The organism is Kribbella sp. NBC_01510, assembly GCF_045040325.1.
Taxonomy (GTDB): Bacteria; Actinomycetota; Actinomycetes; order Propionibacteriales; family Kribbellaceae; genus Kribbella.
In genome coordinates this window covers 3,966,974-4,191,375 of sequence record NZ_CP109418.1, presented here as the reverse complement: position 1 = coordinate 4,191,375, position 224,402 = coordinate 3,966,974, and the positions used below count along the sequence as shown (strand labels likewise).

Genomic DNA, 224,402 nt, shown 5'->3' with positions numbered 1-224,402 from the left:
TGGTACGACGCCGGGCCGCCGCGGCTCGAGGTCGCCTTCGCACAGGTGCAGATCGGTGCGGCAGACCCCGCAGACCTCCACCTTCACCAGCACTTCACCAGGTCCGGCTTGCGGGACGGTACGACGTACCCTCCGCAACGGCCCGTCGTCGATCGGGCCGGGCCGCTCCACTGCCCATGCATCCATCAGCTCACCCATAGAACCACGATCTCAGGCAACCCCACGCGCTGCACGATTCCTGAGATAGCGCTGCTCCGAGGTATTCGTGGCGAGCTTCGCGGCCGCCAGATACAGCTCCTTCGCCGCGTCGGCGTCACCCTGCAGATCGAGCAGATGCGCCCGTACGGCTGGATAGCGATGCGACCGGGTCACGCGATCGTCGTCCCGCAACGTGTCAAGCAACGCGAGACCCGCGGCCGGACCGTGCACCTTCGCGACCGCGACCGCACGGTTCAACGTCACCACCGGACCGTCGAGGTGCCTCTCGAGCAGGGTGTAGAGGCCGAGGATCTGTCGCCAGTCGGTGTCGGCAGCGGTCTTCGCCTCGTTGTGCACGGCAGCGATCGCGGCCTGCAGCTGATACGGCCCGAGCTCTGTCGTTGACATGGCCCAGGTGATCAACTCAACGCCTTCACCGATCGCCTTCTGATCCCACAGCCCGCGGTCCTGGTCGTCGAGCGGCACCAGCAACCCGTCCGCCGTCGTACGAGCAGCACGCCGCGCATCGGTCAGCACCATCAGCGCGAGCAGACCGGCGACCTCGCCATCGTCGGGCAGGATCGCGTGCAGCATCCGGGTCAGCCGGATCGCCTCCTGCGCCACCTCGACCCGGCTCAGCCGCTCCCCCGCCGTACCCGTGTAGCCCTCGTTGAAGATCAGATAGAGCACCTGCAGTACGGCGGCCAACCGTTCGGCGTACTCGGCCGGCAACCGGAACGGCGTACCGCTGACCTTCTGCTTGGCCCGGCTGATCCGCTGCCCCATCGTCGCCTCCGGCGTGAGCAACGCGGCGGCGATCTCGGTCGTCGTCAGACCGCCGACCGCGCGCAGCGTCAGCGCGATCTGCGACGCCGCCGACAACGCCGGATGGCAACACAGGAACAACAAGGTCAGCGAGTCGTCCGACCCCGCGGCCGGCTCGGGAGCGACATCCGGAACGCGTACGGCGTCCTCCCGGTGCCGGCGTGCTTCCTCGTTGCGGAGGATGTCGATCAGCCGCCGGGAGGCGACCCGGATGAGCCACTTCTTCGGCTCATCCGGGACACCTTGCTCCGGCCACTGCGTCGCGGCCGCCAGCAACGCCTCCTGGACCGCGTCCTCACAGGACTCGAAGTGCCCGTACCGCCGCACCAATGCACCCAGGACCTGCGGTGTCAGATCTCGCCAGATCTGCTCGATCATGGTTGTTCGGGCGGGCCTGCCATGATCGGCCGGACCTCGACCGCGTCGCCGACGGCGCCGGTGATCCGGGTGGCGATGGACATCACCCGGTCGTGGCTGTCACAGTCCACGACCGCGAAGCTGACCAGCACCTCCTTGGACTCGGCGAACGGCCCCTCGCTGGCGATCGGCCCGTCAACACCCCCGCGGACGGTGTGCGACAGCGCCGGATGGGCCAGCCCCTCGGTCGACAGCAGCTCACCGGATGCGGTCAGCTCGGCCCCCAGTTCCTCGTAGAACGCACACGCCGCCAGGAACTCCGGGCTCGTCACGTCCACCGTGTCCCAGTCGGCCTGCTTGGTGTAGGCCAGCAACAGATACTTCATGACGCTCTTCCCTTCAGTAGTCGGTCACCTGCTTGCACCGACACCTCGAAGCTCTCGGAGCTGTTTCGACATCATCCGCGGCCCCCTTTCCTACGACACGCTTTTCTACGACATCAGACCGCGCAACAGGCGGCGGGTGATCAGGCCGTCGGCCAGGCCGAGCTCGACCAGGTCGTCGAAGATGCGCTGGTCAGCAGCGGCCGCGCGGATGCCCGCGTCGAGGACGCGCCCGGAGCGGGTGAGTTGGACGGTGAGCGCGGTGTGCCGGAGATGCCTGGCGAGAAGGCGAGCCGTTCGGCGGCGGTACGACGTACCCGCATCGGCACTGTCTGCCCGCAGAGCATTGGCGACCGCGCGGCCGGCGAGCAGACCGGTCGCGACGGCGTAGTAGATGCCCTCGCCGGTCATCGGGTTGATCAACCCGGCGGCGTCGCCCGCCAGCATCACCCGACCCGCCGATGGACGCCAGGTCCATCCGGACAGCGGCAGATGGTGTCCCCACCAGGACTTCCCGCCGTCGGACGCGCCTGGCAGCAGGCCTTCCAGGTGCGCAAGCAGGTCGGCCCGGGTCGGACGAGGCCGGTCGCTGGTCAGCTGTTCGCCGTACCCGACGTTCGACCAGCCGTCGCCACGGTCGAAGGACCACGCGTACGACGGCTGCCGCCCCGGACCGTAAGCGATCACCTGACTCGCGGCCCGCGCGGTCGGCGTCGGCGCATACCCGCGGATCGCCAGCGCCACCGGTCCCGCCTTCACCCCCAGATCCCGCCGTACGACGGAATGCGCACCATCAGCGCCGACGACGAACCGGGCGTCGACCTCGCCGTCCACCAGCACCGCCCGCCGCTGGATCTCGAGACCGCGGACCCGTCGGCGGACGAGCTGCGCACCGGCCGTCTGGGCCGCGTCCGCCAGTCGGTGATCGAAGACGGTCCGCGGCACCACCCAGTTCGGCCGGGCCATGTCCCGGTCGACTCCGACGTCGCCCCAGGTCAGGGCGAACCGTCGTACCGGCGTCCAGTCGTCGACGATGCCGGTGACGCCGACTCCCGCCAGCAGATCGAGCACGTGCGGAGCGATCCCGTCACCACAGGCCTTGTCCCGCGGGAAGTCGTGCCGATCGAGCATCAGCACCGAGAGGCTCGGGTCGGCCGCCAGCGCGCCGAGCGCAGCCGAAGCCCCCGCCGGGCCGGCTCCGACGACCACCAGATCCCACACAGGCACCTCCCGCAGATCCCTCCCAGTGTGGCAGCGGGCACGACCTGCTAGCTGCCGGGACGCCTGCCTGGCTTGTTGGGACCGCGGGAGCCGGTCCGGCGCGGGCGCGGGACGAGCCGATCCGCGTGACCACTGGACTGACCCAACGAACCGACCGGACGGGCCTCGTCGAGATCGACCACCCGCGGTGGCGGCGGGACGAAGACCTCGATGGTTTCCTCATCGTCCGGCGGAGGCGGCGGCGCGACCAGCTGGACCGGCTTGGCCCGGGCCGCCGACTCCTTGCTCGCGCGCGACACCGGCGCCGCCACCCGCACCGCGGCGATCGGGACCCGGACCGGGCGCCGCGGCAACTTCGTTCGCAACTCGATGCCGAGCGCATCGATCAGCTTGCGGCAGGCAACGATCGACACAGCGACCGCGAACACCGTGCAGACGGCGAAGAGCACCGACTGACCACCGGACGCCCAGTTCGACGGGTCGGTACGACGCATCGCGGCGATCATCGCGACCACGATCGCGTTGGTGATGCCGAGGGCAACGGCCAGGCCGGTCGTGCGGAGCAGCACTCCATGGTCGAGGCCGACATCGTCAGCGGCCGCCACCAGTCCGGCGATCAGGCCCGCCAGCACCGGCACCGTATAGACCAGCGCCAACGTCAGCCCAGGGCTCGCAACGAGATAGAAGACGTCGAACACCAGCGCGGTGCCGGTCAGGGCGGCCGCGAAGCACACCACAATGCGCGGGTACGCGCGGACCACGGCGACCGCGTCCGCGGGCACCGTCCTGATCATCCGCAACGCCAGGAACAACGACTCATCCCCTCGTTTTCCCCCATTGTGCCGCTACCCTGCACCCTCGGTAACCATCCGCTGCGGGCGAGTCGCCATAGGGTGGGTGGAATGGACGAGGTGGGGATGGTTGTCGAGGCGGAGCTGAGTCTGTTGCGGCCCGACGTACGGTCGTCGGCGCAGGCGGTCGAAGCGTTGCTGGATCCGGACTTCGTCGAGGTGGGCGCGTCCGGTCGCCGCTGGGACCGGACGGCGATGGTGGCCGCGCTCGGCAGCGGTGAGATCACCGACCCCGATCCGATCCAGGCGACCGAGGTCGCCGGCGTCCAGTTGGCCGACGACCTCGTCCACGTCACCTATGTGTCCCGCCGTACCGGCGGCGCCCCGGTCCGCCGCAGCTCACTGTGGCGGCGGACCGACGGCACCTGGCGCCTCTACTACCACCAAGGCACTCCGGCGGATGTCGCCTCCGGCAACGGTTAGGCGGCAGCCGGCAGCGGAGCGAGCTTGTCGCGCAGGTCGTCGAGGATCTTGCGCAGCACCCGGGAGACCTGCATCTGGCTGACGCCGATGTCGTTCCCGATCTCAGACTGGGTCCAGCCCTCGACGAAGCGCAGTTGCAGGATCCGCCGCTCGCGCTCACTGAGATCTGCCAGCACCGGCTGCAACATCTCGACCGTCTCCAGCTGATCGATGCTTCCGTCATCGACATCGGCGACCACGTCGGCCAGCGTCAGCTCGGCGTCGACCTCGGCAGGCCGGTCCAGCGAGAGCACGTTGAAGCAGCCCTTGGCGGCGAGCGCCTGCTCGACCTCGGTGACGTCGACCTCGAGGTGCTCGGCGATCTCGCTCGGCGTCGGCTCCCGGTTCAGCTCCTGCTCGAGCTCCGGCAGCTTGGTCGCGATCGTGCCCTGCATCTCCTGCAGCCGGCGCGGTATCCGGACCGTCCAGGCGCAGTCGCGGAAGTACCGCTTCACCTCGCCGCGGATGGTCGGAATGGCGAACCCGATGAACGGGGTGTCCGCGTCGAGCCGGTAGTGATGCGCGGCCTTGACCAGGCCCAGGTAGGCGACCTGCTCGAGATCGTCGGCCTCGGCGCCGCGGCCGCGGAACCGGCGCGCGATGCCCCGGGCCATCTCGAGGTTGAGTTCGACGACTTCCTCGAGCAGGCGTTGCCGCTCGGCTTCGTCGGTGCAGGTAGCCCTGCGTTCCATCAGTTCCCTGGTGGCTGCTTCCCGGGCGGCCCGATCGGCCGGGGTCGTGCAGCTGGTGGAGGTCCGTCCTGACCGGGACGGGGCGGTGGCGAACAACACGGTGCTCGTATTCATTTGGTATGACCTCGCGACTCTTGTCACGGCGTGGCACTTCGCTGAACCACGGTCATGCCTGCTTCTGGTTGGTACCCATCTCCCGCGATCCCATGCATCCCGGCTCCGCCTGCCCAGCCGGCGTCGTACCGCGGATTCCTGTCACCGATCGCGACCTCGGGATGGTTTGCAACGGGCGTTTGAGCCTGTCGTGATCACTGCACGTAAGGGGGCGGACACCCGGCCCCGAAACGTGTACGATGCAAATGCAAGGCCAAATGCACGTGCATATGCCAAAGACGTACGGAAGGTGCAGCTGATGACTGCTGTCTACAACGGCATGCCCGGCGACTCGATCAGCGAGCTGATCTGGCGGAAGAGCCAGCGGAGTGGCCCCAACGGCAACTGTGTCGAGGTAGCGAAACTGGCGGACGGTGGCGTGGCGATGCGGAACTCGCGTCACACCGACGGCCCGGCACTGGTGTTCACCAAGGCCGAGATCGAGGCGTTCCTCGGCGGCGTCCACGACGGCGAGTTCGACTACCTCGCCTGACGGAACCGGAAGCAAGGGGCCCCTTCGCCAGGCGAGTGACGAAGGGGCCTCTTCCGTTGTCCGCTGCGACGGCGAAAGCCGGGTACGGCGGTCGGCAGCAAAACCTCACGTGCGGCCGGCCGCCCCGACCCAGCGGGCGGACATCGGGTGAACGCCGTACCAAGGAACGACGAAGGCCGACCCTCGGACGAGGGCCGGCCTTCGTGTTACCGGGAGGGGGTCGAACGGGCTACTGGACGGTGAGCGGCCAGAGCTGTTCGCTGGGCAGTTCGGAAGCTTTGCCGGTGGCCGCATTGTCAACGGTGATGCGCAATCCGGTGAACTTCGGCGTCATCACCCGCTGGTACCGCGACGCGCGGTCCGGCTCGGCGACATACTCGGCGATCAGGTGGTCTCCCAGCCAGATCCGCACCATCTTTCGGCCTCCTACTGCTCTGTCGGTGGTCATGGGGCGAGACTCACGATCGGGTCTCCGTCGAGGTGGCGGACACCGCGCAGCCAGCCCTCGAAGGCCCAGCGCTGTTGCTCAGGGCAACGCGCGACCAGTGCCTGGATCTCCCGCTCCGTCAGTTCGTCGGGCGCGCGGCCGCCGGCCAGCTGGGCGGTGCGCTCGGCTGTCTCACTGTCGTCGTCGTTCATCGACTCGGGTTCCCCAACCAGTCAAGCCAACGGGAGGGCCGTCGGCGGCCTGTAGGACCGGCCTGCCAGATCACGCAATGTTACGTATCGCGAGATCCAGCTCACCTTCTGTGCATGAATCAATCATGGCGTCAGCACGCTTCGAATGCAAGCGTCAGATGCACGTGCATCCGCACGTTTTCCATATCGAGACCACAAAGCCGGCGTTTCAGCCTGCCGAGGGCTGGATCGAGGGCCGTCGAACGGTGTTCGCCTCAGCTCGAACGGACAAGTATGTCCTGACAAATTGCGGCTATGACGCATAGGCTACTGTTACGGCCCGTGATCGTCGGTCCGGATTCGCTGCTGATATGTAAGAACTTCGGCAGATTCGCTCCTGAGCGTGCGATGATGTGCACTGCGGGCGATGTTGCCGCTGATCAGACCGCTGGGGGCTGTGGGAGGTGGGTGTGACCGAGTCGGGCGCGCAGAGCGGACCGACCGCGCTTCGCATCATCCTCGGAGCGCACCTACGGCGGATGCGGGACGCGGCTGGAATCAGCCGATCCGACGCAGGGTGGGAAATCCGATCATCGGAATCCAAGGTCAGCCGGATGGAGCTGGGCCGCGTCGGCTTCAAGGAACGAGACGTCGGCGACCTGCTGACGCTGTACGGCCTGGACGACGGCGAAGAGCGCGAGCGGCTGCTCGCCCTCGCCCGTGAGGCGAACAACCCCGGCTGGTGGCACCGCTACGGCGACGTGCTGCCGAGCTGGTTCCACTCCTATCTCGGGCTCGAGGCAGCGGCCGCGCTGATCCGTACCTATGAGCTCCAGTTCGTCCCCGGTCTGCTGCAGACCACGGACTACGTGCGCGCGGTCGTCCAGCTGGGTCGTGGGCTGATCCCGGCCGAGGAGGTCGAGCGGCGGGTCGCCCTCCGGGTGAGCCGGCAGGAAGTCCTGACCCGGCCGAATCCGGTCCGCCTGTGGGCCGTCGTCGACGAGTCGGTGCTGCGCCGGCCGATCGGCGGCGTGAAGGCGATGATCATGCAACTGGACTCGCTGATCGAGGCGACCCACCTGCCGAACATCACCCTGCAGGTGATGAAGTTCGACTCCGGCGGCCACGCGGCGACCGGCGGCGCCTACAGCATCCTGCGGTTCCCGGAGCAGGACCTGCCGGACATCGTCTACATCGAGCACCTGACCAGTGCGCTGTACCTGGACAAGCTCGAGGATCTCGACCAGTACACGGCCACCATGGAGGCCCTCTGCGTCGCGGCCCCGCCGCCGAACAAGACGCGCGACATCCTCGCCGGGATCCGCCGCGACTTCGACCGCTGATCCCGGGCTGCCTGCCGGCGGTCAGGTGTTGTCGGTCAGCCAGGTGATGAGCGGCCGGGTGGCCTTCCAGTCGGCGCGGATCTGGCCGGCCAGCTCCGGCTTGTGGATGACGGGCTCGAAGCCGTAGGACTTGCTGACCGTCAGGGACTTGTGCCGGAGCAGGTCGATCCTCGGGTGCTCCGCGTCGTACCCGCGGGGGCTTGTCTTCAGCCGGTCCCCGCCGACCGTCCAGCCGGCCGCGGTGAGCTTGGCCAGCAGCTTCTCGAGTTGCCGGCCGCGCCGGTCGTCGTCGATCGCGGTCCGGACCCGGGCCAGCCGCTCCGAGTTCGCCTCGTAGAACCCGGCCGCGACCCGGACGCCGGGCGCCCCGAGCTGGACGTACCAGCCGGTCGCCGGAGCGACGTCGATGAACGCGCCCTGATGCGTCTTGTACGGCGTCTTGTCCTTCGCGAACCGGACGTCCCGGTACGGCCGGAACAGTTTCGCCGGACCGAAGTCCGGTTCGAGCTCCGCGAGCAATGCGGCCATCGGGGCCTTCACCGACTCCTCGTAGACGTGCTTGTGCGCCGTCCAGAAGCTCTTGGTGTTGTCCATCTCGAGGTCGTCGTAGAAGTCCAGCGCCGCCGCCGGAAACCCGGTGAAACTCATGCCGCCACGATAGTTCGGCGCATAGACACCGCCCCAATGGGTACCGGACGACTTTCCAGACAGGTGTGTCGGCCAGGACCAGGCGCAGGCCGGCGCACCACCGGGCTCAGGACTCCGTGGTCCGCAGGGCCGCGAAGAACGCACGGATATCGGTGACGAGCACACCGGGTTGTTCGAGTGCGGCGAAGTGGCCGCCGTCCGGGTGGCTGGTCCAGCGGACGATGTTGTCGGTCCGATCGACCTTGTGCCGGAGCGGGATGAAGTTGTCGTGGGCCAGGTCGAGCAGGGCGGTCGGCGTCGTCGACGGCTCGGCCGGCTGTCCCCAGTACGACGCGTGCGCGCGCTCGTAGTAGATCGCGCCGGACGATCCCCCGGTGCGCGTGAGCCAGAAGAGCATCACGTTGGTGAGCAGATGGTCGCGGTCGATCACGGACGCGGGATCGGACCAGGTCGCGAACTTCTCCGCGATCCAGGCCAGCTGCCCGACCGGTGAGTCGGTGAGGGCGTACGCCAGGGTCTGCGGCCGGGTCGACTGCAGATCGGCGTACCCCTGCTTGTCCTTCAACCACTCCTGGAATCGCCGCCAGGAGGCCCAGGTGCGGTCCCGCTCGGCCTGGTCGAGCGGCTCGAGCTCCGCCGGCGTCGGCTCGGACGTGGCGCCGGAATTGGGGATGAGATTGAGGTGTACGCCGATCACGTGCTCGGCGTCGATCCGCCCGAGCTCACGGGAGATGCCGCCACCCCAGTCGCCGCCCTGAGCGCCGTACCGGTCGTACCCGAGTCGCGCCATCAGGACGGACCACGCGTTGGTCACCCGCAGGAACTCCCAGCCGGGCTCCTGGGTCGGTCCGGACAGACCGAAGCCGGGGATGCTCGGGAGGACCAGGTGGAACGCGTTGGCCGGGTCGGCGCCGTACGCGCGGGGGTCTGTCAGCGGGCCGACGATCTCGCTGAACTCGACGAACGAGCCCGGCCAGCCGTGGGTGACGATCAGCGGGGTCGCGTCCGGTTCGGGTGAGCGGATGTGGGCGAAGTGCACGTTCGCGCCGTCGATCGTGGTGGTGAACTGCGGCCACTCGTTCAGCCGCGCCTCGGCCGCCCGCCAGTCGTACCCGGTACGCCAGTACTCGACCAGGTCCTGGAGGTACGCCAGCGGCACGCCACGGGACCAGCCGGCCCCGGGGAGTTCGGCCGGCCAGCGGACGCGGTCGAGCCGCTCGTGCAGGTCCTTCAGGTCCGTCTCCGGCACATCGAGCCGGAACTGTTCGATCGTCACTGCGGCAGCGTCTCGCAGCGGCGGCCGTCCCGCACCTGAATTCAGGCGGTGACCTTGTCCCGGACCACCTTGACGGCGACGGCGGCGATCAGGCAGAGCACACCGGCGCTGATCACGATCGTGACCAGGGTGCCGGCGCTGTTCAGCGCGTTGTCGCACGCCATCGGCGTGATCCCCGCGGCCGGCTGGAACGCCGAACCACAGTCGGTGCCACCGGCCGAGACCGACCGGAAGCCGAGCAGTACCCCGCCGAGCAGCAGAGCCACTCCGGCGATGCCGAGAATCTTGTTCAGCGTCGTCACGGCGAGACCGGCTCCGCTGAGGGTGGGCATGCCGACGGCATACCCCGTGAGCCCCGTTGCACTTCGTTCACTCCTGACGTCGACGGACCACCCGCAACCGAACTTACGGTCCGGCGCCGGATGATCCCCAACCGTGCGGGCCGTCAGGACTGATTCTTCACACAGTCCTTACTCAGGACATGACCCGCTGTGACCGCGGTCTCAAACGTTAACCGGGTGGGCTCAGCCGAGGCGTTCTTCCAGGTGGACGGTGATCTCGTCGCCGGGCTCCTTGCCGATCAGGTCGCGGAGGTCGCCCTTCACCGGGAGTTTGTGGGTGCCGTCGCCGAGGGCCATGAACGAGCTCTCGAACGGGTGGCCGTCCATGGTGCCGCGGACCTTCACCAGGCCGCGGGTGCCGAAGTACTCGGCCGAGTCCGGCATCTTCACGTAGGTCCAGCCGCCCTCGGCGTCGCTCTTCAGCAGTGGTGCGGTGAACGTCTTGTCCAGCTTTCCGGTCTTGCTGCTCACGGTGAGCTCCTCTCTACACCCCTAGGTAGAGACTGGCGGACGGGTTTCGACACCCCCGGCCAAACTATTCTGGGGACGTGCAGATCAACATCCGCCGCGCGGGGCGGGACGACGTACCGGCGGTGCTGGCACTGCTCGACGGGGCGACCGAGTGGCTGGTCGCGCGCGGGCAGACCGATCAGTGGGGCACCGAGCCGCACTCGACCAACCCGCGACGGGTCGAGCAGATCACCTCGTTCGCTGACGACGGGCTGTGGGTGGCCGAAGCCGGCGGCCGGGTCGTGGGTGCGCTCGCGGTCGGGGACGCGATGCCGTACGTGCCGGCGGCCACCGAACCGGAGCTGTACGTACGGTTGCTGGTCACCGAGCGCGGATCCGCGGGTCACAACCTCGGCGGCGAGCTGCTCGATCACGCCCGCGAGCTGGCTCGTGCGGCGGGAGTCGGGGTGCTCCGGGTGGACTGCTTCGCGGGCGGCGACGGTGCGCTGGTCCGCTACTACGAGAAACAAGGATTCACCCGGGACGTGGAGTTCGCCGTACGTCGGGTCAATGGTTCGGACTGGCTGGGTCAGGTGCTCGTGCAGCGGCTGTGATCGAGCGGTGAACGGTGCCGTGGGCGTCGCTGCAGTGTGCCGCGGGGTCGTCGCTGGTGGCGTGGTCGACCTGGAGGGTGGAGTGCGTCAGCTGATGCCGGTCCGCGAGTAGCGCCTCGATCTTGATCCGGATCTGATGGCAGTCGAGTCCCTCGGCCACCAGGATGTGCGCGGACGCGGCCGACTCGCCGGACGTGATCTCCCAGACATGCAGGTCGTGCACCTCGACCACACCCTCGACCGCGCACAGCTCGGCGCCGAGCGCCTGCGGGTCGATCCCGGTCGGCGCCGCCTCGAGGAAGATCCGGCCGGAGTCGCGGACCAGCGAGATACCGGCCTTGAGCATCAGCGCCGCGACCACCAGCGCGGCGATCGCGTCGGCCCGGGCGAAGCCGGTGAGGAGTATGACGAGACCGGCGATCGCGGTCGCGATGAACGCGAAGAGGTCGTTCAGGATGTGCTGGAACGCGCCGTCGACGTTGAGACTCGAGCGATTGGCTTTGCTGATCAGCCAGGTGGCGAGCAGGTTCACCACGATGCCGACCAGACCGGTGATCAGGACCAGCCCGCCCTTCACGTCGGGCGGGTGGATCATCCGGCTGATCGCCTCGAAGACGAAGTACGCCGCGAGCAGCAGGAGCGTGATGCCGTTGGCCTGCGCGGACAGGATCTCGACGCGCTTGAAGCCGTAGGTGTAGCCGCCGGCCGGTGGACGGGCGGCGAGCCGGATCGCGATCAGGGCGAGCAGGATCGCGATCGCGTCGGTGAGCATGTGCGCGGCGTCGGTGATCAGGGCCAGCGATCCGGCCGCGATGCCGACGATGATCTCCGCCGCCATGAAGCCGACGATCAGCGCGAGAGCACCGCTCAGCAGCTTCCGATCCGCCTCGGAGCTCACACCGTGCCCGTGACCGTGTCCCTCGCCCATTACGACTCCGACCTCTCCGGGTGGATGGCGTCGGTGTGTTCGGTATGGGCGACGGCAAGGTCTACGAGCATGCGGACGTGGGCGTCGTCCAGGCGGTAGTACGCCATCCGGCCGTCCCGCCGTACGGCGACTACGCGGTGCGCGCGCAGCAGCCGGAGCGCGTGCGAGGTCGCAGACTCGCTCAGCCCGGTGACCGCGGCGAGATCGCAGACGCACAGCTCACCGTCGAGCAGCGCGACCAGTAGCTTCAGCCGCCGCGGGTCGCCGAGCAGGCCGAACACGTCGGCCGTGTCGACGATGTCGTCCGCGCCAGGCATCCTGGCGTTGACGCTCGCCACCCGCTCCGGATCCACCAGCCGGACCGAGCACGCGTCGACCTGCACATCTGCAGAACTCTTCATATGTCCACGGTAGTGCATCCCGCCGCCGAACGCGACGATCGCGCGCGGAGAACGACTGGATGCCCTCCAGATGTGTGCCGCCGCTCAGGTGAGGCCGAGGCGGTAGGCGTAGGCGACGGCTTGGGCTCGGTCGCGGAGGTTGGCTTTGGCGAAGAGGTGGTTGATGTGGGTCTTGACCGTGGCTTCGCTGACGACCAGGTGGCGGGCGATCTCGGTGTTGGACAGGCCGTCGGCGATGAGGCGCAGTACCTCGATCTCGCGTGGGGTGAGGCCGGTGTCCGCGGGGTCGGCGGGTTTGGGAGCGGCGGCGCCTTCGATCAGCCTGCGCTGGACGTCGGCGTCGACGATCGACTGACCGGCTGCCGCGGCCTGCAGCGCGCGGCCGATGGACTCGGCGTCGGCGTCCTTCGTCAGGAAGCCGCGCGCGCCGGCCCGCAGCGCGGACAGGACCGAGTCGTCGTCGCTGTAGGTCGTGAGTACGACGACCTCCGTGCCGGGGTGGTCCGTACGGACCCGGCGAGTCGCCTCCACGCCGTCGCACTTCGGCATCCGCAGATCCACCAGCAGCACATCCGGGTTGTGCTCGGCAACCAACCGCACGGCCTCGTCCCCGTCCGACGCGGCCGCAACCACATCGATCCCCGGCAACAACTTCAGCAACGTCACCAACCCGTCCCGCACGACCGTCTGATCGTCCGCAACCACCACCCGCACCGCACTCATACCGGCACCCTCAGTTCCACGCGCCAGCCGTTGGAGGTCGGACCGGCGTCCAGTGAGCCGCCGATGAGGTCGGCTCGTTCTCGCATTCCGAGGAGACCATAGCCTCCGGGCGCGGGCCGGCTCGGGCGCCGTCCCGGGCGGTCCTCGATCGCCAGGCGGACGTCGGCGGCGTAGGACAGCTTCACGTCGACCGGGGCGCCGGGCGCGTGCTTGCGGGTGTTCGCCAGCGCCTCCTGCAGCGTGCGATACAGCGTGCTCATCACGTCCGCCGGGAGCATCCGCACCTCACCCTCCACCTCAAAGTCCGCCGTCGCCCCACTCTCCAGCCGGTACGCCGTGACCAGATCGCCCAGCGCCCGTACGTCGGGAACGGCATCCTCACGCAATGCCGCAACCGCTCGCCGAGCCTCGGCCAGCCCTTCGGCCGCCAGTCCCTGCGCCCGCGTCACCTGCTCGATCGCCTCCGGCGACGCGCCGTCCCGAACCAGCATCAGCCGCGCCCCTTGCAGACTCAACGACAGTCCGGCCAAGGAGTGCGCGAGTACGTCGTGGACGTCGCGAGCGATCCGGGCTCGCTCGGCCAGCGCGGCGGCGCGACTGTGTTCCTCGATGGCGGCCTGCTTCCGGGCGAGCGAGACCTCCATCCCTTCGATCTGTTCCTCACGTCGCTGCCGGTTCACCGATGCCAGGACCAGCGCGGTGACACCCAACGCCGTTCCGAGGGCCCCGGGCAGGGAGCGCGTGCTGATGTAGACCGGCACACTCGCGCCGAGCACGCCCAGTGCCACCACGACAACCTCGGTCCGACCGGCCTGGTGATAGCGCACCGCGACCCTCGCGGCCCAGAACGGCAGCACGATCAGGGCGCTCTCCGGGAGCGCGTACCAGAGGAGCGATCCGGCAGTGACGAAGACCAGCAACGCGATCGACGTCCGCCGCGCCAGGGGTTCGCCGTACCGGGGCGAGAGCAGGAACACGTTGCTGAGGACAACCACTGCGCCGAGGACCACGACGACCGGTACCGGTAGGCGATGCCGGTGGCTGGAAACTGTCAGCACCGAGAAGATCACCAGCAGGCCCGGCAGGGTGCGCAGCAGCAGACCCGGGACCGGCGATCCCTTCACCAGGTCCCAGGTCGTCCGGCTCATACCGTCATCATGCCCGGTCGACGGCGAACGGGATGTCCAGGCTCAGTGCCCGGCGGCAGATCATCGCGTTCTGGGCGGCGATGGTGAGCCCGATGGTCAGCGCCAGCGCCGCGTGGCCGAGTTTGCCGTCCGGCCAGATCGCGGCCGATCCGAACGCGGCACCGACGCGGAACGCGATGGTCAGCACCCATAGTCCGAGCGTAGCGGCGGTCCCCTTCTGGAACAGGCCGTCGTCGCGACGGTTCAGCCGGATGCTGGCGCCGCGGGCGAACCCGAGCCCGATCAGTACGACGCAGTCCAGCCCGAGGAACGCGATCTCCCCGGCGGAGGCACCGTGGATCGTCGACGAGAGCGAGAGCACGCCGAGGACCACCAGGATCGCCGGCATCAGCATCAACTGCCGCTGGGTGACCAGCGATCCGGTGATCTGCCGGCCGACGACGCGCAGCAGCACCCACAGTCCGACCAAGATCCCTACGACGAGTTGCGCGGACATCTCTGGTTGTCCTTTCCGAGGAGTTTCGTTGTCGGTGACAACACTCCCCGGAAACGGCGGCGGGAACGTCAGCCCGCAGTTCGCATCCGGGTGGAACCCGGACCTCAACCCGTGGGTTGAGGCCCGGGATCACGCCAGCGAGACCAGGTCCAGGTAGTCGTCGGACCAGAGGTCCTCGGTGGCGTCCGGGAGGATCAGCACGCGGTCGGGGCGGAGCGCCTCGATGGCACCCTCGTCGTGGGTGACCATGACGATCGCGCCCGGATAGCTGCCGACCGCGCCGAGGACCTCACCGCGGGAGGCCGGGTCCAGGTTGTTGGTCGGCTCGTCCAGGAGCAGCACGTTGGCGCCGGAATGCACCAGTCCAGCCAGCGCCAGGCGGGTCTTCTCCCCACCCGACAGCACGTGGGCCGGCTTGTCCGCGTCGTCACCGCTGAACAGGAACGACCCGAGCACGTTCCGGACCTCGCCGTCGGTCAGACCGGGCGCGACGGACGCCAGGTTCTGCCGGACGGTGCCGGCCAGATCCAGCGTGTCGTGCTCCTGGGCGAAGTACCCGAGCCGCAGCCCGTGACCGGCGACGACCTCGCCGGCATCCGGTTCCTCGCGACCGGCGAGCAGCCGGAGCAGGGTGGTCTTGCCCGCGCCGTTCAGCCCGAGGATGACGACCCGGCTGCCCCGGTCGACGGCCAGGTCGACCCCGTCCAGCACCTGGAGTCCGCCGTACGCCTTCTTGAGTCCGTAGGTGGACAGCGGGGTCTTTCCGGACGGCGCCGGCTCGGGCAGGCGGATCCGGGCCACCCGGGCGGCCCGGCGTACCGGCTCGAGGTCGGAGAGCATCTTGTCCGCCCGCCGCGCCATGTTCTTGGCGGCGACGGCCGTGTTGGCGCCGGCCTGCATCTTCGCCGCCTGGGCGTGCAGGACCGCCGCCTTCCGCTCGGCCGTATGACGCTCCCGGGTCCGGCGGCGCTCATCGGTCTCCAGCTGTTCGAGGTACTTCGTCCAGCCGGTGTTGTGGATGTCGATCGTGGTGCGCTGCGGGTCCAGGTGGAAGACCCGGTTGACCGTTGCCTTGAGCAACTCACGGTCGTGGCTGATCACGATCAGGCCGCCGGGGTACCCGAGCAGGAAGGACCGCAGCCAGAGCACCGAGTCGGCGTCGAGGTGGTTGGTCGGCTCGTCGAGCAGCAGCGTGTCGTGCTGCGCGAACAGGATCCGGGCCAGCTCGACCCGGCGACGCTGGCCGCCGGACAGCTCGCCGACGGGCTGCTCGAGCGCGCGGTTGGGCAGGCCGACACCGGCCGCCAGCCTGGCCGCCTCCGCCTCGGCGGCGTACCCACCGCCGGCCTGGAACTGCGCCTCGGCCTTCGCGTACGCCGCCATCGCCTTGTCCTGCGCGTCGCCGGTGGCGGTGCTCATCGCAGCCTCCGCCTGACGGAGCTTGCGTACGGCGACATCGAGGCCGCGCGCGGACAGGATGCGGGCCGTGACGGTGACGGCCGGGTCGGCGGCGCGCGGGTCCTGCGGCAGGTAGCCGACGGAACCCGAGACGGTGATGGCACCCGCGGCCGGGCGCTCTTCGCCGGCCAGGGTCTTCATCAGGGTGGTCTTGCCGGCGCCGTTACGGCCGACGAGCCCGACGCGGTCGCCCGGGCTGACGTGGAACGACAGGTCGGACAGCAGTAGGTGGGCGCCGACGCGAATATCTACACCGCGAACGGTGATCATGGTTACTCTCCGTGGTAGCTAAAGGACACACTTCTGGCGCGGAAGCGGGTCCACAGCTAGACACAGAGGCAAGTAGCCATGCCTCCACGGTAGCCGGAGGCTCAAGATCCGTCAGCTGATTTTCGCGGGGAGCTCGACGGTGAAGCGGGCGCCGCCGCCGGGGCGCTCAGTGACCTGGATGGTGCCGGCGTGCCATTGGACGTGGCGGGCGACGATGGCCAGGCCGAGGCCTACGCCGCGGCCGCGGCCGGAGGTTTCGCCGCGGCCGAAGCGTTCGAAGATCCGGGTGCGGTCCTCGACCGCGATCCCGGGACCGGCGTCGTCGACGGTGATGATGACGCCGAGACCACCGGCCTCCACGCCGACGCCCTTGCAACCACCCGCATGGTCCTCGGCGTTCTCGACCAGGTTCGCGATCACGCGCTCGAGCCGGCGCTTGTCGGCCTGCAGCGTGAGCCCCTCGGCCTCGGGCTCGACCGTGGTCACCTCACGGCCGGCGGTGCCGTCGGCGGCGGCCCGGACCAGGTCGGCGATCCGGACGATCTCCCGGCTGCCCTGATCGCCGCCGTCGTCGCGGGAGATCTCCAGCAGGTCGATCACCAGCCGCCGGAAGCGATCCAGGTCGTACCCGAGCAACTCGACCGGTTCCCGCACCGCCGCGGGCAGTTCGGCGCGATGGTTCTGGATCAGCTGCATCGAGTTCAGCATCGTCATCAGCGGCGTACGCAACTCATGGCTGACGTCGCCGGCGAACCGCGCATCCACCGCCACCCGCCGTTCCAGGTCAGCCGCGGTCTGGTTGAACGAGCGCGCCAGCCCACCCAGGTCCCGGTCGTTCTCGGCCTGCAGCCGCGCGTCCAGCTTCCCGCGCGCCACCGCGTCCGCCACCCGGGTCAGCTCGGCCAGCGGCCGCAGCGCCAGCGTGCTCGCAAGCCGGCCGACTGCCAGGCCGATCATCGCGGTCACGAGCGCCGCCGCCACCAGCGTGATCTTCAGGGTCCGCAGCGTGCTGTCCAGGTTGTCCAGTGGATGCCACTCGAAGAACGCCTCCCCTGGCCGCGTCATCGGTACGCCGACGGCGAGCACCTGTTGCCCGTTCACGCTGATCCGGCGGTGCTGGGTGCTGCCGGCCCGGACATTCGCGATCAGGTCGGACGGGAGATCTTCCGGCTTCCCGGTCAGGGAGTACCACTGATCGTTGTAGAACACCATTGAGGCCGCGGAGTCCGTGGACGGCAACGTGTTCAACAGATCCATCACACTGACGTTCGGGTTCGGCGTCGGGCTGCCGCACTCGGCGCGTTCGCGGGCCGGGTGGCAGGGCTGGGGTGCGCCGAACAGCCCGTAGTGCAAGGCGGCCGCGTTGTCGGCGGTCTCCACGATCGCGGACGACTCACGCTGCTGGGTCAGGTAGTCCGACAGCACGCTCCAGGTAACGAGCGCCAGCGCCGAGGAGAGTCCGAGCGCGAGCAGGCCGTACGCCAGCATGACGCGGCCGCGCAGGGAGAACCGCCCCAGCAAGGTCAGCTCACCAATCGGTAGCCCAGACCGCGGGCGGTGACGAGGTGCTTCGGGCTGGCCGGGTCATGCTCGATCTTCAGCCGGAGGCGGCGGACGTGGACGTCGACGATCCGGCTGTCGCCGAAGTAGCCGTAGCCCCACACCTTCGACAGCAACTGCTCCCGGCTGAGCACCTTGCCCTCGGCGCCGGCCAGCTCGGCGAGCAGCTTGAACTCCGTCCGGGTCAGCGGCAGGACGGCGCCGTCGCGGGTCACCTCCGCGCCCGGGACGTCGATCCGCAGGTCACCGACCATCAGCAGGTCCGACTGCCGCGCGTTGGCCGGCTCGACCCGCCGCAGCAGCGCCCGGATCCGGGCCGACAGCTCCTTGGCCACCAGTGGCTTGGTCACGTAGTCGTCCGCGCCCGCCTCCAACCCGGCGACCACATCGTGGCTGTCGGTCCGCGCGGTCACCATGATGACCGGCACGTCGCTGGTACGGCGGATCTCGCGGCAGACCGTGAATCCGTCCCGGTCCGGCAGCATCAGGTCCAGCAGCACCACGTCCGGTGTTTCCCGGCGCAGGGCGGCCAGAGCGTCGTACCCGTTGGCCGCCTCGGCGACCTGGTACCCCTCGTCCTCCAGGGCGAGCCGCAGCACCCGCCGGATGCGCGGCTCGTCGTCGACCAACAGCAGGCTGTGTGCCACGCACCCAGTGTCGCTCACCACCGGCTCGGGCAGCGGTTACGGCTGTCATGAATCCGTCATGTTCGTGCGGCCGGCCGTTGACAACCTCTTGACGCTTCTGTGACCGCGGTCAGCGGCGGGCCGCCGGGTCCTAACTTCGGCGCTATCGAGTCCCGGAGGAGGACCAATGGCCAGAAGACGGCTGGCGGCAGTATCCCTTGCCGCCGTGGCGAGCCTCGCGCTCGCCGCTTGCAGCAATGGCGGCGGATCGGTGTCCGGATCCGGAGGCACCGCGGCCACGCCGGTATCCGGCGGCACCCTGAACATGCTCGGGGCCGGCGATGTCGACTACATGGATCCGAACATCAGCTACTACTCGGCCGGCTACCTGAACCTGCGGATGTGGAGCAGGCAGCTGTTCACCTACCCGGCGGATCCCGGCAGCGACAACACCAAGCCGGTGGCGGATCTGGCCACCGACATCCCGACCGCCGCCAACGGCGGGGTCAGCGCCGACGGCAAGACCTACACGATCAAGATCCGGCCCGGCGCCCAATGGAACACCACGCCCGCCCGCCAGGTGACCGCCGAGGACATGGTCCGCGGCTTGAAGCGGACCGCGAACCCGGTCCAGCCGTTCGGCGGCATCCCCGACTTCGCCAACCTGATCGTCGGGTACAAGGCGTTCGCGGACGGTTTCGCCAAGGTGGCGAAGACCCCGGCCGCGATCCAGGCCTACATCGACAAGACGCCGCTGCCCGGGGTGGTGGCCAAGGACCCGACCACGGTCGAGTTCCACCTCACCCAGCCGGCCACGTACTTCGTCGACATGCTGACCCTGCCGGCCTTCTCGCCGGCCCCGGTCGAGGCGCTCAAGTACCTGCCGGCCAGCACCGAGCTGGGCAACAACTACCCGTCCGACGGCCCGTACAAGGTCGACAAGTGGGTGCCGACCAAGTCGATCGAGTACTCGCGCAACCCGGCCTGGAACGCGTCCACCGACCCGGTCCGGAAGGCGTACGTCGACAAGATCCTGGTGAACGAGACGATCAGCCAGGACTCGGTCCAGCAGCAGCTGCAGACCGGTACGCCGACCGCCGACCTCGAGTTCGACGTCCAGCCGCCACCGTCGCAGCTGCCGGCCCTGATCGCCAAGAAGGACCCGAACCTGAACCTCGGCATGACCGCGTCCAGCAACCCGTACGTCGTCTACAACACCGCGTCGCCGAACAACAACAAGGCGCTGACGAACGTCAAGGTGCGGCAGGCGCTCAGCTACGCGATCAACCGCGACCACATCCTGCAGGTCCTCGGCGGACCGACGATCAACCCGCCGTTGACCCACGTGCTGCCGAGCAACATCGTCGGCTCGAAGCAGATCGACCCGTATCCGTACAACCCGGACAAGGCCAAGCAGATGCTGACCGAGGCCGGCTTCCCGCACCTGACGCTCAAGTTCCTGTACCGGAACGCGTCCGAGGGCAGCAGCAAGGCCTTCCAGACGGTCCAGCAGGATCTGTCCAAGGCCGGCGTCACGGTGGTCGGCGTACCGTCGCCGAACGCGGACTTCTACGTGAAGTACCTGCAGGTGCCGACCGTCGCACAGCGCGGCGTCTGGGACCTGTCGCTGGCCGGCTGGGGTGCTGACTGGTACGGCAACGCGGCCCTGTCGTTCTTCAACCCGCTGTTCTCCGGCGAGCCGTCGTTCCCGCCGATCGGCAGCAACTTCGGGCTGTACAACAGCCCTGCGACGAACTCGCTGATCGACCAGGCCGCGAAGGCGAAGACCGAGGACGAGGCGGCGAACCTGTGGGCCAAGGCCGACGCGCAGGTGATGGCCGACGCGGCGTTCTTCCCGCTCACCAACCCGAAGAACGCCAACTACCACGCAGCGCAGGCGCACAACGCGATCTACGTGCCGTCATTGCAGATGTTCGATCCGACGAACGTCTGGCTGGACAAGGACAAGCAGGGCTAGACCCCATGGCCCTCCTTGAAGTACGAGACCTCCGGGTCTCCTTCGACACCCCGGACGGCACCGTCCGTGCCGTCCGGGGCCTGTCGTTCGACGTGGAGGCCGGTCAGACCCTGGCGATCGTCGGCGAGTCCGGCTCCGGCAAGAGCGTCTCCACCCAGACCATCGTCGGGCTGACCCGCGGCGCGACCGTGTCCGGTACGGCGTTCTTCGACGGAACGGACCTGATCACCGCCGACCAGTCGACCCTGCGGCGGTTGCGTGGGGCCCAGATCGGGATGATCTTCCAGGATCCGCTGTCCAGCCTGCACCCGCAGTACCGGATCGGGTGGCAGATCGTCGAGATGATCCGCGCGCACGACAAGGTGATCAGCAAGCAGGCGGCCCGGAAGCGGGCCGCCGAGCTGCTCACCCTGGTCGGCATCCCGCGGGCGGCGGAGCGGATCGACGACTACCCGCACCAGTTCTCCGGCGGGATGCGGCAGCGGGTGATGATCGCGATGGCGATGGCCCTCGACCCGGCGCTGCTGATCGCGGACGAGCCGACCACGGCCCTGGACGTGACCGTGCAGGCGCAGGTGCTGAACGTGATGCGCCGGCTGCAGGAGCAGTTCGGTACGGCGATCGTCCTGATCACCCACGACCTGGGCGTGGTGGCCGAGATGGCCGACGAGGTGGTGGTGATGTACGCGGGCGCGGTGATGGAACGGGCGCCGCGCCGCGACATCTTCTATCGCAACCATCACCCTTATACGCAAGGGCTGCTGGCCTCGCTGCCGGCGCGCAGCGGCGACCGGCTGACGCCGATCCCGGGGACGCCGCCGAGCCTGATCAGCCTGCCGGCCGGGTGCCCGTTCGCCACCCGCTGCCCGCACGTGTTCGACAAGTGCCGCACCGAGGCGCCGCCGTTGCTCGACGTCGCCCGCGATCCCCGGCACCAGTCGGCCTGCTGGCTTCCGCACGAGCAGAACGAGGCGATGGCTTCATGAACGATGTACTTCTGAAAGTGGAGAACGTCCGCAAGGAGTTCCCCACGCACTCCCGGGAGGTGGTCCGGGCGGTCGACGGGGTCTCCCTGGACGTGAAGAAGGGCGAGACGCTCGGCCTGGTCGGCGAGACCGGCTGCGGCAAGTCGACGCTGGCCCGCTGCATGGCCCACCTGTACGACGTGACGTCGGGGTCGGTGTGGTTCGAGGGCAACGAGATCAGCGGGCTGTCGCGCCGGGCGATGCGTCCGCTCCGGCGCGAGGTCCAGGTGATCTTCCAGGACCCGTACGGCTCGCTGAACCCGCGCCGCCGGGTCGGCTCGATCATCGGCGACCCGTTCGCCATCCACAACATCGCGTCGGGGGCGGAGCGGAAGAAGAAGGTCCAGGAACTGATGGAGCTGGTCGGGCTGAACCCCGAGCACTACAACCGGTTCCCGGCGGAGTTCTCCGGTGGCCAACGGCAACGGATCGGGGTGGCCAGGGCACTGGCGTTGCGGCCGAAGCTGGTCATCTGTGACGAGCCGGTGTCGGCGCTGGACGTGTCGATCCAGGCCCAGATCATCAACCTGCTGGCGGATCTGCAGCACGAGTTCGATCTGACCTACGTGTTCATCTCGCACGACCTGTCCGTGGTACGGCACGTGAGTGACCGGATCGCGGTGATGTACCTGGGCAAGATCGTCGAGCTCGCGCCGACCAGCGAGTTGTTCGGCCAGACCCGGCACCCCTACACCCGGGCGTTGCTGTCGGCGTTGCCGGTGGCGGACCCGGACACGGCCGACAGCCGTGAGCAGATCATCCTCGGTGGCGACATCCCGTCCGCGACGAACCCGCCGGAGGGGTGCAGGTTCCACACGCGGTGCCCGAAGGCGCGGTCCGACTGTGCCAAGGGCGAGCCGCCGCTGATCGCCGTACTCGATGACGCCGCGGAGCACCAGACCGCGTGCTTCTACCCGTTGACGCTGGGCGAGGACCTGTCCACCGCCGTACCCGATCTGAAGGCATCATGACGGTGCTTTTGGCCGGGCCTTGGGCGCCGGCAGGGTCCTGGGGCGTCGGCTCCCGGCCTTCCCTCGTCGCTCCAGTCGCTGCGCTCCCTGCGCTCCTCAGTCCAGGCCGGGAGGCCCCATGACCACCGCGATCAACCTGGTTGATGTCATCGACGAGCCGAAGGCCATCGAGGGCCGGAGTCCGTTCATCCTGGCCCTGCGGCGGTTGCGGCGGGACAAGGTGGCGATGATCTCTTTGGTCGTCATCGTGCTGATCGTGCTGATGGCGATCTTCGCGCCGGTGTTCGCGGCGATCACCGGGCATCCGCCGAACGAGCAGTACCGCGACATCGGGCTGACACCGGACGGCCTGCCGCGCGGCCCGAACGGCACCTTCTGGCTGGGCACCGACGACCTCGGCCGGGACATCCTGGTGCGGATCGCGTACGGCGCTCGCGTGTCGCTGCTCGTGGGTGTCATCGCGACCGCCATCACCGTGGCGATCGGAGTCGTGCTGGGGCTCGCGGCGGGGTTCCTCGGGGGGATCACCGACACGGTCCTGGCGCGGCTGATCGACGTCGTCCTGTCCGTGCCGTTCCTGCTGGTGGCGATCGCGCTGGTGTCGGTCACCGGGCCGAGCCTGACCGTGACCGTGCTGGTGATCGGGTTCTTCAGCTGGGCGTCGGTGGCCCGCATCGTGCGCGGGCAGGTGCTGTCGCTGCGCGAGCGGGAGTTCGTCGAGGCGGCGCGCTCGCTGGGGGCGGGCGACGGGCGGATCATGTTCGTCGACGTGCTGCCGAACGTGCTGGCGCCGGTGATCGTCTACACCACGCTGCTGATCCCGGTGGTGATCGTGACCCAGGCGACGTTGTCGTTCCTCGGGCTCGGGCTTCCGCCGCCAACTGCCGACTGGGGCGGGATGATCAGCGCGTCGCAGAACTACTACACGACCGCGTGGTGGTTCATCCTCTTCCCCGGTCTGGCGCTGCTGATCACGACGCTCGCGTTCAACCTGTTCGGCGACGGCGTCCGGGACGCGTTCGACCCACGAGCGGATCGGAGCTAGTCATGGTCTGGTTCGGCTGGGGCAGCTACTGGCTCGAGAACGCTGGGAGATCGCGATGGCTCTTTTTCTGATCCGCCGGATCGGGCACGGCCTGCTGGTGCTGTGGCTGATCACCGTGGCGGTGTTCGGTCTGTTCTTCGTTGCTCCGAGCAACGTTGCACAGACCCTGGCGGGCCGGCAGGCGACGCCGGAGACGATTGCCCTGATCAAGCACCGGCTCGGGCTCGACCTGCCGGTCTGGAGGCAGTACCTGCACTTCATGGAGAACGCGGTCCGGGGCAACCTCGGATACGACTACTACCACCAGGTGCCGGTGACGACGATCATCGGGCAGGCGCTGCCGATCACGGTGTCGCTGGCGCTCGGGGCCGCCGTACTGTGGCTGACGCTGGGGATCTTCAACGGCGTGATCTCGGCGATTCACCCGCGGTCGGTGGCCGACCGTGGGCTGACGTTGTTCGCGTTGACCTTCTACTCGTTCCCGTCGTTCCTGCTCGGCCTGCTGCTGCTGTACTTCCTGTACTTCCGGCTCACGCTGGCCGGCTACCACTGGTTCCCGGCGGGCGGCTACTCGCCGCTGACCAGCGGGGTCGGTCCGTGGTTCCAGCATCTGTTCCTGCCCTGGATCGCGCTGGCTTTGTTGCTGGCGGCAACCTATACCAGGCTGACCCGCGGTTCGATGCTGGACGTCCTCGGTGAGGACTACATCAGGACGGCGCGGTCGAAGGGCATCCGGGAGAGCCGGGTGATCGTCCGGCACGGCCTGCGCAGCGCGCTGACGCCGGTGGTGACCCAGTTCGGTATCGACCTGGGCCAGCTGATCGGCGGCGTGGTGGTCATCGAGACCGTGTTCAGCCTGCCCGGCCTCGGCCAGACCGCCGTGGTCGCGATCAACCAGCAGGACCTGCCGGTGATCATCGGCATCGTGCTGTTCGCCTCGGCGGCGGTCGTGGTCGCGAACATCCTGGTCGACATCGCGTACGCCGTCCTCGATCCGCGGGTGCGGTTGCATTAGGACCCAACCGATCGGGACCTTCAGCGGTGGCAAAGAGTCCTTGGTCTCTGCCCGGCGATTCGTCGGGGACGGAGGGTGGTGATGAGTGAAACCGGAGTTCCTGCACAGCCGAATGCGGGACTGGTCACCTGGAGCTGGGAAAGCGCTCCCGAACTGGAGGCTCATCATGGGTGCGGTTATCGCGATTCCGCTGATCACCATCGTCCTGATCGCAGTTGGCTACGTCCTCTGGACTCTGTACGTCGTCGTCCTCGATACGATCACCATCGTCAAGCCGAGACGAAACCACGGCTCGGGTGAGACCGCGGCGCACTACGACTCTATGGACCATCAGCACGTCTCCACCACGCCCCCTCAGGGGTACGGTCAACCGCGCTGACCGACCCCTGCCCGCCGGTTCTTCGGTACGGTGTCCGAGGTGGAGATCGTCGTGTACGGCGCGGGTGGGATCGGGTGCTATGTCGGCGGGCGGCTCGCGGCGACCGGGGCTCCGGTGACGTTCGTCGGTCGGCAGCGGATGGCCGACGTACTGGCCGAGCACGGGCTGCGGCTGACCGATTACCTCGGTGCGGACCTGCGGGTCGACACCGTCAGGTACGAGACGTCACCGGCCGCGGCCGCGGAGGCGGATCTCGTGCTCGTGACGGTGAAGTCCGCTGCGACCGAGGGTGCGGCCGGCGAGTTGGCCGGCGTACTCAAGCCGGGTGCGATGGTGGTCAGCTTCCAGAACGGCGTTCGCAACGGGGAGGTGCTGCGGGAGCGTTTGACGGATCAGGTCGTGGTGACGGGGATGGTCCCGTTCAACGTGCTGAACCGTGGGGGCGGCGTGTTCCATCAGGGCACGGAGGGTGCTCTCGACATCCAGCGTCATCCGGGGCTGGCGCCGTACCTGGATGGGTTCGCGCGAGCCGGGCTGCCGCTCCAGCAGCACGACGACATCCTGCCGGTGCAGTGGGCGAAACTCCTGCTGAACCTGAACAACCCGATCAACGCGCTGTCGAACCTGCCGCTACGAGACGAGCTGTCCCAGCGCGCGTACCGCCGCTGCCTGGCCGCGGCCCAGGCCGAGTCGCTGGGGTTGCTGGACGCCGAAGGCATCGAACCGGCCAAGCTCCTGCCGGTCCCGATGCACCGCTTTCCCGCGATCCTCCGGCTGCCCGACTTCCTGTTCCGCCGCGTCGCCGCGAAGATGCTCGCGATCGATCCGCTCGCCCGCACGTCGATGTGGGAAGACCTCGAGGCCGGCCGCCCGACCGAGATCGACTACCTGAACGGCGAAGTCGTCCGCCTCGCCGACTCCCTCGGCCGCCCGGCGCCCGTGAACAGCAAGCTCGTCGAGCTGATCCGCGCGGCCGAGACCGACCGGCGCGCGTGGTCAGGCCTCGACCTCCTCCGCGAGCTTCAGCGGTAGCGGCGCCCGCAGGTTGATGCTCACGGCGCCGTAGCTGAAGCCCAGGTGCTCGTTGAGCCGGCGCATGTTCTCGTTGCCCTGCTGGGTCCAGGTGTAGACCTCAGTGATCCCGTGCTCCGCCGCCCACGCCATGCTCGTCCGCTTGAGGGTCGAGGCAACCGCCTTCCCGCGCCACTCCCGCCGTACGGCGGTGTAGGCGACCTCGGCCCGCTCCGGCCGATCGGTGTCGAGCAGCAGACCGGCCACACCGATCACGTCATCGCCGGCGATCGCGAGGAACATCGCCGCCGGGTCGTTGATCCACTCGGTCGCCCACTCCTCCGCCGAGACCTCGACCGGCGTCGGCGTATCCATGTCCGGGAGCGTCGGCTGCGCCACGTGCTCGTACGCCGTGGCCCACAGCTCCGGCCGCTCGGCGACGGTCACGATCTCGTACGCCGTTGGTGGGTCCGGCCAGGGCTCGTCGCCGATCGGGCGGACCTGCTCGACCTGCCGACCGGTCTCCACGAATCCGAACCGCTGCCCGAACGCCAGCGATCCTTCGTCCTCCACGCCTGCGCCGACGACCGTGTACCCCTGGGCTGTGGCGTGGTCGGCCAGCGCGCTCAGCATCTGCGTGCCGACGCCCTGCCGCCGCGCTTCCGGACGCACTCGCGGCGCCACGAACCCACGACCGGCCTCGTTGGACCGATCCGACAATCCGTTGGCGACGACCGTGCCGTCGCGTTCAGCCAGGAGCAGCAGCCGGTGCGGGGTCTCCAACTCCCGCAACTCGGCAACACTCGGACACCGCTCGTGCGGCAGCACCGCGATCCGCACCTGACGCCACGCTTCGTAGTCCGCGTCGGTCTCGACCGCCCGGATCTCCATCCCACCCATCCCTCCAGAGTGCCCCAGCCGAGGCCTACCCGCACCAGGTTTTCTGTCTCAATATCTGAGCTGATTCTTCTCGTATGATGATCACATGAAGACCTACGACGTAGCAGTCATCGGTGGCAGCGTGGCCGGCCTCCAGGCCGCACTGACGCTGGGCCGGGCGCGGCGACGAGTCCTGCTCTTCGATGACGGCAACCCCCGCAACCGCACCGCCGACCACGTCCACAACTACCTCGGCGCGGAGAACCCGTCGCCCGCCGGCCTCCTCGCAACCGGCCACCACCAACTCGAGCAGTACGACGTCGAGGTCCGGGACTCCCGGGTCGACGAGGTGGCTGTGGACGGTGATGGATTTGCGCTCGGCTCGGATCGGGTGCGGGCGGTCGTCCTCGCGACTGGGTTGCGAGACGAATTGCCGGATGTGCCTGGCGTCGCGAAGTCCTGGGGGCGGTTGGTGGTCGCGTGTCCGCACTGTTACGGGTGGGAGGTACGCGACCAACCCCTTGTACAGCTCGGGATGCGGGGTCTGCCGGACCGATCCGTCGCCCGCGCGCTTCTGCTCAGCCGATGGAGCAGCGACGTGATCCTGTGCACCGACGGCGACGAGCTGACCGACGAGCAGCTGACCAAGCTCGGCAAGGCCGGTGTGCAAGTCCGCACCGAGCGAGTCGAGGCCGTGCACCCCGGCGACGACCAGGTCCGCGTACTGCTGACGACCGGCGAGGCACTACTCCCCCGCGCCCTGTTCGTCGTCGTCCGCCAGCACCAGCAGAGTGACCTCGCCGAGCAGCTCGGCTGCGAGATCGTGGACGGCGCGGTCTCGGTCGACGGCGGCGGCCGCACGACTGTCCCCGGTGTGTACGCGGTCGGCACGACCGCTGTGCCGGCCCTCTTCGCGATCGGAGCCGCCGGCCACGCAAGTACAACAGCCGTAGCGCTGCACGCCGACCTGCTGGAACAGGAGCTATAGACGGGCAGCGGGTGGGAGGAGCGTGGCGTCTGCGAGGGGCCAGGTGGTGGGGGTTGGGCCTAGGCGGTCCAGTTCGTCCAGTTGGAGGAGGCACCACGGGGAGAGGTCGGGAACGGAGCGCACGGTGGCCCAGTTGGCCCAGCGGTAGGACGCGACTTCCGCGGGATCGGGCGTGGGGTCGCCGGTCCACCAGACGCGGTAGACAGGGCACAGTTCGTTCTCGACCACGCCGGTCGGCATCTCGGCGCGGTAGCGGAACTCGGGCAGCACCAGCTCGATCGCGTCCGTGACGATCCCGAGCTCGTCCGCGAGCCGCCGTCGTACCGCGTCCGGGACCGGCTCGCCCGGAAGTGGGTGCCCACAGCAACTGTTTGTCCACACCCCCGGCCAGGTCGGCTTGTCCACCGCCCGTTGGGTCAGCAACACCCGCCCGTCCGCGTCGACCACGTAACTGGAGAACGCCAGATGCAACGGCGTCGCCGCGTGATGAACCGTCGCCTTCGCCTCGGTCCCGATCGCCCGGCCACCCTCGTCCACCAGCACAACCCGCTCCGTCACACCCAGGAGCCTAGTCCGAAGAGGCAATTCCGACCGAGATGTGAAGGACGTCACCAATCAGATCCACCGCATGAACCACTATGGAGTCAACTCGACAGGAGGTATTGGTCCGAAGGTGGCCATGGGGCGGCCGGTCAGGCGTGCAACCCGATAGGCCAGGCCGTAATCGAGCCAATACCTCCTGTCGACCTGCACCACACCCACGCGAACCTGCCCCCGCGAGGCAACGGACTAGTCGCGATCGACAGGTTCCCCGACGGAATGGTTGCCGCAGGCGACGATCTCGGCCTGCTGCTCATCACGGCCTGTTCAGGCACCGGTCGGAATTAACCCGATTCCTGCTCCTGCTCACGGCTGCTAACCTGACACCATGATCAAGCGACGCGTGACCTATCGACCGGCTCTGGGAGGGGCCGGCATGCGGTAGTCCCCACAACTCGCTCCACCCAGAGCCTCCGAGACAGGAACCAGTTCCTGTCTCTTTTTTGTTGCCGGAGGCGCTGTCGGTTCGAGGGTGCCTCATCTCGAGAGGAACTCCCATGAGCACAATGCTGGACCGGTTACGTCGTACCACCGACTCCGTCGTCGGCGAGGCCGACCTGAGCGAACGGCTGGCGTCCGGGCGGCCGCTGCGGATCAAGTACGGCGTCGACTGCACCGCGCCCGACCTCCATCTCGGCCACGCGGTCAACCTGTGGATGATGCGGCAACTGCAGGACCTCGGCCATCAGGTCGTGTTCCTGCTCGGCGACCTGACCACGCGGGTCGGCGACCCGACCGGCCGTTCGGAGACCCGGCCGGTGCTGACGCCGGAGGAGATCGAGGCGAACGCGCTGTCGTTCCTCGAGCAGGTGTCACTCGTGCTGCGGACGGATCCCGCGGTGTTCGAGGTACGCCGGAACTCCGAGTGGTACGACGCGATGCCGGTGGCGGAGCTGTTGAGTCTGTTCGCCCAGGTCACGCACGCACAGCTGATGAGCCGGGACATGTTCCGGGACCGGATCGCGGCCGGGCGGGAGATCGCCGTCCACGAGCTGATCTACCCGGTGTTGCAGGGATACGACAGCTTCGCGATGCACAGCGATCTCACCATCGTGGGCTCGGACCAGTTGTTCAACGAACAGCTCGGGCGGCATTTCCAGCAGCGGCTCGGCGCCCCGCCGCAGGTGGTGATCACGACGACGATCACGCCCGGCATCGACGGTCGCGCCAAACAGTCGAAGTCGCTGAACAACTACATCGGACTGACCGACAGCCCACGGGACAAGTTCGGCAAGCTGATGAGCATCCCGGACTCGCTGGTCGAGCCGTACGCCCGCGTCTACACCGAGCTGCCGCTGGAGACGGTGGCCGCGCTCGAGGCCGCCGCCGCGCACGGCGGTCCGCAGGCCCGCGACGCCAAGCTCCGGCTGGCCGCCGCGGTGGTGACGCGCTACCACGGCGCGGGTACGGCGAAGGCCGAGCTGGACGCGTTCCAGCGAACGTTCTCCGGCCGCACCCAACCGGAGGACATCCCGGAGATCGTCGTCACCGACACTGTCGCGACCACCTTGGACCTGCTGCTCGCAGCCCGGCCTACCGACAGCAAGTCCGAGCTCCGCCGCCTCATCCGCCAGGGCGCCGTCACCATCAACGGCATCCGCGCGGACGACCCGCTGGGAACCGTCGATCTGACTGCTGACGTAGTGCTCAAGTCAGGTGCCCGCACCTGGCACCGAATCAGACGACACCGAGCAGGTGGAGATGAAGACGATCGAGGCTATGCGGGCTTGCGGCTGGTGACCAACCAGGCAGCCGACGGGAAGCTGACACCTCCCGGCGTGAAGTGCTTGACGAGGGTCCGCCGCAGGTTGGTGATGGCCCGGGTGCGGGTGTCGGCGTCCGCATCGGCAAGCATCCAGCCGAGGACGCCGAGAACGAAGGCTTCAGCGGTACGGACGTCCGGACCCCAGTACATGGACTCCTTCACGGGCTCGCATTCCGGGTCGGCGAAGCCTGCTGCGATCAGGATGTCGGCCACTCGTGCCGGGTCGGCGAAAGCGAACGGGCTCGGTGCGCCAGAGGGCGGCGTCGGGGCGACCCGGCCGGCCGCGAGCGCGGTGGTGAGCTCGGTGAACCACGGGTTCTGACTGGGCGCCTGCCACACCAGGAGGGCGACCTGCCCGCCCGGCCGCACCGCCCGTGCCAGGTTGGTGAAGGCCGCGAGCGGATCCGCGAAGAACGTGCATCCGGTGCGGCTCAGCAGCACGTCGTACGCCGTCGGTTCGAAGGAGTGCACCTGGGCATCGGCCTGCAGGTACGTCGCGTTCCCGACACCTGTGTCCCGGGCCCGGCGGGCAGCGGCCATGAGCATCGGAGACGAGAGGTCTACGCCGAGCGCCGTACCCGATCCGGCCAGCCAGGCCGCGGCGCGGGTCGTACTGCCAGTGCCGCAGCCCACGTCGAGCACATGATCACCGTCGCGGATCCCGGCCGCCCGCAGCAGCCAGTCGTCGTAGCGTTGCAGACTGTGCTCGAACAGATCCGCCTGGTCCGCCCAGAAGACGCCTTCCGCGGTGTCCCAAGCCCTCAACTGGTCCTCGTTCGCGGGGGCGACCCACGCGGTGCCGGTGCTGGTCATCCTTGATTCCCCTTCCGTTGCCTGCTCTACGGATCAGCGACGGATCCGGTTCAGCGCACCTGAAATATGGGACGCTGTCCGCGCTGATCCGAGGAGGGGCGAGATGACGATCCTGGTTACCGGAGCGACCGGCAACGCGGGCGGGGCGGTGGTGCAATCGCTGGCGGCCGAGCAGCTCGCGGGACGCGCACTGGTCCGCAAGGAGACCGCGCTGCCGGACGGCATCGAGCCGGTGTACGGCGATCTCAACCAGCCGGACACGTTCGTCGACGCGCTCGACGGCGTCACGGGGATCTTCCTGCTCAGTGGTTACGACCGGGTCGAGGAACTGCTGGCCAACGCGGTGCGGGCCGGTGTCCGGAAGGTCGTGCTGTTGTCGAGCAGTTCGCTCGACGGCGCCGATCTGTCGAACGCGGTCGCCGCCTATCACCACGCGGCCGAGGAGGCGGTGAAGGCGTCGGGGCTGGAGTGGACATTCCTGCGGCCCAACTCCTTCATGTCCAACACACTGCGGTGGCTCGACCAACTGCACGCGGGTGACGTCGTCCGGGTCCAGTTCCCCGAGGTGCCGGTCGCCACGATCCATCCGCGCGACATCGCCGACGTCGCGGTCCGCGCCCTTGCAGGGTGCGGAGGACGGTTCGGTCCTGCGACTCACCGGGCCTGTCGGGCTCACGCCGGTCGAGCAGGTGGAGATCCTCGGCCAAGGCATCGGCCGTCCGCTGACGGCGTACCCGATGAGCCGTTCGGAGACGCACGACGCGCTGTTCGCGTCGATGCCGCCGCCGTACGCGAGCGCGATCGAGGGCTTCTTCGGCGACGGCACCATCGACGAGACGTCGGTCAACGACACCGTCGCGAAGGTCACTGGGCACGCGCCGCGGACACTGCAGGAGTGGGTCCGGGAGAACGCGGGCCTGTTCGCCTAGACCTCGTTGGTCAGGCTGTCAGCTCAGGGTGGCCGCTTTGCGCAGCAGCACTGAGCGTTCGCGCTGGTTGGCGCACAGCCGGGCCGCCAGCTCCAGCTCGGCGCGCGCTTCCGGTCGCCGTCCGAGCCGGGTCAGCAGCTCACCGCGGACGGTCGGGACCAGATGCGAGCCGGGGAGCCGGTCCGAGGCGATCAGCTCGTCCACGATGGCCAGGGCCTGCGCCGGGCCCGAGGCCATCGCCACGGCGACGGCCCGGTTGAGCTCGACCACCGGCGAGGGCGCGACCCGGCCGAGTGCCTCGTAGAGCACGACGATCCGGTCCCAGTCGGTTGCCTCGACCGAGGGCGCCGACGCGTGGGTGGCGGCGATCGCGGCCTGCAGGCCGTAGGGGCCGAGGCCGCGAGTCGATGCCTTGGCCAGCGCGGCCAGCCCACGGCGGATCGCCGAGATGTTCCACCGCCGCCGGTCCTGGTCCTCGAGCAGGACCGGCGAGCCGTCCGGGCCGGTCCGGGCCGGAAAGCGCGCGGCTGTCAGCTCGCACAACGCGAGCAGGCCGTGCACCTCCGGCTCGTCCGGCTGCAGCGCGGCCAGTGTGCGGGCCAGCCGGATCGCCTCGTACGCCACGTCGGGGCGCAACAGCCGTTCGCCCGACGTCGCCGTCGACCCCTCGGTGAAGATCACGTAGATGACGCTGAGCACGCCGCCCAGCCGCTCCCGGCGCTCGCCGGCCGGCGGCAGCTCGAACGGCACCCCGGCCGCCGCGATCGTCTTCTTCGCCCGGGTGATGCGGGCCTGCACGGTCGGCACGGGGACGAGGAACGCGCGGGCGATCTCCTCGCTGGACAGGCCGGCGACCACCCGCAGGGTCAGCGCCACCCGGGCCTCGCGGGAGAGCACCGGGTGGCAGCTGATGAACATCAGCGCCAGGACGTCGTCATCGATCCTGTCGGGGTCGATGTCGTCGTCGACCGCCACGTCGTCGGCCGCCAGCAGGGCGTACCGGTCCTTGAGCGCGGCCCGGCGGCGGATCGCGTCGATCGCCCGCCGCCGGGCCGTGGCCATCAGCCAGCCGGACGGACTGGCCGGAGCGGCGAACGGCCACGACACCAGTGCCTCGGCCACCGCCTCCTGGGCCGCGTCCTCGGCCAGCCCGAAATCGCCGGTGAACCGGGTCAGCGCGGCAACGATCCGCGCCGACTCGATCCGCCAGACGGCCTCGACGTCGGCCGTATCCATCAGCTCTGGCCGCTGCTCTCGCGCGAGGCGCCTTCCTTGACGAACTCCCCGCTCTGCTCGGGGACCTCGTCCTCGCCGGGCACCCGCCGGATCTCGATCTTGGACCCGGGGGCCGCCGGAACCCGCTTGGCCCACTCGACTGCCTCCTGCTTCGAGGCGACATCGAGCAGGAAGAAGCCCCCGAACAGTTCCTTGGTCTCCCCGTACGGCCCGTCCGTGACCACCGGGGCCTCGCCGTCGAAGTGCACCACGACGCCCTTGCCCGGATCGTCCAGCCCTTCGGCCCCGACGTACACGCCGGCCTTGGCCATGTCCTCGATGAACACGCGGGTCGCGGTCATCATCTCGTCGATGTTGGCCATCATGGCCGCGTTCGACTCGTCGGTGCCCCGCATGATCAGCATGTACTGCGCCATCGCGTTCTCCTCATCCCACGGAGCCGCCTCTCGGCCCTCGCATCCCCAGGTCGAACGAGCGGCCCGCGGATCGACACGGCCCCGGAAATTTTATCGTCGCAGATGTTGTGAGCGAGTAGCGTCGCCCGTGAGGAGGTTTCGCGGTGAGACGGTTGGTGGAGCGGGTGCGCCTGGTCCGGATGTCGCTGCATCCGCGGACACGCGCGCTGACGGTGCTCGCGCCGTTCATCGCGCAGTACCACGCCATGACCGGCCAGGACCTGACCAACCGGGTCCTCGGCGACAGCGTCATGCTCGGCCTCGCCGCGATGTACGGCGCCCTGCCACGCGCCGCCGAACAGAGCGCGGAACGCTGGCTGGCCGAATGCTCCGCCGCGGTGGATCGGGCGCAGAGCACCTATTGGCAGCTCAACCAGCACGCCAACGACCTCCTCCCGGAGGTCTCCGAGGCGATCTGGCGCCGCCTGCACTATCTCGATTCAGGAGGCGGACGCGCTTAGCGCGGCGATGTACTCCGTCCCGCTGCAGAGGCTGCCGAAGCGCGGGAAGACGTAGGACAACGCGAAGTCGTGGGCGTCCTGATCCAGACCGGTCATCGCGTCGGTGATGTACACGGTCTCGTAGCCGAGGTCGTCCGCGCCGCGCCCGGTGGACTCCACACCGAAGTTCGTCGCGATCCCGGCCAGCGCCACGGTCCCGATGTCCCGTCGCCGGAGCTGCTCGTCGAGACCGGTCCGCCCGAACGCGCCGACCGTCCCCTTGACGATCTCCACGTCGCCCGGCTGTGGGGCGACCTCCGGTGCGAACCCGCTCCCGTCGGGCTGGCGGCCGACGCCTGGTCGCTCGACCCGGACGTTCACCACCAGCCCACCGACCGATCGCGTCGCCTTCGCCAGCGCGACGCACCGCTCCAGCACCTCGGGCCCACTCAGCGGCGCGGTCTCCAGCGCCACGATCCGCGGCATCAGGTCGATCAGGACGAGCGCCGTACGACGAGGATCCAAGCTGAGCGTGGTCACACCGCCGAGCCTAGGCGGTCACGCAGGCGATCTGGTGCTCGCCCTCGGACCGACTTCCTGTCCGCAGGCCGGGCCCGCTGATCGTGACCGTTGCGCGGAGGGCCAGACTGGGTCCCGGCACACAACTTGAGACTGCGGGAGATTCGATGAGTTCTGCCAACGCCCAGATCGCCGTCACCGGCCTCGCGGTGATGGGCCGCAACCTGGCCCGGAACCTGGCGCGCAACGGGTTCCGTGTCGCCGTCCACAACCGGTCGCAGAGCCGGACGGACGCCCTGATCGAGGAGTTCGGCCACGAGGGCGAGTTCGTCCCCGCCACCGACCTGCCGGCGCTGGTCGAGTCGCTCGAGCAGCCGCGGAAGATCATCATCATGGTCAAGGCAGGCGAACCGACCGACGCGGTCATCGACGAGCTGGTCCCCCTGCTCGACGAGGGCGACATCGTCGTCGACGCCGGCAACGCGCATTTCCTCGACACCCGGCGCCGGGAGACCGCACTGCGCGAGAAGGGCCTGCACTTCGTCGGCAGCGGCGTGTCCGGCGGCGAGGAGGGCGCGCTGAACGGCCCGAGCATCATGCCGGGCGGATCACCCGAGTCGTACGCGGCGCTCGAGCCGATGCTGACCAAGATCTCCGCGCACGTGAACGGCGAGCCCTGCTGCGTGCACGTCGGTCCGGACGGCGCCGGCCACTTCGTGAAGATGCTGCACAACGGCATCGAGTACGCCGACATGCAGTTGATCGCGGAGGCCTACGACCTGCTCCGGCACGTGCTGGGGCTGTCCCCGGCCGAACTGGCGGACGTGTTCCTCGAGTGGAACAGTGGCGACCTGGAGTCGTTCCTGATCGAGATCACCGCCGAGGTGCTCAGCCAGGTGGACCCGACGACCGGCGGCCCGTTCGTGGACGTCGTACTGGACCAGGCCGAGCAGAAGGGCACCGGGCGGTGGACCGTCCAGTCCGCACTCGACCTCGGCATCCCGGTCAGCGGCATGGCCGAGGCCGTCTTCGCCCGGTCCCTGTCGGGCGACGTCGTACGGCGATCCGCTGCGGCCGGCGTACTGCCGGGGCCGGCCACGCCGAAGGTGGATGTGGACCGGGACGCGTTCGTCGACGACGTACGGCACGCGCTGTACTCGTCGAAGCTGGTCGCGTATGCCCAGGGCTTCGACGCGATCCGGGCCGCCAGTGAGCAGTACGACTGGAACATCGACCTGGGTGCGATGGCGACCATCTGGCGCGGCGGCTGCATCATCCGGGCCCGCTTCCTGGACCGCATCAAGGAGGCGTACGACCGGAACCCGGATCTGCCCTCGCTGCTCGTCGACGATTACTTCAAGGAAGCAGTCGCCAACGGGCAGGAGGCCTGGCGCCGGGTGGTCGCCACCGCGGCGGCGGTCGGCGTGCCGGCACCAGGTTTCTCAGCGTCACTGTCGTACTACGACGGACTGCGGGCGGAGCGGTTGCCGGCAGCGCTGATCCAGGGTCTCCGGGACCTCTTCGGCGCGCACACCTACCGGCGTACCGATCGTGATGGCACCTTCCACCTGGAGTGGTCGGGCGACCGCTCCGAAAGCACCCAGTAGACCGCGAGCGCTGCGACGCACAGGAACCCAGCCGCACCGAGGCTGGCCACGTTGAATCCATGGACAGCCCCGGAGTGCGCGGCCACGGTCCCGGCGACCGTGCTGAGCAGCGCCGTACCGAGTGATGCACCAACCTGCTGTGACGTCATCACCATGGCGCCGGCCACCGCACTGTCGTGGCCGGCGCCGAGGGTGGCGGTGCTGTTCGCTGTGACCAGCACCCATCCGGTCCCCAGACCGACCAGCAAGAACACCGGCAGGACGTTGAACCAGTAGCTGCTGTCTGCTCTCAGAAGGCCCAGCAGCGCTAGTCCTGCGGCGATCGTCAGCAGTCCTGGGCAGATGAGCGATCGCACTGGTGCTTTGGCCAGTAGTGGGCTCACCGCGCGCACTCCTGCCATGAGACCGACGGTCAGCGGCAGGAAGCCCACGCCGGCTCGCACCGGTGAGTAGTGCCGGATGTTCTGCAGATAGAAGGTCAGGAAGAACAGGGCGGCGAACATGCCGATGGCGAGGCTGAACACCGCCAGATAAGAGCCGCCGCGACGGCGATCCAAGACGACTCTCAGCGGCAGGAGCGGCGTTCTCACCCGCGTCTGGGTGCTGATGAATGCAACGAGCAGGACGACTCCAGCTATGACTGACCCGAACGTTGTGGGCGCACCCCAACCATCCGGCTCTGCTCTCGCGAACCCGTAGGTGAGAGCCATGAGGCCGACCGTCCCCAGAACAGCGCCCACGACATCGATCCGCACACCTGGCACCCGCGGCACGGCGCGTACGGCGTATCCGACGCCGGCGGCGGCCAGGGCGGCGACCGGCAGGTTGACGAACATGCACCAGCGCCAGTCGAGGTACTCGGTGAGGACTCCACCCACCAGCACACCAAGACCCGAGGCACTGCCCATCGCGGTGCCGTAGATGCCGAATGCCTTGCCGCGCTCGGCCGGCAGCGGGAAGGACGCCGCGAGCGTCGCCAGCACCGCGGGGGTCAGCAATGCGCCCGCCGCACCTTGCAGGGCACGACCGGTGAGCAGCATCGCGGGACCGGTCGCCGCACCACCGAGCGCCGACGCAGCGGCGAAGCCGGTCAGTCCGATGAGGAGTGCGCGTCTGCGGCCGATCAGGTCGGTCATCCGGCCGCCGACCAACAGCAGACCGCCGTACCCGAGGGCGAAGAGCGTGATCACCCACTGACGCGTGGGGTCGGACATCTGGAGCGACCGCTGCACGGACGGCAGGGCGATGTTCATGATCGTCAGGTCGATGCCGATCATCAGCTGGGCGGTCGCCACGGCGGCCAGTGCCCACCACCGCCGTACGTCCACCGGCACTTCTGTGGTGGTCACTAGAACATCCCGTTCTGGTTGGCGGCGGTGTCCGGGACGGGCTGCATCACATCCCAGTGCTCGACGATCTTCCCGTCCGCGTCGAACCGGAAGATGTCGACGATCGCCGTACCTGACTGGCCTGGCACGCGGACGCCGTACACGTGGGCGACGACGTACTCGCCGTCGGCGAAGATCCGCTTCACCTCGGCCCGGAGGTCGGGGAAGTCCTGGCGGAGGGTCGCGAGGAACGCCTCGAAGCCGTCGATGCCGTCGGCGATCCGGGGGTTGTGCTGCACATATCGGCTGCCGATGAGGGTTGCCGCCTTGTCGAAGTCCTTCTGGTTGAGGCCGATCTCGTAGAAGTCGAGGACGGTCTGCTTGTTGCGTTCGAGGGTGTGGTCCATGCATCCGGTCCTTAAGTGAACAGGTGTAGTGCTACGACTGTAGGGCAACGTGTGTTGCAATACAATGGGATTCATGGACGCGACCACACCTGCAGCCCGGAGCCGGAATCGCCGGGGACAAGGGGAACTGCTGCGGCGCGACATCATCGATGCCGCCCTGCGGATGCTGAACGAACTCGGCGACGACGAGGCCCTGTCGTTGCGCGCCGTCGCTCGCGAGGTGGGGATCGCGGCGACCTCGGTATACATCCACTTCGCCGATCGGGACGAGCTCGTCTTCGCCGCGCTCGAGCAGTGCACCGCGGACCTGATCCGCGACCTCGACCAGGCCGAGGCGAGCGGCGGCGACGATCCGGTGGAGCGGCTACGGGCGCGGTTGCTGTTCCTCAGCGCCTGGACGAGCGAGTACGCCGGCCTCTACAAGGTGCTGCACGAGAGCACGCTGAACCGGCGAATGCACCTGATCTTCAAGGCGGAGCTCGCCACCCGCGCGACCGCGGCCGTCCAGCGTTGCATGGACGCCGGCCTCGCGCCGGCCGGCGACGCCGCCGTCGTCGCGTTCGACCTACGCGCCGCCGTGCACGGCGCGGTCTCGATCCGCATCAACGAGCCGGAGGCCGACCTTCCGCCGTTGCGGGATCAGATCGACCGCTTCCTGGTGAAGCTGGTCGGCGTGCGCGGCTGAGCGTATGCGGCTGACTTTGCCCGGCTGGGTTTGCCCGAGAGTCGAACGTGTGTTCTAATAAACTCTCAGCGCCAGCCCGCTCACGGCGGGCGATGTTCAGAAGGAGATCGCCGCAACGATGACTGTAGACACTCTGGCAGTAGAAGCGCCGTCCACCGACGCCGACACTCCCGAAGCCTTGGTCCCTTCCCCGGAGAGCACAGCGCCCGACGCTTCCTCTGCCGCTCCCGTCGAGGAGAAGCCCAAGAAGGCTCCCGCCAAGAAGGCGGCCGCCAAGAAGACCAAGACCCTGGAGCTGACTCTCACCGTCACCGGCACCGCCGACGGCGAATGGCACGCCGAGCTCAAGCAGGGCACCACCTTCCTCGCCCGCAACCTCGCCGTCGCAGCCGCCGCCGTCTCCCGCGCCGCCAAGGAACTCCACGAAGACCTCTCGACTCCCATCGATGAGGTCATCGAAGAAGCCCGCGCCCAGCAAGCAGCCAAGGTCGCCGCCCTGGAAGCCGAACTAGAAGCCGCCCGCAAAGCCCTGGCCGACCTCGACTAAACCCGCCGGCCGGCCCCTCGCGCACCCCAACCCGCGGTGCGCACCCCACCACCGGCCCCGCGTGCCCCGCCCCACCGGCGCACCCCGACCACCCGCGCCCTAAGCCGATCACGCGGACCAGCCACCACGGGCCTGGACCCAGCACTCCGCGCAAACCCGCCCCAGGGCCCGGACCCGATCACCCGCTCCACACCGGACCACGGCGCACAGACCCGACCAACCCGCGCTCACCGCATCATGGCGCGAACCCCGACCACTCCCAGGCTCACCGCACCACGAGCCCGGACCTCAATCACCCCGCGCACCCCAACCACCGCACGGGCCCCCCGACCAGCGACCCGCTCGTCTGGATCAACCCGCTCGCCCGGGTCCGATCCGCTCGGACGCGCGGGATTCCCAGCGGCTTGGCCGGTGGCCGTCCACCTTCCCTGGACGACCACCGGCCAAGCCCATCATTGCCCAAGGCAACGCTCAGCGCCCCGACACCCGGCTGACAGTAGTGCCGTGCGGTGACGTCTCAGACCCGGCCGCCAGCCGACCAGTAACCGTGGCAGTAAGAAGCGTCGTAGTAGCGAGGGCCGCCACCAACGTCCAACGAGCTGCAGTGTTGCTCATGCCCAAATCGTCCCGCCCCACCCACCCCACCGGAACACCCGGCCACCGCTTTCAGGGCCTACTCCGGGCCCCTCTCCGGCAAACTCCTGACCCCACCCCGCACCCCCCCTGCCTAACCCGCACCCCCTCCGCCAGCAACTTCTCAACCACCTGCACCCCGCGGACCCGCGAGCGTCTGAACCATTCCCACTGCACCGGCCCAGCAAGCCCGAGCAGCCCCCTCGGCCCAGCACGCCTCGAGCAGTCCCACTACCTCGGCCCGGCACGGTCGCGAGGACCCGCCGCTCCCGACCCGGGCCCGAGCCTCTCCAGCCCCCGGCCGACCGTCTCGAACAACCGCCGCGCCCTGCCCGAAGCGCCGCGACCAACCCGAAGCGCCGCGCCCGAGACGGTCTCGAGCACCCGCACCCCGGCCCGGCACGGCCTCCAGCAACTCCACCGGCTCGACCCGGCACGATCCCGAACAGCCCCGGCTGGCCCCGGCACAGTCACGAGCACCCGCAACCCCCGGCCCGGCACTCAGCAACCCACCGCCTGGGCCCGGCACGGTCACGAGCACCCACAGCCCCCGGCCCGGGCCTCTCCCCCGGGACCGACTGTCTCGAACAACCCGCCGCGCCCTGCCCGAGGCGCCGCGCCCAGCCCGCAGCCCCGCGTCCGAGACGGTCTCGAGCACCTCCAGTTCCTGGCCCGGCACGGCCTCCAGCAACCTCACCGCCTCGGCCCGGCACGCTCTCGCGAGCTGCAGCCCCGGCATCTGCAGTCGCTGGCCAGGGGGTCTCGAAGAGCCGCCGAGCCCTGGCGGCAGGGCCGCGACCAACCCGAGGCCCGCGTCCGGGATGGTGTCGAGCACCTGCGTGCGCTCCGACTCGGAAGTACCTCGGCCACCCTCCAGGCGCTGGCTCGGGCAACTCGCGGGGCTCGGGCGGAATCGCGTCGGTGAGCCGGAGTCCGCGGGTGGGGCTGTTGTGGGGCGGTTGACCAGCGCCTGCTCGAGCACACGTTTGGGGGAAGGGGAAGTGAACTAGGTGTGACGGAAACGGCACGCCGCAGGTGTGGGCGGGGGTGGTGGATTGGCTTTACCGTAGGTGCCTGGGCCGGTCCGCAGGGCCCTGACCGCTCCGCGTCGAGAAGGGGTCAGATGAGCACTTTTGAGGACTTGGGTTCGCTGCTGATGGTGCGCGGCGCCGACGAGCTCGATCACGCGGGCGGAAGCCTCTACGTGCATCTCCATCGGGTCGCCAAGCGCCTGACCACCCTGGGCGCATCCGACACCCTCGTCCTGGCCGGCCTCGCCCACGCGGCGTACGGAACCGATGGCTTCCCCACCCACCTGTTCGACTGGCAGACCGAGCGCCCGGTCCTGGAGTCCGTCATCGGCCCGGAGGCGGAGCTGATCGTCTACCGCTACGGCTCCTGCGAGCGCGAGACCACCTGGCGCGACCTCGCCGAACACCACACCGTCACCGACCGCTTCACCGGTACGTCGGAGGAGCTCAGCACCCCCGACCTCCGCGACTTCGTCGATCTCACCATCGTCAACGAACTCGACGTCCTCGACCACGCGCCGGCCCTGGCCCCGAAGCTCCGCCCGTTCCTCCAAGAGCAAATCCCCCGCTGGCAGTCCCTGGCCTCCCCTGCCGTCCTCGCCGAATCCCAGCGCCTCCTCCCTCTGTAGCCGTCACCGGCCCGCTGCTCGCCGACGAGATCGCGGAGCAGTCCGCCTCGGGGCATCGCCGTACCCACAGACGCCCCGCTTGAGGCAGCGGCGAGACTTGGGCTGTGAAACGGTTCCTACGCCGGGCATTGCTGGCCATCCTCGGCCTCTGGCTGATCGTCACAGCAGCATCGCTCGGCTACAACGCCTTCACCGGCGGAACCGCCGCCCCACCACCCGGACTCAAGTTCGTCGAGGCAGGTGACGTCAACACCCGCTACGACACTTGGGGTACGACGGGCACGCCGGTGGTGCTCGTCCACGGCGCGGCCGAGTCAGTCGACACCTGGTCCCGGCTCGTACCGCTGCTGGCGACCAATCACCGGGTCTACGCGTACGACATCACCGGATACGGCTACAGCGAGCGCAGAGCGCCGTACACCATCGAGCATCTCGCCAGTCAACTCCTGGGCTTCCTGGACGCAATGCACCTCGGCGGCCCCGGGCAGCCGAGGCCGATCCTCGTCGGCCACTCCCTCGGCGCCGGCGTCGTCGCCGAGGCCACGCTGGAGGCACCGTCTCGCGTCGGCGGAATCATGTTCCTCGACGGCGACGGTGTGCCTCTCCCCGGTGGCGGTCCCGGGCTGCGGCGCGTGATCGTGCCGCCGTACCGCACGACTCTGCTTCGTCTCGTCCTAGGCTCCGACTCGCTGATCCGCAAGATCTACAACAGCGCCTGCGCCCCCGACTGCCCAGCGCCGGATGTCGACCAGTGGACCCGCCCCTTCCGCCAGCCCGGAGCCGAAAAGGCGGTCTGGCAAATGACAGCCCACGGCATCCCAGCAGTCTCCGCCGACCGCCTGGCCCACCTCCGCGATCTCCCGATCCCCAAATCAGTAGTCTTCGGCGCCCTCGACACCGACGGCGGCAACCCCACCGAAACCGCCACCCGCATAGGCGCCCCCGCCCCCACCCTCATCCCCCACGCCAACCACCTAACCCTCATCTCCAGCCCCACCCAGGTAGCCACCGCCATCAACGCACTCCACTGACCACCCCCAGACGGGCGGGCGGATCTGAACAGCCCATGGCAGCCGGAGTACGACGGGGAGCCAACCCGCGGCATCTCGCAGCGGATCGGCCAGCCTGGCTACCAGCGGCCACCCGTGAGCCCTCCCTACCGCAGTTGGTGTGTCTGAGCAGGACGCCGATGCCGACCCGGGACGGGATGCCCGCGAGCCGGGTGCACGGCCGAGTGGAAGCGCCTGCCTGGATGGGCCGGATTGTGGGTTTCTGGAAAACGGGTGGGTGGGGGCGGATGATCGGGGTATGGCCCTGTATGAAGTGATTGCTCGCGCTCAGACCGATCGACGGCTGTCCGACTCCGACTATCTCGAGCTCGCCTTCAACTCGTGCACCCTCGACAAGGGCATGCGGTTCCAGTGGGTCGAGCATCTGCCCGACGGCACGATTGCTGTCGTGCTGCAGCAGAAGCTCTCGCCGCGGAAGCACGACACCGCGTGTGAAATGGCGAACCGCAGCCTTGCCCAGCTCGGCATCCCTGCCAGCCAGGTCCAGCAGATCGACCTCCTCCGCATGACGCGCAAGGGCGGCCGCGACTTGGTCCGCTCCTGGGTGGGCCCGAACAACCCGCCTGGCCCGGACACCTCCGGCGACCGCGAGCCCCGGCGCCCGAAGCCCGCACCTCCACACCTGCAGGCATCACTCGAACTCCCCCGCGACTGACGGGGCGTCGACAAATATCCGATGACTCGTGGGCGACGGTTGTTCGCCTCGGTTAAAGGGTGAAGACCTCGAAACGGGTGGCGTACTTGGTGCCTAGGCGGGTGCCCGCGGGGCGGGAGGTGCCTTCCAGGAATTCTTCCGGGTCGAAGTGCGGCCAGTTGAGGCCGTCGATGTAGGCCTTGTGGGCTTTGAGGGATTTGACGCCGATGTCGAAGGTGTCGGTGGTGTCCGCGGCGTGGCGAGCTTGTGGTGAGCCGGTGGCCCAGACCTGGCGTACGCCGCCCCAGCGGTCGCCCGCTTCGGGGAAGATCCAGCGGTTGGCGGCGTCGCGGACAGCGTCGAGGGTGGCGTGGCCGGTGTTGATGTGGTCGGCCTGGTTGAGGACTACGTCGCCGTCCCAGGTCCCGCGGAAGTTGTTGGTGATCACGATCTCGGGCTGGTGCCGGCGGATTACGTCCGTGATGAGGCGGCGGAGCGCGACGCCGTACTCGATGGTGCCGTCGGGCTGACCGAGGAACTCGACCGTCGAGACGCCGACGATCCGGGCGGACTCGATCTGCTCACCTTCTCGCAGCGGACCGCATTCGGCGGGCGCGATGCCGTCGATGCCTGCCTCGCCGGACGTGAGCAGGCAGTACACGATCTCCTTCCCCTGCCCGGTCCACCGCGCGATCGCCGCCGCCGACCCGAACTCCAGGTCGTCCGGATGCGCGACCACAGCCAACGCCTTCTGCCAGTCCTCGACTACAGGCTCGAGCCCCTCCACAGAGTTCATGTCCGCAGGCTAGCTCCCGCCGCACCACCTCGTGAACAACCTTGCCCGAACAGGAAGCCGCCGAGGTAGGCCCGGCGGTTGGGTTTATCCGAAGACTTGGCGGGTGTAAGGGTTCTCGAAGATGTGTTGGGGGTCTAGGCGGGTGCGGACCGCTAGGTAGTCGTCGAAGTGGGGGTAACGAGTGCGGAGATCTTCGGCGGTGAGGGTGTGGAGTTTGCCCCAGTGGGGGCGGGCGTTGTAGTCGGAGACGATGCGTTCGAAGGCTTGGAAGTACGGGTCGTGGGGTAGGCGGTGGTACTGGTGAATGGCTATGTAGGCGGTGTCGCGGCCGTACGCCGTGGAGAGCCAGATGTCGTCGGGGGCGGCAACGCGGACCTCGATCGGGAACGGGATGCGGGAGCCTGACGTGTCGATCCAGTCGCGGAGGCGGCGGATCACGTCGACCACGTTCTCCCGGGGTACGGCGTACTCGGACTCGCGGAAGACCACGTTGCGTTCGGAACAGAAGACCTTGTACGACGCGTCGACGTACTCGCGGGCCGAGAGGGCGTGGGACGCGATGCGGTTGATCCGGGGAACCAGGCTGGGTCGTCGGACCGCCAGTCGGTTGGTCAGCTCGAAGACCTTGTTGGACAGGAGTTCATCGTCGATCCAGCCGCGGACGCGACCGACCGGGGACGGGCCGACGCCGGGCCCGACGCGGTTGTTGCGCTTGGTCAGCGCGATGTCGGTGTGCGGGAACCAGTAGAACTCGAAGTGATCGTTGCTGTCGGCAAATTCATCGAAACCGTCGAGGACATCGCCCAGCGGGAGCGGCATCTCCTGGGCGTGAAGAAGGAAGGCCGGCACGCACTGGAGGGTGAGGGCACTGATCACGCCGAGGGCGCCGACCGAGACGCGGCCGGCGGCGAAGACATCCGGGTGCTCCTCGGCTGAACAATGCAGGATCGAGCCGTCGGCGGTGACCAGGTCGAGGGCTACGACCTGTGTCGCGAGGCCGCCGAGACGGGCGCCCGTGCCGTGGGTGCCGGTGGAGATCGCGCCGGAGATGGTTTGTTTGTCGATGTCGCCGAGGTTCGCCATCGCGAGGTCGAAGGCGGCCAGGCCGGCGTTGAGTTTGCGCAGGCCGGTGCCGGCGCCGACGGTGACGCGGCCGGAATCCTTGTCCGCATGGATGATCGAGGACAGGTCGTCCATCCGGATCATCACCTGCTCGGGCACGGAGCAGCCGGTGAACGAATGCCCGGAGCCGACGGCCTTGAGCTTCTTGCCTTGCTCGGCAGCGGACTTCACCGCTGCGGCGAGCTCGTCGGTCGACGACGGTCGGAGGATCTCGACACCCGTGGCCGACTCGGTGCCGGCCCAGTTCCGCCAGGTGCTCATCCGAAGTTCTTCCCCTCGCCTCGGTAGGTGGTGAGGTCGGTCAGCTCGTCGCCGTCGATCGCGTGTATGACATCGAATCTCTCCAGCATTTCGCCCGCCTTTGCATAGCGCATCCAGACTCTGTCTCCAAGATGCAACGCATCGGCGGAACTCCCAAGGACCGGAGTCTGCACTTCTCCGGCACCTTCTGTGCCCAACAACTTCAATCCGGACGGCCAGGCCGGCGATGGCAGGCGTGATTTCTTGGCCGGGCCGGAGGCGACGTAGCCGCCGCCGAAGAGTGTGGCGATCCGTGGGGCAGGACGCCGTACGACGTCGAGCGCGTAGGCGACCGCGTGTTCCGGCTGGAAGACGTCGTACTTGTCGAAGAGGGTGGGGCCGTAGAAGCCGGAGCCGGCGGTGACTTCGGTGACTACCGGGTCGGCGCTGCTGACCTCGAGGCTGCCGGTGCCGCCGCTGTTGACGAGCCGCAGCGGCGCATACTGCTTGACCGCGTCGACGACCGCGCCGCGGCGCTCGGCGAGTTCGGCGGCGGAGCGGCGCTTCACCCAGCGGACGGCGGGTGAGGTGTCGGGGAGGCCGGCGATCTGGGCCTCGTAGAACATCACGCCGGCCAGTTCGAAGGCGTCGTCGGCGGCAACCGTACGGGCGAGTCCGGCGACGTCTGCGGGGGTTCGGAGGGGTGAGCGGCGCACGCCGAGGTGCTGGCCGAGGACGCGGAGGGACGCGTCGACGTCGAGGCAGACCTGGATTCGCGCTCCGCCGGTGGTGATCGACTTGATGAACGCCAGGTGGTCCGGTGAGTCGATCATGAGCGTGATGCGGGCGGCCGCCTCGGGGTCTTTGGCGAGAGCGCGCAGAGCGGCGCGGTGGGTGGTCGGGTAGCCGAGGAGGATGTCGTCGACGCCGTTGTGGGCGAGCCAAAGGGCTTCCGGGAGGGCGTAGCTCATCACACCGTGAAAGCCGGGGCGCTCGAGTGCGGCGCTGATCAGGGCGCGGCAGCGGACCGACTTCGACGCGATGCGGATCGGCGTACCGGCGGCGCGGCGGACCAGGTCGTCGGCGTTGCGGCGGAAGGCGGCGAGGTCGATCACCGCATACGGTGCGTCGAAGTCCGCGGTCAGGCGGGCATACCGGTCGAAGTCACCCATAACCGGAGTGTAGGACAAACAATACTGAAAGGTAATACAGCTTCTCGCTCGAGTTGAAGAGCACGACGCCTCCGGCGCCGGGAGCGGGAGCGGGGGCCGAGGCTGATCATGGAGTGTCGATTGTGGATTTGAGGGTGGGGATTACGGATTGGGCCCAGGGGGATTGGGATTCGGGGTGCGGGGAGGTAGTAGCGAGGAGCGCGACGGTGGCGCCTTGGAGGGTGGAGATGTCCACGTAGGACTCGGCGCCAGCGTAGGTGCGGGTGGCGGCGGTTGCGGTGTCGTCGGACCAGAGCTGCTTGACGGAGAGGTCGCCGCCGGTGCCGCAGGCAGTCATGCGGGCGTGGTAGCCGTCGTAGTACGCCTTGGCGTTGGTGGAGTTGGCAAAGCGGAGCAGCAGCGCCGTGGCGGGGAGGGCGTCGGCGGTGCGGTAGGTGCCGGCCAGCGCGTACTGCGGGACTGGGAGGGAGCCGGTCACCGGAGCGCCGGAGCAGCCGGAGGGCAAGGCTTCGAAGGCGGCCTGGTGGGGGTCGCGTTTGCGGGTCCAGGTGTTGTTGCCCAGGAACCCGGCCTCGGCGCCGCCCGGGTCGGCGTACGTCTTCCAGCCTGAGCCGAGCTTCTCGGGCGCCGGGAGGTTGCGAGCGCTCAGCGGCCCGGCAGTGGCCGGCGGTGGTGCGGTTGCCTGCTCTGGAAGCTCAGGCGGCACCGCTGCGTCGGTGGGCTTCACAGTGCTCAACGTGTTGGTGGGCACTGGCACCGTGCCGCCCACAGTGCTGGGAATCGGGGTTGCTGCTGTCGGAGCAGCCTGAGGCACCGACGGTGACCCAGAGCTGCAGCCCGCCAGCAACAGCGCCGACAGCCCAGCAACTACGACAGTCTTCACTTCGGCTCGAAGTGCTGGTAGTCGGGCTTGGCCCAGCCGGCGCCCCAGAAGTAGCCCTGGGCAACCAGAGCCTTGGTCGCGACACTGCTCGCGAAGAGCATGCCGGGACGCGACACCGAGCGGTTGCGGTACGCGAGCCCGTTCGACGGGTACCAGACCCCGTTCGCGGCCAGGTACGGGTTCTCGACGGTGTTGATGTCGATCGCCCACCCATAGGAGTGTGGCGAGAGCGAGTACGGATCACCGGTGACCCGGCGGCAGTTGAACGCCGACGTGTTGTCGGCCGCCATCGACTTGACGTCACTGCCACCGAACACGTCCACCCGCCGCATCTGCCGGATCGGGAACTTGGATGCGAACGTCGAGGTCCACACCGTGATCATCTTCGACACCGCGGCGTCTCGCAGGATCAGCTCACCACGGTGCACCTTCCCGTCGAAGCCCCAGTAGTTCAGCTGGAGCAACCGCAGTGACGACGGCTTGACCGGGCACCCGGCCCGGTAGGTATTCGGCACCATTGTGGCCGAGACGGCGTACACCTTGGGGTTCAGTGCGGCCTTGATCACGATCTTGGCGAGGCCGGAGTACTCCATCGCGGGCTGGCTGGCGTAGCGGGTCAGCACGCGCACGGTCCGGGTGGACGGGATGTCGTCCGGGACCCGGAGCCGGAAGTTGCCCGCCGCATCCATCGTGGCGATGCTCAGCAGGCGCCACTTGCCGCTGCCGAGGTAGTCCTGCAGCGCGAGCTCCTTGCCCGGCTCGGCCGGCGTCATCCGGCCGGTGACCGACACACCGGTCAGCGTCGCGTACCAGGCCGCCGGGGTGTTGATCACGATCTTGCGGTCCTGGATCGGGACGGTCCGGTACGCCGAGATCGCTAGCGCCGTCGTGTCCTTCACCCCGATCATGGTCCGGAACGCCCAGGTGCCGGTGGACGCCGAGGTGTACGTGAACTTGTAGACCCCACCGGCCGTGGTGCGGGTCGACCCGCGCAGCACCCACGCGCCCGGGACGCGCTGCCACAGCGTGATGTACGAGCCGGTGATCGGCTGGCTGATCTTCCCGGTGAACACCGTCGGCTTGTCCTCCCAGGAGGCAGCCGGCTGGTTCAGCGTGATGGACCACGCCGCGGCCGGTGTTGGTGTCGGCGTGGGTGTGGGCGTTGGCTCCTCAGCCGGAGGAGGCGACGACGTCTCAACCTCAGTAGGCGGCGTCGTGGTCGGCTCCACCGCCGGTGTGGTCGGCTCGGCCGCCGGAGTCGTCGCCTCGGCGACTCCCGGCGTCACAGACGGATCATCAGCCGCCTGCGCGGAGCCGACCGGCACCACAACCCCCAGCAGCAGTACCGCAACCACCCCGATGGAACGCGACCTCATATGCATGCCTCCCCCTCCTTGGGTTCACCTACCCACATAAGAGGCAGTCACACAAGAAGACGTCACACCCACCGGGGAAGTTCTGTCACTCGTGCAGTCTTTTCACCGCTGCATCGATGCGCTCGTCGGTGCCGGTGAGGGCAACGCGGATGTAGCGGGCGCCCGCGGTCCCGTAGAAGCCTCCGGGGGCCACGAGGATTCCGAGGTCGGCCAGAGCCCCCACCGAGCCATAGGCGTCGTACGACGGATGCGAGGCCCACAAGTAAAGACCGCCGTTGGAGAGGGTGATGTCCCAGCCGGCGTCGGTCAGTGCTTCGCGGAGGACCGAGCGGCGGCGCAGGTAGCGAGCGCGCTGTTCCTCGACATGTACGTCGTCCGCAAAGGCAGCTGCCATCGCGGCCTGGATCGGCGACGGCACCATCAGACCGGCGTGCTTGCGTACGGCGAGCAGCTCGGCAACAACCGTGGTGTCGCCGGCAACAAACCCACCCCGGTACCCAGCGAGGTTGGACCGCTTGGACAGCGAGTGCACCGCGAGCAGGTTGTCGAAGCTGCCGCCGCACACGTCCGGATGCAGCACGGACACCGGCCGCTCGTCCCAGCCGAACTCGGTGTAGCACTCGTCGCTGACCAGCAATACGTCGTTCGCCCGCGCCCACTCGACCGCGCGACGCAGGTCGTCGGCCGAGGTGATCTCACCGGACGGGTTGCGCGGGGAGTTCAGGTAGGCCACCCGGACTCGGCCGTCGTACGTCGTCGGGTCCGCAACGGGCACGCTGTGAGCGCGAGCCAGCGCCGCACCGGCCTCGTACGTCGGGTACGCCAGGTCCGGGATGAGGACCGTGTCACCGGCGCCGATGCCGAGCAGCGTCGGCAGCAGCATGATCAGCTCCTTGGTGCCGATCACGGGCAGTACCCCGGTCTCCGGGTCCACTCCGGTGACGTCGAGACGCCGGGCCATCCAGTCCACGGCCGCCTGCCGGGCGGACGCCGTACCGAGGGTGGTCGGGTACGACGGGGCGTCGGCCGCGTCGGCCAGGGCCTTCTTCACCAGGTCCGGCACCGGGTCCACCGGACTGCCGATGGACAGATCGACGATGCCGTCGGGATGCTCGGCCGCCTTCTGCTTGTAGGGGGCGAGCTTGTCCCACGGGAAATCGGGCAACCGGCTGGAGGTCTCGAAGATCACCCCGACATTCTCCCTCGCCCGCCATCCGCCCTGACGGCGGGCGCCCACACCGCGAGAATGGGTCAGAATCGGACCGAAGGGGTGAGCGATGACGTACGACGTGGCTGTGGTGGGAGCCGGCGCGATGGGGTCGGCCGCGGCTCGTGCACTGGCGGCGGCCGGGCGTGAGGTCGTCGTACTGGAGCAGTACCCGCTCGGGCACGACCGTGGCGGATCACACGGTGGCACGCGCCTCTTCCGCCCTGCCGCGGACAACGCGGAGGTCGCGCGGCTGACCGAGCAGGCGCGACCGCTGTGGCGCGAGCTGGAGGCGGACTCGGGCGAGACGCTCTTCGAGGTGACCGGTGGGATCGACCATGGTGTGGACGACGCGACGGTCGAGGCGTTCCGGTCGTTGCATGCGTCAACCGGCGAGGTCCTCACGCCGGCAGCGGCGGCGGAGCGCTGGTCAGGGTTCCGGTTCGAAACACCGGTGCTGTATCAGCCTGGTTCGGGACGGTTGTACGCCGATCGCACCGTCACGGCACTGCAGTCGGTGGCGTCACGGCTGGGCGCCGAGTTCCGAGCGCAGTCGCCGGTGCGGGCGCTGCGGGTCCACGACGAGCTGGTGGAGCTCGACGTACCGGGTGGTGCGGTGCGGGCGCGGCAGGTCGTGGTGACGGCTGGGTCGTGGGCTCCGAAGCTGCTGAATGGGCTGGTGCCGTTGCCGGCGTTCACTGTGACGCAGGAGCAGCCGCGGTTCTTCGCACCGGTGTCGGACAACCTGGACTGGCCGAGCTTCGTGCACTCCGGTCCTTTCAGCTACGGGCTGTACGAGCCAGGCTCTGGTGTGAAGGTCGGATTGCACGCCACTGGTCCAGTAGTCGATCCGGACACCCGTGACTTCGCAGTGGAGCCGGAGCGGGATGCCGAGCTGCTGCGGTACGTCGAGGACTGGTTCCCCGGTCTGGATGCGGGGAAGTCCACGGCGATCAGCTGTCTGTACGACAACACACCGTCGGACAACTTCGTCATCGACCGGGCCGGCCCCATCACGGTCGCGGTCGGGTTCTGCGGTCAGGGCTTCAAGTTCGTGCCGCTGATCGGCGCGTTCGTCCGCGATCTGGTGCTCGGCGAGGACACGGTCCCGTCGCGGTTCCGGTTGGCCGGCCATGCTGCTCGCTGACCACCTGGCGAACCTGCCGTTGGTGGACCACCACGTGCACGGCGTGGCGAAGGGTCCGCTCGACCGGGCGGGTTTCGAGCAGCTGATCACCGAGTCGGACCGTCCGGTCCCGGCGTGGATGTCGACGTTCGATTCCCAACTGGGCTTCGCAATCCGTCAGCACTGCGCTCCGCTGCTCGGACTCGCTCCCCACGCGTCGGCCGACGACTATCTGGCCGCACGCGCACAGCACGACGAGGCCTCACTGAGCCGGCTCTTCCTCAGCGCAGCCGGCGTGAGCGACTACCTGGTCGACACCGGCTACCTCGGCGACGCTGTGACCGGTGTGGACGAACTGGCCAAGCTGAGCGGGGCTCGCACGCACGAGGTGGTCCGGCTGGAGTCAGAGCTCGAGTACGTCGCCGCACACGAGTCCACCGTGGCCGCCGTACCGGATGCGCTGGCGCGACGGCTGGAAGAGCGGACTGCCGATGCGGTCGGGCTGAAGAGCATCGTGGCCTACCGCCATGGCTTCGACTTTGATCCAGCCGAGCCCACTGCTGCAGAAGTCGCCACCGCTTTGGAGCGCTGGTACGCCGATGGGCCGGCACGAGTCAGCGACCCGGTGCTCCTCCGCTGGCTGCTCTGGACCGGCGCACGCCGCGGTCTGCCGCTACAACTGCACGTCGGCTTCGGTGACCCGGACCTGAACCTGCACAAGACCACTCCGCTGCTCCTGACCGAGTGGCTCCGCCTGGTCGAGCCACTCGGCACACAGGTCGTGCTGCTGCACTGCTATCCGTTCCACCGCCAGGCGGGCTACCTCGCGCATGCCTTCCCGCACGTGAGCTTCGACCTCGGCCTCACCACCATGTACGTCGGAGCCCGCGCGGCCGCCGTACTCGCGGAGGGGCTGGAGCTGGCGCCGTACGCCAAGCTGCTCTATTCCTCCGACGCGTGGGGTCCGGCCGAGCTGCACTTCCTCGGAGCCACGCTGTGGCGGCGCGCGGTGGCGTCTGTGCTCGGCGGCTTCGTCGACCAAGGCGACTGGTCCGCCGAGGACGCCGTACGGGTTGCCGCGCTGTGGGGCCGGGACAACGCCCGGCGGCTCTACCAGCTGGACTAGAGGTAAAGGCCGGTCTGGCCGTCCTCGAGGCGGCCGGCCGCGACGGCGTGCAGGTCACGCTCGCGGAGCAGGATGTAGTCGTCGCCGCGGACCTCGACCTCGGCCCGGTCCTCCGGGTCGAACAGGACCCGGTCGTCGACCTCGACGGTACGAACGTTGGCACCGATCGCGACCACCTTCGCCCAGGCGAGCCGGCGGCCCATCTGCGCGGTGGCCGGGATCAGGATGCCGGCCGACGACTTGCGCTCACCTTCGGCCTCGAGCGAGACCAGCACCCGATCGTGCAGCATCCGGATCGGCAGCTTGTCGTCGGAGAGCCGCTTGCGAGAAGTCACCGGCGACCCACCAGCCGGCGGATCAGCAGCAGGACGGCGAGCACGCCGACCGCGGCGCCGCCGACCGCGACGATCTTCTGGGTGCGCAGCCGGCCGCTCTCGTCGAACACCTGGGCCTTGGCCTGCTCGACCTGCCGCAGGGCGACATTCTTCGGGTTCGCGCGGTCGACCAGCTCGTCCACGGTCGAGGCCAAGCGCGCCCGGGTGGCGGCGATGTCCGCCTCGATCTGCTCGGCGGTCCGAGCCTTGGTGGCCTTCGTGTCCGACACTTGTCGGCGCTCCCTTCTTTCGTCCGGGCCTGCCCCGGGATGGCCGGGGCTGCCCTGCGTAGTCCCATCCTCGCAGGTCATCCCCGCAAGTCCACGACCACCTTGATGTCGTCCGGCTCACGGACCAGCGCCGACGGCCAGTCCGACAGCGGCACGGTCCGCGTGATCAGCCGCTCGAGCCAGCACCGGTCGGCCGCGACCAGCACGTCCACGGCGTCCGCGTAGTGGCGCTTGGCCGCATTCACCGACCCCACCAGCGCCGCGTTGCGAACCACCAGCTGCCGGACGAGCGCATCGAGTTGTACGTCGATCGACGCCGGACCGGGCGCGATCCCGGTCAGGCACATGACCCCGGCCCACCCGAGCAGCTTCGCGCAGTCGAACACGACCCGCCCTGCCCCGGTCGCCTCGATCACCACGTCGGGTACGACGGTCAGGTCGTCCAGGTCGGTCAGATACGTCCCACCGAGTGCCCGCACCAACTCCGGTTTCGGCCCGTCCACGACCCGGTCCAGGACATGTACGTCGTACCCGCGTTGCGTTGCGATCAGAGCGGCCAGCAACCCGATCGGTCCGGCGCCCGTGACGAGCACGTGCTTCGGCCCGAACCACGACCGCGCGCCGACCTGGTCCACCTGCTCCCACGCCTTGGTGAGGATGCTGGCCGGCTCCACGAGTACGCCGAGGTGCCCGAGCTCACTGGGGACGGGTACGGCGAAGTACGGGTCCACGCGCCAGCGTTCAGCGCCGTACCCGTCCATCTCCTTGATGCCGCGCTCGGTGTACAAGCCGTTGCGGCAGAAGTCCCACTCGCCGCGCGCACAGGCCGGACAGGGCTCCGGATCGGGCCTGCGGACCACACCGGCGACCAGGTCTCCCGCGTTGAAGCCGGAGCCCTCCGGTGCCTCCAGCACTCGCCCCAGCGACTCGTGGCCGATGACGAGGTGATCGGAGCCCGGCCTACCGCTGCCGAACGCTCCGGACACCAGTTCGATGTCGGTCCCGCAGATGCCGGTGAACAGCCCCTCCACGAGGACCGCTCCATCACCGGCGGGCGGCTCCCCTACTGCTCCCACCCTGGCCGAGTCGGCTTTCCCCGGCGTGACTGTCATGGCCCGCATGCGCTCAGGCTAGCGGGGGCTCCGCACGTACCATTGCGGCAGTTGATCCGATCCCCGTGGAGGGCCTGATGTCCGAACGTCTGTCGGCCGGCGACACCGCACCCGACTTCACCCTTCCCGATGCCGACGGCAACGAGGTGGCGCTGAAGGATCTGCGCGGGAAGAACGTGATCGTCTACTTCTACCCGGCCGCGATGACGCCGGGCTGCACCAAGCAGGCCTGCGACTTCCGCGACTCGCTCGACTCGCTGCAGGCCGCCGGGTACGCCGTCCTCGGGATCTCCCCGGACAAGCCGGCCAAGCTGGCCAAGTTCCGCGAGCGGGACGGCGTCACGTTCCCGCTGCTGAGCGACCCGGACAAGGACGTCCTGACCGCGTACGGCGCCTTCGGCGAGAAGACCATGTACGGCAAGAAGGTCACCGGCGTGATCCGGTCCACCTTCGTCGTGGACCCCGAGGGCAAGATCGCGCTGGCGCAGTACAACGTGAAGGCCACCGGGCACGTCGCCAAGCTCCGCAAGGACCTCGGCCTCTGAGCCAGATCGCGAAAAGACAACCTTGTCAGGACCTGCCGCAGAGGGAAACCTCCGACCGTTTCATGCGGCTGGTCCATGGAACGGGCGTTTGAGAGAAAGTCTTGATGTGATTTGGATCACACCAAGATCTCACCGGATCGGAGTGGAAGAACTACCGTCGGTGATTTTTCCAGCGTTCCTGTGAAAGAGCGGTACTCCCTGGACCACCCGCGTCCAGCGACGGGTGTGTCAAGAACCGTTGCAACCTTCGCCGTGACCAGCAGAAACCGGGTAATCTGCGCGCGCAGTCAGCCTCTGGGAGGGAGGGACCTGCCGCGATGGGAAAACATTCCTCTGCGGTGACGCGAAGTAACAACAACCGCCGTTCGGTGTACATCACCGCGGTCGGGCTACTGGTGCTGTCGTTGGGCGCCGTGTTTGTGGTTCGCTCCTTCGGATCCGAGTCGGGAGCCGACGGTTTCCTCGGCGGCAGCAAGTCGTGTAACGACCCGACGCAGATCCAGTTGAGCACCACGCCCGAGATGCAGTCCTCACTCGAAGCAGCGGCCAAGTCGCTGGCGAGCAAGGGCGGTCAGGACGGTACTCCGTGTCTGCAGTTCACCATCACCGCGGCTCCCTCGGCGAAGGTCGCCCAGGACGTCGCCAAGGGCAGCGACAACCGGCCCGACCTGTGGGTCCCGGACTCCTCACTGTGGGTCGCCCAGGCCGATGACGGGGACAGCATCCCGAAGATCGTCGTACCGTCGATCGCGACCTCCCCGCTGGTGCTGGTCGGGCGGAACTCGAACTTCGCCGACACCTCGTCCTGGCTGCGCAGCCTCGGCACGGCCGGCGTCGAGCCGGCCCTGCTGGACCCGCTGAACACCTCCACCGGCGCGCTCACGCTGCTCGCGATCCAGTCGGAGCGGCAGAAGACCTCGGCGTCCGACACCGCGGTGAGCGGGCTGATCGTGCCGCTGGCGCAGCGCCTCGGTTCGATGGCCAAGCCGTACACCGACGTCAACTCGCTGTTCGGCCGCGCCGCGGCCGACGGCAGCCAGGTCGTCGTACCGGCGTCGGAGCAGAGCTTCGTGAAGTACCAGGAGGGGCACCCCGACGCGCAGCTCAAGGCGGTCGTACCGGCCACCGGCACGCTGTACCTGGACTACCCGATCGCGGTCACGGCGAAGTCCGACACCGACCAGGCCACCTCGGCCGCCAACGCGCTGGCCGGTGAGATGCTCTCCGACGCCTACGGGCAGGCCCGCGACGACGCCGGCTTCCGCGACGGGTCGATGAGCGCGCTCAGCGGCGGCCGTGGCGTCGGCGACGCGAGTCAGCTGAGCAAGCCGACCGCCGAGGCGGTCGACAAGACGCTGCTGAACTGGACCCGGCTCTCCCTGTCCACCCACTCGCTCGCGGTGATCGACATCTCCGGCTCGATGGGCGACAAGGTCGGCGGCAAGACCCGGATGCAGCTGACCATCGAGGCGGCCACCGGCGGCCTGGCCCTGTTCCCGAACAGCGCGTCGCTCGGCCTGTGGACGTTCTCGACCAGGATCGGCACGGACGGCAGCAGCGACTACAAGGAACTGGTCCCGATCGCCCCACTGTCGGACCGGCAGCGGCAGAAGATCGTCGCCCAGCTGAAGATCCAGAAGCCGGTCCCGAACGGCGGCACCGGTCTGTACGACACCGCCATCGCGGCAGTCCGCGCGGTCCGGAACCAGTACGTCTCCACCGCGGTCAACTCGATCCTGCTGTTCACCGACGGCAAGAACGACGACCCGGGCAGCCCGACGCTGCAGGAGACCGTGAAGACGCTCGAAGGCATGAAGGACCCCTCCAAGCCGATCCGCATCATCGCCCTCGGCATGGGGCCTGACGCCAACCCGGACGAGCTCCGCACCCTGGCCGCGGCCACCGGCGGCCAGTCCTACGTCGCTCGCAACCCCAGCGACCTCCGCCAGGTGTTCATCGACGCCCTGCAAAGCCGCTGAACGGAGCCGCCTCCCCTAGGATGTCTGTCCGAGGGGAGGCGGCTCCCCCGGCCAGAGTGGTGGAACGGCAGACACGCCGGCTTTAGGTGCCGGTGCCCCCGGGCGTGCGGGTTCAAATCCCGCCTCTGGCACATACTCCGAGCTCCCACAGTGGGGAAATGAGAGAGGCCCCCGACACAGGGGGCCTCTCGCTGCAAGCACGTGCGCCTACGCCGCTAGAGTCCTCCGCATCGAGGGCTCAGCATTCGCACTGCGGCGTACCAGGTCACGACCGGGATGCTACCTCACCGCACTTGGCCGTTGTCGAAGTAGTTGATCAGGGTGGGGTCGAGTGGCGGGATGTCCATCGGGGTCCCGTTCGAGCGCAGCGACATCGTTGCCGCGTACCCGGCCGCGACCGCGGCCCGGGCGGCGACCGGGGACGTGAGCGTCGTCCCGCCGTCGCGGACGAACCGGACGAACTCGGCCACCAGGTGCGGGTCGGCGCCGCCGTGGTGGTCGGACTCGCCGGAGATCTCGACCACCTGGTCGGCATCCTCGCGGTACCCGGACCGGCGGCTGTTCCAGACCTTCACCACGCCGCCGGCGGTGTCGCCGAAGTTCTCCAGCCGGCCGTGGGTGCCGATCACGGTGTAGTTGCGCCAGTAGTCCGGCGTGTAGTGGCACTGCTCGTAGGTCATCAGTACGCCGTTGTCCAGCAGGAGATTCGCCGTCGAGAGGTCCTCGACGTCCATCACCGGAGCCAGACCCTTCTGCTCCAGCGGCGGCCAGTTGGACTCGGACACGAAGTCCTTGAACCGCTCCCCCGACCGGTCGAGCCGGTCCTCGATCCCGCCGTACAGGGTGAGCGCGCCCATCGCGTTCACCCGGGTCGTGTAGCCGCCGGCCAGCCAGTGCATCACATCGATGTCATGGGCACCTTTCTGCAGCAGCAGTCCGGTGGTGCGACTGCGATCGGCGTGCCAGTCCTTGAAGTAGAAGTCGCCGCCGTGGCCGACGAAGTGCCGGCACCAGATCGCCTTCACGTCGCCGATCGCGCCGGCCTGGATCAGCTCGCGCATGGTCAGGACGACGGGCATGTGCCGCATGTTGTGCCCGACGTACAGCCGCGCACCGGAGTCGTACGCCGCCTGCAGCACCCGGTCACACCCCTCCGTGGTGATCGCCAGGGGCTTCTCCACGAAGACCGGGACGCCGGCCCGCAGGAAGTCGATCGCCGGCTGCTCGTGCAGGTCGTCCGGCGTGGTCAGGAAGACCCCGTCGAGCTTCTGGTCGAGCAGTTCGGCGTGGTCGCCGTACGCGGTCGCATCCGGGTAGCGCTCGAGGGCCAGGTCCCGCTGGGCCGCGACCGGGTCGCAGACGGCGACGATCGCGGAGCCCTCGCCGGGCTTGTGGGCGTACTGCGCGAGGCGGCTGCGGGCACCGAGACCCACCAGACCAAACCGAAGATCACTCATCAGCTAGCAACTCCTGCACATAGTTGTTTGTAACAGCCTAACTCCGAGCATTTCTGCCACTCAATGGTGATCTTGCCCTCGAGCCTGGTCCCCAATGCTCGGTTGGTGTTGACATGACGGCAACCTCGGTCTCACCGGGAACTCGCTCCGTGCCGACACCATGGCGGAATGTGAGCCTCCACTACGTGGCACTGGGGGACTCGACCACCGTGGGTGTCGGGGACCCGATGAACGGCAGTACGACCGACCTCTCCGGTGCCGGCGCGCGCCCGGGCGAAGGGTGGCGGGGCTGGGCCTCGCTGCTCGCCGACTCCCTGGCCAGCTCCCACCGTGTGACGTTCTCCAACTTCGCGACCAGCGGCGCCACCGTCCCTGCTGTGGCGACCGACCAACTGCCCGAGGCTGTGTCCACCGGTCCGATCGACATCGCCTCGCTCATCGTCGGGGTCAATGACACCCTGCGATCCACCTTCGACGCGGGCCGGATCCGCGACTGCCTGTACCTGTGCGCCGAGGAACTGACCGCCCGCGGCGCGCTGCTGCTCACCGTCCGGTTCCACGACCACGGCCAGGTGTTCGGCCTGCCGGTGTGGCTGCGCCGGCCATTGTGGCAGCGGATCGAGCAGGTCAACTTCGCGTACGACGACCTGCACGCGAAGTTCGGCGGGATCCGGCTGGACATGGCCGACTACCCGGAGGTGTACCGCCGGGACTTCTGGAGCATCGACCGACTGCACCCGGGCGAACGCGGCCACCGCACACTGGCCCGGGCGTTCGCCGACGAACTCGCCCGGCGTGGGCTGCAGATCGACGTACCCCCGGAGCTGGACTGTGCGTACCGGCCGCCGAGCCGGTGGGCGGACGCGTTGTGGCTGGTCCGGGAAGGCGTCCCGTGGCTCGGTCGGCGCGCCCACGACCTGGTGCCGTGGGCGGCCCGGATGGCCGTGACCCAGTTCCATCCGTCCCCCGGCCCGCTGGCGCTTCCGCCGTCCACCGGTTCGGAGGTGCGGCGCCTGGAGGCATAGGGTCTGCAGCATGGCGCGTATCGATGGACGTAGTGCGGATCAGCTCCGGCCCGTGACCCTGACCCGGAAGTGGCTCGACCACGCCGAGGGCTCGGTGCTGGTCGAGTTCGGGCGGACCCGGGTGCTGTGCGCTGCGAGTGTGACCGAGGGCGTGCCGCGGTGGCGTAAGGGCTCCGGGCTCGGCTGGGTCAGCGCGGAGTACGCGATGCTGCCGCGGGCGACCAACACCCGCTCGGATCGCGAGTCGGTGAAGGGCAGGATCGGCGGCCGGACGCACGAGATCTCCCGGCTGATCGGCCGCTCTTTGCGTGCCGTGATCGACTACAAGGCACTTGGCGAGAACACGATCCTGCTCGACTGCGACGTACTGCAGGCCGACGGTGGCACGCGGACCGCGGCGATCACCGGCGCGTACGTCGCCCTCGCGGACGCGGTGTCGTTCCTGCGCGAGCGCAAGCTGCTGAAGAGCGAGCCGCTGACCGGCACGGTGTCCGCGGTCTCGGTCGGCATCATCGACGGCGCCCCGATGCTCGACCTCTGCTACGAGGAGGACGTCCGGGCCGAGACGGACATGAACCTGGTCATCACCGGCGAGGGCAAGTTCATCGAGGTGCAGGGCACGGCCGAGGGCGCGCCGTTCGACCGCGCCGAGCTGGACAGCCTGCTCGAGCTCGGTACGGCGGGATGCGCGGAGCTGGCGAAGCTGCAGCAGGAAGCGCTGTCGTGACCAAGGTCCTGCTCGCCTCGAACAACAAGAAGAAACTCGAGGAACTGCGGCGGATCCTGACCCCGATCGTGCCCGGGATCGAGGTGCTCGGGCTGGGCGACGTCGCGCCGTACGACGAACCCGCCGAGACCGAGCCGACGTTCGAGGGCAACGCTTTGCTGAAGGCGCATGCGGCGCTCGCGGCGACCGGTCTGCCGTCGATCGCCGACGACAGCGGCATCTGTGTCGACGCGCTGAACGGGATGCCCGGCGTACTCTCTGCGCGCTGGTCCGGACCGGCCAAGGACAACCACGCGAACAACCTGCTGCTGCTCGGCCAGCTGGAGGACGTGCCGGACGAGCGGCGTGGTGCGTCGTTCATCGCCGCGGTCGCGTTCGTCCGGCCCGACAGTTCCGACGAACTGGTGCTCGGCGAGATGCGCGGCTCGGTGATCCGCGAGCTGCGCGGCACCGGCGGTTTCGGGTACGACGTCCTGTTCCAGGCGGAGGGGTACGACCGGACCACCGCGGAGCTGTCGATCGAGGAGAAGGACGCGATCAGCCACCGGGGCAAGGCGCTGCGGGCGCTCGCCCCGATCGTCGCGAAGGCGCTGGGAGGCTAGACGATGTTGTTCGCCGGATCGGATCGCGACGGGGTCGCGAACGGGAAGATCACCGTCGCGTACCGGCGGTGGGCCGAGGCCCGCGTGGTCGAGGGGCGGATCTACCGCACCAACGCCGGCCGGATCGAGATCGACAGCGTCCGCCAGGTGAACCCGGAACTGATCGCCGACACCGACGCCGAGGTCGAGGCCGCGGACCGCCGCAACGCCAAGGACGTCCGGCGCCGCCTCCGTGGCGAGGAGTCGCATCCGACCTTCCTGATCAGGTTCCACCTGGTCGAGGGCCCGGACCCGCGCGAGGAGTTGGCTGCCCAGGCCGACCTCTCCGCCGACGACCTCGCGGAGCTGACCGCCCGCCTGACCCGCTTCGACGAAGGCCACCAGGGCCCCTGGACGACCGAGACCCTCCGCCTGATCCAGTCCAAGCCCGCCACCCGCGCCGCCGACCTCGCCGCCTCCCTCAACCGCGAAACGGCCCCCTTCAAACTCGACGTCCGCAAACTCAAGAACCTAGGCCTCACCTACAGCCTCGAAACCGGCTACGAACTCACACCCCGCGGCACGGCGTACCTCGAAACTCTGACCTCCTGACGGTCAGCTGGTTTCCAGGGGGAGGCCGGCGGCTAGGTGGGTGAAGGCTTTGTCGATGGTCGAGAGGTACTCCTGCATTGGCGAGTCAGCGGCTTCTTGGTAGGTGGCCATGACGACGCCGATGACAGCGCCGGCCCAGGCTCTGATGGCGAAGTCGTCGGGCGAACGGCCGGTGCGTTCGGCGGCGAGGGCGGCCAGGAGGTCGATGCCGGCGTAGAGCTGGTCGAGCATCCGGACGCGGAGTTCGGGGGCGTTCATGACCAGGCGCTGGCGTTCGGATTCCAGCTCCCACTCGTCCTCGGACAGCGTGACCATGCTCTTCCGGATGGCCGCGCGGAGAGCGTCGGTCGGACCCAGCTCCGCCGGCGCGGACCGGAACAGCTCGATCATCAGCGGGTCGAGCCGGTCGAGGACGACCGTGTCCTCCTTGGTCGCGAAGTACCGGAAGAACGTCGCCGGTGAAACCTCCGCCGCGGCCGCGATCTCCTGCACGGTCGTCTCTGCGTACCCCTGGTCGCGGAACAGCCGGAGCGCGTGCTCCTGGATGGCCGCCCGGGTCTTGGCCTTCTTGCGTTCGCGCAGCCCGGGCGGCTTTTCCATCGTCATACCCCGATTGTGGCAACTTCCGCCGGCTCCGGCGCCCCAACCCCGGTACGGCGTGGCAGGAAGGCCACAGCGAGCACCAGCCCGAGGGCAGCGACCGCGCAGCACGTCCACAGGGTGGCGTTCATCCCGTGCACGAAGGCCTCGCGGGCCGACGTCGCCAATGTGGGCGAGTTGGTGTGCGCCGCGATCGCCACCGCACCGGAGGCGCTGTCGCGGGCCGCGTCGGCGACCGCGGGCGGCAGGCCGGTCACGTCGAGCCGGTCCCGGTACGCCGAGTTGAGGACGGTACCGAGGATCGCGACACCGATCGTGCCGCCGACCTGACGCAGGGCCTGGATCAGCCCTGAACCGGATCCACTCCGCTCCACGGTCAGGGCGCCGAGCGCCAGGTCCATCACTGGCGGCAAGGTGAACCCGATACTCAAGCCGACCAGACTCACCCAGATCGCCGTGTAGCCGTAGCCGGTGCCGACGCCGGTGAACGTGCCCAGCGCCAGACCGGCCAGCATCAGCACGAATCCGGCCGCAACGGTCACCCGCGGCCCGGCCTTCATGTTGAGCCGCTCGGCCACCTTGGCTCCGACCAGCAGCCCACCGATGATCGGCAGCAGCCGCAATCCGGTGTGCAGCGCATCAGCGGCCTGCACGGCCTGGAAGAGCTGCGGCAGCACGAACAGCAGCCCCATCAACGCGAACGACGCGAGGGTCGCGAGCACTGTGCCCCACAGGAACGGGCGCGACGCGAACAACCCGAGATCCACCAACGGATCCCGCGTCCGCCGCTGCCAGGCCACGAACACCGCCAGTAGGATCGCACCACCCGCGATGCACCCGAGCGTCACCGCATCACCCCAGCCACGCTCGCCGGCCGCGACGAATCCGTACGTCACGGACACCAGCCCCGCCGCGGACAGCAGGATCCCCGGTACGTCGATCCGCCCGGTCCGGTGACCGCGCGTCGCCGGGATCAGCAAAGCGACCGCCACCAGGCCGACGGCGACGAGCGGCACGTTGATCAGGAAGACGGATCCCCACCGGTAGTTGTCCAGCAACCAGCCCCCGAGCACCGGTCCGAGCGGAATGCCGAGCGAGTTCGCCATCACCCAGATCGTCATCGCGCGGGCGCGCTCCCCTGGCGCGAACAGCACGTTGAGCAGCGACATCGAGAGCGGGATCAGGAACGCCGCCCCGACACCGAGCAAAGCACGGAACGCGATCAGCTGTCCCGGCGACGACGCGAACGCACAGGCCGCCGACGCGCCTCCGAATACCACCAGCGCCCCAAGCAGCAACCACTTCTGCCCGAACCGGTCGCCGAGCAGCCCGGCCGGCAGCAGGAGCGCCGCGAGCACGAGGGTGTAGGCGTTCGCGAACCACTGCAGCTGGCTGGTCGACGCTTGGAGCTCGGTCGCCAGCGTCGGCAGCGCGACGTTCAGCACGGTCAGATCCAGCCCGACGACGAGCAGGCTGACCGACATCGCACCCAGCGCCCACCAACGGCGCGGATCGAGCGTGACTGCGGTCATGACAAACACCTTTCTGAGATTAGCTCTAAATTGAGAGTAGATCTCAGAATCGAGGTTTGTCTACCGCAGCGTCGCCCGCAACACCTCCCGGACCAGCTCGGGCTGCTCTCGCCACGGGGAGTGGCCGGCGGACGGGAGCAGGTGGAAGGTGTGGTGCGGAATGTGCGCGGCCAGGTCTCGTACGGCGGAGACCGGGCGCGGGTCACCGTCACCGTGGATGAAGGTGACGGAAGCGCTGATGGTCGCGGCGAACCCCGCGACGTATTCGTCCGGCCAGGCGTTCATCTCCCCCGCCAGCGCCCGGTTGGCGTGGAAGTTGATCGGCAGGTCGACCGCCGCCTCCTCGCCCGCCCAAGTGAGAGCCATCGACCGGTCCGCATGACTGGTGAACCACGACAGCACCCGGAACTCGATCTCCTCGTCCCAGGTTCGACTGCTCCCGGTGAGCGCCTCCAGACGATCCCGCTGGGCCGGCGTCATCCGGCGAGCCACTTCCGCGTAGTACGGCGTGTGCCAGTCACCGATCCCGACCCCGCCGAGATAGACGACTCCGGCGGCGTGATCGGGGTACGACGCCGCATACGTCAACGCCAGCGTGGCGCCGAAGGAATGGCCGATCACCAGGATCCGCTGATGGCCCCAGTACTCGCGGAGTTCGTCGATGTCCTGGGCGAGTCGCGCCATCGTCTGCTCGTCCGACGGTCCCGAGCGACCGCACCCGCGCTGGTCGAAGCGGTGGACGACAGTCAGGTCGTCGAGCATGTCCGCGAGTACGGCGTGGTCGTCCCAGAGGCCAGGACCGCCGTGCAGGATGACGACCGGTGGCGCGGAGGTCGTCGTACCAGTGGTTGCGGTCCACAACCGAACGCCGTCAGATGTCGAAAACGGCATGCGGGGTGGCGATCTCGACGGGACCCGGGTAGGTGCGGCGGGCGTGCTCTGCTTGGGTGGCGCGGTCGTACCACGGTGGGACGTGGGTGATGACGAGCCGGCTGACGCCCGCCTTCTTGGCCTGCTCGCCGGCGTCGGCGGGGGTCAGGTGCAGGTTGGTCGGGTTGCGCGGATCGTTGTCCGGCAAGGCGGCCTCGGACAGCAACAGGTCGGCGCCGCGGGCGAGATCGACCAGTGCGTCGTTCGGGCCGGTGTCGCCGGTGTAGACGAGCGATTTGTTGCCATGCTCAACCCGGATCGCGTACGCCGGGACCGGGTGCACCATCGGCGCGGTCCGGACGGTGAAGGGGCCGATGGTCTGAACCTCCTGCCAGGCATGGAATTCCAGCTCCTCCTCCATCCCGGGATTGGTCGGCAGGTCGTAGGCCAGTGCCATCCGGCCCGCCGTACCGCGTGGGCCGAAGACCGGGATCCGCGGGATCGGTGCGCCCGGCGCGTACTTGGCCGCGACGTACAGACCGCACAGGTCCATGCAGTGGTCAGGATGCAAATGGGACAGGCCGACCGCGCCGATCTCCGAAACGGCGAGATGCCGCTGGAGCGAGCCGAGCGAGCCACTGCCGAGATCGAGGATCAGGTGGAAACCCTCGGCGGTGACCAGATAGCTCGAGGCAGCCGAGTCAGGCCCGGGGACGGACCCGGAGCAACCGATCACGGTGAGCTTCATACCTGGAACATTACCGGCGGGTTGCCGCCTTCGCAGACCAGCCGGTGGCGTCGATCCGACGGCCAGGCAGCGATTCCGCGCCGGGCACCGCCGGATCCGGTGCCGTGGACAACATCCGGTGCGACCCCCGTCACATCTGAGACGGCGAGTCGCCCGGGCGCGCTGCGCCTACCGGACCCAGGCGAACTGGTCGACATCGGCGAGGACCGGGCCGAGGAAGCGGGAGCCGATCGCGGCGAACTCGTCGGGGCTGCCGGTGGTGACGAAGCGGTGCCGCGGCTCAGGCAGGTGGTCCGGGCGGAGCAGCGCGGTCTTGGTCAGGACGCCGTACACGTCCTTGGCGCACTCCTCGGCGCTGCTGACCAGGGTGACGTTGTCGCCCATCACGTACGAGATCACGCCGGTTAGCAGCGGGTAGTGCGTGCAGCCGAGGATGAGCGTGTCCACGCCGGCCTCGACCAACGGGTCGAGGTACTCGTGGGCCGCCTCGAGCAGCTCCGGTCCGGACGTCACGCCCGACTCGACGAAGTCGACGAACTTCGGGCAGGCCCGGGTGAACAGCTCGACCTGCGGCGCGGCGGCGAACCCGTCCTCGTAGGCGAGCGACTGCGCGGTCGCCCGGGTGCAGATCACGCCGACGCGCTGGTTGCGGGTCGCGGCGACGGCGCGGCGGGCGGCCGGGAGGATCACTTCCACGACGGGTACGTCGTACCGCTCGCGGGCGTCGCGGAGCATCGCGGCACTGGCCGAGTTGCAGGCGATGACGAGCATCTTCACGCCGGCGTCGACCAGGTGGTCGAGACATTCGAGCGCGTACTCGCGGACCTCGGCGATGGGCTTGGGTCCGTACGGCTGGCGGGCGGTGTCGCCGAGGTAGAGGATCGGTTCGTGCGGCAACTGGTCGAGCACCGCGCGGGCGACAGTGAGTCCGCCGAAGCCTGAGTCGAAGATCCCCACCGGTGCGTCTGCCACAAAGGGAAGCTTATACAGGTCCGCTCGCGGGCAGTTCTCAAGTCAGCCTTACCTAACAAGGCGATCCGACACGCCGGACTTATCCACATCTTTACTCCGCGGAATTGCCTTTTCGCGTGATGCACGCCACTCTGGAGCGATGTTTGTTAGACCGCCCCTCGTGATGCCATGAGTCTGGCGCACCACATCGCGGTGGTGCTGAGCACCGCCGCCGCACCGAATCCGCAACCCGATCACGTCACGGCTGCCGGTCAGACGGCGAACCAGGCTGCGGCAAGCAACAGCACGTTCGCGGACATCGTCACGGCCCTCGGGCCGACCGGGATGATGCTGGTGGTCGCCGTGGCGGCGTTCGCCCTGTACGTCGTCTCGCTGTCTCTGCACCCGAACGCCAAGTGCAACCGCTGCAAGGGCGCCGGCCGCCACCGCGGCGCGGTCTTCAGCTACGCCCAACGCCCGTGCAGCAGTTGCAATGGCCGTGGCGTGCACCCCCGGCTCGGACGCAAGGTCCTCTTCAAGGAACCGTAGGAGCCATCAGCAACTATCAGGCCCAGAGCTGGCCTTCGAGGCGGTCCTCCGCCTCGTCGATGGTGCCTTCGTACGCGCCGGTGGACAGGTACTTCCAGCCGCCGTCGGCGACCACGAAGGCGATGTCCGCGGTCTGACCTTCGCGGACGCACTTGGCCGCCTGGCCGAGCGCGGCGTGCAGGATCGCCCCGCTCGAGATGCCGGCGAAGATGCCCTCGTTGTCGAGGAGTTCGCGGACCCGGCGGACGGCGTCGCGGGGGCCGACCGAGAACCGCGCGTCGATGAGCGTCTCGTCGTACAACTCCGGGACGAAGCCCTCGTCGAGGTTGCGCAGTCCGTAGACGAGTTCGCCGTACCGGGGCTCGGCGGCGACGATGCGCACGTCGGGCTTGTGCTCGCGGAAGAACCGGCCCGCGCCCATCAGCGTGCCGGTGGTGCCGAGGCCGGCGACGAAGTGGGTGACGGACGGCAGGTCGGCGAGGATCTCGCGAGCGGTGCCGTCGTAGTGCGCGGCCGCGTTCGACGGGTTGCCGTACTGGTAGAGCATCACCCAGTCGGGGTGCTCCTCCGCGACCTGCTTGGCCACCCGGACGGCCTCGTTCGAGCCGCCGGCGGCCGGGGAGGAGATGATCTCGACACCCCACATCCGCAGGATCTGCCGGCGCTCCTCGGAGGTGTTCTCCGGCATCACGCAGACCATCCGGTACCCGCGCAGCTTGGCCGCCATCGCCAGCGAGATGCCGGTGTTGCCCGACGTCGGTTCGAGGATCGTGTTGCCGGGCCGCAGCCGGCCCTCCTTCTCCGCGTCGATGAGCATGCGCAGGGCTGCCCGGTCCTTGATCGAGCCGGTCGGGTTGTGGTCCTCGAGCTTGGCCCAGAGCCGGACGTCGGCCGAGGGCGACAGCTTGGGCAGCCCGACCAGCGGCGTACCCCCGACCGAATCCAGCAGGCTGTCGAAGCGCATGATCAGCCGCCGGCCACCGCGGGCAGCACGACGACGACGTCGCCGTCCTTGACGCCGGTCTTCAGGCCGCCGGTGAACCGGACGTCCTCGTCGTTCACGTACACGTTCACGAACCGGCGCAGTTCCTCCGGCTCGCCCTCGACGATGCGCTCCTTCAGGCCCGGGTGGGCGCCGTTCACGTTGTCGATGAATTCGGCCAGGGTCTCGCCGTCGCCGCTGACCGCCTTCTCACCGCTGGTGTAGGTGCGCAAGATCGTCGGCACCCGCAGCTCGATCGCCATATCAGTTGTCTCCTTCGGTTTCTCTATAGGAACCCACCACGCGCACTTCTTCTTCCACGACCTCGCCGTCGACGATCCGGTACGACCGGAACTCGACCGGTCCGTCGTACGCCGGGGAGTCCGCGCCGTCCTGGGTCGACACCAGCACGTAGTGCGCGCCGGGCTCCTGGGCGAGGGTGATGTCGGTGCGCGACGGGTACGCCTCGGTGGCGGTGTGCGAGTGGTAGATCACCACCGGTTCCTCGTCGCGCTCGTCCATCTCCTTGTAGAGCCGGAGCAGATCACCGGAGTCGAACTCGTAGAACGTGGGCGACATCGCCGCGTTGAGCATCGGCACGAACCGCACCGCCCGGTCGGAACCGGCCGGTCCCGCGACCACTCCGCACGCCTCGTCCGGGTGGTCCTTACGGGCGTGCTCGACGATCGCGTCGTACGTCGCCCTCTCGATGATCAGCACGAGACCACGGTACGGCGGCCATCGGAGCGGTCCCGCCAACCCGGGAGTCGGTCCAGGATGCGGACAGAGAGCTACCAGCGGTCGTGGATCTGGGGGCGGATCAGGTCGTCGTACGTCTGCTGGACGGCGGCCAACTGGTCCGGAGTGAGCGGGGGCAGGGCCGCGGCGGCGACGTTGCCGGCCACCTGGGAGGGGTTGCGGGCGCCGGGGATGACGACGGTGACGCCCGGCTGGTCGAGGATCCAGCGGAGGGCGAACTGGGGCATCGTCGCGCCGGCGGGGACGGCGGGGAGCAGGCGGCGGACGGCTTCGAGGCCGGTGGTGAAGTCGACGCCGGAGAAGGTCTCCCCGACGTCGAAGGCCTCGCCGTGGCGGTTGTAGGTGCGGTGGTCGTCGGCTCCGAAGACGGTGCTCTCGTCGTACTTGCCGGAGAGCAGACCGCTGGCGAGCGGGACGCGGGCGATGATGCCGACGCCGGCCTTTTGGGCGGCTGGGAGCACCTCGTCGAGGGGCTTGAGGCGGAAGGCGTTCAGGATGATCTGGACGGACGCGACGTTCGGCCGGGCGATCGCGGTGAGCGCCTCGGCGCAGGTCTCGACGCTCACGCCGTACGACGCGATCCGGCCCTCGTCGACCAAGGTGTCGAGCGCGTCGAAGACCGCGTCGGTCGAGTAGACCGGGGTCGGCGGACAGTGCAGTTGGACGAGGTCGATGGTGTCCACGCCGAGGTTGGCGCGGGAGCGGTCGATCCACGCCCGGAAGTTGGCCAGGGTGTAGTTGGACGGCACCTGCTCGACCCGGCGGCCCATCTTGGTGGCCACGGTGAGGCTGTCGTACTCCTTCAGAACCTGACCGACCAGACGCTCGCTGCGGCCGTCGCCGTACACGTCCGCGGTGTCGATGAACGTGACCCCGCCCTCGACGGCGGACCGCAGTACGGCCAGCGCGTCGCTCTCGTCGACGTCGCCCCAGTCGGCGCCGAGCTGCCACGCGCCGAGCCCGACGACGCCCACATCCCGACCGGTCCTGCCCAACGTCCGCGTCTCCATGAGCCCCACCCTAGGCAGTGATGTCGATCCGCAGTTCGGTACCCTCCACAACCTCCAGCTCAACTGCCAGCGTCTCCGCCATGATCAGCTCGCGATGCGCCTCGCCAGCGGCGACCACCGCGGGCGGTGCGGCGAGCGCGACAGCCTCGTCCGGTCGGTGACCTCCAGCCCACCGTACCGACGGGCCTGCCCCGATCGGATCACCGGCCGAGCCCTCGAACAGTCCGGACTCCGCCTCGTCGTGATCGAACCGGACCCTCCGGACCTAGAACGGTGGCGGATCGCCGGTCGTGGGAACCCGCGCATCGGCGTCGGAGCTCGAGTGATCACGGCTTGGGGCCGGCTCGTAGAGGGTGGCCCGGAGGTGATCGGGGTCCGCCGCGCGGGGTTGGGTGATCGGACCGCGGGCGGATGGAACGGTCGTGTAGCGATGGCCTGTGGGCGTCGTCAAGGTGATGGAGCCGTCGGGATGACTGGTGGTGGCCCAACCCCACGCGGGAGTGTCTTTGATGACATGGTGATACTCGCAGTACGGCGCCAGGCCGGTCAGGCTGGTGGTCCCGGTTCGGGCGAACGGCGTGGTGTGGTCTCGGTCGCAGTCCCGGGAGGTCCGGTTGCAGCCGGGCCAGGCGCAGATCGGATACCTAGCGAGCAAAGTCTCGCTCACCAAGGCGCCGGGGTCGTGGCGGGTGGTGGACGCTTCCAGGACAGCGCCGTTCACGGGGTCGGTCAACAGCCGCCGCCAGGTGCCGTCGTTGGCGATACGGCGAGCCATCTCGGCGGGGATGGGGCCATAGCCGGTGAGCTCGGCGGGGTCCTCGTCCAGGCCGAGCAGGGTGTTGGCGGGGACGACGACTTCGATGTGGGGTCGCCGTCGGTGCTGGTCGGGGAGTCTGCGGCCGAGCCAGTCGAGTCCGTTGCGCAGGATGTGTTCGAACAGGTCTGCGGTGACGTCGGCGCGCCGCTGTTCGGCGGTCCGGTCATCCTTGACCAGAGCCGCGCTCTGGGCGTCAGTCGGCGCATCCGACGTTGGTCTTGTGTCCGCGGTGTCAAGGACTGATCGCGTAGTGGCCGCCGTAGCGGGGGTAGCGGCCGCAGTTGGGGTGGTGGCCGTAGTTGGGGTGGTGGCCGTAGTTGGGGTGGTGGCCACAGTTGGGGTGGTGGCCACAGTTGGGGTGGTGGCCACAGTTGGGGTGGTGGCCACAGTTGGGGTGGTGGCCACAGTTGGGGTGGTGGCCACAGTTGGGGTGGTGGCCGTGACGGGGGTGAGGGTCGTGACGCGAGTGAGGGCCGATTCGCTCGAGGTGACGCCTTCTCTTTTGGCGAGCTTGGCGATGGCTTGGATGGCGACCCACATCTGCTGGATCTTGTCGGCGGTGTGGACGATCCACAGTCCGGCCATGCCCTCGGACAGCGGGACGATCTTGCAGGTGCGATCGGTGACTGCGGCGCGATGTCTGGTGGCGGCCTCGCGGGTGGTGTGTTTGGCGACCTGCCGGCGCAGGGACTCGAGCAGGTTCTTATGGGTCTGCGAACCTGCGCGCTTGAGCACGTGCGCCTCGACCGCTTGGGCCGCGTCGCTGGACAGGTCGCTCGTAGCTTCGGAGATGGCCAACGCCTTGCCCCAGGTCAGTGCGCCACACCTCAGCGCGGTGTGCGTGGCCGACAGGGTGGAGGTCAGTCGGAGCGCGGTGTCGACGCGGCGACCGATCGTGTTCGGAGACAGGCCGAGCGCCAGCGCCATCTCGCCGTACCAGGAACGTTCCGGGTCGATCGGACGACCCTTCGAATCCAGCTGAGTGGGGCGCGGCGACTCGCGATGCTCGGCCTGGCGCTGACGGTAGAGCGAAGCCATGGCGCCAGCCTTGATCGACTCGGCCCATCCGGACAGCTTGGTGGCGGCCTTCATCAACTCGATCAACGCCATCGGTGACATCGCTTGCGGCCGGGTCCCCTCCAACTCGGCCGCCAACTGACCGCCGGGCGGCAGGAACACCCACGCCGGGGCCTCGCGGCGCAACAACTCACGCTCCGCCTCGTCCTGATCGACCCCGTCCCACAACTCGCACTCCACCGCATCCACACGCGAGAACCGACTCCGGCCCAGCACCGCATCCAGCTCGGCATCCCACTGGTCCTGCTCACTGATAAGCGTCGGGCCTTCTGGATCGTCAGGATCCTCGGGGATGTAAGCGTCGGCCGGCATCGGGAGATCCTCGGGCGGCGAGGCCAGCCAGGCGGGGGCATCGTCGGGCCTGGAGAGAAGACCGGTCGCCGTGCGGCCGGGCGCGTCTGTCTGGCCGCGCACGGCCGGCACGGCGGTGACCTTGTGGTCGCCGCCCGGCGGGATGACTGACACCTCTCTCATGCGCTCATATTAGAACATCTGTTCGATTGATTCAAAATCGACCAGACCGATGACACTAGATCGATATCAATGTCATGTCGCAGGACATAGGTGACGGTTCTGCATCAGGACATCGGTGACAGTTTCGGCGTCTTGGTGGTAACACTTCGGTGAGTCGGCGGGGTCGGTGATGCCCGGGGCCGGTCGACTGCGCCGGTGCCGAAGAACGAGTCTGTTGATCCCCGTGTCCGTCTCGCGATCACGCAGTGGCCGTCTGATGCGCCGCGTGGGGCGGTGACGACCTTCTGTGCCGAGCACGGCATCTCGCGCAGGACGTTCTACGAGATCCGGCGGCGTAGCCTGACCGACGGTGCCCGCGGCGGCGTTGGAGCCGAGGTCGCGGCGGCCGAAGTCGAGCCCTCGAAGCTGGCCGATGACGTCAGGCGGCAGGCGATCGGGGTCCGGGCTGCACTCGATTGGCTTGGCGGACGGCGTTGGCCGACGAGGAGTACGGCCGCCATAGCGGATGGATAGCCACGCTCACACCATCGCATGGTCGACTCATGCCATCACCTGACCCTGCGGAGCCTTGGAGCGGGTGAACGGGAATCGAACTCGCATTCTCAGCTTGGGAATCCCACGTAGCCTCTTAGGTGAGTCTGAAATGACCGGGTCCGGTTATGGACGCCCGCGCCCGCTCCGCGGCCTCGGCTGCCCACCGCCAAGGATGCACGGGGGATGCACCAATGCTCTAGCTGAACCGGGCCACGGGCAGGGCTAGAGCATGGGGGTCGCCACCGTCGCCACCTCGCCACTTCCGCCAGCCAGTTGCCTCTACGTCTCGGCAGTTGTGGGCCAGGCGGGCCCCTCGACAAGTCCCAGCCAACCAAACGCGGAAAGGGCGCGCAGCCACACTCTCTCTGCCACAATCCAATCTGCGACGACGTAGATGCGTGAACCCTGGGAGAGGAACTGATGCCGGACGAACCCGATGCCGAGATCCGACGCCGGGTCGAACAGGCACTGGGCCGGCCGACCACGACGTGGGCCGTCCCCGATACCGGTTGGTCGGGGGCGATCCGGCACTCAGTCGGATTGGCCGACGGCACGCGCGTCTTCGTCAAAGCCGCCACCGACGACGATACCGAGCGCTGGCTCCGCACCGAACACCTTTCCCTGCAGCACGTTCCCGAGCGGTTCGCGCCAACGATCATCGCGTGGCTCGACGAGCCCGGCCGCCCGATTCTCGTCACTGAAGATCTCAGCCGGGCTCACTGGCCGGCCAGTCATCAGGGCGTGAATTGGCGCCCCGGCGATATCGATCTCCTACTCACCGCTGTCGCCAATCTTTCACATATCGAGGCACCGAACGTCTTCTCACCCACACCGCGAACGCGCGCTCGCTGGCCCGGCCTACTGTGCGGCCCGGACCGAACGGCCTTCCTCGAATTGCAGCTGTGCTCGGAGAAGTGGCTCGACAACGCCGCACCGCAGCTCATCGCCGCCGAATCCCGCTGCGACGAGGACGGAATGAGCCTGGTGCACGGGGATATTCGCAGCGACAATATCTGCATCGACGGCGACCGGGTGGTCTTCGTCGACTGGAGCCATACCTCACGCGGCAGCGCCGACCACGATCTGGCCGGATTGCTCCCGACCCTGCACCTGGAAGGCGGCGCCCTTCCCTACGACGTCATGCCCGACGGCGCACCCTGGGCCGCCGCCGGTGCCGCCACGCTCGCCTATCGCGTTCACCACGATTCCCTGCCGGACTGGCTGGTCCCGGTGATGATCCGGCTGATCGCGATCGACCTGTCGTGGGCAGCGTCATCGCTGGGGCTTCGGTCGCCCGACGGCACCGCCCCGCGCTAGCCGAACAATTCTGGATCATCCGAGTCCGCGTTCTGGCCACCGATCGCGAAGAATCGGCGGGCCGGACGCACCCGGGCCGGTGCAGAATCTGACCGCCTGGCAGGCCACCGCGAAGACCGAGGCACCTCGCCCCACCCGTGACCTGATGCGCCGTCCCGCCAGCCGGCCCCGACCCACCCCGGCGCCGCTACCCACAGACCTGCCCGACGGCACCGTCGTCAAGAAGCTGACCAGCAACGGCGTCTTCATCCTGAACAAGGTCCAGTACATGGTCGACGGGCGACGAGGCTTCCAGCAGGTCCTCGTCATCATCGCCGGCGACAAGATCACCGTCGCCGGCCTCGAAGGCGAGATCCTCATCGAGCACACCAGACCCGCGCCCGGAGCGACCTACGTCGGCAACGGCCGCCCCCGCGGCCCACGCCAAGACCCCTGAATCGTCACCGATGTCCTGACACACCCAGTGTCACCGATGTCCTGATACAGAACCGTCACCGATGTCCTGAGACATCACACCAGGTCGATATCAACGCCTGTACCGCAGCTCAGACCTTCTCCACGCTCACCACCAGGTCGGTTCCCGAGGCGACAGTGAACGCGACCTCGACGGCCAGCGTCTCAGCCGCGATCAGTTCGCGATGCGCCTCGACAGCGGCGACCACCGCGAGCGGTGCGGCGAGCGACAGCCTCATCCGATCGGTCACTTCCAGACCCGCGTCCCGGCGAGCCTGCTGCACCGAGCGGATCACGTCGCGCGCGGTCCCCTCCGCCTCCAGCTCCGGCGTGACGGTGGTGTCCAGTACGACGAACCCGCCGTCAGCCAGCAGCCCACTAGCGGAGCCGCCCTCGGCCAGCGTGGTCTCCAGGGTGTACTCCCCGTCCAGCAACTCGATGCCCCCAGCAACAACCGCGCCGGCGGCCGACACCGACCAGTCACCACTCTTCGACGCCTTGATCACCAGCTGCACATCGCGCCCGAGCCGGGGTCCCGCCGCCCGCGCGTTGACGGTCAGCCGCTGCGACACCGGCGCATCCACCGCGTCCGCCGATGTCAGCACGACCTCGCGGACATTGACCTCCGCGGCGATGACCGGCGCCAGCGGCCGCAGGGCGTCTGGATCGGCAACCGCGACCGTAAGCCGATGCAGCGGCTGGCGGGCTCGGATCCCCTCGGCCTTGCGAATCGCCGACGCGACCGAGCACACCTCCCGGGCGCGTTCCATCCCCTCGACCAACTCGGGATCGTCCGGCAGATTGTCGACAACAGGCCAATCCGACAGGTGGACGGATCGCTCACCGGTTAGGCCGCGCCACACTTCCTCGCTGACGAGCGGGAGCAGCGGCGCGACGGTCCGGCAGAGGATCTCCAGGGTCGTGTACAGCGTGTCGATCGCCTCGGCCGAGCCCGCCCAGAAGCGGTCCCGCGAGCGCCGGATGTACCAGTTCGTCAGGATCTCGACGTACGCCGCGACCGCGTCACAGGCCGACGCGATGTCGTAGCGATCGAGATCTTCCTGGACCTCGGTCACGAAGATCCGCAGCCGTGCGAGCAGGTAGCGGTCCAGCTCGTCCGGGGATTCCGTGGACCGGCTCGCCTCGCGGCCGGCGGCGTTCGTGTACAGCGCGAAGAAGTACCAGGCGTTCCACAGCGGGATCATGACCTGGCGGACGCCCTCGCGGATGGCCTGCTCGGTGACGACCAGGTTGCCGCCGCGCAGGATCGGGCTCGACATCAGGAACCAGCGCATCGCGTCCGCGCCGTCTCGGTCGAACACCTCGGACACGTCCGGGTAGTTCCGCAGCGACTTGCTCATCTTCTGCCCGTCGCTGCCGAGCACGATCCCGTGACTCAGGCAGGACGAGAACGCCGGCCGGTCGAACAGCGCCGTCGACAACACATGCAAGGTGTAGAACCACCCTCGCGTCTGCCCGATGTATTCGACGATGAAGTCGCCCGGGAAGTGGTGCTCGAACCAGTCCGTGTTCTCGAAGGGGTAGTGCACCTGCGCGAAACTCATCGACCCCGAGTCGAACCACACGTCCAGTACGTCGGGCACCCGGCGCATCGTCGACCGCCCGGTCGGGTCGTCGGGATTCGGTCGCGTGAGTTGGTCGACGTACGGGCGATGCAGATCCGGTACGGCGACGCCGAAGTCGCGCTCGAGCTCCTCGACCGAGCCGTAGACGTCGATGCGTGGATACGCCGGGTCGTCCGATCGCCAGACCGGGATCGGGCTGCCCCAGAAGCGGTTCCGGCTGATCGACCAGTCCCGTGCGTTCGACAGCCACTTGCCGAACTGCCCGTGCTTCACGTGCTCGGGGACCCAGGTGATCTGCTCGTTCAGCTCGACCATCCGGTCCCGGATCCGGGTCACCTCGACGAACCAGCTCGACACTGCCTTGTAGATCAGCGGATTCCGGCACCGCCAGCAGTGCGGATAGCTGTGCACGTAGCTGTCCTCGCGCACCAGCGACCCGGCCGCGTGCAGGTCCCGGATGATCGGGCGGTTGGCCTCGAACACATGCAGGCCCTGGTACGGCGGAACCACGGAGGTGAACCGGGCTCCGTCGTCCACGGTCAGCAGGGTGGGGATCCCGACGGCGTCACACGCGATCTGGTCCTCCTCGCCGTACGCCGGGGCCATGTGAACGACGCCCGTACCCTCATCGGTCGTGACGTGTTCGGCCGCGATCACCTGGAACGCCTCGCCCGTCCCCCACACCTCGGTGTCCGCGAAGAACGGGAACAACGGGGTGTAGCGGCGGCCGATGAGCTCCGAACCTTTGAACCGCCGCAGTACCTCGGTGTAGCCGTAAGCCTCGAGCCGCGCCTCGGCGAGGATGGTCGGCCCCGCAGGATCGTCGACAATCGCATAGTCGACATCCGGACCGACGGCCATCGCCAGGTTGCTCGGCAGGGTCCACGGTGTCGTCGTCCAGGCCAGCAGCCGCTCGCCCGTCTCCAGTTGGACCGCGACTGTCACGGACGGGTCCTGGCGGGGCTGGTAGACGTCGTCGTCCATCCGCAGTTCGTGGTTGGACAGCGGGGTCTCGTCGTTCCAGCAGTACGGCAGGACACGAAGGCCCTCATACACCAGGCCCTTGTCGTAGAGCGTCTTGAACGCCCAGATCACCGACTCCATGTAACCGGGATCAAGCGTCTTGTAGTCGTGGTCGAAGTCGACCCAGCGCGCCTGCCGGGTGACGTAGCTGCGCCACTCGTCGGTGTACTTCAGCACGGACGCCCGGCAGGCCTCGTTGAACTTCTCGATCCCCAGCGCCAGGATCTCGGCCTTCGTCTTCAGCCCGAGCACCCGCTGGGCCTCCAGCTCGGCCGGCAGCCCATGCGTGTCCCACCCGAACCGCCGCTCCACCCGCCGCCCGCGCATGGTCTGGTACCGCGGTACGACGTCCTTCACGTACCCGGTGAGCAGATGCCCGTAATGCGGCAACCCGTTCGCGAACGGCGGGCCGTCATAGAAGACGAACTCGTTCGCCCCGTCCTCCCCCGCCGCCCGCTGCTCCACTGAAGCCCGGAACGTCCCATCCGCGCCCCAGTACCCCAGAACGCCACGCTCAACCGCCGGAAAGTCCGGACTCGACGTCAGCTCACTGCCAACCTTCGGATAGCTCACTCAGCGCATGTTATGCAGCGGAGCTGCCAACGGGAGTACTTCGTGGCCTGACTGCCACGAAGCCGGCGAATTCGTGGCCAGTCCCGACGAGACGTGCGGCAGGCTGGGTGGACCGCTGTTCCTATATATTAGAATCGTGTCCAATATAGTAGATCCGTTGGCCGGGCAGATCGCCGCCCGCATCCGCAGTGAACGGGAACAACGCCGATGGACGCTGGCGCAGGTCGCGGACGCCTCCGGTGTGTCTCGCGCGATGATCAACCGGATCGAGCGCGCCGAGAGCAGCCCCACCGCTGTCGTCCTCGGCAAGCTGGCCGCTGCGTTCCAGGTCTCCGTCTCCGCCCTCCTCACCCCGGCCGAGGCCACTGGGGTGCACCGGATGGCCGACGCCATGGAATGGCACGACCCCGCCACCGGATATCGCCGGCGCCCGATCACCGGGCCGCAGTTCCCCGCAGACATCGCCGAGGTCCACCTGCCGCCCGGGGCCAGCGTGCCGTATCCGGCTGCATCGCTGGCCTTCCAACGGGAGGCCGTCTGGGTGCTCGACGGCCGGCTGACCTTCCACGAAGGCGACGCGGTGCACGAACTGAACCCGGGCGACTCGATCGAAGTCGAAGGACCCGTCGCGTGCGTCTTCGCCAACACCAGCGATGCCGAGTGCCGCTACGCGATCATCCTCGCGCGCGTCGACAGGCCGTGACCTGTCCTTGTGCGTCAGCGCATGTTGTGGAGGAGGGCGGACTGGAGGTAGCCGAGCCAGTCGTAGAGGTCGTACGTCAGGCGGCGGGGGTCCTCGTCGGGGAGTTTCTCCCAGGTGGAGTAGTCGTCCTCTTCCTTGATGTCCAGGCGGGTGCCGATGGCCAGGCGGAGGTCGTTCAGAGCGCGCAGCCAGGAGAGCTGTTCGTCGGGTTCGAGGGCGATCTCGTCGGCGCCGGACTCCTCGAGGGCGGACAGCACCCGCCGCGCGTCGGTCACCTTGCCTTCGCGCAGGCCGCGCTCGGTGAAGCGGCGGAACTCGGCCGACGCCATGTCGTCGGCCTTGTAGGCGTCCGGCAGCAGTCGCTGGAGGACGACGTCCTCGGGCGGGGAGGTGGGTCCGTCGTTGTCGAGCAGGGCGGCGAGCGGGTCCGACGACTCGGTGGCGCGCGGCGGCATCCCGTCGTACAGGAGTTCGACCAGGTTGCGGAGCAGGTTCGCCAGGATGTCCGCCTCGTGCTCGGCGAAGCTGACGACGACGGTCTTGCGGTGCTTGCGGAACCGGGTCACGACTTCTCGCAGGTGGCCCACAGGCCGTAGGTGTGCATCGCCTCGACGTCGCGTTCCATCGCCTCGCGGTTGCCGTTCGAGACCGCCGACTTGCCCTCCTGGTGCACCTGCAGCATGAGCTTCTCCGCCTTCTTCTTGGAGTAGCCGAAGTAGGTCTGGAACACGAACGTCACGTAGTCCATCAGGTTGACCGGGTCGTTCCAGACGATCGTCACCCACGGAGGGCTCAACTCGATCGCCTCGTCGACCTCGGGGCTCTCGAGTTCGCTTGGTGCGGTGCTCACCAGTCCATTCTCTCCATCATCGGTTCGTGGTTCGCAATAGGCTGCCTTTGTGACGCACTCGACCGCGCTCCTGACGGACCACTACGAGCTCACCATGCTGCAGGCCAGCCTGGCCGACGGCACGGCACAGCGCCGCTCGGTCTTCGAACTGTTCGGCCGCCGGCTGCCCGACGGCCGCCGGTACGGCGTGGTGGCCGGCGTGAACCGGCTGCTCGACGTGCTCGAGCAGTTCCGTTTCGACGACCGGGCGATCGCTTTCCTGGCCGATCACGGCGTTGTCGACCAGGCTACCCGCGACTGGCTGGCGGACTACCGGTTCACCGGCGACATCTCCGGATACGCCGACGGGGAGATCTTCTTCCCCGGCTCCCCAGTGCTGGTGGTCGAGTCGAGTTTCGCCGAGGCCGTGCTGCTGGAAACCGTCTTCCTGTCCATTCTGAACCACGACTCCGCGGTCGCCTCGGCGGCCTCCCGGATGACCTGGTGGGCCGGTGGCCGGCCGTGTATCGAGATGGGTTCGCGCCGGACCCACGAGGAGGCCGCGGCCGCCGCGGCGCTGGCGGCGTACATCGCGGGCTTCGCCACCACCTCCAACCTGGAGGCGGCCCGCCGGTACGGCATTCCGAGCGCCGGTACGGCGGCGCACTCGTTCACGCTGCTGCACGACACCGAGCGGGAGGCGTTCACGTCCCAGGTCGATGCCCTCGGCAAGGGCACCACGTTGCTCGTGGACACCTACGACGTGGCCGAGGCGGTCCGGACCGCGATCGAGATCACCGGTCCCGAGCTCGGCGCGGTCCGGCTCGACTCCGGTGACCTGCCGTCGCTGGCCGGGCAGGTCCGCGAGCAACTGGACGCACTCGGCGCCACGAAGACCCGGATCATCGTGACCAGCGACCTGGACGAGTTCCAGATCGCCGCGCTGGCCCCCGCGGCGGTGGACGGGTACGGCGTGGGCACATCGCTGGTGACCGGGAGCGGGTACCCGACCTGCGGGTTCGTCTACAAGCTGGTGGCCCGGGAGGACGCGAGCGGCGCGCTGATCCCGGTGGCGAAGAAGAGCCCGGACAAGATCTCGATCGGCGGCCGCAAGTGGGCGCTCCGGCGACGCTCGGCCACCGGGGTCGCGGAGGTCGAGCTGATCGGCGTCGGCGAGCAGCCGGTCGACGACGGCGACGACCGTGTCCTGCTCAAGCCGCTGGTCGAGGCCGGCAAGATCGTCGGGCGTACGACGCCGGCCGAGTCGCAGGCGCATCACCTGAAGGTCCGCGACGAGCTCCCCCGCTACGCCAGCCAGCTCAGCCGCGGCGAGCCGGCCATCCCGACCGAGTACACCGGCGACTACGACGCCCGCAACCCGTTCCTCGCCCGGAGCCACACGTGAGCACCGAGCTCGACCCGACCACCGAGCCGGCCGCGACCGCCGGCTCGGACGGAGGCGCCGGCTCGGACGGGGTCGGCGGTGCTGAGGGGTGGCCGCCAGGGGCGCCGGCCTCGGTGACGGATGTGCTGATCGCACTGCGGTTCGCCGACCGTGCCGCCCGGAAGGCGGTCGGCGCCGAGCTGGCCGGCACCGGACTGCACACCGGCCAGGAGCTCGTGCTCGCCAAGCTCCTGCACCACGGCTCGCTCCCGGTCGCGAAGCTGGCGAAGGTGCTGGACGTCGAGGTCCCGACCGCGACCAAGACCACCCAGCGGATGGAGGCCGCCGGCCTCGTCCGCCGGGTGAAGAGCAGCACCGACGCCCGGCAGGTGGGCATCGAGCTCACCGACCGGGGCGTCGAGCTCGCCCACACCGTCCAGGAGGTCTACGACCGCGCCGGCCGCCGCGCCCTGGCCGACCTGACCCCCGAGGACCGCCGCCTCCTGCGCAACCTGCTCTGGACCATCACCACCACGCTCGAAGGCAACCCCTAGCGCGCGTCGATCACCTTCGCCAGCAGGCCCATGGCTTCGCGCAGCAGGTCCGGTGGCATCACCAGCGGCGGCAGGAAGCGCAGTACGTTGCCGTCGGTCCCTGCGGTCAGCACGACCATGCCTTCGGCATGGCAGGCCTTGGCGATCGCAGAGGTCGCGACCGCATCGGGCGCACCCGACTCGTCGACCAGCTCGATCGCGATCATCGCGCCGCGGCCCCGGACGTCGCCGATCACCGGGTGCCGCGCGGCCAGCTCGCGCAGCGCCGGCAGCATGATGTCGCCGATGTCGCGCGCCCGGGCCGGCAGGTCCTCGGTCTCGATCGTCGCGATCGCCCCCAACGCGGCCGCGCACGCCACCGGATTCCCGCCGTACGTCCCGCCGAGACCACTCACATGCGGCGCGTCCATGATCTCGGCCCGGCCGGTGACCGCGGCCAGCGGCAGCCCGCCCGCGATCCCCTTCGCCAGCGTGATCAGATCCGGTACGACGCCCTCGTGAGTACACGCGAACAGATCACCCGTCCGCCCGAACCCGGTCTGGATCTCGTCGGCGACGAACACCACCCCGTTGTCCCGGCACCACTCCGCGACCGCCGGCAGGAACCCCTCAGCGGGTACGACGAACCCGCCCTCCCCGTGGATCGGTTCGATCACCACACACGCCACGTTCGACGCCCCGACGTACTTCTCGATCGAGGCCACCGACCGCGCCGCCGCCGCCGGCCCGGTCAGCCCGTCCCGATAGGGGTACGACGTCGGCACCCGATAGACCTCCGGTGCGAACGGCCCGAACCCGTCCTTGTACGGCATGTTCTTCGCCGTCATCGCCATCGTCAGGTTGGTCCGGCCGTGGTACCCGTGATCGAACACCACCACCGCGTCCCGCTTGGTGTGCGCCCGCGCGATCTTCACCGCGTTCTCAACTGCCTCGGCGCCGGAGTTCAGCAGCACCGACCGCTTCTCGTGGTCGCCGGGCGTGATCCGGTTCAGCGCCTCGCACACCTCGAGATACCCCTGGTACGGCGTGACCATGAAGCAGGTGTGCGTGAACCGGGCCACCTGCTCCTGCACCGCCTGAACCACGGCAGGCGCCGCGTTGCCGACGTTCACCACCGCGATCCCGGACCCGAGGTCGATCAACTGGTTGCCATCGGCATCCACCAGGATCCCGCCGCCGGCCTCGGTGACGAACACCGGCAGCGTGATCCCGACCCCGCGCGCGACCGAGCGCCGTACCCTCCCCAGCAGTTCGACCGACCGCGGCCCCGGAATCTCCGTGACCAGCTTGCGTTGTTGCGTGACAGTCATCGTCCTGCTCCTAGTGATTCGGCGTCGCCGGACAGTCGTTGGGCCAGCCAGACCGGGATCACCGAGAACACGATCAGCGTCGCCGCGACCACGTTGACGATCGGTGCCTGGTTCGGCCGGAACAGGTTGTTGAAGATCCAGATCGGCAGCGTCTGCTGGTTCGCCCCGGCGGTGAACGTGGTCACGATGATCTCGTCGAACGACAGCGCGAACGCGAGCAGCGACCCCGCCAGCAACGCCGACCGGATCATCGGGAACGTGACCAGCCGGAACGTGGTGAACCCGGACGCGCCCAGGTCCGCCGAGGCCTGCTCCAAGGCGACCCCGGTACGGCGCAACCGGGCGATCACGTTGTTGAACACGGTCACGATGCAGAACGTCGCGTGCGCGATCACGATCGTGAAGAACCCGAGCTCCCAGCCGAAGATCGTCCGGAACGCGTTGTTCAGCGCGATCCCGGTGACGATGCCCGGCAGTGCGATCGGCAGGATCACCAGGAGCGACACGGTGTCGCGCCCATAGAAGGCGAACCGCTGCAGTGCGAACGCGACCATCGTGCCGAGCACCAGCGCGATCACGGTCGCGGCCAGTCCCACCCGCACGCTCACCCAGAGCGCGTCCAGCGCACCCTGGCTCTCGGCCGCCCGGCGCCACCACTCCAGCGTGAAGTCCCGCGGCGGCCAGGCGAACGTCTTGTTCACACTGAACGAGTTCACCAGAACCAGCAGCAGCGGTACATAGATGAAGCCGAGAATCAGCACGGTCAGGACCCGCAGCACGATCCGGGTCGATCGGGAGATCGTCATCACAGGCTCTCCATCGCTCCGGTACGCCGTACCGCCGCCAGGTACCCGACCATCACGATGACCGGAATGGTGGCGACCGCGGCCGCGAACGGCAGGTTGTTGGCCGCACCCACGTTGTCGTACACCACGTTGCCGAGCAACTGGTTGGTGCCGCCGACGATCCGGACGGCGATGTAGTCACCGAGTGACAGACTGAAGGTGAAGATCGAGCCGGCCACCAGCGCGGGGACGATCATCGGCAGGATCACCCGCCGCAGTGTCTGGGTGGTCCGGCCGCCCAGATCGGCGGACGCCTCCAGCAGTGAGTCCGGCAGCCGTTCGAGACCGGCGTAGATCGGCAGGACCATGTACGGCAACCACAGATACGCCAGCGTGACCACGGTCGCCGCGAGACCGTAGCCGGGCGACTTCAGCCCGACCGCCTCGAAGGCCGACGACACCAGCCCGCCCTCGGAGAACATCCCGCGCCAGGCGTACGCCTTGACCAGGTAACTGGCCCACAACGGCATCAGCACCGCCACCAGCAGGAACCGGCGCAACCCCGGCCCGGCCACCTTCGACATGTAGAGCGCGATCGGGAACGCGACCAGCGCGTCGATCACGGTCACCAGCAGGGCGACCCCGATCGTGCGCAGGGCGATCGTCCGATACACGTCGACGGTGAACAGGGTCCGGAAGTTGTCCAGCGTCCAGTTGCGCTCGATCAGCCCGGTGAACCCGTTCTGCGTCCACAGCGCGGTGATGAACAACGCCGCCAGCGCCCCCAGATACGCAACCCCGAGCCACAGCATCGGCGCGCCGAGCAGCAACGCCAGCCGGGTTCGGGGGCGACGGTGAAGTGTGCTCATCCCTTGATTTGTGTCCAGGCCTGGGTCCAGCGGGTGTAGTCGGTGCACTTGACGTCGGTGCGACCGTCGAGGCACTGCTCGATGGGTGTGGTCCAGTACCAGATCTTCTCGGAGTAGGCCTGGTCGCCGGCGTGGAACGTCGTGCAGTGGTTCTTGTCAGCCGTCTTCGCACACGCCTTCGCGTTGGCCGGCGACTCACCGAAGTACTCGGCCACCGCCGCGTTCGCCTCGAGGCTGATGATGTGGTTCATCCACATGTACGCGCAGTTCTTGTTCTTCGACGTCGCGCTGACCATCCAGGTGTCCGACCATCCCGTGACACCCTCGGTCGGCACGGTCACCTGTACCGGCACCTTCTCGCCGGTCGCGACGTTGGCGATCACCTGCCAGGTGGTGCCGACCACCGAGTTGCCGCTGGTGAACGCCTGCACCTCCTTCAGGTAGTCCGACCAGTACTCCGACACCAGCGTCTTCTGCTGCTTGAGCAGATCCACCACCGCGGTGAACTGCTTGTCGTCCAGGGCGTACGGGTTCTTGATGCCCAGGTCCGGCTTGGTCGCCATCAGGTACATGGCCGCGTCGGCGATGTAGATCGGCGAGTCGTACGCCGTGACCGTGCCCTTGTACGGCGAGTTGGCGTCGAACACCACACTCCACGACGTCGGGGCCGGCTTCACCTTGTCGGTCCGCCACATCAGCAGGTTCGCGCCGTAGCCGTGCGGTACGCCGTACATCTGGCCCTTCACCGAGTTCCACGGACGGTCCTTCAGGAACGGGTAGATGTCGGCGTAGTTCGGGATCAGGTCGGTGTTCACGGGCTCCACCTGTCCGCCCGCGATCAGCCGCAGTGACGCGTCGCCGGAGGCCGACACCACGTCGTACTGCCCGGTCTTCATCAGGCTGACGGCCTCGTCCGACGTACCGAACGTCTTCACCGTCACCTGGCAGCCGGTCTGCTTCTCGAACGGCGTGACCCAGTCGACCTTCGGGTCGTTCGAGCCGTCCTCGGCGTACCCGGGCCACGCCAGCACGCTGAGCTTGCCCTCCCCGGTCCCGAGCTTGTCGAGCTTCGGCAGGTCCGGTGCGCTGAACCCGCTGCTCCCGCCGGCGGCGTTGTCACTCGAACTGCCACCGGACGTGCCGCACGCTGCGAGCAGTGCAAGCACAGCCAGGCTCGCCGCCACACTGAGTCTCTTCATCGAAACCTCCTGGGTTCGGGGCGGGAGTTGTAAGGAAGGAAAAAGAAGGGAGCGGAGGTGGGTTCGGGGCGGAGGTTGCTAAGGCTGACCGCCGATTGCGACGGTGTGTTCGCGGTGCCAGGTGAGCCGGACCTGGACACCCCGAAGTTCGAGCTTGTCCTGGACGGATCCCTGCGCGTTCTGCTGCAGCACGATGAGCGAGCCGCCGGCGTCCAGGTCGACCACGCACTGGGTCGCCGAGCCCAGGTACACCACCTCACGGACGACTCCGGTCGCCGTACACAGCCCCGGTTCGGCGACGGCGTCGCGGAGCTGCAACTGGATCTTCTCGGGGCGGACGGTGAACAGCCCGGACGTCCCCAGGATCGTCGCCGCGATCTCGCCCTCGAGCAGGTTCGAGGTGCCGACGAAGCCGGCCACGAACGCGCTCGCCGGGTGCTCGTACAGCTCGGCCGGCACGGCCAGCTGCTCGATCCGGCCGACGTTGAACACGGCGATCCGGTCGCTCATCGTCAGCGCCTCCTCCTGATCGTGGGTGACGAACACGAAAGTGATGCCGACATCGCGCTGCAGCGCCTTCAGCTCGAGCTGCATCTCCCGCCGGAGCTTCAGGTCGAGCGCTCCGAGTGGTTCGTCAAGCAGCAGCACCTTCGGCCGGTTCACCAGCGCCCGGGCCAACGCGACCCGCTGCCGCTGCCCACCCGACAGCTGACTCGGCCGGCGGTCGCCGTACCCCTCCAACCGGACCGTCGACAACGCTTCGACGGCCCTCGTACGGCGACTCCGCCGGTCGACTCCCTTCACCCGCAGCCCGTACTCGACGTTCTGCAGCACACTCATGTGCGGGAACAGCGCATAGTCCTGGAAGACCGTGTTCACATCCCGCGCGTACGGCGCCTGGTCGGTGACGTCGACGCCGCCGAGCAGGATCCGGCCGGCCGTGGGCACCTCGAAGCCGGCGATCATCCGCAGCACGGTGGTCTTGCCGGAACCGGACGGGCCGAGCATCGAGAAGAACTCGCCCTCGGCCAGGTCGAGGTCGATGCCGTCCACCGCGGTGACGTCGCCGAACGTCTTCCGCAGCCCGCGCAGGCTGACCGCCGTGGCGTCCGCCGTCACGGTCCCGACCTGCTCGTCCAGAGTTTTCATCCGACCGCCGACATCACATGTTTGACCCGCGTGTAGTCCTCGACGCCGTACAGGGACAGGTCCTTGCCGTGGCCGGAATGCTTGAAGCCGCCGTGCGGCATCTCCGCCACCAGCGGGATGTGCGTGTTGATCCAGACGCACCCGAAGTCCAGGGCCTTGGACATCCGCAGTGCCCGGGAGTGGTCGGCGGTGAAGATGCTCGACGCGAGGCCGTACTGCACACCGTTCGCCAGTCGCAGCGCCTCGTCCTCGTCGCCGAACGACTGCACCGTGATGACCGGCCCGAACACCTCGTCCTGGATCATCTCGTCGTCCTGCCGCAGACCGGTGACGACGGTCGCTTCGAGGAAGTAGCCGTCGGCAAGCGTCCCGCCCGGTCGTTGGCCGCCGAGCGCGATCGAACCGTGCTCGGGCATCCGGGCGAGGAAGCCGCGGACCCGATCGAGCTGCTGGCTGCTGTTCAGCGGGCCGAAGAGCGCATCGGTGTCGTCGGCGAGCCCCGGCCGCGCATTCGAGCGGGCCCACTCGACCAGGGTCTGGACGAACTCGTCGTGGACTCCTGCGTCGACGAGCACCCGGCAGGCCGCCGTACAGTCCTGGCCGGCGTTGAAGTAGCCGGCGACGCCGATCGCTTCCGCCGCCGCGGCGAGGTCGGCGTCGGCGAAGACGACCGCCGGCGCCTTGCCGCCCAGTTCGAGGTGCGTGCGCTTCAGGTCGAGAGCCGCCGTACTCGCGACCTCGGTGCCGGCCCGGGTCGAGCCGGTGATGCTGACCAGGCCGGGCGTCGGGTGCGCGACCACGGCCTGTCCGGTCGCACGGTCACCACAGACGACGTTGAAGACACCGGGCGGCAGCACCTCGGCGGCGATCTCCGCGAGCATCGCCGTGGTCACCGGCGTGGTTTCGGCCGGCTTGAGGACCAGAGTGTTGCCGGCGGCAAGGGCCGGACCGAACTTCCAGACCGCCATCATCATCGGGTAGTTCCACGGCGTGATCTGACCGACGACGCCGATCGGTTCGCGGCGGATCCAGGACGTGTGGCCGGCCATGTACTCACCGGCCGACTTGCCCTCCAGCAACCGGGCGGCGCCGGCGAAGAAGCGCATCTGGTCGACCATGACCACGAGCTCCTCGGTGCGAGTCAGCTCGAGCGGCTTGCCGGTGTTCTCCGACTCGGCGGCGACGAGATCGTCGGCGCGGGCCTCGACCAGGTCGGCGAAGCGGAGCAACGCACGCTGCCGTTCGGCGGGAGTCGCACCGCCCCAGCCTGGTGCGGCGGCGGCCGCGGCCTGGTACGCCGCGTCGACATCGTCCGCGCCGGACAGTGGCGCCGTACCGAAGACCTTGCCGGTGGCCGGATCGACGAGCTCGCTGATAGCGCCGTTGAGCGCGTCCCGCGAGGTTCCGTCGATGAGATTTCGCACTGTTCGCATCAGGGGACTCCCGGGGTGGAGGCTGGACGCTGTGCCGTAGACAGACACTGTGGCCGTAAACATATGAAAACAGATGTTAAAGTTCAAGGGACCGGTGAGAATGTTGCCGGAGTTGTGTCCGGCGGCTGTGTCCGTGGCTTGGAGGGTGGCGGGATGGCGCTGCGGTTCTACGGCAGTGGCGCGGCGGCGGTGTTCGCACCGCTGGAGACGCTCAGCCGGTCGGAACTGGTGGCGCGGCGGCTGACCGACGCGATCGCCCTCGGCCTGATCCCGGACTCCGAGCAACTCCCCGGCGAGGCCGACCTGGCCGGCATCTTCGGTGTGTCCACCACGACGATCCGCGAAGCCCTGTCGTCGTTACGGCTGCGCGGACTGATCCACACCCGGCGCGGTCGTGGTGGCGGCAGCTTCGTCAGCGCGCAGGAGGAGATGTCCACCGCGATCGTCCGGGACCGACTGGAGGAGCTGAGCCTCGCGCAACTGCGCGACCTCGGCGACCACTACAGCGCGATCGCGGGTACGGCGGCCAGACTCGCGGCCGAGCGCGCGACGCCGGATGACGTCCAGCGGCTCGTCGCGGTCTGCGACAGCCTGGACAGCGCCAAGGGTCTGGGCGGACGCCGCCGTGCCGACGCCCAGTTCCACATCGAGGTGGCCGCGACCGCCCAGTCCACCCGGCTCTACCGCGCCGAGGTGAGCCTGCAGGCGGAGGTGGGCACGTTGCTCTGGCTCGCGTTCGGCGACGACGAGAGCCACCGCCGTACCGTGCAGAGCTGCCGGGACGTGGTCGCGGCGATCGACCGCACCGACGGCGACGCGGCCCGGGCCGCCGCCGAGGAACGGGTGGCCGACTCGACCGCCCGCCTGATCGACCTCAGACTGGCCTTGGAGGACTGATGAGTTCTTATGAAGGCACTGCCGCCCTGACGCTCGACGCGGGTCTCGAAGTCGTGCTCGACGTGGTCGAGTCCGTGGTCGGGGAAGCGTTCGGGCTGGCGGATCGGGTCGCGAGCTCGGTCGGCGAGGTGTTCGCCGACGGGGACAGCGTGCGCCGCGGCGACCTGACCGGTGTCGCCGACCTCGTGCATCCCGCGCTGACCGATCCGGACGGCCGGGTCCAGGGCGCCGGCTTCGTCGCGGCCGTCGACGTACTGGCCGACTCCCCGTGGTGGCTCGAGTGGTTCATGCTCAGCAACGGGTCGGCCGAGCGCCTGGTGGTCGACACCGATCCCCGCGGGGAGAACTTCTACGACTACGGATCCCTCCCCTGGTACGACGTACCCCGCACGACCGGGCGCCGCCACATCACCGGGCCGTACGTCGACTACCTCTGCACCGACGACTACACGCTGACCTTCACCGTGCCGGTGCTGGCCGGGGAACGCTTCGTCGGCGTGGCCGGCGCCGATGTCCGGGTGTTCACGTTCGAGAAGGCCGTGCTGCCGTGCCTCCGGGCCACCCGCCGTACCGTTGCCATCGTCAACGATCAGGGCCGGGTCGTGCTCAGCAACAGCGCCCGCCACGTCAGCGGGACGCTGCTCCGCACGCCGTACGCGTCGTACCCGATCGACGACCTTCCGCTGTCGCTGGTGGATCTCAGCTAGGCAGGTAGGTGTCCAGGTACGGGTTGCGGAACTTGCCGGCGGGGTCGTACTTCGCGGCGAGGGCGATGAAGTCGGGCACCTTCGGGTAGCGCTGCCGAAGTGTCGCGGCGTCGGCGACGAAGACCTTGCCCCAGTGCGGCCGGGCGTCGAGCGGGGCGATCGCCTCCTCCAGCGCGGCGAGGACCGGGCGTACGGCGGCCTCGTCCTGGATCCAGGTGAAGTGCAGGGCGACGGTGTCCCGGCCCTGACTCGGGCTCAGCCACAGGTCGTCGGCGGCGATCGTCCGGATCTCGGAGACCTGGATGACCGGCGCGAACTGGTTGCCCAGGGCCCGCAATGCGTCGAACGCCTCGGCGGCCCGCTCGCGGGGGACGAAGTACTCGGACTGCAGTTCGTCGCCGTTGCTCGGGGTGAACTCCAGCCGGAAGTGCGGGAGGCGCTCGTGCCACGGCCCGGGGATGCCGCCCTGCTGGGTGGCGTAGTCGGCCGGCATCGCCTTGATCGGATGCCGGGGGCCGTCGGCAACCTTCGCCCCGAGCCAGGTGGGCTCGATCGGCTCGTGGCCGCGCTGCTTGCGCCAGACCATCACGTCCGGGTCGACCCAGTCGGTGAACGCGCTGACGCTGTACGCACTCCCCATCACCGCGGCGAAGTCCGTCCCGAGCCGCTCCACCGGCAACCCGTCGTACACGACCTGACTGACCTGGTACGACGGTTGCACGTCGAGCGTGAGACTCACCGTCACGCCGAGGGCTCCGAGCGAGACGATCGAACCGGCGAAGTCCGCGTCGCCCCGGGTCAGCGTGACCAGCTCACCACTCGCGTCCACGAACGTGATCGCGTTGACCGCGTCCGCCAAGGGTCCGTTCCCGTCCCCCGACCCATGCGTCCCGGTCGCGCACGCCCCGGCTACCGAGATGTGCGGCAACGACCCCAGGTTGTGCAACGCGAGCCCCTGGGCCTCCAGAGCCGCCGTGATCTCGCCGTACCGCAACCCGGCCGACACGGTGACTCCACTCGCACCGACCTCGATGACCGTCGGCAGCTCGGCAAGGCTGACCAGCGTCCCTGTGCTGTCCGCGATCCGGTTGAACGAATGCCCGGTCCCCAGCACTCGCAGCTTCTCGCTCGCCGCAACCAGCTCCTGCAGCTCCTCGACCGAGCGCGGCGCCTCGAGCGCGCTCGCGAAACTGACATTGCCCGCCCAGTTCGTGACATTTGTCATGGTCTGCACCTTCCTCGCGCGCCGGTCCCGGAACGACTCTCGCACATCATCGATGGTGGGAGATTGACGGTCTTACCCATTGGAGAGGAACTAAGTTGCGCCCCACACTGTCCCGCCGCCGGGTCTTCATCGCCCTCGGCCTGGCGGGTGTCCTGGCCACCGGCACCGCGATCACCGTCGCCGTCAAAGGCCCGTCGCAGCCGGCCACGGCCGCCACCGCTACCGCCGTCACGGCTACGCGCGCCATCAGCTGTGACACCAGCGCCGGTGGCAGCCACTTCTACGACGGGCCATCGGCCTCGAAGAAGTACGACAGCCGGTTCAGCAACAGCGCCGCGCTGCCGCGACTCGGCTCGTACACCCCGCAGGGCATCGGCACCTGGTGGAACTGGTCGGGCTCGAAGAACCTGCTGCTGGTGACGATGTATCACCCGGGCAAGAACTCGATCATCGTCGGCATCGACCCGGCCACCAACAAGGTCGTCGGCGACGTCGCGATCGCCGAGACGCATGGCGGCGGCATCACCACCGTCTACGGCTGGGCCTTCGTCCAGGGCAGCACCAACGGCATCCGCAAGTACAAGCTGTCGACCCTGGCCGCCGCGATGAAGAAGTCCGGCACGCCGTACGTGAAGGCGACCGGCTCCGAGCGCAAGGTCTACGGCGCGTCGTTCCTGACCAGCTACGGCGACTCGCTGTGGTCGGGCAAGTTCAACGACACCGGCCGCGGCAAGATGTACGAATACAAGATCAAGCCGGACGGCACGCTGACCACGATCAACAGGGCGTGGGAGATCCCGACCAAGACCCAGGGCCTGCTGGTCACCAAGTCGCACTTCATCTTCAGCACGTCGTACGGCCGGGACAAGCTGAGCAACCTGTACGTCGTCCGGCGCGGACAGCCGGATCTGGACAAGGCGACGCTGAGCTGCTTCCGGGCGCCGAGCATGTCCGAGGGCATCACCGAGTACGGCGGCCGCGCGTACCTGGTGTTCGAGTCGGGCTCCTACCAGTACCGGTCCGACCCGAAGACCAAGAACGTCATCACCCACCTGCACAAGGCATCGATCTCGTCACTGACCAGCCTGGCGTGACCCATCGGGCGCCATCCGCGTGCTTGGATGGCGCCCGATGCTCATCTCGTTCGCCGTCGCCGGCTTCTGGCTTCTCGTCTTCGCGGTCAGCTTCGGGCGGGATCGGCGGCTGTTCAAGAACGGGATCTTCCTCGTTCTGACGCTGATGTTCGCCGGGCTCGGGGTGATCTTCGCGCTCGAGTCCGTCAACGCGACCGCGGCCCGGCTGCTGGTGGTGGCGATCCTGGTCGCGATCCCGCTGGCGATCGGTGTACTCGCGGTGTTCCTGGTGATCACCGGGATCACGATGCTGCGCCGGGAGGGGCGGCGGCCGGCCACCCTGCTGTCGCTGCTCGCCGGGCTCGGGATCATCGGGTTCGTCGTCTTCAGCGTCGCGGTGCAGAAGATCGGCTGGGAGCCGCTCGCGGCGGTGCGGTCGGTGCTGATCGGCGTGCTCACCTACATCTCGTTCCTGTTCGTCTGCTTCCTTGCTTACTCCTTCGTCTACAGCCGGGTCCGCTCGTCCCGGAAGGTCGACTTCGTCATCGTCCTCGGCTCCGGACTGCGCGGCTCGCGGGTCCCGCCGCTGCTGGCCGGCCGGCTGGACCGGGCGAAGCAGGTGTACGACCGGGCCGTCCGCAGAGGGCGCTCGCCGCTGCTGATCACGTCCGGCGGCCAGGGCCCGGACGAGGACATCCCCGAGTCGCACGCGATGGCGTCGTACCTGATCGAGCGGGGTGTGCCGGCGGACCGGATCCTGCGCGAGGACAAGTCGACCAGCACGATGGAGAACCTGACCTTCAGCCGGGAGCTGATGGTCGACCTGCGGCCGACATACCGGTGCCTGATCGTGACGAACAACTTCCACGCGTTCCGGGCCGCGCTCACCGCGCGGAAGGCCAAGGTCAACGGCCAGGTGATCGGCTCCCCGACCGCGGCGTACTACTGGCCGACGGCAACCATCCGTGAGTTCGTCGCGATCCTTTTCACCCACAAGTACCTGAACGGCGGCATCTGCCTGCTGATCGCCGTGGGCGCGATCACGCAGCACATCTAGCGAAGCATCAGTACGGCGGCGACGACGCCGGCGATCACGATCAGGGCGCGGAGGAGTCCGCTCGGGAGACGGCGGCCGATGTGCGAGCCGACGTACCCGCCGACGACAGAACCGATCGCCAGCAGGGCGGCCGCGGTCAGGTCGAGGTCTGCGATGAAGAGAAAGATCACGCTCGCGACCAGGTTCGCGGCCAGCAGGGCCAGCGTCTTGAGAGCGTTGACGATCCGGAGCTCCAGGTCGAGGCCGAGACCGAGCACCGCCATCATCATCACGCCCGCGCCGGCGCCGAAGTACCCGCCGTAGACGCCGGTCAGGGCGGTGAAGAAGGTCGTCGCCGGAGTCATCGTCTCGTGGGACTGCCCGTTCCGTGCGCGCAACTGGCGTGCGATCCAGGGCTGGACGCCGACGATCAGGCAGGTGAACAGGATCAGCCACGGCGCCGCCGCAGCGAAGACTCCGGCCGGCAGCGCCAGCAGCAACGCCGCACCACCGATCGCGCCGATCGCACACGTCAGGACGACCGCGATCGTGATCGGCCGGGAGATCTCGCGCAGCTCACGGCGATACCCGAACGAGCCGCTCAGCGCTCCCGGGAGCAGTCCGATCGTGTTCGACGCGTTGGCCACCACCGGCGGAATCCCGAGCGCGATCAGGGCCGGGAAACTGATCAACGACGCGACGCCGACCGTCGAGGTCAGCATGCCGGCCCCGAGCCCCGCTGCGATGACGGCCAGCTGCTCCGGTCCCGTCACGACAGCACGCGCGGCGGACGGGAGGAGGACGGATGCACCCTGACAGCATAGGAACAGGGTCTCGAGCGCTCACCGCGACCCGTTTCATCGCGTCAGGCTGCGGCCCAGGCGAGCCAGTGGGGACAGGCTCAGCGCGAGCGGTGAGAGGAACATGCCCGCGGTGGCGGCGAAGAGTGCGGTCCGGATGCCGAAAGCTCCGGCCGCGGCGCCGCCGAGGAGGGCGCCGAGCGGGGTCAGGCCCATGCCGAGGAAGTTGATCGTGGCGACGACACGTCCCTGGACCGGGAGCGGAGTGACCGCCTGCCGGATAGCCGTCACCGCGATGTCGACGGTCTGACTCAGTACGCCGTACAGGACGTTGATGGTGATCAGTGCGGCCACCACTGCCAGTCCGGAGACGTGGAGCGCTGATGTGCACAGCATGACTAGGTCGGAGCTCAAAGCGGCGAACACCACGACCCGGCCGTACCCGAACCATCGGGGCAGCCAACTGGACAGGAGCGAGCCGATCAGCACGCCCGGACCGAACGCGGCGAGCACCAGGCCGACTACTGCGCCCGGCAGGTCCAGGGTGCGCGTCACGAAGAGCAGATACACGGTGGTCAGCGCGGTGAAGGAGAACTGGTACACACAGGTCGCCGTCGCGATCGCCCGCAGCGACCCGTCGTGCACGACGATCCGCAGTCCATCGCGAATCTGCCGCACCACGCCGCTGGACGCCTCAGAGGTCATGCTCGGCAGCCGCCGGATGCGCCGGATCGACAAACTGGAAAAGGCGAACAACACCGCGCTCGCGAGGACCGCGATCGGCGCGGTCAGCAACGACACCAGCGCGCCACCGAGCGCCGGGCCGCAGATCTGCGCGGCCGAGCGAGTGGTCTCCAGCATGCTGTTGCCCTGGGCAAGCTGATCACGCTCGACCAGCCGCGGCAGGGCAGCTTGGTACGCCACGTCGAAACAGACCGTGAACACGCCGGCGGTGAACGCCACGACGTACAGGAACGGCAGACCGAGCATCCACCCGAGCGGGACGGCCGCGAGGACGAGCGCTCGGCCGAGGTCGGCGTACACCATCACGGTGCGGGATCGCCACCGGTCCACCAGCACGCCGACGAACAGCGAGAAGATCAGGATCGGGAGCTGCTGGACGGCGCGGAGCGCGCCGAGCTGGGCCGCCCCGGCTCCGAGTGAGACGACGGCGACCAGTGGCAGGGTCACCTGGCCGGCAAAGCCGGCGAGTTGCGATGCGGTCTGGCCGAGCCAGAGACTGAGGAAATCACGATGCGCCCACAGGCTGGGCGTGCGCGACGGCAGCGACACGAGGAAGTCCTTGGAGTCGGCCCCGGGCGGAACGCACCAGGGCAGGGAGAACCGTGCCGCTTACATCGGAAGCAGCACGCGATGACGATTCAGGTCAGCGCGTGCTCGATTGACCGGGCATCCCCAACTCCTCGACGTGTCGACTCGGCCAATAGCCTATTTCACCGTCGCCGCGGTCGCACCGGATTTGATCAGCGGACCTTGACCGCCGCGGCCGTGCCCTTGCGGACGTTGCGGCCGTCGGTCACCTCGACGTGGTAGCCGAGGGTCTGGCCGCTGGTCAGGCGGCTGTCGGTGAACGTCGTGATGGTCGGTGCCGTCCACGGGTACGAGTAGCGCGACCACGTGCCGATCCTGGTCTTGCCCCGGTACACCGTGTACGTCAGCAAAGTGTTGTCCACATCGACCACCGTGGCGAAGCTCACCGTCACCTTGTTGACGCGGCTGCTCGAGACCTCCGGCGCACCCGGCTGGGCCGGCACCGCACCCCCCGGAGCATTCGTGAACCGGGTGAGGCCCTGCTGCGGTACGCCGTTCACCTCGGTGAAGTCGCCGCCCGCCCACAGGTCGTTGCCGCCGGACGCGAACGCCAGCGGCCCGACCAGGGTCTCGCCTCCGGCGTCGGTGTTCGGGAACCAGGGGCCGAGCTTGCCGGTGGACGTGCTCAACACCAGCAGGTGGTGCATGCCGGTGTCGTCGCCGAAGCCGCCGTCCTCGCTGCAGTCGTGGGCGTGTGAGCCCTTGTAGAGCCAGTTGCCGAGGGCCTTGATCGCCTCGGTCGCTCCCAGGCAGTGGTTCTGCCACAGCAACTTGCCGGTGGTCGCGTCGGCGGCGAGGACGCCGTCGTAGCAGCCGATGCCGCTGCCGGCATTGGCCACGAAGACCTTGTTACCCTGCGTCTCGATGTCCTTGACCCGGCTGTCGCAGTCCGGCGTCTCCGCCGGGATCGCAGCGGCGGCCGGCATCGCGAACGCGGCACCGGTCTTCGCGTTCAGCATGGCGAGCGCGTGGTGCTCCGCGCCGTTCAGCGTCGTGAAGCCGCCGCCGACGAAGACGCGCGTACGGTCCACGGACAGGTCGATCGCGTGCACGTCGTCGTCCGCGTCCGGATTCCACGGCAGCAGCGCGCCGGTGTTCAGGGCCACGGCGGCGAGGCGATTGCGGGGGACCTTGCCCACTCGGCCGAAGGAGCCGCCCAGGTAGACGGTGTTGCCGGTGATCGCCAGCGCCGCGACGCGGTAGTTGACCGCCGGATCCCACCCGGCCACAAGGTTGCCGGTGGCCACGTTGAACAGCGCGACGCGCTGGCGGGGCCGGCCGTTCACGGCCGTGAAGTCGCCGCCGATCACGACCCACTTGCCGTCCGGGGAGGTGGCGATGCTCCAGACCGGGCCCTTGACACTCGGGGCGAACCGCGTTGGCGCACCCGTGGTCCGGTTGAAGGCAGCGACGTACTTCCGGGCCGCGTCCCCCTCGCCCACCGGCTTGCCCGGCGGCCGGATCCGGGTGAACAGGCCGCCCGCGAACACCGTGTTCCCGGCGACGGCCAGCGCGTTCACGCTGGCGTTGGTCTGCCACGTCGGGTACTTGACCGCGGACAGGGCCGAGGCGAACCCCGACGGGGCCTGGCCCGACTGGCCGCCCGTCGCCGCCACCACTGGCCGGCCGGACGGGACCAGCGCGGCGGCGACCACGGCCGCGGTGGTGACAAGTGCAAGAACTGCCTTCTTCATGAGCGCCCCCAAGGGCCGCTCCGGCGGATGGCGCCAGCCCATGACTCGTGCGTTGTGACGGTGTGCCAGCACACGATAACTCTCGGCTCACATCGGCAGGTCACCGCGGGTGGGTTGACGAGGTTTTATTAGACGGCTAAATTTTCTGGTTAGCCGACTAAATGTTAGTGGAGGAGCGGTTCATGGAGCTGGGACTGAAGGACGCGGCCGTGCTGGTGACCGGCGGGTCGTCGGGGATCGGGCGGGCCACCGCGGTCGCGTACGGGCGCGAAGGTGCACGGGTCGCGATCACCTACAACTCCCGGAAGGACGCGGCCGAGGCGGTCGCGGAGGAGATCGAGGCGGCCGGCGGTACGGCGTACGTCGTACCGATGGAGCTGAACGAGCCGGAGACGATCGCAGCCGCGGTCGCCTCGACCGTCGAGCGGTGGGGCGGGCTCGACGCGGTGGTGGGGAACGCGGTCAACTGGGGCAACCTCGGGTTCAACGACCGGCCGGAGAACATCGAGGACGCCAAGCCGGAGTGGTGGATCCCGATCCTGCGGGCCAACCTCGAGGGGAACTTCCACCTGGTGCAGCAGGTGGCGCCGGCGCTGCGGCGTTCGGCCCACGGTCGCCTCGTGCTGCTGACGACGGATGTGGCTGTCCGTCCGCTGCCGGGGTCCTGGCCGTACGGCGCGGCGAAGGCCGGGCTGCACGGGTTCGTCACCGCGCTGCAGCACGACCTCGGTCGGGACGGCGTCCTGGTCAACCTCGTGATGCCTGGTATCACCCTGGAGAATGGCGAGCACCGGGTCATCCCCAAGCCGGCGCTCGACCGGATCGCCGCCGGGTTCAGCGCCCGCAAACTGCCGGACACCACCGACGTGGCCGACGCGATCCTCTTCCTCACCTCGCCGCGGACCACCGCGATCCAGGGCGAGATCGTGCGCGTGACCGGAGGCCAACTACTGGCCGGGTGACCCACCGACGGCCCGCAATCCGGGGTCTGCGGGCGGCAACGCTTGTACCGTTGGCCTAGGACACCTGACAAAGGAGCGTCGCGATGGCCCGGGCACTGATCGTGGTTGATGTGCAGAACGACTTCTGCGAGGGCGGGAGTCTGGCGGTCAGCGGCGGCGCGGATGTCGCGTTCCGGATCGGCGAACTGCTACACAAGTGGCACGAGGACGACCCGGCGGACCGGCAGTACGCGTACGTCGTGGCCACCCGGGACCACCACGTCGACCCGGGCGACCACTTCTCCGACCACCCCGACTACGTGGACTCCTGGCCGCGGCACTGCGTGGCCGGCACCGACGGCGTCAGCTTCCACCCGAACCTGGACCCTCAGCCGTTCGACGCGATCTTCAACAAAGGCGAGTTCGCGGCTGCCTACTCAGGTTTCGAGGGCAAAGCCCACGAAGGCGGCCACGAACTCGAGCACTGGCTGCGGTCCAAGGGTGTCACCGAGGTCGACATCTGTGGACTCACCACCGACTACTGCGTCCGAGCGACCGCTCTGGACGCCCACCACGCAGGTTTCGCCACGACGGTCCTCACCACCTTGACCGCCGGAGTCGCACCCGCCACCACGCAACAGGCACTCACCGAACTCCGGGCGGCCGGCGTCACTCTCACCTGACCGGCGCCGGCGGGGTCCCGGACGATGCTCATGAACGTTGCCGGAGACAACGGACGACTGATCCCTACCGCACCTACCGTGCTGCTATGAGCGAGAAGAGTTGGTCGCGGGCGGCCGTCCGCAGCGTCCTGATCGCACTCGGCGTCGGGGCCGGAGTAGCCGTGGTGGCGGCCGTCATCGCAACCAACATCGCCTCGCGCGACTGCACGGACGACTACGAGTGTCTGGCGGTCGTGACTGGGATCGGGGCCGGCGTGGCGGTGGGCGGAATCGCCGCCGCCGTGACTGTCCTCGTACTGGCCGTCCGGCTCGGCGCCGGCCCGATCTTCGGTATCGGCGCCGCGGCAACGATTCTGTTGCTCGTGCGCGCGGCGTGGGGTGCGTTCCTGGGCCAGGCACCACTGCTGGTGTTCCTGGCCGCGATCGTGGGTGTCGCCGGCACGCTCGTCGGCAGTTCCTACCGGCGAGCCGAAGGTGATCGGTGGCGGATACCTTTGCGGACAGTCGTGGTCGCGGCCGGCGTTCTGGTGATCGCCACCCTTCCGGTCGCGTCCAAGCTGGTCGCGGTGTGGTCGGAGCAGCGCAAGATCGAGGCAGTCGTCGAGCGACCGCTGCAGACCGACCTCGACGGCACCTGGCCGTACAGCGTGAGCTACTCGAGCACCGGTGTCGACTACGCCGTACTCGAACGCCCCACCGCACATGGCGACCGGATCGCGGACATCGACGTCACCACCCGTACTCTCGACCCCGACCAGGCCCCCTGCACCGGCTTCGAGGACAAAACCGAGGGCCCGGTCACCGAGTGCACGGCGCTGGCCCCGAACCTCTGGCAAGCCCGCGGCGACCAGGGCGAGGCCCGCTACTTCGTCCACGCCGGCGACCGCCAGTGGGCGTACGTACGCTCCGGAACCTACGGCGGCGCTGACGCCCAGCGCATGCACGACGCAAGAGCCGAACAGGTCGCCAGGTCGCTACAACCCCGGTCCGCCTGGCCCCTGGCCGCCGACAGCGCCGCCTGCGGCTTCTGCGAGTGGCTAACCTGACCGGGAGCGCGCGTGGGCAGACCAGCCGGCAGGGTCAGCCTGTGATCGTGATCGGGGTGCCGTTCGAGGTGAGGGACCAGTCGACGGTGTGGAAGGTGGCCGGGTCGACCGTGCCGGTGCTGGTGACGTAGTCGATCATCAGCTGGCGGATCTCGACCTGGCGGTTGTAGACGACCGGCGCGGTCTTGACGTGCGGGAAGTTGCCGCCGCCGGACTGCCGGTAGTTGTTGACCGCGACCACGAACTGCTGGTCGGCCGCCAGCGCGACCCCGTCGTACGCGAGGTCCGTGATCCGCGATCCTACCGCCTGGGCGATGTCGATCTTGTAGGTCAGTGGCTTCGTCAGGCCGCCCATGATGTCGTAGTTGTAGTCCGGCGTACCGATCGGTGCCGTCGGGGTCGGGGCATTGGTGACCTGGTCGGACGGGAACGGCCCGGTGCCGGTCACCTGCTTGAAGTACTGCGCGGAGAACTCGAGGTAGTCCTTGACCTGCGCACCCGACATCGTCACCGCGAGCAGCGTGTTGTCGAAGATGTAGAGCCCGGCCACGTCGCGTACCGACACGTCACCGGCCGGGATCGCGGCCGCCCGGTTGAACGGAGCGGCGATCGCGAGCACCGGCAGCGAGGCCTGCGGCGTACCGGCCAGAGCCTTCGACACCGCGTCGGCCTGGATGAAGTTGACGAAGTCCAGCGCGGCGGTGTCCTCCCACGGCGCGGTCGCCGCGGACATCGCCTCCTTGCAGGTGCCGATCTTGCCGTTGACGTACTCGACGACCTTGTCGTGGTCCTTCTGCAGGACGGCGACCACCTTCGGGTCGGCGTCGACCGTGTTCGCGTTCAGCACCTGGCTGTGCCGGCCGACGACCTTCCAGCGGCCGTGGACCTTCTGCAGATCCAGGTCGATCAGCGACAGCCGCATCCCCCACTTCAGCGGCTCGGTCAGCACGACCTGCTCGCCGCTGGCCGTGTTCGTGACGAGGCGCTCCGGGATCTCCAGGTGCGCGTGCCCGACGAGCACGGCGTCGATGCCGGGGACGGTCTCGGCCATCAGCACCGACGCGTTCTCCGGGTACGGCAGGGCGTCGCCGTACGACGAGGAGAGGTCCATGCCGGAGTGCGCGGACACGATCACCACGTCGGCGCCGGCCTTGCGGACCCGCGGGACCCAGAGCTTGGCCAGCTCGACGATGCCGCCGAAGGTGATCTTGTTGTCGACGTTCGCCTTGTCCCAGAGCGCGATACCCGGGTTGGTCAGGCCGAGGATGCCGACCGTGATCGGCTTCTCGCCCGGCACGTGCACCCGCTTCAGCACGTACGGCGGGAAGACCGGAAGGCCCGTGGTCCAGTCCTGGGCGTTGGCCCCGAGCAGCGGGAACCGCAACTGCCGCTGGAACTTGCGCAGGATGTCGAGCCCATAATTGAACTCGTGGTTGCCCAGCGCCGCGGCGTCGTACCCGATCTGGTTCATCGCGGCCGCCATCGGGTGGATATGGCCGCCGGTGATGGGCTCGATCCGGGCGAAGTAGTACGTCAGCGGGGTGCCCTGGATGGTGTCGCCGGCGTCGAGCATCAGCGGGCGCGGCGCGTGCCGCTCGGCGGCGATCCGGTCCCGGACGGCGGTGACCAGCGTGGAGATCTTGGCCAGGCCGATGTCGTTGTGCGCGGCGTCGTCGTACTCGGCGTTCTTGAAGTAGTCCCAGTTCAGGACGTTGCCATGCAGGTCGGTGGTGCCCATCACGGTCAGCCGGACCGCCTTACCGCTGCCCCCATCGCCGTGGCCGGCGTACGCGGGCACCGCCTGGAACCCGGCCGCGGCCAGCGCCGCGGCACCGCCGATCACAGTTCGCCTCGTCATCGTCGTGCGCTCACCGCTGTCCGTCATCATTCGCCTCACGTGTGGTCGCTGCTGCCTGCGCCGGGGTCCCCGGCATCTGGTCACCCTAAGGCCGACACACCCCGGACCCGATGCCCGGATGCCCCCGTCGGCACGAGAAGATGCCCATCATGACCAAGCCGCCCGGCAAGATCCTGCCGTTGGTCGCCGCCCTGCTCTGCGGTGCCGTCCTCGCCCAGGCCGCCAAGCCGTCCGACCACTCGATCACCAGCGCCGCGCCCGTCGTCCAGGCCGCCTCGGCGCATGGACCGCTGAGTCCGCCGATCACGCACAAACAGGACACATCGGTCGGGCCGCGGAAACCGCCGCACCCGTCCCAGCGCAGTATCACGCCGACGACCGCGCCGGACGACTGGAACCTGACCGCGCACGGCAAGGTCCTCTACCTGACGTTCGACGACGGACCGCAGCCCGAGTGGACGCCGAAGGTGCTGCAGGTCCTGCGCAAGCACAAGGCGCACGCGACGTTCTTCGTGCTCGGCATCCAGGTGGCACAGTTCCCCGAGCTGGTCACGCTCGAACGCGCCACCGGTCACCACGTCGGCAACCACACCTGGGACCACAAGACGCTGACCCTCCTGCCGGTGGCGAAGATGCGGCAGGAGATCGCGTCCGGCGTGAAATCGAAATGCCTGCGCCCGCCGACCGGGGCCACGAACGCCAAGATCGCGGCGACCGCGGCGGCCTTGCACCAGCGCCAGGTCCTGTGGGATGTCGACACCGAGGACTGGACCAAGCCGGGCACGGCGAAGATCGAGCACGAGATCCTGCGCGGCGCCAGGCCGGGCGCGATCATCCTGATGCACGACGGCGGCGGCAACCGCTCCCAGACCGTCGCAGCCCTCGACAGCGCCCTGACCAAACTGACCAAGCTGGGCTACACCTACCAGAGCCTGCCCTGCTAGCTGGTTAGTGACGGACGCCGGCGGTGCCCCCGGAGAAGTGCTTGAGGGCCTCGTCGATGACGTGGACCGGCTGGTCCAGCGACTTGACCAGATACAGGCCGGTCGGGCGCAGGAGCGGATTGGGCTTCACGACGGTCCGGACCGCGGGCTGGTCGAGGCCGCGGACGCCGGCCGTGGTGGCGCCGACGCCTGGAGCAAGGTCCAGCTCGAGAGCGTACTGACCGAAGAGCTTCTCCTGCCGGAAGCCGCGGACCGTCGACCACGGCAGCACCACCGGGTACGCCGCTCCTTCGCAAGCCAGCTCCAGCGCCTTGGGTGACATCCGCATGGCGACCGGCTGCAGCTCGTTGGCGGCGTACCAGCGTTGGCGCTCGGCTTGGAGCCGCAGCGCCAGCACGGTGCTGAGCACCAGCGGGATCATTGCCGCGATCAACAACACGGCGAACGGCCACATCCCCGCACCACGGAACGCGAACACCGCGTAGAGCGCGGCGACGATGCCCACGGCGCCGATCGCCAGCGTCACCCAGGCGCCGCGCCGCTGCACCTTCGCGACGATCTCGCGCCGGCGCAGCACCGCATCCCGATCGACGCCGACGACAAAGGTCCGCGCCGCGTCCCCGTGCTCACTCACCGGTCAAGAGTCCCACACGATCCGGACCTACGAGGTGCGGCGGCCGGCCCAGGTCCAGGCGTAGACGCCGTCGTCGACCGCCTGACCGCCCTCGCCCAGCTCCAGCGGACGGAACGTGTCGACCATCACCGCGAGCTCCTCGAACCGCTCGGCGCCCAGTGAGGCCTCGATCGCCGACGGCTGCGGCCCGTGCGCGTACCCACCCGGGTGCAGCGAGATCGAGCCGAGTCCGATCCCCGATCCCTTCCGCGCCTCGTAGTCGCCGCCGCAGTAGAACATGACCTCGTCGGAGTCGACGTTCGAGTGGTAGTACGGCACCGGCACCGACAGCGGGTGGTAGTCCACCTTCCGCGGAACGAAGTTGCAGACCACGAAATTGATGCCCTCGAATACCTGGTGCACGGGTGGCGGCTGGTGGATCCGTCCGGTGATCGGCTCGTAGTCGCTCACGTTGAAGGTGTACGGGTACAGGCAGCCGTCCCACCCGACCACGTCGAACGGATGCGTCGCGTACGTCATCCGGCTGCCGACGATCCCGCCGGGACCGCTGCCGCGGTGCTTCACCAGCACCTCGACGTCCGTGTCCTCGACCACGAGCGGCTCGCTCGCCGCGTGCAGGTCCCGCTCGCAGTACGGCGAGTGCTCGAGGAACTGCCCGTAGCGGGACAGATACCGCTTCGGCGGCGCGATGTGGCTGTTCGCCTCGATGCAGTACGCGTGCACACCGTTCGGGCCGGGCAGCCAGCGATGTGTGGTCGCCCGCGGGATGATCACGTAGTCGCCCTCGACCGCGTTCAGCACCCCGAACACCGTCTCCACGGTCGCCGACCCCTTCTCGACGTACACGCACTCGTCCCCGATCGCGTTCCGGTAGTACGGCGACGGCTGCTCGGCGACGACGTACGAGATCCGGACGTCGCCGTTCCCGAGCACGAGCCGGCGGTCGTCGACGGTGTTGAATCCATTTCCCACCCCACCGCCCCGGTCGTTGCTCTTGGAGGTGTCGGTGAACAGGTCGTGCAGTTTCAGGTGCCGCGGGGTGAGCGGGTGATTGGCCACGGTGGCCAGGTCGGGCAGATCCCACACCTGCGAGTCCACGATCGCGGACGGGACGCCGGCGTGGTACAGCAACGACGAGTCCGATGAGAACCCCTCCTCCCCCATCAGCTCCTCGTAGTACAGCCCGCCGTCCGGTTTCCGGAACTGCGTGTGCCGCTTCGGTGGAACCTGGCCGACCTGCCGGTAGAACGTCATGACCCCTGCTCCCGGACTTCTCACAGCCCATCCGACTATCGGACGCATGCGTCCGCTTACCGAAAGCATCCGTTAGGCTCAGGGCCATGTCAACCGTCCTTGCCCTGTTCCGGCACCTGGTCGACGACGCATCGATGTTCCCGCCCGGGGACCTGCCGCTGGCCGAGGCCGTCGCCGCCCACCGCGCGCACCGCCGGTCGCCGTACGCCGATCTGGTCGGGCCGTTCGTGTGCACCGACGAGGACCTGGTGAAGATCGCCGCGGAGGCCGCCCGCGACGGCGCCGGTCCGCTCGAGGTCGCCGTCGTGATCACCGGCGGCGCCGGCGGGATCGAGCCCGCGGTCCGGTACGGCGACCGGTCCCACGACGTCGAGGTGAAGGCGATCGAGGTCCGGCTGCGGAACGAGGACGACCTGTCCCGCAACGCGCTGCGCGTCGTCCGCGCGTGTGACGACTGCCTCGACGAGGAGACGGCGTACGTCGAAGTGGGTCTGGACGGGGCGTGGGAGCGCGCGCTCGACGTCGTCGCCGACGCCGGGTACGCCGCCAAGCTGCGGACCGGCGGGCTCGATGCGGCGTTGTTCCCGTCGGAGATCCAGGTCGCTGCGTTCATCACCGCCTGTCTGGATCGTGAGGTCGCGTTCAAGTGCACGGCCGGGCTGCACAACGCAGTCCGGCATACCGCGGCCGACACCGGGTTCGAGCATCACGGGTTCCTGAACGTGTTACTCGCGACCCGGGCGTCTCTCGACGGCGCCTCGCAGGACGAGCTGGCCGCCGTACTGGCGTCGCGGGACGGTGACGCGCTCGCCGACCAGGCCCGCGAACTGTCCGAGGACCAGGCGGTGAGCACGCGCCGCTGGTTCACCTCGTTCGGCTCGTGCAGTATCGAGGAACCCCGCCACGACCTGGCCGCCCTGAACCTGCTGGAGGGGCCCTGATGACCTGGATCGACATGCCGGCCAACTCGCCGTTCGGGCCGGACAACCTGCCGCTGGGCGTGTTCCGGCACGGTGACGAGGACCCGCGGGTCGGTGCCGCGATCGGTGACCAGGTGATCGATCTCGCGCCGCTCGCGTCCGCGCAGATGCTGGACGGAGCGCAACTGTTCGCCGAGCCGACGCTGAACGCCTTTCTCGCGCTCGGCCGGCCGGCCTGGCGCGCGACCCGCAACTGGCTGCTCGAGCTCGTCCGGAACGAGAACGACCGGGACACCGTCGAGCCACACCTGATCCCGCAGTCGGCGGTCACGCTGCAGCTCCCGTTCGACGTCGGGGACTACGTCGACTTCTACGCCTCCGAGCAGCACGCGACCAACCTCGGCCGGCTGTTCCGCCCGGACTCCGAGCCGCTGCTGCCGAACTGGAAACACCTCCCGGTCGGCTACCACGGCCGGTCCGGCACGATCGTTGCCAGCGGCACCGACATCGTTCGCCCGTCGGGTCAGCGCAAGGCGCCCGACGCGGCCGCTCCGACGTACGGGCCGTCCCAGCGCCTCGACATCGAGGTCGAGCTCGGCTACGTCGTCGGTACGCCGTCCGCCCTCGGGAAGCCGGTGTCCGTGCGGGATTTCCGCGAGCACGTGTACGGCGTGGTGCTCGTGAACGACTGGTCCGCGCGCGACCTGCAGGCGTGGGAGTACGTGCCGCTGGGACCGTTCCTCGGGAAGTCGTTCGCCACGTCGATCTCACCGTGGGTCGTCTCGCTGGAGGCCCTCGAGGCCGCGGCCGTCCCGCTGCCGGCGCAGGATCCGCCGGTTCTCCCCTACCTGGCGAGCGACGACCTGGTGAACTACGACATCACCTTCGAGGTCTATCTGAACCGCCAACTGGTGAGCTCACCGCCGTACAAGGACATCTACTGGTCGCCGGCGCAGATGCTGGCGCACCTGACCGTGAACGGCGCCTCGGTCCGGACCGGGGACCTTTACGCGTCCGGCACGGTCAGCGGCCCGGAGAAGGACCAGCGGGGCTCGTTCATCGAGCTCACCTGGGGCGGGCGTGAGCCGCTCGTCCTGGACGGCAAGGAGCACACCTTCCTCGAGGACGGCGACAACGTGACGATCACCGCCTGGGCCACGACTGCCAACGGCTCCCGCGTTGGCCTGGGCGAGGTCACGGGCACGATCATTCCCTGAGCAACCCTGTTCATAAGTGTTCGTTTCTCTTGACGTGTTAGCGGTTACGTGCGAACTTTCTGCGCATGAAACGTTCAGTGGGGTGCGGAGTACTGACTGTAGCGATGGCTGCCGGCGTGTTGAGCGTGCCTGTGGGTGCGCACGCCGCCGGCGATCTGACGCTTCGGTCGAACGACTTGACGGTCACTGTCGGGGCCGACTTCCCGCGGGTGATCAAGTACGTCGACAACGGCTCCGGTCAGGCCCTCGGCGGCCAGCCAGATGCGATCTCGACGGTCACCATCGACGGAGTGGCCCGGACGGCGCACCTGTCCGCGCCACCCACGGTCAGTGGCGGGCGAGCGTCGTACCACTTGGTTTTCGACGCGCTGCCCGGCGTGGAGCTGGATGCGAGCCTGAGCGTGAGTGGCCGGGTGACGACGTTCGCTATCGACGCGGTCCGCGACACCGAGACCAGCCGCGTGCACACCATCGACATCCCTGACCAGGACCTGGTGTCCGTCGCGAGTACGGACGCTGGGGCGACCACCGCCTTCACCACACTGGACCCCGACTCCACCCGGACCGCGGACAAGATCACGCCCGTCACCGCGGCGACCCCGGCCGAGCCGTCCGCGACGGGAGCGGCGTACGCGTTCGTGAACACCAGCGGCCTGGCCGCCGGCATCGAGTCGAACTCCGTCTACGACAAACCCTCCGGCCAGTCCGTCGACGACGGCGCCCGGTTCTGGCACCAAGCCCGCAAGACCGCCGACGGCAGCACTCGTGTCGGCGTGTGGAGCGGTCAGTGGACCTACCGCGCCGACACCTCGCCGTACACCGAGCCGTTGCCCTGGGCAAAGGTCGTGGTGACGCCGGACGCGAACCAGGACAAGACCGTCGACTGGCAGGACGGCGCGATCGCGTTCCGCTCGATCATGACCGAGCCGCAAGGCGGCGACCAGGTCAAGGACCGGGTCGTCACGCACATCCCGTTCAACTTCGCCAGCCAGGCGACTCACCCGTTCCTGCGGACGCTCGACGACGTCAAGCGGATCTCGCTGTCCACCGACGGCCTCGGCCAGCTGGCCATCCTCAAGGGGTACGGCGCCGAGGGCCACGACTCGGCTCACCCGGACTACGGCGGCAACTACAACACCCGCGCCGGCGGCCTGACCGACCTGAACACGCTGCTGAAGCAGGGCAAGTCCTGGAACGCCGCCTTCGGCGTCCACGTGAACGCGACCGAGTCCTACCCGGAGGCCAACGCGTTCAGCGAGGACCTGGTCGACAAGAACTCCAAGGGTTGGAACTGGCTGAACCAGAGCTACTACATCAAGCAGCGCCCCGACCTTGCCACCGGCAACATCGTCAAGCGGTTCCAGCAACTCCGCGACGAGACCGACAAGAACCTGCAAGAGCTCTACATCGACGTGTACTACCAGTCGGGCTGGCTCGCCGACGGCCTGACCCGGCAGCTGGCCGGCCAGGGCTGGCAGATCGCGACCGAGTGGGCCGACCGGCACGAGCGCACTTCGCTGTGGTCGCACTGGGCCAACGACCTCGACTACGGCGGTCCGACGAACAAGGGCCTGAACAGCCAGATCATCCGGTTCGTCCGCAACCACGAGAAGGACGTCTGGAACAACGACCCGATCCTCGGCCAGTCCGCCATCGTCGAGTTCGAGGGCTGGACCGGCGAGACCGACTGGAACGCCTTCTACGCCAACATCTGGCAGCGGAACCTGCCGGCGAAGTTCCTCCAGCAGCAGAAGATCACCGACTGGAACAGCAACGACATCACCTTCACCGGCGGCGTCCGCGGCGCGGTCGAGAACGGCAAGCGGACCGTGTACGCCGGTGCCGCGAAGGTGCTCGACGGTGACAAGTACCTGCTGCCCTGGGACAACAACAAGAAGCTCTACCACTACAACCCGGCCGGCGGCCGGACGACGTGGCAGCTCCCGGCGGCCTTCGCGGGCGTACCGAAGTTCTCGGTCTACAAGCTGACCGACACCGGCCGGGTCAAGGTCGCGTCCGCACCTGTGCACAACGGCGCGATCAGTCTCGACGCGACCGCCGGCCAGCCGTACGTGATCTACCCGGACGCGGCGCCGTCACCGCGGAGCGCGAACTGGGGTGACAGCACGCACCTGAAGGATCCCGGCTTCAATGCCGGCGAACTCGCCGCATGGAACGCCACCGGCGGCGCGACGATCGACACGCTGGCGAACGGCCAGCACGTCGCATCGCTCGGCAGCAAGACCTCGTCGCTGCGCCAGCGGATCACTGGCCTCACCGCCGGCCGTACCTACAGTGCCTCGGCCTGGATCGAGGTCGAACCGGGCAAGTCCCGACCGACCATGCTGACGGCAGACGGCGTACACAACGTGGTGACGAGATCGACCGCCCAGAACATGGTTGCCTCCGACGACAAACAGGGCGCCTACTACCAGCGAGCCCGCGTCGTCTTCGACGCCAAGGGCGACAGTGCCGACCTCAGCATCAGCGCGGCCGCCGGTGCCGCCAAGGTTCGCATCGACGACGTCCGCGTGGTGGAGACGAAGCGTCCGGCCGTAGGACTTGTCGACGACTTCGAGAACGTCGACCAGGGCTGGGGACCGTTCGTGAAGGGCGATGCCGGTGGGGTCACCGACCCACGGACCGTGCTCGCTCGCAAGCATGCGCCGTACACGCAGGCCGGCTGGAACGGGAAGCTCGTCGACGACGTCCTCGACGGCGAGTGGTCGCTCAAGTCCCATGAGGAGAACCAAGGGCTCGTCTATCGAACCGCACCGTGGACGGTGAACTTCCAGCCCGGCCACAAGTACAAGGTCAGCTTCGACTACGCCAGCGGTCGGGCCGGCCAGTACGCGTGGGTCCAGGGGGTTGACCGTCCCGACTCGGTCGAGGTCAAGTCCACGCCGATCGGCGAGCAGCGGACGAAGGCGGCCTTCAGCCAGGAGTTCGTGGCCGGATGCGGCGGCGACTACTGGGTCGGCCTGCGCAAACTGTCCGACGGCGGTGACCAGGCGGACTTCATCATGGACAACTTCGCCGTCACCGACCTCGGCACGACGTCGGAGCCGGCCGACTGCACTTCGGTCGCGGTGTCCGGTGTGACCGGTCTCGTCTCCGGTGAGGCGAACACGGTCGTCGCTACCTTCACCAACAACGATGTCGTTGCCGCAGACAACGTCACGCTGGGGCTGACTGCTCCGGACGGCTGGACCGTCGCGGCGACTACTCCGGCCACCCACGCGACTGTTGCCCCCGGCGCCAGTGTGACGACCAAGTGGGACGTGACCCCACCAGCCGGCACGCCGGAAGGCAAGTACGTGCTGACGGCAACAGGTGGTCAGTCGACGATCAGTGCCGAGGCGACCGTGCTGCCGCCAGGCATCGTGCCGCAGTCCCGGATCACGGTGGCGGACGTGAGCAGTGAGGACGTCGCCACGGGCGGTGCGGCGACGTCGGCTCTCGACGGAAACCCAAGCACACTGTGGCATTCGGCGTGGTCGGAGGTGCCGACGCCGGCGACCTTCCCGCACCACATCACGCTCGACCTCGGATCGACGTACCAGGTCGACGGGTTCAGCTACCTGCCGCGGCAGAGCGGGACGAACGGGATGTTCAAGGGCTACGAGCTCTACGTCAGCGCCGACGGCCAGGACTGGGGTACGCCGGTCGCGACCGGTGAGTTCCCGAACTCGACGGCGACGCAACGGCTGGACTTCGCCGCCAAACCCGGACGGTTCGTGAAGTTCGTCGGCACCAGCTCACTCAACGGCGCGGTCTTCGGATCGGCCGCGGAACTCAACGTCTACGGCACCCACTAACCGGGACCCCGGACACCAACTGGGGACCTGAGACAGGATGTTTCGGCTCTCCTGCTGGATGTGTGGGCGAGGTGAGTGAGGTCGGCCGGGGTGCAGCTCGACAGGAGGTGCCGGTCCAGGACTGCTGGTCGGGCAAGGCTTTCACGCCTGGCCCGACCGGCCCGGCCGGGGCCGGGGCGGACACCTCCTGTCGAGCTGCACACCCAGCCCCCGTCCGCATCCCCGCTGCCACCACACCCGACCAGCTTGCACCGGCGGGCAGGGTCCGAGGTCCCCACTACCTGTCCGAGGTCACGGGCACGACCAGCCGCTCTCCTCACGAGCGAGCCGCGTCACTTGGTGAGGTCACCGAGGCCGCGGCGCTCGCGGTCTTGGCGGCGCGGTCGCGTCGCGGATAGTTGTGTCACGACTCCGTCTCAGGTCCTGCCGGCAGGACGAGTCGGGCCAGCGCACCACCACCACCGGCGGACGCGCCAAAGGTCAGCTCGGCCCCGAGCACCTTGGCGTGACCGGCCGCGATGGTCAGGCCGAGGCCGTGCCCGACGCCGCGCTCGGCCATCCCGGACCGGAACCGACGCGGGCCTTCGGCAATCAACTCCTCCGGGTAACCGTTGCCGTGGTCAACCACCTCGACGGTCCGGCCGGTGACCGTGACCTCGACCGGCGGTGCACCGTGACGCAGCCCGTTGACGATCAGGTTGGCCAGGATCCGCTCGACCCGGCGCGAGTCCGTGGACACCGTGACGTCGGGACCGAGCTGATGCACCACCACGCAGTCCGGCGGAAGCGCCTGCTGCATCCGCAGCCGGCCGACCGCGGACCCGACGAAAGCTCCGAGGCCGACCAGCTCGAGGTCGGCCTGCTCCACACCGGAGTCGAACCGGGCGATCTCCAGCAGGTCCTCGACCAGGCGGCGCAGCACCTTGGCCCGGTCCCGGACCAGCTCGCTCGGCCGCCCCGCGGGCAGCAACTCGGCCGCGGTGGTCAGCCCGGTGACCGGAGTCCGCAGGTCGTGCGCGACGTCGGCGGTGAACCGCCGTTCGGCCTCCAGCTGACCACGCAATGAGCTGGCCATCGTGTCCAGCGCGGCGGCCAGCGACTGCACCTCGTCCTTGCCCTTGCCGACCGCCTCGGCCGCCGACGCGTCCAGATCGCCGGCCGCGATCCGGCGCGCCGTCCCGGCCACGGCGACGATCCGCCTGGACAGGCTGCCGGCCAGGATCACGCTGACCAGGGCGACCAGCGCCACCGTCCCGAACCCGCCGAGCACGAGCGCCTGCTGCAGCGCCTTCATCGAGTCGTCGCTGGTCTCGTAGTCCTGCTCGATCGAGAGGATCTTGCCGTCCTTGACCCCGACTGCGGCCCACATCTTCGCGCGCGGCGACCCGGTCTTGAACGTCGCCCGCTTGCCCTCCAGCACCGCCTCGCGCAACTGCGGCGGCAGATCGGGGTCGTCCAGCTTCGCCCCGAGCACCGGGACGTCGTTGGTGTCATAGTTCTGAGCCGCGAGCTGGATCCGCTCGTCCGCGAAACTGCGTGTGCGGTCCAGCCGGGCCGACTGTGCCTGGGTGTAGACCGCGACACACAGCACGAGAATCGCGAGCGCCGAGACCAGCAGGAAGATCAGCCCGAGCTTGCCACGGAGACCCACTCCTAGGCCCTGAGCTTGTATCCGAATCCGCGGACCGTTTCGATCCGGTCCGCGCCGATCTTGGTCCGCAGCCGTTGCAGGTGGACGTCGACCAGGCGGCCGTCGCCACCCCACTCGTAGTCCCAGACCCGCTGCAACAGGGTGGAGCGACTCAGCACCACACCCGGGTTGTTGGCGAACTCGATCAGCAGCTTGAGCTCGGTCGGTGTGAGCTGGACGGTCGACCCACCACGCCGTACCTCCAGGGCCTCGCGGTCCAGCTCGAGGTCGCCGAACGACTCCACGCCCGAGCCGGCCGCCGGCGTCGGTCGCTCCGGATCGGACACCGCCCGCCGCATCACCGCCCGAAGCCGGGCCACCAGGACCTGGGTGTCGAACGGTTTGGTCACGTAGTGGTCCGCGCCGGCCTCCAGCCCGAGTACGACGTCGAGCGCGTCTCCGCGGGCGGACACCATCACGATCGGGACCGTGCTGGTCTCCCGGACCCGGCGGCACACCGAGATCCCGTCCAGCCCGGGCAGCATGATGTCGAGCATCACGACGTCGGGATGGATCTTCTCGAATCGTTCGATCGCTTCCAGGCCGTCCTCGGCCGTGGTCACGTCGTACCCGTGGCGTTCGAGGGTCAGTTGGGTCGCCTCACGGATCACCGCGTCGTCCTCGACCATGAGAATGCGCGCTGCCGGTTCTTCCGGTACCACCGAACTTCAGTCTCCCTTATTGGTCGGTCGAGCTCACCTTGGCCATCTGACGGCCGTCCCAACGGTAGACCTCGATCCGCCCGCCCGACGGGCAACAGACCTTGTCGTCGATCGTGAAGATCTTCGACTCGACGACCAACTCACCCTGCGGGCTGGCGTTGACCGTCGGCAGATCGGCTTTCAGGCTCCAGATCGGTCGCGGGCCCGAGGGCTCGACGGCGATCAGGAAGAAACCGAAGACGAAATTCTCCAGGGTGTGGATGAAGACGATCTGCTGAGGAGTACCGCTGTGCATAACATCAACGGTCTTACCCCGGCTGAGGCAACGCGGAATCACCGTACATTTCTCTAGCACGCTCCGCGCGTACTGCGGCAGGTGCTTGTCGGCGAGCAGCTTGACCCGGACCTGGGCCAGGTCGACGGCCACCTCCGGTGTCAGCTTGAGCTCGGGTTGCACACCGTTGGTGCCCAGGGCGATGGACGGCGTCGAACTGGCCGGGGGCGCCTCGGCCCCCTCGACCCGCAGGCCGCCGCCGTTCGCGCAGGCGGACAGGACGGTCAGGGCGACGAAGGCTGCGACGGCAGGGATCGCGGTACGGCGTAGCGCGGCAGGCCACCGACGCCCCGAAGGCCGCGTGCGCATAGGGCGCCTCCTACCCTGCCTCATCGATCCCCCGGGAGATTCAGACAACTACCTTCCATAGTGCGGGCCGCACGTCACAGCCGACGGCCATGGACGTCGAATGGCCTCGGCAGTTCCGTTGCGGTTGAGTCACAGCCGCTAGCCGGCCACGACCTTGCCGGGATTCAGGATGTTCTTCGGGTCCAGGGCGGCCTTGATCGCGCGGTGGACGTCGATCGCGACCGGGCCGATCTCCTCGACCAGCCAGGTCCGTTTCAGGACGCCGACACCGTGCTCACCGGTGATCGTGCCGCCGAGCTCGAGCCCGATCTCCATCACCCGGTCGAACGCCTGCTGTGCCCGCGCGGCCTGGTCGGCGTCGGTCTGGTCGAAGACCACCGTCGGGTGCATGTTGCCGTCACCGGCGTGCCCGAGCACCCCGATCGTGATGTCCAGCTCGGCCGACAACTGCTCGATCCGGCCGATGAAGTCGGCCAGCCGGGACCGGGGCACGGCGACGTCGTCGATCATCGTCGTCCCGAGTTGCTCGAGTGCGGTCAGCGCCGCCCGCCGGCCCTCGAGCAGCAGCTCGCCCTCGGCGTCGTCCTCCGCCTCGATGCACTCCAGCGCACCGTGGTCGCGGCACAGCTTCGCCACCGCGGCGACGTCGGCCGCGCCGGCCTCGCCACCCGCGTCGGACTGCGCGATCAGCATCGCCGCGGCCTCGTCCGGCAGATCCATCCGCTTGTACTTGTTCACGGCGCGGATCGTGGTCCGGTCCATGATCTCCAGCAGGCTCAGCGAGACACCGCTGCGAATGATCTCGAGGATCGCCTCGCCCGCCACGACACCGGAGCCGAACAGCGCCGCCATCGTCCGTGGTTTCGCCGCCTGCGGACGCAACGCGAGCGTCGCCTCGGTGATGATGCCGAGCGTCCCCTCGCTGCCCACGATCAGCTTGGCCAGGTCGTACCCGGCGACGCCCTTCACGGTCTTGCGGCCGGTCCGCAGCACCCGGCCGTCCGCGAGTACGACCTCCAGGCCGAGCACATAGTCCGTGGTCACGCCGTACTTCACGCAGCACAGGCCGCCGGAGTTCGTCGACAGGTTGCCGCCGATCGAGCAGAACTCCCAGCTGGACGGGTCCGGCGGGTAGAACAGCCCGTGCTCGGCGACGGCCCGGGACAGTACGGCGTTGTAGACGCCGGGCTGAGTGACGACGTACCGGTCGACCGGCTCGATCGCCAGCACCTTGTCCATCTTCTCCAGCGAGATCACGATGCAGGCGTCGAGCGCGTTCGCCGCCCCGGACAGCCCGGACCGGGCACCCTGCGGCACCACCGGTACGCCGGCCTCCGCCGCGATCTTCACCGCCGCCTGCACATGCGCGGTCTCCCGGGCCAGTACGACGGCGAGCGGCATCCCGGCCGGGCAGAACATCGCCCGGTCGTACCGGTAACTCTCCATCCGGTCCGGATCCGTCACCAGCGCCTCGGGAGGCAACGCCTGGCGCAGTTGCTCGACAACGTCACTCATACTGCGAGCCTAGTAGCTGCCTCCGACGTGACGCGCCAGTAACGGTGTCCGCTTCCGGAAGAATCACCCCACGCGTCACCCCATCGGGTGAGCGGGCTCAGCGGGTGCGCTTGGTGGCGTTCTCCGAGATCTCCTCGTAGCCGCCGCCGTAGTTGTGGAACTCGCGACCGATCGCGGCGAAGGTGACAGCGCCGTCGGTCGACTTGACCTTGGGAGTCCGGCAGGTGCGTTGGCCCTGGATCACCGCGCCGTTGCCGCCGCTGCTGTCACAGCTGAGCACGCGACCACTGTTGGCGCCGCCGTACTGGACCAGGAAGGCGTTGGCCTTCGCGTTGGCCACCACCGGCGACGCCATGGTGATCTCGGCCCAGTACTGCGAACAGCTGTCCCGGACCAGCCGGACCGTGCCCCAACTGGGCGGTCTCTGATCACGCAGCATCGGCGCTGACGCAATGGATCTCGCGCCCGAACAGCTCGCGGCTTCGGCCGCCTGGGCCGGTGTCGCGGCGAGGGCGATCGCGCCCACCCCGGCCAGGCCCACGGTGCTGAGCAGAATGCCCAGAGTCTTCATGACGGAACCCTTCCTGAGCATGCGCCCCGACGCACACTCAGGAAGGCACACTACGCGAACAGCCCCTGCCCGGACAGTCAATCCGGTAATCGGACGACGACACGCCGTGTGCAGTTGCTGTCGGCAAGGTTCATGGCGGCTGCGAACCCTTAAAGGTTGCCCCGGCGCTCTTGTTCGCGCTCGATCGCCTCGAACAGGGCCTTGAAGTTGCCCTTGCCGAAGCCGAGCGAGCCGTGCCGCTCGATCAGTTCGTAGAAGACGGTCGGGCGGTCGCCGACCGGCGCGGTGAAGATCTGCAACAGATAGCCGTCCTCGTCGCGGTCGACCAGGATGCCGCGGGACTGCAGGTCCTCGATCGGCACCCGCACCTGGCCGATCCGGGCCCGCAGCTCCGGGTCCTGGTAGTACGAGTCCGGCGTGTTGAGGAACTCGACCCCGTTCGCCCGCATGATGTCGACCGTCCGCAGGATGTCGTTGGTGGCGAGCGCGATGTGCTGGGCGCCGGCGCCGTCGTAGAACTCGAGGAACTCGTCGATCTGCGACTTCTTCTTCGCGATGGCCGGCTCGTTCAGCGGGAACTTCACCCGGTGGTTGCCGTTGGCGACGACCTTGCTCATCAGCGCGGAGTAGTCGGTAGCGATGTCGTCGCCGATGAACTCGGCCATGTTCACGAAGCCCATGACCTTGTTGTAGAAACCGACCCACTCGTCCATCTTGCCGAGCTCGACGTTGCCGACGACGTGGTCGACCGCCTGGAACAGCCGCTTCGGGTGCCCCTCCGGCCGGGTCACCTGCGTGGTCGCCGCGACGAAGCCGGGCAGGTACGGCCCGTCGTACTTGCTCCGGTCGACCAGCGTGTGCCGGGTGTCGCCGTACGCCGCGATCGCGGCCCGGCGGATCGTGCCGTGCTCGTCGGAGACGTCGTTCGGCTCCTCCAGTACGACGGCGCCCTGCTTGCGGGCGTGCTCGATGCACTTGTCCACGTCCGGCACCTCGAGCGCGAGGTCGGCCACGCCGTCACCGTGCTTGCGGTGGTGCTCGAGCAGCGGGCTCTTCGGGCTGACGCCGCCGGTGATGACGAACCGGGCCGAGCCGGCCTTCAGGACGAACGCCTTGCTGTCCTTGCTGCCCGTCTCGGGGCCGGAGTACGCGACCAGGTCCATCCCGAAGGCGAGCTGGTAGTACTTCGCGGTCTGGGTGGCGTTGCCGACCACGAAGACCACCGCGTCCATCGCGGTGACCGGGAACGGGTCGGTGCTCTCGTCGTACGGCACCAGGCCGACGAGCTGCTTCAGCTGGTCGAGGTCGAGATCGGCGTCGAGCTCTGCGGGGGTGAGGTCGGTGCTGGTCATCGTGATCCTCCCGGTTCGGATGCGTGCACCGAGCCTCGTGGTGGGGAGGCAGGTTGCGCAACAGTTCCTTGTTCTACTGCGCAGGTTGTTCAGTATGCTGGGGTGACTGCTGGACTATTTGGTCAGCCTGACCACTGCGGGAGGTGCCATGTCGGTGGATGCGCTGGACGCCCGGATCCTGGGGCTGTTCGCGGCCGAGCCGCGGGTCGGCGTACTCGAGGCGTCGCGGCGGCTCGGGGTCGCGCGCGGCACTGTGCAGGCCAGGCTCGACCGGCTGCAGCGTGACGGTGTCGTCCGCGGGTGGGGGCCGGACATCGACACGACCGCGATCGGCTATCCGGTGACGGCGTTCGCGACGCTGCAGATCGAGCAGGGCTCGGGCCACACGGCCGTGGCCGCGGCGCTGGCCCGGATCCCGGAGGTGCTCGAAGTGCACACGATCACCGGCGCCGAGGACCTGTGGTGCCGGATCGTCGCCCGCTCGAACGCGGACCTCCAGCGGGTGATCGACCAGGTCGTCATCGTCCGCGGCATCCAGCGAGCATCCACAGTGATCGCGCTGGCCGAACAGATCCCCCACCGGGTGCTGCCCCTGGTCGAGGCGGCGACGAAGAACTAAGCGAGACGCTTGGCGACCTCTACGGCCGCGCGGGCGACGCGGGGGCCGACGAAGTCGCGGTCGAGTTTGCCGAGGACGACGACGCCGATCGAGGCTTCGACGCCCGGTACGCCGAGGACCGGGGACGACACGCCCTGCGCGCCGGCCTGCAACTCCCCCGACGTGACCACGAACGGCCGCCCGGCCGGGTCGGGTTTGCGGCGTCCGGCCAGGATCGCTTTGCCGGCCGCGCCCTGGTCGAGGGCATGCCGCGAGCCCATCCGGTAGGAGACGTGGAAGTCGGTCCAGCTCGGCTCGATCACCGCGATCGCGAGCGCCTCGTCGCCATCGGCCACGGTCAGATGAGCCGTCGCACCGGTGTCCTCCGCGAGTGATCGCAGCACCGGCAGCGCTGCGTCACGGAGCGTTGGCTGAACGCGACGGCTGTAGTGCAACACAGCCAGACCGAGGCGCGCCCGGCCTTCACTGTCACGGCGGACCAGGCGGTGCAGCTCGAGGGTGTTCACCAGGCGGTAGACGACGGTCCGGCTGACTCCCAGCGCGGCTGCCAGTTCGGTGATCGAGAGACCGTCCGGAGCGTCCGCCAGCAACTCGAGGACAGTGAGTCCCCGGTCGAGCGTCTGAGAGGTCTCCGCGGGCACCTCCGAAGAGTATCCGTTTTTCGGGCGCGGCCCGATGGCCCCGTATCTTGCTGCCGTGCGAAATTACTGGGCGCTCCTCCCCGCCGTCGCCGTGATCGTGGTGCTGATCCTGGTCTATGCCGTTCCGACCCTGATCAATCCGCAGTGGACCAGCTCGATCCTGGCGCTGTTCCGCCAGCACCCGGTGGACCCGCAGGCGACCCAGGTCGAGGCTCAGCGGGCGGCCGGCGTGCTCGGCCCGCAGCAGATCAGGTCGCGGCGGATGCTCGCCGCCGCGATGGTGGTCGGCGCGGTCGCCCTGATCGGTTTCAACGTGTCCCTGAACCGGGAAGCGAACGGCTGCCACATCGCGGCCCGGGCGTTCGGCGCGGTCGAGGGCGATGGCAAGGACGCCAAGGACCCGTGCATCAACATGATCTTCGGCAGCTTCTTCGGCGACGGCACCGGGACGACCGAGGAGACGAAGCCGCAGCCGGTTCTGTCGTACCAGCTGGTCCGGAAGAAGCACCCGACCTACCTCCAGTGGATCCAGAACGCGCCGGACTACAAGGAGGCCGACCTGCTCATCGGGACCAGCCTCGAGTGCAACGGGGACCTGCGGGTCGAGGAGGGCGACGACAAGATCTCCGTGCTGGTCGACAGCGACTCGCCGTGCCCGCCCGCGACCGAGGTCGAGCTCACCGCGATCAAGCTGAAGAAGCCGCTCGGCGACCGCAAGATCGTCACCGTCGACGACCAGCCGATGCAGCAGATCGACCCGGACGTCGACTCCTGGCCGACCGTGCTGAAGAAGCTGGTGACCGGCGGCTAGGGTTTGTCCTAGCTCAACGCACGGACCTGTGAGTCGTACTCGCGGAAGGGCCGGTTGCGGGCCAGCAGGATGAGCAGGCCGACGATGCAGACGGTCGCGCCGCCGAGCAGCGCGATCGTCGGGGTGGTGAGGGACGCCGCCGTACCCGCGACGAAGTCACCCAGGCGCGGTCCGCCGGCCACCACCACGATGAAGACACCCTGCAACCGCCCACGCATGGCGTCCGGAGCGGCGGACTGCAGGATGGTGTTGCGGTACGCCGAACTCACCATGTCGGCCGCTCCCGACAACGCGAGCAGCCCGACACCCAGCCAGGTCGTGCGCGACAGACCGAACAGCCCGACCGCCGCGGCGTATACCGTGATCGCGACGACGATCGCGACGCCCTGACGACGCACCCGGCTCACCCAGCCGGAGAACAGCACTCCGACCAGCGCGCCGAGCGCCGGAGCCGCCTGCAGGACACCGACCGTACGAACGCCGCCGGCGAAGAACGCGCCCGCCACGGCCGGGAACAACGCGCGGGGCTGGGCGAACACCATCGCGAGGATGTCCGCGAGGAACGTCGCCAGCAGCGCCGGCGCCGCCCGCAGGAACGTGAACCCCTCGAGCACCGACCGCAGCCCGGCCCGCCGGACCAGTCCCGTCGGCGGCACCGGCGGCAACCGGAACAGTGCGTACAGGGCCGCGGTGAACGTGATGACGTCGACCAGGTACGCCGCGGCGAACCCGTGCCAGGCGATCACCGCCGCACCGAGCAGCGGCCCGGCGGTGAAGCCCAGGTTGAACGCGGCCTGGCTGAGCGTGTTGGCGGCCGGCAGCAGCTCGGGCCGGATCAGCCGCGGGATGATCGCGGACCGGGCCGGGTTGTTCACCGCGAAGCACGCCGACTGGCAGGCCACGACGGCGTACAGGATCCACACCTGGTTCCAGTGCAGCTGCGACTGCAGCACCAGGATCATCGAGAGCAGCCACAGTCCGGATGACGAGACGAGCGCGAGGGTACGCCGGTCGATCGCGTCGGCCATCGCCCCGCCGTACAGGCCGAAGACGATCAGCGGCACCAGTGCGCACAACCCGACCAGCCCGACCGCGAACGTGGAGTGCGACAGCGCGTACACCTGGATCGACACGGTCACCGCGGTCATCTGCTGGCCGAGCTGCGACACCGTCGACCCGACCCACAACCGCCGGAAGTCCGCTGACTCCTTCAGCGGGCGGATGTCAGTCAGCAGCGGCACTCTGACAACTTATGTCATAGCGTGAAGTATCAGACCCGCGGGAAGTGGTCGTCATCGAACGGTTCGCCTACGGTCAGGCGGAGACCGTCGGTGACGACGTGGCCGACACCGGTGTACGTGGTGGCCGCGTCGATGTAGATGGCGACGTGGGCGATGCGCGGATCGTCGGTGAGGTTCGGCGTCGCGGAGTGGGCCAGGTAGGCGTTGTGGAAGGTGCAGTCCCCTGCCCGCAGGGGGATCGTCAGCCGCTCCTCCCAGCGCAGGTCGGGCGCGGCCCGGAACATGTCGTCCCGATCGGCCAGATCCTGGCTGCGCAGATCCTGGTGGCGCTGCGAGCCGGGGATGAACGTCATGCACCCGCGCTCCACCGGTACATCGACCAGCGCGACCCACGCCGACAGCGAGGCCCGCGACCCGGCGTGCGGCCAGTACGGCGCGTCCTGGTGGAACTCGGTCGCCGCGCCGTTGTGCGGCGGTTTGATCAACAGCTGGTCGTGCCAGATCCGCACCGGCACCCCGGCCAGCGCGGTGGCGGCCGCGGCGAGCCGCGGGTCGAGGGTGAGCTCCCGCAGTACGGCGTCGTCCCGCCAGACGTTGACGTGCTGCTTGAAGATCGGCGACCCGTTCGCGTAGTCGTCCGCCGACGCGCTCGCCGCGATCGCGGCGTCGCGGAACCGGGCCGCCTCCTCGGTGCTGATGATGTTCCGGATCCGGACCACGCCGTCGCGACGATAGGCCGAAATGGTCTCTTCATCCAGTACGGCGGGTGCCGTAGGGTCGGTCGTGGTCATCGGTGTGCTCCTCGAAATCCGTTGCCGGGAAGGTCCTTCCAGCCTGCGGTGTACCGGCCGTGGATGACAGGCAGTGGTTGACCAAGACTTGACCGATCTTGACCTGTGAGGTGCGCGTGCACAACGTTCTGAGCAGCGAGGTGTTCCCCGACCAGCGTCTCCCGGTCGCCGGTGAGCGGCTCGAGCTGGTCGCCGACGTCGCGCCGCACAGCCACGCGTTCTTCGAGATCGCGGTCGTCGTCGCGGGCCGGGGTACGCACGTCTCGGCCGCCGGCGAGGTGGCGCTCCAGCCCGACTCGGTCGTCGTGCTGCGGCCGGGCGAGTGGCACGGGTACACCGACTGCGCCGGGCTGGTGGTGCGCAACGCGTATCTCGGTCCGGACGTCTTCGGGCTGCTGTCCGGCGCCCTGGTGCCCGGCGGACGAGCGTCGTACCCGGCCCATCCGGCGGTCCAGCAGGCGATGCGCTTGCTGGAGGCAAGCATCGACGAGCCGTGGACGCTGGACCGGCTCGCCGCGCTCGTCAACCTCGCGCCCGGGTATCTGGTCCGCTTGTTCGGCCGGACTGCGGGGATCTCCCCGATGGCCTACCTGGACCGCCTCCGCGCCGAGCGGGCCGCGGGCCTGCTGATCGAGACCGAACTGCCGATCGCGACCGTCGGCGCGATGGTCGGCTGGCACGACCCGAGCCACGCCAGCCGCCGCTTCCGCGCCACCTTCGGCCTCAGCCCCTCCCGCTACCGCTCCACCTTCCGACCGTAGGCAAAGATGGGGCCATGACGTCGCTGCGTACGCCTGACCCGAACCCCGGCTGGCTGTCCGAGTTCGCGCTTGCCGAGACCCGCTCGCGGGTCCCGATCCTGTACGTCGAGGCCGTCCCGGCCCGCGTCGACACCTTCGGCCAGATCGAGCAGGTCGGGGTGCTGCTGCGCAGCTCGGCCGCAACCGGCGAGATCACCCGGACGCTGGTGTCCGGCCGCGTCCTGCACGGCGAGTCGATCCGCGACGCGCTCCAGCGCAACATCGAGAAGGACCTCGGCCCGGCAGCGTTCCCCCGGCTGCCGGTCAGCCTGGTGCCGGCCACGGTCGCCGAGTACCTCCCGTTCCCGGGCGTTTCACAACTGCACGATCCCCGCCAGCACGCGGTCGCGCTCGTGTACGTCGTACCGGTCACCGGCGAGTGCGACCCGCGCCAGGACGCGCTCGAGCTCACCTGGCTGACGCCGGCCGAGGCGCTCCAGCCGAGCCTGCTCGCCGACCTCGAGGGTGGCCGCGGGCAACTGCTCAAGCAGGCCCTGGCCTGGTCCGGCGCCATCGTCTAGTCTCGCGCGGGCGTCACCACGGCAGGCGGCCCGCTTCCGCGTGCACCTCGCCCGTCGCTCCGTCAAAGCCCAGGGTCGCCAGCCGGACCGCCACGGCGGCGCCCTCCGCAGGCGTGCGCGGCGCGTCCCAGCCACCCATGTCCGTCGCGCAGTTCCCGGGGTCGGCGGCGTTCACCAGGATCCCGGTAGCACGCAGCTCGTTGGCCAGCATCACCGTGACCATGTTCACCGCAGCCTTCGACGAGTTGTAGCCGAGCGTCAGTACGGTCGACATCCGCGACTCCGGATCCCCGACCTGCGCGAACGACGCCAGTGACGTCGACAGATTGACGATCCGCGCCTGCCCAGCCCGAGACAGCAGCGGCAACAGCGCCTGCGTCACCGAAACCAGACCGATCACGTTGGTCTCGAACGCCGACCGCAGTACGCCGGACTCCACTCGCGACACCGCGTCGTCGCCGGCCGGGATGATCGCGGCGTTGTTCACCAGTACGTCGAGGCGTCCGTACGTGTTCTCGATCTCCCTGGCCGCGGACCGCACCGACTGCTCGTCGGTCACCTCCAGCTGGATCCCGGTCGCATCGAGGCCCTCGGCAACCAGTTCCTTGGCGGCGGCCTCGCCGCGGGCCAGGTCTCGCGAGCCCATCAGCACGGTGAACCCGGCCTGCCCCAGCTGCCGTGCGATCTCCTTGCCGATGCCCTTGTTGGCGCCCGTGACGAGCGCGATCTTGTGCGTGGTCATGCGGTCCAGGCTGCTGCGGTCCGGCGTGCCGAGGCAGAGCGAGTTGAGCCTGGGATCGGCAGTCCCTGGTTGCGGTTGGCGACGGCTGCGATTCTGGGTTCATGGATCGGGGACAGCTCGCGGAGTTCCTCCGCCTCCGGCGGGAGGCGTTGCAGCCGGCCGATGTCGGTCTGCCGGCGGGCCTGCGGCGACGGACGCCGGGGCTGCGGCGGGAGGAGGTCGCGAGCCTCGCCACCATGTCGACCGACTACTACACCCGGCTCGAGCAGGGCCGCGGTCCACGCCCGTCCCGCGCGGTGCTGACCGGCCTGGCCCGCGCACTGCGGCTGTCCGACGACGAACGCGATCACCTGTTCCGGCTCGGCGGCGAGCAACCCGGTCCGCCTCCGGGTCCACCGGCCGACGTGCGGACCGGCGTACTGCGGATGCTGGCGCGGCTCGACGTACCAGGGCTGGTGCTGGACGCGAAGTACGACGTCCTCGCGTGGAATCCACTGGCGGCGGCGTTGATCACGGACTTCTCCGCCCTGTCGCCGCGGGATCGGAACCTTCTGCGCCTACGGTTCCTGACCGACCGGCAGACCCGACTGTTCGGCGAGGACGCGACCCGGGAGTTCGCGCGGGAGGCGGCCGCCGACCTGCGGGCCGCGACCAGCACCTACCCGGACGATCCGGCCATCGCCCGGCTGGTGACCGATCTGCTCGACGGCAGCGCGGAGTTCGCGGCGATCTGGGCGCGGCACGAGGTGGGCCGGCAGCAGACCCTGTGCCAGACGATCTTCCACTCGGAGGTCGGCCGGATCGACGTGATCTGCGAGGTCCTGGTCATCCCGGAGCGCGACCAACGGATCGTCCTCTACACCGCCGAGCCCGGCTCCCCCTCCGACGAGGCGCTCCGCCTGCTCGACGTCATCGGCACCCAATCGATGTCGCAAGGTTGACCATCCGCCGCTCGATCAGGTGATCGGCCCGCATGGTTAGGGACGTTGTGCCCTGACGATTCCGGGCGTGGCAGGGACGCTGGAAGGGAAGGTGGATCGGGCACGCGCCGAGAAGGGGGACATCCGCATGTACACGCTCGAGATTGAGCACGTCACCAAACGCTATGGCCACGAGGTGGTCGTCGACGACCTCTGCTTCAGCGTCCAGCCTGGACGGGTGACCGGCTTCCTCGGCCCCAACGGTGCCGGCAAGTCGACCACGATGAAGATCCTCCTCGACCTCGCCTCCGCCGACGCGGGGCGCGCCACGATCGGCGGCACCCGCTACCGCGAGCTGCACGAGCCGGCTCGCACCCTCGGAGTCGTCCTCGAGCCGAACGCGTTCCACCCCGGACGCAGCGGTCGCAACCACCTCCGGATCCTCGGCGACTGCATCGGCATCGCGCCGCCCCGCGTCGCCGAATCCCTGGACATGGTCGGCCTGGCAGACGCCGCCGACCGTCACGTCGGCGCCTACTCACTGGGGATGCGGCAACGGCTCGGGATCGCCGCCGCCCTGCTCGGCGACCCACCCGTCCTGGTGCTCGACGAGCCCGGCAACGGGCTCGACCCCCAGGGGATCCGCTGGCTGCGTGACCTGCTGCGAGCACGGGCGGCGGCCGGCGGCACGGTGTTCGTGTCCAGCCACCTTCTGTCCGAAGTCGAGCATCTCGCCGACGAGGTGGTCGTGATCAACCACGGTCGCCTGGTCGCCACCGGAGCCCTGTCAACGCTGCGAAAAGCGGGCGTCTCCGTGCACACGCCCGCACCAGTGCCGCTGACGCGCATCCTGGTCGACGCCGGCGCCACCGTGCGCGCCGCGAGCGAGGGGCGACTGGTCGTCCGCGGGCTGCCGATCACCGAGATCGGAGACCGCGCCTGCGCCGCCGGCATCGCGCTGCACGAACTGGCCCCCGAGGCCGGGTCCCTCGAGGAGCTGTTCCTCGACTGGACCGAGGACGACAAGCCGGGCGATGCGCCCGCAAACGTGCAGGACCTGCCGAAGGAGTCCCCAAGGGAGGTAGTACCGCTATGACATGGCTACGACTCGTCAGAGGCGAGCTCCGCAAGCTCACCACCACCAAGTTGCCGTGGGGGTTCCTCGCGGTCCTGGTCGTGATCGCCGGCATCAACGCAGCGGTCGTCATGTTCGGCACCGACATGGACGGCAGCAAACGGTTCATCGCCACCGCCACGGACCAGCAATCGCTGATGGCGTTCGCCTTCAACGCCATGATCGGTACCGCACTTTTCGGGGCCATCGCAGTGGCTCGAGAGTACGGACACAACACGGTCGTGCCGATGTTCCTGATGTCCCCGAGGCGGCCGCGGGCGGTCCTCGCCCAGCTGACCGCGGTTCTTCTGGGCGGCGGGGTGCTGGGGTTCGCCGGTCAGGCGCTCATCATTGCCGGGGTTGCCGCCGCGCTGCCGAGCACCCAGTACGGCTTCATGGTCGCGGCCGGTAACGTGACTCAACTCCTCGCCGCCTCAACCCTCGCCGGGGCTCTCGGTGCCGTTCTCGGCGCGGGACTCGGGGCCATCATCCGCAACCTCGGTGGCGCCGTCACCGCAGTCGTGCTGGTGCTGTTCATCCTCCCGCCGCTCATCGTCCAGCTCTTCAACAACGCCGCCTCCTGGATCCCGCCGACGCTCGGCGCCGTCATCTCAGGGGTCAGCACCGACGTCAACCTGTGGGCTGCCCTCGCGGTGCTCCTCGCCTGGGGACTTGTACCCGCGGCTCTCGGCCTCCTGGCCGTCCAACAACGCGACGTCGTCTAGCAACCCGCGCACCCCCGCCGGCTCCAGGATCGGGCTCACCGCCGGCTGTTCGAGGCGGTCATGAGCCCCGCCTGGTTGGGGCCGTTGTGCCCTAACGCTCCAGGGCGTGGCGGGGAGGCTGGAAGGGGAGGTGGATCGTGCTCGCTTTCGACTCGGCGGCGAAGCGGTTCGGTCCTGTGGCCGCGCTCGACGGATGTACGTTCGAGGCCCGGCCGGGCCGGATCACCGGATTTCTCGGACCCAATGGGGCAGGCAAGACCACCGCGATGCGCGCGGTGTTCGGGCTCGTCCGGTTGGACGCCGGCGCGGTGTCGTGGCGGGGCGCGCCCGTCACCGGGGTGGAACGGGCACGGTTCGGCTACATGCCGGAGGAGCGGGGTTTGTACCCACGCATGCGAGTCCGGGAGCAGTTGCTGTATCTCGGCCAACTGTGCGGACGGACTGACAGCGACGTAGGCCAGATCGCCGACCGGTGGCTCGAGCGGCTCGGCCTCGCGGACCGGGCGACGGACCGCCTGGACGCTCTGTCGCACGGCAACCAGCAGCGGGTCCAGCTGATCGCCGCGCTCGTCAACGAGCCCGACCTGCTCGTTCTTGACGAGCCGTTCTCCGGCTTGGACCCCATCGCCATGGCCGCCATGGCGGACCTCCTGGCCGAACTCGCCGCAGCGGGCGCGACGGTGCTGTTCTCCAGCCACCAGCTCGATCTGGTCGAGGAGCTGTGTGAAGACGTGGTCATCATCGACCACGGACGCATCGTGCTCGCCGGCGATCTGACGGACCTCCGGGCGGCCGTTCCGCAACGATTCGTGGACATCCGCTACCGGGGGCTCGCGCCGGACTGGTCGAGGTTGGCGACGGTCCAGGTCGTCGAAGCCAAAGACGGACATGCGCGGCTGCAGGTCGACCGCGACGCCGATCTGGCAGCGGTCGTGGCCGCCGCCCGGTCCAGCGGTGATGTTGTCTCCTTCGCCTACCAGCCCCCGACGCTGTCAGAGCTGTTCCGCCAGGCGGTGGCGGCATGACCGGCCTGCGGCAGGCCTGGCTGGTCGCCCTCCGCGAGGTCCGCGAGCGCAGCAGGTCACGCAGCTTCCGGGCAGGGCTGATAGTGATGCTCGTCGTCGTCATCGCCCTGATCGTGGTGCCTGCGAACCTGGACACCGGCGGCGGACCCAAGGATGTCGGCCTGACCAGTGCCGTCCCCAGCGCGTTGTCGTCGGCCATCCTCGCCCAGGGCGCTGCCATCGGCACCACGGTCCGCGTGCACCGGTACGACGATGTGGCCGCCGGGGAGGAGGCGCTCCGCGCGGACGAGGTCGACGTACTCCTGGTCGACGCCCACCGGCTGGAGTGGCCGGGCAGCGTCGACGAGCAACTGCAGGCTGTCGTCACCGGCGGCATTCAGCTGGTCGCCGTTCAGGAACGGGCCGCGGCCGCCGGCATCGACCCCAACGACCTACGCGCGGTGATGGCCCCCGTTCCCGTCGCGAACGTCGAGCTCGGCTCGGCCGCCGGGCGCAGCCCCGACGACGAACTGGCAGCCATTGTGATGACAACCCTGTTGCTCTTGGCAATCGTCATCTACGGGAACCTCGTCCTGACAGGCGTCGTGGAGGAGAAGTCCAGCCGGGTCGTCGAGGTGCTGCTGGCCCGCATACCCGCTCGGGTCCTGCTGGCCGGCAAGGTCGCCGGCATCGGACTGCTCGGGTTCGCCCAGTTCGCCCTGACCGCCGTGGCGGCGCTGATCGCCACTCTCGTGGTCGACTCCGTCGACATACCGGCCGTCGGCGCCGGCGTGCTCGCCTGGGCGGTCGTGTGGTTCGTGCTCGGCTATGCCCTCTACGCGATGGCGTACGGCGCGCTCGGCGCGCTCGCGTCACGGACCGAGGACGCGCAGAGCGTCGCCGGGCCTATCGGCTACGTGCTGATCGCGTGCTACTGGGCCGCATTCCTCACGGTCAGCGGAGACCCGGACGGTGTGTGGTCCCGGCTGCTCTCGCTGTTCCCGGCAACCGCGCCGTTCGCCATGCCCGGCCGTATCGCGCTCGGCTCGGTCACCTGGTGGGAGCCGCTGCTCGCTGTGGCCCTCACCCTGGCCGCCATCACCTGCCTCGTCGTACTCGCCGGACGCGTGTACACCAACGCGATACTCCACAGCGGCAACACTCTTCGGTTGCGCGACGCATGGCACAGCGACCAAGCGCCGCAGCCGCCGATGGCGAGGGCGCCCGCTCGCACCACGGAGAGCGGGACCTCAGCGGCCGCGAAATAGGCGGCCAGTCTCCACGAGGCGAAGCCGGGCCGACATCGCGGGTCCATCGGCAGTCTGCTGTTCGGCTCGGCACAGACAGGGCTTGCGGGCTCGCTCGCCAGGCCCTTCGCCCCTGACTCGAGGATCCGTCCATCCAGAATCGTGAAGTCATGACCGGTGGCAATCCGGATCGCCCAGGTGGGGCATCCTTCGGGGAAGCCGGGACGGAGCTCGAGAAGTGGGCCTCGACCCGGCGGCCGTACCTGGACAACCTCAAGGTCGTCCTGATCGCCGCGATCATCGTCATCCACGCCGTCCTCGGCTACGCCTCGATCGTGGAGGTATGGACCTACACCGAATTTCGCGAGGTGACCCTGGCGACGGCGACCCAGGTCGTGCTGTTCGTGCTGGTGAGCCCCTTCGCGTTCTTCCTGATTGCCCTGCTGTTCCTGGTCGCCGGGCTCCTCACCCCGTCATCACTCGAACGCAAGGGCACCGGTCGCTTTCTCCGTGACCGACTGCTTCGCCTGGGCGTGCCGTTCGTTGTGTATGTCCTGTTCGTCCAGCCGACCTTGAACTACGCGCTGCAGCATCCCCTGCGCGCCGCGCCTGGGTCGTATCGGGCTGAGTATCTGGCCACGGGGCGGCTCGACACCGGTCCCCTGTGGTTCGTCGGCGTACTTCTGGTCTTCTCTGTCGGGTACGCGGGCTGGAACGCCTGGCGTCGGCGGCGTCCATCGGAAGGCCCCGGCACTCGACCGATCTCCCTGCGAACCCTGATGCTGGCCGCAGTTGCCGTGGCTCCGGCCTCGTTCGCCGTCAGACTGGTCTACCCCTATGGATCCGAGAGCGGCTTCACCGACCTCAACTTCTGGGAGTGGCCGGCGTGCATCGCTGTGTTCGCCGTCGGCATCAGCGCGTCTCGCCAAGGCTGGGTCACCGCGGTTCCGGATCGCCTTGCACGCCAGTGCCGCGATCTGACCCTGCCGGCGGCATCGGCCATGTGCTGCTCCTGATCGTCGTCGCCCTCCTCGACGCTGTCGACGACGCGGTGGGCGGTTGGCACTGGCCCGCAGTCGCTTTCGCTGTCGTCGACGCCGTACTCACGGTCTTCGGATCGGTCTGGCTGCTGAGCGTCGCACAGCAGCGGCTGGACCGGAGGTACCGATGGGGTCCTCTCCTCAGCCGCAGCGCCTATGGCGCGTTCATGCTGCAAGCCCTGTTCCTGCTCGGGTTCGCGATCGCCCTGCGCCCCGTCGGGCTTCCCGCGGAGATCAAGGCCCTGGTCGTCGCGATCGCCGGTGTCACCTGCTCGTTCGCCGCCGCCTGGCTCCTGATCACCCGCGCGCCCGGGCTCTCCCGGGTGCTGTGAGCCTGGATCACGGTTCGATCCGATCCCACCTGTCAGCTCAAGGACAGGACTCGCCCCACCCAGCCTGGCTGGATCACTGCGACGGCGAGCAGGACGATATCGATCGCGAAGCCGAACACCAGCCAGGTGTTCCAGAAGAGGATGATCAGGACCATGGAGAGCAGACAGGCCATGACAGTCAGGGCTGGCCACGCCGCCGACAGACCTGGAACGCCCCACACAGCCAACGCGAGGATGGCGAAGGCGACAGTCGTTGCCGCGATGAGGCCCAATGCGAGTGGGCGCCGTGCGACGGCGGGCACCAGCCACGACCGATCCAGAGAGAACTCGTGCACGTCGTCGGCGAGGTAGAGCAGGTGGACGAGCCCGTGAGCAAGGAGGAACACTCCTGCCGCGATGCGGACCAAGACCATGTCGGACCTGCTTTCCTGGCTCAGCCGGCTTGCCCTTGCTGCACGGCCGATGCCGCACTCACGCCGGATCATGCTCGGAGTGGGGAGGGCCAAGCCGCCTCACGGGTGCGGTGACGACGTGGCTTCCTCGTCGCGCCGAAGTCGCCTGGGCGCCGCAATCCAGCCAAGGTGCCTTGCGCTCGCCAGCATCCACATCGCAACGATCGCGGCAACCAGGGTTGCCATGGCGCCGCTGCCGCCGCCGATGACCGCGATGATCCCCGCGACCAACGCCACGGCACCGATACCAGTGACCAGCACGAGGTACGCCAGTGGTGCACGGCGACCCGGACCAGCACCGTAGACGCCCGCGAGATAGGACCGCGCCGCGGTGCAGGCCGCGACCCCCAGTCCGAACACCACCGCCGCCGACTGCCGATCGCTCAGGCCGAACGCTGCCGTTGAATCCAAGCCGCTCAGATACACCCCGACCGCGGCCAGGACGAAGATGCTTGACGCGGCATCGGTCCAATTGGTCCTCATCATCGACCTTCCCACCCATCGCCCACCGAATGGGCTCCGATGGCTACCACCTACGATCCGCCCGCCGCTCGAGGCCGGGCAGGGCCTTTCGGCCCACAGGAGGTGGGGTGTTCGGTGGTTCGGGGTCACGCGCGGCGTTGAGTGGCCCAGTCGCGGATCAGCTCGATGCGGTCCTTGAGCTGGGTGGAGGAGGCGTGGGCTGCGGCGGGGCCGCCTAGTTTGCGGCGGAGGTCGTTGTGGATGACGCCGTGGGGCTGGCCGGTGCGGTGGTGCCAGGCGGCGACCAGGCCGTTCAGCTCGCGGCGCAGGAGGGCGATCTGCTCGTGGGTGGCGAGCTCGGTCGGCGTGGGGTCCTCGCGCTCCTCGGCCGCCCCGCGCCGGGTCCGCTTCTGCGCCGCCAGCGACTTCGCCTGCCGTTCGCGCAGCAACTCCCGCACCTGATCCGGCTCCAGCAACCCGGGCAGGCCGAGGAAGTCGAGCTCCTCGTCGGAGGCCTGATCGCCACCGGTCCCGTAGTCACCACCGTCGAACACGACCCGGTCGAAGCTCGCGTCCGACCCGAGCGCCTCGAACTTCGCGTCCAGTTCGTCGCTGGCCGCCTCGGTCTGGTTCGCCTTGGCGAGCAGGTCGTCCTCGAGGGCGAAGATGTCGCCGTCCTCGTTGCTGTTCTTCCGCCCGAGCACGTGGTCCCGCTCGGCCTCCATGTCGGCCGCGAACCCGAGCAGCCGGGTCACCGACGGCACGAACACCGACGCCGTCTCACCCCGCTTCCGGGCCCGCACGAACCGCCCGACCGCCTGCGCGAAGAACAGCGGCGTCGACGTAGGCGTGGCGTACACCCCGACCGCAAGCCGTGGGACGTCCACACCCTCGCTGACCATCCGGACCGCGACCATCCACCGCGAGTCCCCCTCGGAGAACTTCGCGATCTTCTTGCTCGCCGCCTTCTCGTCGGACAGCACCACGGTCGGCGCCTCTCCGGTCAGCTCCCGCAGCGTCTTCGCGTACGCGCGGGCCGTGTTCTGATCACCCGAGATCACCAGCGCGCCCGCGTCCGGCATGTGCCGCCGAACCTCGGTCAGCCGCTTGTCCGCGGCCGCCAGCACCGCCGGCATCCACTCGCCTGCCGGGTCCAGCGCCGTACGCAGGGCCTGCGCAGTCAGGTCCTTGGTCAACGGTTCACCCAGCCGGGCCGCGACCTCGTCCCCGGCCTTGGTCCGCCACCGCATCTCACCGGAGTACGACATGAAGATCACCGGGCGTACGACGTGATCGCGCAGAGCGTGACCGTATCCGTAGGTGTAGTCCGCCTTGCTCCGCGCGACGCCGTCCGGCCCGTGCTCGTACGTGACGAACGGGATCGGGTTGTCGTCACTGCGGAACGGCGTACCGGTCAGGCACAACCGGCGGGCCGCGGGCTCGAACGCCTCCCGGACGCCGTCACCCCAGCTGAGCGCGTCGCCGCCGTGGTGCACCTCGTCCAGGATCACCAGCGTCTTGAACCGCTCCGTCCGGACCCGGAAGGCCAGCGGGTTCACCGCGATCCCGGCGTACGTCACCGCGACGCCCTGGAAGTCCTTGTTGGTCTTGCCGCGCCGGCCGGCGAACGCGGGGTCGATCGCGATCCCGGCCCGGTCGGCCGCCTCGGCCCACTGGACCTTCAGGTGCTCGGTCGGCGTCACCACCGTGACCCGCTCGATCTGCCGCCGGTGCAACAACTCGGCGGCCACGGTCAACGCGAACGTGGTCTTACCGGCTCCTGGAGTCGCCACGGCGAGAAAGTCCCGCGGCTGCTGGTCGAGATAAAGCTTGAGCGCCTCCGCCTGCCAGGCCCGCAGCTTGCTCGCGGTCCCCCAGGCGGCGCGGTCCGGATACGCCGGCGGAAGCACGGCTGGTCCAGCTGGCACGCTCGAATCCACGGACGGCATACTCCCCCGTTAGTCGACTGTCGGCCGTGCAGGAACGTTACCTGACTTCGCCGGCAAACCTCGACCGGCGTGTCGCGGTACGGGCGGTCTGTGGAGAAAGTTCCCGGGTTCGCTGGAGTTGCGTTCTACACTTTGGGGCATGAGTACTCAGCTGACCCCTGGCGCCGAGACGGTCGTCGACGAGCGGACCCAGCCGTCGCTGGAAGAGCCCGGCGATCACGAGCGGTTCTCGCACTACGTGCCGAAGGACAAGCTGACCGAGGCGATGGTGATGGGCACGCCGGTGGTCGCGCTGTGCGGCAAGGTGTGGGTGCCGAGCCGCGACCCGCAGCGCTTCCCGGTCTGCCCGGAGTGCAAGGAGATCTGGGACTCGCTCAACCCTGGTGACGACGGCGGCGAGGAGTAGGCCCGGACGTCAGTTCAGGGTCGGATCGTCCGGGTACGTCGCCAGATACGCCATCTGATCGTTCTGGCGGCGGAGCACCCGGCGCCACAGGGTGTCCGGGTGCAGGCTGAACACGTCGTCGGGTTCGGACTCGACGACGTACCAGGCGCCCTCGGTGATCTCGCCCTCGAGCTGCCCGCTGGACCAGCCGGCGTACCCGGCGAAGATCCGCATCCGCTGGATCGCGCCCTCGAGCAGTGCCGGCGGTACGTCGAGGTCGATCAGCCCGATCCGCCCGAAGCACTCCCGCCAGCCGGGCGGGTCCGCCGACTCGATCACCTCCGCGACGGCCAGCGCGCTGTCGGTGCCGACCGGACCGCCCATGAAGAGCACGCCCGGCTCGTTCACCGTGGTGGACCAGTCCGGGAGCACCCGGTCGACGGCCAGGTCGGCCGCGCGGTTCACCACCACCCCCAGCGCGCCGTCGTCGTCGTGATCCAGCAGGAGGATCACCGACCGGCGGAAGGGCGGCTCGTCGAGCAACGGGGTCGCCACGAGCAGCGAACCGGTCAGGGTCGTGGCCGTCATGACTCCATCATGTCGTACGACGGAGCACTCGGAAGGCCAGCCAGGCACCGAAAGCAACACCGGCGAGGTCCGCGATCGCGTCGAACGGATCGCCGTCGCGTTGCGGCAGCAGGTAGTGCTGCACGATCTCGCTGACGATCGCGTTCGCGACCAGTGCCGCCAGCAACCAGCGCGCCGGCACTCCGACCTTCAGCCCGAGGAATGCGACCGACGCGAACAGGAAGAAGTGCGCGATCTTGTCCACCTGCGGGATCCCGACGTGCGGACCAGCCTCCCGCGGCGCGTAGACGCCGTACAACTGCAGCGCGCAGGCGGCGACGAAGCCGATCCGCCACGCCCACACCGTCACTCGCGACCCGGCCGTCGCCCCCGTCAGAGTAGAAGTCACCCAACCACCGTACTCACAGCGCCGGAGAGTCGTCCGGGAAGCTCTCCGCCGCCGGAGCCTTGCCGCCGGCCGCGTCGCGGACGGCGTGGGCGATGATCGTGTGCACCTCCGGGTGGAAGACGCTGGGCACGATGTAGTCCGCGTTCAGCTCGTCGTCGGTGACGACACCGGCCAGCGCCTTCGCGGCGGCCAGCTCCATCTGGATCGACACCTTCGACGACTGCGCGTCGAGCAGACCGCGGAAGACGCCCGGGAAGACCAGCACATTGTTGATCTGGTTCGGGAAGTCGCTGCGCCCGGTCGCCACCACGGCCGCGTGCTCGTGCGCCGCGGCCGGGTCGACCTCCGGGTCCGGGTTGGCCAGGGCGAAGACGATCGCGTCCTTGTTCATGGTGGCGATGTCGGCGCCGGTCAGGATGTTCGGCGCGGAGACGCCGATGAACACGTCCGCCCCGCGCAGCGCACCCTTCAGGTCACCGCTGTACTTCGCCGCGTTGGTGTTCTCCGCGATCCAGCGCAGCTCCGGCGACAGCCCGTCGCGTTCGGTGTGGATGACGCCGGCGATGTCGGCGACGATCGCGTCCCGCACGCCGGCCACGATCAGCAGCTTCAGGATCGCGGTACCGGCCGCACCCGCGCCCGACAGCACCACCCGGACCTCACCGATGTCCTTGCCGACCACTCGGAGCGCGTTGAACAGCGCCGCCAGCACCACGACCGCCGTACCGTGCTGGTCGTCGTGGAAGACCGGGATATCCAGCTCCTCGCGCAGCCGCCTCTCGATCTCGAAGCAGCGCGGCGCGGAGATGTCCTCCAGGTTGATCCCCGCGAACCCGGGTGCGATCGCCTTGACCACCTGGATGATCGCCTCGGTGTCCTGGGTGTCCAGGCACAGCGGCCACGCGTCGATCCCGGCGAACCGCTTGAACAGCGCCGCCTTGCCCTCCATCACCGGCAGCGCGGCCTTCGGGCCGATGTTGCCCAGCCCCAGTACGGCGGAACCGTCGGTGACCACCGCGACACTGTTGCGCTTGATCGTCAGCCGGCGCGCGTCGTCCGGGTTCGCCGCGATCGCCAGGCAGACCCGCGCCACCCCCGGCGTATAGATCATCGACAGGTCGTCGCGGTTGCGGATCGGGTGCTTGGCCTCCATCGAGATCTTGCCGCCGAGGTGCATCAGGAACGTCCGGTCCGAGACCCGGGCGATCTCGACGCCCGGCACGGCCCGCATCGCCTCGACCAGCCGGCCGGCGTGCTCGGTGTCGGCCGCGGCGCAGGTGACGTCGATCCGCAGCCGCTCGTGGCCGGACGCGGTCACGTCGAGTGCGGTGACCAGACCGCCGGCCTGCTCGACCGCGGTCGTCAACTTGCTCACCGTCGAGCCGCCCGCGGGCACCTCGAGGCGAACGGTGATGGAGTACGAAACACTCGGCAAGGCAGTCACGCGGGTGATCCTCTCATGTCACTGGTAAGCCCTGGAGGTTACGTACGTAATGTGCATGACAGATCAGCTCCGGACCGCCAGGCCATCACAACCGAGCGCCGACGGCACGACCGATCCTCGCGGTTACCGGGGAACGCCAATTGTGATGGCGTGGCGGTACCTACTCCTCCAGCCAGGCTCTGACCGACTCGTTGTGCTCGCCGAGTCGTGGCGGTGGGAGGTTGGTCTCGCGGGCACCGGCGTACGGCTGGTCGTCGAAGCGTAGCGGCGGACCGGGGAGCTGGATGCGGCCGAGGGTCGGGTGGTCGACGTCGATGAGCAGGCCCTGGGACAGCGTCTGCTCCCACTCGTAGACCTGCTGGAAGTCGCGGACCTTACCGGCCGGAATCCCCTTGTCCGCAAGGCGTTCCAGCCACACGTCCGCCGACTCGGCCGCAAACGCCGTCTCGATCGCAGCCGTCAGCTGGTCGCGATGCGCCACCCGCTGTGCGTTCACCGCGAACTGTTCGTCCTCCGGATCGAGCCCGACGATCGGCGCGAACGTCCGCCACTGCCCCTCGCTGCCGACCGCGACCTGGATGCTGTCGTCGGCGGTGCGATACATCCCGTAAGGCGCGATCTGGGCATGGTGATTGCCGACCCGCTCGGGCAACTCGTGCGCCACCGTCCACTTCGTCCCGTGGAACGCGTGTACGCCGATCGTCGCCGCGAGCAGGCTGGTCCGCACCACGCGGCCCTTGCCGGTGATCGATCGCTCGTGCAACGCCGCCAGCGCACCATAGGCGCCGTACATGCCGGCCAGCAGGTCCGCGATCGGTACGCCGACCTTCGTCGGCTCGACCGCGCCGGTGATGCTCATCAGACCGCCTTCGCCCTGCGCGATCTGGTCGTACCCGGCCCGCCCGCCGTCCGGACCGTCGTGCCCGAAGCCGGTGATCGACAGGATCACCAGGCCTGGGTTGAGCTCGTGCAGCTGCCCGGTGGAGAACCCGAGCCGATCGAGCACGCCCGGCCGGAAGTTCTCGATCAGCACGTCGGCCTTGCGAACCAGCTTGGTCAGGAACTCCTTGCCCTGATCCGATTTGAGGTCGGCGGTCACCGATTCCTTGTTCCGGTTCGCGGACAGGTAGTACGTCGACTCCCCTTCGACGAACGGCGGTCCCCAGCCCCGGCTGTCGTCCCCACGCTCGGGCACCTCGACCTTGATCACCCGCGCGCCGAGGTCGCCGAGCATCATCGCCGCGTGCGGCCCGGCCAAGGCTCTGGTGAGGTCGACGACAACGACATCGGAGAGGAGGTTCTGCACGCCGCCACCCTAGGCGAGGACGCGCGGAGCAGCCGTGACGCGACTCTCAGGCTGACGCCTTGCGCGCCAGGGAGGCCAGGCGGTGGGTCACGTCGCGGGGGCGTTCCTGCATGAGCATGTGGCCGGCGCCGGGGTACATCCACAGGCGTGCGGTCGGGAGCTCCGCAGCCATCCGGTTGGCGTGCCGGGGCGGGAGGAGCCGGTCGCGGGTCCCGTGCATGATCTCGACCGGCACATGGTCCAGCACCTTCAACGCGTGCGACCGCTCGTGCTGCAGGATCGCCTCGAAGAACCCGCCGTACGACGGCCCCGGCACCGCAGCCAGGTCCGCCAGGAACAGATCCACCTCGGCCGGGTCGACCTTCTTGCCGAACACCAACTGCTGCAACGCGGGCCGCTGCAGCCGGGCCGCCAACGCACGCGATGCCAAGGCCCGGCGAGCGGCCCGCTTGGCAGCTGCGCGGCGTTCGATCCGGGCGCTGACCAGGTTCATCGCGCGGGGAGCGACCACCGCGGTTGCGGGGTCGAGACGTCTGGAGATGCCGAAGGCGCCCTCCGCGATGTGACCGGACGATGTGCTGACCAGGGCGGCAGCCCGGATTCGGGAACCGAAGAGGTCGGGGTGCGCGTCCGCGAGGGCCATCAGGGTCATGCCACCCATCGAGTGACCGGCGTAGACGACCGGGCCGTCGCCGACCACGGTGTCGAGCACCGTCACCAGGTCGTCGGCCAGCTGCTCGATCCGCATCGAACCCGGCGGCGCCGCGTCCGACCGCCCATGGCCGCGGTGGTCGTAGCTGACGACGCGTACGGCGTCCGGTCCGAGGATCCGCGGCAGGTCCTCGACCTGGTTGTGCCACGAGCGCGTCGAACACGTCCACCCGTGCCCCAGCAGCACCGTCACCGGCGCGTCCACGGGTCCGGTCGTCTCGACGTTCAGCCGTACGCCGTCCGGCGTCGTCACGCCCGACCGCTCCAACTCGATCGTCACGCACTCTCCCGTTCCCGCTCGTCGGCGGCCAGATGAGCCGCACGCAACCGCCCGCCACGGGCTCCCCGTCCGACCAGCCAGGCGATCCCGGCGAGCTCGAGCAGCCCGACCACACCCAGCAGGGCGTAGCCGCCGTTCCACATCCATCGTGGCACGTCGGTCCGCTCCTCGCGCCGCAGCACCTGTTGCTCGTTGATGAACTCGACCGGCTGCCCGTTCGACACCTGCACCGCCGGCTTCTCGATCGCCGCGTCCGCCGGCGCGTACACCCACGTCGCCACCAGGTCCCGCTGCCCCTGGTGCAGCCGGATCATCGACTTCCACTTCCCGTACATCGGCAGCGGGTCCGCCGACCGGTAGGTGCCATCGGCAACCTTCACCATCGGGTGCAGGACCATCCCGCCACCCTGCCAGGCCATCGCCGAGAACCACCGTGCACCATCGGCCGCATCACCCGGCTGCAGCGCGACCGTGACGTACGCCGTCGGCTCGGCCCCCGTGGCCACCCGCTCCAACGACACCGTCCCGGACACCCCCGGCGCAGCCGACCGCGGCACACAGAAGAAGACCACAGCCAGTACGGCGATCAGCCCGACGGCCCCGAGTTGGTGCGTACGACGGACCACGGCCGGCCGGGTGTGCCGGATCCCGACCGCACGTCGATCCCCCGCAACCTCGGCGTACCGGGTTGCGAGCCAGGCTCCGACCATACCGGCGCCGGCCCCGACGACAACGCCGTACCCGAGGGCTGACGGGAGCATCGACGACGGCCACGCGATCGGCATCCAGACGTGACTCCAGGCGTACTCCGCGACCACGCCGACCGTGCCGATCAGGATGCCGGCGACCACCCCGAGGCGGAAGCGCTTCTTGTTGCCCAGGGCAAACGCCACCACCTCGACCAGGATCGCCTCGACGATCAGCAGTGGGAAGTGCCCGACGATCTGGCCGAGCGGCTGAGCGACGGCCCAGGCGATGCCGCCGCGGATCACCAGATACACCGCCAGCGCGGCGAACGTCGTACCGGGACCGCGCCGCGCCCGCAGGATGGTGAACCCCATCGCGGCGCCGAACACGATCAGGATCGGCTGCAGGATCAGCGGGAACTGCGGCACCCCGTAGTTGAACTCCGTGCTGAACAGGTCCCACGCGATCAGCAACGCGCCGACGGACACGATCTCCTGGAACAGGCGGCGCTTGTTGATGCCGATCAACTGCTCCACCTCGGCCAGCGCCAGCAGCCGCGCGAAGATCGAGAACACCACGCCGCCGATCATCAGCAAATGGGTCGGACCCCACAGCGTGACGTCCTCGCCGAACAGGCGGTGCCACACGTCGTCCAGCGGGAAACCGACCAGTGCGAACGTCCCGCACACCGTCACGAGCGCCGCGCTGCAGGGGATCCGCCAGCCTTTGGTCAGCTTGATCGTGCGGGCCGGCAGCGGCTTGCCGGCCAGGGCGATCGGCAGGACGCCAGAGACGATCACGCCGAGGATGCCGAAGAAGATCGGGTAGTGCGCCGGCGTCCCGAACGGGCCGGTGTCACGACCGCGGTCGATGTGCACCGCGATGTCCCACCAGACCCCGAACGCGCAGGCGAGCAACGACACGGCGTGCACGTACGGCGTCAGCGCGGCCCATCGGGGGACTCCGTCCAGTCTCCCGATGGTGTCCGCAAACCGCCCTACCAGCGTGACGCGCCCGGTCCGTTCGCGCCACAGCAGGACGGCGAGTGCGACGTACATCAAGGAGACCAGTCCGGTGACGATCGCGATCTGGTCGAACGTCGCCGTACCGGTGGTCGCCAGTGGGATCGCCATGACCGATCTCCTTAGATCCTTCATCGCTGATGTTACATCGACTATGTAACGTTGAGTCTGGAAGACTGTCAAGGGTGGACCAGAAGCCGGACGAGGACCTCACCGTCGACCAGCTCGCCGCCAAGGTGGGCATGACGGTGCGGAACGTGCGCGCGTACGCCGGGCGCGGCCTGATTCCGCCGCCCCGCCTGGCCGGCCGGACCGGGTACTACGACCAGGACCACGTGGCCCGGCTCACTCTGGTCCGCGAGCTGCTCGGCAAGGGCTACACGCTGGCCGCGGTCGAGCGGATGATGAGCGAGCTGCCCGACGGCGCGCTGGCGCTGGGCGTCTTCGAGACCCTGGTGAACCCGTGGACCCCGGCCGAGCCCGAGGTGCTCGACGAGTTCCAGCTGGCGGAGCGGGCCGGCGTACCGCACGATCCCGCGGTGATCGACCAGCTCGTCGAGCTCGGGATCGCCGAGCGCCAGGACGACGGCCGGCTCCGGATCTCGAACCCGGACCTGCTCCGTACCGGCCTCGAGGTGATCAAGCTCGGCGTCCCGATGCAGGCGATCTTCGAGATGCTCCCCAAGCTCTTCGCCCAGGCCGACGCGGTCGCCAAGACGTACGTCGAACTGTTCCGCAGCACCGTCTGGCGCGACTTCGCCGACGCCGGTCTCCCCGCCGACGGCTGGCCCGAGATCCAGCGCACCCTGGAAGGCATCATCCCGCTGGCCGGCCAGGCGCTGGTCGCCGCGTTCCGCGAAGCCATGGCCCGCGAGATCGAACAGGTCGCCTACGAAGAACTGGGCCTGGACCCCAAGGGCATTCCCTCAGCCGGCTAGACCCGATCGCGCGGGTCGGCGTCCTGCGGCGGTTGCGGAGCACCACTGAGGTGAGCCCTGCCCTGAGGACGGCGGCGGCCGCGATCAGGGTCGCACGGCGAGGCCGGCATCACGGCGACCAGGAAGGCGATGAGCACACCCCCGAGCACCATGAACGTAGTCACGATCACCTAGTGCCCGCCCTGCGTACGCCGGAAACCACCGAGCCCGGTCTCGTCCCCTAGTGACCCCTGGACGTATCACCAGGGGTAGCTAGGGACTCAGATAGGTAAAGATCCGCATGTGCAGGACGGGCCTTACTTGGGACTGTTCTCTTACCAGGAACTCGAGGGCGGATCAGTCCCACCGCCCGCAGCAGGCAGGAGCACGACGATGCGTCAGATTCAGATCCGCCGGCGGCCGCGCACCACGACCACGACCACCCGCCGTCAGACCAAGGACCTCGACCTCCGTACGCCGTCCGGCCGCCCGCTGCCGTTCTGATCCAGTCCGCCTGTCCCCCGGAAGCCCACGACCATGAAGCTCAGACTGCACGTCCACCACGCGTTCACCGGCGGCTGGTGCGCCGACATCGACGACGATCTCGACCGCCAGCCCGACGACCCGTACTGGTGCGTCGACCAGTGGCCCACCCTCCAGGAAGCCATCGCCGCCGGCTGCGCCCAACTGGCCAGACTCGCCACCACCACCCACCTGACCCGAGTCAGCGGCTACGCCGAACACGCCCTCGCTGCTTGAGTGGTCTGTACCGAAGAACGGGTAGTAGTGCCTCCCGCCGGGGGCCGGCAGGCGTGGGCGAGCCATCAACTCCCCGACTCGGGCGACCACTACCCGCTCTTCGGTACGGCGTCCTCGGACGGCAGGTCGCCGAGGTCGGCGTCCCAGTCGTCGTGGTCGTCGTGGTCGTCGTCGGGGAGGCTCGCCTCGTTGCGGCGGGCGATCCGGATGAACGCGACGATCAGCGCGATCGGCCCGAGCACCATCGCCGTCTCCGGAATGCCACCCATGTGCAGCGCGATCATGACGCCGTCACCAGCGCGATCCCGCCGGCCGTGAACGCGACCATCGCCGCCAGCATCGGGTACTGCGCCCGCCGCAACTGCCGGCGCCGGAACAGTTCGGCAGCACGATCGTGCGCGGACACGACCCCAAGTACGTGTCCGAGCACGATCGCACCGATCTGGACCCCCGCGATCAACCCCGTGCCGAGGAACGCGTAGTCGATCCGCGTCCCGCTCGTGCCGAGCAGATCCCACCCGCGCCCGAACGGATCCGTGGCGAGCAGCACACCCTCCTGCCCCTGGAACATCGCGAACGAGAAGTAGTGCGCCACCGCGTAGCCGATCGCGATCGGGACCAGCGAATGCACGAACGCCCCCGGCAACCCGGCCGCCCCGAGAGCGCCCGACCGGACCCGCACCGATCCCGTCGTCCGCGCCGCTAGCACGAACAACCCCGCGACGATCGCGACGGCAACCATCAGACCGAGCGTGTGTACGACGATGTGCTGCGTCCGACCGAGGTCGCCAGTCAGGCGCGTCCAGGCCGACCACCGCGAGATCCCGTCGAAAGCCGTTGACCCGAGCAACAAACACAGCAGCCCGACGATGCCTGTCTGCTGCGGCATCGTGGCCAGTCCGGCCAGCGGGTTCCGCAGTTCCAGCCACCCGTCGGCGCCACGACCGAAGGGACTCAGTCGCGCGAGCACTTCGGCGTACACCTCGAAGCTGTCGCCGATCCTGAACCAGGCCGGTCCATAAACGATGCCTGCAGCAACATTCACCAGCGCGTAGCCGGTCACGAAGATCGCGACGACGAGCGGCTCGGAGCCGTCCGGGTACGCGAGCTCGAGCCAGAGGAAGCCGGCCAGCCCGGCAACCGCCGGCCAGTACGCGATCCCCTCCGGCACCGTCCGGTACGACGACCGCCGGGCCAGGCCCGCGATCGTGCGCAACGGGTTGGCCAGTCGCCAGATCGGGCCGCAGAGCAGGGAGAGCGGGATGATGCCGACCCAGATCCACACGTAGAGCCAGGTCGGGGCCGGGTTCAGCGCCGGCGAGCTGCTGCCGAACCATGCGGCGCCGAGCAGCATCACGAGCGCGGCCAGACCGGCAGCCTTCAGCACCCGGCGCAGCGTGCGATTGTCGACAATCCTCGTGATGACAATCAGCGAGCGCCCAGCGGCGACGTCGAATCGCGGCCGCGACCAGAACGCGGCCAGGGCGAAGAACGAGACTGCGACCGCAGCGCCGGCGGAGTAGATCGCCAGCCAGAGCGGCACCGGCAGATCGCCACGACCGCCGATCCCGTGCAGCGGCAGCAACAACTCCACCACGACAGGGCCCTCCGCTCGCCAGGTATCTGACTGATCGAATGTAACACGGACGATGTCACATAGCGAGGGTCTGATACTCCGCAGGGTTGAAGCGCCGGGTCAACTGCCGGAACCGGAACGTGAACGACGGCCAGATCGTGGTGTTGCGGCCCTGCGCGTCGAGGTACCAACTGGTGCAGCCGCCACGGGTCCAGACCGTGTTGCGCATCGACGACCGGACGCCGTCGACGAACGCGTGCTGCACCTCCGGTCGCACCTCGACCTGCCGCAGCCCCTGGGCATCCATCGTCTTCAGGGCATCCAGGATGTAGGCGATCTGGGACTCGATCATGAACACCATCGAGCTGTGGCCGAGGCCGGTGTTCGGGCCGATCAGCAGGAAGAAGTTCGGGAAGCCGGAGACCGCCGTACCGAGGTGAGCCTCCATGCCGCCGGACCAGGCTTCGCGCAGTGAGAGGCCGTCGCGGCCGTGGACCATGTCCGTCACCGGCAGGTCGGTGACCCGGAAGCCGGTGCCGTAGATGATCGTGTCGACCTCGTGCTTCACGCCGTCCTCGGTGATGATCCCGGTCGGGGTGACCTCGGCGATCCCTTCGGTGACGACCTCGACGTTCGGCTGCACGACCGCCGGGTAGTAGTCGTCGGAGATCAGCACGCGCTTGCAGCCCAGGGTGAAGTCAGGGGTCAGCGCGGCCCGCAGCAGCGGGTCGCGGACCTGATGGGCGAGGTGCTTCTCCGCCACCTTCTGCACCTGCTTCATGATCGCCGGCAGCTTGGCGAACCCGAGCACCATCGACTCGCGACCCCAGTAGATCCCCGCCCGGGCAACCTTCTGCGCCGGCGGGAAGCGACGGAACACCGCCTTCTCCACCTCGGTGATCTTGCGGTCCGGCCGCGGCATCACCCACGGCGGCGTCCGCTGGAACAGATGCAGTTCCTCGACCTCGGGCTGGATCGCCGGCACGAACTGGATCGCCGACGCGCCGGTCCCGATCACCGCCACCTTCCGGCCACTCAGGTCCAGATCGTGATTCCACTGCGCCGAGTGGAACACCTCACCCTCGAACGACTCGACCCCAGGAAGCTTCGGGTACGACGGTTCCGCGAGCGGACCCATCCCGGACAGCAGCACGTCCGCGACGAACTCACCTTGACTCGTCTGGATCCGCCAGCGACCGTCCTCCCAGCGCGCGGTCTCGACCGCATGCCCGAAGCGGATGTGCGGGCGGATGCCGAACCGGTCGGCGACCTTGCGCAGGTAGTCCTCGATCTCGGGCTGAGGTGAGAACGTCGACGACCACTCCGGGTTGGGCGCGAAGGAGAACGAGTACAGGTGCGACGGCACGTCACACCGGCAGCCCGGGTAGGTGTTGTCCCGCCAGGTCCCGCCGACGTCGTCCGCACGCTCCAGTACGACGAAGTCGTCGTACCCGGCCTGCTTGAGCCAGACCGCCATCCCGATCCCGGCGAACCCGGTCCCGACCACCACGATCCGGTGTTGCCTGGTCTCCATCAGCCCTCCAGTCGAGCCCGTTCGAGCAACTTACTCCCAGTAAGTTACTCGGAGTCAGTTAGACTGCGCAAGTGACCTCGACCACGGACCAGACGGCGGCCGACGTACCGGTGAAGCGGCGGCGCAACCGGGCCGCACGGGAACGGGAGATCCTCGAAGCGGCGGAGCGGATCTTCGGCGAGCGCGGGTACCAGGGCACGTCGATGGACGACGTCGCCGCCGAGGTCGGGGTGTCGAAGCCGCTGATCTACCAGTACTACGGCTCGAAGGACGGCCTGTTCCTCGCCTGCCTGGCGCGACTCCGGGCTCAACTGCTGGAGACCGTCGCCGATGCGGTGATGGCGGCCCGCGATCCCGAGGACGCGCTGTACGCCGGATTTGTCGCCTGGTTCCAGTTCCTCGACGACCACCCGCAGGCGTGGTCGGTCCTGATCGACGAGGGCATGCTCTCCACCAACCCGGCCGCCGGCCCCGCCACCGCAACGACCGACGAGGTCCGCGCCGCCTTCATCGACCTCATCTCCACGATGGTCCGGATGAACCTCCCACCCGGCCGCACCGCCGACGACGAGGAGATCGAGATCGTTGCCCAAAGCATCTCCGGCGCCACCGAACGCCTAGCCATCTGGCGCAGCCGCACCCCCGCCCCACCCACCCCCGAGAAGGTTGCCCGCACCCTCCAAAACCTCCTCTGGCAAGGCCTCCACACCCTCCGCACCCGCTGACCCAAACGGACGTCCTGAATGTTCAATCACGAGCCGGCTGACTACGAGTGCCCGTTCTGCCGACTGGCGTCCGGGCGCGAAGATCACCTGACCAGCCAAGACGACATCGTCCTGCGGGCGGACCGGGCACTTGCGTTTGTCGCCTCGCGCTGGTGGCCGAACAACCGGGGACACGTTCTGGTGGTGCCGACCGCGCACCACGAGAATCTCTACGACCTACCAGCTCCCGACGGCCATGCCGTTCATGACGCAGTCCGGGAGATCGCCATCGCCATTCGTCACAGCTACAGCTGCGAAGGCGTCTCCACCAGACAACACAATGAACCAGCCGGCTACCAGGACGCCTGGCACTACCACGTCCACGTCTTCCCGCGGTACCCCGGTGACAACCTCTACAACACCACCCACCTCCCAGACCCCGCGACCGCGGAAGAACGCCAACCCTACGTACGTCGGCTGCGCGCGCACCTCGCATGAGTGCACTGAGAGCGGAAGGTTGGCTAGTGGTCTGCGAGTGGTGCGCTGTGCCACCGCCACTTGCTGCCGACGTCAGGCAGTCCCGGGAGCGAGATCCGGCCGGTTGCCCATTGGAGCGCGGCCCAGGGATCGAGGTCCGCTGAGCCGAGTGACGCGCACTCGGCCTGCCGGTCCGGGAACATGCGGGCGAGGACCCAGGCACAGACGTCCGACGGCGGCGCGAAGGGTAGGCCGAGACCGGCCGCGATGTCGCCGCCGTGGACGAGCAGTTCGATGCAGCCCATGCCGGCAGTGCCTTCGGCGTCGGCCATCCCGTACGGATGGAAACCGCGGTCGGTCGGCTGTGCCGCGCGTACGACGGCCGACAGGAGGCGGCCGCATGCCTCGAGGAGTTCCAGAACCTGGGCAGTGGTGGAGTCCTCGATGGCGCGGGAGAAGAAACGCACGTAGTGCGAGGGAGCACGGCTGGCGAGCTGCATCGCGTAGGCCAGTTGGCAATGCGCAATGTGCTCAGCGGTGAAACGGCACGACCAGTCGAGCGAACCCGCTGGTGCCTGCCAGTCCCGATCAATCGTAGGCGTGAGCGCCGCCACCACGCTGTCGACTGCCCGATCCAGCTCGTCGGTCGCTTGCAATGAAATTCCTTCGGTCGTCGGGCCGGACACGACAAAGGCAAGGAGTCACCAACTCCTTGCCATATACAGGATATAGCGCACCTGGGGACTTGCCGCAAGGCCCGGGTCGTGCTGGACAATCACCAGCCGGAGTCAGAAACCCGCGGAAACAAAGGACTTGCGGAGTGACTGGCGGACGAAGCCAATCTGGTGAATCGGGGCTTTTCGTGATTGACGTGATCATTGCCGGTGGCGGACCGACTGGCATGATGCTGGCGAGTGAGTTGCGGCTGCACGGCGTCCACGTGGTTGTGGTGGAGAAGGACGTGGAGCCGACCAAGATCGAGCGCTCGACCGGAATGCACGTGCGCAGCATCGAGGTGATGGACCAGCGCGGATTGCTGGAGCGGTTCCTCGCCCTCGGGAAGCAGTACCCGGTCGGTGCGTTCGTCGGCATCCGCAAGCCGCCGCCGGACCGGCTGGACACCGCGCACGCGTACATCCTCGGCATCCCGCAGACCACGACCGACCGCCTGCTGGCCGAGCACGCCGCCGAGGTCGGCACCGAGATCCGGCGCGGGTGCGAACTGGTCGGGCTGAGCCAGGACGACGACGGCGTCACCGTCGAGCTGGCCGACGGCACGCAGCTGCGTTCGCGCTATCTCGTCGGCTGCGACGGCGGCCGCAGTACGGTGCGCAAGCTGCTCGGCGTCGCCTTCCCCGGCGAGCCGAGTACGGTCGAGACACTCCTGGGAGAGATGGCGTTGACCGCGTCGCCCGAGACACTGGCCGAAGCGAACGAGGAGATCCGCAAGACCCAACTGCGGTTCGGCACCGCGCCCGTCGAGGACGGGTTCTACCGCGTCGTCGTACCCGCTGAGGGATTGGCCGAGGACCCCCGGGTCCCGCCGACTTTCGAGGAGGTCAAGCAGCAGTTGCGAGTGACCGCCGGCACGGACTTCGGCGCGCACTCGCCGCGCTGGCTCTCCCGCTTCGGCGACGCCACCCGGCTGGCCGAGCGCTACCGGACCGGCCGCGTCCTGCTGGCCGGCGACGCGGCCCACATCCACCCGCCGGCCGGCGGGCAGGGCCTCAACCTAGGCGTCCAGGACGCGTTCAATCTCGGCTGGAAGCTGGCGGCCGAGGTCAACGGCTGGGCGCCCGAGGGCCTGCTGGACAGCTATCACACCGAACGACACCCGGTCGCCGCCGACGTCCTGGACCTCACCCGCGCCCAGATGGAACTGATGGCCCTCGAGCCAGGTCCGCAGGCCGTACGCCGACTGTTGACGCAACTCATGGATTTCGACGACGTCCACCGCTACCTGGTCGAAAGGATCACCGCGATCGGGATCCGCTACGACTTCGGAGAGGGAGACGAACTCCTCGGTCGCCGCCTCCGCGACGTACAACTCGAACGCGGCCACCTCTACGCCCAGATGCACACCGCCCGAGGTCTACTCCTCGACCAAGCCGGCAAACTCTCGGTCGAAGGCTGGGCAGACCGGGTCGACCACATCGTCGACACCACTGCGGAACTCGACATCCCCACAGCGGCCCTCCTACGCCCCGACGGCCATGTCGCCTGGATCGGCGAAGACCAGCAGGACCTGGTCACCCATCTCTCCCGGTGGTTCGGCCCCGCCACCACCTGACCCACGGCTGCTCGCCGAAGGTCCGTTATCGATCGACAGCTACACGCCGCGCGACGATGGCGGCATGGGGTCGTTTCCCGTCAGCGCGGGTCTCCGTCGCTTCGACCTGAAAGCCCGATGCCGCCAGCCGCTGCGACATCTCCTCGACCGACCAGAAATAGGCGGTCGTCACGGTGTGCGCGAACGGCTCGACCTGGGCGCCTTCGAACATGCCGAGCAGCAGACTGCCACCGTCGCACAGGCACCGCGCGAACTCGTCGAGGATGCGGGGCACGTCGTCCGGATCGGTGTGGATGATCGAGTACCACGACAGAATCCCCGCCACCGAACGATCGGGTACGCCGAGGTTCGTCAGCTCCCCAACACGGTAGGGAACGGCGGGAAACCGCGAGCGGGCGATGTCCACGAACCGCGGCACCAGATCGACACCCTCGACATCACAGCCCTGCCCGCTCAGAAAGTCAGTCCATTGCCCCGGCCCGCACCCGGCGTCGATGATGCGGCCCGTGATCCCACCGGCCCACTGAGACACCAGCTTGCGGTCCAGTTCGTGCATAGCCTCCGTCGAGGCGAACCGGTCGGCGTACTCCTCCGCCCATCGGCCATACGCGTCCCGCACATCATCCACAGCCACAGGCAAACCCCTGACAACCCGACAATAGATTTCACGATGCCGCCCCGTCGGTACGGCGCAGACCCCGAGGCGGCACGACATGCTCCCACGTCCACGAGCCAGCGCCGAACCTCCCGATCGCCGCGCTGCGGCCGCCCGCGCCGTTGGGCCCATCCCAGCCGACACAACTCCGCCGGCCCCGTCCGGTCGCCGCCACGCGGCCGCCGGGCCGTCCGGCCGCCGGGCCGTCCGGCCGGCTGGTCGGCTGGTCGGCTGGTCGGTTGGTCGGTCACTTTGTGCACGAGATCCGTACGGCGCCGGCCCTCCACGCACGGAACTGGTGCACAAAGTCGATCGACCAGTCGACCCGACCATCGCCTGGGTCCGTGTGCTGTGGCCGAACCAGGTGTGGCCAGGGTTCGGGCCCGAGCCCGAGCGGTGCCGGCACACGCACCAAGCAAGCCCGGTCCCGCCCCGATCACGCTCCGACCCGGGGCCGGTGGTGAGCTGACGGTGGGTTGGCGAGTGTCTCGGGTCCGCACCCGCAACGATCCCCGCGACGGCGGCGTCAACACCGCCGAGATCAGGCAGCCACAGAACCGACAACACAGCCGGACAACCCCTCGGCTTGGGGGTTCTCCCCTCGGACACCAGCAGACAACCCAGCACGCGTTCGGCTCTCCGGTCGGCCGTCCGGGGCACCCTTTGGCGGGCGCGGACACCATGTCCCAGGTTCCTGCTCCTGCCCGAAATCCCCGCCCACCGTTCGCGGTCCGCCGCCGCGCCGGCGGGTGGTGGCTGGTGGTGGCTGGTGCCGGCTGGTGGTGTGGTTGTCGTTCCGCCCGGGACTGGGCACCACTCGGGCGTTGCAGCGGCGACTCGGTGCTTGATCGGTGCACGAAGCCACGCGGGGCCGGCGACCCACGGAAACGACAGGAGAGCCCGAAAACCAGTCGCAACTTCGATGATCGTCGCAGAAACTTGGCGCGCAATCGGCACCGTTGCCGACGTTGCCGGAGCGAGAGAAAAGACGATTGGATGAACGCCGAGACGGTTGCCCGCGCAAGCGCGCGCCCGCACCACGACGTACGCCGGTTGGTGGTCTGCTACGGACACGGAACTTCGGCTTGTTCTGGGTCGGCGAGTCAACCAGCGGATTCGGCTCGGTTCCTGGTCTTCGGCACGGCCCCACTCGGCGCGGCGACCGCCGGAGCGTTGGCGACCACCTTCGGAATCCGAACCGCCATGTGGGCACTGGCCGTCCTGTTCGCCTTCACCCGCACCCTCCCACTGGCCACATCAATCCGCCCCTTGCGCGAGTTCCCCACCTACCGCCCTGACAAGGCTCCTTTCTGCTGCCCACGTCCCTGAGAGGCGACCCTGAGGGGTGGCTGACGGATGTCATGGGTGGGTCGTGACGGTCGATCCAGGGGCTGACCGGCGTACGACGGGAAGCTTTGGGCATGACGACAACGACTGCGGTCAGCCTGCGGGGTGTGACCAGGAAATATGGGACGGTGCAGGCGGTTGCCGGGGTGGATCTGACCATCCGGTCCGGTGAAGTGGTGGCGTTGCTGGGGCCGAACGGCGCGGGCAAGTCGACCACGATCGAGATGCTGCTCGGCCTGGTCAAGCCGGACCAGGGCACCGTCCAGGTGTACGACGGGACGCCGGTCGACGCGATCGCGCAGGGCACCGTCGGGGTGATGTTGCAGAGCGGCGGGATCATCGAGGACGCCAAGGTCGGCGAACTGATGAACCTCGTGGCCGGCCTGCACAAGAAGCCGATGCCGGTGCGCGAGGCGCTCGAGCGGGCCGGGATCGCGGACCTGACGGGCCGGACGATCAAGGGCCTGTCCGGCGGCCAGAAGCAGCGGGTGCGGTTCGCGATGGCGATCATCCCGCAGCCCGACCTGATCGTCCTCGACGAGCCGACCACCGGCATGGACGTCGAGTCCCGGCGCGACTTCTGGGCGTCGATGCACGCCGAGACCGCGCGCGGCCGCACGGTCCTGTTCGCGACCCACTACCTGGAAGAGGCCGACGCGTACGCCGACCGCGTGGTGCTGATGCGGAACGGCAAAGTCGTTGCCGACGGCACCGCTGCGCAGATCAAGGCGAGCGTGTCCGGCCGGACCATCCGCGCGACCGTTCCCGGTGCCGACCTGGCGGCGCTTGCGTCGCTCCCCGGCGTACGGAACGTCGAGACCCGCGGCGAGGTCGTCCTGCTCCAGTGCGCGAACTCCGACGACACCCTGCGCTACCTGCTGGACAACACAACAGCCCACGACATCGAAGTGACGTCCGCCGACCTCGAGGACGCCGTACTGGCCATCAGCGCCGGCAGTGACCTTCAAGAACGGGAGAGCCTGGCATGAACCGCGACTACCTGATCTTCGACATCCGCCGCACGCTGCGGAACCGGCGGGTGCTGATCTTCTCGATCCTGATGCCGCTGGTGCTGTTCGTGATCTTCGGTACGACGATCCCGAAGGACGCGAACGAGGCCGGCATCTCCGCGATCGCCTACGTGATGGTGAGTATGGCGATGTTCGGCTCGATGTCCGCGGCGATGAGCAGCGGTGGCGTGATCGCGGCCGAGCGCGACGGCGGCTGGAACCGGACGCTCCGGCTCACTCCACTGAAGCCGCAGGCTTATGTCGTCAACAAGGTGATCCTGTCGCTGCTGCTCGCGATCCCGCCGCTGCTGGTCGTCTTCATCTCCGGGATGACCTTCGGCCACGTGCACCTGAGCATGAACCAATGGGCGACGGTCGCGCTGGTGTCCTGGCTCGGCGCCCTGCCGTTCGCCGCCCTCGGCCTGGTCATCGGGTACGTCGCCAAGCCGGACAGCGTGCAGCCGATCACCGGACTGAGCACGATGCTGATCGCGGCCTTCGGCGGACTGTGGTTGCCGGTCAGCCAGATGCCGTCGGCGATGAAGCACATCGCCCAACTGACCCCGGCGTACTGGACCAGTCAGACCTCACGCAGCGCGCTGACGCAGAGCGGCCTGGACACCCACGCGCTGCTGGTGGTGCTGGGCTGGACCGTCGTCCTCGGCTTCATCGGCCTCCGCCGGTTCCGCGCCGACACCGCGCGGGCCTGAGCGCGGGAGCCCATCGAGGGGCACTACCGTGAGCCTCATGAAGACGCCGCCAACCCTGCTGGACGTCTCGGACCGCGATCGGCCCGGGCCTGGCCGGTGGGGTTGGCTGGCGGCTGCGATCTGGTTGTTCTACCTGTCCCAGCCGTTCGAGGAGATCCTCCACCACGACGGCATGACCCGGGTGACAGGGCTGATCGTCCTTGCCCTCTTCGCACTGTCGTACGTCGGCTTCTTCGGCTGGATCCGCTGGGTCGGCGTCGGCGCCGGCGCCGGTGGGGTGCCGACGTGGAAGCGGCTGGTGTACCTGGCCGGGATGCTCACGCTGTGCCTCCTGATGCTGCCGTCGGCCGGTCAGAAGGCCCTCACCTGTCTCGTCTACATCGCCGCGATCACGATGATGGCGGTCGACGTCCGGATCGCCGTGGTGATCGTCGCGCTGCTGCTGGGCGGCGCCGAGCTGTCGATGCGGCTGGTGCCGGGCTGGGGTGACGACGGCAGCTACGGGTTCGCGATCTTCCTCGGCGCGCTCGCCGTGTTCGGCCTGCGACGGGCTATCCAGCGCAGCATGGAGCTCAACGCGACCCGGAAGGACATGGCCGAGCTGGCCGTCCAGGAGGAGCGGAACCGGTTCGCCCGGGACCTGCACGACATCCTCGGCCACTCGCTCACCGTGATCACGGTGAAGGCTGAGCTGGCCGGCAAGTTGATCGAGGCCAACCCAGGGCGCGCCGCGGCCGAGGTGGCCGATGTGGAGAGTCTGGCCCGGGCGGCCCTGGCCGATGTCCGGGCCGCGGTCGCGGGGTACCGCGAGCTGAGTCTGGCCGGCGAGCTGGTGTCGGCGCGGGCCGCGCTGCAGGCGGCCGAGATCAAGCCGGATCTGCCGACCGCGATGGACGAGGTACCGGAGGAGAACCGCGAACTGTTCGCCTGGGTGGTCCGGGAAGGCGTGACCAACGTCGTACGGCACTCGGGCGCGAAGCGCTGCACGATCCGCATCAGCGCCACGCAGATCGAAGTACTGGACGACGGGAAGGGCCCGACGCCCGGCGGAGGCGCGTCCGGGCACGGGCTGGTGGGGTTGCGCGAGCGGGCCGACCAGGCGGGCGCGAGTCTGCAGGTCGGCCAGGCGCCTGGTGGCGGTTTCCGGCTAGCTGTCAGGGTGGGCCCGTGAGCATTCGACTGCTGATCGCCGACGACCAGGCGCTGGTCCGTGGAGCGCTGGCCGCCTTGCTGGATCTCGAGCCCGACCTGGACGTGGTGTCCGAGGTCGGCCGCGGCGACGAGGTGATCGAGGCGGCGAGGGCGACCAAGCCGGACGTCGCGTTGCTCGACGTCGAGATGCCGGGACTGGACGGGATCGAGGCCGCCTCCGCGCTGCGGGCCGCCGTACCGGGAGTTCGGGTGCTGATGGTGACCACCTTCGGCCGGCCCGGGTACCTGCGCCGCGCGATGGAGGCGGGTGCGGCCGGTTTCGTCGTGAAGGACACCCCGGCGACCCAGCTGGCAGACGCCGTACGCCGGGTGCACCAAGGGCTCCGCGTGGTCGACCCCTCACTCGCCGCCGAGACCCTGGTCGCGGGGACGAGCCCGCTCACCGGCCGCGAATCCGACGTACTGCGGGCCGCCCGCGAAGGCGGCACGGTTGCCGACATCGCCAAGGAGCTCCACCTCTCCGAAGGCACCGTCCGCAACCACCTCTCCGCCGCCATCGGCAAGACCGGCGCCCGCACCCGAGCCGAAGCCGCCCGCATCGCCCTCGACAACGGGTGGTTGTAGCCGGTCCGGACCTCTAGGCTGATGCCAAGGGGAGGAATGTGCGATGGCGATCGAGCAGTTCAGTGTGCGGGGGCGGTTGGCGGACACCGGTGAGGGCATCACCGGGGACGAGTTGCAACTGGCGGCACGGAATCACGGGATGCCGTTGGAGAGCCTGCGGTACGACGTGACGCCGCCGGGACTGCACTACGTCCTGGTGCATTACGACATCCCGGCAACCAATGCGGGCAATTGGCGACTCGAGGTGGACGGGTGCGTCGAGGAGCCGTTGTCGTTCGGGCTGACCGAGTTGCGCGCGATGGGACGCCGTACCGTCCGGGTGACTTTGGAGTGCGCAGGCAACGGTCGGGCTGCGTTGCACCCGCGGCCGATCAGCCAGCCCTGGTTGACCGAAGCCGTCGGCACGGCGGAATGGACCGGCGCGCCGTTGTCCGATCTGCTGCGGGCGGCTGGGATTCGTGAGGACGCCGTTGACGTCGTGTTCACCGGCGCGGATCACGGTGTGGAGCGTGGGGTTGAGCAGGACTACCAGCGCGGTCTCTCGCTGACGGAGGCGATCGACTCGGGCGCGATCGTGGCGTGGGAGATGAACGGGCAGCCGCTGCCGCCGCAACACGGTTATCCGCTGCGCCTCGTCGTACCGGGGTGGTACGGGATGGCGAGCGTGAAATGGCTGCGGTCGATCGAGCTGATCGACCACGAGTTCGACGGGTTCCAGAACGCGGTCGCGTACCGGATCCGGAAGGACGCGGACGATCCCGGTGAGGCGGTGACGCGGATCGCGCCGCGGGCGCTGCTCGTCCCGCCCGGGTTCCCGGACTTCATGAGCCGGCACCGGTTCGTTGCCGCTGGCACCGTTCCGCTGTTCGGCCGGGCCTGGTCCGGCTGGGCGCCGATCGAACGGGTCGAGGTCAGCACCGACGCCGGCGTGAACTGGCACGAGGCCACGTTGGATGCCCTCGGCAACGACGAGCTTGCGTGGCGGGCCTTCGCCTACGACTGGGAGGCCACAGCGGGCGAGCATGTGCTCACGGTTCGCGCGTACGACGCCAGCGGCCGCGAGCAACCGATCGAGGCCGACTGGAACCGCGGCGGCTTCGCCAACAACACCGCCCAGCGGATCACCGTCCTGGTCACCTGAAACCCGCGTGTCGGTCGCCGATTCCGGCGTACCTGCGTCACATCCTGAAGAGGTACACGGTCTCACTCCAGGAGTGGTGCGGTGAACGAATTGGGCACGGACATCCACCTGCACGCGCGGATCTTCCGAACCGCCGGCGAGTGGTACGCCGACATCGACGACGAACTCGACCCACAGCCGGACAACCCGCTCTGGTACGGCTCCTACACCACCCAACGCGCCGCCATCGAAGCCGCCTGCGCCCGCATCGCCGCCATGCACCTGACCCAGACCCCGGTGGCCCAGCAAGCGTCCTGAGCGTCAGAAGAAGAACATGAAGCACAGACCGGCACCAACCAGTGCGGCGAGGCCGAACAACGGGTAGACGTACCAGTGGACGGTCCAGTCCGCGTCGGCCACCAAGACGTTCGACGGGTCGTCCGGATCGACGTGCACACCGATCCGATCGCCAACCGCCGGGAGTCGGTCGAGCTGGTCGGCACCGTCGATCTCCACCGCCACGCCGTCTCCGGGTGCCGCGACCACAATCGTCACGTCTCGGGACTTCGACCACTTGTCCTCGTGGACCGACAGCACCACCACCTGTTGCCCCGGCATGCTCCGCGCCAGGTGCTCGTCGTGGAGGGCGGCGATGGGCCTTCTCTTGGCTCTGGACGGTTATGAGCGTACGCTCATGAGCAAGCGTTCATGAACAATCGCTCATAATGAGGAGAGGCGAACCATGACAGAGCTGTCGGTCCGCGGGCTGACGAAAGACTTCGGCTCGGTGCGAGCCGTCCACGACCTAACCTTCGACGTACCGGGCGGGAAGGTCACCGGCTTCCTGGGCCCGAACGGCGCCGGCAAGACGACGACTCTGCGGATGGCGCTCGGCCTGGTCCGACCGACGTCCGGAGAGGCACTGATCGGCGGCCGCCGGTACGACGAGCTCAGCCGCCCGCGCAGCGTGGTCGGAGCGTTGCTGGAGGCAACGAGCTTCCACCCGGGGCGCCGTGCCCGGGATCACCTTCGGATCCTCGCCCAGCCGGCCGGCGTCTCGGCCGGCCGAGTGGAGGAGATGCTCGAGCTGGTCGGCCTCACCGAGGCTGCGGATCGCCGGGTGGGCGGTTACTCGCTGGGCATGCGGCAACGCCTCGGTCTGGCCTCGGCGCTGCTGGGAGATCCCGACGTACTCGTCCTCGACGAACCGGCCAACGGACTCGATCCCGCCGGCATCGCCTGGCTGCGTGACCTACTCAGGACACAGGCAAAGGAAGGGCACGCGATCCTCGTCTCCAGCCATGTGCTCAGCGAGGTGGCGCAAACAGTCGAACAGGTGGTGATCGTGCACGAGGGGCGGCTGCGATTCGCGGGCGCTCTCGACGACCTCGGGGCGGACTCCCTGGAGACCGCCTTCCTCAACCTGACCAGCTCACAGTGAAGGAGCCACTGATGATCGGCATCACGAACGAGTTCCTCAAGTTGCGCACGATCCGCAGCCCACTGCTCCTTCTGGCCGCGGCGCAGGTGGTGGTGCTGGCCGGCGTGAGCGGGCTCTTCGTCAGCGGCGCGGACCTCGGCGATCCGCAGACCCCTTTGCGTGCCGTGGCGCATGCCGGCCTGGTCTCGATGTTGTCCCTGGTGCTGGGCATCGTCGGCGTCGCGGGCGAGTATCGCCACAAGACGATCACCGACACCTATCTCGGGACGCCGCGGCGCGAGCGGGTGATCACCGCCAAGCTGGTGGTGTACGCGGCCGCGGGTGCGGGGTTCGGTCTCGTCAGCTCACTGGTCGCCTTCGCGGCGACGGCTGTCTGGCTTGCCGGCAAGGGCAGCTCACTCGACCTGTCGGACGCGGCGCTCTGGCGAACCCTGGCCGGATGCGTGATCTGGAACGCCTGCTTCGCCGCCATCGGTGTGGGCCTGGGCGCACTCGTCCGCAATCTCGTCGGCGCGGTCGCGCTGGCTCTCGCCTGGATCGCCTTGGTGGAAGGCATCGTCGGCCAGCTGGTCGGAGGCTTCGACCGCTGGCTGCCGTTCAACAGCGGCCTCGCCCTGGAAGACGTGCCCGCGCCGGGTGTCGATCTGCTGCCCCAGTGGGGCGGGGGCCTGGTGCTCGCCGGGTACGCACTGTTGTTCGCGGTCGTGGCCGTGTCGACTACGGTTAGGCGCGATGTCTCCTAGACGTGCCAGAGCCGTACGGGGCCGGGTCGACGACGACCCGGCCACCGCGCTGCGCGAGCACCTGATCGACACCGCCGAGAAACTCCTCGGTGAGCGGCAGGTCGGCACCATCACCACCCGCGACATCGCCCGCGCTGCCGGCGTTTCCGACGGAGTTCTGTACAACTACTTCGCGGGCAAGCACGAACTCCTGGTCGCCGCTCTGGTACGGCGGCACGCCGGGTCCCTGACGCAGTTCGAAACGGACCTGCCGGCACCCGGCACCGGGTCGGTCGAGAACAATCTGATCGTCTATGCGCAAGCCGCGGTCGACCTGGTCGCCGATACCCTGCCGACAGCGGCCGGCCTGCTGTCCGAACCTGCCCTGCTGCAGGGCTATATCGAGGGGATCCATCAGCAACCGTACGGCCCGCAACGAATGCATCGCCCGATCGCCGACTACCTCGCCGGCGAGCAGCGACTCGGACGCCTGGGGGCGTTCGACATCGAGCCCGCGGTCCACCTGATCATCGGCCCGGCGCTCATGCTCGGCTTCAGCGCGGTCGTCGCCGGCGTCTCGCGCGAAGCCCTCGCCGAGCAGATCCCGGGCATCGTCCGCACGCTGCTCACCGGCCTGCAAACCTGACTATTCCGGGGTGTTCGACGCATCCCCACCGATCCGGTACGGCGTGGTGATGCCTTCGTACATGAGATGGGTCATCAGGCCCTGGGCGGCGTGGGGGAGGTTGTGGCAGTGGTCCATCCAGAGGCCGGGGTTGTCGGCGACGAAGGCGATCTCGTAGGTCTCCTTGTTGCCCACCTCGAGGGTGTCGATCCACCAGGGTGAGCCGGTGGCGCGGACGCCGTTGCGGGACAGGACGACGGCGTGGTGGCCGTGCAGGTGCATCGGATGCGCCTGGCCGCTGGTGTTGGAGATCGTCATCCGGACAATGTCGCCCTCGGCAACCATGAACATCGGTAGGTCGGGAAACTTGTGCCCGTTGATCGTCCACCACAACCCCGGCTTCCCGTCGAGGAACCCGGGCCGCCGCCCGATCCGGTACTCGAAGTTCCGATCAGCGCCGGCCGGGTCGAACCCGAGCGGCGCCGGCGTGCCGTAGGTCAGCAGATCAACCGTCTCCCCCGGCAACTCGCCGGTCGGAGCGTCACCAGGACCGATCCCCAGCGACGTCGCCGCGGCACCCGCCACCAACCGCATCCCACCGGCCGGAACGACCGCCTCCAGATCCACCCGAGCCCCAGCAGCCAATGGATACGCCGCGGTCACCGAACTCGGCCCATGAACGTCCCGCCCGTCCACCGCGACCACCTTGTACGGCGTCCCGAGCAGACCGACCCGCAGGATCGCGTTGTCGGTGTTGATCACCCGCACGCGCGCCGTCGTACCCGCCGGGAGATCGACGCGGCCGCGTCCCGTCCGCCCGTTGATCGTCCGCTTCCCGTTGTACGTATGGATCGCAGCCACGACCTCACCAGGCGCCGACGGTGCGATCACGATCGCCCCGAACAGCCCGCCCTTCACCTCATCACTGGACACCTGATGCGAGTGGTACCAGTACGTCCCGGCCTGCTCGGCCTTGAAGCGGTACACGAACTTCCCACCCACCGGTACGGCGTCCTGCGTCACGCCCGCGACCCCATCCTCGGCATTGGGCACGTCGATCCCGTGCCAGTGCAGCGTGGCACCGTCGGGCACGGACTCGTTCACCAGAGTCACCTGGACCAACTCGCCGACGCGAGCTCGGATCAGCGGACCCGGCGACGTCCCATTGAGCGTGTAGCCGTCGACGGTCTCGCCGCTGGCCAGCTGGAACTTCTGCTTCCGCGCGATCAGCGTCACCGCGACGTCCGGCGTACCGGTGGTAGGCCCGGTCAGGTCCTTGACGCTCATCGCACCGTGGTGGTGCGCGTGCCCGTCTGTAGACCCGCCACCGTAGTCGGCGTACCCCATCTCGGCCGCGTTGTACGAGCCCGGGACGAGGCTGGTCGCCCAGAGATACCCCAGCGGTACGAGTACCGCCAGGGCGATCCCCAGAGCGACCAGCCGGCCCCGCCAACGGCGCGGTTTCGGCTCAGGCACTGGCCACAGTCTGCTTCGGTACGACGGCCCGTCGCGCAGCAGCACCCGCCACACCGGCGATCACCAGACCGTTGATGCCGTGCAGGACTCCGAGCGCCGGCACCCCGAACGAGACCACCGCGAGGAGGAACTGGACGACGACCAGGCCGACCACGATCCCGGCCAGCATCCGGCCGCGAGGAACATCGGTCAGGAAGGACACGATCAGGAAGACCAGCGCGAGCAGTCCGATCACCATCCCGGCGATGCTGTGGTAGGCCTGCCCGAAGTTGCTGTAGTCCGCCCCGATCGACGTCCCGTCGTCGGCGTCCTTGGCGATGGTGAATCCGCTCAGCGCGATCGACGCGACCTGCAGGACGACCGCCACCGCGATCAACTGCCCGAGCACCCGGTAGGCGGCCCTCATGCCCGCCGCTCCATCCGCCGCTTGCGGATGACGACGACCGCAGCCACGATCAGCGCGATCGGCAGCACCGGCGGATGCCCGGCTCCGGCCACACACGCGATCGACGCCAGCACCCCGACCACGCCGAGCGCGATCAGCAACGGGACCGGCAGCTTGCCGATCCGCCCACGCGCCGCCGCCCACTCCGGGCGCGGCCCCCCGAACGGCGAACTCGGACCTGTCGGGCCGGCCTGCTGCCGGCCGGCCTTGTGTGCTTCTGGCAGGTCGCTGAACAACGCTGCCAGATCGGTGTCGGTCTTCGCTTCCAATGCACGGCCGACGCGCTCGGCGTGTTCCTCGGCGCTGAGGCGACCGGCTTCGTAGTGCTCGCCCAGACGCTTGACGGCGTCCTCGCGTTCGCTGTCGCCGATGCGGATCGGTCCGCCCGGCCTCTCGTCGCTCATGACACTCCTCGGTGCTCGTGGTTCTTGCGATTGCACCAAGGTTGTCGTTCGAACCACCCTCACCGCGTCGCCCGGGCGGCGACACCTCACCTACCCCCGGAGGAGCACACTGCGCCGTGCGACGCAGTACGACGTACTCCCCCGGGCGTAGGCGGGCCCCGGGTAAACCCTCAGGCGTTGGCCGAGAGGATCTTGTTCACATCGTTGTTGGCCTTGCTCAGCGACCCCGGATCCGCTTCGAACGACATCACCGCGTCCATCGCCGGCGTCATCACCGCGGTCACGTCCGCCGCGTTCGGGTTGGCCGGGTACGGGAACACGTTCCCCGCCTCGACCGGCTCCAGGAACGGCGCGACGTCCCAGCCGTTCTTCGCGAACGCCGCCTTAGCCGCCGGCATGCTCGCGGCCACCGCCGGGAACACCACACCCGCCTTGGCGACGATGTTCTGCGCGGTCTGCGAGCCGAGGAACTTCACCCAGGCCCACGACGCCTCCCGCCGGGTCGTACCGGCCCAGATGGTGTCCGCGAGACCGTTCATCATCGACATCCGTTTCCCGATCGGGCCGATCGGCAGCCTGGCCAGCTTGGTCTTCACCTGCTTCAGCCCGCCGTAGGTACCGAGCATCCAGGAGCCGTTCGGGGTCATCCCGTACTTCCCCGCGCCGAAGCTCGTGGTGACGTCCACCCCGGACTTCGCCTGCGCGTACCTCGGCATGTACCCCTTGGTGATGAGTCCGCGCCACCACCCGATCGTGTCGGTGAACTTCGGGTCGCCGTAGAAGAACTTCGTCCCCCACGGCTCGCCCTCGGAGTACTTCCAGCCGTTGATCGCGGCGTACCAGCTCCAGCTGGTCTGACCGTCGCCACCGCCGGCGTCGGCGTACCCGAGTCCGTAGACCTTGACGTCGTCCTTGTCGAACCCCGGCTGGTCACCGCGGCGCCCCTTGGAGTCGACGGTCAGCCGGCGGATGATCTGCTCGAGCGTGCCGCCGTCCTGCGGGTTCCAGGTCATCGAGTTCAGCTGCTCGGTGCTGATTCCAGCCCCCTCGGTGAACGCGCTGTTGTAGAAGTAGACCTCGGTGTCCCAGTCCTTCGGCAGGCCGTACCGCTTGCCGTCAGCCCCGATCCAGCGATCCGCCAGACCCTTCTGGTAGATGCTCAGGTCAACATTGTCCTTGGCGACAAAGTCATCGATCGGCAGCACCTGGCCCTTGTCGGCGAACAGCGGATACTTCGACGAGTGCCCGGTGAACACGTCCGGCGCGGTGTCGGAGATGAACCCGGTCACCAGCTTCGACCAGTAGTCGTTCCAGCCGTACTGCTCGATCTTCACGCTGTACTGCGGGTTCTGCTCGTGGAACACCTTCGCGCACTCGGTGTACATCGGCAGCTGGGCCGAGTCCCACAGCCAGTAGATGACCTCACCCTGACCACGCGCGGCGGCGCCGTTGTTGCACCCGGCAACCGCCGGCGCGGCGAGTCCGGCCAGTCCGGCCTTCAGCAACGTCCTTCTCGAGAGTTTCATCGGATACCTCACTTGATCCCGGAGAAGCCGATGGAGTTGGTGATCCGCTTGGCGAACGCCAGGAACAGCACGATCATCGGCAGTGCCGCGATCAGCGTCGCCGCCATCAGCCCGGCCCAGTCCGGCCCACCCTGTGGAGTCTGCGACCGGAACACCCCGAGCGCGACAGTCAGCACCCGGACGTTCTCCTGCTGACCCACCAGCAGCGGCCAGAAGTAGTCGTTCCAGGAGTTGATGTAGGTCAGGATCCCCAGGGTGGCGATCGGCGCCGCGCTCATCGGGATGATCAGGCCGAAGAAGATCCGCCGGTGCCCGGCGCCGTCGATCATCGCCGCCTCCTCCAGTTCCCGGTTGATGCCGAGGAAGAACTGGCGCAGGAAGAAGATCGCGAACGGCGTCATGAACGCCCCCGGCAGGATGATGCCGGCGAAGCTGTTGAGCAGCCCGAGGTTCTTGATCAGCACGAAGTTCGGCAGCGTGGTGAAGATCGGCGGCACCATCAGCGCGGCCAGGAACAACGCGAACACCTTGTCCCGGCCGGGCCAGCGCAGCCGGGCGAACGCGTACGCCGCCATCGCGCTGAAGAACACCTGGCAGACTGTCGTAATCGTTGCCACGACCAACGAGTTGCGCAGGTACAGCCAGAAGTTGACGGCCGCACCGGACCCGCCTTGCGCCTGCGCCTCCTCGATCGTCGACAATCCGAGCACCCGCTTGAACGCGCCGAGGGTGGTCTCCACCGGCAGCAGCGAGCTCGGGTGGCCGGGGAGCTGGGTGTTGTCGGACAGCGCCGTACGCAGCATCCAGTAGAACGGGAACAGCGTGACGATCAGCAGCACGACCAGGAAGATCCAGGCGACGGTGCGGCCGACGTTGAGTTCCTTCCTTCTCATGCCAGATCACTCTCCTTCGCGCGCAGCAGGCGGAGCTGCAGCAAGGAGACCAGCGCGAGGATCGCGAACAGCACCAGCGCCATCGCGGAGGCGTACCCGAAGTCGAAGCGGGTGAAGGCCCGCTCGTAGATGTAGTAGTAGATGACCCGGGTCGCGTTGATCGGACCGCCCTGAGTGGTCACCGCGACGGTGTCGAAGATCTGGAACGACCCGATCATGGTGACCACCAGGACCATCACCAGAACAGGTCGCAGCAGCGGCAGCGTGATCCGCCAGAACGTCTTCCACTCGGTCGATCCGTCCACCTCCGCCGCCTCGTAGACGTACGCCGGAATCGTCTGCAGCCCGGCGAACACCAGCAGGGCCGTGTAGCCCATGTGCCGCCAGACGTTGATACCCGCGACCGTCGGGATCGCCCAGTGCGAGTCGCCGAAGAACGCGACCGGGTCGATCCCGATCCAGTGCAGACCCTGGTTCACGATGCCGACCTGGAAGTCGAGCATCCAGAACCAGACCAGCGCGACGACCACGTTCGCGACCAGGTACGGCAGCAGGATCGCCGCCCGGACCGTGATCGACTTGGTCAGCCGGTACATCAGCATCGCGATGACGACCGCCAGGACCGTCTGCACGCCGATGTTGATCACGACGTACTCGACCGTGACCGCCAGGGCGTTCCAGAAGAAGCTGTCCTGGACCATCCGGCGGTAGTTGTCCAGCCCGTTGAACTGCGGTGCGGAGAGCAGGCTGTACTCGGTGAAGCTCAGGTAGGCGCCGCGCAGGGTCGGCCAGATGTAGAAGACGACGAAGCCCAGGGTCGCCGGGGCCAGGAAGATCATCGCGACCTTCAGGTCCCCCAGACTTCGCCGCCGACTCGGCGCCTCCGGATCCCCGCGACGGTTCTGCTGATGGGGCGGTGCATTGGTCGTCACGGTCACGAGGATCTCCTTCTTGGTCGGCGATCGACCGGGCTAGTCGATCGCGGTCACATCCAGCAAGATCGCGTTCTCAGGCCACTGAGCCGGGAGCAGGACCCCGACCGAGGCCAGGGCGGCACCGTTCAGTTCCACACTTCCACCGTTGGCAGACCAGGGTGCCGTCCGCGACTCGGGTCCGGGTGTCGCGATCTTGCTGACGCGGTAGGTTCGCCGTGGGTCGAGCCCGGGCAGCCGGACCCGGCCGACCGCCGAGGTGACCGACTGCGTCAGCTGTACGGCGGCGTACACGGCGCGGGAGCCGTCCGGCGCGACCACGCCGTGCAGGAGGAAGTCCTCCGGACCGCGGTCGGCGCGAACGACCTTGCCGGTGTGCAGCAGCGGCCGCAGTTCCTTGTGCAGGGCAACCCAGCCGGCCAGCTCCTCGCGCTCCTGTGGCCAGGCGGACGCGATGTCCCATTCGATGCCGAAGTGGCCGAACAGCGCGGTGATCGCGCGGAACGACAGCACCTGGGTGCGGCCGGTGGTGTGCGCCCGCGGCGGGCCGACGTGGCAGCCGATCAGCTCCGGCGGCAGCAGCAGTTCGGTGTAGCGCTGGATCGTCTGCCGCTCGAGCGCATCGTTGCTGTCGCTGCCCCAGATCCGGTCGGTGCGCTCGAGGATGCCGAGGTCGACCCGGGCGCCGCCGGACGAGCACGACTCGATCTCCAGACCGGGGTGCCGGCGCTTCAGCTCGTCGATCAGCCGGTACACGGCCAGGGTCTGTTCGTGGATACCCGCCGTACCGGTCAGCTGGTTGCCGCCGTCAACGAAGTCCCGGTTGTGGTCCCACTTCAGGTACGCGATGTCGTACTCGGTCAGCAGGCTGTCGAGCCGCTCGAGGATGTAGTCGTACGCCGCCGGGACGCCGAGGTTCAGCCCCTGCTGGTGGCGCGCGGTCGGCGGCATCCGGTGGCCGGCGGCAAGGATCCAGTCCGGGTGCTCGCGGGCCAGGTCGGAGTCCGGGTTCACCATCTCCGGCTCGACCCACAGCCCGAACTGGAGCCCGAGACCGCGGACGTGGTCGACCAGCGGGTGCAGGCCCTTCGGCCAGATCCCCTCGTCGACGTACCAGTCGCCGAGCCCGGCGTGGTCGTCGCGCCGGCCGCGGAACCAGCCGTCGTCGAGCACGAACCGCTCGGCCCCGACCTCGGCGGCCGCATCCGCGAGCGCCTTCAGCTTGTCCAGGTCGAGATCGAAGTAGACGGCTTCCCAGGTGTTCAGTACGACGGGACGCTCGGTGCGCGGGTGGTTCGGCCGGGCCCGCAGGTACTCGTGGAAACGGGCGGACAGCTGGTCGAGGCCGACGCCGTACGAGCCGTAGATCCACGGCGTGCCGTAGGTGCCCCCGGGCTGCACGCGCCCCTCGCCGGGGAGGAGCAGTTCGCCGCCGCCGATGACGGCGTACCCGCTCATGCCGCGCTCGGCGTACGAGCGGTGGTTGCCGCTCCAGGCGGTGTGCACGGCCCAGCTCTCGCCAGTGCGGAAGTCGAAGCCGGGCGCGCCGGCGATCAGCAGCAGGGTGGCGTCGGCGCCGGTGCGGCCGCGACGGTTGTCGCGGATGTGCGCGCCCTGCGTGAACTCGTGCCGCTGCGGGTGCCGCTCGCCGATGTGGCGGCCGGTCAGGTCGAGCAGTTCGGTCGCCTCGGTCGGGACCGGCAGCGCGAGGACGAGACCATCGACCGTGTACGGCGTCGCGCCGGTGTTGGTGAGGTCCGCCTTGGCCCGGACGAGGCCGCTGTCGGTCAGCTCGATGATCAGGCGGACCGTCAGACCGGCCTCAGGATCGGCGGCGTCGACCTGCACGGTGTTGTCCGAGCGCGCCACGCTCGTCAGCCGGAAGCTCGCGGAGAAGTTCTGACCGTCGCGATGGCCGCTCAGACCCGGCAGCCCGAACCAGCCGGCGGCGTACTCCGGCACGATCGCGATCGGCTGGTTGTCGTCGAGGCCGTTGCCGTCCTGCACCGCGCCGGCGCCACGCCTCAGTTCCAGCAGAGCTTTCTCGGTCAACTCACCCAGATCCGCACCCCAGTGCAGGACGGACGGAAGGGCCGGACCAGAGCAGTCCAGCACCAGGCTGACGCCGGCAGCCCGGAGCTGCAGCACCTCGATGTTCGACACTGTTGATTCACTCTGCTTTCTGATTGATTTCAGGACGGAACTATTTATCTCGCCAGCTCAGATGTCAACGCCTCGTCCCAATGCTTCACGAAGTTAAGTAAGTACCTTACGGCCGCCGGCCCCATCCGCCCAGCCCCTGGGCAATCGCTCTCCGGCTCCGCACACCTCGCCCCGGCCGGACGCCCGGCCCATCACAATTGCCGCCCCACCGAATCCCCCAGCGGGCAGGCGTTCATGGGGTCGTCATTGGAATGGCCTGGCGGTCCCTTGACAGATTTTTCTGTCAAGTGGAGATTGGAGACATGCTGCGATATGTCGAGGAGCCGGAGAAGGTGCGGATGGCGCTGTCGCCGATCAGGCGCCGGCTGCTCGAGCTGCTCCGGGAGCCCTCCTCGGCCACGCAGCTCGCGGCGGTGCTGGAGCTGCCGCGCCAGCGGGTGAACTACCACCTGCGCGAGCTCGAGAAGGCCGGCCTGGTCGAGCTGGTCGAGGAGCGGCAGCGGCGCGGGTTCACCGAGCGGATCCTGCGAGCGTCGGCCGCGATATTGGTGGTCGACCCGGCTGTGATGGGTCGCGGGTTCATCCAGATCCAGGACCAGTACGCCGCCGAGCACCTCGTGGACGTTGCCTCCGGCACCGTTCGGGACGTGGCCCGGATGCAGAGCGCGGCCGATGCCGAGGGCAAGCGGCTGCTCACGTTCACCCTCGAGACCGAGGTGCGGTTCGCCGAGCCGGGCGACGTTCACGCCTTCACCGACGCGTTGACCGAGGCGGTGCGACGGACGGTCGCCGAGTTCGATGCCGAGGGTGGGCGCCCGTATCGGCTGATCGCGGGCGGCCACCCGGCACCCCGTCGTACCGAAGGAGACTCATGAGCGAGGACAGGCCACAGATCGTGGTGACCGTGGCGGCGCCCGTCGAGGGGGTGTGGGACGCGCTGCGCGACAAGCAGAAGATCCGGCACTGGCACGGCTGGGAGTACGAGGGCCCCGAGGGCGGCCTGGACGAGGAGATCGACCTCATCTACTTCACCCGCGCAGTCGAGGAGGGCACGACCCTGACCCTCGGCAACGGCGACGAGTTCGTGGTCGAGCCGGTCGAAGGTGGCGCGCGGATCACGCTGACCCGGGCTCCGCGCGGCGCCGACCCCAAGTGGGAGGCGTACTACGACGACGTCACCGAAGGCTGGACGACCTTCCTCAACCAGCTGCGGTTCGCCGTCGAACGCCACCCCGGCGAGGCCCGCCATACGCTGTTCTACTCCGGGACCGGCCCCGTCTCCCCGATGGCCGAGCTCGGCATCTCCCCCGGCCCCGCCGGCAGCGCCTACGAGCTCGAGTTGGTGGGCGAGCAGGTGAAGGGCGAGGTCTGGTACACCTCCGAGCACCAGATCGGCCTGACGGTAGATGCCTGGGGCAACGGTCTGCTGGTGCTCAGCCACGTCCCGCCCGGTGACCAGAAACCTGACGGCGCCACGATGGCCGTCCTCAGCCTCTACGGAGACACCGACCGCACCGAACTCGACGCCCGCTGGCGTGCGTGGTGGGAGCCGCGCTACCCGGCCAAGCTCGACCTCGGCGGCTGAGCCTGGCGCGAGAGTGTTGACACGGCGGTGACAGGGCGCAAAGGTGTCAGCACTCTCGGTCTATCGGTGAGTGGTTACCCGGAAGTACATTTCTGCCGACGGTGATCGGGTGGGGGTCCTGACGATCACCGAACTCCGGCGAGAGAGGCCTTCCGGTGCGAATTCCGACCTCTACCTTTTCGTCTTGGCGTCGAGTGTCCCTGATCCTTGTGCTCTCCATGACCGGGCTCGGCCTGGTCGCATCCCCCGCGATGGCCGACGGCCCCGGGGCCGGCACGCCGTACGTCGTCACCGTCGGCGACTCCTACATCTCGGGCGAGGCCGGCCGGTGGGCCGGGAGCTCGAACAACTCCGAGGCACCGGCCGACGCACTCGGCGCGCATGCCTATCACGACAACGCCAGCCATACCGCCGAGCTGATCCCGAAGTGCCACCGCAGCCAGTCCGCGGAGGCGTACATCGGCGGCGGGGTCGGCGGGCTGGACCTGGCCTGCTCCGGCGCCCGCACCACGACCAGTACCGGTGACGATTTCAAGCCGGGCATCGACTTCTACGACGACGGCGCCGGGCACCTCGGTCAGGCGAAGATGCTGCAGCAGTTCGCGGCCGGCCACAACGTCACGCAGGTGGTCGTCTCGATCGGCGGCAACGACTTCAACTTCGCATCGATCGTGACGTCGTGCGTGACCGACTTCCTGACGTCGCCGTCGTGGTTCCCGGACTACTGCAAGGACGACTCGTCGGTCGTCGCCAACTTCACGGCCGCCAACGTCACCGCCGTACGCGGGCGCATCGCGACCGCCTTCCAGAACGTCCGCACCGCCATGCGGAACGCGGGGTACGGCGACAACGCGTGGACCCTGCTCGTCCAGACCTACCCGTCGCCGATCCCGGCCGCGAGCGGGTTCCGGTACGGGCAGAGCGGTTATACCCGGCAGAGCGTCGGCGGCTGCGGCTTCTGGAACTCCGACGCCGACTGGGCGAACAGCACCGCTCTCAACACCATCAACACCACGGTCCGCGCCGCGATGGGCCAGTCCGGCCTGACCAACACGCGACTGCTCGAACTCCAGTCCGCCTTCAACGGCCGCCGCCTGTGCGAGAACACGGTCGGCCTCTACGAGGAGGTCGGCCTGAGCTCCTGGACCCAGCCGACCGCGGTCGACAAGACCGAGTGGATCAACCAGATCCGCACCGTCACGACGATCGGCTCCGACTACTACATCCAGGAATCCCTCCACCCCAACTACTGGGCCCAGCTCGCCCTCCGCTCCTGCGTCCGCCAGACCTACACCCAGAACCGCGGCGGCACCTGCATCATCGCCGCCCCCGGCCTCACCAACGGCGAACCCCGGATGATCCTCAACTGACCCGAACGCACCGGCCGCCGTACCCCTGGCTGGGGTACGGCGGCCGGTGTCGTCAGGCTGGGATCAGCTCAGGTTCAGGCCTGTGTCGTCGATGACGAACGAGGTCTGGAGGGAGCTGTCCTCGGTGCCGGTGAAGCTGATCGACACCGTCTGACCCGCGAACGACGACACGTTGAACGACTTCAGCGAGTAGCCACTCGCCTTGTTCAGGTTCGAGTACGTCGCCAGCGTGGTCGAGCCCGCCTTCACCGTCAGCTTGTCGTACTGCGTCGTGGTGGTGGTCTCGGCGGAGTCGATGTGCAGGTAGAACGACAGCGTCGCGCTGCACCCGGCCGGGATCGCCACCGACTGGCTCAGCGTGTCGGTGTGCGTGCTGCCGTAGCCGTCCAGCCACGCCTTCCAGGTCCCGCTGTGCGCGGGCTGGGAAGCGGTGTTGTCGATCACTCCGGTCGACGCCGACCACGGCGTCGCCGTACCGGTCTCGAAGCCCGGGTTGCCGAGCTTCTGGCCGGAGCAGCCGCCGGTGCCACCGACGGTGATCGTGAACGACGTGCTGCCCGAACCACCGGCACTCGCGGTCGCCGTCGCGGTGACATTGAAGGTGCCGCTGGCGGTCGGGGTGCCGGACACGGTCCCGGTGGAGGAACCGATCGTGACGCCGCCCGGCAGGCCGGTGGCCGACCAGGTGTACGGCGCGGTGCCGCCGGTCGCCGTCAGCGTGAACGGCGAGATCGCCGTACCGACGGTGCCGGTCTTGTTACCCGGGTTGTTGACCGTGACGCCGCCGCTGCTGCTGCAGGTCGGGTCGCCCGACTGCGCCGGAACGCTGACCGCGTCCCACGCCGCCTTCACGGTGTTGAACTCGGTGCAACTGCCCGGGTACAGGTTCTTGGCCGCGGTCAGGGTCCAGGTCCGGTACTTCAGGTACGAGCTGCTGCTGGTCTTCATCAGCATCGCGTTGTACATGATCCGGATCGCCTTCTGGATGCCCAGGCCGGTGACCGTCGAGTTGTTGCAGGTCGGGACGTTCGGCGAGCCGCCGCTGCCCTGGGACAGCAGGACGAACCAGTGGTCGCCCGGACCGGCAGCGGCGTGCACCTCGGCGCCCGGGATCGAGCTCGAGTAGCAGTTCGGGTCGCCGACCGCCGACGGGTTGTACATGTTGCGGATCGGGCCGCTGCCCACCAGGTTGACCTCTTCACCGACGAGGAAGTCCGGCGGGTCGTAGGCCGACGCCTGGTTGCTGTACCACTCGCTGGCCGCGCCGAAGGTGTCGGCGACGAACTCCTGCGTGCCCGAACCGGAGATACCGCCAGGGGTGTGGTCGTCGATGCCGTGGCCCAGCTCGTGACCCACGACGTCCAGCGAACCGATCCAGCCGCCGGCTGTGTTGTGGCCCACCTGCACCTGCGTGCCGTCGTAGTACGCGTTCTCGTCGTTCAGGCCGACGCGGATCGGCCAGCCGCCACCGTTGCCGTCGAAGCCGTTACGGCCGAGCCAGTCGGTCAGCATGTGCCGCTCGGTCTGAGCGGTGAACAGCGCGTCGACGCAGCCGGTTTCCTTGCTGGTCGCGTTGCCGTTGCCCCAGTTGTCGTCCGGGCCGGAGAACGTGGTGTTGTTCGCCGCGTCCTGGCAGGACTGGTTGGTGGTGTTCGGGTCCTTCATCGAGTACGTGCTGCCGGACAGCGTGGTGTCCAGGTGGACCGGGCTCGGTCCGCTGTACGCCGCCGTACCGTTGCCGGCCATCACGTGTTCCTGGGTGCCGAGCACCTTGCCGCTCTGCGCGTCGACGTACACCGACAGGCTCGACGGCTCCTTGCCGTTGCTCCCGGTGACACGGGACTGCCACGCCAGCTTCGGCGTGCCGTTGAGGGCGTACACGGCCAGCGTCGGCGTGGTCGACGAGTCGACCCGCTTCAGTTGCTTGGTCGCGGTCGCCTTGGCGTCCGCGGCGGTGACCTTGGCGGCCGTCGACAGGTCGGGTACGGCGGTGGTCTGGGCCACGGACGTGGCCTGCACCGCACCTTTTTCGTCGGTGACGACGACGAAGTCACCACCGACGACCGGGAGTCCCTTGTACGAGCGCTCGTACGGGACGTACTGCAGGCCGGACGGCTCGGAGATCACCGCTTTGGCGGTGAACTTGTCGTCCTTGCCGGCATGCAGACCGGCCGGCCGGTTCGCGACCAGCGAGGAGGCAGCGTCGGCGGCGTACGCCTTCGACTGTGCCTGCGTGGGCCGGGGAGGTGGTGCCGCATTCGGCGCGGCTCCGGCCGCTGAAGTTCCGAATCCGGCGAGCGCCGCTACCGCGAGGCTGGTGACCGCGAGAACGGCAGCTGGCGTGCGGGAACGCTGAAACAAGACCATGGATGTGGTCCCTTCGCGAAGAAGGTGCTGGGCGGGTTGCGCCTCGCCGGACTGCAGGCAGGTGCACCACCTCTGCCTGGGACCTCCGGCCTATCCACCGGTTTGTTGCCCTCGCCTTTCAATCGGCCGCCGATGGATCGCGCGGACGGACACTATGCCCGCGCCGATCACCGGGCAAGGCGCTCCGATGCCGCTGGCACGACTCGGACAATGACCGCGTTGTCATCGCGCGATTACAGAGAAAATCGGCCTTTGAGCTGACAAAGTCGGGAACATCACGCAGGTCGAGGACGGGGTGGCCTGGACCAATCGCCGATGCTGCGGGCAGAATCGCGCAGACGGGTTGGCTGCCGGGCTGGGGTGTGAGTGGAAACCGAATTCGCGCTGTCACTCGGCACGCAGCGCTGGACGCTGCCGGCCGAGAGCGACACGATCACGATCGGGCGTGCCTCGAACGCCGACATCCGGTTGCAGGCCGACGACCAGATCTCCCGGATCCACGCCCGCCTGGGCCGCACCGGCACGACCTGGACCCTGTACGACGAGTCCCGCAACGGCACCGGCCTCAACGGCCGCCGCCTGGCCGCCCCCACCCCCCTCACCGAAGGCGACCGAATCCACATCGGCCGCTCAGTCCTGACGTTCCACGAAACCCCGGTCCAGGCCCAGGCGGCGCCCGCCCCGAGCCCTGCCGCCTCCGCTCCCGGCCCCGCAGCCTCCGCGCCTGCCGCCCCGCCGCCCACCGCTGCGGTCCCACCACCCGCGGAGTTCGGCAGTCCAGGGCCCGCCACACCGCCCGCTGGCCCGGACGCACCCGGCCCGGTCCCCGAGGACCCAGCCCCATTCATCCCCGCGGACCTCACCTCACCACGTCAAACCCCACCCGCGGACGCCAACCGCCCGAGCCCCTTCGCCCCCTCGTCGGAGCCGGGCTATTTCACCCCCGCCGACCCCGAGTCAGAGGCCGGCCGGTTCACGTCGGACGCCGGGCCCTTCACCCCCGCGGATCATGCGTCGGAGTCGGGTCCGTTTGCGGCTGACGAGGCTGAGGGGAGTCCGTTCGGGTCTGCGGGCTCCGGCTCGCTCGACAACGCGGCGCCGCCGCCGGCCCCGCCGGACATCCCGCGCCGGGAAGATGCCCCCGGCAACTTCCCGCTCTTCCCGGACGAACCGTCGTACGAAGGCACCGGCGAAGACGCCCCCTGGGCCGCCTACCCGTCCGACAACTCCGAGCCCGCCAACTCTCCGTGGGACCAGGACAACTCACCGGCCGCACAGCCGAGCTGGAACGAGTCGGCCAGCTGGCCCGATACCAGCCGAGCGCACCAGCCCGACCGCCTCCCGCCGACCGACCGCGTCGGGCCCGACGACGACGGCTCCGAGGAGGTCGGCACGGTCCGCCTCCTTCGCGTGCTGCTGATCGCCGGCGCGGTGGTCGTCCTCGGCCTGGTGATCAACCTGATCGTCACGTTCCTCGCGGACGGCCCCGGCGGCGCGCTGCGCTGGTTCGTCCCACCGGCGATCGCTCTGGTCCTGGCCATGATCATCGCCCTCCTCGACGCTGCCGCACCGAAGGGCCGCGCCGCCGGCCGGCTCGATGTGTCGATCGTCGTCGCGATCGTCGTCGTACTCGTCGGCGTCGGTGTCGGCGGCTTCGCCCTCACCGCGGGCGCGGAGTACGTCGGCGGCTACCTCACCGGCAACGAGTCCGGCGAGGCCCGCCTGATCAAACCCGTCGCCAAGACCGTCGACGGTCTCACCGTCACCGTCCAGAACGTCACCTACACGAGCCACTTCACCCGCGTCGACCTCCTGGTCAAGAACACCGGCGGGCAGGCGGTCAAACTGCCTCTGAAGGGCAACGCCACCTTCACCGGCGCCGAGGGCAACGCTCTGCGCGCCGACGCCTCACGCAGCCAGTGGCCCGGCAGCATCCCCGCCGGCGGGTCCGAACACGGCACCATCACCTTCACCGGTCACCTCCCCGACGCCACCACGGCGGCCGCCCTCACCCTGAAGTCCGGCGACACGGACGTCGCCGTCTCCGGCATCGTCCTGACCAAGTGACACGCGCCTGGGCAGCTCAGCGCTTGGTGATCGCCCGGTCCAGGAGCTGCTGCAGCGTGTTCTGCTCCGCCGTGCTCAGGCCGGCCAGCGGTGATTCCTGAGCGAGGAGCTCGAGCAGATCGGCGCGCAGCGCCTTCCCCTTCGTGGTGAGCACGAGGTGGCGCGCCCGCCGGTCCGTCGGGTGCGGGCGACGTTCGATCAGGCCCTGGTTCTCCAGCTTGTCGACCACGAACGTCGCGTTCGACGGCTCGCAGCTCATCCGCTCGGCCAGCTCGCCCATCGTCATCGGGCCGGACAGCTCGCGCAGCGCGGTCGCTTGCGGAGCGGTCAGGCCGAGCTTCACCGCGCGCGCCCGCAGGTGCTCGCCGATCTGGTGGGACAGCCCGTTCACCAGCCCACACAGCTGCCGCTCGGCGGCCTCCGGACTCGTCATGCCCGCACCCTACCTTATTCATCAAGCCAGAATATTTATAGCTTGAATCTTTCAAGTCAGATGTTTTATCGTCGTCGGCGTTCGATCCGCCTTCGACGAAAGAGCGCACGATGACCACAGCATCCGGCGACCGCCTCCGCCGCCCGGCCCGCCTCCGTTCCGTCGACCTCGGCCCGATCCGGGTCAGTTACGTGCCGGACGGCGCCGTCCAACTCGTCCCGCACGGCTGGTTCCCGGAGACGACCGAGGAGATCTGGGCCCGACATCGCGAGTACGTCGACGACACAGGCCACCTGGCCGGCAGCCTCGGCGGCCTGCTGATCGAGTACGGCGAACGCGCGCTGCTCGTCGACGCCGGCTTCGGACCGGATGCCTGGCCGGCCACACCCGGCAACCCGATCGGCGTGATTCGCGGCGGCGCGCTGCTGGACAATCTCGCCGCACTGGGCCGCAAGCCGGAGGAGATCGAGGCGGTCGCCTTCACCCACCTGCACGTCGACCACCTCGGCTGGGCCTGGCACCCGGCACCGGGCAGCGACAAACCGGCGTTCGCCCATGCCGATTACTTGCTCACGGAGCCCGAGTGGTCGAATCCCGAACTGGCCGAGGCCGAAGGCACGAGCCGCGAGATCCTCGACGTACTGCGCCCCCGGGTGCGAACTGTGGCCGACGGCAACGAGATCTTCCCCGGTGTCCGCGTCCAGCTGACCGGCGGTCACACGATCGGCCATGCGGCGTACGTCGTCGAGGCGGCCGGCCGGCGCCTGATCGCGTTCGGCGACGCGCTGCACTCGCCGATCCAGATCGCCCGCCCGGAATGGTGGGCCGCGCCCGACCACGACCGCACCCTCTCCACCTCACACCGCCACCGCCTGATCAAGGAACTCTCGCAGCCGGACACCCTCGGCTTCGGCATCCATTTCGCCGACGTCCCCTTCGGCCACGTCGAAACCCACGACGGTCAGCCCGAATGGCACCCCATCGACGCCTGAGGGCCGGCCTGTCGGCCCCGGCAACCGGGACCGCTCTGCTCGCTTATATCGAAGATTGATATAGTTCAGGGCATGGCGGACGGGTTGGATGTGGATCGGCTGACCACGGTGATCGAGGACTTCAACACGATCTTCATCCGGTTGCCGTCGGTGCGCAGGATCAACTTCTCGACGTTGTCGGTGCTGCACACGCTGTCACGCAAGGGCCCGCTGCGCCTGACCGATCTGCTGGCGACCGAGCAGCTCAAGCAGCCCGCCCTGACCAGCCTGGTCGCGAAGCTGGTGCAGGACGGACTGCTGCGACGCCGCCCCGATCCGAGCGACGGGCGGGCGATGCTGCTGTCATTGAGTCGATCGGGCCGGCAGATCGTCCGCTCCCGCCATGCGAACCGGGTCGCGAAGCTCACCCGCCTCGTCGACCAGCTCACCCCCGAGGAGCGCGCCGTACTCGCGGGCTCCGTCCACGTACTGACCCGGCTGACCGAGATCGCCGCTGAGGAGCAACCATGACCGGCTTTCCCCTGGAGCCCGCACCGATCCATGTCCCCGACGAGGTCCTCGACGACCTGCGCCGCCGGCTCATCGCGACCAAGTGGCCGCTCGACGTCGGGAACGACGACGGCTTCTACGGCGTACGTCGTACCCAACTGCAGGCCCTGGTCGAGTACTGGGCCGACGGGTTCGACTGGCGGGCGGCGGAGCGGGCGATCAACGCGTACGAGCATTACCGCGTCGACGTCGGCGGCGTACCCGTTCACTTGATGCGCAAGGCCGGCGTCGGGCCGCGGCCGATCCCGCTGATCCTGAGTCACGGCTGGCCGTGGACGTTCTGGCACTGGTCGAAGGTGATCGATCCGCTCGCGGACCCGGCGTCGTACGGCGGTGATCCGGCCGACGCGTTCGACGTGATCGTGCCGTCGCTGCCCGGGTTCGGGTTCTCCACGCCGCTGACGAACCAGCCGGACATGAACTTCTGGAAGATCGCCGACGTCTGGCACGAGCTGATGACCGGAGTGCTCGGCTTCGAGCGGTACGCCGCCGGTGGGTGCGATGTCGGCGCGCTGGTGACCGGACAACTCGGGCACAAGTACGCCGACGAGCTCTACGGGATCCACATCGGTTCGGGGCTGAAGCTCACGTTCTTCAACGGCGATCGCGGCTGGGACCTGAGCGGCGGCAACCCGATTCCACCCAACCTGCCGCCGATCGTCCACCATCGGATTGTCGAGTTCGAGCGCCGCTTCGCCGCCCACCTCGCGACTCACGTGCTCGATCCGAGCACCCTCGGGTTCGGCCTCGCCGACTCACCGGCCGGCATGCTCGCGTGGATCCTCGAGCGCTGGCTCAGCTGGTCCGAGGGCGACAAGGCGTTCGGCGACGACGACCTGCTCACCCACGCCACGATCTACTGGGCGGGCAACGCGATCGACACCTCGATCCGCACCTACGCCAACAACAACCGCTACCCCTGGACGCCGTCGCACGACCGCACGCCGGCGATCGAGGCCCCCACCGGCATCACCTTCGTCGGCTACGAGAACCCACCCGGCGTCAACACGCCGGAGGAACGCATCCAGAACTTCCTCAGCAGTGATCGCGCGGCTTGGTACAACCACGTCAACCTCACCGCCCATCCGCAGGGAGGTCACTTCATCCCGTGGGAGCTCCCCGGCGAGTGGACGGACGACCTGCGCCGTACCTTCCGCCCCTACCGCTGAGCTCAGTGGTCCGCCAGGCGGGGGTGGTCGCGCCAGGCCGGCATCGTCGCCATGTAGGCGAGGGTGTCGGCCTCGATCTTCTCCCGCGGGTCGTCGGGGTTGCGGCGCTGCTGCCAGGACACCATCGAAGCGAACCGGGTCTCGAAGTCCTGAAGGTTGCCGTCGGCATCGACGCAGTACGCGCAGTAGTGGCCGCTCTCGATCGGCATGCCGCAACTCTCGCACGTGGTGGTCATGGTCATCGCTCGGCTCCGTTCGATCGCACGAGATGGGACAGAGTGGTGAGCAGCACATCGCGCTCGCCGGATGGCAGTACGGCGAACGCCTCGGCTAGCGCGGCGACACTGAGTACGTCGCGATCCGCTCGCAGTACGGCGAATCCCTCCGGCGACAGCCACACCAGCGTGCGGCGCCGGTCCTGCGGATCGCGCTCGCGTTCCAGCACACCCTTGGACTCGAGCTGTGTCACGATGTCGCTGACGACCGACTGCGCACGATCCAGATGCAGCGCGATGTCTCCGACGGTCAACGGCCCGGTCTGCGAAAGGTGCTGCAGGACGGCCCGGCTCGCGCCGGACAGCTCGTTCCGCTTGCCGTCGCGCCGGTGAAACCGCAGGTACGTCTCGCGGAACAGATCGGCGAACGCCTGGGCGTCCTCTTCGGCCGTGCTCACACAGAGAATGTCCACCCCACCTGATCCATCGTCAATCCCGATGAATCCGCGCCTGCCGGACGGCCATCGGCGCCCCGTGCTCCACGTGCGGCCGCTCCGCACGGACGATCAGACGGCGAATCTGCTGGGCCACATCATCCGGCGCGTTCTCGTCGGGCGCGTTGTGGTCGAGACCGGGAAGTACGGCGTACTCGGCGCTCGGGATGATCGCGGCGAGGCGCGGGAGGATGCCGGTCAGGTACGCGGGCGACTTCTCACCACCGAGGAGAAGAGCCCGCGACGCGATCCCGGCGTACCTGCTGCCATCGGAGTCGAGGCGCACGATCTCCCCGATCTCGGCCGGTGTCGTCGGCATCATGTCCCGCGTCTCGCGCCCGCCGGACCCGTGCAGCATCAGGAATGCGATTGCCCAGAGCAATGAGGTCGCCTTGTACGGCAGCAGATCCGTGCCCTTGAGGAATGTCGCCATCGCCGCGGTCGGATGTCCCCCATCGAGCTGCTGCGTGAACGTGTTCAGCCAACTCGCGTCGAACGACCCCTCGATACTCACCGCCGGCTCGTAAGCAACCAGCGCGTCCAAGGGCCGCCGCAGTCCCACATGCAACGCCACCAACCCGCCGTAGCTGTGCCCGAACACCATTCGCGCACCGGTCCGCTCCATCACCGCCAGGACATCGTCGACCTCGGTCTCCACGCCGTACGACGCCCCTTGCGCCCCACTCACGCCACGGCCACGCCGCTCAACCACGTGCACCTCATGGGCCCCCGCGAGCCCTCGGGCCAGGCCTTCGTAGTGGTGGGCCCGCCGATTGTTTCCCGGAACCACCACGATCCCAGGGCCCGCCCCCAAGCTCAGAACCCCGATCGCCGCCCCATCCCCAGCCGCCACAACGCCCCGCCGCCACTCACGTCTCCGCACCCCAAGCCTCCCTCGTCCGTTTCCCCACCATCCCCGCCCCCACTGTCACACCCCTGTCACCTCTCTGGCATAACCCACCCGCAGCGCGATATCTGCCCATAACGGACATATTCACTGCCAATCCGGGTCCGGATGGCTGTGCGTTCGTACGCGCGCGACGGAAAGTCACGAGGAATCGGGCGCACGCGGAACGCACTTCGGTGGGCTGGTCGCAGAAGTCGCCCAGGTGAAGTCAGCCCGTAGGGGTGATGACGGGTTACCGGCCGGCTGTGAGCCTGAGGGAAGGACGCGACCGGTCCGTTGAGGAAGCGGGATGCCAATGGTCGAAGCAGAGGGCTCGAGCGGTGAGCCTGCGAAAGTCGTCCTCGTCCCCTACGAGAGTGCCTACGAGGGTCGTTCCCCGTTCGCCTCGTCGACCAAGCCACCATGGACGCGCCGCTACGTCCCGTTGGTCGACTCGCTGAAGAGCTACTCACGGGACAAGCTCCGGGTCGATGCGCTGGCGGGGCTGACGGTCGCCGCCCTTGCCCTCCCCGCGTCGATGGCATACGCCGAGCTCGCCGGGCTTCCCGTCACCGCCGGCCTGTATACCCTGCTGCTGCCCGTGCTGGCCTACGCGCTGCTCGGGTCGGGCCTACGCACCGTGGTCGGTCCGGAAGGTGCCGTGGCCCTGCTGGTCGCCAGTGCCCTCGCGCCGCTCGCCGCCGCGGGCTCGGCGCAGTACGCCACGTTGGCAGCCGCACTGGCCATCGCCGTCGGCGCCATCTTCCTCATCGCTCGGCTCCTGCGCCTGGGTTGGATCGCCGACTACTTCTCGCAGTCGGTGCTGGTCGGCTACATCAGCGGCGTGGCGGTGGTGATGATCCTCGGTCAATTGGAGAAGCTGACGGGCCTGTCCAGCACGTACAGCGGTGCCATCCGGGCGACGATCGACAACGTCGCACACATCGGCCATGCGAACCTGGCGACGGTGGCCGTGGCGGGTGGCGCCTTTGTCGTCCTGATCCTGCTCGGCCGTTTCCTTCCGCGCTGGCCCGGAGCCCTGGTCGTGGTCATCCTGGGCATCGTGGTGTCCTGGCTGTTCGACCTGGAGGCGCACGGTGTCGCCGTCACCGGCTCGATCCCGGCCGGACTGCCGTCGTTCGACCGGCCGCACATCACCGGCTCAGAGTGGCGCTCCCTGGCCCTGCCGGCCGCGGCGATCTTCCTGGTGAGCTTCTCGGATTCGATCCTGACCGCTCGATCCTTCGCAGCTCGGCACGGCGAGACCATCGACGCAGACCAGGAACTGCTCTCCTTCAGCGCGGCCGACGTCGCGGCCGGCTTCACGCACGGCATGCCAGTCGGCACCAGCGGATCCCGCACCGCCGTCAACGACTCGATGAAGGCCACCAGTCAGGTCAGTGGCCTCGTCGCCTTCGGCACCATCCTGCTGATCCTCCTGTTCCTCACCGCCCCCATTCGCTACCTGCCCTCCGCGATCCTCGGCGCGGTGATCGTCTACGCATCGCTGAAACTCATCGACCCGGCCCAGTGGCGAGAGCTGGCCAGGAGCAGCCGCACCGAGGTTGGCATCGCTGCGATCACCTCGGTGGTCGTGGTCGCCATCGGCGTGCTGCCGGCGATCGTGGTCGCCATGGGGCTGTCCATCATCGACGTGATCCGCCGCACCGCCATCCCGAGTGACGCCGTGCTGGGCTACTCAGAAGCCGACCAGCGATACGCCGACGTCGGCACCCACCCCGACGCGGGTATCACCCCCGGAGTGGTCGTCTACCGGATCCAGGAACGGCTCTTCTTCGCCAACGCCCACTTCTTCAAACGCCGGGTATGGGCGGCCGTCGACGGCGCACCCAAGCCCGTCGGCCACCTGATCCTGGACGCCACCATGATCAGCGGGATCGACGCCGCCGCGGTCGGGGCGATCACCGAGGTCCGGACCGGACTGCACAGCCGTAACATCACGTTCGAGGTCGCGCACGCAACCGACGAACTACGCGAGCAGTTCAGCGATACGGGCCTGACCAGCGTGATCGGCGCCGAGCACTTCCATGGCACCGTCGCGGCCGCCGTGCGGGCGTGCGCCCCGCAGCCTCGATCGATCTCCCCTGAGTGAACCCGCCCGATGGGGGATGTGAGCACCCGCCCGCCAGCGACGTCAGCGGTCGCGGAACGACGAAGTGCCTGGCCGATGTTGCTCTGACCGGGCACTTCTCAAGGGGTGGACCTAAATGCCGGATTGGGGGTGTCTTCTTCCGCCGACCGTCATCTCGGGCCTGTCAGAACGCTGTCACCAGCCGCAAGGTCGAGGCTAGGTAGCCCGCCCTGCCAGATGGATGGATGGATTAGCGGATCCGCCGCCGCGGCCGGGGGTAGCCTGCCGGGGTGACTTCATCGGGTGACTACACGGCGACGCTTCCCCGCAAACGTATGGGCGCTGGTGTCCTGTTCACTGACGTGGCTGGGCGTGCGCTGCTCGTCGAGCCCGTGTACAAGGACTACTGGGAGATCGTCGGCGGGTGTGTTGAGGAGAACGAGGCGCCGCGGCAAGCCGCTGTGCGCGAGATGAAAGAAGAGCTGGGCAAGACAGTCATGCCGGGGCGGCTGCTCGTGGTGGACTGGGTGCCGCCGCGACCAGATCGAACCGAGGGGGTCATGTTCGTCTATGACGGCGGCACCCTTGATGAGCAGAGCACGGCCGACATTCACTTGCCGCCGGACGAGCTGTCCCGCTGGGCGTGGTGCGACCAGGAGCAGATCGAGCAGCGGATGTCGCCGCTGCTGGCCCGGCGTGTGATCGCCTCGCTGCGGGCCAAAGCCGAGGGGACGGTGTTCGATCTGGAGAACGGCTTCCACTTGCCGTGACCGTGCTCCTTGGTGGAGCGCTCCAATCGTGGCGAGCGCGTCGTCGTGGTGCTCAGGCCGCCGGGTCGTAGTGATCAGCTGTCGCGACGTCAGCCCGGGTCGGTGCGATGCCGCCGGTCGGGGCGGCCAGGAGACTGACCCCGCCGGATCGGTAGAGGCTGTCGTGGATGCCGTCGGCGTACAGCAGCCCAGTCAGGTCGGCGCGGGCCTTGGCGACCGGATGAGCACGCTGAAAGCCGGCGGCGCCGATCAGCGGCGCCAGGTCGGCCACCGCGCGGACCGCGGTGTCGACGCCGGCTGCCTTGCCGACCCGGGCAGCGAAGTCGGCGTGCGGGTGTTCGTCAGCGGCCAGGCGGCTCGTAGTGATGGCGGCCAGCAGCGCAGCGGTGATCTCGGCGTGAGTCCTGCCGAGGACTACCAGGGCGTTGTCACGGATCCTGGGTAGCACCCCGACCCTGGCCTTGGCGGCCAGGGCGCCGGTGACCAGGGTGTGTACTCCGGCGGCTGTGCCTAGCGCTGTCGCGGTGACCAGGGGCCGGAACCCGGCGAAGTGACGCCGGAATACCCCGAGGCCATCACCGGGCCGGCCGATCAGGTCGGCGGCCGGATCCACCGGCACCTGGTTCAGGTGTAGCAGGCCCCACGACCAGCCCTCCAGCCCGAAAGGTTCGATGACCTCCCGCTCCACATGCGGCTGATCGGCGTCGACGACCGCGGCACTGATGCGTCCGTCGGGGTCGCGGAAGAACACCACGAATCCGGTCGACTCGATCAGCCGCGAAACCCAGCACTTCTCGCCGGTGATCTGCCAGGTCCCGTCGCGGCGCAGCACTGCGCGGGTGGTCATCTCCTGGATGCGTGAGCCGCCGTGTCGCTCGGTCGCGGCGATCCCCACCAGCTGCCCGGCCTCCACACGCGTACGCCAGCGGACAGCGGCGTCGGCGGTGCCCTCGGCGAGGATCATCGCTCCGTGGCCAGTCCCGGTCGCGTCCCGCAGGTCCAGGTCGTGGAACCCCGCGGTGAACTGCGCCAGGGTCTGCCACACCAGGCCTGCCCGCCCGGTCGGGGACCGGTGCCCGCGGCTGGCCAGGTCTCGGCGCACCTGCAGCAACCACTGTGACCGCGCCGTGGAATCTGCCAGCCGCGGCGCGGCCGCGCACAGGGCGCTGAGATCGTCGGCCAGGCGGTGCAGGTCGTGCCAGCCAGAGTCATCGACCTCGCCGATGCTGGATCGCAGCGGATCCAGCCAGATCGAAGCGCCGGTCACAGGATCACTTCCCCGTGCTGGGTGGCGGGCACGCCGTAGACGATGGCGCGGGCCCGGACGTCTTTGGTCACGACCGATCCGGCGCCGACAAGTGCGTGCTCGCCGACGGCGAGGCCTGCGAGGATGACCGCGCCGGAGCCGACCTTGCACCCGAACGCGAAGGACGGCGGCACGAGCGGCTGCTCGTGATCCGGATCGCGCCAGATCAACTCCTTGTCATTGATGGTGCGCACCCCGGCACCGATGAACGCCCGGTCCGCGACCACGGTGTCGGCGGTCAGGTGCGAGCCAGGTGAGCAGCGCACGCCGTCGCCGATGACACAGCCGCGCTCGATGGTCAGGTTCGCCGCTAGCTGGCTGCCGGCACCGACCCTGACGTTGGTACGTAGCAGTGTGTTATAGCCGATTGTGGTGTCATCACCGATGGCGGCGCCCGCATAGATCACGGCCCCGGCGCGCAGCACCACCCCAGCGCCAACCGCCGTAGGTGCGCCAGCGCCCTGGTAGACCCGGCGTACGGCGTATCCGTACTCTGGCTCGCCTACCACGGCCCGGTGCCCGATGCGGGTATCCCGGCCGATCGTGACGCCGCCGTGCACGATCGCGAAGGCGCCGACGGTGACGCGGTCGCCAAGCACGCTCGGGCGGATGGTGCCGAGCATGTCGGCCGGGAGGAACACTGCCGAGGGATGAATCTGGCAGCCGTCGCCAAGCTCCAGCAGCCCGGCCCGGACCAAGTCGGTGACGGTGGCCGGGGTGGCGCTCGGTGTGGTGAGGTGCATCATCGCGGGACTCCCCTGTCTTCGGCGGTTTCGATGCCTCCAGCACACCGGCAAGTGAACCCGGATCGAAGACATGACTACTCGGGGTGCAACCGGCTTGCACAACCTGCAAACATCGGTCACGCTCAAACTCCCGCCATCGTGGATGGAGGTGACCATGAGCACCCACCCCGCCTGGACCACGATGCCGTCCGTCATGCAGGCGGCCACCAGCGGCGACTTCGGCAAAGTGCTGCGCACCGCCAGAGTGGCCGCCGGGCTGAATCTGCAGGACGCCGCCAGCCTCGCTGGCGTATCCGCCTCGACATTGAGCCGGATGGAGACCAAACCGCACCGCGCCTGGGACGTGCGCGACCTTCGCCGTCTCGCCGAGGTGTTCGCCATCCCCGCGCACTTGTTCGGACTGTCGCGACCGATCTTCGACTCCTGCACCGATAGCCTGAGCACAGGTGTCGATGAGGATGGTGATCCGATGCGCCGACGCGACCTGCTCGCGACGACCGCCGCCGTGGTGACCGGAGCAACGGTGCTTTCCCTAGACCAGGCAGCCGCTGCGAGGGGGATGGCTGACACCATTGAGGACGTGCTCTTCGGCCGCGGCAGTGCCGCGCCTATTCTGGGACACCAGCTCGCCGCGCAGCTCGCCGCCGCGCGGGCTGACTTCCGCGCGACCCGCTACAGCCAGCTCGCCCGCCGCCTGCCCCGGCTGCTCGCCCAAGCTGTTGCCGGCCGCGATGCCGCCACCATCAGTGATGCGCCGCTGGCGGCTGCCCGGCTGGCGCAGACCTACAGCCTTGCCACCGAACTGCTGGTCAAGCTGCACGATAACGGGATGGCATGGGCCACTGCGGACCGCGCGGTCCAGGCCGCCCGTACCGGCGACGACCCGGTGGTCCTTGCCGAGGCCCGTCGCCTCGCGGCCACCGTAATGCGACGTACCCACCACCGGGACGGCGCGCAGCGGCTCATGCTTGATGCCGCCAGCCGACTGCACGCCGACACCGCCCTCGCTAACACGGCCGCGGCCGCGATGTACGGACAGCTCCTCGCAGCCGCCTCCTACACCGCTGCGCTGCGCGATGACCGCGACAGCGCTTGGACGCTGCTCGGCGAGGCCGAGGACGCCACGCGCCGTATCGGCGCCACCAAGAATGACCGGTTCAACATGCTCGAACTGGCCGTCTACAAAATCAGCGTGTCACGGGTACTCGGCGACTTCGGTGCCGCCGTCGACTACGCCCGACTGGTCGACCCGACCCGTATCACCTCCCCTGAACGCCGCTCCCGCTACTGGGAAGACACCGCCCTCGCCCTACACGGTCGCGGCCGCTCACAAGCTGCATTCCAGGCACTCGTCGCCGCCGAACGCGACACACCACAGGAAGTCCGATTCCGGCCCTGGGCGCAGCAACTGACCCGCGACCTGCTAACCGGAGATCGCCGCAACAGCCTGCCTGGGGTGCGGGAGTTCGCCGGCCGCGTCGGCACCCTCTGAACCAGGCGAAGCCGTGCAGCGCGCCGGCATCACAGTCCGAGCGACGTACACGCGCTGGGCGTCAACCAAGGGATCGGGTCTTCATGTAGTCGACGGCGAGCGCCTGCAGCCTGCTCCCTCGGACAGGTCCTCCATCGCGGCGTTCACGGTAGGTCGGCGTGAGGTCGTCGGTCGTCGGGCGTCGGAGAACCTCGTGCGGTTCCCCCGTGCTGGCGCCCACCAGGACATGCAGGGCTGCCATCAGAGCGGCGTCCGGACCGGCGAAGGAGCCGGTAGCGGCGCGGACTTGACCGACTGAAGCAGGGATCCGACGTCGGAGGGGGCGCTGGTACTCCCGGCTAGATTCACGCTCAGCACCGCGCATCGGTCGATACGTGCCCTGAACACTCGCCGACACCTCCAGAGTCGGCCGGCTGATGTTCGGAGGTCCCGGGTGCGGGCAGACACAGCGAAACCTCCCTGCGGATGACACTAGACAGGGAGGCCTCATTGTGACGGACCGACACACCTCGCATGAGGGTATCGAATCCGGCGTGTGGAGGTGGCGGGAATCGAACCCGCGTCCTTCAGCGTTGCTCCAAGACTTCTCCGGGCGCAGTCTGTTAGGCGATTTTCTCGGCCCCAGCGCTCTCACAGACACGTCGCTGACAGGCTCAGTCACTGTAAATGTCCCGTACTAACCCCGTGACCGGGCTAGCACAGCAAGCTTCCTAGCTGAGGCCAGGAACCGGGTCGGAAGCATCCCCGGGCTGACCCTTCGTTTACCTCAGGCCGTCAGGCGGCGAGAGCGAAGTTAGTGCGCGTGTTATTGGCACTTATTGGTTTCCAGAGATCGTTAACGAGATAACCCTGGATCCTCGGCCCGCTTCCCTTGGAACTAACGTCCAAAGTCGAAACCGTTCACCCCCTGTTGAGTTGTCAAACTCCCACCAGCCCCGAAGGGTGGTGGAACATCCACACTACCAAGTCCAACAGACCGCCCGCACCTCACATTCCCGGCGGCAGCGCTCACGCGGCCGGATCCGGGGCCGGGGCGGGCGCGAACAGGAAGACGAGCGCCGCGGCGGCCACCACAGCGCCGGCCAGAGCGATGACACCGGAGACGGTCTTCTGGAGCAGCAACGCCCCGATCGCCGCACCCACGAACATGGCCGCGATGGAGCCCAGCCGACGGTGCGGCTTGGCCGAGCGACCGGTGCCCAGCACGCTGTCCGCCGCCAGCCCGGTCAGGGTCAGCGTCAGCACAGTCGTGGTCAGATCCCGCGGCGCCACATGCCGCACCGTCGCGTTCTGCAAGCCGAAACAGCTCGCCAGCGCCACGATCAGCACGTACGACGTCCCGCCCGTCTCCCGCAGTACGCCGACACCCACCAGCAGCGCGCACACCCACAGCACCACCGCCTGCGCCCCGAAAGCAGTCCCCAGCCACCGCCGCGGCCGTCCATCCAGCACACGAGCCGCCCGCCCGCCACCAAGTGACCCGAGCACGAACCCGAGCACCGCCGCCACCGGCGGCCCGAAGCGAAACCCTGACGCCGGCACCACCGCGAACCCCAGGAACACGACGTTCCCCGTCATGTTCGCCACGAACGTGTGTCCGAGCGACAGATAGCTCACCGCATCGATCAGCCCCGTCGCCCCGGTCAACCCCAGGAACCCGGCAACCTCCCAGCGTGCCGTGACAGGAACAGCCATGCCGCCTAGCGTAAGAGACGAGCTACTTGATCAGCCGCAGCGTGAACGGGTAGCGGAAGTTCGCGCCGACCGCGGTAGCGAGGCCGCCGATCCCCGTGAGGACGAACCACAGGATGCCGAGCAGCGGGAAGAGGAATCCCAGGAACCCGTGGGTCACGCCGGTCGCGATGCCCAGCAGCGCGAACGCTCCGAACGCGCTCAGCTGGAAGTTCAACGCCTCGACCGCATGCTTACGCACCGCCGGGTTCTTCTGACCCGTCGTCGCGACCACGATCGCCGGCCCGACGAAGAACGTCGGGTACCCGAGCCAGTGCGCCACCGTCCCCATCCCGCGGCCGCTCGAGTCGTACCGCTGGAGCTGCGCCGGCCGGGTGAAGGCGGCGGGTGCGTACGTCGGGACCGGCCGGGAGACGAGTCCGTCGAACGTGCTGTTCAGCTCGGCTCGGGTGCGGGCCTTCAGCGCCAGCTCGAGCCGGGTGTCGAACTCGAAGTGGTCCAGCCGGCCGTCGGCGTACATCTCTTTCAGGATCTCGACTGCGCGGTCCCGTTGGGCCGGCGTCACCAGCAGGTCTGAAGTGCTCATGCCTCCACTCTGCGCGCCGGACGCCGCTCGCCCCATCGGGTTCAGCCCCCAGCCACCCCTGACCGGACCCCAGGCAGCACTCGGGTACGCCGGTCAGCGGCAACGCGACCGGATCAGCGGCCGCGGGTCCGCTCCGACAGGGCGCGCCGGGCCTCGCGGTCGGCCTGGCGCTCGGCCAGGGCGTGCCGCTTGTCGTAGTCCTTCTTGCCGCGCCCGGTGGCGAGTTCGACCTTCGCGTAGCCGTCCTTGAAGTACAGCGACAGCGGGATCAGCGAAACCCCCTGCTGCTCGACGGCCTTGATCAGCTTCTGCACCTCGTCCTTGTGCAGCAGCAGCTTGCGGGTCCGCCGCGGCTCGTGGTTGGTCCACGTCCCGTGCTTGTACTCGGGGATGTGCATCCCCTGGAGCCAGAGCTCGTTCCCCCGGACCGCGGCGAACGCGTCGACGAGGGAGGCCCGGCCCTGCCGCAGGGACTTGACCTCGGTCCCCGTCAGCACCAGCCCGGCCTCCACCACGTCCTCGATGTGGTAGTCGTGTCGCGCCTTCCGGTTCTGCGCGATCGGCTTCTGCTGGCCGGTCTGTTTCACCATCCGACCAGTATCTCAGACTGCCAGGCGGTCGGCGTTGCCATTTCCTTCAGTGCCAGCGGCGTCCAGGTGGGTGCATCGCAAGGCGGAGGCCGGGCCTCGATGCGGTGTTCATCGTGGCCCGGCCTCCAACGCCGCGAGGTGCCCGCCTGGGCGCCGCTGGTGCGAAGGAAATGGCAACGCCGACCGCTTACAGCCACTTCATCGGATTAACCACATTGCCGTCTTGGTAGACCATGAAATGCAGGTGGCAGCCGGTGGAGTAGCCCGTGGTGCCGACGTACCCGATGATCTCGCCCCGGGAGACGCGCTCGCCGACGTGGGCCTTGTACTTCGACAAGTGGTTGTAGACGGTGGTGATGGACGAGCCGTCGATCACTCCGTGTGAGACGAACAGCCGGTTCCCGTAACCTCCGTTGTAGTACTTGTCCGTGACGACCCCGCTGGCGGCCGCGCGGATCGGCGTACCGCAGCCGGCGCCGAAGTCGGTGCCGTCGTGCAGCTTCCAGTAGTGCAGGATCGGGTGGAATCGCATTCCGAACGGCGACGTGATGTAGGTGTCGATCGGCTTGCTCAGCCGCCCACCGTTGTCGGACGGCTCGTCCGATACGTTGCGCGGCGCCCGGTGCTCCTTGCGCGCCCGCTCCCGCTCGGCCTTCTCCCGGGCCGCCTTGCGCCGCGCGGCAGCCGCCTTCTCGGCTCGAGCCCGGGCGATCAGGATCTGCTGGACCCGGGTCCGCTCGCGCAGCAGCGAGTTGTACTGCGCCAGTTCGGAGTTCTTCTCCTTCTCGGCGGCCTTGAAGGCGACCAGCTTGACCTGCGCGACCGCGGCGGCCTCGGCCTTGTCGGCCGCGACCTGCTGGGTCAGCTCGGTGACCTGCTGGACCGTCTGGGCCGCCTCGGCCCGCGCGGCCGCGGCGGCCTGCTCGGCCACGGCCACCTTGGCGCGCTTGCTCGCGAGTTGCGCCTGCGCGTTGTTCAGGTTGGTGATCGCGTTGCCCTGGATGCCGAACACGTTCCGCTGCACCTGCATCCCGGTGGCGATGTCGGCCGGCGCCGCGCCACGCAGCGCGATCGACAGCCCGACCAGGCTGTTCTGCTGCTGGTACGCCGATCGCACCGCCCGGCCGGCCACTGCCCGCTTCTCCGTGATCAGCTGCTCACCCGCCGCGACATCGGAGATCGCCGTACGCAAGGCTTGTTCGGCGCTCGCGAGCTTGCTCGCGGCAACCACATCGGCGGCCTTCGCGGCGGCCAGCCTGCCCTGGGCGGCGGCGTACCGGACCTGGACGGCCTGGTACTTCACCTCCGCCTGGTTGTAGGCGGCAACGGATTTGCCGAGCTGGTCGGACGCCTCGGCGAGATCAGCCTTCTGCTGGTTGATCTGCGAGTCGAGTTGTTTCTTCTTGGCGGCTGGATCGGGCGGGTCCGCCTGGGCGGACGGGACCGCCGCCAGGACTCCGGCGGACAGGGACAGGACAAGGCAGCAAGCGGCGACCACCGTCGGCCGGCCCCGCGGTCCGGTGCGTGATCGCGGGTACGGCGGTGCGGAGGTGCCGGTGCTGTCGTCTCGCTTGATGCTCCCCCGCGGACGCGGGTTCGCACCGGGGAAGTGCGGGACCACAGGTCGACCCCTTGCTCTGGATGAAGTTGTCGCGCGGTACAGGAGTTACTGCTGTGACTCCTGATACTGCACGATAAGTCACCCGGGTCAGACTTTGAGGTATTTCCGCGTTGTCAGGAATGTCGGGACCACGGCCAGGATCAGGCCGACCACGACCATGATCAGCGTGGCCCGGAAGGTTTCGCTCGCGCCGACCCACTGCCAGACCCGGAAGGTCTCCTGGGCCCGCTGCATCACCACGAAGTAGACGCCGACCCACAAGGTGCCGCAGGCGAGGACTGCGCCGATCAGGGCTGCCAGCACCGCCTCGAGCAGGAACGGTAGCTGGATATAGAAGTTCGACGCGCCCACCAGGCGCATGATGCCGATCTCCCGTCTCCGCGCGTACGCCGCCAATCGGATCGTGTTCGAGATCTGCATCAGCGCGGCGACCAGCAGCAACCCTGCGGCGACCAGGGCGCCGACTTGCAAGCCGTTGAGTGCCTTGAACAGCGGATCGAGGTACTGGCGCAGGTCCTGGACCGTGTCGACGCCGGGCAGGCCGGCGACCGCGCTGACCAGGTTCTGATAGCGCTGTGGATCGCGCAGTTTGACCCGGAAGGACTCCTGCATCTGGTCCTCGGTGACCGTGCTGACGATCGGCGAGTCCTTGTACAGCTTCTTGAACGAGTCGAACGCTTCCTGCTTCGACTCCGAGAACACCCCGTCGGGCGCGGTGTCCGGGTTCGCCGAGATCACCTGCTGGATCCGGTTCTTCTGCTCCTGCGTCACCTCGGCGCCGGTGCAGCCGCGGCCGCCGGAGTCCTTGGTGCACAAGAAGACCGAGATCTGGATCTTGTCGTACCAGTTCCCCTTCATCAGGTCGACCTGCTCGCGGGCGAGCAGCGCGCTGCCGAACAGCGACAGCGAGACCCAGATGGTGACGACGACCGCGATCGTCATCGAGAGGTTCCGCTTCAGCCCGATGCCGAGGTCGGAGAGGATGTAGTTCAAGCGCATTCTTCAGTCAGTCCCTGTGTCAGCCCGGTGACAGGCAGCCGTCTCAGTGCTGGTAGCCGTAGACGCCGCGCGACTCGTCGCGGACGACATGACCGTTCTCCAGCTCGATCACGCGCTTGCGCATCTGGTCGACGATCGACACGTCGTGAGTGGCCATCACGACGGTCGTTCCGGTCCGGTTGATCCGGTCCAGCAGCTTCATGATGCCGACCGACGTCCCCGGGTCGAGGTTTCCGGTCGGCTCGTCGGCGATCAGGATCATCGGCCGGTTCACGAACGCGCGGGCGATCGCCACCCGCTGCTGCTCGCCGCCGGACAGCTCGTCCGGCATCCGGTCCTCCTTGCCGTCCAGGCCGACCAGCTCCAGCACCTCGGGCACCGTCTTGCGGATGTGCGAGCGGGGCTTGCCGATCACCTGCAGCGCGAACGCCACGTTCTCCGCGACGGTCTTGTTCGGCAGCAGCCGGAAGTCCTGGAACACGGTTCCGATCTGCCGCCGCATCTGCGGGATCCGCCAGCTGGCCAGCCGGTTCAAATCCTTGCCGGCGACCATGATGTGACCCTTGGTCGTCCGGTGCTCACGCAGCACCAGGCGAAGGAACGTCGACTTGCCGGACCCGGAGGTGCCGACCAGGAAGACGAACTCGCCCTTCTCGATCTCGACGTTGACGTTCAGCAGAGCGGCCTTGGACTGGCCCTCGTACGTCTTGGACACATTCTCGAAGCGGATCACGGGATCATCCGGCCGTGGTCGGGAACAGGGAGCGACGCGACGGTAACCACGTTGTGCACCGTACGCCACCGGAGCGGCCGTCGATCAGTGTAGGTGCTCCACGGCGTGCCGCCGACCTGACGGGCCGGTCCGTACGCGCGCGTCCGATAGACGGTGCACGACGTACGACGAACGACGCCTGGGATCAGGCCGGGCTGGGAGCCGCGCCGTTGTCCGGGCGGGCGTCGGCGATGCGGGCCAGGACCGGCTCGGGTTTGCGGCCGGCACGGCGGGCCGCCTCGACGTGCAGCCGGGCCAGCTCGACGGCCTGGCGGGAGACCTTCAAGGTCCTCTTCTCAGCCATTCTCACCGTCTCCCTCGACGATCTCGACGTCCAAGTCCGCAATATCAGCGTACGCGGCCGGGCCGACCCGGTCGATCGCAACGGCGCCGGTCAGCGCGGCGACCAGTTCGTAGTCCTCGGGTTGTAGCAGTTCGGAACGCATGAGCGAACGCAGCGTGACCACGCCCGCGTCCGTGCCCGCGTCCGAACCCTCGAGGATCTGCTCGACCGCCCACCGGACCATGCGCATGGTCTCCTCGCGATGCCGCCAGGTGTTCAGCTCGCGATCGGACTTGCGGACCATGTACGAACCCAGCGCGACGCCACCGAGGACGAGCAGCGGACTGAGGGCGGCCATGATGATACCCACCACACCGATCCAGGTCGGAATCACGGACACACCCCGGCACTCATCAATGTTCTCCCAATTCCGTGGTGCTGACCGGTCGATGATGCTACGAAGGAGCATCCCATCGGCCACCGACAGAACCGCCAGCATGACAAGGAGCAGTGTCATCGTGATGGACAAGTCCGACGCCTACGACGTGTTCGTGCAGGGGACTGTATTCCTCGACATCGTCATGACCGGTCTGGAGTCCGCCCCGACCACCGGCACCGAGATCTTCGCCGAGGGGATGGGCTCGTGCCCCGGCGGCGTCGCGAACTTCGCCATCGCGGCCGCGCGGCTCGGCCTGAAGAGCGGCCTGGCCGCGGTCTTCGGCGACGATGTGTACGCCGACTTCTGCTGGCGGACCCTGGCCGACCAGGAAGGGGTGGACCTGTCCCACTCCCGCCGGATCGGCCACTGGCACTCCCCGGTGACGGTGTCGATGTCGATCGACCGGGACCGGGCCATGGTCACCCACGCCCACGAGGCGCCCGGCGATCCGAGCAAACTGGTGGGTCCCGGCCTGAAGACCCGCTCGGCGATCGTCCCGGTCGCCGACGAACTGCCCGACTGGACCATCGAGGCGATGCAGTCCGGCACCCTGCTGTTCGGCGACGTCGGCTGGGACCCGACCGACGAGTGGTCGCCCGCGGTGCTCGACGTCCTCGAGGGCTTTCACGCCTTCACGCCGAACGCGACCGAAGCGATGGCCTACACCCGCACCGACACGCCGAAGGCCGCGCTGCACAAGCTGGCCGAGCGTGTCCCGCTGGCGGTCGTCACCAACGGCGCCGACGGCGTACTCGCGATCGACTCCGCGACCGGCGAAGAGGAGCAGGTGCCGGCCCTGCCGGTCCGCTCCTACGACCCGACCGGCGCCGGCGACGTCTTCCTCGCCTCGCTCGTCCTCGGGACGCTCCGCGGCTGGCCGCTCGCTCACCGACTCGCCTTCGGCAATCTCTGCGCGGGACTGTCCGTCCAGCACTTCGGTGGCTCGCTCGCGGCCCCCGGCTGGGGCGACATCATCGACTGGGTTCGCGACCACAGCCGCCACCGGCCCGGCGGCATCGATCCCGACATCCTCCGGCACTACACCTTCATCGGCGACGTCCTTCCCGAAGGCCCTGTCCCGATCGTCCGCCGAGCCTCAGCCACCATCGCCCGCCTGTCGGACGCCTGACACCCACACGATCGCGGCGACGAGGGCAAGCAGTACGCCGCCCGCCAGGAACCCGTGCGACGGCGTGGTCCGCTGGATCAGCAGCCCGGCCAGCGCGGAGCCGGCCGACGAGCCGAGGTTGTTGGCGGTGTTGATCCACGTGCTCGCCTCGGTGCGCTGGTGCGGCGGAGTGACGTTGTCCGCAGCCAGGTAGGACACCACGAACAGCGGCGCCACGGCGACACCGGCCGCACCCATCACCACTCCGAGCACGAGCAGATTGGTCGCGAACGAGGCCGCGAGCAGACCGGCAGCCAGTACGGCGATCAGCCCGCCGAGGTGTGTCGACCACGAGCGGGTGTGGCTGCGACGAGCCCACAGCAGCCCACCGGTGACACTGCCGAGCGCGATCGCGGCCTCGACGTACCCCGCCGCGCCGGGACGGCCCGCGCGCTGAGCGACTCCGGCCACGCAGAGGTAGGCGCGACTGACCCCGGACGCCGTGACCATGATGACGACCAGGATCCGTCGCAGGCCCGGGATGACCAGCGGTCCCAGCGGATGGCGGGTCGCTGGTGCCACTGTGGTGTGTCGCGTGACCGGACTGGTCACCATGGCGAGGGTGCCGACGACCATCAGGCCCGCAGAGCAGCCGAGCGCGGCGGGCGCGGACGCCACACTGATCAGCGCGCCGGCGAGCAACGGACCGCCGAGGAAGAGGCATTCCTCGCTGACCGCATCCAACGCATAGGCCCGTTCTTTGAGGGTCGATCCGTCGGTGAGCAGTCGCCAGTTGGACCGCATCGACGGTCCCAGCGGGGGTGCGAGCAGTCCTGCCGCAGCCACGAGTACGAGGTTGCTCGTCGTACTCGCAATGACAACCAGAGCGGCGGAACAGCCGACGGCGAGGGGCGGGAGCACCCGGCGCTGGCTGAAGCGGTCGACGAGCCGTGCCTTGTAGGGCATCGACAGCGACGCGAGCCCGAAGATCGCGACCGCGGCACCCGCCGTGGCGAAAGAGTTGGTGGACTGCTGGACGGTGAAAAGCAACGACAGCGGGAGCAGACCGTACGACAGTCGGCCGAGCAGCGCCGGCACGAACGTGCGCAGCGCGAACGGCAACAACAGCACATCACGGTAGCTCCCAGCACGAACTGTGCCGGACAAGAGAACACTCCTGGAGATCGACGACGCCCCAACCGGACGCCGCACCACGAATTCGGCCTCGACCGCGCAAACCACACGCAGGAGCGATCGCTAGTCACAGAAGCAGAACATGCCGGCCAGCATACGTGATCCGACGACCCTCCGGAGTTCGTAGGGTCTGGGTGGTGCGCGGGCTGTGGGACTGCACGGGATGGAGGTACGGCGGGATGACTGGGGTTACCAGGCGGCGGTTGCTCGCGATGGGTGGCGGGCTCGCGGCGATGGCGGTGGCTGGGTGTGGATCGAACACCGGGCGGGCGGACGCGGGGTCGGGGGGCTCGTCGGGAGACAAGCCGGCGTTGGCGCAGTGGTATCACCAGTACGGCGAAGCCGGGACGCAGCAGGCGGTCGAGAGGTACGCGAAGGCCTACCCGGACGCGACCGTGACTGTGCAGTGGTCGCCGGGCGACTACGACAAGAAGATGTCGACCGCGCTGCTCACCGACCAGGGTCCGGACGTGTTCGAGTCCGTCAACGGGCCGACCATCGACATGATCAAGGCCAACCAGGTGGTCGAGCTGACCGACCTGCTCGGTGACGCCAAGTCCGACTTCGCTCCGTCACTGATCGAGCGGATGACCTACCAGGGCAAGCTGTACGCGGTCCCGCAGGTCACCGACATGCAACTGCTCGTCTATCGCAAGAGCCTGCTCAGCGCGGCCGGCGTCCAGCCGCCGGAGACCGTCGACGATCTGCTCGCGGCCGCTCACAAGCTGACCACCGACAAGGTGAAGGGCCTGTTCGTCGGCAACGACGGCGGCGTCGGCGTCCTCGGCGGACCGGCGCTGTGGTCGGCCGGGCTGGACTACCTGACCGAGGACAACCAATTCGGCTTCGACGACCCGGCGGCGATCGAGTCGCTGCGCAAGCTGCGCGAGCTGTTCACCTCGAAGACTCTGTTGCTCGGAGCACCGACCGACTGGTCCGACCCGTCCGCGTTCACGCAGGGCCTGACGGCGATGCAGTTCACCGGCCTGTGGACGCTGCCGGCCATCCAGAAGGCGTTCCCCGACGACTTCGGCGTACTCCCCTGGCCGAAGCTGAACGCGACCACCGGCAAGCCGAGCGTCCCGGTCGGCGCCTACGGTTCGTGCGTGAACGCCAAGTCGAAGAACGTCGACGCGGCGAAGAAGTTCGTCAAGTGGCTGTGGGTCGACCAGACCGCCGACCAGCTCGACTTCGCGCAGTCGTACGGTTTCCACATCCCGGCCCGCAAGAGCCTGGCCGCGAAGGCGGACAAGCTGAAGTCCGGCCCGGCCGCCGACGCGGTCAAGTTCGTCAACGAGAACGGCCACGCGCAGACGCCGATCCTCTGGTCGCCGAAGTCCAGTACGGCGTACTCCGACGCACTCAACCGGATCATCCGCAGCGGCGCCGACCCCGCCACCGAGATCAAGACCGTCAAGACCGTAGTTGAGGCCGAGCTGAAACGGATCAACAACTGATGGACATCCAGCCCTTGACCGACGACGACCGCGAGCTGATCGAACTGGCCCGCCGGACCGTGGACGCGAACACCGACGGACCGGACGGCGTCCACACGATGGGCGCCGCCGTACGCGGTGTGGACGGCCGGATGTACGCCGGAATCAACCTCGCCCACTTCACCGGCGGCCCCTGCGCCGAGCTGGTCGCACTCGGCCGCGCCCGCGCCGAAGGCGCCCGCGAACTCACCACAATCGTGGCCGTAGGCAACGAAGGCCGCGGCGTGGTCGGCCCGTGCGGACGCGACCGGCAGATCCTCGTCGAATACCACCCGACGATCCGCGTCATCCTCCCCACCCCGGACGGCCCCGGCTCAGTCCTCGCCACCGACCTACTCCCAGGCCCCTACCGCTGGACCCCCAACCCGTAGACCTCGCTGCCGCCGCTCGGCTCCGGTCAGGCCAGGTGGATTTCGCCGGTGCGGAAGCACCAGGTCATTGGTTCGGCCTCGAGGAGGCCTGCCTGGACGGCCGGGTCGTCGGAGGCGTGGCGGGCTTCTTCGATGCCGGTTCGGCCGCCGCCGTCCACGGTGATGAAGCCGAAGCCCTTGTCAGCGTTGAACCATTTCACAGTTCCCTGTGCCATGTTGTTGCTCCTTTGTCGGAGATGGGGCACGCCGCGGACGGCGCTTCTGCTGGATGTGTTGGCGAAGTGAGCGAGGTCGGCTGGTGTGCAGCTCGACAGGAAGTGTCGGTCCAGGGGTACTGGTCGGGCGAGGCATTCACGCCTGGCCCGGCCGGCTCGTCCGGGGCCAAGGCGGACACCTCCTGTCGAGCTGCCCCCCCAGCCACCGTCCGCACCCGAGCGGTCCGCACCGGCGGGCAGGCGCGGTGACAGGACGCGCTCGTCTTGCCGGTCGCCGGGGTACCGACCCCGCGACTTCGGACACCATCTGGGGATCTCGGACAGGCTGTGGCGTGTCCGAGGTCTCCACTACCTGTCCGGGGTCGCGGGCTCGCCAGCGCCTGCACCAGGTCCCGTCAACCAGTCGGGGTACTGCGCGTGACAGGCTAAGGGGGTGATCACTGTGCAGCCCTTGACCGACGACGACCGCGAGCTGATCGAATTGGCCCGCCGGACCGTGGACGCGAACACCGACGGACCGGACGGCGTCTACACGATGGGGGCCGCCGTCCGCGGTGTGGACGGCCGGATGTACGCCGGAATCAACCTCTACCACTTCACCGGCGGACCCTGCGCCGAGCTGGTCGCCCTCGGCCGCGCCCGCGCAGATGGCGCCCGCGAACTCACCACAATCGTGGCCGTGGGCAACGAAGGCCGCGGCGTGGTCGGGCCCTGCGGCCGCGACCGCCAGATCCTCGTCGACTACCACCCAACCATCCGCGTCATCCTGCCGACCCCCGACGGCGTCGGCTCGGTCCTCGCCACCGATCTACTACCGGGGGCCTACCGCTGGACTCCCAACCCGTAGACCTTGGCTGCCCGACCGCCGCCGCTCGGCTCCGGTCAGGCCAGGTGGATTTCGCCGATGCGGAACCACCAGGTGATTGGTTCGGCCTCGAGGAGGCCTGCCTGGACGGCCGGGTCGTCGGAGGCGTGGCGGCGGGCTTCTTCGATGCCGGTTCGGTAGACGCACAGGCCGCGGAGGGTCTCGTCGGCGTGGTCGCGGAACGGGCCGGCCGCGCCCATCACGCCTTCCTTGCGGAGTCTGTCGAGGAAGGCGAGGTGGGCTTCCTGGACCCGGTCCTGCTCGTCGTCGGGCAGGACCGGCTGCTCGGCCGGGCGGCGGAGCAGGACGAGGGTCAGGCTCTCCATCCCCGGCCGCGGCGGCGTGCTCACGACTCCCCGTCGAGCGGCCGGGATCTCATGATCCATTGGCCGTCGGGGGGCCGTGTGCTTACGACTCCGTGGCCGTCGGGCGGCCGTGTGCTCACGACTCCGTGGCCGTCGGATGGGCGGGGGCTCATGACTCTCTGGCCGTCGGGCGTGGCACTTCGACGAGCCGCTGGGCGAGCATAAACGTATTGCCGTCCGGGTCGTAGAACGTGGCGAGGCGCACCTCGTCCGCGATCTGGCGGGTCTCCCCGTCGAAGCGCGTGCCGACCGACTCGAGGTGCGCGCGGGCCTTGTCGATGTCGTGGACGCCGAACGTGACGACGACCCCGCCCTCGGTCTTCGGCTTCTCGGTCTGGCCGATCCCGATCGAGATCCCGGGTAGCGGCGTACTCAGCTCGGCCCAGCCCCAGGACTCCAGCCGGTGGACGACCTCGAATCCCAGCGCCTGCTCGTACCACCGGAGCGACTGCTCCAGGTCGGCGACCTCGAGCGCGCAGACCGCGCGCCCGTCGTACTCGATCCCACTCATGGTCCTGTTTTTATACTAAGCTTACTTTCGTGTCAACGCTGGCGACCCTGGTCCACCTCCGCTGGGCCGTCCCGGTGCTCGCGGAACTGCACCGCGGCTACGGCGGGCGCTTCGTGAACCTGACCCACAACCTCGGCGTCGGCCGCGAGTCCCTCAGCCGGACGCTCGCCTTTCTGACCGAGGCCGGCCTCGTCCGGCGCAACCCCGGACACGGTCACCCGCTGCGACCCGAGTACCTGCTGACCGAGGCAGGCGCGCAACTCGCCGAGCCCGCCGCCGCGCTGACGAACCTCCTGCGCGAGCTCGGCGCAAGCGACGTCGGCCTGAAGAAGTGGTCCCTGCCGATCCTCGTGCTGCTCACGGCCGGCGAGCGCCGCTTCTCGGAGCTGCGCAACGCACTGCCCGGCACCTCGAACCGCGCGCTGACGCTGGCCCTGAAGGACCTCGAGTCCGCCGAACTGGTCACCCGGACCGTGACCACGGGCTACCCGCCCACGACGTCGTACGGCGCGACGCACACCGGACTGCGGTTGGCACACGCCGCCGAGCAGCTCCAGCTCAGAACGCCGGGATGATGTCCTTGCCGTAGGCGGCCAACGTCTCTTCCTTCGCGTCGTGCTGCAGATACAGCGCGAACTGGTCGACGCCGAGCGCCTTCAGCTCCGCCAGCCGGGCCAGGTGATTCTCGACCGGGCCGAGGATGCAGAACCGGTCGACGACCTCGTCCGGGACGAAGGCGGTGTGGGTGTTGCCCGCCCGCCCGTGCTCGGCGTAGTCGTAGCCCTTGCGGCCCTCGATGTAGTCCGTGAGCGCCTTCGGCACCGCACCGGAAGTCCCGTACCGCCCGACGATGTCGGCCACGTGGTTGCCGACCATCCCCCCGAACCACCGGGTCTGCTCGCGCTGATGGTCCAGGTCGTCCCCGACGTACGCCGGCGCCGCCACGCAGAACTTGATCGCCGCCGGATCACGGCCGGCCTGCTCGGCAGAACGCCGTACGGCGGTGATCATCCACTCGGCGATGTCAGGGTCGGCCAACTGCAAGATGTAGCCGTCGCCGACCTCGCCGGTCGCGGCCAGCGCCTTCGGTCCGTACGCCGCGACCCAGACGTCCAGCGCACCATGGTCGACCCAAGCGAACTTGAGCTGCTGACCGCGGTACTCGACCGTTTCGCCGCGGGCCAGCGAGCGGACGATCTCGACGCACTGCTTCAGCTCGTCGATCGTGCCGGGTTTGGCGCCGAGCGTCCGCAGCGCGGAGTCGCCGCGGCCGATGCCGCAGATCGTCCGGTTGCCGAACATCTCGTTCAGGGTGGCGAACTGGGACGCGATCACGGTCCAGTCCCGGGTGCCCGGGTTCGTCACCATCGGGCCGACGATCACCCGTTGCGTCGTCGCCAGGATCTGGCTGTAGATGACGAACGGCTCCTGCCAGAGCAGGTGCGAATCGAACGTCCAGACGTAGCCGAATCCGGCGTCCTCGGCCTTCCGCGCCAGGTCCACGACCGTGGACGCGGGCGGATCGCACTGGAACACCACACCGAAGTCCACGATCTCCCCCTACATCAAATACGACGACAGGCCGCGCTTCAGGAACTTCCCCCGGCCCTTGCGGCCATGGTAGTTGCCGTCAGCCACGATCACCTCGCCGCGCGAGATCACGGTACCCACCCGGCCCTGGATCTCGACCCCTTCGTACGCCGAGTAGTCCATGTTCATGTGATGCGTCTCGACACCGATCCGCGTCGTACCGTCCGGGTCGTAGACGACCAGGTCGGCGTCCGAGCCGGGCTGGACGATCCCCTTCTGCGGGTAGAGCCCGAACATCCGGGCCGGCGTGGTCGAGATCGTCTCGACCCAGCGCTCCAGCGACAGCTTGCCGTCCACGACGCCTTGGTAGATGAGGTCGACGCGGTGCTCGACGCCGCCGATCCCGTTCGGGATCTTGGAGAAGTCGCCGATGCCCAGCTCCTTCTGGTCCTTCATGCAGAACGGGCAGTGGTCGGTCGACACGATCGCCAGATCGTTGCTCCGCAGGCCCTTCCACAGATCCTTGGCGTGCGACTCGTGCTTGCTGCGCAACGGTGTCGAGCAGACCCATTTGGCGCCCTCGAAGCCCGGCGCGCCGAGCTGGTCCTCCAACGTCAGATAGAGGTACTGCGGGCAGGTCTCGGCGAACACGTTCCGGCCGTTGTCACGCGCCTGGGCCACGGCCTCCAGAGCTCCGCTCGCCGACAGGTGGACGATGTAGAGCGGGCAGTCCTGGGCGACCTCCGCCAGCGCGATCGCCCTGCTGGTCGCCTCGGTTTCCAGCGCCGGCGGACGCGTGATGCCGTGATAGATCGGGTCGGTCTCGCCGCGAGCCAGCGCCTGCTGCACGAGGACGTCGATCGCGATGCCGTTCTCCGCGTGCATCATGATCATCGCGCCGTTCTCCCGCGCGGTCTGCATCGCCCGCAGGATCTGGCCGTCGTCGGAGTAGAAGACGCCCGGGTAGGCCATGAACAGCTTGAAGCTGGTGATGCCCTCGTCGGCGACCAACTGGTCCATCGCCTTCAGCGCGTCGGTGTCGACGCCGCCGAGGATCATGTGGAACGCGTAGTCGATGTGACAGTTGCCTTCGGCCTTGGTGTGCCAGGCGGCGAGTCCGTCCTGCACCACCTCACCGGTCCGCTGGACGGCGAAGTCGATGATGGTCGTCGTACCGCCCCAGGCGGCCGCCCGGGTGCCGGTGTCGAAGGTGTCACTCGCCGCGGTGCCGCCGAACGGCAGCTCCATGTGCGTGTGCGCGTCGATCCCGCCCGGGATCACGTACTTGCCGGTGGCATCGATCACCTCGTCCGCGGTGACCGCCGGGGTGAACGACGGGTCCAGTACGGCGACGATCTTCTCGCCCTCGACCAGGACATCCGCGACCCTCGTCCCGGTCGGTCCGATGACAGTTCCACCCTTGACCAGCAAAGACATCTATGCCACTCCTCGTTGAGCGGAAAGAAGGAAGGTTGATCCTTAGAGGTACGGAAGGGTTCGAGCGGTTCGGTTCTACGGCTTCGTCAGGTCACCGTAGGCGTCCGGGCGGCGGTCGCGGTAGAACTGCCAGCGGTCGCGGACCGTGTCCAGCAGGCCGAGGTCCAGGTCGCGGACGATCAGTTCCGGATCGTGGTCGTGGCCGACGTCCCCGACGAACTTCCCCTCCGGGTCGACGAAGTACGACGTACCGTAGAAGTCGTTGTCACCGAAGTCGGACTCGATCCCGACCCGGTTGATCGCGCCGATGAAGTACTCGTTGGCCACCGCACTCGCGGGCTGCTCCAGCTTCCAGAGGTACGCCGAGAGCCCACGGCTGGTCGCGGACGGGTTGAACACGATCTTCGCGCCGGCCAGGCCGAGCGCGCGCCAGCCCTCGGGGAAGTGCCGGTCGTAGCAGATGTAGACGCCGATCCGGCCGACCGCGGTGTCGAAGATCGGGTAGCCGAGGTTCCCGGGACGGAAGTAGAACTTCTCCCAGAACCCCTTCACCTGCGGGATGTGGTTCTTCCGGTACTTGCCGAGGTACTTGCCGTCGGCATCGATGACGGCGGCGGTGTTGTACAGCACGCCCGGCTGCTCCTGCTCGTACACCGGGAGCACCATCACCATCCCGAGTTCCTTGGCCAGCGCGGCGAACCGCTCGGTCGTCGGCCCCGGCACGGACTCGGCGTACTCGTAGTACTCGGTGTCCTGGAGCTGGCAGAAATACGGCCCGTAGAACAGTTCCTGGAAACAGATCACCCGCGCTCCGGCGGCCGCCGCCTGCCGCGCGTACTCCTCATGCGCCTTGATCATGGACTCTTTGTCGCCGGTCCACGACGTCTGCACCAGCGCCGCCCTGACAACCTCAGCCACCAGAACCTCCCCAACTAGCCGAGCACCCATCCTTCATCCGCTCCCCCACACCCGTCAACGGATGCCGGATTCCGTGCGGTCAGATCGTGATGGTGCGCGGCTCGGCGGGGTGGACGTGGCCGCCTACGGTGGCGTGGGTGGGGGGATCGTAGGTGATGTGGAGGTGGGAGCCGGCGCCTTGGACGACCAGGAGGTTGCGGGCCAGGTGGGCGGTTAGCTGGGTGACGGCGGAGCCGGTGGCTTCGTCTTCCTCGACGCCCATGGCGGGGGCGAAGGCTCGGGCTCGGATGATGCCGTTGGGTTCGTCTTGCCAGGACCAGATGAAGGTATGGCCGGCCGAGTAGGACGTGAAGGTGGCGGCGAGGACGTCCTCGGGGGTCGACAGTTGGCGCCAGTCCCAGTCGCTGCCCCAGGTGGTGTCGGCGCGGACTGAGATCAGGTCGCCGTCTCGCGTGACGGGGATGTCGCCGGCCGGCACGCGGAGGGTGTCGACGGAGTGACCCTGGGAGTGGAGCCACCATGCGACACCGACGGTGGGGTGGCCGGCGAAGGGCATTTCAGTGGTGCCGGAGAAGATCCGGATCGTGCCGGTTGCCGCGTCGTCGACGTACACGGTCTCACTGAAGCCCAGCGCGGCGGCCACGCGCAGCCGGTCGGCGGGCGGGACGAGAGCGCCGTCGATGATGCCGAGGGGGTTGCCGAACCGGCCGTCAGGGTCGGTGAAGACCCGGACGACCGCGACCTGAACCTCGGTCAAGCTCAGAAGACGGCGATCGCGGCGATAACCGCGATCAGGACCACCGCGGCGCCGACGACGGCCAGGACGCGGCCGTTCAGCTTGGGTTCGGCGGTGGCCTCGGTCTGGCCCTCGTTCACGAAGGCGCGGAACATCTGCGTGTTCGCGCCCGGGTCCTGCTCGTTCTGCACGTTCTCAGCCATGGCCCCAGACCCTACCTGGCCCCTGCGGACACCCGACGGACACCCAGGGAAGCCTGACGAAGACCTGATGTACCATTTGGTACATGCGCTTCGATCATTCCAGTACGATTCAGGCCCCACCCGAGCGGGTGTGGCAGGTGTTCAGCGACGTCGAGCGGTGGCCCGAGTGGACCCCGACAGTCGATTCGGTCGAGCGGCTCGACGCCGGCCGGATCCACATCGGCGCCAAGACCCGCATCCGCCAGCCGAAGCTCCCGGTCGCGATCTGGGAGGTGACGGAACTCAAAGAGGGCGAGTACTTCGAGTGGGTCTCCAAAGCTCCCGGCATCAAGACCACCGGCGTCCACCGGGTCACCAGCACGCCGGAAGGCACGGTAGCGACGGCGACGATCATCCAGGAGGGCCCGCTCGGCTGGCTGTTCGGCAGGCTGTACGCCGGTCTCACCAAGCGGTACATCGCCACCGAGACGGAGAAGCTGAAGCAGGTCAGCGAAGGCCAGTGAGCCGCCAAAGCCTCTTGACGGATGCCGTTGAGCACTTTGCGAAGAACGGCATCGGAGACGCCAGCCTGCGGAGCATCGCCGGCTCGATCGGCACCAGCCACCGGATGCTGATCTACCACTTCGGCTCCCGGGAGGGACTGCTCGCCGAGGTGGTCCGCACCGTCGAGCAGCAACAACGCGACCTGCTTGCCACGCTCAGCCGGACCGACCGGCCGATCGCGGAGCAGGCCGACGAGTTCTGGCGCCGCGTCACCGAGGCGGCGTTGATCTACGGCCCACTGTTCTTCGAACTGAGCGCCCACGCGATGCAGGACCTTCCGCACACCGAGGCACTCAAGGGCGACCTGATCAGCGTCTGGCTGCCGCCGCTCATCGATTTGTGCGTCCGAGCGGGCATCCCGCCCGACGAGGCTCCGGCGTACGCGCGGCTCGGTCTGGCAGCCTCACGCGGCCTGCTGTTCGACCTGCTCCTCACCGGCGACCGCGTGGGCGTCGACGAGGCGTCCGCGCTGCTCAACCGGCTGTTCAGTCTCCCGGCACAGTAGGTGTCGCGACCCAGCCGGCCACGATCGGCAGGCGCGACTCCCGCAGTACGGCGGCGAACGCGAACGGCTGGTCCAGCGCGACCTCGAGCCGGCGCGCCTGCCGCGTCGGCATCGAGGTCCGCATCAGCGCCATCGAGGTGACGGCCGCGGCCTCGAACCCGGTCGCATAGAACCGCGCGAGCACCTTCTGCTTGGCCTGCCCAACCGCGAGCGGCGTCGGACTGATCGCACTGAAGTGACCGTGCTCGCCCGGATCCGTGGTGACCGCGCTCAGCCCGAACAGCTCACGCAACGCCAGCAGATCGTGCTCCGCCTCGACGTTGAACGCCGGCAACGTCAGCTTCAGGTCCTGTCGCAGCGCCGTGGTCTGCCCGACCTTCACCCCGGGCGCGAGCTGCGTGCCGGGCTGGCCCTGGTCGATCAGCTGACTTCCGGGTACGCCGTCAGCCGGGCGAGCCGCGGCCCCGAGCAAACCCGTGAGTACGTCGGCCTGCCCACCCGAGCCGACTCCGAGCAGGACGTCGACATCCGCGTCGCCGCGCACCGTGATCACAGTCAGGTCGTCGTCGTAGCGCCGTACGGCGTCGAGGTCGTTGTCGACGCGCTCCAGCCAGTGCCACGAGCCGCCGGACCACGGACCGTTGTGCACACGCTTGATCTGCTCGGTGAACGGGCGGACCCAGGTCGTGCGCAGCGACAGGGCCGACGCGAGGACGAGCATGACGTCGGGGGTGATCTCGAGCGGCATCTCGCGGATCAGGTCGTTGGTGTGCTCCGCGGCCCAGGCGTCCAGCTTCGGTTTGTCGACCGCGGACTTCCCGGTGAGCATGCCGACCAGAGGAGCCGGCAGCACGCTGTCGAAGGACTCGGCGAGCTTGAGGTGCTCGCTCACCCACACGGCCAGCGCCGCATGGAGATCGGCCGACCCGTCGATCGCCTGGATCAGCGCCAGCGCCTGCGCGGAACCCTGGTCAGCAGGTGTACCAGCGGCTGCGGCGAGCTCGGCGCGGCCTGGTTCGTCGGCGGCTGTCGCCAGGATCGCGAGCAGCGGCCAGAGGCCGAGCCCCGACACGACGGTGTTCCCCGCCGGGAGTTCCCGAGCCCAGCGGGTGGTGAGGTCGTTGACTGCGCGCACCACGTCGGCATCCATACCGTCCACCCTGCCACCTGGCTGGCTGCAGCGCGGACGCGCAGGCCATCACAATCTCCCCAACGTTCGCCAGTCCCGCCTGGAGCCTCGGGACGCCGGGCCTTTGTGATGGCCTGGCGGTCCGAGCCACCTGTCGTCATGCGCCGGCGACCCACCCGGCGACCACGGGGATGCCGGTCGGCCGATGGACCGCGATGAAGCCAAACGGTCCCTCCAAGGAGACGAGTAGGGCCTTGGCGCCTGGTGATTGGGCGGAACCGGCGGCCATGGCCATTGCGGTGACGGCGGCTGCCTCGAAGCCGGTGGCGGAGAAGCGTGCCATGACGGCCTGCTTGGCCTGGTCGACGGCGAGGGGCTGCGGACTCAGCCCAGGGAAATGTCCTTGGCTGCTGTCCATCGCCGTTCGCAGACCGAACACCCCGGGATGCTCGAGCAAATCGTGCTCCGCGTCGACCTCGAAGTACGGCAGCGACAGGATGACGCTCGGCACCGGCGACATCGACGCGATCACCTCCAGAGCCGGCGCGGACCCTTCCCGAGCCAGCATCTCCGACCCACTCACCCCGTCCCCGCTCAGCTCGAGCGCAGCCGCGAGTACGGCGCCCCTACCCTCCTCACCCGCCACCAGGCGTACGTCGAACTCCCCGGTGCCGACGACCGTCACGACGGTGAGCGGACCGGCCGGACTCTCGAACACGCGAATCGTGTCGAGGTCATAGTCGGTCCGGCTCAACCAGCGACGCTCTCCGCGCGGATACTCAGTGAACGGCAACGCCCACTTGGTCCTCAACGCCAACGCGGACGCCAGCACCAGGAGCACATCCGGGTTGAGCTCGATCGGCATGCGCCGTACCAGACCGTCCGTGTGCTCGACCACCCACGCGTCCAGCGCTGCCTGATCGGTCAACGTGCCCCGGACCTCTGGCGGCAGGAATCGGTCCACACCCGGCTGCAGCTCGATCTCCGGTCGCGTCCACAGGCCCAAGGCCATCCGGAGTTCGGGCGTCTGCAGGAGCCCGCCGTACCGTCCACCGGCGGCTTCGGCGAGCTCTGTGCGCGCGGGGTCGTCGGCGAGCTCGGCGAGGATCGCGAGGAGTGGCTGGACTCCGAGACCGGAGACGACGGTGCTGCCCTCGCCGGGGAGGTTCTCGATCCAGAGTGCGGTCAGTCGGCTGACTTGGTGAGGGTCCACTCACACATCCTGGCGCACCGACGTTCCATCAGCGTGAAGCGAACCGTTGAACCCAAGGTCCTGTACTTCGGCACGCCGGTCGTGCTGATCAGCTCCCGCAACCCGGACGGCAGCACGAACCTCAGCCCGATGTCGTCGGCCTGGTGGCTCGGCTACACCGCGATGCTGGGGATGGGCACCAGCGCCCAGGCCGTCAAGAACCTCACCGAGCGGCCCGAGGTGGTCCTCAACCTGGTCGATCCGGACATGGTCGCCGCCCTCGACCGGATCGCGTTGCTCACCGGGTCGGAGCAGATGTCCGACGCCAAGCGCGACCGCGGCTATCGCTACGAGCCGGACAAGTTCGCGGCGGCCGGGCTGACCCGCGAGCCGGGTGACCTGGTCGATGTCGACGCGGTCCAGGAGAGCCCGATCAACCTCGAGGGCCGGATCGTGAACATCCACGACATCGGCGGACCCGACTCGCACCTGTGTGCTCTGGAGATGAAGGTCGAGCGCGTGCACGTCCGCGAGGACCTGTTGATGAGCAACGACCGCTACATCGACCCGCTCCGCTGGGATCCGCTGATCATGAAGTTCACCGAGTACTTCGCCGGCGGTGCACCGGCGTACGAGTCCTCGCTCGCCCGCGGCTGGCAGATGCCGCCGATGCGGCTGCCCGTCGGATCAGACAGCTGACTCCACCACGGCCCGCTCGCCGGACGCCGCCGCGCGCGGGGTCCGGCGCCGGATCACCGTGCACGCCATCCCGCCGATCACCAGGACCGCCGCGATCCCCTGCTGCAGGCCGACTGCCTCGCCGCGCAGCAGCCAGGCCGCAGCCATCCCGACGATCGGCACCAAGAGGGAGAACGGCGCCACGGTGCTGGCGTCGTACTGGCGCAGTAGATAGCCCCAAACGCCGAAGCCGAACAGCGTGGCAGCGAAGGCGACATAGGCGATCGCACCGACGCCGGTGAGCCTGATCCCGTGCAGCGCGTCCAGGTCCGCCTGCGCGCCCTCGGTGAGCAGGGACAACAGCAGCAGCGGCACGACGGCTACCGCGCTGACCCAGATCATGAAGCGCAACGTGTCCTGCGGCTTCGCGTAGCGGGTGATCGTGTTGGAGACTCCCCAGAACGCGCCGGCCGCGATCACCAGCGCGAGTGCCCCCAGGGGAGCGGACAGCCCGTGATCGAGCATGATCAGGACCATTCCGAAGCAGGCGATCAGGATGCCGGCGATCTGCGCCAGCCGCGGCCGTTCGCGCAGTACGACGATCGCGAACAGGACCGTGAAGATCACCTGGCACTGCAGCACCAGCGACGCCAGGCCGGCCGGGACGCCGTTCTTCATCGCGATGAAGAGCAGCCCGAACTTCGCCACCCCGAGCGCGAGGCCGACGCCGATCACGTACCGCCAGGCCACCCGCGGCTTGCCGAGCAGGAAGATCGCCGGGACGGCGGCGAAGAAGAAGCGCAGCGCGGAGAACAGCAGCGGCGGGAAGCCTTCCAGCCCGACCTCGATGACGACGAAATTCACACCCCAGACGACAACGACGGCGAGCGCGAGCAGGAGGTCACGAGGCTTCATGCGGTCTAGTCTGAGCGGGACTACACTTAAGGACCAGCACTGATTGCTACCGCCTTCGATGTAGGAGTGCTACATGATCGATCTCGGCAGGCTCCGCGCTCTGCACGCCGTCGCTCAGTACGGCTCGGTCAATCGCGCGGCCGAGGTGCTCGGGTACACACCGTCGGCGGTGTCGCAGCAGCTGGCCAAACTGGAGCGGGAGACGCGCACGACGCTGGTCGAGCGCCAGGGACGCGGGATCGTCCTGACCGACGCGGCGCGGGAGCTGGCAGCGACGGCATCGCGCATCCTCGAGCTGGTCGAGGACGCCGAGCTGACCCTGGAGGAGCAGCGCGGCCAGGCGATCGGCACGCTCAGCATCGCCGCGTTCCCGACGGCCGCCCGGGGATTGTTGCCGCCGGCCCTGGCACGGTTGATCGACGACAATCCGGGACTCGACGTCCGCGTCGTCGAGACCGATCCGTTCGAGGCCGTTGCCGCGGTCAACCGTGGCGAGATCCACGTCGCAGTCGTCCACGACTGGCACAACGCGCCGATACGCCTGCCGGAGGGCCTGTCGCGCGTGAAGCTCGGATCGGATCCCGCTGACGTGCTGATCCCCGCGACGCATCGCCTGGCAGGCAAGGAGTTCGTCCGCGCGGAGGATCTGGTCGGCGAGCGGTGGATCTGCCAGCCGGCCGGGTCGATCTGCCACGAATGGCTGGTCCGGACGATGCGTCGCGCCGGCGTCGAGCCGAACGTCGCCTACTCGGTCGCGGAGTACCAGACCCAGCTGGCCATGCTTGCCCGCGGCATCGGTATCGGCCTGCTCCCCCGGCTCGGCCGCGGCCCGATCCCCGACGGTGTGGTCGTCGTACCGCTCCAGCCCGCCCCGAGCCGCCGCCTGTACGCCGTCTGGCGCACGACCACCGCCCGCCGCCCGGCGATCGCCGTCACCCTCCAGACCCTCAAGGCAGCCTGGCCGGCCCGCGACACCGCCTGATCGGATCTGCTCAGTCGGTCCCGACGAGGACTCGGAGTTTGGCTTCGGTGGCCTCGTCGGCGGCGGTGTAGACCGTCGCCCGGATCTGTCCGAGCTGCGACAGCCAGAGGTTGACCGGCTCGATCCGCAGTACGCCGGCCTTCGCGTTCTCCAGCACCTTGATCCGGGTGCTCGGCGCGGCCACCTCGTACCGCTCCCACAACTCCGCGAACAGCTTCGACCCCGCGAGCAGCCGCGCGACCAGGTCCTGCCAGGCCGGCTCGCCCACGTGGTCGGCCATCGCCGCCCGGAACCCCGCGACCATGTGCAGCTTCATCGACTCGGACTCCACGAAGTTGCAGCGCCACTCGTTCGACACGAACGTCACCCAGAGCATGTTGCGTTCCTCGACCGGGATCTCGTGCAGGTCCAGCACCACGCGGCAGTAGGCCTCGTTGAACGCGAGGATGTCGTAGCGCGCGTTCAGGACCAGCGCCGGGTACGGCGAGACTGCGTCGAGCGTCTTCTGGAGCGACGCGGGCAGCACCGCGCACTCACCCCGCGCCGGACCGAGCTGAAGCCCCGCCAAGGTGAACAGGTGATTGCGCTCCTGCCGGTCGAGCCGCAACGTGTTGGCCACCGCTTCCAGCACCTGCGCCGACACGTTGATGTCCCGCCCCTGCTCCAACCACGTGTACCAAGTCACGCCCACCCCCGCGAGCAGTGCCACCTCTTCCCGCCGCAACCCCGGCGTCCGCCGCCGCCCACCTGGCGCAAACCCAACCTCGTCCGGCTGAATCCGCTCCCGCCGGCTCCGCAGGAACACCCCGAGCTCCCGCCGCTGCTCACCCTTGTCCACAGCAGGGCCCGCAGACACCCCCCGCAGCACGCGAACAGAACTGTCGGTGGCGGCTGGAACAGTTGTCATGGCACCATCATGCGTGCAAGCGCATCCTGGTTCCAGGTGGTGGCAATACCAGGATAAACAGACTCTTAGTACCCGGCTTCCGGCGGGCGCAGGGTGGAGGCATGACAGACCAGCTCCAAGCCGCCACCACCCCGGTCGCCGCCCGGCCGCGTGCCGCCGCGTCGCCGCTGGGGCCGGTGGCCTTGACCACCTTGCTCTTCGGCGCCTTCCTGCCGATGCTCTCCTTCTTCATCATCAACGTCGCCCTGCCGGCCATCGGCTCGGACCTGAGTGCGTCGTCCGGCGAGCTGCAGCTCGTCGTCGGCAGTTACGGCATCGCCAACGCCACTCTGCTGGTCGTCGGCGGTCGCCTCGGCGACGGTTTCGGCCGCAAGCGCCTGTTCCTGATCGGCCTGACCGGCTTCACCGTGATGTCGCTGATCTGCGCCATCGCCCCGACCATCGGCGTACTCCTCGCGGCCCGCGTCGTCCAGGGCGCCACGGCCGCCGCCATGACGCCGCAGGTCCTCGCGTCGATCTCCAGCCTCCTCACCGGCGAACACCGCGCCCGCGCGATGGCCATGTTCGGTGTCGCGGGCGGTGCCGCGGCCGCACTCGGTCAGATCCTCGGCGGCGTACTGGTCGAGGCCAATGTCTTCGACCTCGGCTGGCGGGCGGTATTCCTCGTCAACGTCCCGGTCGGCCTCCTCGCCGTCGTAGCCGCGATCCGGCTGCTGCCAGAGACCAAGGCCGACAAGGCCCAGCGCGTCGACCTCGTCGGCGCCACACTGCTCGCACTGACCCTGGTGCTACTGCTGCTGCCGCTCACCGAGGGCCGACCGCTCGGCTGGCCACTCTGGACCTGGGTCTGCCTCGCCGCGACGATTCCGGCCGTAGTGGTGCTCGGCCTGCACCAGCACCGCTCAGAGCAAGCCAGCAAGTCCCCACTGATCCCGCCGACCGTCCTGCGGCTGCGCGCGATGCGGATCGGCCTCCTGCTGGCGGTGGCGTTCTTCACCACCTTCGGTGGCTTCATGTTCGTGTTCGCGCTCGCCACCCAGGGCGAGGCACACATGTCCCCACTGGAAGGCGGTCTGAGCCTGCTGCCGATGGCGGTCGGGTTCCTGATCACCTCGATCTACGGCCCGCGTCTGCAGGTGCGGTACGGCGCCGGCCTGATCCTGCGCGGGTGGATCATCCAGGCCGTCGGCTACTCCCTGCTCGCGATCGTCGCCCTCACCATCTGGCCGGACGTGAACCCGTGGAAGCTCGCCGTACCGATGCTGGTCGCCGGCTTCGGCTCCGGCCTGGTCATGGTGCCGCTGATCGGCGTCGTGCTCGGTCAGGTCCCGGGGGCTCAGGCAGGCCTCGGTAGCGGCATCCTGCTCACCAGCCAGCAGACCTGTCTCGCCCTCGGCGCGGCCACCGTCGGTACGGCGTACCTGTCACTGGCCGGCACGTCATGGGGCCAGGGCGGAGCACTCGCCGCAGTGGCGATCGCCATCACCGCCATCTCCCTCCTCATGACGCCGGTCACCCACCAACTGCGCTCCCGCCCCTAAGAGCTCCTTACGTCCGAAGAATCGTGGCGTATAGACCACAGTTCTTCGGACGTAAGGGATTGTCGGTCACCAGTGGGAGGGGCGGGTGACGGACGGGGGTAGCTTGCTGGTGCGGTCGCCTCGGGCCGCGTTGACCTGGGACTGCGTGAGGAACAAAGCGCCGGTCAGGTCGGCGCCGCGGAGGTCGGCGTCGCGAAGATCGGCGCCGATCAGGTCCGCCTGGCGAAGGTCCGCGTCACGCAGGTCGGCGGCGATCAGGTACGCGCCCCGCAGGTTGGCCTTCGCGAGGTCGGCACCACGGAGACGGGCGCCGATCAGGTCGGCGCCGCGGCGGTCCTTCTTCTTGCTCTGCTTGCCACGGACGAGCTGACTCGTCTTCAGCAGCAACTCGTTGACCGCGGCCCGCTCCGCGTCCACATCCACCGTGGTCAGGTCCGCCGTACGACTCACTCCCTCAACCCGGTCGATCGCCGCGCGCACCTCGGCGTCGAAAGCCTTGTATTCAAGGGCTTCCGTGAGATACCACAGCAGCTCGTGCAGCTGGCGCAGGATCGGCAGGGCCGCGAACATCGCCTGCCCCGGCTGCTCCCGCCAGCTCGTGCCGGCGCGCCGGGAGATCTCCTGACCGGCGCCGAAGCAGTCGTAGACCGTGCAGCCCGGGAAGCCCTTGGAGCGCAGCCGGCTATGAATGCCGCACCGGAAGTCGGTGGACAGATTCGGGCAGGCCTCGCCCGCGGGCTTGTCGATCGCGAAGTCCGCCGACCTGCTGAACGTCAGCGCCACACAGCAGAGGCCGAAGCAGCTACCGCAGTCGGCGCGGAGGTCAGTTGTGCTCGGCAACCGTTTGGCCGGTGCGGCGCCAGCGGATGCCGGCCTCGATGAAGTCGTCGATCTCGCCGTCGAAGACGCCGGACGTGTTGCCGGACTCGTACTGCGTCCGCAGGTCCTTCACCATCTGGTACGGGTGCAGCACGTACGACCGCATCTGGTCACCCCACGAGCCCTGCACGTCACCGCGCAGCGCGTCGATCTGGGCCCGCTCCTCGGCCTTCTTCAGCGCCAGCAGCTTGGCCTTCAGGATCACCATCGCGGAAGCCTTGTTCTGCAGCTGGGACTTCTCGTTCTGGCAGGAGACCACGGTGCCGGTCGGGATGTGGGTGATCCGGACCGCGGAGTCGGTCGTGTTGACGCTCTGACCACCCGGACCGGACGACCGGTACACGTCGATCCGCAGCTCTTCCTCGGGTACGTCGATCTCGTCGGTCTGCTCGAGCACCGGGACCACCTCGACCGCCGCGAACGACGTCTGCCGGCGGCCCTGGTTGTCGAACGGCGAGATCCGGACCAGCCGGTGCGTACCCGACTCCACACTCAGCGTGCCGTACGCGTACGGCGCCTTGACCCCGAACGTGGTCGACTTGAGCCCGGCCTCCTCGGCGTACGAGGTGTCGTAGACCTCGGTCGGGTAACCGTGCCGCTCGGCCCAGCGCAGGTACATCCGCTGGAGCATCTCGGCGAAGTCCGCCGCGTCCACACCGCCCGCGCCGGAGCGGATCGTGACCAGCGCCTCGCGCTCGTCGTACTCACCGGACAGCAGCGTGCGGACCTCGAGGGACTGGATCGCCTTGCTCAGCGGACCGAGATCCTTCTCGGCCTCGGCCATGCTGTCTGAGTCGTTCTCCTCGCGGCCGAGCTCGATCAGTGCGCCGAGGTCGTCGAGGCGGCCGCGCAGCGTGGTCACCCGCTCGACATCGGACTGCAGGCTGGACAGTCGGGACGTCACCTTCTGCGCGTTCGCCTGGTCGTCCCACAGGTCGGGTGCCGCGACCGCCTCACCGAGCTCGGCGATCTCCTTGCGCAGGGAATCGAGATCGAGCACCTTCTCGATCGAGGTCAGCGTCGCGTCGAGCTGCTTGAGCTCCGCGTCAAAATCCAGTCCAGCCACAACCAAGCAGCGTACCCGCTAGGCGGTGATTGCCGGTAAACCTAGGCCATGCCGCAGTACGCCGAAGACATAGGCGACCGCCTTCTCGAGCTCGACCCGCACCTGTTCGAGGTCGGCCGCGGACGCCGTGTCAGGCAGTAGGCGCAGCAGTTCTTCTTCCAGGACCTTCAGCGCGCCCGCGAACTGAGCGGCGATCAGCCGGTTCCGCAGATGCTCGGGGCGCCGCTCGTCGAGGGCGGCGGTCAGCAAGGTCTCGAGTTCCGCCGCGTTCAGGCGACGACGGGCCAGCAAGGCCGGGCTGTCCTCGATCGTGCGAACGAACTGCTTCCAGGTCGCCAGATGCCCGACCTCCAGCCGATCCCGGATCCCGGCCAGATAACTCGCCTCCAGCACATCGACCGGATCCGCGTCGGCCGGCGCCTCCCGGATCGCCCGCGCCGGACCGCGCCACCACCCCTGCTCGTCGAAGAACAGGTCCTCCTTGGTCGGGAAGTGATTGAACACCGTCTGTACGGCGACATCCGCCGCTCGCGCCACCTCCGCCACGGTCACCGCGTCGAAGCCGCGCTCCAGGAACAGCGTGGTCGCGACGTCCGAGATGACCTGCCGGGTCTGCCGCTTCTTCCGCTCCCGGCGCCCGCTCTCCTCCATTGCACCGAGGGTAGGGCATCTGCCTTACTTCCTCCAATCTTGTAGTCACTACATCTTTGGAGTACATCCAATGACAATCCTCGTCACCGGCGGCCGCGGCAAGATCGCCCGCGCCGTCGCCGCCGCCCTGACCGCCGCCGGTCACGACGTCCGCGTCGCCTCCCGCGAACCCTCGACCCTGGGCGCTGCTGCGGTCAGCTACGACCCGGCCGACCCCGGTCCCGCACTGCACGGCATCAGCCAGGTGTTCCTGTACTCCGATCCGTCCTCGGCGCCGGCGTTCGTCGCGGCCGCCGACGCCGCCGGGGTGAAGCAGGTGGTGATGCTCTCGTCGCTGTCCTCGCTCGGCGGTCCCGAGGACCCGCATGCCAGGGCCGAACGTGTCATTACCAGCGGGTCCTACGCGACCACCCGGCTGCAGCCCGGCGCGTTCATGAGCAATGCGATGTTCTGGTCACACCAGGTCCGCGCGACCGGGCAGATCCGGCTGCCGTACCTCGACGCCGAGGAGGCGCCGATCCACGAGCAGGACATCGCCGACGCCGCGCTCCGTGTCCTGCTCGACGGACCGGGCAACGGCCACGACGGCCGCGGCTACCCGCTCACCGGCCCGGAGTCCATGACCCGGCGACGCCAGATCGAGCTGATCACCCAGGTCACCGGGGTACCGATCGAGGCTGTCGATCTCACCCCCGACCAGGCCCGGGCCGAGCTGCAACTGCGCGACCCCGGCCAGCGCGAGACGTTGCTCGCCTACTGGGCTTCCCAGGTCGGCAGGCCGCAGCCGATCGAGCCCGGCGTCGAACTACTGACCGGCCACCCGGCCCGCACCTTCACCACCTGGCTGAACGACAACCCAGGTCTCTTCGCCTGACCGAGCAAACCCACGGCATGATCCGCGGACGTCAACGGATCGGCACGACGGCGGCGGCTTCCGAGGCGATGTCGGAGGAGCCGGGCCAGCCGGGTGGCTCGAACGGCAGGTCGACGGACGACGTGAGCCGCACGGTCACTGTCGTACCGGCGACGTCCGCCGACCAGTCCAGGCCGTCGAATCTGTTGCTCGCGGCAACCTGATCCAGATACTCGGCGGTCAGCCGGCGCGCCTCGTCCGGGTCGAGCTCGGCGTTCCCGTGCGCGGCCGGCTGCGCGTAGATCGCCGCCAGCCCGTTGGCCGCCGCCAGCACCGCCCCGTCCGCGGTCGCGTCCAGGTCCCGGCGGACCAGGAACACCTTCGAGATATCGGTGACCACCACGATCATCAGCAGGATGATCGCGGTGAACCCGATGATCAGCACGGTCATCTGACCCTGCTCGTCCCGGCGCCTCATCCGTCGCCCTTGGCTTCGCGGTAGTCGCCGTACGGCTCGGTGTGCGAGGCGCTGATGTGGATCGCCGGGGGTTCACCGCCGAGGGCGTCCGGGATCAGTGGCAGGCGTACTTCGGTGTCGAGGGTGACCGTCACGGTCGAGCCGGGCTCGAGGCAGGCGGGGTCGCAGGTGATCCGGAGCTGGTCAGGGCTCAGCTCCATCCCCTGGTCCTTCATCGCCAGGCGCGCCGCGTCGAACGCCCGCGCGCGAGCGTCGTCCTCCGACAGCCCGGCCGGCACGATGATGAACGCCCGCCCGGCCGCCCGGGTTGCCGCGGTCGCGCCGTACGAGGCCCGCTGTACGTCGAAGACCGCGAGCATCACGTACACCAACGGAACCATCAGCAGGATCGCCAGCCAGGAGAACTCCACCACCGCGCTCCCGCGCTCGTCGCGCCGGCGGAAGATCCACCAGGTGCTCATTCGCCGGTCTCCTTCACGGCGTGCCCTTCGACGCTGAAGTCGATCCCGGGACCCCACAGACCGAGCGGTGGCATGTGCGCCTTGACCACGATCAGCACTCCCGGCTGCCCGTCGACGTCGGTCTCCTCGGCGGACACCGAGTCGATCAACTGGTCCCGCACCACGCCGCCGGCCAGCTCCCGCGTCCGCGATTCACCGTCGGCGGGCACCCGGTTGAGTACGGCCGCATAGTGCGCGCCCTCCGATGCCGCGGCCGTCACCGTGTTGCGCACGTACAGGTACAGCCCGACCTGCAGGATCCCTAAGAACAAAGGGACTACGAGCATCGAGACCAGTACAAAATCCACCACCGCCGACCCGCGCTCGTCGCGTGACCGCGGCGCAGACCGGCCCGCGGCCGAGCGGAGGTGGGCGGAACGCATCACTTGTTGCCGACGGAGTCCAACGCGTCTTGGAGCATTCGCTGCAACTGCGTGCCGGCGAGCTGCCAGATCGCGACGACCAGACCGGCCGTCATCACCGTGATGAGCACCCAGCCGGGGACATCGCCGCGTTCCCTGCGGGCCTGGCGTGGCTTCAGCAGCACCGTCAGGAACAGTCTGGTCAGGAGTAGGGACATGAGTTCTCCTCAGTTCATCCGGCGATCAGCCGGATTCCGACAGCGCCTGGATAGAAGGCGAAGGCGATGGTCACCGGCAGGACCAGAAAGATCACCGGGACCATCATGGCTACCTCGCGGCGCGCGCCGGACTCGATCAGCTCGCGCCGCCCCGCCTCACGAATGTCACCGGCCTGCGCCCGCAGGACGTCGGCCAGCGGGGTGCCACGTTCGAGCGCCACCGCCAGCCCGTCCGCGAACCGCGAGAGCGCCAGCAGACCCGTGCGATCGGCCAACGCATCCAGCGCGCGGACCAGCGTCTCCCCTGCCCGGGTCTCGGCCAGGACACGTTTCAGTTCGTCCGCCAGCTCACCCCGGCACGATCGCGCAACCCGGTCGAGGGCCCCGGCCGGACCTTCACCGGCGGCCACCGACAACGCGAGCAACTCGGCCACGGTCGGCAACTCGACGAGCAGCCGGCGCTCGCGACGCCGTACCTGCGAGGTGAGATAGGTGTCTCGGGCAAGCACTCCGAGGACACCGAGCAGACTGCAGAACACCAGCATCCCGATCGGGTTGCCAGTGCCGAGCGACAGCGCGACGACCGAGACGACCAGCGCGCCGCCGAACGCGACGGTCCCCCACAGCAACTGCTCGATCCGGAATTCCTCGACCGTCCGCTCCACCCCGGCCCGCGCCAACCGCCGGCGGATCGAGTTCGCCCCGCCGAGCAGACGCTCCAGCCGCTGCGCACCCGACCGCAGCGACGGCCCGAACAACCGCAGGATCGCGTGGAACGGCGAACCCGAGTTCACCACCCCCACGAACACCTCGGGCCCGCCGAGATCACGCAGGTACGGCGAGATCCGCTCGTCGGCCGTCGGCCTCCGCAAGAACGGCAACCGCCGTACGACGACCAGCAGGCCGGCACCGAACAGCGCCCCGACGAGACCGCCCATCAGCAACGGACTCATCGCAACACCCGCTCGGGCTCGGGCAACCGGCCGATCCGCAGCATCAACCGATACGCGACCACACAGACCACCGCGCCCGCACCGATGATCACCGCACCCATCGCGGAGTTGTAGCGCTGGATCACATCGCCCTGGAAGGACAGCAACGCCAGCACCAGCCACGGCGCGGCCACAGCGACGCGGGCGCCGTTGACCGACCACGACTGCCGCGACTCGAGCTCGGATCTGGTCCGGGCATCGTCGCGCAGGAACGACGACAGCGACCGAAGCAAGCGCCCGAGATCCCCGCCACCGACCTCGCGCGCGATCCGCAACGCCTCGACCACGCGATCGCCGACCGGATCCGCGAGCCGTGCCTTCAATCGATCCAGCGACTCCGCGAACCGGCCCGTCGACGCGTAGTCCGCTCCGAACCGCCGGAACGGTTCGCGCAACGGCAGCGGCCCCCGCTCACCCACCTGAGCCAGCGCCTCGGACAGCGACAGTCCGGCCCGCACCGCCGACGCGATGTTGTCCACCACGTCCGGCCACAGCTCCCGGAACTCGGCCAGCCGCTTCCGCGCCCGGCTCCGCACCAAGGCGATCGGCATCCCGCCGGCCATCAGACCGAACACCACACCGACCGGCCACGCCCCCGACACCACGAGCATCAGCAGGAACCCGGCCAGTCCAGTGATCACGCACGCGCCGATGAACGCGGCCGGCGTCACGCCTTCGATCCCCGCGCTCGCGAGCAACTCCCGGCTCCGGGCGATCAACCGCCCGTCCGTGGCCGGCTGGGAATCCGCCGGCGCTACGAACGTCGCGATGATCAGCAGCAAGCCGATCCCGAAGAACAACCCCAGCAGGAGCCCCATCAGCCGACACCTCGCGGCAACTCGGTCAGCAGCCCGGCGAGGTTGTACCCGGCCTGCAGGAACCGCTCGGGATGCGGCAGATGTCCCTCGGCCCGGCGGAGATGCCCGTCGACGGTGCCGAACAGCGTCTCGGTCTCGATCGCCTGCTCCTCGATCCGCCCGCTCACGCCCACGATCTCCCGCACTCGCCGCTGCCCGTCCGCCCCGATCCCGAGGTGTACGACGAGATCCACGCAGCCGGCCACCGTCGGCAGCACGAACCGGGATCCGATGTTCTCTCCCGCGAGCAACGGCAGCGTGCACATCTTGGTCAGCGCCTCGCGCGCCGAGTTCGCATGGATGGTGCACATGCCGGGGAGGCCGCTGTTCAAAGCCAGGAGCAGATCCAGGCACTCCTCCCCGCGTACCTCGCCGACGATCAGCCGCGACGGCCGCATCCGCAGCGACTCCTTGACCAGGTCGCGCAGCCGCACCTCGCCGGTGCCCTCCAGACCTGCCTGCCGGGTCTGCATCGACACCCAGTCGGGGATCGGCAGCTTGATCTCGAAGACCTCCTCGCAGCTGATCACCCGCTCGCTGCCGGGGATCGAGCCGGCCAAGGCGTTCAGCATCGTGGTCTTGCCGGCCTGCGTGCCGCCGGAGACGAGGACGTTGAGACCGACCGCGACCGCGGCCTCCAGCACCGCACCCGCATGCGGTGTCAGCGAGCCGAGCGCGACCAGATCGCTCAGCCGGGTGGCGCGGACGGTGAACTTGCGGATGTTGATCGCCGCATACCGCTGGGTGATGCCACCGAGCACGATGTGCACGCGGCTCCCGTCCGGCAGCCGGGCGTCCGTGAACGGCTGGGACACGTCGATCCGCCGGCCGGTGGTCTTGAGCATCCGCTCCACCAGATCGCTGACCTCCTCCTCGGTCAGCACGGTCGTGGTCAGCTCGTGCCGGCCCTCGCGGGCGATGAACACCCGGCTCGGCTCGTTGATCCAGATCTCTTCGACCGGTAGAGGGTGTTAAGCACAAACCAAATAGCGGACCCGCCAGGAAGGTCTAGTTCCGGACGGGTCCTGTGATCCGGACTACGGAGGTCCGAACCATGAACGAAGTATCCCCTGTCTCTGCGGAGGCACAGAGGATCATCGAGGACATCACCGCGGTGGGGTTCCCGGAGGGGATCCTCGTCGACCTGAACCCCGAGCCGCACAAGCTGTCATCCGAAGACATCGCCTACCGGGTGCGGTCCGCACGGCGGCTCAAGTCCCCCGAGCGGCAGCGGGAGGCGATCCGCGAGGTACTGACCGAGCTCGAGCTCTACGGATTGGGTGTCGATCAGGGCTACGAGCGGGGCTGGGACGCACGCCTCGACCCCGCCACCATGGACATGCAGGACGTCAGGGAGGCGCTCGAGGCATCCCTCGCCGCGCTCGACCGGATGACCGGCGAGGTGAGGACCAGAGGCATCATCGAGTTCGAGGGCGGCGCCGTGATCCCTTTGCCGGACGAGCGGGAGGAGAACCGATGACCGTGCACGCTATTCGCGGAACCACGGATAGCGGATCGTGGACTGACGAGCAACTGCTGGCGACCTTCAACCACGGCTTCGAGGTCGGACGCGCAGAGGGTGCCCGCGAGGCGCTCGATGCCACCGAGCCCGAGGGACGGATCGGCCGATTCATCGACCGACTGCAGGAGCGGTTCGAGTTCCTGCGCTGAGCGCCAGGAAGCAACGAAACCCCCGACACACGTCGGGGGTTTCGTGCTGTCGCGGCCCCGGGCTGAAAGGGGACCGTAAGGCACCCGGGACCGCTGCTCTAGTTGCCGTACCGCTGACGCTCGACCTCGGCCGCGATCTCGCACCGCGAACAAAGCCCAGTGCAAGGATTCACGTCGGACTCCGACGAGCACTCACTGCACGTGTCACCGACTGCCGCACCGACGGCCCTGCGAATGGTACCCAGGGCCGTCTGTACGGTTTCCCACACAGCCATGCTCAGGCCGTCAGAATCGCCTTGGCGGCGCCGGCGACCGCGGGACCGGCAGCCGTCGAGTGCACCCAGGATCCGAAGGTCGAGCTGCCATCCCGAGGATCGATCGTGGTTGCCGCGGAGATGCCGGTCTCGAACACGATGAACGCGCTCGGAGCGAAGAACGTCAGCTTCGCGGCGACGGCGCCCAGCATCGGGAAGATCCGCGCACCGAACAACCGCTCCACCACCGAGCCGCGATCCTGTCCGTTCGTCGGCGCATACGAGGTCGCCACCGACAGCGAGGCCGGCGTGCCGTAGCAGACGACCTGGTCGGGACTCACATTCGCCGTCGCGGCGACCGTCAGAATCGTGGCCCGCATCGTCGCCTCGAACGTCGCGGCCGCGTACACCGTCGCGGCGCCCGCAACCGTGTCGATCGTGCCCAGATCGGCCAGACTCAGCGACCGCGCGATGTGGATCCGGTGCGCCGCCTCGACCGCCGACAGATCGTCGAACGAGGAAACCGCCGCCGAAGCGTTCGTCCATGCTCCGTACCTCGCCGCCGACAACGTGCTCGGGACGATCGCTGTGAACTCGGTGTGCTGTGCAGACTCGGCCGCGCCGGTGCCCGAACCGGCCGGCAGGGTGACGCTCGGGTGGACCGCGGACAAGCCGTCCAGCGGCCTCGAGGTGATCCCGGCGAACTCCCGCAGACTGGTTGCGGCGTCAGCGGACTTGCTGGACCAGTTCGTCTCCGAACCCATGCCGGCCGCAGCGGTCACCATCGCCCGATACTCCGAACGGGTGGCGCGCGTGCCGCCCTGAGAGATCGCCTCGTAGTGCGCCCGGAGGTCTTCGGCGGACACGCTGTAGCGGCCTGTCGTACCGCCGCCGAAGCCCTGGACGCCGTACTGACGGAGGCTGTTCTCGAGCTCGTGGGTCCTGCCGTCGGCGTTGCGGAGCGCGCGGAGGTGGTCGATGCCCTCGACGGCCTCCATGTGGGCGTTGAACCGGTCCTGCTCGCCTTGAGTCAGGTCGCGGTCGTGCTTCACACCGGTCTCGGCGATCCGCTTCGCCTCCTGGCAATGCTCGGTGCGCAGTTCGCGCAACTCACTGTCCGACTTGCGCGTGTAGTCGGGCTTGGGCTCAGGGGTCAGGCCGGCCGCGCGCGCCTCGGGGCTGTAGGCGAGGTTGTTACCCCAAGTGCCCTGCTCGTAGTACTGCGTCGACATGGTTTCTCCGTCGTGGGATGCCAGTGGTTAGGGGGCGAGCGAATCCACGCTCAAGCACGCCTGTCCGGCATCCACCGGGGGCGAATCCACGCCCGTGCCAGGTACCACCAGTCTAGCGCCCGCTCTCGCCACGTCAGCGGAACCTCGCCCAGGTCGACCGTGGGGAACACCGCGGACAGCATCGAGTCGTTCGCCCGCCCGCGTTCGTCCCGTTCCTCGGCCGCCATCACCAGCACCTGATGACACCGGTCGCCCTGTTCACCCGTCCAGCGGCGGTCCAGGTCCCACAGGGCGAGGATCTCGCCGTGAAGCCGCCCGTCGTCGAGTCCGCGCAGGTGCTGGCGCACTGTCTCGTCATCCTCGAACAGCAGATCTCGAAGGTTGCTCATGTCACTCGTCTCTTTCGCTGTAGAACAGTTTCTCGGCCTCACTGCGGTCATCGGTGGGGATGCACCAGTGCCGCTCCAGGGTTGACCCGCACTTGGCGCACGGCGACCGCGACGGTACGACCTCGTCGTTCTCGGCGGTATCGCCGGAATCTGCCGGGTAGCTCATGGAAGCTCCTCACCATCGGCGCTGTTGCCGGCAAGGAGCTCCTGCAGCCGGTGCTGCAGCTTCGCGGCCTCGAGACTCCAATACCTCGAGCGCCTCTGACCGTCCTCCTTCTCCCACGATGGGCCCGCGACGAAGACGGCCCGCGCGATCCGCTCGTTCTTCTCGGCCAGCAACAGCAGACTGTGGATCCGCCGTAGCTCGTATTCCGCGGCACGACGGCACTGCGGGCCGCAGTACACCCGCGGACGCCCCGTAGCGGGATGCTGAAGCCTTTTCCTGCAACTCAGGCATATGCTCCGCTTTTTGGCAGGTTTCTCCACAATTCACCTCCTTCGTGGAAAACGACGGGGAGAGACGACCTTGACTGGCGGGTCATGAGGGGGTCCGCCTTAAAAAACTCGGCGTCTTTTTGCGCTGCGTTCACGCCTGACCCGCAGTCATACGTCCACACACACACGGAGCGCTTGGTCATGACGCCTCCCGCGCCTGGCAGCCGGGATGCCGGCCGGTGTCGGAGTACCAGGCCGCGGGATCCATCGGAGTACCGCACACCGAGCAGTTGCCGTCGGCCTCTACCTGCTCCTCCTTGAAGGCCTGTCCTGTCCTGTCCTGGCCTGTCCTATGTGTCACGCGTTCTGCGACGGTGGACGTCACGCGTGACACACCTGCGAGAGAGCAGTGATCGGGCAAGCAGAGCGAGTGATCGCCTGCCTTGTGCGCTCGCTCCCGCTGCTTCCGCGCACGGTCCAGCACGCGCTTGTGATCCAGTCCCTCGAGCTGCGCCTTGGTGGTCTGCGTCGTGTCGAAGTCGACGATCAGCCAGCCTTCATCCCAGGTCTCCCACAGGCCGGCCTTGGTGAACTCGACCACCACGCCGGGGTCTACCCGCAGGTCGTCCAGGTCGTCTGCGTACAGCCGGCCATCCGTACGGTTGGAGACCGACCACGCGAGAGACCTCACGAAGGCACGATGTGCACTGTCGGACAGCCGGTTGATACGACGATCGTTCAGCCACCGTTCGGGATATCGCGCGTCAGTCATGGCGTCTCCTCGAACAGGTCTGGCTCGCAGTCGGGGCAGCCCCATTCCTCGGTCAGTTGCGGGATCAGCGGTCCGATGTAGCGGGCGGGTGCGCCGCAGTCGGGACAGCGTTGCGACTCGATCCGATCCCAGATCATCGGATGCAGTGGCGGCGACGTCATGGCTTCGGCCTCCGCTCGCGGTAGATCGCGTGCTGCGTCTCGCACAAGGTGCACAGGTCTGCGGCTTGCTGCAGGCTGATCACCCAGCCACGGCCGGCGCGGGACCACTTCGCTTGTGGCGCCACCTCGAAGACGAGCTCGTCGTGGCCTTGGCCGGTGACGAGAGCGAGACCGGTTTTCTCATTTCTGAGAACCCAGACGATCGCGCGGCTCACCATCGGCCACCGCCCGGGTCGGTGCGCTCTTGGCGGCATGGGCAGGTACGTCGTCGCGCGTACGACTCGCGGTCTTCGACCAGCAGGGCGCCACACCTGCCCGCGCATGGGTCGGCCGGACGTTCCACCTGCTCGGCGAGTCGATGCAGCCACGAGGACAGTTCGAGACCGGCGAGGATGCGGCGCCTGGCAGCCGCGGCCCGCTTCGCTTCGGTCGAGGTCATCGGACATCACCCGCCAGGTCGCGGAACCGGGTAGCGCATAGCGTGCAGCCAGCGATGCCGCAGTCGGCGAGCGGGCGGCGCATCTCGTACGCCGGTTCCCCGTTCGGCAGATAGATGGGAACCCAGGCGTCCTCGTCGATCAGGTTGTCGGGATTGCCGTCCACGTCGTAGGCCTCGTAGATCACGCCGTGGCAGTCGATGTAGGCAAAGCGCGCCAGTCCGGGTAGCCGCTCTTGCTTGGGCAGGTAGTGGCAGATGACGTCCGGCGTACTGCACCTGGCGCACCCCGAGCAGATGTTGTGACTGCCCCCGCTCAGTTCCGCCAACTCCTCAGGCGGGGGATCTAGTCCGAGCAGGGCGGCGTTACGCTTCGCCTTGAACCACGCGGCCAGGTACCACGATTCGGAGTCCAGCCACTCGCGCAGGCTGGCGTATCCGTTCGCCTCATACGATCGATTCCGCGCGATCTCGGCGAGCTTGTCGCAGGTCTGAGACCAGAGACGAACCCAGGTCGCCGCGATCTGCTCGGCGTGATCTATCGCCTCGTCTGATGCGATCAGAGTCTCAGCGTCGCGCGCGAGCTGGACAGCCGGCGATTGGGGAAATTCCCCACTCAACTCACGGCGTACCGAGCCGACTGTCTTGTGGTCGGCACCGAGTCGACGGCCGATGGCCCGGTCGGAATCGTCGGGACTGCGCTCGATTTCCGTCGCGATCAGTTGCCGTTTCTGTTCCCGGGTCAGATGCCGGCGTGCAACGTTGAGTGTCAGCGCGATCTCGCGCGCATCGGCATCGTCGGCGACCTTGCGGACCTCGACCGGGTAGTCGATCCCGAGCTCGGCGCAGATCTGCCGGCGGTGGTGGCCGTCGATGGTCCGGCCATCCTGGTCGATCACAACCGCCACGAGAACGCCACGTTCAGCGATGTCGGCCTTGAGTGCGGCGTACTCGTCCGCAGACAGCGGCGGCATCACCTGGAACGGCGCGGTATCGGTTACCTTGGTGGTGTCCTCGCCGGACGTTTCAAGGGCCGCCTCCGGGCGGCCTTTGTCATGCGGCATCAGGACCACCCGACTTCAGGTCGTCCAGCGTGAGTTGTTGGCGTTCGAGCGCGACCCGCACGATACGAGCGGCGCGAGCTAGCTTCGCGGGATCGTCGAGGGCACGGACAGCTGCATTCTCTTCGTGCTTGGCGCGGGCTTTGGCCGCTGGATCAGGGCGCACAGTGATCTCCCGGGATGAACCGGTTGCTCACGGCGCCTTCCGCGACTTCTACGCCCGGTCAGCTCGGGAAGATCCCGAGGCCCGGCAGGCAAGCTGGTGACTGAGTCACTGCTGATAGCAGTATTGCAAGCTGCGCGAGGCTAACGCGAACCGCCACGCCGTTGCGGCCGCAGGCGCACGGTCATCCGCTCGGGCTTGCCTCGCGCTGCCCACAACTCGTCGTAGTCGATGTCGTCACGGAGTGGCCCGTGCTGGCTGCAGGTGAAGTCGCTCGGCACCTGCCACTTACGCCGCTCGTGATCCTTGCGGTACCGGCCGACGCGCTCCTTGCATGCCGCGCAGATGAAGATCACGTCCGCGTCGAGGAACTCCGGCACCACCGGCTTGGTCAACCACGACGGGGGTTGCGGGAGTTTTGACCGGATGCTGTCGAACCTGGAGAGCCAATTGCCGAGATTGCCGGGCGGGTTCATAGCGTCCGCCACTCGATCGACACCCGGTCGCGGTCGAACGCCTTTGCGCCCGGCTTGGCGGGATGGACCGTCACCGACTCGATGAACATCTCGACCAGTTCGCGTTTCTCGTCGAGCAGCATCCCCGGCCACGCGGCGCGGACCTGCGAGATGTCGATCCCGATGAGTGGCGCGGGTAGGTCAGCGAGGTCACGCCGCAGCTTCTGCTCGTGATCGTCGATCGCTTTCCGCGCGGCCCGCCACTCTAGGGTTGTCAGGCCACCGGCTCCCCATTCCTTGGCTAGCTCGGTGCGTTGGTTCTCGTCGGCAGTGAGGCCCGCGAGGATCGCTTCACGGCGCGCGCCGTGCTCGTCCGCGGTGATCGCGTTGAGAAACTGCGGCTGGTCGAGCTCGTCGAGCAGTCTCTTCCCGACGTGCTTCTCGAACGGGTCGGCCATGATGCCGACGTGGAAGCCGTGCCAGCAGGTGTAGAGCGCGTCCAGGCGCTCGCCGTACACCTTGCGGCGCTGGGCGCGCATTGCCGTAGGCGGGTCACACACGCCACAGACGGCGATCCCACCAGTCAGCAGGAATCGTCGGCGGGTCCGGCTCTGGGTACCCTGTCCGGCCGCCAGCTTGGCGCGTACGGCCTGCCAGGTGTCCTCGCTGAGGATCGGCTGCCACAGGCCGCGCCCGACGATCTCTCCCCGGTACACGCGGTACCCAGCAACGGTCGGGTTGCTGATCATGCGGTTGAGCGTCTTGTACGTGATCTTGGCGCCGTTCGCACCCCGCACGCCCCGCGCGGTCAGGTCGGCGGCAACACGGCTCAGCGACCAGCCGGCCAAGACCTTGTCCGCCGCATCCCGCAGGATCACTGCTTGGTCCTCGTCGACACGGAGCACGGCCTTGTTCTGCTCGTCACGCGCTCGCGTGTATCCGAAGGTGCGGCCACCGGCCGGCCGGCCCTCGGCGGCGAGCTCGGCGAGCTTGTCATTCACCCGCCGCTTCAGCTTCCGAGCTTCGCCAGCGTTGATCACGGCCTTGATGCCGGCGACCTCGTCCCGCACTCGCACGATGCCTTCGCGGTCGGTGTGCAGTTCGGTGATGCCGGCCGAGTCGAGTTCGGCGGCGAGCTGGAACCACTCAGCCTCGCGCCGCTCCAAGCGGCTCTGTTCGACACACCACAGGTGCTCGAGCTTGCCCGCGCGGATCCACTCGCGCAGCCTGTCGTACCCCCCGCGCTCGTCGCCGTTGTGGGCGCTGATGCCCTTGTCGGCGAACACCTCCACGGGTAGCTCCGGCCAGTGAGTGGCGGCGTACCGCCTCCCCCACCTTTCTTGAAGGGCAACACCCTCGTAACTTCCGTCAGGCCGCGGGGACAGGCGGCAGTAGAGCCCTATGTGCTTGGTGGACATGGCATGATGCTACTTGACAGACTCTATCGACGGTCGGGTCGTCCAGGAACCGCTGCAACGGCCCGAAGCCCGCGACCCGGTCGTGCACCTCCCGGCTGACCGCCTCCAGGTCACCGATCGGCGGCACCACACCGGTCAGGCTGCGCTCGTCGTACTCGCGGACGACGGTGGCGACGATCGCGTTCACCGCACCCGGATCACGGAGCGGATCGATGCCCTCCCGGCGCACCACATCGCGCACCTGGGCGTCGATCAGCTCGACCGCGCCGTCCCAGCCCGACCGGCGCGCGGCGAGTCTGTCGGCTGTCATCGGTCTCCCCGTGTGTGTCCCGTCTGGCGACCACGCGGTCACCATGCGCGACCATCCTTTCAACCGTGGGGCACCCCGCGCCACTCGCATCCGGAGCCCTGTGGACAACCGTGACATGCGAGAGGCTCACTGACCGTATCCATCGCGTCACGACGAGGTCGAGAAACTTGCAGCTTGTTGCAATCCCGCCTCAGCGGTGGACGAGCGTGTGTTCGAAGGAGTAGCGGCTGGCGCGGTAGAGGTGGGAGCCGTACTCGACCGGCTGGCCGTGGTCGTCGTACGTGATCCGGGTGGTCGCCAGGAGTGGTGCGCCGGGCTCCTCGGACAGGAGCCGGGCCTGCTCGAGTGAGGCGGGGATGGCGGAGATGGTCTGGTGCGCGACCTTCAGCCGCACCCCTTCGGCCCGCAGCAGTTGGTAGAGACCCCGCTCGGCCAGAGTGGCCGGGTCCGTCTCCAGGAGGTCAGGCGGGAGCCAGTTCCGCATCAGCGCCAGCGGCTCGCCGTCCGCCCGCCGCAGCCGCTCCAGCCGGAGCACTCGGTCCCCCTCCTCGCACTGCAGCGCGGCAGCGACCTCAGCGGTGGCCGGAGCGACGCCGAAGCGCAGTACGTCGGTCTCCGGCTTCCGGTGCGCCGCGGCCAGGTCGTCGTACAGGCTGGTGAGCTCGAGAGAGCGCCGTACTTGGCCGGAGTTCCCCACTACCTGGGTGCCGACGCCGCGTTTGCGCACCAGCAGGCCCTGGTCGACCAGGCGGGCGATCGCCTGCCGGACCGTCGGCCGGCTCA

At 68.6% G+C, this 224,402-nt stretch carries 244 protein-coding genes, 1 tRNA gene, 1 other RNA gene and 2 pseudogenes (2 of these 248 running past the window's edge); 98 read left to right on the top strand and 150 right to left on the bottom strand.

All coding sequences use genetic code 11. The annotated features are described in order from the left end of the window. The 5 genes from OG558_RS20945 to OG558_RS20925 all read right to left on the bottom strand — a co-directional run. On the bottom strand, positions 1–198 hold the 5' end (the start) of the coding sequence (locus OG558_RS20945) for a zinc-dependent alcohol dehydrogenase family protein (RefSeq protein ID WP_405071749.1). Its footprint begins 843 nt before the window's first position; the window shows 198 of its 1,041 coding nt (coding positions 1–198); the start codon lies at positions 196–198; the stop codon falls past the left edge of the window. Between the two features lie 12 nt (positions 199–210). Then, a complete protein-coding gene (locus OG558_RS20940; RefSeq protein ID WP_405071748.1) occupies positions 211–1,401 on the bottom strand; it encodes an RNA polymerase sigma factor in 1,191 nt (396 codons plus the stop codon). Further along, entirely contained in the window at positions 1,398–1,766 is a 369-nt protein-coding gene (locus OG558_RS20935; RefSeq protein ID WP_328523286.1) for a YciI family protein, read from the bottom strand. The genes OG558_RS20940 and OG558_RS20935 overlap by 4 nt, the downstream gene beginning before the upstream one ends. 105 nt (positions 1,767–1,871) lie before the next feature. After that, positions 1,872–2,990 carry an NAD(P)/FAD-dependent oxidoreductase gene (locus tag OG558_RS20930; protein ID WP_405071747.1) on the bottom strand — a complete coding sequence of 373 codons (1,119 nt, stop codon included), beginning with the start codon at positions 2,988–2,990 and terminating at the stop codon, positions 1,872–1,874. Between the two features lie 41 nt (positions 2,991–3,031). Further along, entirely contained in the window at positions 3,032–3,766 is a 735-nt protein-coding gene (locus OG558_RS20925; RefSeq protein WP_405071746.1) for a hypothetical protein, read from the bottom strand. A 120-nt stretch (positions 3,767–3,886) separates the two neighbouring features. Here OG558_RS20925 and OG558_RS20920 point away from each other — a divergent pair, with 120 nt between their 5' ends. After that, on the top strand, positions 3,887–4,258 hold the full coding sequence (locus OG558_RS20920; protein ID WP_405071745.1) for a DUF4440 domain-containing protein: 372 nt from the start codon (positions 3,887–3,889) through the stop codon (positions 4,256–4,258). On the opposite strand, the gene OG558_RS20915 is transcribed toward OG558_RS20920, so the two are convergent. Beyond that, the gene (locus OG558_RS20915; protein ID WP_405071744.1) at positions 4,255–5,103 is read right to left on the bottom strand and encodes a SigB/SigF/SigG family RNA polymerase sigma factor; all 849 of its coding nucleotides are present in this window, start codon (positions 5,101–5,103) and stop codon (positions 4,255–4,257) included. The two genes, OG558_RS20920 and OG558_RS20915, sit on opposite strands and share 4 nt — an antisense overlap. Before the next feature lie 298 nt (positions 5,104–5,401). Between OG558_RS20915 and OG558_RS20910 the strand changes: the two genes are divergently transcribed. Then, positions 5,402–5,635 (top strand): DUF397 domain-containing protein, encoded by a 234-nt coding sequence (locus tag OG558_RS20910; protein ID WP_329474599.1) that lies wholly within the window; start codon positions 5,402–5,404, stop codon positions 5,633–5,635. A gap of 229 nt (positions 5,636–5,864) precedes the next feature. On the opposite strand, the gene OG558_RS20905 is transcribed toward OG558_RS20910, so the two are convergent. Further along, complete coding sequence (locus tag OG558_RS20905; RefSeq protein ID WP_233714578.1) at positions 5,865–6,083, bottom strand: hypothetical protein; 219 nt, start codon at positions 6,081–6,083, stop codon at positions 5,865–5,867. Continuing rightward, complete coding sequence (locus OG558_RS20900; RefSeq protein ID WP_328523292.1) at positions 6,080–6,274, bottom strand: hypothetical protein; 195 nt, start codon at positions 6,272–6,274, stop codon at positions 6,080–6,082. Before OG558_RS20900 ends, OG558_RS20905 begins: the two co-directional genes overlap by 4 nt. Before the next feature lie 449 nt (positions 6,275–6,723). Between OG558_RS20900 and OG558_RS20895 the strand changes: the two genes are divergently transcribed. Continuing rightward, on the top strand, positions 6,724–7,596 hold the full coding sequence (locus OG558_RS20895; protein WP_405071743.1) for a helix-turn-helix domain-containing protein: 873 nt from the start codon (positions 6,724–6,726) through the stop codon (positions 7,594–7,596). Positions 7,597–7,617: 21 nt separating this feature from the next. Here OG558_RS20895 and OG558_RS20890 read toward each other — a convergent pair whose 3' ends face one another. The 4 genes from OG558_RS20890 to OG558_RS20875 all read right to left on the bottom strand — a co-directional run bounded on the left by OG558_RS20890 (position 7,618) and on the right by OG558_RS20875 (position 10,332). Further along, the gene (locus OG558_RS20890) at positions 7,618–8,244 is read right to left on the bottom strand and encodes a DUF2461 domain-containing protein (RefSeq protein WP_405071742.1); all 627 of its coding nucleotides are present in this window, start codon (positions 8,242–8,244) and stop codon (positions 7,618–7,620) included. Between the two features lie 106 nt (positions 8,245–8,350). Then, positions 8,351–9,520: an epoxide hydrolase family protein gene (locus OG558_RS20885; protein ID WP_405071741.1), complete on the bottom strand. Its 1,170-nt coding sequence runs from the start codon at positions 9,518–9,520 to the stop codon at positions 8,351–8,353. A 41-nt stretch (positions 9,521–9,561) separates the two neighbouring features. Further along, complete coding sequence (locus OG558_RS20880) at positions 9,562–9,852, bottom strand: hypothetical protein (protein WP_329474594.1); 291 nt, start codon at positions 9,850–9,852, stop codon at positions 9,562–9,564. A 192-nt stretch (positions 9,853–10,044) separates the two neighbouring features. Beyond that, on the bottom strand, positions 10,045–10,332 hold the full coding sequence (locus tag OG558_RS20875; protein WP_405071740.1) for a DUF1905 domain-containing protein: 288 nt from the start codon (positions 10,330–10,332) through the stop codon (positions 10,045–10,047). A gap of 77 nt (positions 10,333–10,409) precedes the next feature. Here OG558_RS20875 and OG558_RS20870 point away from each other — a divergent pair, with 77 nt between their 5' ends. After that, positions 10,410–10,925 carry a GNAT family N-acetyltransferase gene (locus OG558_RS20870; RefSeq protein ID WP_405071739.1) on the top strand — a complete coding sequence of 172 codons (516 nt, stop codon included), beginning with the start codon at positions 10,410–10,412 and terminating at the stop codon, positions 10,923–10,925. Here OG558_RS20870 and OG558_RS20865 read toward each other — a convergent pair. The 8 genes from OG558_RS20865 to OG558_RS20830 all read right to left on the bottom strand — a co-directional run bounded on the left by OG558_RS20865 (position 10,879) and on the right by OG558_RS20830 (position 18,556). After that, positions 10,879–11,853 (bottom strand): cation diffusion facilitator family transporter, encoded by a 975-nt coding sequence (locus OG558_RS20865; protein WP_405071738.1) that lies wholly within the window; start codon positions 11,851–11,853, stop codon positions 10,879–10,881. The two genes, OG558_RS20870 and OG558_RS20865, sit on opposite strands and share 47 nt — an antisense overlap. Beyond that, positions 11,853–12,254 (bottom strand): metalloregulator ArsR/SmtB family transcription factor, encoded by a 402-nt coding sequence (locus OG558_RS20860; protein ID WP_329474590.1) that lies wholly within the window; start codon positions 12,252–12,254, stop codon positions 11,853–11,855. The genes OG558_RS20865 and OG558_RS20860 overlap by 1 nt, the downstream gene beginning before the upstream one ends. A gap of 84 nt (positions 12,255–12,338) precedes the next feature. Next, the gene (locus OG558_RS20855) at positions 12,339–12,977 is read right to left on the bottom strand and encodes a response regulator transcription factor (RefSeq protein ID WP_329474589.1); all 639 of its coding nucleotides are present in this window, start codon (positions 12,975–12,977) and stop codon (positions 12,339–12,341) included. Continuing rightward, entirely contained in the window at positions 12,974–14,125 is a 1,152-nt protein-coding gene (locus OG558_RS20850) for a sensor histidine kinase (protein ID WP_405071737.1), read from the bottom strand. The genes OG558_RS20855 and OG558_RS20850 overlap by 4 nt, the downstream gene beginning before the upstream one ends. A gap of 7 nt (positions 14,126–14,132) precedes the next feature. Then, positions 14,133–14,621: a hypothetical protein gene (locus OG558_RS20845; RefSeq protein ID WP_405071736.1), complete on the bottom strand. Its 489-nt coding sequence runs from the start codon at positions 14,619–14,621 to the stop codon at positions 14,133–14,135. A 129-nt stretch (positions 14,622–14,750) separates the two neighbouring features. After that, positions 14,751–16,349, bottom strand: a complete 1,599-nt coding sequence (locus tag OG558_RS20840) for an ABC-F family ATP-binding cassette domain-containing protein (protein WP_405071735.1) — start codon at positions 16,347–16,349, stop codon at positions 14,751–14,753. Positions 16,350–16,460: 111 nt separating this feature from the next. Continuing rightward, positions 16,461–17,870, bottom strand: coding sequence for an ATP-binding protein (locus tag OG558_RS20835; RefSeq protein ID WP_405071734.1), 1,410 nt, complete (start codon positions 17,868–17,870; stop codon positions 16,461–16,463). 2 nt (positions 17,871–17,872) lie between these two features. Continuing rightward, on the bottom strand, positions 17,873–18,556 hold the full coding sequence (locus tag OG558_RS20830; protein WP_405071733.1) for a response regulator: 684 nt from the start codon (positions 18,554–18,556) through the stop codon (positions 17,873–17,875). 166 nt (positions 18,557–18,722) lie between these two features. Here OG558_RS20830 and OG558_RS20825 point away from each other — a divergent pair, with 166 nt between their 5' ends. The 7 genes from OG558_RS20825 to OG558_RS20795 all read left to right on the top strand — a co-directional run bounded on the left by OG558_RS20825 (position 18,723) and on the right by OG558_RS20795 (position 25,980). After that, positions 18,723–20,513 carry an ABC transporter substrate-binding protein gene (locus OG558_RS20825; RefSeq protein ID WP_405071732.1) on the top strand — a complete coding sequence of 597 codons (1,791 nt, stop codon included), beginning with the start codon at positions 18,723–18,725 and terminating at the stop codon, positions 20,511–20,513. 5 nt (positions 20,514–20,518) lie between these two features. Beyond that, a complete protein-coding gene (locus tag OG558_RS20820; RefSeq protein ID WP_329474582.1) occupies positions 20,519–21,499 on the top strand; it encodes an ABC transporter ATP-binding protein in 981 nt (326 codons plus the stop codon). Continuing rightward, positions 21,496–22,509, top strand: coding sequence for an oligopeptide/dipeptide ABC transporter ATP-binding protein (locus OG558_RS20815; protein WP_329474581.1), 1,014 nt, complete (start codon positions 21,496–21,498; stop codon positions 22,507–22,509). Before OG558_RS20820 ends, OG558_RS20815 begins: the two co-directional genes overlap by 4 nt. A 118-nt stretch (positions 22,510–22,627) precedes the next feature. Next, the gene (locus OG558_RS20810; protein WP_329474580.1) at positions 22,628–23,554 is read left to right on the top strand and encodes an ABC transporter permease; all 927 of its coding nucleotides are present in this window, start codon (positions 22,628–22,630) and stop codon (positions 23,552–23,554) included. Between the two features lie 55 nt (positions 23,555–23,609). Further along, a complete protein-coding gene (locus tag OG558_RS20805) occupies positions 23,610–24,569 on the top strand; it encodes an ABC transporter permease (RefSeq protein ID WP_405071731.1) in 960 nt (319 codons plus the stop codon). A 166-nt stretch (positions 24,570–24,735) separates the two neighbouring features. Continuing rightward, the gene (locus tag OG558_RS20800) at positions 24,736–24,948 is read left to right on the top strand and encodes a hypothetical protein (protein WP_329474578.1); all 213 of its coding nucleotides are present in this window, start codon (positions 24,736–24,738) and stop codon (positions 24,946–24,948) included. Positions 24,949–24,987: 39 nt separating this feature from the next. After that, on the top strand, positions 24,988–25,980 hold the full coding sequence (locus tag OG558_RS20795) for a 2-dehydropantoate 2-reductase (protein WP_405071730.1): 993 nt from the start codon (positions 24,988–24,990) through the stop codon (positions 25,978–25,980). Here OG558_RS20795 and OG558_RS20790 read toward each other — a convergent pair. Beyond that, positions 25,945–26,859, bottom strand: a complete 915-nt coding sequence (locus OG558_RS20790) for a GNAT family N-acetyltransferase (RefSeq protein ID WP_405071729.1) — start codon at positions 26,857–26,859, stop codon at positions 25,945–25,947. The genes OG558_RS20795 and OG558_RS20790 overlap by 36 nt on opposite strands. An 85-nt stretch (positions 26,860–26,944) precedes the next feature. Here OG558_RS20790 and OG558_RS20785 point away from each other — a divergent pair, with 85 nt between their 5' ends. Beyond that, positions 26,945–27,826, top strand: coding sequence for an NAD(P)/FAD-dependent oxidoreductase (locus OG558_RS20785; RefSeq protein WP_405071728.1), 882 nt, complete (start codon positions 26,945–26,947; stop codon positions 27,824–27,826). On the opposite strand, the gene idi is transcribed toward OG558_RS20785, so the two are convergent. After that, positions 27,821–28,384 carry an isopentenyl-diphosphate Delta-isomerase gene (gene idi, locus OG558_RS20780; RefSeq protein ID WP_405071727.1) on the bottom strand — a complete coding sequence of 188 codons (564 nt, stop codon included), beginning with the start codon at positions 28,382–28,384 and terminating at the stop codon, positions 27,821–27,823. The two genes, OG558_RS20785 and idi, sit on opposite strands and share 6 nt — an antisense overlap. A 539-nt stretch (positions 28,385–28,923) precedes the next feature. Between idi and tyrS the strand changes: the two genes are divergently transcribed. Continuing rightward, positions 28,924–30,513, top strand: coding sequence for a tyrosine--tRNA ligase (gene tyrS, locus OG558_RS20775; protein WP_405071726.1), 1,590 nt, complete (start codon positions 28,924–28,926; stop codon positions 30,511–30,513). A gap of 44 nt (positions 30,514–30,557) precedes the next feature. Here tyrS and OG558_RS20770 read toward each other — a convergent pair. Then, positions 30,558–31,004 (bottom strand): annotated as a pseudogene (locus tag OG558_RS20770) (class I SAM-dependent methyltransferase); the annotation flags it as partial. A gap of 103 nt (positions 31,005–31,107) precedes the next feature. Here OG558_RS20770 and OG558_RS20765 point away from each other — a divergent pair. Both OG558_RS20765 and OG558_RS20760 read left to right on the top strand, forming a co-directional pair. Continuing rightward, positions 31,108–31,569 (top strand): annotated as a pseudogene (locus OG558_RS20765) (SDR family oxidoreductase); the annotation flags it as partial. Between the two features lie 55 nt (positions 31,570–31,624). Then, positions 31,625–31,933: a hypothetical protein gene (locus tag OG558_RS20760; RefSeq protein WP_405072306.1), complete on the top strand. Its 309-nt coding sequence runs from the start codon at positions 31,625–31,627 to the stop codon at positions 31,931–31,933. Between the two features lie 18 nt (positions 31,934–31,951). On the opposite strand, the gene OG558_RS20755 is transcribed toward OG558_RS20760, so the two are convergent. Together OG558_RS20755 and OG558_RS20750 are read right to left on the bottom strand one after the other, a co-directional pair. Further along, a complete protein-coding gene (locus tag OG558_RS20755) occupies positions 31,952–33,169 on the bottom strand; it encodes an RNA polymerase sigma factor (RefSeq protein ID WP_405071725.1) in 1,218 nt (405 codons plus the stop codon). Beyond that, positions 33,169–33,585 (bottom strand): YciI family protein, encoded by a 417-nt coding sequence (locus OG558_RS20750; RefSeq protein ID WP_405071724.1) that lies wholly within the window; start codon positions 33,583–33,585, stop codon positions 33,169–33,171. The genes OG558_RS20755 and OG558_RS20750 overlap by 1 nt, the downstream gene beginning before the upstream one ends. 143 nt (positions 33,586–33,728) lie before the next feature. Between OG558_RS20750 and OG558_RS20745 the strand changes: the two genes are divergently transcribed. Then, positions 33,729–34,085, top strand: coding sequence for a hypothetical protein (locus tag OG558_RS20745; protein ID WP_405071723.1), 357 nt, complete (start codon positions 33,729–33,731; stop codon positions 34,083–34,085). Here OG558_RS20745 and OG558_RS20740 read toward each other — a convergent pair. After that, a complete protein-coding gene (locus OG558_RS20740) occupies positions 34,065–34,604 on the bottom strand; it encodes an isochorismatase family protein (protein WP_329474567.1) in 540 nt (179 codons plus the stop codon). The two genes, OG558_RS20745 and OG558_RS20740, sit on opposite strands and share 21 nt — an antisense overlap. A gap of 146 nt (positions 34,605–34,750) precedes the next feature. On the opposite strand from OG558_RS20740, the gene gndA reads away from it, so the two are divergent. Continuing rightward, positions 34,751–36,190, top strand: coding sequence for an NADP-dependent phosphogluconate dehydrogenase (gndA, locus tag OG558_RS20735; protein ID WP_405071722.1), 1,440 nt, complete (start codon positions 34,751–34,753; stop codon positions 36,188–36,190). Here the strand turns inward: gndA and OG558_RS20730 are convergent. Further along, positions 36,118–37,539: an MFS transporter gene (locus OG558_RS20730; RefSeq protein ID WP_405071721.1), complete on the bottom strand. Its 1,422-nt coding sequence runs from the start codon at positions 37,537–37,539 to the stop codon at positions 36,118–36,120. The two genes, gndA and OG558_RS20730, sit on opposite strands and share 73 nt — an antisense overlap. Beyond that, on the bottom strand, positions 37,539–37,925 hold the full coding sequence (locus tag OG558_RS20725) for a nuclear transport factor 2 family protein (protein WP_405071720.1): 387 nt from the start codon (positions 37,923–37,925) through the stop codon (positions 37,539–37,541). The genes OG558_RS20730 and OG558_RS20725 overlap by 1 nt, the downstream gene beginning before the upstream one ends. Before the next feature lie 73 nt (positions 37,926–37,998). On the opposite strand from OG558_RS20725, the gene OG558_RS20720 reads away from it, so the two are divergent. From OG558_RS20720 to OG558_RS20700, 5 genes are all read left to right on the top strand, one after another. Next, positions 37,999–38,610: a TetR/AcrR family transcriptional regulator gene (locus tag OG558_RS20720; protein WP_329474563.1), complete on the top strand. Its 612-nt coding sequence runs from the start codon at positions 37,999–38,001 to the stop codon at positions 38,608–38,610. A 118-nt stretch (positions 38,611–38,728) separates the two neighbouring features. Then, positions 38,729–39,157, top strand: a complete 429-nt coding sequence (locus tag OG558_RS20715; protein WP_405071719.1) for a DUF6319 family protein — start codon at positions 38,729–38,731, stop codon at positions 39,155–39,157. A 1,756-nt stretch (positions 39,158–40,913) separates the two neighbouring features. Next, the gene (locus tag OG558_RS20710) at positions 40,914–41,450 is read left to right on the top strand and encodes a DUF6817 domain-containing protein (RefSeq protein WP_405071718.1); all 537 of its coding nucleotides are present in this window, start codon (positions 40,914–40,916) and stop codon (positions 41,448–41,450) included. 104 nt (positions 41,451–41,554) lie between these two features. Beyond that, positions 41,555–42,481, top strand: coding sequence for an alpha/beta fold hydrolase (locus tag OG558_RS20705; RefSeq protein ID WP_405071717.1), 927 nt, complete (start codon positions 41,555–41,557; stop codon positions 42,479–42,481). A gap of 277 nt (positions 42,482–42,758) precedes the next feature. Then, complete coding sequence (locus tag OG558_RS20700) at positions 42,759–43,175, top strand: hypothetical protein (RefSeq protein ID WP_405071716.1); 417 nt, start codon at positions 42,759–42,761, stop codon at positions 43,173–43,175. Between the two features lie 52 nt (positions 43,176–43,227). Here the strand turns inward: OG558_RS20700 and OG558_RS20695 are convergent, their stop codons facing one another. From OG558_RS20695 to dapC, 6 genes are all read right to left on the bottom strand, one after another. Then, positions 43,228–43,950 carry a PIG-L deacetylase family protein gene (locus tag OG558_RS20695; RefSeq protein ID WP_405071715.1) on the bottom strand — a complete coding sequence of 241 codons (723 nt, stop codon included), beginning with the start codon at positions 43,948–43,950 and terminating at the stop codon, positions 43,228–43,230. An 84-nt stretch (positions 43,951–44,034) separates the two neighbouring features. Continuing rightward, positions 44,035–45,333 (bottom strand): D-arabinono-1,4-lactone oxidase, encoded by a 1,299-nt coding sequence (locus tag OG558_RS20690; RefSeq protein WP_405071714.1) that lies wholly within the window; start codon positions 45,331–45,333, stop codon positions 44,035–44,037. Next, the gene (locus OG558_RS20685) at positions 45,330–46,484 is read right to left on the bottom strand and encodes an amino acid deaminase/aldolase (protein ID WP_405071713.1); all 1,155 of its coding nucleotides are present in this window, start codon (positions 46,482–46,484) and stop codon (positions 45,330–45,332) included. The genes OG558_RS20690 and OG558_RS20685 overlap by 4 nt, the downstream gene beginning before the upstream one ends. Positions 46,485–46,590: 106 nt before the next feature. Then, positions 46,591–47,211: a hypothetical protein gene (locus OG558_RS20680; RefSeq protein ID WP_405071712.1), complete on the bottom strand. Its 621-nt coding sequence runs from the start codon at positions 47,209–47,211 to the stop codon at positions 46,591–46,593. A 152-nt stretch (positions 47,212–47,363) separates the two neighbouring features. Further along, positions 47,364–48,743 (bottom strand): M15 family metallopeptidase, encoded by a 1,380-nt coding sequence (locus OG558_RS20675; RefSeq protein ID WP_405071711.1) that lies wholly within the window; start codon positions 48,741–48,743, stop codon positions 47,364–47,366. An 85-nt stretch (positions 48,744–48,828) separates the two neighbouring features. Continuing rightward, positions 48,829–49,929: a succinyldiaminopimelate transaminase gene (gene dapC, locus OG558_RS20670; protein WP_405072189.1), complete on the bottom strand. Its 1,101-nt coding sequence runs from the start codon at positions 49,927–49,929 to the stop codon at positions 48,829–48,831. Positions 49,930–50,020: 91 nt separating this feature from the next. Between dapC and OG558_RS20665 the strand changes: the two genes are divergently transcribed. After that, entirely contained in the window at positions 50,021–51,097 is a 1,077-nt protein-coding gene (locus OG558_RS20665; protein WP_405071710.1) for an FAD-dependent oxidoreductase, read from the top strand. Then, a complete protein-coding gene (locus OG558_RS20660; protein ID WP_405071709.1) occupies positions 51,084–52,202 on the top strand; it encodes an amidohydrolase family protein in 1,119 nt (372 codons plus the stop codon). The genes OG558_RS20665 and OG558_RS20660 overlap by 14 nt, the downstream gene beginning before the upstream one ends. Here OG558_RS20660 and OG558_RS20655 read toward each other — a convergent pair. The 3 genes from OG558_RS20655 to OG558_RS20645 form a co-directional block, all read right to left on the bottom strand. Continuing rightward, positions 52,199–52,492, bottom strand: coding sequence for a co-chaperone GroES (locus tag OG558_RS20655; RefSeq protein WP_199237081.1), 294 nt, complete (start codon positions 52,490–52,492; stop codon positions 52,199–52,201). The two genes, OG558_RS20660 and OG558_RS20655, sit on opposite strands and share 4 nt — an antisense overlap. 41 nt (positions 52,493–52,533) lie before the next feature. Then, positions 52,534–52,806, bottom strand: coding sequence for a DUF3618 domain-containing protein (locus OG558_RS20650; protein ID WP_329474549.1), 273 nt, complete (start codon positions 52,804–52,806; stop codon positions 52,534–52,536). A gap of 77 nt (positions 52,807–52,883) precedes the next feature. Next, positions 52,884–53,927: a glucose 1-dehydrogenase gene (locus OG558_RS20645; protein WP_405071708.1), complete on the bottom strand. Its 1,044-nt coding sequence runs from the start codon at positions 53,925–53,927 to the stop codon at positions 52,884–52,886. A gap of 68 nt (positions 53,928–53,995) precedes the next feature. On the opposite strand from OG558_RS20645, the gene bcp reads away from it, so the two are divergent. The 3 genes from bcp to OG558_RS20630 all read left to right on the top strand — a co-directional run bounded on the left by bcp (position 53,996) and on the right by OG558_RS20630 (position 56,573). Continuing rightward, complete coding sequence (bcp, locus tag OG558_RS20640) at positions 53,996–54,463, top strand: thioredoxin-dependent thiol peroxidase (protein WP_329474547.1); 468 nt, start codon at positions 53,996–53,998, stop codon at positions 54,461–54,463. A gap of 338 nt (positions 54,464–54,801) precedes the next feature. Next, the gene (locus tag OG558_RS20635) at positions 54,802–56,442 is read left to right on the top strand and encodes a substrate-binding and VWA domain-containing protein (RefSeq protein WP_405071707.1); all 1,641 of its coding nucleotides are present in this window, start codon (positions 54,802–54,804) and stop codon (positions 56,440–56,442) included. A gap of 50 nt (positions 56,443–56,492) precedes the next feature. Further along, a tRNA-Leu gene (locus OG558_RS20630) sits at positions 56,493–56,573 on the top strand. A gap of 153 nt (positions 56,574–56,726) precedes the next feature. Here the strand turns inward: OG558_RS20630 and OG558_RS20625 are convergent. Beyond that, positions 56,727–57,899, bottom strand: a complete 1,173-nt coding sequence (locus OG558_RS20625; protein ID WP_405071706.1) for a Gfo/Idh/MocA family protein — start codon at positions 57,897–57,899, stop codon at positions 56,727–56,729. A 170-nt stretch (positions 57,900–58,069) separates the two neighbouring features. On the opposite strand from OG558_RS20625, the gene OG558_RS20620 reads away from it, so the two are divergent. The 4 genes from OG558_RS20620 to OG558_RS20605 are packed head-to-tail and all read left to right on the top strand — an operon-like array spanning position 58,070 to position 60,844. Continuing rightward, complete coding sequence (locus tag OG558_RS20620; protein WP_405071705.1) at positions 58,070–58,924, top strand: SGNH/GDSL hydrolase family protein; 855 nt, start codon at positions 58,070–58,072, stop codon at positions 58,922–58,924. 10 nt (positions 58,925–58,934) lie between these two features. Further along, positions 58,935–59,651 carry a ribonuclease PH gene (gene rph / locus OG558_RS20615; RefSeq protein ID WP_329474543.1) on the top strand — a complete coding sequence of 239 codons (717 nt, stop codon included), beginning with the start codon at positions 58,935–58,937 and terminating at the stop codon, positions 59,649–59,651. Beyond that, positions 59,648–60,253 (top strand): RdgB/HAM1 family non-canonical purine NTP pyrophosphatase, encoded by a 606-nt coding sequence (gene rdgB / locus OG558_RS20610; protein ID WP_405071704.1) that lies wholly within the window; start codon positions 59,648–59,650, stop codon positions 60,251–60,253. The genes rph and rdgB overlap by 4 nt, the downstream gene beginning before the upstream one ends. Before the next feature lie 3 nt (positions 60,254–60,256). Beyond that, positions 60,257–60,844, top strand: coding sequence for a hypothetical protein (locus OG558_RS20605; protein WP_405071703.1), 588 nt, complete (start codon positions 60,257–60,259; stop codon positions 60,842–60,844). 3 nt (positions 60,845–60,847) lie between these two features. On the opposite strand, the gene OG558_RS20600 is transcribed toward OG558_RS20605, so the two are convergent. The 5 genes from OG558_RS20600 to murI form a co-directional block, all read right to left on the bottom strand. Then, on the bottom strand, positions 60,848–61,450 hold the full coding sequence (locus OG558_RS20600) for a TetR family transcriptional regulator (RefSeq protein ID WP_405071702.1): 603 nt from the start codon (positions 61,448–61,450) through the stop codon (positions 60,848–60,850). Further along, positions 61,447–62,976: a DHA2 family efflux MFS transporter permease subunit gene (locus OG558_RS20595; protein WP_405071701.1), complete on the bottom strand. Its 1,530-nt coding sequence runs from the start codon at positions 62,974–62,976 to the stop codon at positions 61,447–61,449. The genes OG558_RS20600 and OG558_RS20595 overlap by 4 nt, the downstream gene beginning before the upstream one ends. 60 nt (positions 62,977–63,036) lie before the next feature. Then, a complete protein-coding gene (locus tag OG558_RS20590) occupies positions 63,037–63,867 on the bottom strand; it encodes an alpha/beta fold hydrolase (RefSeq protein ID WP_405071700.1) in 831 nt (276 codons plus the stop codon). Continuing rightward, positions 63,848–64,594, bottom strand: a complete 747-nt coding sequence (locus tag OG558_RS20585; RefSeq protein ID WP_405071699.1) for an MBL fold metallo-hydrolase — start codon at positions 64,592–64,594, stop codon at positions 63,848–63,850. The genes OG558_RS20590 and OG558_RS20585 overlap by 20 nt, the downstream gene beginning before the upstream one ends. Before the next feature lie 168 nt (positions 64,595–64,762). Beyond that, complete coding sequence (gene murI / locus OG558_RS20580; RefSeq protein WP_405071698.1) at positions 64,763–65,566, bottom strand: glutamate racemase; 804 nt, start codon at positions 65,564–65,566, stop codon at positions 64,763–64,765. Positions 65,567–65,734: 168 nt separating this feature from the next. Here murI and OG558_RS20575 point away from each other — a divergent pair, with 168 nt between their 5' ends. After that, the gene (locus tag OG558_RS20575; RefSeq protein WP_329474535.1) at positions 65,735–66,094 is read left to right on the top strand and encodes a hypothetical protein; all 360 of its coding nucleotides are present in this window, start codon (positions 65,735–65,737) and stop codon (positions 66,092–66,094) included. A gap of 16 nt (positions 66,095–66,110) precedes the next feature. On the opposite strand, the gene OG558_RS20570 is transcribed toward OG558_RS20575, so the two are convergent. The 5 genes from OG558_RS20570 to OG558_RS20550 form a co-directional block, all read right to left on the bottom strand. Next, positions 66,111–67,061, bottom strand: a complete 951-nt coding sequence (locus tag OG558_RS20570) for a cysteine synthase (RefSeq protein WP_329484857.1) — start codon at positions 67,059–67,061, stop codon at positions 66,111–66,113. Then, on the bottom strand, positions 67,061–67,339 hold the full coding sequence (locus tag OG558_RS20565; protein WP_329474534.1) for a MoaD/ThiS family protein: 279 nt from the start codon (positions 67,337–67,339) through the stop codon (positions 67,061–67,063). Before OG558_RS20565 ends, OG558_RS20570 begins: the two co-directional genes overlap by 1 nt. A 1-nt stretch (position 67,340) precedes the next feature. Then, positions 67,341–67,796 carry a M67 family metallopeptidase gene (locus OG558_RS20560; RefSeq protein ID WP_329474533.1) on the bottom strand — a complete coding sequence of 152 codons (456 nt, stop codon included), beginning with the start codon at positions 67,794–67,796 and terminating at the stop codon, positions 67,341–67,343. 71 nt (positions 67,797–67,867) lie between these two features. Next, on the bottom strand, positions 67,868–68,845 hold the full coding sequence (locus tag OG558_RS20555) for an aldo/keto reductase (protein ID WP_405071697.1): 978 nt from the start codon (positions 68,843–68,845) through the stop codon (positions 67,868–67,870). Positions 68,846–69,110: 265 nt separating this feature from the next. After that, a complete protein-coding gene (locus OG558_RS20550) occupies positions 69,111–71,213 on the bottom strand; it encodes a DUF222 domain-containing protein (protein WP_405071696.1) in 2,103 nt (700 codons plus the stop codon). Between the two features lie 273 nt (positions 71,214–71,486). Between OG558_RS20550 and OG558_RS20545 the strand changes: the two genes are divergently transcribed. The 3 genes from OG558_RS20545 (at position 71,487) to OG558_RS20535 (ending at position 73,500) form a co-directional block, all read left to right on the top strand. Then, complete coding sequence (locus OG558_RS20545; protein WP_405071695.1) at positions 71,487–71,726, top strand: hypothetical protein; 240 nt, start codon at positions 71,487–71,489, stop codon at positions 71,724–71,726. 441 nt (positions 71,727–72,167) lie between these two features. Continuing rightward, entirely contained in the window at positions 72,168–73,064 is an 897-nt protein-coding gene (locus OG558_RS20540) for a phosphotransferase (RefSeq protein ID WP_405071694.1), read from the top strand. 79 nt (positions 73,065–73,143) lie between these two features. After that, a complete protein-coding gene (locus OG558_RS20535) occupies positions 73,144–73,500 on the top strand; it encodes a hypothetical protein (protein WP_405071693.1) in 357 nt (118 codons plus the stop codon). Between the two features lie 109 nt (positions 73,501–73,609). On the opposite strand, the gene ileS is transcribed toward OG558_RS20535, so the two are convergent. Then, complete coding sequence (gene ileS / locus OG558_RS20530) at positions 73,610–76,699, bottom strand: isoleucine--tRNA ligase (RefSeq protein WP_405071692.1); 3,090 nt, start codon at positions 76,697–76,699, stop codon at positions 73,610–73,612. A gap of 136 nt (positions 76,700–76,835) precedes the next feature. Between ileS and OG558_RS20525 the strand changes: the two genes are divergently transcribed. Then, positions 76,836–77,402 carry a helix-turn-helix domain-containing protein gene (locus OG558_RS20525; protein WP_405071691.1) on the top strand — a complete coding sequence of 189 codons (567 nt, stop codon included), beginning with the start codon at positions 76,836–76,838 and terminating at the stop codon, positions 77,400–77,402. A 14-nt stretch (positions 77,403–77,416) separates the two neighbouring features. On the opposite strand, the gene OG558_RS20520 is transcribed toward OG558_RS20525, so the two are convergent. Further along, entirely contained in the window at positions 77,417–77,968 is a 552-nt protein-coding gene (locus tag OG558_RS20520; protein WP_328523367.1) for a DUF2017 domain-containing protein, read from the bottom strand. After that, complete coding sequence (gene clpS, locus OG558_RS20515; RefSeq protein WP_328523368.1) at positions 77,965–78,252, bottom strand: ATP-dependent Clp protease adapter ClpS; 288 nt, start codon at positions 78,250–78,252, stop codon at positions 77,965–77,967. The genes OG558_RS20520 and clpS overlap by 4 nt, the downstream gene beginning before the upstream one ends. Before the next feature lie 94 nt (positions 78,253–78,346). Between clpS and OG558_RS20510 the strand changes: the two genes are divergently transcribed. Next, positions 78,347–79,636 (top strand): nicotinate phosphoribosyltransferase, encoded by a 1,290-nt coding sequence (locus OG558_RS20510; protein WP_405072186.1) that lies wholly within the window; start codon positions 78,347–78,349, stop codon positions 79,634–79,636. Further along, the gene (locus OG558_RS20505) at positions 79,633–80,169 is read left to right on the top strand and encodes a MarR family winged helix-turn-helix transcriptional regulator (protein ID WP_405071690.1); all 537 of its coding nucleotides are present in this window, start codon (positions 79,633–79,635) and stop codon (positions 80,167–80,169) included. Before OG558_RS20510 ends, OG558_RS20505 begins: the two co-directional genes overlap by 4 nt. On the opposite strand, the gene gabT is transcribed toward OG558_RS20505, so the two are convergent. From gabT to OG558_RS20475, 6 genes are all read right to left on the bottom strand, one after another. Beyond that, the gene (gabT, locus tag OG558_RS20500) at positions 80,166–81,479 is read right to left on the bottom strand and encodes a 4-aminobutyrate--2-oxoglutarate transaminase (RefSeq protein WP_405071689.1); all 1,314 of its coding nucleotides are present in this window, start codon (positions 81,477–81,479) and stop codon (positions 80,166–80,168) included. The two genes, OG558_RS20505 and gabT, sit on opposite strands and share 4 nt — an antisense overlap. After that, positions 81,476–82,285: an ABC transporter permease gene (locus tag OG558_RS20495; RefSeq protein WP_329474521.1), complete on the bottom strand. Its 810-nt coding sequence runs from the start codon at positions 82,283–82,285 to the stop codon at positions 81,476–81,478. Before OG558_RS20495 ends, gabT begins: the two co-directional genes overlap by 4 nt. Next, complete coding sequence (locus tag OG558_RS20490; protein WP_405071688.1) at positions 82,285–83,133, bottom strand: ABC transporter permease; 849 nt, start codon at positions 83,131–83,133, stop codon at positions 82,285–82,287. The genes OG558_RS20495 and OG558_RS20490 overlap by 1 nt, the downstream gene beginning before the upstream one ends. Beyond that, positions 83,130–84,332: an ABC transporter substrate-binding protein gene (locus OG558_RS20485; RefSeq protein WP_405071687.1), complete on the bottom strand. Its 1,203-nt coding sequence runs from the start codon at positions 84,330–84,332 to the stop codon at positions 83,130–83,132. The genes OG558_RS20490 and OG558_RS20485 overlap by 4 nt, the downstream gene beginning before the upstream one ends. Before the next feature lie 78 nt (positions 84,333–84,410). Next, complete coding sequence (locus tag OG558_RS20480; protein WP_405071686.1) at positions 84,411–85,481, bottom strand: ABC transporter ATP-binding protein; 1,071 nt, start codon at positions 85,479–85,481, stop codon at positions 84,411–84,413. Further along, a complete protein-coding gene (locus OG558_RS20475; RefSeq protein ID WP_405071685.1) occupies positions 85,478–86,914 on the bottom strand; it encodes a gamma-aminobutyraldehyde dehydrogenase in 1,437 nt (478 codons plus the stop codon). Before OG558_RS20475 ends, OG558_RS20480 begins: the two co-directional genes overlap by 4 nt. Before the next feature lie 153 nt (positions 86,915–87,067). Here OG558_RS20475 and OG558_RS20470 point away from each other — a divergent pair, with 153 nt between their 5' ends. Together OG558_RS20470 and OG558_RS20465 are read left to right on the top strand one after the other, a co-directional pair. Then, on the top strand, positions 87,068–87,811 hold the full coding sequence (locus OG558_RS20470; RefSeq protein WP_405071684.1) for a FadR/GntR family transcriptional regulator: 744 nt from the start codon (positions 87,068–87,070) through the stop codon (positions 87,809–87,811). After that, positions 87,811–88,518, top strand: coding sequence for a cache domain-containing protein (locus OG558_RS20465; RefSeq protein WP_405071683.1), 708 nt, complete (start codon positions 87,811–87,813; stop codon positions 88,516–88,518). The genes OG558_RS20470 and OG558_RS20465 overlap by 1 nt, the downstream gene beginning before the upstream one ends. Here OG558_RS20465 and OG558_RS20460 read toward each other — a convergent pair. Next, positions 88,511–89,743 (bottom strand): D-arabinono-1,4-lactone oxidase, encoded by a 1,233-nt coding sequence (locus OG558_RS20460; RefSeq protein ID WP_405071682.1) that lies wholly within the window; start codon positions 89,741–89,743, stop codon positions 88,511–88,513. The two genes, OG558_RS20465 and OG558_RS20460, sit on opposite strands and share 8 nt — an antisense overlap. Before the next feature lie 95 nt (positions 89,744–89,838). On the opposite strand from OG558_RS20460, the gene OG558_RS20455 reads away from it, so the two are divergent. Continuing rightward, complete coding sequence (locus OG558_RS20455) at positions 89,839–90,837, top strand: hypothetical protein (RefSeq protein ID WP_329474513.1); 999 nt, start codon at positions 89,839–89,841, stop codon at positions 90,835–90,837. A gap of 37 nt (positions 90,838–90,874) precedes the next feature. Next, a complete protein-coding gene (locus OG558_RS20450) occupies positions 90,875–91,873 on the top strand; it encodes a YdcF family protein (RefSeq protein WP_405071681.1) in 999 nt (332 codons plus the stop codon). Here OG558_RS20450 and OG558_RS20445 read toward each other — a convergent pair. The 3 genes from OG558_RS20445 to OG558_RS20435 form a co-directional block, all read right to left on the bottom strand. Then, positions 91,870–92,625, bottom strand: a complete 756-nt coding sequence (locus OG558_RS20445; RefSeq protein ID WP_405071680.1) for a sulfite exporter TauE/SafE family protein — start codon at positions 92,623–92,625, stop codon at positions 91,870–91,872. The two genes, OG558_RS20450 and OG558_RS20445, sit on opposite strands and share 4 nt — an antisense overlap. Before the next feature lie 84 nt (positions 92,626–92,709). Beyond that, positions 92,710–93,945: an MFS transporter gene (locus tag OG558_RS20440; RefSeq protein ID WP_405071679.1), complete on the bottom strand. Its 1,236-nt coding sequence runs from the start codon at positions 93,943–93,945 to the stop codon at positions 92,710–92,712. A 191-nt stretch (positions 93,946–94,136) separates the two neighbouring features. Further along, complete coding sequence (locus tag OG558_RS20435; RefSeq protein WP_405071678.1) at positions 94,137–95,678, bottom strand: fibronectin type III domain-containing protein; 1,542 nt, start codon at positions 95,676–95,678, stop codon at positions 94,137–94,139. Between the two features lie 182 nt (positions 95,679–95,860). Here OG558_RS20435 and OG558_RS20430 point away from each other — a divergent pair, with 182 nt between their 5' ends. From OG558_RS20430 to OG558_RS20420, 3 genes are all read left to right on the top strand, one after another. After that, positions 95,861–96,640 carry an SDR family NAD(P)-dependent oxidoreductase gene (locus OG558_RS20430; protein ID WP_405071677.1) on the top strand — a complete coding sequence of 260 codons (780 nt, stop codon included), beginning with the start codon at positions 95,861–95,863 and terminating at the stop codon, positions 96,638–96,640. Positions 96,641–96,723: 83 nt separating this feature from the next. Further along, positions 96,724–97,302: an isochorismatase family protein gene (locus OG558_RS20425; RefSeq protein ID WP_329474507.1), complete on the top strand. Its 579-nt coding sequence runs from the start codon at positions 96,724–96,726 to the stop codon at positions 97,300–97,302. An 86-nt stretch (positions 97,303–97,388) separates the two neighbouring features. After that, positions 97,389–98,348: a hypothetical protein gene (locus OG558_RS20420; protein WP_405071676.1), complete on the top strand. Its 960-nt coding sequence runs from the start codon at positions 97,389–97,391 to the stop codon at positions 98,346–98,348. A gap of 34 nt (positions 98,349–98,382) precedes the next feature. Here the strand turns inward: OG558_RS20420 and OG558_RS20415 are convergent, their stop codons facing one another. Further along, a complete protein-coding gene (locus OG558_RS20415) occupies positions 98,383–100,206 on the bottom strand; it encodes a bifunctional metallophosphatase/5'-nucleotidase (protein ID WP_405071675.1) in 1,824 nt (607 codons plus the stop codon). Between the two features lie 149 nt (positions 100,207–100,355). On the opposite strand from OG558_RS20415, the gene OG558_RS20410 reads away from it, so the two are divergent. After that, positions 100,356–101,150, top strand: coding sequence for a polysaccharide deacetylase family protein (locus tag OG558_RS20410; RefSeq protein WP_405071674.1), 795 nt, complete (start codon positions 100,356–100,358; stop codon positions 101,148–101,150). Between the two features lie 4 nt (positions 101,151–101,154). On the opposite strand, the gene OG558_RS20405 is transcribed toward OG558_RS20410, so the two are convergent. Then, complete coding sequence (locus OG558_RS20405) at positions 101,155–101,784, bottom strand: hypothetical protein (protein ID WP_405071673.1); 630 nt, start codon at positions 101,782–101,784, stop codon at positions 101,155–101,157. Positions 101,785–101,811: 27 nt separating this feature from the next. Further along, positions 101,812–103,038, bottom strand: a complete 1,227-nt coding sequence (locus OG558_RS20400) for a homogentisate 1,2-dioxygenase (RefSeq protein ID WP_405071672.1) — start codon at positions 103,036–103,038, stop codon at positions 101,812–101,814. A gap of 86 nt (positions 103,039–103,124) precedes the next feature. On the opposite strand from OG558_RS20400, the gene OG558_RS20395 reads away from it, so the two are divergent. From OG558_RS20395 to OG558_RS20385, 3 genes are all read left to right on the top strand, one after another. Beyond that, on the top strand, positions 103,125–103,979 hold the full coding sequence (locus OG558_RS20395) for a hypothetical protein (protein WP_405071671.1): 855 nt from the start codon (positions 103,125–103,127) through the stop codon (positions 103,977–103,979). Beyond that, on the top strand, positions 103,979–105,175 hold the full coding sequence (fahA, locus tag OG558_RS20390) for a fumarylacetoacetase (RefSeq protein WP_405071670.1): 1,197 nt from the start codon (positions 103,979–103,981) through the stop codon (positions 105,173–105,175). The genes OG558_RS20395 and fahA overlap by 1 nt, the downstream gene beginning before the upstream one ends. A gap of 104 nt (positions 105,176–105,279) precedes the next feature. Further along, positions 105,280–108,993, top strand: coding sequence for an endo-alpha-N-acetylgalactosaminidase family protein (locus OG558_RS20385; RefSeq protein WP_405071669.1), 3,714 nt, complete (start codon positions 105,280–105,282; stop codon positions 108,991–108,993). A 403-nt stretch (positions 108,994–109,396) separates the two neighbouring features. On the opposite strand, the gene OG558_RS20380 is transcribed toward OG558_RS20385, so the two are convergent. From OG558_RS20380 to hppD, 6 genes are all read right to left on the bottom strand, one after another. Beyond that, positions 109,397–110,644, bottom strand: coding sequence for an ATP-binding protein (locus OG558_RS20380; protein WP_405071668.1), 1,248 nt, complete (start codon positions 110,642–110,644; stop codon positions 109,397–109,399). A 2-nt stretch (positions 110,645–110,646) separates the two neighbouring features. Continuing rightward, positions 110,647–111,312 carry a two-component system response regulator CseB gene (gene cseB / locus OG558_RS20375; RefSeq protein WP_405071667.1) on the bottom strand — a complete coding sequence of 222 codons (666 nt, stop codon included), beginning with the start codon at positions 111,310–111,312 and terminating at the stop codon, positions 110,647–110,649. A 49-nt stretch (positions 111,313–111,361) separates the two neighbouring features. Beyond that, positions 111,362–111,988 carry a hypothetical protein gene (locus OG558_RS20370; protein ID WP_405071666.1) on the bottom strand — a complete coding sequence of 209 codons (627 nt, stop codon included), beginning with the start codon at positions 111,986–111,988 and terminating at the stop codon, positions 111,362–111,364. Between the two features lie 138 nt (positions 111,989–112,126). After that, the gene (locus OG558_RS20365; RefSeq protein ID WP_405071665.1) at positions 112,127–113,503 is read right to left on the bottom strand and encodes an FAD-binding oxidoreductase; all 1,377 of its coding nucleotides are present in this window, start codon (positions 113,501–113,503) and stop codon (positions 112,127–112,129) included. A 97-nt stretch (positions 113,504–113,600) separates the two neighbouring features. Further along, positions 113,601–114,074, bottom strand: coding sequence for a hypothetical protein (locus OG558_RS20360; protein ID WP_405071664.1), 474 nt, complete (start codon positions 114,072–114,074; stop codon positions 113,601–113,603). Positions 114,075–114,223: 149 nt separating this feature from the next. Continuing rightward, positions 114,224–115,426, bottom strand: coding sequence for a 4-hydroxyphenylpyruvate dioxygenase (gene hppD / locus OG558_RS20355; protein WP_405071663.1), 1,203 nt, complete (start codon positions 115,424–115,426; stop codon positions 114,224–114,226). Between the two features lie 148 nt (positions 115,427–115,574). On the opposite strand from hppD, the gene OG558_RS20350 reads away from it, so the two are divergent. Beyond that, the gene (locus OG558_RS20350; RefSeq protein WP_328523403.1) at positions 115,575–116,045 is read left to right on the top strand and encodes an Lrp/AsnC family transcriptional regulator; all 471 of its coding nucleotides are present in this window, start codon (positions 115,575–115,577) and stop codon (positions 116,043–116,045) included. Here OG558_RS20350 and OG558_RS20345 read toward each other — a convergent pair. Then, positions 116,042–116,686, bottom strand: a complete 645-nt coding sequence (locus OG558_RS20345) for an IclR family transcriptional regulator (protein WP_132150562.1) — start codon at positions 116,684–116,686, stop codon at positions 116,042–116,044. The genes OG558_RS20350 and OG558_RS20345 overlap by 4 nt on opposite strands. 55 nt (positions 116,687–116,741) lie before the next feature. Between OG558_RS20345 and OG558_RS20340 the strand changes: the two genes are divergently transcribed. Beyond that, positions 116,742–117,497: a hypothetical protein gene (locus OG558_RS20340; protein WP_405071662.1), complete on the top strand. Its 756-nt coding sequence runs from the start codon at positions 116,742–116,744 to the stop codon at positions 117,495–117,497. An 8-nt stretch (positions 117,498–117,505) separates the two neighbouring features. On the opposite strand, the gene OG558_RS20335 is transcribed toward OG558_RS20340, so the two are convergent. Together OG558_RS20335 and OG558_RS20330 are read right to left on the bottom strand one after the other, a co-directional pair. Continuing rightward, positions 117,506–118,738 (bottom strand): MFS transporter, encoded by a 1,233-nt coding sequence (locus tag OG558_RS20335; protein ID WP_405071661.1) that lies wholly within the window; start codon positions 118,736–118,738, stop codon positions 117,506–117,508. 29 nt (positions 118,739–118,767) lie between these two features. Further along, entirely contained in the window at positions 118,768–119,529 is a 762-nt protein-coding gene (locus tag OG558_RS20330) for a phytanoyl-CoA dioxygenase family protein (protein WP_405071660.1), read from the bottom strand. Between the two features lie 116 nt (positions 119,530–119,645). Between OG558_RS20330 and OG558_RS20325 the strand changes: the two genes are divergently transcribed. Both OG558_RS20325 and OG558_RS20320 read left to right on the top strand, forming a co-directional pair. Continuing rightward, entirely contained in the window at positions 119,646–120,290 is a 645-nt protein-coding gene (locus OG558_RS20325; RefSeq protein WP_405071659.1) for a helix-turn-helix domain-containing protein, read from the top strand. 14 nt (positions 120,291–120,304) lie between these two features. Next, positions 120,305–120,850, top strand: coding sequence for an NUDIX hydrolase family protein (locus OG558_RS20320; RefSeq protein ID WP_405071658.1), 546 nt, complete (start codon positions 120,305–120,307; stop codon positions 120,848–120,850). A gap of 13 nt (positions 120,851–120,863) precedes the next feature. On the opposite strand, the gene OG558_RS20315 is transcribed toward OG558_RS20320, so the two are convergent. Next, entirely contained in the window at positions 120,864–121,592 is a 729-nt protein-coding gene (locus OG558_RS20315; RefSeq protein ID WP_405071657.1) for an SDR family oxidoreductase, read from the bottom strand. A 101-nt stretch (positions 121,593–121,693) separates the two neighbouring features. On the opposite strand from OG558_RS20315, the gene OG558_RS20310 reads away from it, so the two are divergent. The 7 genes from OG558_RS20310 to OG558_RS20280 all read left to right on the top strand — a co-directional run bounded on the left by OG558_RS20310 (position 121,694) and on the right by OG558_RS20280 (position 127,974). Further along, on the top strand, positions 121,694–122,533 hold the full coding sequence (locus OG558_RS20310; RefSeq protein WP_405071656.1) for a helix-turn-helix transcriptional regulator: 840 nt from the start codon (positions 121,694–121,696) through the stop codon (positions 122,531–122,533). 67 nt (positions 122,534–122,600) lie between these two features. Then, the gene (locus OG558_RS20305; RefSeq protein ID WP_405071655.1) at positions 122,601–123,608 is read left to right on the top strand and encodes an ABC transporter ATP-binding protein; all 1,008 of its coding nucleotides are present in this window, start codon (positions 122,601–122,603) and stop codon (positions 123,606–123,608) included. Further along, entirely contained in the window at positions 123,605–124,351 is a 747-nt protein-coding gene (locus tag OG558_RS20300; protein ID WP_405071654.1) for a hypothetical protein, read from the top strand. Before OG558_RS20305 ends, OG558_RS20300 begins: the two co-directional genes overlap by 4 nt. A gap of 137 nt (positions 124,352–124,488) precedes the next feature. Continuing rightward, positions 124,489–125,376: an ABC transporter ATP-binding protein gene (locus OG558_RS20295; protein WP_405071653.1), complete on the top strand. Its 888-nt coding sequence runs from the start codon at positions 124,489–124,491 to the stop codon at positions 125,374–125,376. Continuing rightward, positions 125,373–126,623, top strand: coding sequence for an ABC transporter permease (locus OG558_RS20290; protein ID WP_405071652.1), 1,251 nt, complete (start codon positions 125,373–125,375; stop codon positions 126,621–126,623). The genes OG558_RS20295 and OG558_RS20290 overlap by 4 nt, the downstream gene beginning before the upstream one ends. 149 nt (positions 126,624–126,772) lie before the next feature. Further along, complete coding sequence (locus OG558_RS20285; protein WP_405071651.1) at positions 126,773–127,618, top strand: acyltransferase family protein; 846 nt, start codon at positions 126,773–126,775, stop codon at positions 127,616–127,618. Beyond that, positions 127,606–127,974 (top strand): hypothetical protein, encoded by a 369-nt coding sequence (locus tag OG558_RS20280; RefSeq protein WP_405071650.1) that lies wholly within the window; start codon positions 127,606–127,608, stop codon positions 127,972–127,974. Before OG558_RS20285 ends, OG558_RS20280 begins: the two co-directional genes overlap by 13 nt. A gap of 32 nt (positions 127,975–128,006) precedes the next feature. Here the strand turns inward: OG558_RS20280 and OG558_RS20275 are convergent, their stop codons facing one another. The 3 genes from OG558_RS20275 to OG558_RS20265 all read right to left on the bottom strand — a co-directional run bounded on the left by OG558_RS20275 (position 128,007) and on the right by OG558_RS20265 (position 130,837). Then, a complete protein-coding gene (locus tag OG558_RS20275; RefSeq protein WP_405071649.1) occupies positions 128,007–128,387 on the bottom strand; it encodes a hypothetical protein in 381 nt (126 codons plus the stop codon). Between the two features lie 99 nt (positions 128,388–128,486). Next, positions 128,487–128,912, bottom strand: a complete 426-nt coding sequence (locus OG558_RS20270; protein WP_405071648.1) for a hypothetical protein — start codon at positions 128,910–128,912, stop codon at positions 128,487–128,489. Positions 128,913–129,034: 122 nt separating this feature from the next. Beyond that, positions 129,035–130,837 (bottom strand): DEAD/DEAH box helicase, encoded by a 1,803-nt coding sequence (locus OG558_RS20265; RefSeq protein WP_405071647.1) that lies wholly within the window; start codon positions 130,835–130,837, stop codon positions 129,035–129,037. Positions 130,838–130,976: 139 nt separating this feature from the next. Here OG558_RS20265 and OG558_RS20260 point away from each other — a divergent pair, with 139 nt between their 5' ends. Continuing rightward, positions 130,977–131,243, top strand: a complete 267-nt coding sequence (locus OG558_RS20260; protein ID WP_328523412.1) for a DUF3039 domain-containing protein — start codon at positions 130,977–130,979, stop codon at positions 131,241–131,243. Positions 131,244–131,252: 9 nt separating this feature from the next. Here the strand turns inward: OG558_RS20260 and OG558_RS20255 are convergent, their stop codons facing one another. The 6 genes from OG558_RS20255 to OG558_RS20230 all read right to left on the bottom strand — a co-directional run bounded on the left by OG558_RS20255 (position 131,253) and on the right by OG558_RS20230 (position 137,759). Beyond that, positions 131,253–131,810: a YqgE/AlgH family protein gene (locus OG558_RS20255; RefSeq protein WP_328523413.1), complete on the bottom strand. Its 558-nt coding sequence runs from the start codon at positions 131,808–131,810 to the stop codon at positions 131,253–131,255. A gap of 7 nt (positions 131,811–131,817) precedes the next feature. Then, on the bottom strand, positions 131,818–132,198 hold the full coding sequence (locus OG558_RS20250; RefSeq protein ID WP_405071646.1) for a VanZ family protein: 381 nt from the start codon (positions 132,196–132,198) through the stop codon (positions 131,818–131,820). A gap of 13 nt (positions 132,199–132,211) precedes the next feature. Further along, positions 132,212–133,642 (bottom strand): NAD-dependent malic enzyme, encoded by a 1,431-nt coding sequence (locus OG558_RS20245; RefSeq protein ID WP_405071645.1) that lies wholly within the window; start codon positions 133,640–133,642, stop codon positions 132,212–132,214. Positions 133,643–133,802: 160 nt separating this feature from the next. Then, positions 133,803–134,948, bottom strand: a complete 1,146-nt coding sequence (locus tag OG558_RS20240; protein WP_405071644.1) for a CaiB/BaiF CoA transferase family protein — start codon at positions 134,946–134,948, stop codon at positions 133,803–133,805. A gap of 46 nt (positions 134,949–134,994) precedes the next feature. Next, positions 134,995–135,939 carry an alpha/beta fold hydrolase gene (locus OG558_RS20235; protein WP_405071643.1) on the bottom strand — a complete coding sequence of 315 codons (945 nt, stop codon included), beginning with the start codon at positions 135,937–135,939 and terminating at the stop codon, positions 134,995–134,997. Further along, positions 135,936–137,759 (bottom strand): hypothetical protein, encoded by a 1,824-nt coding sequence (locus OG558_RS20230; RefSeq protein WP_405071642.1) that lies wholly within the window; start codon positions 137,757–137,759, stop codon positions 135,936–135,938. The genes OG558_RS20235 and OG558_RS20230 overlap by 4 nt, the downstream gene beginning before the upstream one ends. A 74-nt stretch (positions 137,760–137,833) precedes the next feature. Between OG558_RS20230 and OG558_RS20225 the strand changes: the two genes are divergently transcribed. Beyond that, on the top strand, positions 137,834–138,586 hold the full coding sequence (locus OG558_RS20225; RefSeq protein WP_405071641.1) for a MerR family transcriptional regulator: 753 nt from the start codon (positions 137,834–137,836) through the stop codon (positions 138,584–138,586). Here the strand turns inward: OG558_RS20225 and OG558_RS20220 are convergent. Next, positions 138,583–138,750: a hypothetical protein gene (locus tag OG558_RS20220; RefSeq protein WP_405071640.1), complete on the bottom strand. Its 168-nt coding sequence runs from the start codon at positions 138,748–138,750 to the stop codon at positions 138,583–138,585. The two genes, OG558_RS20225 and OG558_RS20220, sit on opposite strands and share 4 nt — an antisense overlap. A 352-nt stretch (positions 138,751–139,102) precedes the next feature. Here OG558_RS20220 and OG558_RS20215 point away from each other — a divergent pair, with 352 nt between their 5' ends. Continuing rightward, entirely contained in the window at positions 139,103–139,324 is a 222-nt protein-coding gene (locus OG558_RS20215) for a hypothetical protein (protein WP_329474477.1), read from the top strand. Positions 139,325–139,413: 89 nt separating this feature from the next. Here OG558_RS20215 and OG558_RS20210 read toward each other — a convergent pair whose 3' ends face one another. Genes OG558_RS20210 through OG558_RS20200 form a run of 3 tightly spaced genes read right to left on the bottom strand, consistent with a single transcriptional unit; the run spans position 139,414 to position 142,434 of the window. Next, positions 139,414–139,608, bottom strand: coding sequence for a hypothetical protein (locus OG558_RS20210; RefSeq protein ID WP_405071639.1), 195 nt, complete (start codon positions 139,606–139,608; stop codon positions 139,414–139,416). Continuing rightward, the gene (locus OG558_RS20205) at positions 139,605–140,921 is read right to left on the bottom strand and encodes a hypothetical protein (protein ID WP_405071638.1); all 1,317 of its coding nucleotides are present in this window, start codon (positions 140,919–140,921) and stop codon (positions 139,605–139,607) included. The genes OG558_RS20210 and OG558_RS20205 overlap by 4 nt, the downstream gene beginning before the upstream one ends. A 55-nt stretch (positions 140,922–140,976) precedes the next feature. Beyond that, a complete protein-coding gene (locus OG558_RS20200; RefSeq protein ID WP_405071637.1) occupies positions 140,977–142,434 on the bottom strand; it encodes a flavin-containing monooxygenase in 1,458 nt (485 codons plus the stop codon). Positions 142,435–142,505: 71 nt separating this feature from the next. Here OG558_RS20200 and OG558_RS20195 point away from each other — a divergent pair, with 71 nt between their 5' ends. Then, the gene (locus OG558_RS20195; protein ID WP_405071636.1) at positions 142,506–143,159 is read left to right on the top strand and encodes a TetR/AcrR family transcriptional regulator; all 654 of its coding nucleotides are present in this window, start codon (positions 142,506–142,508) and stop codon (positions 143,157–143,159) included. Between the two features lie 18 nt (positions 143,160–143,177). Continuing rightward, on the top strand, positions 143,178–143,636 hold the full coding sequence (locus OG558_RS20190; RefSeq protein ID WP_405071635.1) for an HIT family protein: 459 nt from the start codon (positions 143,178–143,180) through the stop codon (positions 143,634–143,636). 23 nt (positions 143,637–143,659) lie between these two features. Here the strand turns inward: OG558_RS20190 and OG558_RS20185 are convergent, their stop codons facing one another. Then, a complete protein-coding gene (locus tag OG558_RS20185) occupies positions 143,660–144,271 on the bottom strand; it encodes a DinB family protein (protein ID WP_405071634.1) in 612 nt (203 codons plus the stop codon). 215 nt (positions 144,272–144,486) lie between these two features. Between OG558_RS20185 and rox the strand changes: the two genes are divergently transcribed. Beyond that, positions 144,487–145,905 carry a rifampin monooxygenase gene (rox, locus tag OG558_RS20180; protein ID WP_405071633.1) on the top strand — a complete coding sequence of 473 codons (1,419 nt, stop codon included), beginning with the start codon at positions 144,487–144,489 and terminating at the stop codon, positions 145,903–145,905. Between the two features lie 25 nt (positions 145,906–145,930). On the opposite strand, the gene OG558_RS20175 is transcribed toward rox, so the two are convergent. Next, entirely contained in the window at positions 145,931–146,461 is a 531-nt protein-coding gene (locus tag OG558_RS20175) for a class I SAM-dependent methyltransferase (protein WP_405071632.1), read from the bottom strand. Between the two features lie 1,520 nt (positions 146,462–147,981). On the opposite strand from OG558_RS20175, the gene OG558_RS20170 reads away from it, so the two are divergent. From OG558_RS20170 to OG558_RS20145, 6 genes are all read left to right on the top strand, one after another. After that, positions 147,982–148,896 (top strand): ABC transporter ATP-binding protein, encoded by a 915-nt coding sequence (locus OG558_RS20170; protein ID WP_405071631.1) that lies wholly within the window; start codon positions 147,982–147,984, stop codon positions 148,894–148,896. After that, a complete protein-coding gene (locus OG558_RS20165) occupies positions 148,893–149,627 on the top strand; it encodes an ABC transporter permease (protein WP_329474466.1) in 735 nt (244 codons plus the stop codon). Before OG558_RS20170 ends, OG558_RS20165 begins: the two co-directional genes overlap by 4 nt. Positions 149,628–149,664: 37 nt before the next feature. Continuing rightward, a complete protein-coding gene (locus OG558_RS20160; protein ID WP_405071630.1) occupies positions 149,665–150,798 on the top strand; it encodes a sensor histidine kinase in 1,134 nt (377 codons plus the stop codon). Further along, a complete protein-coding gene (locus tag OG558_RS20155) occupies positions 150,795–151,403 on the top strand; it encodes a response regulator transcription factor (protein WP_329474464.1) in 609 nt (202 codons plus the stop codon). The genes OG558_RS20160 and OG558_RS20155 overlap by 4 nt, the downstream gene beginning before the upstream one ends. Before the next feature lie 43 nt (positions 151,404–151,446). Then, positions 151,447–152,544 (top strand): sulfite oxidase, encoded by a 1,098-nt coding sequence (locus tag OG558_RS20150; protein ID WP_405071629.1) that lies wholly within the window; start codon positions 151,447–151,449, stop codon positions 152,542–152,544. A gap of 81 nt (positions 152,545–152,625) precedes the next feature. Continuing rightward, positions 152,626–152,841 (top strand): hypothetical protein, encoded by a 216-nt coding sequence (locus tag OG558_RS20145; protein WP_405071628.1) that lies wholly within the window; start codon positions 152,626–152,628, stop codon positions 152,839–152,841. A gap of 3 nt (positions 152,842–152,844) precedes the next feature. Here the strand turns inward: OG558_RS20145 and OG558_RS20140 are convergent, their stop codons facing one another. Further along, positions 152,845–153,141: a hypothetical protein gene (locus tag OG558_RS20140; RefSeq protein ID WP_405071627.1), complete on the bottom strand. Its 297-nt coding sequence runs from the start codon at positions 153,139–153,141 to the stop codon at positions 152,845–152,847. A gap of 124 nt (positions 153,142–153,265) precedes the next feature. On the opposite strand from OG558_RS20140, the gene OG558_RS20135 reads away from it, so the two are divergent. From OG558_RS20135 to OG558_RS20125, 3 genes are read left to right on the top strand one after another with little or no spacing between them, the layout of a single operon-like run. Beyond that, on the top strand, positions 153,266–153,964 hold the full coding sequence (locus OG558_RS20135; RefSeq protein WP_405071626.1) for an ABC transporter ATP-binding protein: 699 nt from the start codon (positions 153,266–153,268) through the stop codon (positions 153,962–153,964). A gap of 11 nt (positions 153,965–153,975) precedes the next feature. Beyond that, positions 153,976–154,707 (top strand): ABC transporter permease subunit, encoded by a 732-nt coding sequence (locus OG558_RS20130; protein WP_405071625.1) that lies wholly within the window; start codon positions 153,976–153,978, stop codon positions 154,705–154,707. Continuing rightward, positions 154,697–155,332, top strand: coding sequence for a TetR/AcrR family transcriptional regulator (locus OG558_RS20125; RefSeq protein WP_405071624.1), 636 nt, complete (start codon positions 154,697–154,699; stop codon positions 155,330–155,332). The genes OG558_RS20130 and OG558_RS20125 overlap by 11 nt, the downstream gene beginning before the upstream one ends. Here the strand turns inward: OG558_RS20125 and OG558_RS20120 are convergent, their stop codons facing one another. From OG558_RS20120 to OG558_RS20090, 7 genes are all read right to left on the bottom strand, one after another. Then, positions 155,333–156,787 carry a multicopper oxidase family protein gene (locus OG558_RS20120; RefSeq protein ID WP_405071623.1) on the bottom strand — a complete coding sequence of 485 codons (1,455 nt, stop codon included), beginning with the start codon at positions 156,785–156,787 and terminating at the stop codon, positions 155,333–155,335. Then, the gene (locus OG558_RS20115) at positions 156,780–157,193 is read right to left on the bottom strand and encodes a hypothetical protein (protein WP_405071622.1); all 414 of its coding nucleotides are present in this window, start codon (positions 157,191–157,193) and stop codon (positions 156,780–156,782) included. Before OG558_RS20115 ends, OG558_RS20120 begins: the two co-directional genes overlap by 8 nt. Then, a complete protein-coding gene (locus OG558_RS20110) occupies positions 157,190–157,636 on the bottom strand; it encodes a DUF1707 domain-containing protein (RefSeq protein WP_405071621.1) in 447 nt (148 codons plus the stop codon). The genes OG558_RS20115 and OG558_RS20110 overlap by 4 nt, the downstream gene beginning before the upstream one ends. 170 nt (positions 157,637–157,806) lie before the next feature. Next, entirely contained in the window at positions 157,807–159,162 is a 1,356-nt protein-coding gene (locus tag OG558_RS20105; RefSeq protein ID WP_405071620.1) for an ABC transporter substrate-binding protein, read from the bottom strand. Between the two features lie 8 nt (positions 159,163–159,170). After that, complete coding sequence (locus OG558_RS20100) at positions 159,171–160,055, bottom strand: carbohydrate ABC transporter permease (protein WP_405071619.1); 885 nt, start codon at positions 160,053–160,055, stop codon at positions 159,171–159,173. Further along, complete coding sequence (locus OG558_RS20095; RefSeq protein WP_405071618.1) at positions 160,052–160,993, bottom strand: carbohydrate ABC transporter permease; 942 nt, start codon at positions 160,991–160,993, stop codon at positions 160,052–160,054. The genes OG558_RS20100 and OG558_RS20095 overlap by 4 nt, the downstream gene beginning before the upstream one ends. Before the next feature lie 33 nt (positions 160,994–161,026). Continuing rightward, positions 161,027–163,150 (bottom strand): alpha-galactosidase, encoded by a 2,124-nt coding sequence (locus OG558_RS20090; protein WP_405071617.1) that lies wholly within the window; start codon positions 163,148–163,150, stop codon positions 161,027–161,029. A 302-nt stretch (positions 163,151–163,452) separates the two neighbouring features. Between OG558_RS20090 and OG558_RS20085 the strand changes: the two genes are divergently transcribed. From OG558_RS20085 to OG558_RS20075, 3 genes are all read left to right on the top strand, one after another. Next, positions 163,453–164,025 carry a helix-turn-helix domain-containing protein gene (locus OG558_RS20085; RefSeq protein WP_405071616.1) on the top strand — a complete coding sequence of 191 codons (573 nt, stop codon included), beginning with the start codon at positions 163,453–163,455 and terminating at the stop codon, positions 164,023–164,025. Continuing rightward, positions 164,022–164,735: a hypothetical protein gene (locus OG558_RS20080; RefSeq protein WP_405071615.1), complete on the top strand. Its 714-nt coding sequence runs from the start codon at positions 164,022–164,024 to the stop codon at positions 164,733–164,735. Before OG558_RS20085 ends, OG558_RS20080 begins: the two co-directional genes overlap by 4 nt. A gap of 218 nt (positions 164,736–164,953) precedes the next feature. Continuing rightward, complete coding sequence (locus OG558_RS20075; RefSeq protein WP_405071614.1) at positions 164,954–166,105, top strand: hypothetical protein; 1,152 nt, start codon at positions 164,954–164,956, stop codon at positions 166,103–166,105. A 63-nt stretch (positions 166,106–166,168) separates the two neighbouring features. On the opposite strand, the gene OG558_RS20070 is transcribed toward OG558_RS20075, so the two are convergent. After that, positions 166,169–168,472, bottom strand: a complete 2,304-nt coding sequence (locus OG558_RS20070) for a M4 family metallopeptidase (RefSeq protein ID WP_405071613.1) — start codon at positions 168,470–168,472, stop codon at positions 166,169–166,171. 366 nt (positions 168,473–168,838) lie between these two features. On the opposite strand from OG558_RS20070, the gene OG558_RS20065 reads away from it, so the two are divergent. Beyond that, positions 168,839–170,539 (top strand): FHA domain-containing protein, encoded by a 1,701-nt coding sequence (locus OG558_RS20065; protein ID WP_405071612.1) that lies wholly within the window; start codon positions 168,839–168,841, stop codon positions 170,537–170,539. A gap of 16 nt (positions 170,540–170,555) precedes the next feature. On the opposite strand, the gene OG558_RS20060 is transcribed toward OG558_RS20065, so the two are convergent. Further along, complete coding sequence (locus OG558_RS20060; protein WP_405071611.1) at positions 170,556–170,972, bottom strand: MarR family winged helix-turn-helix transcriptional regulator; 417 nt, start codon at positions 170,970–170,972, stop codon at positions 170,556–170,558. A 110-nt stretch (positions 170,973–171,082) separates the two neighbouring features. On the opposite strand from OG558_RS20060, the gene OG558_RS20055 reads away from it, so the two are divergent. The 3 genes from OG558_RS20055 to OG558_RS20045 all read left to right on the top strand — a co-directional run bounded on the left by OG558_RS20055 (position 171,083) and on the right by OG558_RS20045 (position 173,682). Then, entirely contained in the window at positions 171,083–171,964 is an 882-nt protein-coding gene (locus OG558_RS20055) for an MBL fold metallo-hydrolase (protein WP_405071610.1), read from the top strand. A 72-nt stretch (positions 171,965–172,036) separates the two neighbouring features. Further along, positions 172,037–172,474, top strand: coding sequence for a MarR family transcriptional regulator (locus OG558_RS20050; RefSeq protein ID WP_405071609.1), 438 nt, complete (start codon positions 172,037–172,039; stop codon positions 172,472–172,474). Then, positions 172,471–173,682 carry an epoxide hydrolase family protein gene (locus OG558_RS20045; RefSeq protein ID WP_405071608.1) on the top strand — a complete coding sequence of 404 codons (1,212 nt, stop codon included), beginning with the start codon at positions 172,471–172,473 and terminating at the stop codon, positions 173,680–173,682. The genes OG558_RS20050 and OG558_RS20045 overlap by 4 nt, the downstream gene beginning before the upstream one ends. 2 nt (positions 173,683–173,684) lie before the next feature. Here OG558_RS20045 and OG558_RS20040 read toward each other — a convergent pair whose 3' ends face one another. The 3 genes from OG558_RS20040 to OG558_RS20030 are packed head-to-tail and all read right to left on the bottom strand — an operon-like array spanning position 173,685 to position 175,181. After that, positions 173,685–173,891: a hypothetical protein gene (locus OG558_RS20040; RefSeq protein ID WP_405071607.1), complete on the bottom strand. Its 207-nt coding sequence runs from the start codon at positions 173,889–173,891 to the stop codon at positions 173,685–173,687. A 29-nt stretch (positions 173,892–173,920) separates the two neighbouring features. Beyond that, a complete protein-coding gene (locus tag OG558_RS20035) occupies positions 173,921–174,355 on the bottom strand; it encodes a MarR family winged helix-turn-helix transcriptional regulator (RefSeq protein WP_328523453.1) in 435 nt (144 codons plus the stop codon). Positions 174,356–174,386: 31 nt separating this feature from the next. Next, positions 174,387–175,181 carry an alpha/beta fold hydrolase gene (locus OG558_RS20030; RefSeq protein WP_405072185.1) on the bottom strand — a complete coding sequence of 265 codons (795 nt, stop codon included), beginning with the start codon at positions 175,179–175,181 and terminating at the stop codon, positions 174,387–174,389. A 412-nt stretch (positions 175,182–175,593) separates the two neighbouring features. Between OG558_RS20030 and OG558_RS20025 the strand changes: the two genes are divergently transcribed. Further along, the gene (locus tag OG558_RS20025; protein WP_405071606.1) at positions 175,594–177,390 is read left to right on the top strand and encodes a SulP family inorganic anion transporter; all 1,797 of its coding nucleotides are present in this window, start codon (positions 175,594–175,596) and stop codon (positions 177,388–177,390) included. Between the two features lie 269 nt (positions 177,391–177,659). Next, on the top strand, positions 177,660–178,139 hold the full coding sequence (locus OG558_RS20020) for an NUDIX hydrolase (protein ID WP_329474439.1): 480 nt from the start codon (positions 177,660–177,662) through the stop codon (positions 178,137–178,139). Between the two features lie 52 nt (positions 178,140–178,191). Here OG558_RS20020 and OG558_RS20015 read toward each other — a convergent pair whose 3' ends face one another. Further along, on the bottom strand, positions 178,192–179,406 hold the full coding sequence (locus OG558_RS20015; protein ID WP_405071605.1) for an acyl-CoA dehydrogenase family protein: 1,215 nt from the start codon (positions 179,404–179,406) through the stop codon (positions 178,192–178,194). Next, the gene (locus tag OG558_RS20010) at positions 179,403–180,191 is read right to left on the bottom strand and encodes a DapH/DapD/GlmU-related protein (RefSeq protein WP_405071604.1); all 789 of its coding nucleotides are present in this window, start codon (positions 180,189–180,191) and stop codon (positions 179,403–179,405) included. The genes OG558_RS20015 and OG558_RS20010 overlap by 4 nt, the downstream gene beginning before the upstream one ends. Positions 180,192–180,285: 94 nt before the next feature. On the opposite strand from OG558_RS20010, the gene OG558_RS20005 reads away from it, so the two are divergent. Further along, the gene (locus OG558_RS20005) at positions 180,286–181,683 is read left to right on the top strand and encodes a helix-turn-helix domain-containing protein (RefSeq protein WP_405071603.1); all 1,398 of its coding nucleotides are present in this window, start codon (positions 180,286–180,288) and stop codon (positions 181,681–181,683) included. 533 nt (positions 181,684–182,216) lie between these two features. On the opposite strand, the gene ssrA is transcribed toward OG558_RS20005, so the two are convergent. From ssrA to OG558_RS19960, 9 genes are all read right to left on the bottom strand, one after another. After that, positions 182,217–182,591: a transfer-messenger RNA gene (gene ssrA, locus OG558_RS20000) on the bottom strand. A 100-nt stretch (positions 182,592–182,691) separates the two neighbouring features. Then, entirely contained in the window at positions 182,692–183,378 is a 687-nt protein-coding gene (locus OG558_RS19995; RefSeq protein WP_405071602.1) for a YoaK family protein, read from the bottom strand. 22 nt (positions 183,379–183,400) lie between these two features. Beyond that, positions 183,401–183,961 (bottom strand): DUF1707 and DUF4870 domain-containing protein, encoded by a 561-nt coding sequence (locus OG558_RS19990; protein WP_329474434.1) that lies wholly within the window; start codon positions 183,959–183,961, stop codon positions 183,401–183,403. Between the two features lie 113 nt (positions 183,962–184,074). Then, entirely contained in the window at positions 184,075–184,551 is a 477-nt protein-coding gene (gene smpB / locus OG558_RS19985; protein WP_328523458.1) for an SsrA-binding protein SmpB, read from the bottom strand. 187 nt (positions 184,552–184,738) lie between these two features. Continuing rightward, entirely contained in the window at positions 184,739–186,172 is a 1,434-nt protein-coding gene (locus tag OG558_RS19980; protein WP_405071601.1) for a M23 family metallopeptidase, read from the bottom strand. An 87-nt stretch (positions 186,173–186,259) separates the two neighbouring features. Then, on the bottom strand, positions 186,260–187,171 hold the full coding sequence (ftsX, locus tag OG558_RS19975) for a permease-like cell division protein FtsX (RefSeq protein ID WP_329474432.1): 912 nt from the start codon (positions 187,169–187,171) through the stop codon (positions 186,260–186,262). Between the two features lie 43 nt (positions 187,172–187,214). Then, on the bottom strand, positions 187,215–187,904 hold the full coding sequence (ftsE, locus tag OG558_RS19970; protein WP_328523461.1) for a cell division ATP-binding protein FtsE: 690 nt from the start codon (positions 187,902–187,904) through the stop codon (positions 187,215–187,217). 184 nt (positions 187,905–188,088) lie between these two features. Next, the gene (locus OG558_RS19965) at positions 188,089–188,247 is read right to left on the bottom strand and encodes a hypothetical protein (protein ID WP_329474431.1); all 159 of its coding nucleotides are present in this window, start codon (positions 188,245–188,247) and stop codon (positions 188,089–188,091) included. After that, complete coding sequence (locus OG558_RS19960; protein ID WP_329474430.1) at positions 188,240–188,620, bottom strand: hypothetical protein; 381 nt, start codon at positions 188,618–188,620, stop codon at positions 188,240–188,242. The genes OG558_RS19965 and OG558_RS19960 overlap by 8 nt, the downstream gene beginning before the upstream one ends. A gap of 103 nt (positions 188,621–188,723) precedes the next feature. On the opposite strand from OG558_RS19960, the gene OG558_RS19955 reads away from it, so the two are divergent. Then, positions 188,724–189,794, top strand: a complete 1,071-nt coding sequence (locus OG558_RS19955) for a PfkB family carbohydrate kinase (RefSeq protein WP_329474429.1) — start codon at positions 188,724–188,726, stop codon at positions 189,792–189,794. On the opposite strand, the gene OG558_RS19950 is transcribed toward OG558_RS19955, so the two are convergent. Continuing rightward, positions 189,762–190,940 carry an MFS transporter gene (locus tag OG558_RS19950; RefSeq protein ID WP_405071600.1) on the bottom strand — a complete coding sequence of 393 codons (1,179 nt, stop codon included), beginning with the start codon at positions 190,938–190,940 and terminating at the stop codon, positions 189,762–189,764. The two genes, OG558_RS19955 and OG558_RS19950, sit on opposite strands and share 33 nt — an antisense overlap. 206 nt (positions 190,941–191,146) lie before the next feature. Between OG558_RS19950 and OG558_RS19945 the strand changes: the two genes are divergently transcribed. Then, positions 191,147–192,424, top strand: coding sequence for an ABC transporter substrate-binding protein (locus OG558_RS19945; protein ID WP_405071599.1), 1,278 nt, complete (start codon positions 191,147–191,149; stop codon positions 192,422–192,424). Beyond that, on the top strand, positions 192,424–192,834 hold the full coding sequence (locus OG558_RS19940; protein ID WP_405071598.1) for a cytidine deaminase family protein: 411 nt from the start codon (positions 192,424–192,426) through the stop codon (positions 192,832–192,834). Before OG558_RS19945 ends, OG558_RS19940 begins: the two co-directional genes overlap by 1 nt. A 26-nt stretch (positions 192,835–192,860) precedes the next feature. On the opposite strand, the gene OG558_RS19935 is transcribed toward OG558_RS19940, so the two are convergent. Next, positions 192,861–193,049 carry a cold-shock protein gene (locus OG558_RS19935; protein WP_405071597.1) on the bottom strand — a complete coding sequence of 63 codons (189 nt, stop codon included), beginning with the start codon at positions 193,047–193,049 and terminating at the stop codon, positions 192,861–192,863. 433 nt (positions 193,050–193,482) lie between these two features. Here OG558_RS19935 and OG558_RS19930 point away from each other — a divergent pair, with 433 nt between their 5' ends. Beyond that, positions 193,483–193,896, top strand: coding sequence for a cytidine deaminase family protein (locus OG558_RS19930; protein ID WP_405071596.1), 414 nt, complete (start codon positions 193,483–193,485; stop codon positions 193,894–193,896). A 35-nt stretch (positions 193,897–193,931) separates the two neighbouring features. Here the strand turns inward: OG558_RS19930 and OG558_RS19925 are convergent, their stop codons facing one another. Both OG558_RS19925 and OG558_RS19920 read right to left on the bottom strand, forming a co-directional pair. Then, positions 193,932–194,264 (bottom strand): YciI family protein, encoded by a 333-nt coding sequence (locus OG558_RS19925; protein WP_405071595.1) that lies wholly within the window; start codon positions 194,262–194,264, stop codon positions 193,932–193,934. A 124-nt stretch (positions 194,265–194,388) separates the two neighbouring features. Then, entirely contained in the window at positions 194,389–194,790 is a 402-nt protein-coding gene (locus OG558_RS19920; RefSeq protein WP_329474423.1) for a VOC family protein, read from the bottom strand. Positions 194,791–194,819: 29 nt separating this feature from the next. Here OG558_RS19920 and OG558_RS19915 point away from each other — a divergent pair, with 29 nt between their 5' ends. Next, complete coding sequence (locus OG558_RS19915; RefSeq protein WP_405071594.1) at positions 194,820–195,365, top strand: winged helix-turn-helix transcriptional regulator; 546 nt, start codon at positions 194,820–194,822, stop codon at positions 195,363–195,365. Here OG558_RS19915 and OG558_RS19910 read toward each other — a convergent pair. The 5 genes from OG558_RS19910 to OG558_RS19890 form a co-directional block, all read right to left on the bottom strand. Continuing rightward, positions 195,349–196,341, bottom strand: coding sequence for a TIGR03842 family LLM class F420-dependent oxidoreductase (locus OG558_RS19910; RefSeq protein WP_405071593.1), 993 nt, complete (start codon positions 196,339–196,341; stop codon positions 195,349–195,351). The two genes, OG558_RS19915 and OG558_RS19910, sit on opposite strands and share 17 nt — an antisense overlap. 9 nt (positions 196,342–196,350) lie before the next feature. Then, positions 196,351–197,757, bottom strand: coding sequence for a dihydropyrimidinase (gene hydA / locus OG558_RS19905; protein WP_329474420.1), 1,407 nt, complete (start codon positions 197,755–197,757; stop codon positions 196,351–196,353). 75 nt (positions 197,758–197,832) lie between these two features. Then, entirely contained in the window at positions 197,833–198,675 is an 843-nt protein-coding gene (locus tag OG558_RS19900) for a nitrilase-related carbon-nitrogen hydrolase (RefSeq protein WP_328523478.1), read from the bottom strand. Between the two features lie 79 nt (positions 198,676–198,754). Next, positions 198,755–199,432, bottom strand: a complete 678-nt coding sequence (locus OG558_RS19895; protein WP_405071592.1) for a PhzF family phenazine biosynthesis protein — start codon at positions 199,430–199,432, stop codon at positions 198,755–198,757. Between the two features lie 2 nt (positions 199,433–199,434). Continuing rightward, on the bottom strand, positions 199,435–199,614 hold the full coding sequence (locus tag OG558_RS19890; protein WP_405071591.1) for a hypothetical protein: 180 nt from the start codon (positions 199,612–199,614) through the stop codon (positions 199,435–199,437). Between the two features lie 83 nt (positions 199,615–199,697). Here OG558_RS19890 and OG558_RS19885 point away from each other — a divergent pair, with 83 nt between their 5' ends. Next, a complete protein-coding gene (locus tag OG558_RS19885; protein ID WP_329474417.1) occupies positions 199,698–200,117 on the top strand; it encodes an SRPBCC family protein in 420 nt (139 codons plus the stop codon). 14 nt (positions 200,118–200,131) lie between these two features. After that, positions 200,132–200,662: a TetR family transcriptional regulator gene (locus OG558_RS19880; RefSeq protein WP_328523482.1), complete on the top strand. Its 531-nt coding sequence runs from the start codon at positions 200,132–200,134 to the stop codon at positions 200,660–200,662. On the opposite strand, the gene OG558_RS19875 is transcribed toward OG558_RS19880, so the two are convergent. After that, entirely contained in the window at positions 200,643–201,812 is a 1,170-nt protein-coding gene (locus OG558_RS19875; protein ID WP_405071590.1) for a serpin family protein, read from the bottom strand. The genes OG558_RS19880 and OG558_RS19875 overlap by 20 nt on opposite strands. Positions 201,813–201,948: 136 nt before the next feature. Then, a complete protein-coding gene (locus tag OG558_RS19870) occupies positions 201,949–203,004 on the bottom strand; it encodes a serpin family protein (RefSeq protein WP_405071589.1) in 1,056 nt (351 codons plus the stop codon). 33 nt (positions 203,005–203,037) lie between these two features. On the opposite strand from OG558_RS19870, the gene OG558_RS19865 reads away from it, so the two are divergent. Next, a complete protein-coding gene (locus OG558_RS19865; protein WP_405071588.1) occupies positions 203,038–203,682 on the top strand; it encodes a flavin reductase family protein in 645 nt (214 codons plus the stop codon). Here the strand turns inward: OG558_RS19865 and OG558_RS19860 are convergent. Further along, positions 203,671–204,576, bottom strand: coding sequence for an EamA family transporter (locus tag OG558_RS19860; protein ID WP_405071587.1), 906 nt, complete (start codon positions 204,574–204,576; stop codon positions 203,671–203,673). The two genes, OG558_RS19865 and OG558_RS19860, sit on opposite strands and share 12 nt — an antisense overlap. 73 nt (positions 204,577–204,649) lie before the next feature. On the opposite strand from OG558_RS19860, the gene OG558_RS19855 reads away from it, so the two are divergent. After that, the gene (locus tag OG558_RS19855) at positions 204,650–205,558 is read left to right on the top strand and encodes a LysR family transcriptional regulator (protein WP_405071586.1); all 909 of its coding nucleotides are present in this window, start codon (positions 204,650–204,652) and stop codon (positions 205,556–205,558) included. A gap of 10 nt (positions 205,559–205,568) precedes the next feature. On the opposite strand, the gene OG558_RS19850 is transcribed toward OG558_RS19855, so the two are convergent. Beyond that, a complete protein-coding gene (locus OG558_RS19850) occupies positions 205,569–206,465 on the bottom strand; it encodes a helix-turn-helix transcriptional regulator (protein WP_405071585.1) in 897 nt (298 codons plus the stop codon). Positions 206,466–206,566: 101 nt separating this feature from the next. Between OG558_RS19850 and OG558_RS19845 the strand changes: the two genes are divergently transcribed. After that, on the top strand, positions 206,567–208,006 hold the full coding sequence (locus tag OG558_RS19845; RefSeq protein ID WP_405071584.1) for an MFS transporter: 1,440 nt from the start codon (positions 206,567–206,569) through the stop codon (positions 208,004–208,006). Between the two features lie 66 nt (positions 208,007–208,072). Here the strand turns inward: OG558_RS19845 and OG558_RS19840 are convergent, their stop codons facing one another. The 3 genes from OG558_RS19840 to OG558_RS19830 are packed head-to-tail and all read right to left on the bottom strand — an operon-like array spanning position 208,073 to position 210,602. After that, complete coding sequence (locus OG558_RS19840; RefSeq protein WP_405071583.1) at positions 208,073–208,789, bottom strand: pentapeptide repeat-containing protein; 717 nt, start codon at positions 208,787–208,789, stop codon at positions 208,073–208,075. Between the two features lie 40 nt (positions 208,790–208,829). Continuing rightward, positions 208,830–209,951: a peptide chain release factor 2 gene (gene prfB, locus OG558_RS19835; protein WP_329474408.1), complete on the bottom strand. Its 1,122-nt coding sequence runs from the start codon at positions 209,949–209,951 to the stop codon at positions 208,830–208,832. Positions 209,952–209,969: 18 nt separating this feature from the next. Further along, complete coding sequence (locus OG558_RS19830; protein ID WP_405071582.1) at positions 209,970–210,602, bottom strand: TetR/AcrR family transcriptional regulator; 633 nt, start codon at positions 210,600–210,602, stop codon at positions 209,970–209,972. Between the two features lie 70 nt (positions 210,603–210,672). Between OG558_RS19830 and OG558_RS19825 the strand changes: the two genes are divergently transcribed. Next, the gene (locus OG558_RS19825; RefSeq protein ID WP_405071581.1) at positions 210,673–211,476 is read left to right on the top strand and encodes an NAD(P)H-binding protein; all 804 of its coding nucleotides are present in this window, start codon (positions 210,673–210,675) and stop codon (positions 211,474–211,476) included. 31 nt (positions 211,477–211,507) lie between these two features. Here the strand turns inward: OG558_RS19825 and OG558_RS19820 are convergent, their stop codons facing one another. From OG558_RS19820 to OG558_RS19790, 7 genes are read right to left on the bottom strand one after another with little or no spacing between them, the layout of a single operon-like run. Further along, the gene (locus tag OG558_RS19820; protein WP_405071580.1) at positions 211,508–211,906 is read right to left on the bottom strand and encodes a pilus assembly protein TadG-related protein; all 399 of its coding nucleotides are present in this window, start codon (positions 211,904–211,906) and stop codon (positions 211,508–211,510) included. A gap of 23 nt (positions 211,907–211,929) precedes the next feature. Next, positions 211,930–212,394 carry a hypothetical protein gene (locus OG558_RS19815; protein WP_329474405.1) on the bottom strand — a complete coding sequence of 155 codons (465 nt, stop codon included), beginning with the start codon at positions 212,392–212,394 and terminating at the stop codon, positions 211,930–211,932. Then, a complete protein-coding gene (locus OG558_RS19810) occupies positions 212,391–212,816 on the bottom strand; it encodes a TadE/TadG family type IV pilus assembly protein (protein ID WP_405071579.1) in 426 nt (141 codons plus the stop codon). Before OG558_RS19810 ends, OG558_RS19815 begins: the two co-directional genes overlap by 4 nt. Then, the gene (locus OG558_RS19805; RefSeq protein WP_405071578.1) at positions 212,816–213,013 is read right to left on the bottom strand and encodes a hypothetical protein; all 198 of its coding nucleotides are present in this window, start codon (positions 213,011–213,013) and stop codon (positions 212,816–212,818) included. The genes OG558_RS19810 and OG558_RS19805 overlap by 1 nt, the downstream gene beginning before the upstream one ends. 14 nt (positions 213,014–213,027) lie before the next feature. Further along, positions 213,028–213,966 (bottom strand): type II secretion system F family protein, encoded by a 939-nt coding sequence (locus OG558_RS19800; protein WP_405071577.1) that lies wholly within the window; start codon positions 213,964–213,966, stop codon positions 213,028–213,030. Next, entirely contained in the window at positions 213,963–214,823 is an 861-nt protein-coding gene (locus OG558_RS19795; protein ID WP_405071576.1) for a type II secretion system F family protein, read from the bottom strand. Before OG558_RS19795 ends, OG558_RS19800 begins: the two co-directional genes overlap by 4 nt. Further along, on the bottom strand, positions 214,823–215,812 hold the full coding sequence (locus OG558_RS19790) for a CpaF family protein (RefSeq protein WP_405072184.1): 990 nt from the start codon (positions 215,810–215,812) through the stop codon (positions 214,823–214,825). Before OG558_RS19790 ends, OG558_RS19795 begins: the two co-directional genes overlap by 1 nt. A 104-nt stretch (positions 215,813–215,916) precedes the next feature. On the opposite strand from OG558_RS19790, the gene OG558_RS19785 reads away from it, so the two are divergent. Together OG558_RS19785 and OG558_RS19780 are read left to right on the top strand one after the other, a co-directional pair. Further along, complete coding sequence (locus OG558_RS19785) at positions 215,917–216,342, top strand: hypothetical protein (protein WP_405071575.1); 426 nt, start codon at positions 215,917–215,919, stop codon at positions 216,340–216,342. Beyond that, entirely contained in the window at positions 216,339–216,533 is a 195-nt protein-coding gene (locus tag OG558_RS19780) for a hypothetical protein (protein ID WP_405071574.1), read from the top strand. The genes OG558_RS19785 and OG558_RS19780 overlap by 4 nt, the downstream gene beginning before the upstream one ends. Positions 216,534–216,810: 277 nt before the next feature. Here the strand turns inward: OG558_RS19780 and OG558_RS19775 are convergent, their stop codons facing one another. The 14 genes from OG558_RS19775 to OG558_RS19710 form a co-directional block, all read right to left on the bottom strand. Next, positions 216,811–218,019, bottom strand: coding sequence for a hypothetical protein (locus OG558_RS19775; protein ID WP_405071573.1), 1,209 nt, complete (start codon positions 218,017–218,019; stop codon positions 216,811–216,813). A 50-nt stretch (positions 218,020–218,069) separates the two neighbouring features. Continuing rightward, positions 218,070–218,408, bottom strand: coding sequence for a hypothetical protein (locus OG558_RS19770; RefSeq protein ID WP_405071572.1), 339 nt, complete (start codon positions 218,406–218,408; stop codon positions 218,070–218,072). A 1-nt stretch (position 218,409) separates the two neighbouring features. Then, positions 218,410–218,574 carry a hypothetical protein gene (locus OG558_RS19765; RefSeq protein WP_405071571.1) on the bottom strand — a complete coding sequence of 55 codons (165 nt, stop codon included), beginning with the start codon at positions 218,572–218,574 and terminating at the stop codon, positions 218,410–218,412. Next, the gene (locus OG558_RS19760) at positions 218,571–218,747 is read right to left on the bottom strand and encodes a hypothetical protein (RefSeq protein ID WP_405071570.1); all 177 of its coding nucleotides are present in this window, start codon (positions 218,745–218,747) and stop codon (positions 218,571–218,573) included. Before OG558_RS19760 ends, OG558_RS19765 begins: the two co-directional genes overlap by 4 nt. A 295-nt stretch (positions 218,748–219,042) precedes the next feature. Next, on the bottom strand, positions 219,043–219,615 hold the full coding sequence (locus OG558_RS19755; protein WP_405071569.1) for a hypothetical protein: 573 nt from the start codon (positions 219,613–219,615) through the stop codon (positions 219,043–219,045). Further along, entirely contained in the window at positions 219,612–219,776 is a 165-nt protein-coding gene (locus OG558_RS19750; protein WP_405071568.1) for a hypothetical protein, read from the bottom strand. Before OG558_RS19750 ends, OG558_RS19755 begins: the two co-directional genes overlap by 4 nt. Next, positions 219,773–219,994 (bottom strand): hypothetical protein, encoded by a 222-nt coding sequence (locus tag OG558_RS19745; protein WP_405071567.1) that lies wholly within the window; start codon positions 219,992–219,994, stop codon positions 219,773–219,775. Before OG558_RS19745 ends, OG558_RS19750 begins: the two co-directional genes overlap by 4 nt. After that, complete coding sequence (locus OG558_RS19740; RefSeq protein WP_405071566.1) at positions 219,988–220,215, bottom strand: hypothetical protein; 228 nt, start codon at positions 220,213–220,215, stop codon at positions 219,988–219,990. Before OG558_RS19740 ends, OG558_RS19745 begins: the two co-directional genes overlap by 7 nt. After that, complete coding sequence (locus OG558_RS19735) at positions 220,212–221,276, bottom strand: ParB N-terminal domain-containing protein (RefSeq protein WP_405071565.1); 1,065 nt, start codon at positions 221,274–221,276, stop codon at positions 220,212–220,214. The genes OG558_RS19740 and OG558_RS19735 overlap by 4 nt, the downstream gene beginning before the upstream one ends. Continuing rightward, positions 221,266–221,439, bottom strand: coding sequence for a hypothetical protein (locus OG558_RS19730; RefSeq protein ID WP_405071564.1), 174 nt, complete (start codon positions 221,437–221,439; stop codon positions 221,266–221,268). Before OG558_RS19730 ends, OG558_RS19735 begins: the two co-directional genes overlap by 11 nt. Before the next feature lie 140 nt (positions 221,440–221,579). Further along, complete coding sequence (locus OG558_RS19725) at positions 221,580–221,924, bottom strand: hypothetical protein (protein WP_405071563.1); 345 nt, start codon at positions 221,922–221,924, stop codon at positions 221,580–221,582. Continuing rightward, complete coding sequence (locus OG558_RS19720; RefSeq protein ID WP_405071562.1) at positions 221,909–223,309, bottom strand: recombinase family protein; 1,401 nt, start codon at positions 223,307–223,309, stop codon at positions 221,909–221,911. The genes OG558_RS19725 and OG558_RS19720 overlap by 16 nt, the downstream gene beginning before the upstream one ends. Next, the gene (locus OG558_RS19715; RefSeq protein WP_405071561.1) at positions 223,260–223,619 is read right to left on the bottom strand and encodes a hypothetical protein; all 360 of its coding nucleotides are present in this window, start codon (positions 223,617–223,619) and stop codon (positions 223,260–223,262) included. The genes OG558_RS19720 and OG558_RS19715 overlap by 50 nt, the downstream gene beginning before the upstream one ends. Positions 223,620–223,809: 190 nt before the next feature. Further along, positions 223,810–224,402 carry the 3' portion of a GntR family transcriptional regulator gene (locus OG558_RS19710; RefSeq protein WP_405071560.1) on the bottom strand. It continues 151 nt past the right edge of the window, so only the last 593 of its 744 coding nucleotides appear in the window; its start codon lies beyond the right edge, outside the window; the stop codon is at positions 223,810–223,812.

Coding starts and splice junctions, on each gene's coding strand:
- OG558_RS20200 (WP_405071637.1), bottom strand. CDS start 142,434: ATGGAGACCAGGCAACACCGGATCGTGGTGGTCGGGACCGGGTTCGCC.
- OG558_RS20710 (WP_405071718.1), top strand. CDS start 40,914: ATGAGCACTTTTGAGGACTTGGGTTCGCTGCTGATGGTGCGCGGCGCC.
- OG558_RS20085 (WP_405071616.1), top strand. CDS start 163,453: ATGCTGCGATATGTCGAGGAGCCGGAGAAGGTGCGGATGGCGCTGTCG.
- OG558_RS19815 (WP_329474405.1), bottom strand. CDS start 212,394: ATGAGCACCTGGTGGATCTTCCGCCGGCGCGACGAGCGCGGGAGCGCG.
- OG558_RS20465 (WP_405071683.1), top strand. CDS start 87,811: ATGAGTTCTTATGAAGGCACTGCCGCCCTGACGCTCGACGCGGGTCTC.
- OG558_RS20425 (WP_329474507.1), top strand. CDS start 96,724: ATGGCCCGGGCACTGATCGTGGTTGATGTGCAGAACGACTTCTGCGAG.
- OG558_RS19800 (WP_405071577.1), bottom strand. CDS start 213,966: ATGAGTCCGTTGCTGATGGGCGGTCTCGTCGGGGCGCTGTTCGGTGCC.
- OG558_RS20100 (WP_405071619.1), bottom strand. CDS start 160,055: ATGAGAAGGAAGGAACTCAACGTCGGCCGCACCGTCGCCTGGATCTTC.
- OG558_RS19785 (WP_405071575.1), top strand. CDS start 215,917: ATGAACGAAGTATCCCCTGTCTCTGCGGAGGCACAGAGGATCATCGAG.
- OG558_RS20350 (WP_328523403.1), top strand. CDS start 115,575: ATGTCGGTGGATGCGCTGGACGCCCGGATCCTGGGGCTGTTCGCGGCC.
- OG558_RS20600 (WP_405071702.1), bottom strand. CDS start 61,450: ATGACGATGGAAAAGCCGCCCGGGCTGCGCGAACGCAAGAAGGCCAAG.
- OG558_RS19795 (WP_405071576.1), bottom strand. CDS start 214,823: ATGGGGCTCCTGCTGGGGTTGTTCTTCGGGATCGGCTTGCTGCTGATC.
- OG558_RS20850 (WP_405071737.1), bottom strand. CDS start 14,125: ATGAGCCGGACGACCTGGGACCTGGTGAAGGGATCGCCGGTCCCGGGT.
- OG558_RS19765 (WP_405071571.1), bottom strand. CDS start 218,574: ATGAGCTACCCGGCAGATTCCGGCGATACCGCCGAGAACGACGAGGTC.
- OG558_RS20270 (WP_405071648.1), bottom strand. CDS start 128,912: ATGATGAGGACCAATTGGACCGATGCCGCGTCAAGCATCTTCGTCCTG.
- OG558_RS19890 (WP_405071591.1), bottom strand. CDS start 199,614: ATGGCTGAGAACGTGCAGAACGAGCAGGACCCGGGCGCGAACACGCAG.
- OG558_RS20360 (WP_405071664.1), bottom strand. CDS start 114,074: ATGAAGACTCTGGGCATTCTGCTCAGCACCGTGGGCCTGGCCGGGGTG.
- OG558_RS20935 (WP_328523286.1), bottom strand. CDS start 1,766: ATGAAGTATCTGTTGCTGGCCTACACCAAGCAGGCCGACTGGGACACG.
- OG558_RS20060 (WP_405071611.1), bottom strand. CDS start 170,972: ATGACGAGTCCGGAGGCCGCCGAGCGGCAGCTGTGTGGGCTGGTGAAC.
- OG558_RS20050 (WP_405071609.1), top strand. CDS start 172,037: ATGGCGGACGGGTTGGATGTGGATCGGCTGACCACGGTGATCGAGGAC.
- OG558_RS19995 (WP_405071602.1), bottom strand. CDS start 183,378: ATGGCTGTTCCTGTCACGGCACGCTGGGAGGTTGCCGGGTTCCTGGGG.
- OG558_RS19845 (WP_405071584.1), top strand. CDS start 206,567: ATGACAGACCAGCTCCAAGCCGCCACCACCCCGGTCGCCGCCCGGCCG.
- OG558_RS20410 (WP_405071674.1), top strand. CDS start 100,356: ATGACCAAGCCGCCCGGCAAGATCCTGCCGTTGGTCGCCGCCCTGCTC.
- OG558_RS20820 (WP_329474582.1), top strand. CDS start 20,519: ATGGCCCTCCTTGAAGTACGAGACCTCCGGGTCTCCTTCGACACCCCG.
- tyrS (WP_405071726.1), top strand. CDS start 28,924: ATGAGCACAATGCTGGACCGGTTACGTCGTACCACCGACTCCGTCGTC.
- OG558_RS20480 (WP_405071686.1), bottom strand. CDS start 85,481: ATGAAAACTCTGGACGAGCAGGTCGGGACCGTGACGGCGGACGCCACG.
- OG558_RS20905 (WP_233714578.1), bottom strand. CDS start 6,083: ATGACCACCGACAGAGCAGTAGGAGGCCGAAAGATGGTGCGGATCTGG.
- OG558_RS20865 (WP_405071738.1), bottom strand. CDS start 11,853: ATGGGCGAGGGACACGGTCACGGGCACGGTGTGAGCTCCGAGGCGGAT.
- OG558_RS19780 (WP_405071574.1), top strand. CDS start 216,339: ATGACCGTGCACGCTATTCGCGGAACCACGGATAGCGGATCGTGGACT.
- OG558_RS20880 (WP_329474594.1), bottom strand. CDS start 9,852: ATGCCCACCCTCAGCGGAGCCGGTCTCGCCGTGACGACGCTGAACAAG.
- OG558_RS20165 (WP_329474466.1), top strand. CDS start 148,893: ATGAACCGCGACTACCTGATCTTCGACATCCGCCGCACGCTGCGGAAC.
- OG558_RS20300 (WP_405071654.1), top strand. CDS start 123,605: ATGACATGGCTACGACTCGTCAGAGGCGAGCTCCGCAAGCTCACCACC.
- OG558_RS20170 (WP_405071631.1), top strand. CDS start 147,982: ATGACGACAACGACTGCGGTCAGCCTGCGGGGTGTGACCAGGAAATAT.
- OG558_RS19745 (WP_405071567.1), bottom strand. CDS start 219,994: ATGGTGAGCCGCGCGATCGTCTGGGTTCTCAGAAATGAGAAAACCGGT.
- OG558_RS20565 (WP_329474534.1), bottom strand. CDS start 67,339: ATGGCGATCGAGCTGCGGGTGCCGACGATCTTGCGCACCTACACCAGC.
- OG558_RS20860 (WP_329474590.1), bottom strand. CDS start 12,254: ATGAAGAGTTCTGCAGATGTGCAGGTCGACGCGTGCTCGGTCCGGCTG.
- OG558_RS20210 (WP_405071639.1), bottom strand. CDS start 139,608: ATGATCGCGCTGCACATGGGTGGCATTCCGGAGACGGCGATGGTGCTC.
- OG558_RS19935 (WP_405071597.1), bottom strand. CDS start 193,049: ATGGCACAGGGAACTGTGAAATGGTTCAACGCTGACAAGGGCTTCGGC.
- OG558_RS20435 (WP_405071678.1), bottom strand. CDS start 95,678: ATGAAGAAGGCAGTTCTTGCACTTGTCACCACCGCGGCCGTGGTCGCC.
- OG558_RS19850 (WP_405071585.1), bottom strand. CDS start 206,465: ATGACAACTGTTCCAGCCGCCACCGACAGTTCTGTTCGCGTGCTGCGG.
- OG558_RS20070 (WP_405071613.1), bottom strand. CDS start 168,472: ATGGTCTTGTTTCAGCGTTCCCGCACGCCAGCTGCCGTTCTCGCGGTC.
- OG558_RS20045 (WP_405071608.1), top strand. CDS start 172,471: ATGACCGGCTTTCCCCTGGAGCCCGCACCGATCCATGTCCCCGACGAG.
- OG558_RS19735 (WP_405071565.1), bottom strand. CDS start 221,276: ATGCCGCATGACAAAGGCCGCCCGGAGGCGGCCCTTGAAACGTCCGGC.
- OG558_RS20540 (WP_405071694.1), top strand. CDS start 72,168: ATGCCGGACGAACCCGATGCCGAGATCCGACGCCGGGTCGAACAGGCA.
- OG558_RS20255 (WP_328523413.1), bottom strand. CDS start 131,810: ATGACGGCCACGACCCTGACCGGTTCGCTGCTCGTGGCGACCCCGTTG.
- OG558_RS20285 (WP_405071651.1), top strand. CDS start 126,773: ATGACCGGTGGCAATCCGGATCGCCCAGGTGGGGCATCCTTCGGGGAA.
- OG558_RS20845 (WP_405071736.1), bottom strand. CDS start 14,621: ATGTCCGCGCAACTCGTCGTAGGGATCTTGGTCGGACTGTGGGTGCTG.
- OG558_RS19945 (WP_405071599.1), top strand. CDS start 191,147: ATGACTGGGGTTACCAGGCGGCGGTTGCTCGCGATGGGTGGCGGGCTC.
- hppD (WP_405071663.1), bottom strand. CDS start 115,426: ATGACCAGCACCGACCTCACCCCCGCAGAGCTCGACGCCGATCTCGAC.
- OG558_RS20230 (WP_405071642.1), bottom strand. CDS start 137,759: ATGGCGATCCCACTGGCGACCACCGGTACGGCGACGTTCGACCAGATC.
- OG558_RS20415 (WP_405071675.1), bottom strand. CDS start 100,206: ATGACGAGGCGAACTGTGATCGGCGGTGCCGCGGCGCTGGCCGCGGCC.
- OG558_RS20485 (WP_405071687.1), bottom strand. CDS start 84,332: ATGAAGAGACTCAGTGTGGCGGCGAGCCTGGCTGTGCTTGCACTGCTC.
- OG558_RS20800 (WP_329474578.1), top strand. CDS start 24,736: ATGGGTGCGGTTATCGCGATTCCGCTGATCACCATCGTCCTGATCGCA.
- OG558_RS20450 (WP_405071681.1), top strand. CDS start 90,875: ATGCTCATCTCGTTCGCCGTCGCCGGCTTCTGGCTTCTCGTCTTCGCG.
- OG558_RS20115 (WP_405071622.1), bottom strand. CDS start 157,193: ATGAGGGCCGCCTACCGGGTGCTCGGGCAGTTGATCGCGGTGGCGGTC.
- OG558_RS20810 (WP_329474580.1), top strand. CDS start 22,628: ATGACCACCGCGATCAACCTGGTTGATGTCATCGACGAGCCGAAGGCC.
- hydA (WP_329474420.1), bottom strand. CDS start 197,757: ATGTCTTTGCTGGTCAAGGGTGGAACTGTCATCGGACCGACCGGGACG.
- OG558_RS20175 (WP_405071632.1), bottom strand. CDS start 146,461: ATGCACGAACTGGACCGCAAGCTGGTGTCTCAGTGGGCCGGTGGGATC.
- OG558_RS20400 (WP_405071672.1), bottom strand. CDS start 103,038: ATGACGTTCTACCGGCAGGTCGGCCAGGTTCCACCGAAGCGGCACACG.
- OG558_RS20150 (WP_405071629.1), top strand. CDS start 151,447: ATGGCGATCGAGCAGTTCAGTGTGCGGGGGCGGTTGGCGGACACCGGT.
- OG558_RS20320 (WP_405071658.1), top strand. CDS start 120,305: ATGACGTCGCTGCGTACGCCTGACCCGAACCCCGGCTGGCTGTCCGAG.
- rph (WP_329474543.1), top strand. CDS start 58,935: ATGGCGCGTATCGATGGACGTAGTGCGGATCAGCTCCGGCCCGTGACC.
- OG558_RS20025 (WP_405071606.1), top strand. CDS start 175,594: ATGGTCGAAGCAGAGGGCTCGAGCGGTGAGCCTGCGAAAGTCGTCCTC.
- OG558_RS19805 (WP_405071578.1), bottom strand. CDS start 213,013: ATGTCCCTACTCCTGACCAGACTGTTCCTGACGGTGCTGCTGAAGCCA.
- OG558_RS20075 (WP_405071614.1), top strand. CDS start 164,954: ATGACCGGGCTCGGCCTGGTCGCATCCCCCGCGATGGCCGACGGCCCC.
- OG558_RS20920 (WP_405071745.1), top strand. CDS start 3,887: ATGGACGAGGTGGGGATGGTTGTCGAGGCGGAGCTGAGTCTGTTGCGG.
- OG558_RS20135 (WP_405071626.1), top strand. CDS start 153,266: ATGACAGAGCTGTCGGTCCGCGGGCTGACGAAAGACTTCGGCTCGGTG.
- OG558_RS20805 (WP_405071731.1), top strand. CDS start 23,610: ATGGCTCTTTTTCTGATCCGCCGGATCGGGCACGGCCTGCTGGTGCTG.
- OG558_RS20625 (WP_405071706.1), bottom strand. CDS start 57,899: ATGAGTGATCTTCGGTTTGGTCTGGTGGGTCTCGGTGCCCGCAGCCGC.
- OG558_RS19855 (WP_405071586.1), top strand. CDS start 204,650: ATGATCGATCTCGGCAGGCTCCGCGCTCTGCACGCCGTCGCTCAGTAC.
- OG558_RS20385 (WP_405071669.1), top strand. CDS start 105,280: ATGGCTGCCGGCGTGTTGAGCGTGCCTGTGGGTGCGCACGCCGCCGGC.
- OG558_RS19820 (WP_405071580.1), bottom strand. CDS start 211,906: ATGACCGTGCTGATCATCGGGTTCACCGCGATCATCCTGCTGATGATC.
- OG558_RS20715 (WP_405071719.1), top strand. CDS start 38,729: ATGACTGTAGACACTCTGGCAGTAGAAGCGCCGTCCACCGACGCCGAC.
- OG558_RS20700 (WP_405071716.1), top strand. CDS start 42,759: ATGGCCCTGTATGAAGTGATTGCTCGCGCTCAGACCGATCGACGGCTG.
- OG558_RS20595 (WP_405071701.1), bottom strand. CDS start 62,976: ATGACCGCAGTCACGCTCGATCCGCGCCGTTGGTGGGCGCTGGGTGCG.
- OG558_RS20720 (WP_329474563.1), top strand. CDS start 37,999: ATGGACGCGACCACACCTGCAGCCCGGAGCCGGAATCGCCGGGGACAA.
- OG558_RS20755 (WP_405071725.1), bottom strand. CDS start 33,169: ATGGATACGGCCGACGTCGAGGCCGTCTGGCGGATCGAGTCGGCGCGG.
- OG558_RS20815 (WP_329474581.1), top strand. CDS start 21,496: ATGAACGATGTACTTCTGAAAGTGGAGAACGTCCGCAAGGAGTTCCCC.
- OG558_RS20330 (WP_405071660.1), bottom strand. CDS start 119,529: ATGACCACGACCGACCCTACGGCACCCGCCGTACTGGATGAAGAGACC.
- ftsX (WP_329474432.1), bottom strand. CDS start 187,171: ATGCGCTTGAACTACATCCTCTCCGACCTCGGCATCGGGCTGAAGCGG.
- OG558_RS20590 (WP_405071700.1), bottom strand. CDS start 63,867: ATGCCGTTTTCGACATCTGACGGCGTTCGGTTGTGGACCGCAACCACT.
- OG558_RS20685 (WP_405071713.1), bottom strand. CDS start 46,484: ATGGGTGACTTCGACCGGTATGCCCGCCTGACCGCGGACTTCGACGCA.
- OG558_RS19720 (WP_405071562.1), bottom strand. CDS start 223,309: ATGTCCACCAAGCACATAGGGCTCTACTGCCGCCTGTCCCCGCGGCCT.
- OG558_RS20490 (WP_405071688.1), bottom strand. CDS start 83,133: ATGAGCACACTTCACCGTCGCCCCCGAACCCGGCTGGCGTTGCTGCTC.
- OG558_RS20890 (WP_405071742.1), bottom strand. CDS start 8,244: ATGAGTTTCACCGGGTTTCCGGCGGCGGCGCTGGACTTCTACGACGAC.
- OG558_RS20645 (WP_405071708.1), bottom strand. CDS start 53,927: ATGCGGGCCATGACAGTCACGCCGGGGAAAGCCGACTCGGCCAGGGTG.
- OG558_RS20585 (WP_405071699.1), bottom strand. CDS start 64,594: ATGAAGCTCACCGTGATCGGTTGCTCCGGGTCCGTCCCCGGGCCTGAC.
- OG558_RS20475 (WP_405071685.1), bottom strand. CDS start 86,914: ATGCGAACAGTGCGAAATCTCATCGACGGAACCTCGCGGGACGCGCTC.
- OG558_RS19715 (WP_405071561.1), bottom strand. CDS start 223,619: ATGACAGCCGACAGACTCGCCGCGCGCCGGTCGGGCTGGGACGGCGCG.
- OG558_RS19940 (WP_405071598.1), top strand. CDS start 192,424: ATGGACATCCAGCCCTTGACCGACGACGACCGCGAGCTGATCGAACTG.
- OG558_RS20130 (WP_405071625.1), top strand. CDS start 153,976: ATGATCGGCATCACGAACGAGTTCCTCAAGTTGCGCACGATCCGCAGC.
- OG558_RS20910 (WP_329474599.1), top strand. CDS start 5,402: ATGACTGCTGTCTACAACGGCATGCCCGGCGACTCGATCAGCGAGCTG.
- gndA (WP_405071722.1), top strand. CDS start 34,751: ATGAGTTCTGCCAACGCCCAGATCGCCGTCACCGGCCTCGCGGTGATG.
- OG558_RS20265 (WP_405071647.1), bottom strand. CDS start 130,837: ATGCCGTCCGTGGATTCGAGCGTGCCAGCTGGACCAGCCGTGCTTCCG.
- OG558_RS20785 (WP_405071728.1), top strand. CDS start 26,945: ATGAAGACCTACGACGTAGCAGTCATCGGTGGCAGCGTGGCCGGCCTC.
- OG558_RS20855 (WP_329474589.1), bottom strand. CDS start 12,977: ATGAGTGCGGTGCGGGTGGTGGTTGCGGACGATCAGACGGTCGTGCGG.
- OG558_RS20310 (WP_405071656.1), top strand. CDS start 121,694: ATGGATCGGGGACAGCTCGCGGAGTTCCTCCGCCTCCGGCGGGAGGCG.
- OG558_RS20315 (WP_405071657.1), bottom strand. CDS start 121,592: ATGACCACGCACAAGATCGCGCTCGTCACGGGCGCCAACAAGGGCATC.
- OG558_RS19885 (WP_329474417.1), top strand. CDS start 199,698: ATGCGCTTCGATCATTCCAGTACGATTCAGGCCCCACCCGAGCGGGTG.
- fahA (WP_405071670.1), top strand. CDS start 103,979: ATGACCTGGATCGACATGCCGGCCAACTCGCCGTTCGGGCCGGACAAC.
- OG558_RS20725 (WP_405071720.1), bottom strand. CDS start 37,925: ATGGACCACACCCTCGAACGCAACAAGCAGACCGTCCTCGACTTCTAC.
- OG558_RS20290 (WP_405071652.1), top strand. CDS start 125,373: ATGACCGGCCTGCGGCAGGCCTGGCTGGTCGCCCTCCGCGAGGTCCGC.
- OG558_RS19770 (WP_405071572.1), bottom strand. CDS start 218,408: ATGAGCAACCTTCGAGATCTGCTGTTCGAGGATGACGAGACAGTGCGC.
- OG558_RS20555 (WP_405071697.1), bottom strand. CDS start 68,845: ATGGAGACGCGGACGTTGGGCAGGACCGGTCGGGATGTGGGCGTCGTC.
- OG558_RS20940 (WP_405071748.1), bottom strand. CDS start 1,401: ATGATCGAGCAGATCTGGCGAGATCTGACACCGCAGGTCCTGGGTGCA.
- OG558_RS20460 (WP_405071682.1), bottom strand. CDS start 89,743: ATGACAAATGTCACGAACTGGGCGGGCAATGTCAGTTTCGCGAGCGCG.
- OG558_RS20665 (WP_405071710.1), top strand. CDS start 50,021: ATGACGTACGACGTGGCTGTGGTGGGAGCCGGCGCGATGGGGTCGGCC.
- OG558_RS20825 (WP_405071732.1), top strand. CDS start 18,723: ATGGCCAGAAGACGGCTGGCGGCAGTATCCCTTGCCGCCGTGGCGAGC.
- OG558_RS20140 (WP_405071627.1), bottom strand. CDS start 153,141: ATGCCGGGGCAACAGGTGGTGGTGCTGTCGGTCCACGAGGACAAGTGG.
- OG558_RS20010 (WP_405071604.1), bottom strand. CDS start 180,191: ATGATGCACCTCACCACACCGAGCGCCACCCCGGCCACCGTCACCGAC.
- smpB (WP_328523458.1), bottom strand. CDS start 184,551: ATGGTGAAACAGACCGGCCAGCAGAAGCCGATCGCGCAGAACCGGAAG.
- OG558_RS20915 (WP_405071744.1), bottom strand. CDS start 5,103: ATGAATACGAGCACCGTGTTGTTCGCCACCGCCCCGTCCCGGTCAGGA.
- gabT (WP_405071689.1), bottom strand. CDS start 81,479: ATGACTGTCACGCAACAACGCAAGCTGGTCACGGAGATTCCGGGGCCG.
- OG558_RS20275 (WP_405071649.1), bottom strand. CDS start 128,387: ATGGTCTTGGTCCGCATCGCGGCAGGAGTGTTCCTCCTTGCTCACGGG.
- OG558_RS20420 (WP_405071676.1), top strand. CDS start 97,389: ATGAGCGAGAAGAGTTGGTCGCGGGCGGCCGTCCGCAGCGTCCTGATC.
- OG558_RS19755 (WP_405071569.1), bottom strand. CDS start 219,615: ATGACTGACGCGCGATATCCCGAACGGTGGCTGAACGATCGTCGTATC.
- OG558_RS20655 (WP_199237081.1), bottom strand. CDS start 52,492: ATGCTGCACGATCGGGTGCTGGTCTCGCTCGAGGCCGAAGGTGAGCGC.
- cseB (WP_405071667.1), bottom strand. CDS start 111,312: ATGGTCGAGGACGACGCGGTGATCCGTGAGGCGACCCAACTGACCCTC.
- OG558_RS20660 (WP_405071709.1), top strand. CDS start 51,084: ATGCTGCTCGCTGACCACCTGGCGAACCTGCCGTTGGTGGACCACCAC.
- OG558_RS19750 (WP_405071568.1), bottom strand. CDS start 219,776: ATGACGTCGCCGCCACTGCATCCGATGATCTGGGATCGGATCGAGTCG.
- OG558_RS19830 (WP_405071582.1), bottom strand. CDS start 210,602: ATGGAGGAGAGCGGGCGCCGGGAGCGGAAGAAGCGGCAGACCCGGCAG.
- OG558_RS20470 (WP_405071684.1), top strand. CDS start 87,068: ATGGCGCTGCGGTTCTACGGCAGTGGCGCGGCGGCGGTGTTCGCACCG.
- OG558_RS20365 (WP_405071665.1), bottom strand. CDS start 113,503: ATGAGTGACGTTGTCGAGCAACTGCGCCAGGCGTTGCCTCCCGAGGCG.
- OG558_RS20750 (WP_405071724.1), bottom strand. CDS start 33,585: ATGGCGCAGTACATGCTGATCATGCGGGGCACCGACGAGTCGAACGCG.
- OG558_RS20110 (WP_405071621.1), bottom strand. CDS start 157,636: ATGAGCGACGAGAGGCCGGGCGGACCGATCCGCATCGGCGACAGCGAA.
- OG558_RS20495 (WP_329474521.1), bottom strand. CDS start 82,285: ATGACGATCTCCCGATCGACCCGGATCGTGCTGCGGGTCCTGACCGTG.
- OG558_RS19825 (WP_405071581.1), top strand. CDS start 210,673: ATGACAATCCTCGTCACCGGCGGCCGCGGCAAGATCGCCCGCGCCGTC.
- OG558_RS19955 (WP_329474429.1), top strand. CDS start 188,724: ATGACAAGGAGCAGTGTCATCGTGATGGACAAGTCCGACGCCTACGAC.
- OG558_RS20395 (WP_405071671.1), top strand. CDS start 103,125: ATGTCAACCGTCCTTGCCCTGTTCCGGCACCTGGTCGACGACGCATCG.
- OG558_RS19740 (WP_405071566.1), bottom strand. CDS start 220,215: ATGACCTCGACCGAAGCGAAGCGGGCCGCGGCTGCCAGGCGCCGCATC.
- OG558_RS19810 (WP_405071579.1), bottom strand. CDS start 212,816: ATGCGTTCCGCCCACCTCCGCTCGGCCGCGGGCCGGTCTGCGCCGCGG.
- OG558_RS20605 (WP_405071703.1), top strand. CDS start 60,257: ATGTTGTTCGCCGGATCGGATCGCGACGGGGTCGCGAACGGGAAGATC.
- OG558_RS20370 (WP_405071666.1), bottom strand. CDS start 111,988: ATGCGCACGCGGCCTTCGGGGCGTCGGTGGCCTGCCGCGCTACGCCGT.
- OG558_RS19875 (WP_405071590.1), bottom strand. CDS start 201,812: ATGGATGCCGACGTGGTGCGCGCAGTCAACGACCTCACCACCCGCTGG.
- OG558_RS20675 (WP_405071711.1), bottom strand. CDS start 48,743: ATGAGGTCGCGTTCCATCGGGGTGGTTGCGGTACTGCTGCTGGGGGTT.
- OG558_RS20040 (WP_405071607.1), bottom strand. CDS start 173,891: ATGCCGATCGAGAGCGGCCACTACTGCGCGTACTGCGTCGATGCCGAC.
- OG558_RS20430 (WP_405071677.1), top strand. CDS start 95,861: ATGGAGCTGGGACTGAAGGACGCGGCCGTGCTGGTGACCGGCGGGTCG.
- OG558_RS20790 (WP_405071729.1), bottom strand. CDS start 26,859: ATGGGTGGGATGGAGATCCGGGCGGTCGAGACCGACGCGGACTACGAA.
- OG558_RS20695 (WP_405071715.1), bottom strand. CDS start 43,950: ATGAACTCTGTGGAGGGGCTCGAGCCTGTAGTCGAGGACTGGCAGAAG.
- OG558_RS20215 (WP_329474477.1), top strand. CDS start 139,103: ATGAAGCTCAGACTGCACGTCCACCACGCGTTCACCGGCGGCTGGTGC.
- OG558_RS19860 (WP_405071587.1), bottom strand. CDS start 204,576: ATGAAGCCTCGTGACCTCCTGCTCGCGCTCGCCGTCGTTGTCGTCTGG.
- OG558_RS20690 (WP_405071714.1), bottom strand. CDS start 45,333: ATGAGCACCTGGCGGAACTGGGCCGGCACCGAGTCGGCCACGGGTGTC.
- OG558_RS20160 (WP_405071630.1), top strand. CDS start 149,665: ATGAAGACGCCGCCAACCCTGCTGGACGTCTCGGACCGCGATCGGCCC.
- bcp (WP_329474547.1), top strand. CDS start 53,996: ATGTCCGAACGTCTGTCGGCCGGCGACACCGCACCCGACTTCACCCTT.
- OG558_RS20510 (WP_405072186.1), top strand. CDS start 78,347: ATGCTGCAGGCCAGCCTGGCCGACGGCACGGCACAGCGCCGCTCGGTC.
- OG558_RS20575 (WP_329474535.1), top strand. CDS start 65,735: ATGAGTCTGGCGCACCACATCGCGGTGGTGCTGAGCACCGCCGCCGCA.
- OG558_RS20900 (WP_328523292.1), bottom strand. CDS start 6,274: ATGAACGACGACGACAGTGAGACAGCCGAGCGCACCGCCCAGCTGGCC.
- OG558_RS20550 (WP_405071696.1), bottom strand. CDS start 71,213: ATGAGAGAGGTGTCAGTCATCCCGCCGGGCGGCGACCACAAGGTCACC.
- OG558_RS20105 (WP_405071620.1), bottom strand. CDS start 159,162: ATGAAACTCTCGAGAAGGACGTTGCTGAAGGCCGGACTGGCCGGACTC.
- OG558_RS20260 (WP_328523412.1), top strand. CDS start 130,977: ATGAGTACTCAGCTGACCCCTGGCGCCGAGACGGTCGTCGACGAGCGG.
- OG558_RS19990 (WP_329474434.1), bottom strand. CDS start 183,961: ATGAGCACTTCAGACCTGCTGGTGACGCCGGCCCAACGGGACCGCGCA.
- OG558_RS20055 (WP_405071610.1), top strand. CDS start 171,083: ATGACCACAGCATCCGGCGACCGCCTCCGCCGCCCGGCCCGCCTCCGT.
- OG558_RS19965 (WP_329474431.1), bottom strand. CDS start 188,247: ATGGCTGAGAAGAGGACCTTGAAGGTCTCCCGCCAGGCCGTCGAGCTG.
- OG558_RS20840 (WP_405071735.1), bottom strand. CDS start 16,349: ATGATCACCGTTCGCGGTGTAGATATTCGCGTCGGCGCCCACCTACTG.
- OG558_RS19920 (WP_329474423.1), bottom strand. CDS start 194,790: ATGAGTGGGATCGAGTACGACGGGCGCGCGGTCTGCGCGCTCGAGGTC.
- OG558_RS20080 (WP_405071615.1), top strand. CDS start 164,022: ATGAGCGAGGACAGGCCACAGATCGTGGTGACCGTGGCGGCGCCCGTC.
- OG558_RS20190 (WP_405071635.1), top strand. CDS start 143,178: ATGTTCAATCACGAGCCGGCTGACTACGAGTGCCCGTTCTGCCGACTG.
- OG558_RS20125 (WP_405071624.1), top strand. CDS start 154,697: ATGTCTCCTAGACGTGCCAGAGCCGTACGGGGCCGGGTCGACGACGAC.
- OG558_RS19775 (WP_405071573.1), bottom strand. CDS start 218,019: ATGTCGACGCAGTACTACGAGCAGGGCACTTGGGGTAACAACCTCGCC.